This is a genomic window from Pseudacidovorax sp. DMC4 (assembly GCF_056314265.1).
This window is the reverse complement of the sequence record NZ_JBQUYR010000007.1, coordinates 221,590-383,165: the sequence shown is the minus strand read 5'-3', so window position 1 is coordinate 383,165 and position 161,576 is coordinate 221,590. Positions and strand designations below refer to the sequence as shown.

The 161,576-nt window shown below is 70.4% G+C and carries 151 protein-coding genes (1 of these 151 running past the window's edge); 74 read left to right on the top strand and 77 right to left on the bottom strand.

What is annotated here, in order from left to right; genetic code table 11:
• The first annotated feature begins 1,053 nt into the window (after positions 1–1,053).
• Positions 1,054–2,919, top strand: a complete 1,866-nt coding sequence (locus tag ACT54X_RS15795) for a phage integrase family protein (RefSeq protein ID WP_476347432.1) — start codon at positions 1,054–1,056, stop codon at positions 2,917–2,919.
• Here ACT54X_RS15795 and ACT54X_RS15790 read toward each other — a convergent pair.
• The 3 genes from ACT54X_RS15790 to ACT54X_RS15780 form a co-directional block, all read right to left on the bottom strand.
• Positions 2,904–3,518, bottom strand: a complete 615-nt coding sequence (locus ACT54X_RS15790) for a DUF4142 domain-containing protein (RefSeq protein WP_354319316.1) — start codon at positions 3,516–3,518, stop codon at positions 2,904–2,906. The genes ACT54X_RS15795 and ACT54X_RS15790 overlap by 16 nt on opposite strands.
• 136 nt (positions 3,519–3,654) lie before the next feature.
• Entirely contained in the window at positions 3,655–6,264 is a 2,610-nt protein-coding gene (locus ACT54X_RS15785) for a membrane-bound PQQ-dependent dehydrogenase, glucose/quinate/shikimate family (protein WP_294371859.1), read from the bottom strand.
• A gap of 269 nt (positions 6,265–6,533) precedes the next feature.
• Positions 6,534–7,520 (bottom strand): tyrosine-type recombinase/integrase, encoded by a 987-nt coding sequence (locus tag ACT54X_RS15780; protein WP_294371862.1) that lies wholly within the window; start codon positions 7,518–7,520, stop codon positions 6,534–6,536.
• A 339-nt stretch (positions 7,521–7,859) separates the two neighbouring features.
• Here ACT54X_RS15780 and ACT54X_RS15775 point away from each other — a divergent pair, with 339 nt between their 5' ends.
• The 5 genes from ACT54X_RS15775 to ACT54X_RS15755 all read left to right on the top strand — a co-directional run bounded on the left by ACT54X_RS15775 (position 7,860) and on the right by ACT54X_RS15755 (position 11,692).
• Complete coding sequence (locus tag ACT54X_RS15775; RefSeq protein ID WP_294371865.1) at positions 7,860–8,312, top strand: hypothetical protein; 453 nt, start codon at positions 7,860–7,862, stop codon at positions 8,310–8,312.
• Positions 8,312–8,800, top strand: coding sequence for a DUF421 domain-containing protein (locus ACT54X_RS15770; RefSeq protein WP_294371868.1), 489 nt, complete (start codon positions 8,312–8,314; stop codon positions 8,798–8,800). The genes ACT54X_RS15775 and ACT54X_RS15770 overlap by 1 nt, the downstream gene beginning before the upstream one ends.
• A gap of 100 nt (positions 8,801–8,900) precedes the next feature.
• Entirely contained in the window at positions 8,901–10,202 is a 1,302-nt protein-coding gene (locus tag ACT54X_RS15765; RefSeq protein WP_294371871.1) for an aspartate aminotransferase family protein, read from the top strand.
• A 68-nt stretch (positions 10,203–10,270) separates the two neighbouring features.
• Positions 10,271–11,191, top strand: a complete 921-nt coding sequence (locus tag ACT54X_RS15760; protein WP_476347431.1) for an RNA polymerase sigma-70 factor — start codon at positions 10,271–10,273, stop codon at positions 11,189–11,191.
• 33 nt (positions 11,192–11,224) lie between these two features.
• Positions 11,225–11,692 (top strand): carboxymuconolactone decarboxylase family protein, encoded by a 468-nt coding sequence (locus tag ACT54X_RS15755; protein WP_294371876.1) that lies wholly within the window; start codon positions 11,225–11,227, stop codon positions 11,690–11,692.
• Positions 11,693–11,713: 21 nt separating this feature from the next.
• Here ACT54X_RS15755 and ACT54X_RS15750 read toward each other — a convergent pair whose 3' ends face one another.
• Positions 11,714–12,550, bottom strand: coding sequence for a LysR substrate-binding domain-containing protein (locus ACT54X_RS15750; protein ID WP_294371879.1), 837 nt, complete (start codon positions 12,548–12,550; stop codon positions 11,714–11,716).
• A gap of 3 nt (positions 12,551–12,553) precedes the next feature.
• On the opposite strand from ACT54X_RS15750, the gene ACT54X_RS15745 reads away from it, so the two are divergent.
• Positions 12,554–13,360, top strand: coding sequence for an oxidoreductase (locus ACT54X_RS15745; protein ID WP_476347430.1), 807 nt, complete (start codon positions 12,554–12,556; stop codon positions 13,358–13,360).
• Positions 13,361–13,378: 18 nt separating this feature from the next.
• Here the strand turns inward: ACT54X_RS15745 and ACT54X_RS15740 are convergent, their stop codons facing one another.
• The 6 genes from ACT54X_RS15740 to ACT54X_RS15715 form a co-directional block, all read right to left on the bottom strand.
• Positions 13,379–14,083 carry an ArsR/SmtB family transcription factor gene (locus tag ACT54X_RS15740; RefSeq protein ID WP_476347429.1) on the bottom strand — a complete coding sequence of 235 codons (705 nt, stop codon included), beginning with the start codon at positions 14,081–14,083 and terminating at the stop codon, positions 13,379–13,381.
• Positions 14,084–14,095: 12 nt separating this feature from the next.
• Positions 14,096–14,476: an antibiotic biosynthesis monooxygenase family protein gene (locus ACT54X_RS15735; RefSeq protein ID WP_294371887.1), complete on the bottom strand. Its 381-nt coding sequence runs from the start codon at positions 14,474–14,476 to the stop codon at positions 14,096–14,098.
• Positions 14,473–14,832, bottom strand: a complete 360-nt coding sequence (locus ACT54X_RS15730; protein WP_476347428.1) for an NIPSNAP family protein — start codon at positions 14,830–14,832, stop codon at positions 14,473–14,475. Before ACT54X_RS15730 ends, ACT54X_RS15735 begins: the two co-directional genes overlap by 4 nt.
• 101 nt (positions 14,833–14,933) lie before the next feature.
• On the bottom strand, positions 14,934–17,999 hold the full coding sequence (locus ACT54X_RS15725) for an efflux RND transporter permease subunit (RefSeq protein ID WP_476347427.1): 3,066 nt from the start codon (positions 17,997–17,999) through the stop codon (positions 14,934–14,936).
• Complete coding sequence (locus ACT54X_RS15720) at positions 17,996–19,120, bottom strand: efflux RND transporter periplasmic adaptor subunit (protein ID WP_476347426.1); 1,125 nt, start codon at positions 19,118–19,120, stop codon at positions 17,996–17,998. Before ACT54X_RS15720 ends, ACT54X_RS15725 begins: the two co-directional genes overlap by 4 nt.
• Positions 19,117–20,526, bottom strand: a complete 1,410-nt coding sequence (locus ACT54X_RS15715) for an efflux transporter outer membrane subunit (protein WP_476347425.1) — start codon at positions 20,524–20,526, stop codon at positions 19,117–19,119. Before ACT54X_RS15715 ends, ACT54X_RS15720 begins: the two co-directional genes overlap by 4 nt.
• A gap of 128 nt (positions 20,527–20,654) precedes the next feature.
• Here ACT54X_RS15715 and ACT54X_RS15710 point away from each other — a divergent pair, with 128 nt between their 5' ends.
• Complete coding sequence (locus tag ACT54X_RS15710) at positions 20,655–21,353, top strand: response regulator (RefSeq protein WP_476347424.1); 699 nt, start codon at positions 20,655–20,657, stop codon at positions 21,351–21,353.
• Positions 21,350–22,405 carry a HAMP domain-containing sensor histidine kinase gene (locus tag ACT54X_RS15705; RefSeq protein WP_354319301.1) on the top strand — a complete coding sequence of 352 codons (1,056 nt, stop codon included), beginning with the start codon at positions 21,350–21,352 and terminating at the stop codon, positions 22,403–22,405. Before ACT54X_RS15710 ends, ACT54X_RS15705 begins: the two co-directional genes overlap by 4 nt.
• A 9-nt stretch (positions 22,406–22,414) precedes the next feature.
• Here the strand turns inward: ACT54X_RS15705 and ACT54X_RS15700 are convergent, their stop codons facing one another.
• From ACT54X_RS15700 to ACT54X_RS15685, 4 genes are all read right to left on the bottom strand, one after another.
• Positions 22,415–23,056 (bottom strand): SGNH/GDSL hydrolase family protein, encoded by a 642-nt coding sequence (locus ACT54X_RS15700; protein WP_476347423.1) that lies wholly within the window; start codon positions 23,054–23,056, stop codon positions 22,415–22,417.
• A 212-nt stretch (positions 23,057–23,268) separates the two neighbouring features.
• Entirely contained in the window at positions 23,269–24,381 is a 1,113-nt protein-coding gene (locus ACT54X_RS15695) for a catalase family protein (RefSeq protein WP_476347422.1), read from the bottom strand.
• On the bottom strand, positions 24,378–26,669 hold the full coding sequence (locus ACT54X_RS15690) for an FdhF/YdeP family oxidoreductase (protein ID WP_476347421.1): 2,292 nt from the start codon (positions 26,667–26,669) through the stop codon (positions 24,378–24,380). Before ACT54X_RS15690 ends, ACT54X_RS15695 begins: the two co-directional genes overlap by 4 nt.
• Before the next feature lie 130 nt (positions 26,670–26,799).
• A complete protein-coding gene (locus ACT54X_RS15685) occupies positions 26,800–27,717 on the bottom strand; it encodes a LysR family transcriptional regulator (RefSeq protein WP_476347420.1) in 918 nt (305 codons plus the stop codon).
• Positions 27,718–27,896: 179 nt separating this feature from the next.
• On the opposite strand from ACT54X_RS15685, the gene ACT54X_RS15680 reads away from it, so the two are divergent.
• The 9 genes from ACT54X_RS15680 to ACT54X_RS15640 all read left to right on the top strand — a co-directional run bounded on the left by ACT54X_RS15680 (position 27,897) and on the right by ACT54X_RS15640 (position 36,838).
• Positions 27,897–28,937, top strand: a complete 1,041-nt coding sequence (locus ACT54X_RS15680) for an SMP-30/gluconolactonase/LRE family protein (RefSeq protein ID WP_476347419.1) — start codon at positions 27,897–27,899, stop codon at positions 28,935–28,937.
• Positions 28,934–29,923, top strand: a complete 990-nt coding sequence (locus ACT54X_RS15675; RefSeq protein ID WP_476347418.1) for a fumarylacetoacetate hydrolase family protein — start codon at positions 28,934–28,936, stop codon at positions 29,921–29,923. The genes ACT54X_RS15680 and ACT54X_RS15675 overlap by 4 nt, the downstream gene beginning before the upstream one ends.
• Before the next feature lie 14 nt (positions 29,924–29,937).
• Positions 29,938–30,723, top strand: coding sequence for a cyclase family protein (locus ACT54X_RS15670; RefSeq protein WP_476347417.1), 786 nt, complete (start codon positions 29,938–29,940; stop codon positions 30,721–30,723).
• Between the two features lie 2 nt (positions 30,724–30,725).
• The gene (locus tag ACT54X_RS15665) at positions 30,726–31,691 is read left to right on the top strand and encodes an NAD-dependent epimerase/dehydratase family protein (RefSeq protein WP_476347416.1); all 966 of its coding nucleotides are present in this window, start codon (positions 30,726–30,728) and stop codon (positions 31,689–31,691) included.
• 27 nt (positions 31,692–31,718) lie between these two features.
• The gene (locus ACT54X_RS15660) at positions 31,719–32,738 is read left to right on the top strand and encodes a Bug family tripartite tricarboxylate transporter substrate binding protein (protein ID WP_476347415.1); all 1,020 of its coding nucleotides are present in this window, start codon (positions 31,719–31,721) and stop codon (positions 32,736–32,738) included.
• Positions 32,731–33,522 carry an SDR family NAD(P)-dependent oxidoreductase gene (locus tag ACT54X_RS15655; protein WP_294371947.1) on the top strand — a complete coding sequence of 264 codons (792 nt, stop codon included), beginning with the start codon at positions 32,731–32,733 and terminating at the stop codon, positions 33,520–33,522. The genes ACT54X_RS15660 and ACT54X_RS15655 overlap by 8 nt, the downstream gene beginning before the upstream one ends.
• Positions 33,523–33,578: 56 nt before the next feature.
• The gene (locus ACT54X_RS15650) at positions 33,579–34,745 is read left to right on the top strand and encodes an alpha/beta hydrolase family protein (protein ID WP_476347414.1); all 1,167 of its coding nucleotides are present in this window, start codon (positions 33,579–33,581) and stop codon (positions 34,743–34,745) included.
• A gap of 26 nt (positions 34,746–34,771) precedes the next feature.
• Positions 34,772–35,761 (top strand): Bug family tripartite tricarboxylate transporter substrate binding protein, encoded by a 990-nt coding sequence (locus tag ACT54X_RS15645; RefSeq protein WP_476347413.1) that lies wholly within the window; start codon positions 34,772–34,774, stop codon positions 35,759–35,761.
• Between the two features lie 90 nt (positions 35,762–35,851).
• Positions 35,852–36,838 (top strand): Bug family tripartite tricarboxylate transporter substrate binding protein, encoded by a 987-nt coding sequence (locus ACT54X_RS15640; protein ID WP_354319290.1) that lies wholly within the window; start codon positions 35,852–35,854, stop codon positions 36,836–36,838.
• A gap of 60 nt (positions 36,839–36,898) precedes the next feature.
• Here ACT54X_RS15640 and ACT54X_RS15635 read toward each other — a convergent pair whose 3' ends face one another.
• The 10 genes from ACT54X_RS15635 to ACT54X_RS15590 all read right to left on the bottom strand — a co-directional run bounded on the left by ACT54X_RS15635 (position 36,899) and on the right by ACT54X_RS15590 (position 48,379).
• Entirely contained in the window at positions 36,899–37,864 is a 966-nt protein-coding gene (locus ACT54X_RS15635; protein WP_476347412.1) for a tripartite tricarboxylate transporter substrate-binding protein, read from the bottom strand.
• 47 nt (positions 37,865–37,911) lie between these two features.
• Entirely contained in the window at positions 37,912–39,405 is a 1,494-nt protein-coding gene (locus ACT54X_RS15630) for an NAD-dependent succinate-semialdehyde dehydrogenase (RefSeq protein WP_476347411.1), read from the bottom strand.
• Positions 39,399–40,418 carry a dihydrodipicolinate synthase family protein gene (locus tag ACT54X_RS15625; RefSeq protein WP_476347410.1) on the bottom strand — a complete coding sequence of 340 codons (1,020 nt, stop codon included), beginning with the start codon at positions 40,416–40,418 and terminating at the stop codon, positions 39,399–39,401. Before ACT54X_RS15625 ends, ACT54X_RS15630 begins: the two co-directional genes overlap by 7 nt.
• Positions 40,419–40,450: 32 nt before the next feature.
• Positions 40,451–41,467, bottom strand: a complete 1,017-nt coding sequence (locus ACT54X_RS15620; RefSeq protein WP_476347409.1) for an ornithine cyclodeaminase family protein — start codon at positions 41,465–41,467, stop codon at positions 40,451–40,453.
• A 101-nt stretch (positions 41,468–41,568) separates the two neighbouring features.
• Positions 41,569–42,492, bottom strand: coding sequence for a LysR family transcriptional regulator (locus ACT54X_RS15615; RefSeq protein WP_476347408.1), 924 nt, complete (start codon positions 42,490–42,492; stop codon positions 41,569–41,571).
• Positions 42,493–42,593: 101 nt separating this feature from the next.
• Complete coding sequence (locus ACT54X_RS15610; protein WP_294371975.1) at positions 42,594–43,928, bottom strand: MFS transporter; 1,335 nt, start codon at positions 43,926–43,928, stop codon at positions 42,594–42,596.
• 19 nt (positions 43,929–43,947) lie between these two features.
• Entirely contained in the window at positions 43,948–44,490 is a 543-nt protein-coding gene (locus ACT54X_RS15605; protein ID WP_294371977.1) for a hypothetical protein, read from the bottom strand.
• A 68-nt stretch (positions 44,491–44,558) separates the two neighbouring features.
• Positions 44,559–45,437: a hypothetical protein gene (locus ACT54X_RS15600; RefSeq protein WP_476347407.1), complete on the bottom strand. Its 879-nt coding sequence runs from the start codon at positions 45,435–45,437 to the stop codon at positions 44,559–44,561.
• Between the two features lie 156 nt (positions 45,438–45,593).
• A complete protein-coding gene (locus ACT54X_RS15595; protein ID WP_294371981.1) occupies positions 45,594–46,946 on the bottom strand; it encodes a sigma-54-dependent transcriptional regulator in 1,353 nt (450 codons plus the stop codon).
• Positions 46,931–48,379 carry a sensor histidine kinase gene (locus ACT54X_RS15590; RefSeq protein WP_354319283.1) on the bottom strand — a complete coding sequence of 483 codons (1,449 nt, stop codon included), beginning with the start codon at positions 48,377–48,379 and terminating at the stop codon, positions 46,931–46,933. The genes ACT54X_RS15595 and ACT54X_RS15590 overlap by 16 nt, the downstream gene beginning before the upstream one ends.
• 134 nt (positions 48,380–48,513) lie before the next feature.
• Here ACT54X_RS15590 and ACT54X_RS15585 point away from each other — a divergent pair, with 134 nt between their 5' ends.
• Positions 48,514–50,139, top strand: a complete 1,626-nt coding sequence (locus tag ACT54X_RS15585) for a glycosyltransferase family 39 protein (protein WP_476347406.1) — start codon at positions 48,514–48,516, stop codon at positions 50,137–50,139.
• Positions 50,140–50,230: 91 nt separating this feature from the next.
• Here the strand turns inward: ACT54X_RS15585 and fba are convergent, their stop codons facing one another.
• The 10 genes from fba to ACT54X_RS15535 all read right to left on the bottom strand — a co-directional run bounded on the left by fba (position 50,231) and on the right by ACT54X_RS15535 (position 60,350).
• On the bottom strand, positions 50,231–51,229 hold the full coding sequence (gene fba, locus ACT54X_RS15580; RefSeq protein ID WP_476347405.1) for a class II fructose-bisphosphate aldolase: 999 nt from the start codon (positions 51,227–51,229) through the stop codon (positions 50,231–50,233).
• A gap of 23 nt (positions 51,230–51,252) precedes the next feature.
• Entirely contained in the window at positions 51,253–53,277 is a 2,025-nt protein-coding gene (tkt, locus tag ACT54X_RS15575; protein WP_476347404.1) for a transketolase, read from the bottom strand.
• A gap of 10 nt (positions 53,278–53,287) precedes the next feature.
• Positions 53,288–54,166 carry a phosphoribulokinase gene (locus ACT54X_RS15570; RefSeq protein WP_476347403.1) on the bottom strand — a complete coding sequence of 293 codons (879 nt, stop codon included), beginning with the start codon at positions 54,164–54,166 and terminating at the stop codon, positions 53,288–53,290.
• 24 nt (positions 54,167–54,190) lie between these two features.
• Complete coding sequence (locus ACT54X_RS15565) at positions 54,191–55,264, bottom strand: class 1 fructose-bisphosphatase (RefSeq protein WP_476347402.1); 1,074 nt, start codon at positions 55,262–55,264, stop codon at positions 54,191–54,193.
• A 16-nt stretch (positions 55,265–55,280) separates the two neighbouring features.
• A complete protein-coding gene (locus tag ACT54X_RS15560) occupies positions 55,281–55,976 on the bottom strand; it encodes an HAD-IA family hydrolase (protein ID WP_476347401.1) in 696 nt (231 codons plus the stop codon).
• The gene (rpe, locus tag ACT54X_RS15555; RefSeq protein ID WP_476347400.1) at positions 55,973–56,668 is read right to left on the bottom strand and encodes a ribulose-phosphate 3-epimerase; all 696 of its coding nucleotides are present in this window, start codon (positions 56,666–56,668) and stop codon (positions 55,973–55,975) included. The genes ACT54X_RS15560 and rpe overlap by 4 nt, the downstream gene beginning before the upstream one ends.
• On the bottom strand, positions 56,665–57,471 hold the full coding sequence (locus tag ACT54X_RS15550) for an HAD-IA family hydrolase (protein WP_476347399.1): 807 nt from the start codon (positions 57,469–57,471) through the stop codon (positions 56,665–56,667). Before ACT54X_RS15550 ends, rpe begins: the two co-directional genes overlap by 4 nt.
• Positions 57,461–58,366: a CbbX protein gene (gene cbbX, locus ACT54X_RS15545; protein ID WP_476347398.1), complete on the bottom strand. Its 906-nt coding sequence runs from the start codon at positions 58,364–58,366 to the stop codon at positions 57,461–57,463. The genes ACT54X_RS15550 and cbbX overlap by 11 nt, the downstream gene beginning before the upstream one ends.
• 10 nt (positions 58,367–58,376) lie before the next feature.
• The gene (locus tag ACT54X_RS15540; protein WP_294372018.1) at positions 58,377–58,796 is read right to left on the bottom strand and encodes a ribulose bisphosphate carboxylase small subunit; all 420 of its coding nucleotides are present in this window, start codon (positions 58,794–58,796) and stop codon (positions 58,377–58,379) included.
• Positions 58,797–58,883: 87 nt separating this feature from the next.
• Positions 58,884–60,350 carry a form I ribulose bisphosphate carboxylase large subunit gene (locus ACT54X_RS15535; protein ID WP_476347397.1) on the bottom strand — a complete coding sequence of 489 codons (1,467 nt, stop codon included), beginning with the start codon at positions 60,348–60,350 and terminating at the stop codon, positions 58,884–58,886.
• A 102-nt stretch (positions 60,351–60,452) separates the two neighbouring features.
• On the opposite strand from ACT54X_RS15535, the gene ACT54X_RS15530 reads away from it, so the two are divergent.
• The 24 genes from ACT54X_RS15530 (at position 60,453) to ACT54X_RS15415 (ending at position 84,051) form a co-directional block, all read left to right on the top strand.
• Complete coding sequence (locus ACT54X_RS15530) at positions 60,453–61,454, top strand: LysR family transcriptional regulator (RefSeq protein WP_476347396.1); 1,002 nt, start codon at positions 60,453–60,455, stop codon at positions 61,452–61,454.
• Complete coding sequence (locus tag ACT54X_RS15525; protein WP_294372027.1) at positions 61,451–62,743, top strand: DUF3422 family protein; 1,293 nt, start codon at positions 61,451–61,453, stop codon at positions 62,741–62,743. The genes ACT54X_RS15530 and ACT54X_RS15525 overlap by 4 nt, the downstream gene beginning before the upstream one ends.
• A 233-nt stretch (positions 62,744–62,976) precedes the next feature.
• The gene (locus ACT54X_RS15520; RefSeq protein ID WP_294372029.1) at positions 62,977–64,065 is read left to right on the top strand and encodes a hydrogenase small subunit; all 1,089 of its coding nucleotides are present in this window, start codon (positions 62,977–62,979) and stop codon (positions 64,063–64,065) included.
• A gap of 17 nt (positions 64,066–64,082) precedes the next feature.
• The gene (locus ACT54X_RS15515; RefSeq protein ID WP_476347395.1) at positions 64,083–65,939 is read left to right on the top strand and encodes a nickel-dependent hydrogenase large subunit; all 1,857 of its coding nucleotides are present in this window, start codon (positions 64,083–64,085) and stop codon (positions 65,937–65,939) included.
• A 23-nt stretch (positions 65,940–65,962) separates the two neighbouring features.
• Complete coding sequence (locus ACT54X_RS15510; protein ID WP_476347394.1) at positions 65,963–66,571, top strand: HupE/UreJ family protein; 609 nt, start codon at positions 65,963–65,965, stop codon at positions 66,569–66,571.
• Positions 66,572–66,596: 25 nt separating this feature from the next.
• On the top strand, positions 66,597–67,331 hold the full coding sequence (gene cybH, locus ACT54X_RS15505) for a Ni/Fe-hydrogenase, b-type cytochrome subunit (RefSeq protein ID WP_294372036.1): 735 nt from the start codon (positions 66,597–66,599) through the stop codon (positions 67,329–67,331).
• A gap of 7 nt (positions 67,332–67,338) precedes the next feature.
• Positions 67,339–68,016, top strand: a complete 678-nt coding sequence (locus ACT54X_RS15500) for a HyaD/HybD family hydrogenase maturation endopeptidase (protein ID WP_476347393.1) — start codon at positions 67,339–67,341, stop codon at positions 68,014–68,016.
• A 2-nt stretch (positions 68,017–68,018) separates the two neighbouring features.
• A complete protein-coding gene (locus tag ACT54X_RS15495) occupies positions 68,019–68,345 on the top strand; it encodes a HypC/HybG/HupF family hydrogenase formation chaperone (protein ID WP_476347392.1) in 327 nt (108 codons plus the stop codon).
• Entirely contained in the window at positions 68,342–68,830 is a 489-nt protein-coding gene (locus tag ACT54X_RS15490) for a thioredoxin domain-containing protein (RefSeq protein ID WP_294372043.1), read from the top strand. Before ACT54X_RS15495 ends, ACT54X_RS15490 begins: the two co-directional genes overlap by 4 nt.
• Before the next feature lie 20 nt (positions 68,831–68,850).
• A complete protein-coding gene (locus ACT54X_RS15485) occupies positions 68,851–69,717 on the top strand; it encodes a hydrogenase expression/formation protein (RefSeq protein ID WP_476347391.1) in 867 nt (288 codons plus the stop codon).
• An 85-nt stretch (positions 69,718–69,802) separates the two neighbouring features.
• Positions 69,803–70,015: a rubredoxin gene (locus ACT54X_RS15480; protein WP_294372049.1), complete on the top strand. Its 213-nt coding sequence runs from the start codon at positions 69,803–69,805 to the stop codon at positions 70,013–70,015.
• Positions 70,012–70,500 carry a [NiFe]-hydrogenase assembly chaperone HybE gene (hybE, locus tag ACT54X_RS15475; RefSeq protein ID WP_476347390.1) on the top strand — a complete coding sequence of 163 codons (489 nt, stop codon included), beginning with the start codon at positions 70,012–70,014 and terminating at the stop codon, positions 70,498–70,500. Before ACT54X_RS15480 ends, hybE begins: the two co-directional genes overlap by 4 nt.
• Positions 70,497–71,612 carry a hydrogenase maturation factor HoxV/HupK gene (locus ACT54X_RS15470; RefSeq protein WP_476347389.1) on the top strand — a complete coding sequence of 372 codons (1,116 nt, stop codon included), beginning with the start codon at positions 70,497–70,499 and terminating at the stop codon, positions 71,610–71,612. Before hybE ends, ACT54X_RS15470 begins: the two co-directional genes overlap by 4 nt.
• A complete protein-coding gene (locus ACT54X_RS15465; RefSeq protein WP_476347388.1) occupies positions 71,605–71,949 on the top strand; it encodes a hydrogenase maturation nickel metallochaperone HypA/HybF in 345 nt (114 codons plus the stop codon). Before ACT54X_RS15470 ends, ACT54X_RS15465 begins: the two co-directional genes overlap by 8 nt.
• A 10-nt stretch (positions 71,950–71,959) precedes the next feature.
• Positions 71,960–72,919: a hydrogenase nickel incorporation protein HypB gene (gene hypB, locus ACT54X_RS15460; RefSeq protein ID WP_476347387.1), complete on the top strand. Its 960-nt coding sequence runs from the start codon at positions 71,960–71,962 to the stop codon at positions 72,917–72,919.
• Positions 72,919–74,040 (top strand): Kae1-like domain-containing protein, encoded by a 1,122-nt coding sequence (locus tag ACT54X_RS15455; RefSeq protein ID WP_294372062.1) that lies wholly within the window; start codon positions 72,919–72,921, stop codon positions 74,038–74,040. The genes hypB and ACT54X_RS15455 overlap by 1 nt, the downstream gene beginning before the upstream one ends.
• Positions 74,031–74,258 (top strand): HypC/HybG/HupF family hydrogenase formation chaperone, encoded by a 228-nt coding sequence (locus ACT54X_RS15450; protein ID WP_476347386.1) that lies wholly within the window; start codon positions 74,031–74,033, stop codon positions 74,256–74,258. Before ACT54X_RS15455 ends, ACT54X_RS15450 begins: the two co-directional genes overlap by 10 nt.
• 1 nt (position 74,259) lies before the next feature.
• Positions 74,260–75,408 (top strand): hydrogenase formation protein HypD, encoded by a 1,149-nt coding sequence (gene hypD / locus ACT54X_RS15445; protein WP_476347385.1) that lies wholly within the window; start codon positions 74,260–74,262, stop codon positions 75,406–75,408.
• A gap of 59 nt (positions 75,409–75,467) precedes the next feature.
• Entirely contained in the window at positions 75,468–76,463 is a 996-nt protein-coding gene (gene hypE, locus ACT54X_RS15440; RefSeq protein ID WP_476347436.1) for a hydrogenase expression/formation protein HypE, read from the top strand.
• Between the two features lie 162 nt (positions 76,464–76,625).
• Positions 76,626–78,080, top strand: a complete 1,455-nt coding sequence (locus ACT54X_RS15435; protein ID WP_476347384.1) for a sigma-54-dependent transcriptional regulator — start codon at positions 76,626–76,628, stop codon at positions 78,078–78,080.
• Between the two features lie 11 nt (positions 78,081–78,091).
• Entirely contained in the window at positions 78,092–79,105 is a 1,014-nt protein-coding gene (locus ACT54X_RS15430) for an NADH-quinone oxidoreductase subunit B family protein (protein ID WP_294372073.1), read from the top strand.
• A gap of 4 nt (positions 79,106–79,109) precedes the next feature.
• Positions 79,110–80,570, top strand: coding sequence for a nickel-dependent hydrogenase large subunit (locus tag ACT54X_RS15425; protein ID WP_294372076.1), 1,461 nt, complete (start codon positions 79,110–79,112; stop codon positions 80,568–80,570).
• A 50-nt stretch (positions 80,571–80,620) separates the two neighbouring features.
• On the top strand, positions 80,621–81,925 hold the full coding sequence (locus ACT54X_RS15420) for a sensor histidine kinase (protein WP_476347383.1): 1,305 nt from the start codon (positions 80,621–80,623) through the stop codon (positions 81,923–81,925).
• Positions 81,926–81,963: 38 nt separating this feature from the next.
• Positions 81,964–84,051, top strand: coding sequence for a TonB-dependent receptor (locus ACT54X_RS15415; RefSeq protein WP_294372081.1), 2,088 nt, complete (start codon positions 81,964–81,966; stop codon positions 84,049–84,051).
• Positions 84,052–84,117: 66 nt separating this feature from the next.
• Here ACT54X_RS15415 and ACT54X_RS15410 read toward each other — a convergent pair whose 3' ends face one another.
• The 5 genes from ACT54X_RS15410 to ACT54X_RS15390 all read right to left on the bottom strand — a co-directional run bounded on the left by ACT54X_RS15410 (position 84,118) and on the right by ACT54X_RS15390 (position 89,281).
• Positions 84,118–84,861 (bottom strand): alpha/beta fold hydrolase, encoded by a 744-nt coding sequence (locus ACT54X_RS15410; protein ID WP_476347382.1) that lies wholly within the window; start codon positions 84,859–84,861, stop codon positions 84,118–84,120.
• Positions 84,854–85,870, bottom strand: coding sequence for a Bug family tripartite tricarboxylate transporter substrate binding protein (locus ACT54X_RS15405; protein ID WP_476347381.1), 1,017 nt, complete (start codon positions 85,868–85,870; stop codon positions 84,854–84,856). Before ACT54X_RS15405 ends, ACT54X_RS15410 begins: the two co-directional genes overlap by 8 nt.
• Positions 85,871–85,971: 101 nt before the next feature.
• Positions 85,972–87,177: a LysR family transcriptional regulator gene (locus tag ACT54X_RS15400; RefSeq protein ID WP_476347380.1), complete on the bottom strand. Its 1,206-nt coding sequence runs from the start codon at positions 87,175–87,177 to the stop codon at positions 85,972–85,974.
• A 17-nt stretch (positions 87,178–87,194) separates the two neighbouring features.
• The gene (locus ACT54X_RS15395) at positions 87,195–88,607 is read right to left on the bottom strand and encodes an ATP-binding protein (protein WP_476347379.1); all 1,413 of its coding nucleotides are present in this window, start codon (positions 88,605–88,607) and stop codon (positions 87,195–87,197) included.
• Positions 88,604–89,281, bottom strand: coding sequence for a response regulator transcription factor (locus tag ACT54X_RS15390; protein WP_294372094.1), 678 nt, complete (start codon positions 89,279–89,281; stop codon positions 88,604–88,606). The genes ACT54X_RS15395 and ACT54X_RS15390 overlap by 4 nt, the downstream gene beginning before the upstream one ends.
• Before the next feature lie 173 nt (positions 89,282–89,454).
• Between ACT54X_RS15390 and ACT54X_RS15385 the strand changes: the two genes are divergently transcribed.
• From ACT54X_RS15385 to ACT54X_RS15375, 3 genes are read left to right on the top strand one after another with little or no spacing between them, the layout of a single operon-like run.
• Positions 89,455–90,294: an alpha/beta hydrolase gene (locus ACT54X_RS15385; protein ID WP_476347378.1), complete on the top strand. Its 840-nt coding sequence runs from the start codon at positions 89,455–89,457 to the stop codon at positions 90,292–90,294.
• 3 nt (positions 90,295–90,297) lie between these two features.
• Positions 90,298–90,579: an acyl carrier protein gene (locus ACT54X_RS15380; RefSeq protein ID WP_294372103.1), complete on the top strand. Its 282-nt coding sequence runs from the start codon at positions 90,298–90,300 to the stop codon at positions 90,577–90,579.
• Between the two features lie 34 nt (positions 90,580–90,613).
• Positions 90,614–91,843 (top strand): beta-ketoacyl-[acyl-carrier-protein] synthase family protein, encoded by a 1,230-nt coding sequence (locus tag ACT54X_RS15375; protein ID WP_294372106.1) that lies wholly within the window; start codon positions 90,614–90,616, stop codon positions 91,841–91,843.
• 17 nt (positions 91,844–91,860) lie between these two features.
• Here the strand turns inward: ACT54X_RS15375 and ACT54X_RS15370 are convergent, their stop codons facing one another.
• The 9 genes from ACT54X_RS15370 to ACT54X_RS15330 are packed head-to-tail and all read right to left on the bottom strand — an operon-like array spanning position 91,861 to position 101,425.
• Complete coding sequence (locus ACT54X_RS15370) at positions 91,861–93,543, bottom strand: AMP-binding protein (protein ID WP_294372109.1); 1,683 nt, start codon at positions 93,541–93,543, stop codon at positions 91,861–91,863.
• A gap of 25 nt (positions 93,544–93,568) precedes the next feature.
• Positions 93,569–94,273, bottom strand: coding sequence for an ABC transporter ATP-binding protein (locus ACT54X_RS15365; protein ID WP_476347377.1), 705 nt, complete (start codon positions 94,271–94,273; stop codon positions 93,569–93,571).
• Entirely contained in the window at positions 94,266–95,099 is an 834-nt protein-coding gene (locus tag ACT54X_RS15360) for an ABC transporter ATP-binding protein (protein WP_354319272.1), read from the bottom strand. The genes ACT54X_RS15365 and ACT54X_RS15360 overlap by 8 nt, the downstream gene beginning before the upstream one ends.
• Positions 95,096–96,121: a branched-chain amino acid ABC transporter permease gene (locus ACT54X_RS15355; RefSeq protein ID WP_354319271.1), complete on the bottom strand. Its 1,026-nt coding sequence runs from the start codon at positions 96,119–96,121 to the stop codon at positions 95,096–95,098. Before ACT54X_RS15355 ends, ACT54X_RS15360 begins: the two co-directional genes overlap by 4 nt.
• Positions 96,118–97,005 carry a branched-chain amino acid ABC transporter permease gene (locus ACT54X_RS15350; protein ID WP_354319270.1) on the bottom strand — a complete coding sequence of 296 codons (888 nt, stop codon included), beginning with the start codon at positions 97,003–97,005 and terminating at the stop codon, positions 96,118–96,120. Before ACT54X_RS15350 ends, ACT54X_RS15355 begins: the two co-directional genes overlap by 4 nt.
• A gap of 13 nt (positions 97,006–97,018) precedes the next feature.
• Positions 97,019–98,272, bottom strand: coding sequence for an ABC transporter substrate-binding protein (locus tag ACT54X_RS15345; protein WP_354319269.1), 1,254 nt, complete (start codon positions 98,270–98,272; stop codon positions 97,019–97,021).
• Positions 98,273–98,330: 58 nt separating this feature from the next.
• On the bottom strand, positions 98,331–99,125 hold the full coding sequence (locus ACT54X_RS15340) for an enoyl-CoA hydratase/isomerase family protein (RefSeq protein ID WP_294372123.1): 795 nt from the start codon (positions 99,123–99,125) through the stop codon (positions 98,331–98,333).
• On the bottom strand, positions 99,126–100,217 hold the full coding sequence (locus ACT54X_RS15335) for an acyl-CoA dehydrogenase family protein (RefSeq protein WP_354319268.1): 1,092 nt from the start codon (positions 100,215–100,217) through the stop codon (positions 99,126–99,128). It lies immediately after the preceding gene.
• Between the two features lie 14 nt (positions 100,218–100,231).
• Positions 100,232–101,425 (bottom strand): acyl-CoA dehydrogenase family protein, encoded by a 1,194-nt coding sequence (locus tag ACT54X_RS15330; RefSeq protein WP_294372128.1) that lies wholly within the window; start codon positions 101,423–101,425, stop codon positions 100,232–100,234.
• A gap of 154 nt (positions 101,426–101,579) precedes the next feature.
• Here ACT54X_RS15330 and ACT54X_RS15325 point away from each other — a divergent pair, with 154 nt between their 5' ends.
• Positions 101,580–102,251 (top strand): TetR/AcrR family transcriptional regulator, encoded by a 672-nt coding sequence (locus ACT54X_RS15325; RefSeq protein WP_294372133.1) that lies wholly within the window; start codon positions 101,580–101,582, stop codon positions 102,249–102,251.
• A gap of 99 nt (positions 102,252–102,350) precedes the next feature.
• On the opposite strand, the gene ACT54X_RS15320 is transcribed toward ACT54X_RS15325, so the two are convergent.
• The 7 genes from ACT54X_RS15320 to ACT54X_RS15290 all read right to left on the bottom strand — a co-directional run bounded on the left by ACT54X_RS15320 (position 102,351) and on the right by ACT54X_RS15290 (position 108,023).
• Positions 102,351–103,031 (bottom strand): GntR family transcriptional regulator, encoded by a 681-nt coding sequence (locus tag ACT54X_RS15320; RefSeq protein WP_294372135.1) that lies wholly within the window; start codon positions 103,029–103,031, stop codon positions 102,351–102,353.
• 55 nt (positions 103,032–103,086) lie between these two features.
• Complete coding sequence (locus ACT54X_RS15315; protein ID WP_294372137.1) at positions 103,087–103,752, bottom strand: amino acid ABC transporter permease; 666 nt, start codon at positions 103,750–103,752, stop codon at positions 103,087–103,089.
• A gap of 5 nt (positions 103,753–103,757) precedes the next feature.
• On the bottom strand, positions 103,758–104,447 hold the full coding sequence (locus tag ACT54X_RS15310; RefSeq protein ID WP_114803246.1) for an amino acid ABC transporter permease: 690 nt from the start codon (positions 104,445–104,447) through the stop codon (positions 103,758–103,760).
• Positions 104,448–104,624: 177 nt separating this feature from the next.
• A complete protein-coding gene (locus ACT54X_RS15305) occupies positions 104,625–105,470 on the bottom strand; it encodes a transporter substrate-binding domain-containing protein (protein WP_354319265.1) in 846 nt (281 codons plus the stop codon).
• A gap of 38 nt (positions 105,471–105,508) precedes the next feature.
• The gene (locus ACT54X_RS15300; protein ID WP_354319264.1) at positions 105,509–106,441 is read right to left on the bottom strand and encodes an aminotransferase class IV; all 933 of its coding nucleotides are present in this window, start codon (positions 106,439–106,441) and stop codon (positions 105,509–105,511) included.
• A 33-nt stretch (positions 106,442–106,474) separates the two neighbouring features.
• Positions 106,475–107,254, bottom strand: a complete 780-nt coding sequence (locus tag ACT54X_RS15295; RefSeq protein WP_476347376.1) for an amino acid ABC transporter ATP-binding protein — start codon at positions 107,252–107,254, stop codon at positions 106,475–106,477.
• Positions 107,255–107,432: 178 nt separating this feature from the next.
• On the bottom strand, positions 107,433–108,023 hold the full coding sequence (locus ACT54X_RS15290; protein WP_476347375.1) for an adhesin: 591 nt from the start codon (positions 108,021–108,023) through the stop codon (positions 107,433–107,435).
• A gap of 250 nt (positions 108,024–108,273) precedes the next feature.
• Here ACT54X_RS15290 and ACT54X_RS15285 point away from each other — a divergent pair, with 250 nt between their 5' ends.
• Together ACT54X_RS15285 and ACT54X_RS15280 are read left to right on the top strand one after the other, a co-directional pair.
• The gene (locus ACT54X_RS15285; RefSeq protein WP_476347374.1) at positions 108,274–109,440 is read left to right on the top strand and encodes an AAA family ATPase; all 1,167 of its coding nucleotides are present in this window, start codon (positions 108,274–108,276) and stop codon (positions 109,438–109,440) included.
• A 12-nt stretch (positions 109,441–109,452) separates the two neighbouring features.
• Complete coding sequence (locus ACT54X_RS15280) at positions 109,453–110,568, top strand: GGDEF domain-containing protein (protein WP_476347373.1); 1,116 nt, start codon at positions 109,453–109,455, stop codon at positions 110,566–110,568.
• Here the strand turns inward: ACT54X_RS15280 and ACT54X_RS15275 are convergent.
• The 6 genes from ACT54X_RS15275 to ACT54X_RS15250 form a co-directional block, all read right to left on the bottom strand.
• Positions 110,486–112,231 (bottom strand): ankyrin repeat domain-containing protein, encoded by a 1,746-nt coding sequence (locus ACT54X_RS15275; protein ID WP_476347371.1) that lies wholly within the window; start codon positions 112,229–112,231, stop codon positions 110,486–110,488. The genes ACT54X_RS15280 and ACT54X_RS15275 overlap by 83 nt on opposite strands.
• A 191-nt stretch (positions 112,232–112,422) precedes the next feature.
• Positions 112,423–113,238 (bottom strand): SDR family NAD(P)-dependent oxidoreductase, encoded by an 816-nt coding sequence (locus tag ACT54X_RS15270; protein ID WP_476347369.1) that lies wholly within the window; start codon positions 113,236–113,238, stop codon positions 112,423–112,425.
• A 40-nt stretch (positions 113,239–113,278) separates the two neighbouring features.
• The gene (locus ACT54X_RS15265) at positions 113,279–114,100 is read right to left on the bottom strand and encodes an enoyl-CoA hydratase/isomerase family protein (protein ID WP_354319257.1); all 822 of its coding nucleotides are present in this window, start codon (positions 114,098–114,100) and stop codon (positions 113,279–113,281) included.
• A 17-nt stretch (positions 114,101–114,117) separates the two neighbouring features.
• Positions 114,118–115,272 (bottom strand): thiolase family protein, encoded by a 1,155-nt coding sequence (locus tag ACT54X_RS15260; protein WP_476347366.1) that lies wholly within the window; start codon positions 115,270–115,272, stop codon positions 114,118–114,120.
• Positions 115,269–115,700: a Zn-ribbon domain-containing OB-fold protein gene (locus ACT54X_RS15255; protein WP_354319255.1), complete on the bottom strand. Its 432-nt coding sequence runs from the start codon at positions 115,698–115,700 to the stop codon at positions 115,269–115,271. The genes ACT54X_RS15260 and ACT54X_RS15255 overlap by 4 nt, the downstream gene beginning before the upstream one ends.
• A gap of 42 nt (positions 115,701–115,742) precedes the next feature.
• Positions 115,743–116,726 carry a Bug family tripartite tricarboxylate transporter substrate binding protein gene (locus tag ACT54X_RS15250; RefSeq protein ID WP_294372189.1) on the bottom strand — a complete coding sequence of 328 codons (984 nt, stop codon included), beginning with the start codon at positions 116,724–116,726 and terminating at the stop codon, positions 115,743–115,745.
• A gap of 170 nt (positions 116,727–116,896) precedes the next feature.
• Here ACT54X_RS15250 and ACT54X_RS15245 point away from each other — a divergent pair, with 170 nt between their 5' ends.
• From ACT54X_RS15245 to ACT54X_RS15220, 6 genes are read left to right on the top strand one after another with little or no spacing between them, the layout of a single operon-like run.
• Positions 116,897–117,712, top strand: coding sequence for an IclR family transcriptional regulator (locus ACT54X_RS15245; RefSeq protein WP_354319253.1), 816 nt, complete (start codon positions 116,897–116,899; stop codon positions 117,710–117,712).
• 59 nt (positions 117,713–117,771) lie between these two features.
• Complete coding sequence (locus tag ACT54X_RS15240; RefSeq protein WP_294372193.1) at positions 117,772–118,917, top strand: acyl-CoA dehydrogenase family protein; 1,146 nt, start codon at positions 117,772–117,774, stop codon at positions 118,915–118,917.
• 15 nt (positions 118,918–118,932) lie between these two features.
• Positions 118,933–121,062: an acetate--CoA ligase family protein gene (locus tag ACT54X_RS15235; protein ID WP_476347363.1), complete on the top strand. Its 2,130-nt coding sequence runs from the start codon at positions 118,933–118,935 to the stop codon at positions 121,060–121,062.
• Positions 121,059–122,168 (top strand): CaiB/BaiF CoA transferase family protein, encoded by a 1,110-nt coding sequence (locus ACT54X_RS15230; protein WP_294372196.1) that lies wholly within the window; start codon positions 121,059–121,061, stop codon positions 122,166–122,168. The genes ACT54X_RS15235 and ACT54X_RS15230 overlap by 4 nt, the downstream gene beginning before the upstream one ends.
• Positions 122,165–123,157, top strand: coding sequence for an NAD(P)H-dependent flavin oxidoreductase (locus tag ACT54X_RS15225; protein WP_294372197.1), 993 nt, complete (start codon positions 122,165–122,167; stop codon positions 123,155–123,157). Before ACT54X_RS15230 ends, ACT54X_RS15225 begins: the two co-directional genes overlap by 4 nt.
• The gene (locus ACT54X_RS15220) at positions 123,154–124,101 is read left to right on the top strand and encodes an NAD(P)H-dependent flavin oxidoreductase (protein WP_476347361.1); all 948 of its coding nucleotides are present in this window, start codon (positions 123,154–123,156) and stop codon (positions 124,099–124,101) included. The genes ACT54X_RS15225 and ACT54X_RS15220 overlap by 4 nt, the downstream gene beginning before the upstream one ends.
• 25 nt (positions 124,102–124,126) lie before the next feature.
• Here ACT54X_RS15220 and ACT54X_RS15215 read toward each other — a convergent pair whose 3' ends face one another.
• A complete protein-coding gene (locus ACT54X_RS15215) occupies positions 124,127–125,170 on the bottom strand; it encodes a substrate-binding domain-containing protein (RefSeq protein WP_476347359.1) in 1,044 nt (347 codons plus the stop codon).
• 139 nt (positions 125,171–125,309) lie between these two features.
• On the opposite strand from ACT54X_RS15215, the gene ACT54X_RS15210 reads away from it, so the two are divergent.
• The 7 genes from ACT54X_RS15210 to ACT54X_RS15180 are packed head-to-tail and all read left to right on the top strand — an operon-like array spanning position 125,310 to position 130,903.
• Positions 125,310–126,167 (top strand): SDR family NAD(P)-dependent oxidoreductase, encoded by an 858-nt coding sequence (locus tag ACT54X_RS15210; RefSeq protein WP_294372202.1) that lies wholly within the window; start codon positions 125,310–125,312, stop codon positions 126,165–126,167.
• A gap of 8 nt (positions 126,168–126,175) precedes the next feature.
• Positions 126,176–127,171 carry a Bug family tripartite tricarboxylate transporter substrate binding protein gene (locus ACT54X_RS15205; protein WP_476347356.1) on the top strand — a complete coding sequence of 332 codons (996 nt, stop codon included), beginning with the start codon at positions 126,176–126,178 and terminating at the stop codon, positions 127,169–127,171.
• A gap of 7 nt (positions 127,172–127,178) precedes the next feature.
• Complete coding sequence (locus tag ACT54X_RS15200; RefSeq protein WP_294372208.1) at positions 127,179–127,772, top strand: carboxymuconolactone decarboxylase family protein; 594 nt, start codon at positions 127,179–127,181, stop codon at positions 127,770–127,772.
• Positions 127,769–128,740 (top strand): Bug family tripartite tricarboxylate transporter substrate binding protein, encoded by a 972-nt coding sequence (locus ACT54X_RS15195; RefSeq protein WP_476347354.1) that lies wholly within the window; start codon positions 127,769–127,771, stop codon positions 128,738–128,740. Before ACT54X_RS15200 ends, ACT54X_RS15195 begins: the two co-directional genes overlap by 4 nt.
• The gene (locus ACT54X_RS15190) at positions 128,737–129,591 is read left to right on the top strand and encodes an SDR family NAD(P)-dependent oxidoreductase (RefSeq protein WP_476347352.1); all 855 of its coding nucleotides are present in this window, start codon (positions 128,737–128,739) and stop codon (positions 129,589–129,591) included. Before ACT54X_RS15195 ends, ACT54X_RS15190 begins: the two co-directional genes overlap by 4 nt.
• Positions 129,592–129,602: 11 nt before the next feature.
• Positions 129,603–130,115 (top strand): nuclear transport factor 2 family protein, encoded by a 513-nt coding sequence (locus ACT54X_RS15185; protein ID WP_476347350.1) that lies wholly within the window; start codon positions 129,603–129,605, stop codon positions 130,113–130,115.
• Positions 130,112–130,903: an SDR family NAD(P)-dependent oxidoreductase gene (locus ACT54X_RS15180; RefSeq protein ID WP_476347348.1), complete on the top strand. Its 792-nt coding sequence runs from the start codon at positions 130,112–130,114 to the stop codon at positions 130,901–130,903. The genes ACT54X_RS15185 and ACT54X_RS15180 overlap by 4 nt, the downstream gene beginning before the upstream one ends.
• A gap of 71 nt (positions 130,904–130,974) precedes the next feature.
• Here the strand turns inward: ACT54X_RS15180 and ACT54X_RS15175 are convergent, their stop codons facing one another.
• Both ACT54X_RS15175 and ACT54X_RS15170 read right to left on the bottom strand, forming a co-directional pair.
• Positions 130,975–132,237: a M20/M25/M40 family metallo-hydrolase gene (locus tag ACT54X_RS15175; RefSeq protein ID WP_476347347.1), complete on the bottom strand. Its 1,263-nt coding sequence runs from the start codon at positions 132,235–132,237 to the stop codon at positions 130,975–130,977.
• An 11-nt stretch (positions 132,238–132,248) separates the two neighbouring features.
• On the bottom strand, positions 132,249–135,182 hold the full coding sequence (locus ACT54X_RS15170; RefSeq protein ID WP_294372226.1) for an FAD-dependent oxidoreductase: 2,934 nt from the start codon (positions 135,180–135,182) through the stop codon (positions 132,249–132,251).
• A 107-nt stretch (positions 135,183–135,289) separates the two neighbouring features.
• Here ACT54X_RS15170 and ACT54X_RS15165 point away from each other — a divergent pair, with 107 nt between their 5' ends.
• The 5 genes from ACT54X_RS15165 to ACT54X_RS15145 all read left to right on the top strand — a co-directional run bounded on the left by ACT54X_RS15165 (position 135,290) and on the right by ACT54X_RS15145 (position 140,164).
• On the top strand, positions 135,290–136,186 hold the full coding sequence (locus ACT54X_RS15165; RefSeq protein ID WP_294372229.1) for a dihydrodipicolinate synthase family protein: 897 nt from the start codon (positions 135,290–135,292) through the stop codon (positions 136,184–136,186).
• 56 nt (positions 136,187–136,242) lie between these two features.
• Entirely contained in the window at positions 136,243–137,067 is an 825-nt protein-coding gene (locus tag ACT54X_RS15160) for an ABC transporter substrate-binding protein (protein WP_294372231.1), read from the top strand.
• Between the two features lie 86 nt (positions 137,068–137,153).
• Complete coding sequence (locus ACT54X_RS15155) at positions 137,154–137,885, top strand: amino acid ABC transporter permease (protein WP_294372234.1); 732 nt, start codon at positions 137,154–137,156, stop codon at positions 137,883–137,885.
• A gap of 24 nt (positions 137,886–137,909) precedes the next feature.
• Positions 137,910–139,364, top strand: coding sequence for a dihydropyrimidinase (gene hydA / locus ACT54X_RS15150; protein ID WP_476347344.1), 1,455 nt, complete (start codon positions 137,910–137,912; stop codon positions 139,362–139,364).
• Between the two features lie 113 nt (positions 139,365–139,477).
• A complete protein-coding gene (locus ACT54X_RS15145) occupies positions 139,478–140,164 on the top strand; it encodes a GntR family transcriptional regulator (RefSeq protein WP_476347342.1) in 687 nt (228 codons plus the stop codon).
• A gap of 69 nt (positions 140,165–140,233) precedes the next feature.
• On the opposite strand, the gene ACT54X_RS15140 is transcribed toward ACT54X_RS15145, so the two are convergent.
• From ACT54X_RS15140 to ACT54X_RS15110, 7 genes are all read right to left on the bottom strand, one after another.
• Positions 140,234–140,734, bottom strand: coding sequence for a flavin reductase family protein (locus tag ACT54X_RS15140; protein ID WP_476347340.1), 501 nt, complete (start codon positions 140,732–140,734; stop codon positions 140,234–140,236).
• A gap of 23 nt (positions 140,735–140,757) precedes the next feature.
• Positions 140,758–142,182 carry an NtaA/DmoA family FMN-dependent monooxygenase gene (locus ACT54X_RS15135; RefSeq protein ID WP_294372242.1) on the bottom strand — a complete coding sequence of 475 codons (1,425 nt, stop codon included), beginning with the start codon at positions 142,180–142,182 and terminating at the stop codon, positions 140,758–140,760.
• A gap of 226 nt (positions 142,183–142,408) precedes the next feature.
• On the bottom strand, positions 142,409–143,359 hold the full coding sequence (locus ACT54X_RS15130; RefSeq protein ID WP_476347338.1) for an AraC-like ligand-binding domain-containing protein: 951 nt from the start codon (positions 143,357–143,359) through the stop codon (positions 142,409–142,411).
• 166 nt (positions 143,360–143,525) lie between these two features.
• Entirely contained in the window at positions 143,526–144,806 is a 1,281-nt protein-coding gene (locus tag ACT54X_RS15125; protein WP_294372247.1) for a TRAP transporter large permease, read from the bottom strand.
• On the bottom strand, positions 144,803–145,390 hold the full coding sequence (locus ACT54X_RS15120) for a TRAP transporter small permease (RefSeq protein WP_294372250.1): 588 nt from the start codon (positions 145,388–145,390) through the stop codon (positions 144,803–144,805). The genes ACT54X_RS15125 and ACT54X_RS15120 overlap by 4 nt, the downstream gene beginning before the upstream one ends.
• Before the next feature lie 55 nt (positions 145,391–145,445).
• Positions 145,446–145,889, bottom strand: a complete 444-nt coding sequence (locus ACT54X_RS15115; RefSeq protein ID WP_294372252.1) for a type II 3-dehydroquinate dehydratase — start codon at positions 145,887–145,889, stop codon at positions 145,446–145,448.
• Between the two features lie 26 nt (positions 145,890–145,915).
• A complete protein-coding gene (locus tag ACT54X_RS15110; RefSeq protein WP_476347335.1) occupies positions 145,916–146,932 on the bottom strand; it encodes a TRAP transporter substrate-binding protein in 1,017 nt (338 codons plus the stop codon).
• 154 nt (positions 146,933–147,086) lie between these two features.
• On the opposite strand from ACT54X_RS15110, the gene ACT54X_RS15105 reads away from it, so the two are divergent.
• From ACT54X_RS15105 to ACT54X_RS15095, 3 genes are all read left to right on the top strand, one after another.
• Positions 147,087–147,869 carry an IclR family transcriptional regulator gene (locus ACT54X_RS15105; protein WP_294372256.1) on the top strand — a complete coding sequence of 261 codons (783 nt, stop codon included), beginning with the start codon at positions 147,087–147,089 and terminating at the stop codon, positions 147,867–147,869.
• Between the two features lie 587 nt (positions 147,870–148,456).
• Positions 148,457–149,542 carry a ThuA domain-containing protein gene (locus ACT54X_RS15100; protein ID WP_476347334.1) on the top strand — a complete coding sequence of 362 codons (1,086 nt, stop codon included), beginning with the start codon at positions 148,457–148,459 and terminating at the stop codon, positions 149,540–149,542.
• A 71-nt stretch (positions 149,543–149,613) separates the two neighbouring features.
• Positions 149,614–151,827: an outer membrane protein assembly factor BamB family protein gene (locus tag ACT54X_RS15095; RefSeq protein WP_294372261.1), complete on the top strand. Its 2,214-nt coding sequence runs from the start codon at positions 149,614–149,616 to the stop codon at positions 151,825–151,827.
• 140 nt (positions 151,828–151,967) lie between these two features.
• Here ACT54X_RS15095 and ACT54X_RS15090 read toward each other — a convergent pair whose 3' ends face one another.
• Positions 151,968–152,195 carry a hypothetical protein gene (locus ACT54X_RS15090; RefSeq protein WP_294372264.1) on the bottom strand — a complete coding sequence of 76 codons (228 nt, stop codon included), beginning with the start codon at positions 152,193–152,195 and terminating at the stop codon, positions 151,968–151,970.
• A 413-nt stretch (positions 152,196–152,608) separates the two neighbouring features.
• On the bottom strand, positions 152,609–153,166 hold the full coding sequence (locus tag ACT54X_RS15085; RefSeq protein WP_294372266.1) for a DUF3592 domain-containing protein: 558 nt from the start codon (positions 153,164–153,166) through the stop codon (positions 152,609–152,611).
• A gap of 303 nt (positions 153,167–153,469) precedes the next feature.
• Between ACT54X_RS15085 and ACT54X_RS15080 the strand changes: the two genes are divergently transcribed.
• Genes ACT54X_RS15080 through ACT54X_RS15070 form a run of 3 tightly spaced genes read left to right on the top strand, consistent with a single transcriptional unit; the run spans position 153,470 to position 156,136 of the window.
• Positions 153,470–154,468 carry an ABC transporter ATP-binding protein gene (locus ACT54X_RS15080; RefSeq protein ID WP_476347331.1) on the top strand — a complete coding sequence of 333 codons (999 nt, stop codon included), beginning with the start codon at positions 153,470–153,472 and terminating at the stop codon, positions 154,466–154,468.
• Positions 154,465–155,310: an ABC transporter permease gene (locus tag ACT54X_RS15075; RefSeq protein WP_476347329.1), complete on the top strand. Its 846-nt coding sequence runs from the start codon at positions 154,465–154,467 to the stop codon at positions 155,308–155,310. Before ACT54X_RS15080 ends, ACT54X_RS15075 begins: the two co-directional genes overlap by 4 nt.
• Positions 155,311–155,332: 22 nt before the next feature.
• Positions 155,333–156,136: an ABC transporter permease gene (locus ACT54X_RS15070; RefSeq protein WP_294372275.1), complete on the top strand. Its 804-nt coding sequence runs from the start codon at positions 155,333–155,335 to the stop codon at positions 156,134–156,136.
• An 8-nt stretch (positions 156,137–156,144) separates the two neighbouring features.
• Here the strand turns inward: ACT54X_RS15070 and ACT54X_RS15065 are convergent, their stop codons facing one another.
• Complete coding sequence (locus ACT54X_RS15065) at positions 156,145–157,608, bottom strand: ELWxxDGT repeat protein (RefSeq protein ID WP_476347327.1); 1,464 nt, start codon at positions 157,606–157,608, stop codon at positions 156,145–156,147.
• A gap of 204 nt (positions 157,609–157,812) precedes the next feature.
• Here ACT54X_RS15065 and ACT54X_RS15060 point away from each other — a divergent pair, with 204 nt between their 5' ends.
• Positions 157,813–158,067, top strand: a complete 255-nt coding sequence (locus ACT54X_RS15060) for a hypothetical protein (protein ID WP_476347325.1) — start codon at positions 157,813–157,815, stop codon at positions 158,065–158,067.
• Positions 158,068–158,307: 240 nt separating this feature from the next.
• On the opposite strand, the gene ACT54X_RS15055 is transcribed toward ACT54X_RS15060, so the two are convergent.
• The 3 genes in view from ACT54X_RS15055 to ACT54X_RS15045 are tightly spaced (at most 46 nt apart) and all read right to left on the bottom strand, a layout consistent with a single transcriptional unit that may run on beyond the window.
• Positions 158,308–160,017: a CocE/NonD family hydrolase gene (locus ACT54X_RS15055; RefSeq protein ID WP_476347324.1), complete on the bottom strand. Its 1,710-nt coding sequence runs from the start codon at positions 160,015–160,017 to the stop codon at positions 158,308–158,310.
• Positions 160,018–160,045: 28 nt separating this feature from the next.
• The gene (locus ACT54X_RS15050; RefSeq protein ID WP_294372286.1) at positions 160,046–161,026 is read right to left on the bottom strand and encodes a tripartite tricarboxylate transporter substrate binding protein; all 981 of its coding nucleotides are present in this window, start codon (positions 161,024–161,026) and stop codon (positions 160,046–160,048) included.
• 46 nt (positions 161,027–161,072) lie between these two features.
• Positions 161,073–161,576: the 3' portion of a tripartite tricarboxylate transporter substrate binding protein gene (locus ACT54X_RS15045; protein WP_294372288.1), read on the bottom strand. It continues 468 nt past the right edge of the window; only the last 504 of its 972 coding nucleotides appear in the window; its start codon lies beyond the right edge, outside the window — the gene reads right to left on this strand; it ends in the stop codon at positions 161,073–161,075.

Genomic DNA, 161,576 nt, shown 5'->3' with positions numbered 1-161,576 from the left:
CCCCCGCCTCGCGTCCCCCCGATCCCCGGAATCGTCCTCGCTGGCGATGGCGCAGTGCTTTGCCGATGCATGTGCACAGGTCTGGTATTTCGTATCACCATCCCCCATCCAGGGGGCAGACTTGGCCGTGCGTTCGGACGGCGCTGGCATCGCACACGCCCTAGATCAGAACCATTGCCAGACGCTCACTCTTGCGCCGCCCCGTTGCTACACCGACTGGCCGAGTTCATCGTCCTCTCAAACATTCGGTGGCGGAACTTGCCCCTCGAAGGTGGGGCGCTGGGCACTGTGGAGGCGCGCCCGCCTATCGGCCCACGAACGTGAGCATCCATTTGGGCGCCTGGTGTGCGACGTCGACGTCCCTCTCAGCGCCGTCTAAAGCGTCTGAAGGCAGGGTTCGAGCCTGCCTGGTTTCGCTTGCTCTCGGCCATGCGCCGCATAGGTACGCTTTCCTCTGATTGAGTACACGCCCCAGCTCCCAGCCGGGGGGGGTCTCAACTTGGAAGGCGGGAATCTTGAAATCCTGTTGATCGGCAGGGCAGGGCAGGGCAGGGCAGGCCTTCCAGTGACCTCCGAGGCGGGCCGCACTGACTTCGCCCTAGCGGAACGTGGATACGCCGGGGCAGGACCGCTCCATCCATTTGGGCCAGTCCAAGGCCCTAAGGAACGGCACGGCCATCCGCGCCAATCTCCGCCCGCGGACCCCGTAGCTCTGCCGCCTCAAGGAGGCTGCTCGCACGCGCAGCGTGCCACCAATGCCGCCCACCGATGGTTCACCGCTCCCAGGGTTGGCTTGGCGGGACATCGTTCGAATGCCCTTGCTCAATGCGAAAAGTCCTTGTCGATCAAATAGTTGCCCAGGAGTCAGAAGGTATTCAAAGAAGAAGTTCAGGCTAAACCTCAAAAAAACGATGTATTGGTAATAAACTTCAAGCGCCGACAAGGTTCCGTCTTCCGGTTCTACAACCGGAAGACGCTGAGCCACGTGCAGGACGGCCCGTGCGCCCCACGACGTCGATCCCATGCCGCCCTCAAGCCGCTACCTTCCCACCCATGACGCCCGCTCGCGCCTCCAAGACCGCCCTCGTCTCCGCACCCGCTGCCAAGCAGCGTGCGCTGCATCGCGGCCACTTCGCCTTCATGCGGGCCGTCATCCAGGGCATCGACACGCGGCAGGCATGGTCGCGCTACATGCAGGGCGAGGACGACCGCGTGGACGAGCGGTTGATCCGCCGTGTCATCAACACCTACCGGGACGAGCTGGCGGCGGCGGCGCGCCGCCATGCGCGTCCGGGCACCGCCCGCCTGGTGCTCATGGACGCAAGCGGGCTCCCCGACGCCACCCGAGCCCGTCCGAGCCTGGAGGAGTTCGCGCTGGAGCGCGGTCTCGAAGACTTCTCGCTGGAGGACCAGCTCGCCGCCTTCGAGGAAGCCTGGGGTGCCGAGACGGAGGGCCGTCGTCAGCAGTCCAAGCGCCGGCGGCTGGTGGATCGTCAGTTGGAAGCGCTCTCGTGGCTGGAGGGGCTGGCCTCCCGCGCCCCCAGGGCCGACGACCCTGTAGAGGATTGGCTCGCGCCCGCCCTGGCGCAGCGCGTCGCGGCGGCGGGCATGCCCACGTTGCGCAGCGTGGCGGACCGCATCCAGGCCGTCGGCATGCGATGGTGGACGACCGTGCCGGCCGTCGGTCCCACCAAGGCGGCGCGCATCGTCGAGTGGCTGCGCGTCCATCAACAGGAGACGGGTCTGGCGTTGGGGCCCCACGCCTTCGCGCCGATCTCTCGCCTGGGTCGCGCGGCCTTGCAGCCCGTGGTGCCCCCTGCGACTGCGGTGCGCCCGCTCGAGAAGTTCGTGGTGCCCGAGGCGCTGCGCGGCAGGACCGGGCACTTTCGGGCACCGCCGGCCGCCTGCCGCATCTCTGCGCCCGATGATCTGGAGGCGGTGGCCGTCTGGCTTCAGCGCCGTGGCCGTCGTACGGGCGGTGGCGAAGCTGGGGCGCCCGCCGAAGAGACGCGGCGGGCCTACCGCAAGGAAGCCGAGCGCCTGCTGCTGTGGGCAGTGCTGGCACGAGGAAAAGCGCTGTCCTCGCTGGACGAGGAAGACTGTGCCGCATTCGTTGCGTTCGCCCGTTCACCGCCGGCGGAATGGTGCGGTCCGCGCCATCACGAGCGCTGGTCGCCCCTCTGGCGGCCGTTCGAAGGTCCTTTGCGCGCCGCAGCGCTGCAGCGTTGCATCGCCGTACTGCGGACGCTGTTCCGCTTTCTGCACGACTGCGGCTATCTCACGCACGATCCATCGGCAGGGCTGCGGGGAGAGGTCGGGAGCAGGGCGTCCGACGCTTGCACGACAAGCGCGGCCCAGCCCATGGCGCTGGATGTCCAGCAATCCTCCCTCATGGTTCCGGCGACGCCGGGCCTGGTGCGCGCCCGGCGCGTGGCGGCATGGTTGCAGGAAACGGATGTCCAACCCGGCGCGCTGGCCCGCGCCCGCTGTGCGGATCTCGTTCCGCCCACAGCCACCGGCGCTGCTGACGCACCATGGCGACTGCGTGTGCAAGGAGAGCGTCGCGGCAGGCGCAGGGCGGCGCAACAGGATGCGATGCTGGAGGTGCCGGCCGCCCTGGTCGCGCAGTTGCAGTCGCTGCTGCGCACGATGGGCCGCACGGCCGATCCGTGCGACGAGGGGAACGCGGAACTTCCCTTGATCTTCGACGTGCGCGACAGCCGTGTCGTCGGGCTGAGCCGAGGCGGCGTCTACAAGGCCATCAAGCGGCTCCTGCACCATTGCAGCGCCGGCATGCCCGAGCCGCAGCGGCAGGCGCTGCAGGCCGCATCTCCCCGACGCCTGAGCAGACACCGGGACCGTGCGCAGGCCCCGTCAACGCACGCGTCGGGCGATGCCACCGATCACTTGCGCGCCTGAGCGCCGTGCAGGCCCTCGGCATGCTGAAGGTGCTTCTGCACCACCGGCAGGGTCTTGGCGGCATAGGCACGCAGGTCGTTGTCGCCGGTCTCGCGCTGCACCCGCTGCAGCTTCTCGACCGTCTGGCGATGGTCGGTCACGCCCACCATGCGGATGTACTGCTTGTCGAAAGCCTCGCCGCTCAGCGCCTTGAGGCCCGTGGCCACGAGCTTGTGCTTGGCGTCGGGCTCCGTCGGCAGATCCACGTTCTTGCCGCGGGCGAGTTCCTGCAGCTCGGAAAGCGCCTTCTGATGGTCTTCCACCATCTGGCTGCCGAAGCGCTTCACGTCCTCGCTGCCGGCCTTCTCCTGCGCCAGGCGGCCGGTCTCGATCTCGGCCAGGTTGGCCTGGGCGAGGTCCCGCATCATGCGTTGGTCCGCCACGGCGACCCCGGGCGTCTTCTGGGCGGTGGCCCGCTGCGCGGGCGGCTGGGGCGCCGCGGGTGCGGTGGGCGAGGTCTGCGCCGGCTGGGCGGCGGCGCTGTGCAGCAGTGCAGGGCCAAGGGCGAGCGTGGCGGCGAAGCCCAGGGCGTGCAGGCAGGTGGCTTGTTGGCGGTTCATGACGGTCCTTTTCCAAAAGAAGGCGGCGCCAAAATGCGCCGGCCTCTGGCCAGACTAGGCTGCAGGCCCGCCCTCTCAGTCAGACGATTCACGCCCCCGCGTGGGACCCCGGGGCCGGATCGCCGACCCCTTTGACTTACGGCGACCCCGTGGCGGCGGGCAGCGCATACGCGCGCACGGCATCGCCCGGCTTGGTGCCCGTCGAGCCATGGCCGCCGGCGGCCACGAGTACGTACTGGCGGCCGTCCTCGCCGGTGTAACTCATCGGCGTGGCCTGGCCGCCTGCAGGCAGGCGGTCTTCCCACAGCTGGCGGCCGGTGCGCACGTCGTAGGCCCGCACATAGTTGTCCAGCGCGCCGGAGTAGAACGCCACGCCCCCCGCCGTCATCATCGGCCCGCCGATGCCGGGCACGCCCATGCGGAAGGGCAGGGGCAGGGGCGACAGGTCGCGCACCGTTCCGTTGCGGTGCTTCCAGGCCACCTGGCCCGAGCGCAGGTCCACACCCGCCACATAGCCCCAGGGCGGCGCCTGGCAGGGCAGGCCGACGGGCGACATGAAGGGCTTCATGGAGGCCGCGAAGGGCGCACCGAAGTTCTCGTTCAACGCGGGCAGGGAGCCCTTGGGCGGCCCGCCGTCCTGGACCATCAGCGTGGTGTCGTCGGGCCGGCGCACCAGCCGCGACACGAAGGCCAGGTACGTCGGCGTGGTGAAGGCCCAGCCGTGCCGGGGATCGACCGCGATCCCGCCCCAGTTGAAGACGCCGAAGTTGCCCGGGTAGATGATCGATCCCTGCTCCGACGGCGGCGTGAAGCGGCCTTCGTAGCGCAGGCGATGGAAGGCGATGCGGCAGGCGAGCTGGTCGAACATCGTTGCGCCCCACATGTCACGCTCGGCCAGCGGCGGCGGCTCGAAGGAGAGGGCGGACTTGGGCTGCGTCGGCGCGGTGTGGTCGCCTTCGGCCGCGCCCTGCGGCGCGGGCCGTTCGGTCACGGGCAGCAGCGGCTGGCCAGTGCGCCGGTCGAGCACGAAGAGCTCGCCCTGCTTGGTCGGCTGCACCAGCGCCGGCACGCGCTGGCCGCCGATGTCCAGGTCGATCAGCGTGGGCTGCGAGGGCACGTCGTAGTCCCACAGGTCGTGGTGCACGGTCTGGAAGTGCCAGCGCACGCGGCCGGTCGCCAGGTCGAGGGCGACCACCGAGGACGAGTAGCGCTCCACCGCCTCGCTGCGCCTACCGCCCCACTGGTCGGGCGGCTGGTTGCCCATGGGGACATACACCATGCCCAGGGCCTCGTCCACGGACGAGATCGACCAGCTGTTGGGCGAGTTGGGCGTGTAGGTGCGGCCCGGGGGCAGGGGCGCGGTGTCGTCCGGGTTGCCCGAGTCCCAGTTCCAGACCAGGTCGCCGGTCTGGATGTCGAAGGCGCGGATGACGCCCGATTGCTCCTTGGTGGACGCGTTGTCCAGCACCGTCCCGCCCACGATGATGAGCCGCTCGGTCACCACCACGGGCGAGGTCGAGTAGTACGCACCCGGCCGCACGTTGGGCATGTGGCGCCAGAGGTCGATCTGCCCGCTGCCGCGGCCGAAGTCGGCGCACACGGTGCCGTTTTCCGGGTTGAGCGCGATCACGCGGCCATCGGCGGTGGGCATGAAGAGCTTGGCGGGGCAGCTGGGCGCCGTGGGTCCCTGGCGCGCGGCCACCGGAAGGGGCTGGGTCGCGGGATGGCTGTCCTCCTGCTTCGAGTCTTCGCCGGTGGGGGCGCTCATCGGGGTCGGGTTGGCCGCGGTGCCGGCGCCGGGTCGTGCGGGCGCGGGTGCGGGTGCGGTGGCAGCCTCCGTTGCGGGTTGTGCCGCTGTCTCCGCGGCACTCGCGGCCACGGACGCGGCGTGGTACGAAAGGCCCCGGCAGGTCAGGTGCTGCAGCGCGAGATCGCCCGCGATCTGCGGATCGAAGCGCCACAGCTGCTTGCCGCTGGTCGCGTCGAGGGCGATGACGGACTGGTGCGGCGTGCACAGGAAGAGCCGGTTGCCGATCTTCAGGGGCGTGACTTCGAAGGTGGTTTCTTCCGGATCGCCGGGTCGGCCGCGCAGGTCGCCGGTGTTGAATTCCCAGGCCAGCTTCAGCTGGTCCACATTGGCCGGCGTGATCTGCGACAGGGGCGAATAGCGCTGGCCTTCGCCCGTCCGGCCGTAGGCATGCCATTCGCCGGGCGGGACGGCAGGGGAGGGCGGCTGCGCCGCCGCGGCAGCTGCGGCCTGCAGCTCGCCGTCGACCTCATGCGGAGTACGGAACCAGGAGGTCACCGCCAGCGCAGCCGAAGCCACCAGTACCAGGCCCAATGCCGCCCGGCCGCGACCGACCGCCGGACTCGCGGGCGGCGCCACGACCTTCGGCCGCAGCCCGCGCTCCAACGGCCGGGGGCGCGCGATGTCGCGCGACAGCGCCCGGCGCATCCAGGGCAGCACCAGCCAGAAGCCGAGGACGAAGAGCACGTCCAGCCGCGCGGCCAATGGCCACCAATCCAGGCCCACCTCCCACAAGGCCCAGGCGGCCGAGCCAAGCAGCAGGGCGGCGTACAGCCACAGTGCCGATGCGGACCGCCGCATCAGCAGGATGCCCGTCATGGCCAGCACCGCGCCGGCGATCAGGTAATAGGCGCTGCCGCCCAGGGTGAGCAGCCAGACGCCGGCCGCAGCCAGCGCCAGGCCGAGCAGGAGGAAGAGGACGCCGGTGATGCGTGCCATGGAAGCCTTTCGCGTGAGGCGCCGGTGACCGCGGCCCGGCGGGCACGCGTCGACGGCGCAGGAGGTACACGCCGACGAGGTTGCCGCCGACAGGTCCTCTGCGCTGTCGGTCATCGCCCGGCCAGGCTGTCGTCATACGCGGGGAGCTGCGGTGCCCGTCCCCCAAGGCAGGGCGCCTTCATGATGCGCTGGCGGTGCGCTCTGCGATCGGCTTCGACCCGTGGCATCGACGTCATGGATGCCCTGACGCTGGGGCGCGCGCCTGCGCGTCACACCACGACTTCGGGGCCCGGCAGCACGCGGTCGTATCGCTTCATTTCCCCCGGCTCCACCCCCATCCATCGCGCCACCATCTCGGGCCGGGTGCCGCGGCGCAACTGCCGCAGCGCGAAGGTGTGCCGCAGCCGGAACGAGCCGCCGGCGCCGCCGCGTCCTGCCACGCCGGCGGCTTCGAGCACCTTGCGTGCGCACTGGTACTGCGAATCGGCCAGCCACGGCTTGCCGGTGCGGGTGGAGGGGAACAGGAACTCGCCAGCGATGCGCGAGGCCGCCCGCACTTCCAGCCAATGGTGAAGCAACTCGGCTGCCCAGGGCGCGACCGGCGTCTCGCGTGCCCGGATCGTGCCATTGGCGGGCACGCGCAGCTTCCAGGTCCGTGCCTTCGGTCCCACGCCGTTCATCACGGGTGACGCCAGCGTGAGGGCGCGCACGTCGCTGGGCGCCAGCCCGGCGCCCAACTGGAGCGCGACGGAGGCGCGGTTGCGCACATCCTGCCAGGGCAGGCTGGCGAGGGCAGTGGGATCCTGGCCCGGGCGGGGCCGGGCGGCCGACAGATGGGTCAGCAATTGCCCCGCCTCCTGGGGCGTGAGCACCTCGGGTGGCGGGTCGGCCTGCTGCGATTCGGCATAGCGCACCTGGGGATTCGCACGCACCCAGTCTGCAGGGGCGCGATTGGGGCGGCGGCCGGTGCGGCTGGCATGGTGCGAAAGCACCCGTTCGATCAGCCGCATCAGCCGCAGCGCGTAGCGGGGCGAGAGGGACTGGTCCGACGCCTTGCGTCCATAACGCGCCGCCTGGAAGGCATGCAGGTCGCGCGGGTCGATGACGTCCAGCCGGACGGCGGGGGACTGGCCAATGCACCAGGTAGCAAAGCTCTCCCACATCGCGCGGTAGACCTCGTGGGCCCCTGCCTTGCGAAGAACGCCGGCACCCTGCTGGTCGGCAGCCCATGCCTCGAAGGCATGTTGGAAGTCCATGGAGACGGGGGGAAGGGACGTGCCGATCATGGGAGGGGAGTCGCCACAGAAAATAAGTTAACGGGCGTAGTGTCTCCTGGATTGAATGCTGGGTTGTTCAGATAGTTTTAATGCCGTTAACTTATTTTTTGTACGGCTCGCCCAACTCCCCACCAATGCTGGCACGGCCCGTCAACACCCGCTGACGGACAGACCTCCCCAACCCAGGACGATCACACGCGGCAACCACCCGCATCCATGTCCCAGGAAAACAACCCGCTACCCATGACCCGGGCACCCGACGGCATCGTCCGAGCCCACACATTGCCGCACAAAGGGCTGGTTCGGCATGCCAGCCCCTTGTCCTTGCTGGTACTGGGCGGGGTGCTGCTGCTGGGCATCTCCGGCCTGCTCGGCCATGCGGGAATGGACCGTGACACGTACCGCAGCGACACGCGATCGCACACCCTCGATGTCGAGATGCCCGTGGTGATCCGCACGGGTGACTTCTTCGAGACGCGGTTGCACGTCAAGGCCGGCGAGGACATTGCCAAACTCACCCTGGCCGTACCGGTCAGTCTTTGGAGGGAGATCACCGTCAACGCGATGGTCCCTCAGCCCGAGTCCGAAGGCGCGGACGGCGAGGCCTACACCTTCGACTTCGGTCCGCTTCGCGCCGGCAAGGAGATGCGCATCAAGATCTCGGCGCAGGTCAACCCTCGCCTGCATGGCGTCCTCGAAGGCGAGCTCGAATTGCGCGATGGCGACCACCTTCTGGTGCGTGCGCCGCGCCGACTGCGTGTGCTGCCCTGATGGAAGTCGTCCTGCGCGCCACCGCCATGTTCGCGGTCGTGTACCTGCTGGTGCGGGTCCTCGGCAAGCGCGAACTGGGGCAGATGACCCCCTTCGAATTCATCGTCATGGTCGTGGTGGGCGACCTGATCCAGCAGGGCATCACGCAGAACGACTTCAGCCTGACCGGCGCCACGCTGGCGATCAGCACCTTTGCCTTCTGGGGCGTGGTGCTGAGCTGGGCCTCCTACCTGTCGCCCAAGGCAGAGCGCCTGCTGGAGGGCGAGCCCCGCGTGCTGATCCAGCACGGCCGCCTGCTGGAACACAGCCTGCGCCGCGACAGGCTGACGCGCTCGGAGATCGAATCCGAGATGCGCCTGGCGGGCATCGCATCGATGGGCGACGTGGCCTGGGCCGTGCTCGAACCCAACGGAAAGATCAGCTTCATCAAGCGGGAGGAGGGCGCGCAGGAGCCATCCCGGCAGCAGGACGACCAGGCCGCCGGCTGAGGAGCCATCCGACCCCGCCACGTGGGCCGTCGACTTTGCGAGCAGGCGCCTCCTGCGGCCTAAGATGGCCGGCTTGCCGCATCACCCCTTCGTGCCAGCCATGAACGACGCCCTTTCCCACGCCCTCGAAGCCGCCATTGCGCGTTATGCGGCGCGCAATCCAACCAGCGCCCGCCTGCTCGACGAAGCGGCGACGGCCATGCCCGGCGGCAACACCCGAAGCGTGCTCTTTCACCCACCTTTCCCGCTCGCGATGAGCCGTGGCGAGGGTTGCCGCCTATGGGACGAGGACGGCCATGCCTACCTCGACGCTCTGGGGGAGTTCACCGCTGCCCTCTATGGCCACTCCAACCCGCACATCCGTGCGGCCATCTCCGAAGCCCTGTCGGCGGGCCTGAACCTCTCGTCCCACACGGCGCGCGAGGCCGCGCTGGCCCGCGAGATCCAACGGCGGTTCCCCGGCATGGCGCTGCTGCGCTTCGCCAACTCGGGCACCGAGGCCAACCTGCTGGCGCTGGCTGCGGCCAAGGCCCACACCGGCCGCGGCAAGGTCGTGGTGTTCGAGGGTGCCTACCACGGCGGCGTCCTCACCTTCGGCGGCGGCCCCTCGCCCATGAACGTGCCGCACGACTTTGTCTTCGCGCGTTACAACGACCTGGGCAGCGTAGAGGCGTTGCTCGCCGCCCATGGCCCCGACGTGGCCGCCATCCTGGTCGAACCGATGCTCGGCGCCGGCGGCACGATCCCGGGTGACCCGGCCTTCCTGCGCGGCCTGCGCACGCTGGCTACTGCACACGGCGTGCAGCTCATCTTCGACGAGGTCATGACTTCGCGCCTGTCCTTCGGCGGACGCCAGGCGCTGCTGGGCATCGCGCCCGACCTGACCACGGCCGGCAAGTACCTGGGTGGCGGCCTGTCCTTCGGCGTCTTCGGCGGACGGGCCGAAATCATGGCCCGCTTCGACCCGCGCCGGCCCGATGCCCTGGCCCATGCCGGCACCTTCAACAACAACGTGCTGACCATGGCAGCCGGCCTGGCAGGACTGACGCAGGTACTGACGGCCGCGGCGCTCGATGTGCTCAACCGCCGCGGCGACGCGCTGCGCGAGCGCCTGAACGCCACGCTGGCGGACCAGGCCGTCGACATGCAGTTCACCGGTCTCGGCTCCCTGATGACCCTGCATGCCACGGCCCGGCCGGTGCGCTCGCCGGCCGACCTGGCGGGCACCGACGGCCGTGCCAAGGACCTGGTCTTCTTCGCCCTGCTCGAACGCGGCATCTTCATGGCCCGCCGCGGGATGATTGCGCTCTCGCTGCCCTTCGGCGACGCCGAATGCGACACGTTGGCCGCCGCCTTCGAGGACGTGGTCCTCACGCATCGCGACGTGCTTCCCCGGCGCTGAGCGCATCCGTTCGGCAGCGCCCTCGCCACGACCTGTCACAAACGGCCCGTCCCATCCGTCTGCCGGTCATGAGCGACACGACCGACCTGTTCCTGCGCCTGCGGCCCCGGCTGCATGGCATCGCCTACCGCATGCTCGGCTCGCCCGCCGAGGCGGAGGACGTGGTGCAGGACGCCTGGCTGCGCTGGCAGTCCAGCCCGCACGATGCGCTCGAAAGCGCAGAGGCCTGGCTGGTCACCATCACCACGCGCCTGGCCATCGACCGGCTGCGCAGTGCCCAGCACCAGCGCGAGCACTATGTCGGCACCTGGCTGCCCGAGCCTCTGATGGCCGACGAAGGCGCCCCCTCGCCCGAGGCCCTGCTGGAGCGGGCCGACGACCTGTCGGTGGCCTTCCTCGCGGTGCTCGAACGCCTGGCCCCGGAGGCCCGTGCGGCCTTCCTGCTGCGCGAGGTCTTCGATGCGGGCTACGACGAGGTCGCCCGCACCCTGGGCAAGAGCGAGGCCGCCTGCCGGCAGATCGTGCACCGGGCCCGCAGCCAGTTGCAGGACGCACGGCCCCGCCATCATGTGCCGCCCGAGCACCAGTTGCGCCTGCTGCGCGGCTTCGCCGACGCGGCCACCAGCGGTCAGTTCGCCGACCTGCAGGCCTTGCTGGCCGAAGATGCGCAACTGGTCAGCGACGGCGGCGGCAAGGTGCCGAGCTTTGGCATTCCGCTCGTGGGGTCGCGCCGCATCGCCCAGCTCTACTGGGCCGTGCACCGGCGCCATGGCGCACGCGCGCGTTACGAGGTGATGGTGCTGAGCGGCCAGTGGAGCGTGCTGCGCTTCATCGACGAGGCGCTCGAATCGGCCCAGACCTTCCAGACCGACGGTCAGCGCATCCAGGTCGTCCATACCCAGCGCAATCCCGACAAGCTGGCCCGCATCGCCGCCGCACTGGGCCGGCCGCTGGCCGCTGTCACAGGGGCCGGGTCCCGCTCGTCTTGAGGGTGTGTTCCACCCCTCTTCGAGATGACCGCCATGACCCTGCACGACCAACCCCGACTCTCCTGGATGCGCATCGCGCCCAGGCCCTACCAGGCCATGATCGCCGCTGGCGCCACGCTGGCCGAGTCCTCCCTCGGCCCGGTGCTCATCGAGTTGATCAAGACCCGGGTCTCGCAGATCAACGGTTGCGCCTTCTGCCTCGACATGCATGTGCGCGACCTGCGCAAGCTGGGCGAGCCCTGGCAGCGAATCAACAGCCTGGCCACCTGGCGCGACGCGCGCCTCTACACCGAACGGGAGCGCGCCGCGCTGGCCTGGGCCGAAGCCCTGACGCGCCTGCCCGATGGCCACGCAGGCCATGACGAGGTCTTCGACCACCTGCGTGCGCATCTCAGCGAGCAGGAGATCGTTGAGCTCAGCTGGGCCATCGCCCAGATCAACACCTGGAACCGCATGGCGGTCGGCATGAGCGCACCCGTGCCGGCGCAGGACATCGCCTGAGCCATTCCGCATGCGCGCGCCTCAGCGACTGCCGACCTGAAGACCGGTCACGAAATCGACGAAGGCCCGCAGCGGCGCGGGCATGAGCCGGCGCCCCGGGTAGTAGAGGAAGGGGCCGGAAAATGCGGGCCACCAAGGCTCGAGCACCGGCACGAGTTCACCGCGATCCAGGTACGGTTGCAGCCAGTCCTCGAAGAGGTAGACGATACCCAGGCCGGCCACTGCGGCGTGCACCGCCAGGTCTGCGCCGGCGCCCAGCGCCACGGTCAACGGCCCCCGGGGCTGGATGCGCACCTGCTCGCCGTCGCGCTCGAACTCCCAGTCCGGCATCGCCCGTCCCGCGAAGCGGCCGCGCAGGCAGGCATGCGCCAGAAGATCGCGCGGATGCAAGGGCAGTCCCGCGCGTGCGATATAGGCGGGGGATGCCGCGGTGGCCATGCGCTGGCGGCGCGGCCCGATGGGCACCGCCACCATGTCCAGCGCCAGACGCTCCTCGTAGCGGATACCGGCGTCGTAGCCCTCCGCCACCAGGTCCACGAAGCGCTCCTCGACGACCACCTCCAGTTCGATGTCCGGAAAGGCCTGCAGGAAAGACGGCACGATGTGCGGCAGCACCAGACGCGAAGCACTGGCCGGAACGTTCAGCCGCAGCGGACCGGCCGGCCGCTCGCGGAACAGGTTGACCGCGTCCAGCGCGGCTTCCACCTCCGCGAGGGCGGGCCCCAGACGCTCCAGCAGACGGGCACCGGCCTCGGTGGGCGCGACGGTGCGCGTCGTGCGGTTGAGCAGGCGCATGCCCAGGCGTAACTCCAGCCGGCGCAGCGCCTCGCTGAGCTGCGAAGCGCTGGCGCCCGTCACCGCATGGGCTACGGCGCCATGCAGCTCGCGGGTCCCGGCGTCTTCGGCCCCCCGCGCGATCGGGACAGCGCCCTGGCCGTGCTGCGCGAAGCCGTCGAGGCCGGCGTCGACCACATCGACACCAGCGATTTCTACGGTCCCCACGTGACCAACCAGCTGATCCGCGAGGCCCTGCATCCCTACCGGGACGATCTGACGCTGGTGACCAAGGTCGGCGCGTGTCGCGGCCCCCAGGGCGAGTGGGAGGTCGCCAGTTCGCCCGAAGCCCTGACTTCGGCCGTCCACGACAATCTCAGGAACCTCGGCCTCGACGTTCTGGAGGTGGTCAACCTGCGCCTCATGTTCTCGGTGGAAGGCCCGGCCGACGACGACATCGAGCCCGCACTCGCTACCCTCGCTGAGCTGCGACAGCGCGGTCTGATCCGCCACCTGGGGCTGAGCAACGCCACGCCTGCCCAGGTGCGCGCCGCCCGAGCGATGGTGCCCATCGTGTGCGTGCAGAACCACTACAACCTCGTCCATCGCCAGGACGACGCGCTGGTGGATGAACTGGCCCGCTTGGGTATCGGCTACACGCCCTTCTTTCCACTCGGCGGCTTCACGCCGCTGCAGTCCGGAAAGTTGGACGCGGTGGCCCGTCAGCTGGACGCCACGCCGATGCAGACGGCCCTGGCCTGGCTGCGCCAGCGCTCGCCCAACATCCTGTTGATCCCGGGCACGTCGTCCGTCGTGCACCTGCGCCAGAACCTGGCCAGCGTCGATCTCGTTTTGCCATCGCAGCAGCTGGCCGTGCTGGATGATGGGCTCTGAGCCGCCGCCGTGCACCGCTCAGCGGGCCGGCACCGTCATCCAGCGGCCCAGGGCCTGCAGGCCGGGCGGTGTGACCGCGAGCGAGCGCTCGCCGTCGCGTCGGCGCAGCCAGCCGGCGTCCAGGCAATGGCGCAGCAGCGCATTGGCCAACGGGCCCGCCAGATGATCGCGGCGTTCCGACCAATCCAGGCATGGCTTGGCGATGGCGGCGTCGGCCGGCTTCGCCTCCAGCCCATCCAGCTTCACGCCCATGGCCACCAGCGCCTCACGGCCCGCCGCAGTCAGGCCGTAGCCGCCGGGCACGCTGCGCAGCCAGCCCTGCCGCAGCATCGCGTCCAGCATCTGCACGCCCAGGCGTCCGGCCAGATGGCCGTAGCAGCTGCGCGCACAGCGCAGGCGCAGCCGCGCCGGGCTGGACCAGGCCCGCGCGTGGCCTTCGCGCTCGGCCACCAGCGCCAGCGCCTCCAACACGCGCAGGATGTCCTCGCCCGCGAGCCGGAAGTAACGGTGACGGCCGCGCACCTCGGCCGTCACCAGGCCTTCGGCCTCCAGCCGGGCCAGGTGGCCGCTGGCAGTGGAGGCGGCCACGCCGGCCGTGCGCGCCAGTTCGCCGGCGCTGGCCAGGTCGCCGCCCATCAGGTAGGTCAGCATACGGGCGCGGGCGGGCTCCGCGATCTGGGCCGCGACCCGGGCGATGCGGGGTTCGTCGGTGGGGGAGGTCATCCTGCGATCTTCTCAGCGCACGGCGTCGTGCGCGTCGTGCATGGGGGGCACGTGGTGCGCCTCGCGGGAGTCCGCCGGCGCCTCGGCACGTTCGTCGAGTCCGTAATCCCGCAGCACCTGGGCCACGCGCAGCCGGTAGCCGCGGAACAGGCCGCCTCGCCCGGCCTGCTGCGCGCCGCGGTGGGCAGGCCGGCTTCGCCATTGCCGCACGGCGTCCTCGTCCCGCCAGAAGCTCAGCGACAGCAGCTTGCCGGGCACCGACAGGCTCTGGAAGCGCTCCACGGCAATGAATCCGTCGATGCCGCGCAGTTCCTCCGCCAGCCCTGCGGCGATCCTCAGGTACTGGTCCGTGCGGCCGTCCTGCGGCTCGACCTCGAAGAGGACGGCGATCACGCCGCCGCTCCCGCGGCAGGCGGCGGCAGCTCGGCCGGCCGCAGCCACGCCTCGGGCACGACCTCCAGGAAGCGCCGCTCCTCCCGCAGGATGAAGCGCTCGCGCTGGGCATGGGCAAAGTTGGCGCAGCCCTCGGCATCGTCGCGCAGGCGGGCACGGTAGGCCTCGTAGGCGGCCAGGCTGTCGAAGGCGACAAGGCCCCAGGCCTCGACATTGGAGCCCTCGTGCGGCAGGAAGTAGCCCAGCAGGTGGCCGCCGCAGCGGGGAATGATGCGGCCCCAGGCCTGGGCATAGAGGCGGAAAGCCTCCTTCTGGAAAGGGTCGATCTCGTAGCGGATGAAGCAGGTGAGGGTCATGGGCGCTTGCATTGAAGAAGTGGCCCGAGCGTAGGCGCCGCCTGCCGCGCGATGCTTCGGGCTGGGCCGAAGCATCGCGCGTACACCGGGGCAGCGTCCGTTCAGGCCGGCCGGCGCAGCCGCCGCAGCAGCCACTGGAGCAGATCGTCCACGCAGGTGAACACCACCGGCACCACCAGCAGGCTCAGCACGGTGGATGTCAGCAGCCCGCCGATGACCACGATGGCCATCGGTTGGCGGAAGCTCGGCTCGGCCCCCACGCCCAGGGCATTGGGCAGCATGCCGGCGCCCATGGCGATGGTGGTCATGACGATGGGGCGGGCCCGCTTGCGGCAGGCGTCCAGCAGCGCATCGCGCCGGCGCGTCCCGGGCGTGCGCCGCGCGACCACCGCGTACTCCACCAGCAGGATCGAGTTCTTGGTGACCACGCCCATCAGCATCAGCACGCCGATGACCGCCGGCATCGAGAAGGCCTGCCCCGACGCCCACAGCGCGACCACGGCCCCGGCCAGGGCCAGCGGCAGGGCCGACAGGATGGTGACCGGCTGGAGAAAATCATGGAACAGCAGCACCAGCACCGCCCAGACGCAGAAGATGCCGATGGCCATCGCGGTGCCGAAGCTCTGGAAGAGCTCTCCCATGCGTTGCAGCTCGCCCGACTGCACCTGCCGAACGCCCGCCGGCAGTTCGCGCAGCGCGGAAAGCTGCATCGCCTCGTGTTGCACATCGCCGATGGCGCGGCCAGCCAGCTCCACGGTGAGCGTGACATTGCGCGAGCGATCGATCCGGTCGATCTGCGCCGGTCCGCCCCCGATGGACAGGTCGGCCACGGTACCCACGGTCACCGGCCCATCGCGGCCGCTCACGCGCAGGCGTGACATGGCGTCCAGGTCGTCCCGCAAGGCGCTGTCCATGCGCACCCGGATCGAGACCTGCCGCTGCGGCAGGTTCAGCTTGGGCAGCGCGGTGGCGTAGTCCCCGTAGGTGGACAGCCGCACCGCCTCCGCAAGCGCCTCGGTGCTGACACCGTAGGCTGCGGCGCGGGCCGCATCGGGCCGGACCTGGATCTCCGGCCGCTCCAGCGCCGCCGAAGAGGTGATGTTGCCGATGCCGTGCAACGTGCGCAGCTGGCCTTCGAGGCGGGCCGCAGCCTTCGACAGCGCTATCGGATCGTCGCTCGCCAGCGTGATCTGCATGCTTTCCCCGTTGCCGCCCGAGCCGATGGAGACGCGTGCGCCGGCCAGTGCCTGCAGCTTCGTGCGCAGCAGCGTCTCCAGCTCGGACTGCTTGAGCGCACGTTCGCCGCGATCGGCCAGGGTCACGGTCAGTGTGGCGCTGGCGACATCCGCCGCCGCGCTGCTTCCCATGCCACCGGTGCTGGCGGCCGTGCCCACGGAAGTGAACACGCCGGACACACCCGGGACCTCCCGGATCAGGGTCGACGCCCGCAGCGCTGCCTGGCGGGTGTCGTCCAGCGAACTGCCGGGCGGCAGCGTCAGCGAGACCTGCGTCTGCGACCGGTCCTGCGCCGGCATGAAGCCGGTGGGCAGCCACAGCGCCAGCGCCAGTGCGGCCGCGAAGAAGAGGGCCGCTGCCAGCAGGGTCGCCTTCCTGTGCGCCAGCGCTGCGGACGCCCAGCCGAGGTAGCGCCGCATCAGACGGCCGTCGGCGACGTGGCTGGCCGTGCCGCCCGCCACCGGCCTGAGCATGTAGGCTGCCATCATCGGCGTGAGCAACCGCGCCACCAGCAGCGAGGCCAGCACCGCCACTGACGCCGTGACGCCGAACTGCCGGAAGATCAGCCCCGGAATGCCACCCATGAAGGCCGTGGGCAGGAAGACGGCCACCAGCGTGAAGGTGGTGGCGATCACCGCCAGGCCGATCTCGTCGGCCGCCTCCATGGCCGCCTGGTAGAGCGTCTTGCCCATGCGCAGGTGGCGCTCGATGTTCTCCACCTCGACGATGGCGTCGTCCACCAGGATGCCGATGACCAGCGACAGCGACAGCAGCGTGACGGTGTTGAGCGAGTAGCCCAGCAGGTACATGGCCCCGAAGGTGGGCAGGATCGACAGCGGCAGCGCGGTGGCGGAAATCAGCGTCGCGCGCCGGTCGCGCAGGAAGGCCCACACCACCACGACGGCCAGCAGCGCACCCTCGACCAGCAGTTGCATCGACCCCTCGTAGTTGTCCTGGATCGCCGCCACCGCATTGCTTGCCTCGCGGATCGACACCTGCGCATGCGCCGCCGAGAAGGCATCCATGGCCTGTCTGACGTCGTGCACGACGCCGACGTCCGAGTAGCCTTTCGAGCGTTTGACCTGGAAGGCGATCGCCGGGCGGCCATCGCGGAAGGCCAGCGTGCTGCGTTCGGCATGGTGGTCGCTGACCCGCGCGATCTCGTCCAGCCGAAGCCTTCGGCCGTCGGCCAACGGAATGCTGAGCTCCGCGAGTTCCGCGGCCGTGCCCACCGTCGCGATGGTGTGGGTCGACTGACGTTGCCCGCCGACACCGCCCAGCCCGCCCGAGCTTTCGCGCTGCACGGCGGCGATCTGCGCCGACACGGTCGATGCGGTCACGCCGAGGCCGGCCATGCGCACCGGATCGAGCTCGACCAGCACCTCGCGGTCCACCCCGCCGAGGCGCGACACCGAGGCCACGCCCTTGACCGACAGCAGCACCTTGGCGATGTCGTTGTCGATGAACCAGGACAGGTCCTGCTCGTCCATGTGTGGCGCCTCGGCCGTGAAGGTGAGCAGCGCCCCGGAGGCCGTCGTCACCTTGGCCACCGTGGGCGAGGCCATGCCCGCCGGCAGGTCGGCGCGGGCGCTGTCGACGGCGTTGCGCACCTCGCTCAGCGCCTCCTCCACGTTCTTGCCCAGGTCGAAGCTCACGCTGATCGTGGCGACGCCCTCGGTCAGCGTGGTCGTGATGTGGTCCAGCAGCGACAGCGATGCCAGCTTGTCCTCGATCTTGCGAGCGACGTCGGTCTCCAGCTGCGACGGCGCCGCGCCCTCGAGGCTGGCCGTCACCGTGACGGTAGGCAGCTCCATGTCCGGGAAGTCCTGGATCTGCAGCCGGCTGAAGGCCAGCAGCCCGAGCACGGTGAGCAGGACGAAGAGCAGGACGGCGGGGACCGGGTTTCGGATGGACCAGGCGGAGACATTCATCGCGGCGCGGCCTCCGTCGAGCCGGACACGGTCACGACCGCGCCATCCAGGATCAGTGCGCCGCCGCGGGCCACGACGCGGCTGCCGGCCTCGACGCCCGACAGGATCTCCACCCGGTCATCCTGGCGGCGGCCCACGACGACCGCCTGGCGGAACACCTTGCTGCCGTCGCCCAGCATGAGCACGTAGGTGCGGCCGTCGCGCGGCACCAGCGCCGACTCCGGCAACGTGGTCGCGGTGCTCTCGGGCAACTCGATCCATCCGCGGGCGAACACGCCCGGGCGCACCTGCGCATGGGCGGGCAGGCTCACGTACACGGTGCCCCGTCCGCTGCCGCTGCCCAGCGTGGGCGCGAGCAGGCGCACCGTGCCGTCGACGCGGTCGCCGCCCGGCAGCAGGATCACCGCCCGCTGGCCTGGCCGCACCTGGGCCAGCGCGGTCGCGTCCAGCTCGGCCTGCCATTCCACACGGCCCTGGCGCATCAGACGGAACAGCTCCGCCCCCGAACTCACCACGTTGCCCAGCACGCCGGCGCGGGACGAGACCACACCATCGTCGGGCGCGGTGATCCGCGTGTAGCCCAGCCGCAGCCGGGCGCTGCCGAGGTCCGCCTGGGCCGAGGCCAGGGCCGCACGGGCGCTCGCCTCGGTCGACCGGTATTCGTCCAGCCGCTGGGGCGCCAGGGCACCCTCGACGCCCAGCGACGCCGCCCGCCTCAGGTCGGACACCGCCTTGTCCAGCGCGGCCTGCGCCTGCGCGACCAGCGCCTCCTGCTTGCGCACATCGGCCTTGACCGACTCGTCGGCCAGCCGGGCCAGCACCTGGCCCTTGCGCACCGAGGCGCCCACCTCGACGGCCAGCTCGGCGATCCGAAGCCCGCCCGTCTCGGGGCTGACGATGATCTCCTGCCAGGCAGCCATGCTGCCGTCGGCCTGGATCCTCCGGGGCCAGCGCTCATGGCCCGGGTTCACCACCTCCACCGTCAGCGCGCTGGCGGGCGATTCCGAGCGTTCGGTGGCGCCGTCGGCCCTCCTGGCGTGGATGAGTGCCAGGCCGGTGGCGGCCAGCAGGACGACGACGGCCGCGACGGCGGCGGCAGGGTTCAGGCGGCGTGGAATCATGGTCGGGACAGCGGGGCGGATCGGATTGCGGGCGTGTCGTCCTGCCAGCCACCACCGATGGCCTTGTACAGGGCGATCCAGTACCGGACGTGGTCGCGCTCCAGCGCGGCCAGCGTGACCTGGGCATCGAGGGACTGACGGCGGGCGTCCTCCAGCGTGAGCAGGGACTGCGTCCCGGCCCGCCACTCGGCCTCGGTGGCCAGGAAGTAGCGCTGGTACTGCAGCGCAGATTCGCGGGCCTGCGCCTCGCGCCGCTGCGTGCCGTCGAGCCGCACCAGGGCCTGCTCCACATCGGCCACCGCCTGCCGCACGCCCGAGCGCCACGCGGCGCTGGCGACGGAGAAGGAGGCCCGGGCCGAGTCCACCCCGGCGCGGCCACTGCCGCCATCGAACAGCGGCAGCGACAGGGACGGGCCGAAGCTCCAGCTGGTGAGCGACGGCGTGCCGCTCAAGGTGCCGCCGAGCGACACGCTGGGCAGCAGCGCGGCCTGCGCGACACCGATCTCCGCACTGGCCGCCGCCAGCTCGCGCTCCAGCGCGGCGACGTCGGGCCGCTGTCGCAGCACGTCCGCCGGCAGGGCCGGCACCGCCAGGGCCGCCGGCCGTGGCAGCGGCGATGCCGGATGGGCCAGCGCCGCACGCAGGGCCAGCTCGGCCAGGCCGGTGAGCTGGGTCAGCGTCTTGACCAGCAGTTCGCAGTCCTGCGTCTGGCCCAGCAGCGAACTGGCCGCCGAGGCCGCACTCGCCCGGGCGAGCGCCTCGTCCGCGGCCGAGTCCAGTCCTGCGCGCACCAGCGCGGCCGTGGCCCGCAGCGTCCGCCGGGTCGATTCGAGCTCCTGGCCATAGGCATCGGCCAGGAGCAGGCAGCCGCGGTACTGCACATAGGTGTCTGCCACCTCGGCCGCGAGCGAGATCCGTGCGTCGTGCCAGTCGTCCTGCCTGGCCTGGACGCGGGCCTGGGCAGCCTGCGTGCTGCGCCGGACTTTGCCGAAGAGGTCCAGCTCCCAGGACGCATCCAGGCTTGCCGTGCGTGTGACCTGACCGCTGCTGCCTTTCTCGCCGGCGCGCGTGGCGGCGTACTGCCCGGTCACCGACGGCCGCCCGCCCGCGCGGGCCGAGGCGAGCGTGGCGCGCGCCGCGTCGATGCGCGCCGCCGCGCTCTCCAGCGTCGGGCTGTCCTGCTCCGCCTGCCGCAGCAGCAGGCCGAGCGCGGGATCGTCGAAGCGCTGCCACCACGCGTCGAGCGCAGCCACGCTGCCATCGTGCGGAACGGGCGCATGCCATTGGACGGGGGCGGGAGCGGGCGGCGGCGTGTAGTCCGGGCCGACCGCGCCGCAGCCGGCGAGCATGCCGGTGGCCAGCAGCGTGCCGAGGCGCGGGCGGGAAAGGATGGGAGCGCAGAACATGGTGAATTCGTGGTCGTGCCGATGCTAGGGAGCGCTTCGGCCCGCGGACGCACGCGAGTGTTAAGGTAGGCAAAGCCGGCCGCCGCCATCGCGGCAGGCGGCCGGCCCGCACCGATACTCGCGGGCCCATGATCCCTGTACTGCTGATCGACGACGACCAGGTGCTGGCCTCGCTGCTGTCCCAATACATGCTGCGCGAAGGCTTCTCGGCGCATGCCGTGCACGACGGGGCCACCGGCGTGGCGGAGGCCACGAGCGGCCGCTATGCCGCCGTGGTGCTCGACATCATGATGCCGCGGCTGTCCGGCATCGATGCGCTGCGACGCATCCGCGAGCGCAGCAACGTGCCCGTGCTCATGCTCACCGCCAAGGGCGACAACGTGGACCGCGTCATCGGCCTGGACATGGGCGCCGACGACTATGTGCCCAAGCCCTGCACGCCGAGCGAACTGACGGCCCGCATCCGGGCCGTGCTGCGGCGTGCCGGCAGCCGGGAGGCCGGCGCGACCGCAGATGCACCGCCCGTGATCGAGGCCGGCCACCTGCGGCTGTGGCGTGCCGCGCGGCGCGCGCAGTGGAAGGGTTCGCCACTGGTGCTCACCGGCACCGAGTTCAGCCTGCTGGAGGCGCTGGCGCGCCGCGCGGGCCGGCTCGTGGGCAAGGAGGACATTTCGCTGCAGGTCTTCGGCAAGCCGCTGGCGCGCTTCGACCGGCGCATCGACGTGCACATCAGCAGCATCCGGCAGAAGCTCGGCCTGCGCGGGGATGGCACGCCGTGGATCCTGAGCGTGCGCGGCCAGGGCTACCAGCTGCTGGTGGACGAATGATGCGGGCCGCAGGCGTACTCCGGTCCCGGCTGTTCTACAAGGTCTTCCTGGCCTTGTGCTGCAGCATGCTGCTGTCGATCCTCGGGGCCTTCGCCTATATCCGCCTGACCGGGGGTGTGATTCCCTCGCCGCCCCCGGGTGAGCTGACGCTGGGGCGCGTGCCGATGGTCCCGATGGTCTCAGGTGTGCTGGCCTTTCTGGTGGTCGGCGGCGGGCTGGCCTGGTACATCCTGCGCCCATTGCGTCAGCTGCAGTGGGCACTGGGCGAGATCGCTCGCGGCAACATGGAGGTACGGCTCAAGCCCTTGCTCGGCCGGCGCTCCGACGAGATCGCCGAAGTGGCCGGGGACTTCGACCGCATGGTGGTGCAGCTCCGGCAACTCACCGAATCGCGCCAGCGCCTGCTGCACGATGTCTCGCACGAGCTGCGCTCGCCGCTGTCCCGCATGCAGGCCGCCATCGGTCTGATGCGCCAGGACGGCGCCAGCGTCCCACGCATGATCGACCGCATCCAGAAGGACAGCGAACGGCTGGACGTGCTGATCGAGGAACTGCTCACGCTGCACCGGCTGGAGGCGGCCGCGGGCACCGACGCGCGCCAGCGGGTGGACCTCATGGACCTGCTGCAGGCCATCGTCGAGGACGCCTCGCTGGAGGCCCAGGCCACCGGCCGCGGCGTCGGCCTGCACGCCGAGGGGCCCTTCGTGGCCGAGGTGGACGGCGAGCTGCTGTACCGCGCCTTCGAGAACATCATCCGCAATGCGGTGAAGTTCACCGCCGTCGGCACGCAGGTCGACGTGCAGGCCGAGCTGTCGCCCGGCTCGCAGGAATTCGTCCTGCGCGTGCGCGACCACGGCAGCGGCGTACCGCAGGCCAGCCTGGAGGCGATCTTCGAGCCCTTCGTGCGCCTGGAGAACGCCGAGCCCTTCCGCGGCGCGGGACTCGGGCTGTCCCTGGTGCGCCGCGTGGTCGTGCTGCACGGCGGCAGCATCGCGGCCAGCCTGCCGGTCGATGGCGGCCTGCTTGTGACGGTCAGGCTGCCGCTGCGCTGAGGCCTGGCCTCAACGGCATTCCGGTGCCATCGCGTCGAGCGTGAGCGCGATGCGCGCCACCAGGCGGTCGGAATAAGGCTTGGCGGGATGCAGCGGATCCGCCATCTCGTCCGGGCCGCGGGTGACGTCGCCCCAGCCGGCAAAGGCCGCGCCCGTTTCCGCGGCGACATGCCGGATGGCCGCATCCGCGGCCGAGCGGCCCGGCATCGCCAGCGCGGGCCGCGAGAGCCCCGTCAGGACCACCTGCCGGCCCTCCTGCTGCGCCTGGCGCACCATCTGCCGCAACGGCGGCTGGACGGGCAGCCCTTGCGCCACATCGTTGATGCCGTGGGCGATCACCACGAAGTGCGCCGTCCTCGGCTCGCTGGCGAAGCGGCCGGCCCGGGCCGTGGCGGTCTCGCCATTGGCGCTGCGGTCTTCCACCCGGTAGCGTGGTCGCAGCCGCTGGAGCGTACGCGCCGGCGGCTCCGCGAGCCGCTGGTTGCCGCCATAACCGCCATGCAGGATCGAGTCGCCATAGAGAACGACGCTGCAACGATCGGCAGAGGCCGCGGGACGCTCGGGGGCTCTGCGGAAGCCTTCGGTGAGGCGGGCGCGGCCATGGCGCTGGGGGCAGGCGGCGGCGCAGGCGCGCCGGCCGGTGCGGCACAACCCTGCAGGACCAGCAAGACGGCGGCCCATCCACCGCCAAGCACACGGCACGGGCGGGGTCCAGCGGGATCGGGGCAAGGCCATGGAAGGACAGGAGCGACCATGCCCGACTCTGGCGCACCCGCGGCCCGGCCCCGGGGGTCTCTGGGTTAAGTTGTGCAAAGGCGGCAGAGGCGGCAAAGCCGCGACCTGTCTTCCGCATGCCGGCCACCTCAATCGGGCAGATCGTCCAGCGTCGTCGGCTGCGCCACCGAGGTGCGATTGCCTGCCTCCCGATAAGCCGCCGCCGTCGCATACGCGATCCGACGTACGCGCATGATCGACCCGAGTGGCCGGTGCGCCGCCAGGCCGTGCCAGGGCGAGAAGGCCATGCCGTCGTCGATGGCCTTGACCCGCGCCTCGCTCCAGGCGTTCTGCGGCCCGGCCGTCACGCGGGCCACCGTCACGTAGGGACTACGGTCCTCCGGCCACTCGACCGTCGCGTCCTCGATGGGCATCGCGTCGAGGTCGGTGCACAGCTGCACCTGCAGCGCCCATGTGCCGCCCTGCGTCCGGAAGTGCTCTACAACGGCATCGCGGATGGCGTTGGGGCTGTCGCCCATGTCCAGCACCTGGTCCTTGAGCGCCCGCAGCTCCAGCGACACCGGCGTCAGGCGCAGCTTGGCCATGTATGTGCCGTACAGCATCGGCACCTGGGTGAAGAAAGTCTCGCCGAGCAGGTGCGTGAGCGGATGCGCACCCATGGACTTGAGCGCGCCGCTTTCTGCACCCAGGGCCTCCAGCGTCTTCTCCACGCCGCGCAGGGCCGCCGAGAGCAGCTCCTTCGCCTTGGGCGCACGGTCGGTGGTGGCGGCCAGCAGCTTGAGGTTGCCCAGGAATTTCTTCGCATTGGGCGTGCGGAACACGGGCCCGTTGACCATGACGAAGTCCTGCGTCACCTCCCCCTCAGAGCCTTCCATGCGCTCGCCCGGCACGCCCACCAGCTTCAGCGCCACGCCGCGGGGCGTCGACACCTTGTCGCTCAGCAGGTCGCCCGGCGGCGTGGACAGGCGCATCACGGCCGGATAGCGCGCCGGCGTGGCGAACAGGCCCTGGGCGTACCCGGGCGGCAGGCCCGACAGCACCTCGACCTCGGCACGAAGAAGCCCGTGCGACTTGGCGTGCACGCTCCGGTAGGCGTGACCTTCGTCGCGATGCACCTTCTGCGCGATCGCGATCATGGTTTCGCCCAGCTCGCGTGCGGTCTGCAGCTCGTCGTCCTCGGTGTGCTCGAACTCGGGCCGGTAGGCCAGGGGCGCGACGGCAGCGGGGGAGGGTGGGGTCATGGGATGGCGTTCTCGGGTTGGACAAGGATGGGCACCGACTTGTAGGCCGGCACATGGCTGCCTTCTGCGTGGTGCCACATCGGCACCAGCGGGTTGCATTCGGGGTAGTAGCCGGCCACGCAGCCTTCGGGAATGTCGTAGGCGCGCACGGTCAGGCCGCGAACCTCGCGCACCACGCCGTCGTCTGCGGCCGTGCGCACGTCGATGCGCTGGCCGGGCTGCAGGCCGCGGCGGGCGATGTCGGCCTCGTTCATGAAGAGCACATCGCGCGTGCCGCTCACATCGCGGAAGCGGTCGTCCAGGCTGTAGATGGTGGTGTTGAACTGGTCGTCGCTGCGCATCGTCATCAGGCGCAGCGTCTGCGGCGGGTGGCCCGGTGCATCGGGGTCGGCCACCAGCGAGCCCGGCACGATGAAGTTGGCCTTGCCGGTGGACGTTTTCCATTCCCTCTGACGCGCCGCATTGGGCTTGGGAAAGCCGCCGGGCTGCGCGAAACGGCTCTCGAAACCATGGAAGATCTGCGGATAGGTGGCCTCGATGGCGGCGCGTACCCGGGCGTAGTCCTCGCGCCACTCGGCCCAGGGCACCTGGGCGGCATCGCCCACGGCGGCCTGCGCCAGCGCGCTGACGATGGCCAGTTCCGAACGCAGGCGCTCATCGGCCGGCTCGGCCACGCCTTGGGAGGCATGGATGAAGCCAGTCGAGTCCTCCATCGACACGCGCTGCTCGCGGCCCGCCTGCCGGTCGATCTCGATGCGGCCGATGCAGGGCAGCAGGTAGCTGGCCTCGCCGGGTACCAGGTGCGTGTGGTTGAGCTTGGTCGCCACATGCACGGTCAGCGCCAGCCGCGACCAAGCGGGTTCCAGCCGAGTGTTGTCGGGCACCGAGCGCAGCAGGTTTCCGCCCAGGCTGAGCATGGCGCGCACGCTGCCGTCCAGCACCCCCTGGCAGGCGCCCACCGTGTCCAGGCCCTTGTCGCGTGGCGGCTCGAAGGCGTACTGCCGGGCCAGCTGGTCCAGCGGCGCCAGCTCGGGCTTCTCGGTGATGCCCACAGTGCGCTGGCCCTGCACGTTGGAGTGGCCGCGCACCGGGCAGATGCCCGCGCCCGGCCGGCCGATGTGGCCACCCATCAGCAGCAGGTTGCACAGCATCTGCACGTTCTTCACGCCCAGGCGGTGCTGCGTCAGGCCCATGCCGTAGACCGCGATCACCGACTTGGCGCCGCCCACCACAGCCGCCACGCGCTCAAGTGCCGCGCGAGCCAGGCCCGATTCGCGCTCGATGTCTTCCCACGACTGCTGCGTCACCCAGGCCGCGAACTCATCGAAACCCCTCGTGTGCTCGACGATGAATTCCCGGTCCAGGCCCTGCCCGCCGGCCGCCGCGGCCGCCAGCAGCGCCTTTGCCACGCCGGTCAGGGCAGCCAGGTCACCGCCCACCTTCACCTGCAGGTACTGGGTCGAAACGGTGGTCGAGGCCGGCGTGAGCATCTGCACCGGCGACTGCGGATCGATGAAGCGCACCAGCCCCGATTCGCGCAGCGGGTTGAAGCTGATGATCGGCACCCCGCGGTCGCGCGCCTCCTTGATCGGATGCAGCATGCGCGGGCTGTTGACGCCCGGGTTCTGGCCCACGAAGAGCAGGCAGTCCGCCTGCGCGAAATCCTCCAGGTGGACCGTGCCGATGGGCACGCCGATGCTCTGCGGCAGCGCCACCGAGGTGCTCTCGTGGCACATGTTCGAACTGTCGGGCAGGTTGTTGTTGCCGTAGACGCGGGCGAGCAGCTGCCAGGCATAGCTGGTTTCCAGCGAGGCGCGGCCCGAGGCGTAGAAGACGGCGGACCTCGGGTCCTCGGCGCGGAGGGCACGCAGCCGGGCCGCGATGTCCGCGATGGCCTCGTCCCAGCTCACCTCGACATAGCGGTCGGTCGCACGGTCGTAACGCATTGGCGCCGTGAGCCGGCCACCGGCTTCGAGCTCATGGTCCGACCAGCCGCGCAGTTCGCTCACCGGATGGGCGTCGAAGAAGTCGGGCGACAGGCGGCGCGCGGTCAGTTCCCACGCCGTGGCCTTGGCGCCGTTCTCGCAGAACTCGGCCACCCGGGGTTCGGCCGGTTTGGCCCAGGCGCAGCTGACGCAGGCGAAGCCGTCGGTCTTGTTCTGCTGGAGCAGGGCGCGCGTGATCTGCGCGACATTGCCTTCTTCCAGTGTGTAACGGGCCACGGCCTTGAGCGACTGCCAGCCGCCGGCGGCCATGGGTTCTTGGGAATCGGTGGAGCCTCGGGTCATCCCGCGAGGGTCGGGCCGCGAGGCATATTGCGGGGTCGGCCCGGGCGCGCCGCCCGCGTAGGCGAACAGCCGGCCCCCGTCATCCGCCGCGCCGACCGCACTCCCGCGGGTGTGGATCGTCAGGCTGTGTTCAGGCGACCGGCGGCATCTGCTGCGCCACGGCCACGATCTGCTCGCGCACCCAGCGCACGCCGGGGTCGTCGTCACGCAGGCGGTGCCACTGCAGCACCTCGGTCAGCCGCGGCGTGGGCATGGGCGGCGACAGCAGCCGCAGCGGCATGGCCTGCACGAACTGCTGGGCCAACCGGGTCTGGATGGTGGCGATGCGCTTCGTGCCCACGATGAAGCGCGGCATCAGCAGGAAGCCATGCGCCACCACCTCCACCCGCCGATTGGCGCCATGCTGGTTGGCATACCACTGCTCGAACCAGGGGTTGGCGCCCAGGTCGGCCTGGTAGACCACATGGCCGAGTTCCACGTACTGCGCGGGCGTGATGCCGCCCGCCAGCGCAGCGTTCTGTGCGCAGGCGACGACGTGGTAGGTGTCCTCGAACAGCTGCTGCTGCGGATGGTCGGCCAGCGTCAGGTGCGCCGGCGTGACCAGCAGGTCGATGCGGCCCTGGTCCAGGTCCTGCGCCATGGCGGCATGGGTGGGCCGCACATCGAAGCTCAGGCCCGGCGCCATCTGCGCGATGCGCCGCAGCGCCTCCGCCATCAGCACCTGCACCACATAGTCCGAGGCGATCACGGTGAAATGCCGGCGCGCCGTGGCCGGCTCGAACTCGGGCTGCACGCCCAAGGTGGCATCCACCTGCAGGATGATCTGGCGCACCGGCGCGATCAGCGCCTCGGCCCGCGGCGTGAGCTGCAGCGTGCGCCCGACGGGCACCAGCAGCGCGTCGCCGAAGTAGTCGCGAAGACGGGCCAGCACGCCACTCATGGCCGACTGCGTCATGTGCAGGCGCTCGGCCGCACGGGTCACGTTGCGCTCGGCCAGCAGGGCGTCGAGCGCGGCGAGCAGGTTGAGGTCGATGCGTTGGTAGCGCATGCAGGTCGTCTCCAGGTGGGGCGCAGATCATAAGGACGCGCCGCCGCGGTGCGCGCGATAAGCGACACGCATGCCTGCCGCGCCCAGGCATCGCGCCGGCCGATGGCTCGCATCGGCCGAATCTGTTGGTCTTCGCGGCGCGGACGGACCACACTGCGGCCCGCTTCGAGATTCCGCCAATGACAAGAGACAACCCCCTGCGCGGCTGGCAGGTCGACCGCGCCGCCATCCGCCACGTCGGCCGCGACCTGCAGCGCCCCGAATGCATCCTGTGCCAGCGCGACGGCACCGTCTGGGCCGCCGATGCCCGCGGCGGCGCCATGCGCATCGCGCCCGATGGCAGCCAGCAGCTGGTGGTGCCCGCCGCGCCCCCGGCCTGCGACGAGGCCGTGGACTTCGACCAGCGCTATGTGCGCAGCGAAGGCTCGCTGCCCAACGGCATGACCTTCCTGGCCAACGGCGACCTGCTGATCGCCAACTGGGGCACCGACGCCGTCGAGGTGATGGACCGCCAGGGCCGCGTTCGCCGCCTCTTCGACCGCATCGACGGCCAGCCACTGGGCAAGGCCAACTTCCCGCTGCGCGACCGGCAGGGCCGGCTGTACCTCACGGTGACCACGCGCATGCAGCCGTGGACCGAGTCCATCAACGCCCGCGCCACCGACGGCTACATCGCCCTCTTCGACGCGCAGGGCCAGGCCCGCATCGTGGCCGACGGCTTCGAGGGCACGAACGAGATCCGCCTGGACGACGCCGGCGAATGGATGTACGTGGTCGAGAGCAACGCCCGCCGCATCTCGCGCCTGCGCGTACGGCCCGACGGCACGCTGGGCGAGCGTGAGGTGTACGGCCCGGCCCGGCTGCCCGGCTTTCCCGACGGCTTCGCATTCGATGTCTTCGGCAACCTGTGGGTCACGCTGATCATGACCGACCGCCTGGTCGCCATCACGCCCGACGGCGAGCTGCTCACCCTGCTGGACGACAGCAACCCCGCCGCCACGCAGGCGCTCGATGCGCACTACGAGGCCCGCACGCTCACGCCCGAGATCATGGCCGCCGCCCACGGCACGCTGGCGCCGTGGATGGCCAGCCTGAGCTTCGGCGGCCCCGATCTGCAGACCGTCTACCTCGGAAGCCTGCGTGGCACCACCCTGCCCAGCTTCCGCGCCCCGGTGGCCGGCCAGGCCCCCATCCACTGGAACGAGGACTTCCCCGCATGAAACTCGCCACCCTCAAGAACGGCCGCAAGGATGGCCGCCTCGTCGTCGTCTCGCGCGACCTTCGCCAGGCGGTCGATGCCGACGCCATCGCGCCCACGATGCTCGATGCCATCGAACGCTGGACGCAGACCGAGGCGCTGCTGCAGGCGCTGTACGCCAGGCTCAACGCCGGTGATGCGCAGGGGGCCTTCGCCTTCGACCCGACGCAGGCCGCCGCGCCGCTGCCGCGCGCGCCGCAGTGGTGCGATGGCTCGGCTTTCCTCAACCACGGCAGGCTGATGGAGAAGGCCTTCAACATCGAGCCCGCGCCGGATTCGGACCGCATCCCGCTGATGTACCAGGGCGGCTCCGACGACCTGCTGGGCCCGCACGATGACCTGCCGCTGCCCGACGAGGCCCACGGCATCGACTTCGAGGGCGAGTTCGGCGTGATCGTCGGCGACGTGCCGCTGGGCTGTCCCGCCGCGCTGGCACTGCGCCACGTGCGCCTGCTGGTGCAGATCAACGACGTGAGCCTGCGCGGCTTCGGCCCGCGCGAGATGCGCACCGGCTTCGGCTTCTTCCAGGCCAAGCCTTCGTCCAGCTTCGCGCCGGTCGCCGTCACGCCCGACGAGATCGGCGAGGCTTGGCGAGATGGCCGGGTGCACCTGGACCTGACGGTGATGCGCGGCGACGAGCGATTCGGCCATCCCAATGGTGGCGAGATGAGCTTCGGCTTCGACCAGCTGATCGCGCATGCCGCGTTCACGCGCCGACTGACGGCCGGGACCATCGTCGGTTCGGGCACCGTCTCGAATGCCGGCGGCCAGCGCGGCTCGGCCTGCATCGCCGAGCGGCGCGCCATGGAGCTGATCGAGCACGGCGCCAGCCGCACGCCCTTCCTGCACTTCGGCGAGCGCGTGCGCATGGAGGCGCAATGGCAGGGCGCACCGGTCTTCGGCGCCATCGACCAGCGCGTGGTGCAGGCCCTGCCGCCCACCGCCTGAAGGAGCACGTCCGCATGCCCCGCTTCGTCGACCTGTCGATCTACCTCGAGAACGACGTGCTCTCCGACCCGCCGCCCCTGGCGCCGAAGATCACCTACCAGACCCACCAGGACACGCTGCCCGAGTTCCTGCAGCTGATTCCCGGCACGCGGGCCGAGGACTACCCCGAAGGCCAGGCCGCCGCCGCCGAATGGGTGACGCTGACCACCCACAGCGGCACGCACCTGGACGCGCCCTGGCACTTCCATGCCACGCAGGACGCCAAGGCCGGCGGCGCGCGGCCCTCGATGACCATCGACCAGATTCCGCTGGACTGGTGCTTCCGCCCGGGCGTGAAGCTGGACTTCCGCCACCTGCCCGATGGCCATGTGGTGAGTGCGGCCGAGGTGGAGGCGGAGCTCGCCCGCATCGGCCACGTGCTGCAGCCGCTGGACATCGTGGTGGTCAACACCCGTGCGGGCAGCCGCTATGGCCACAGCGACTACGTCAACACCGGCTGCGGCATGGGCTATGAGGCCACCATGTACCTGTTGGAGCGCGGCGTGCGCCTGACCGGCACCGACGCCTGGAGCTGGGACGCGCCCTTCTCGTACACCGCGCAGCGCATCGCCGAGACCGGCGACACCGCGTTGATCTGGGAAGGCCACAAGGCCGGCCGCGACATCGGCTACTGCCACCTGGAGAAGCTGCACAACCTGGAGTCGCTGCCGGGCGATGGCTTCACGATCTGCTGCTTCCCGCACAAGATCCGCGGCGCCTCGGCGGGCTGGACGCGGGCCGTGGCGATCTTCGAGGACTGAGCGTGAGAGTACTCGTGACCGGCGCTGGTGGCTTCATCGGCGCGCATGTGCTCGCGCTGCTGCACCGGCAGGGCCAGGTGGGCGGCCGGCGCATCGACGTGCTGGCCGCCGCAGACCAGCGGCTGGGCATGCTGCCGGACGGAGTGCTCGGGCTGGAAGGCGACCTGGGCAGCGACGAGGTGCTGGCGCGCATCGCCGCCCTCGCGCCCGACGTGTGCTTCCACCTGGCGGCCGTGCCCGGCGGGGCGGCCGAGGCCGACCCGGCGCTGAGCCGCCGCGTCAACCTCGACACCACGCTGGACCTGTTCGACACGCTGGCCGCGGCCGGCACCGGCGCGGCGCCGCCGGTCGTCGTCTACGCCAGCACCATCGCCGTCTACGGCAGCGCGCTGCCCGAGGTGGTGACGCCGCACACGCCGCTGCGGCCGCCGCTGATCTACGGCGCCCACAAGCTGGGCTGCGAGGTGCTGCTGGCGGACTTCTCGCGCCGCGGCCGGCTCGATGGCCGCGCGCTGCGCCTGCCCGGCATCGTGGCCCGGCCGCGCGCGCCTTCCGGCCTGGTGTCGGCCTTCATGAGCGAGCTGCTGCATGCGCTGGCCGCGGGCGAGCCCGTCACGCTGCCCGTGGGGCCGCAGGCCACGGCCTGGTGGATGTCGGCGCGACGCTGCGCCTGGAACCTGGTGCATGCCGCCACCATGCCGGTCGATAACGACCCGGCACGCGCCTGGCCGCTGCCCGTGCTGCACCTGTCGATGGACGACATCGTGCAGGCGCTGTCGGCCGAGTTCGGCGTGGACGGCCAGGCCCTGGTACGCCATGCGCCGCAGCCGGCCGTGGAGGCCGTGTTCGGCCGCTATCCGCCACTGGACGACCGCATTCCCCGCGCACTGGGCCTGCGCGACGACGGCGACGCGCGGGCGCTGGTGTGCCGGGCGCTCGCACCGGCCGGCGAGGCCGATGATTTTTGACTTCACCCATTCAGGAGACCTTCTTCGATGACCGATTCCGCCTCGTCCTTCGTCCATCCCACCCGCCGCACGCTGCTGCGCGGCGCCGCCGCCCTGGCCGCCGCGCCACTGGGCCTGGCGGGCACCGCCGCCCGTGCCCAGGCCGGCTTTCCCTCACGCCCCATCACCTGGGTGGTGCCCTATCCGGCCGGCGGCTTCGGCGACGCGCTGTCGCGCATGCTGGCGCAGAAGCTCTCGGCCAGCCTGGGCCAGCCGGTGGTCATCGACAACCGGCCCGGCGCCGGTGGCCAGATCGGCGCCAACTTCGTCAAGCAGCAGCCGGCCGACGGCCACACGCTGTTCTACGGCGACCTCGGCCCGTTCTCGATGAACGCCGGCCTGTATCCCAAGCTGAGCTACGACACCCTCAAGGACTTCATGCCGCTGACGCGGCTGCTGGTCTCGCCCACGCTGTTGCTGGTGCCGGCGTCGAGCCCGTTCCAGACCTTCCAGGATTTCGTCAAGGCGGCGCAGGCCGGCGGCAAGGGCCTGAACTACGGCTCCTACGGCATGGGCAGCCAGCCGCACATCTGGATGGAGATGCTGCGCCGGCAGATCAAGGGCAAGCTCACGCATGTGGCCTATAAGGGCGGCGCGCCCGCGGTGCAGGACCTGATGGCCGGCCACATCGACGCCATGCTGGACGTGGCGCCCAGTGCCATCCCGCTGGTGCGCGAGAACAAGGCCCGCGCCCTGGCCGTGGTGGGCAGCGACAAGCGCCTGCCCCAGCTGCCGCAGGTGCCCACCATTGCGGAGCTGGGCATGCCCGCGCTCAACATCCCGGGCTGGACCGGGATGGTGGTGCGCGCCGGCACGCCGGAGCCCATTGCCAACCGGCTGCACGACGAACTGGTCAAGGCCGTCACTGCGCCTGACGTGGTGCAGCGCTACACCGACCTGGGTCTGATCGTGGCGCCCAGCTCCCGCGCCGAGTTCGCCGAGCTGATCCGCACCGAGACCACGCGCTGGGGCCAGGTGATCCACCAGGTGGGGGTGAAGCTTGAGTGAGGCGACCAGGGCCCCCGGTCTCTTCTCGCTGGCGGGGCAGGTGGCCCTGGTCACCGGTGCCACCGGCGGCCTCGGCCAGGCCATCGCCCTGGCCTATGCGCAGCACGGAGCAAGCCTGGTGCTGTCGGACCGCGACGACGCTGCGCTGCGCGACATCGCGGCCCGTTGCGCGTCGCTCGGCGGCGCCGTCCGGACCGTGGTGGCCGACCTGTCGGTGCCCGCCCAGGTGCAGGCGCTGGCCGAACAGGCCCGCACCGCCTTCGGGCGCATCGACCTGCTGGTCTGCAATGCCGGCATGCAGGGCCCGGCGGGGCCGCTGCTGGAGGCGCCGGCCGAAGACTGGGCGCGCGTGTTCCAGGTCAACCTGGCCAGCGCCCATGCCCTGTGCGCCGCGCTGGTGCCGGCCATGGGCGAGCGCGGCCACGGCCGCGTGGTCCTGATGGCCAGCATCGCCGCCCTGCGCGGCAACGGCGCCATCGGCCTGTACGGCCTCAGCAAGGCAGCGCTGGCGCAGATGGCGCGCAACCTGGCGGTGGAGTGGGGCCCGCGCGGCGTGTGCGTCAACGCCATCGCCCCGGGCCTGATCCGTACTCCGCTGGCCGAAGGCCTGATGGCCAACGAGGCCTTCATGGCCCGCCGGCTGGCGGCCACCCCGCTGCGCCGCGTGGGCGAACCGCACGAGGTGGCCGGCGTCGCCGTGATGCTGGCCTCGGCGGCCGGCGGCTTCATCACCGGGCAGACGCTGGTGGTGGACGGCGGCACCGTGATCTCGGACGGCAGCTGAGCGGCGCGCGTCCGCCCCCGACAACCAGCCCGACGAAGGGCAAGGAGACAGCAAGCATGTTCAAGTACTTCCCCACCAACTACGTCTGGAACCTCTCGGTCGATCTGGCCATCGAGATGGGCGCCCGCATCGGCGAGATCGAGGCCATGTGCGCGCCGCTCAAGGAGGCCGCGCACCAGCCCGATGCGGCCGCGTCGCTGGCCTTCCGGCAGAGCTGGGAGCGCATGGCCGACCAGCTGTGCGAACTCGCGGCCGAGGACGAGGCCCGCGGCCGGCTGATCTCGGCCGGCGACAAGCTGGGCCGTGCCGCCACCTACCTGATCACGGCCGAGCGCATGCAGGGCCACGGCGCAGCGGGCCGCGAGGCGCTGTACCGGCGCTTTCTCGACACCTTCGCGCGCGGCATCACGCTGGCGGGCGAGAACTGCGAGCAGGTGGAGATTCCCTACGAGGGCGGCGTGCTGGCCGGCCTCTATGTGCGCGCCCAGGGCGTGCAGGGCCGCGCGCCGGTGCTGCTGCAGCTCAACGGCCTGGATTCGACCAAGGAGATGAAGTACCGCGTCGGGCTGCCGCACTGGCTGGCGCAGCGCGGCATTTCGTCGCTGGTGCTCGACCAGCCCGGCACCGGCGAGGCGCTGCGCCTGCATGGCATGACGGCCCGCTTCGACGCCGAGCACTGGGCCAGCCGCGTGGTCGACTGGTTGGAGGCACGCGAAGACATCGACCCGCAGCGCATCGGCTGCGAAGGCGTCTCGCTGGGTGGCTACTACTGCCCGCGCGCCGTCGCCTTCGAGCCGCGCTTTGCCTGCGGTGTGGTCTGGGGTGCCAACCACGACTGGCGCGACGTGCAGAAGCGCCGGCTGGAGAAGGAAGGCAGCTTTCCGGTGCCGCATTACTGGGAGCATGTGCGCTGGGTCTGGGGCGCCAGGGACATGGACGACTTCATGCGCATCGCCGAACAGGTGCATCTGGACGGCGTGGTCGAGAAGATCCGCGTGCCCTTCCTGGTCACGCATGGGCAGAAGGACTCGCAGATCCCGCTCAAGTGGGCCGAGCGCACCTACGAGCAACTGGTGAACAGCCCGAAGCGCGAGCTGAAGATCTTCACCGACCGCGAAGGCGGCGCGCAGCATTCGAGCTTCGACAACTCGGCCAATGCCGGCGCCTACATCGCCGACTGGGTGGCCGAGACGCTGGGTGGGCGCACCGCCGCCGCACGCTGAGCGCAGAACCACAAGGAGACATGACCATGGCATCCACTCGCCGCCATTTCCTCGCCGGCATCGCGCCGCTCGCGTTGCCGCTGGCCATTCCGACGTCCGCCTTCGCGGCGGAAGAGGGCGCCTACCCGCAGCGTCCCATCAAGCTCGTGGTGCCCCAGCCGCCCGGCGGCCCCTCGGACATCGTGGCGCGCTTCCTGGCCGAGAGCATGCGCGCCAGCCTGGGCCAGCCCCTGGTGATCGACAACCGGCCCGGTGCCGCAGGCCTGATCGGTACCGCCGCCGCCGCGGCGGCGCCGGCCGACGGCTACACGGTGCTGGTCACCTCGCGCTCCAACCACATCATCGCGCCGCTGGTACAGCAAGGTGCCACGGTACAGCCGACACGCGACCTGATGCCGGTGGGCTTGGCGCTGCGGGCGGTGGGCATCCTGGCGACGCCCGCGCGTTCGCCCTGGCGCAGCCTGCGCGAGCTGGTCGCCACCGCCAAGGCCCAGCCGGGCAAGCTCTTCTACGGCAGTGCCGGCATCGGCGCCACCAACCACATCGCCCTGGAGCAGTTCAAGACGCTGGCAGGCATCGAGCTTGTGCATGTGCCCTACAAGGGCTCGGGCCCGCTCATCACCGGCCTGATGGCGGGCGAGGTGCAACTCGCGCTGCTGGACTTCTCCTCGGCCCAGCCGGCGCTCAAGGGCGGCAGCATCGTGCCGCTGGCGCAGACCGGCCTGCGGCGCCTGAGCTCCATGGCGGAGGTGCCCACGCTCACAGAAGAGGGATTCCCGCGCTTCGATGCCTCGTTCTGGATCGGCCTGGCCGTGCCGCAGGGCACGCCGGCTGCCGTGATCGCCCGGCTGTCGAAGGCCCTCGACACCGCCCTGGCCGACACCCAGATGAAGGCCCGCGCCCAGGTCAACGGCTGGGAGCTGGCCGGCGGCGGACCCGCGCCCCTGGAGGCGCTGATCCGGCAGGACATGACCGACTTTCCCCCGCTGGTGCGCCGGCTCGACCTGAAGGCCTGATCGCCTCCTCGCCCGGTCGCCGCACCGCGGCCACGCCCGGCCCGCCAGCGGCCGGCGTGCCCATTCCTTGAACATCACGAGACAAACGACATGCGCTTCTCCTCTCTCTCGCGACGCCATCTGTGCAGCGTGGCCGTTGCTTCGCTCCTGGTCGCCGGCCTGCCGGGCGGCATGGCGCTGGCCCAGTCCGCCTATCCCGCCAAGGCCGTCAAGCTGGTGGTGCCCTTTCCACCGGGCGTGTCGCCCGATGTGATCGCCCGCCTCTGGGGCGAGGGCTTCACCCGCCTCACGGGCCAGCCGGTGGTGGTCGAGAACCGGCCGGGTGCCAGCACGATCATCGGCGCGCAGGCCGTGGCCAATGCGCCGGCCGACGGCTACACGCTGCTCTGGACGGTCAACAACACCTTCTCGATCAACCCCTACGTCTACAAGAAGCTGCCGTACAAGGCCGAGGACTTCGTGCCCGTCACGCGCATCCTGTCGGTGCCCTATGTGCTCGTGACCTCGGTGGATTCGAAGTACCGCACGCTGCAGGACCTGGTGCGCGAGGCCAAGGCCCGGCCCGATGCGCTCAGCTACGCCAGCGCGGGCATCGGCCAGGGCACGCACGTCGCCCTGGCACGGTGGCTGAACCAGGCCGGCCTGAAGATGACCCATGTGCCCTACAAGGACCAGTTCGTGCCCGACGTGATCGCCGGCCGCATCGACGTGGCCCTGGACGCCAGCACCGGTGCCATTCCGCAGGTGCGCGCCGGCAAGGTGCGGGCCCTCGGCGTGACCAGCGCGCAGCGCATCGCGGGCCTGCCCGACGTGCCCGCCATCGCGGAGCTGTACCCCGGCTTCGTCGGCGACTCCTGGCACGGCATCTTCGTGCCCAAGGGCACGCCCGACGCCGTGCAGGCGGCGCTGCTGGCCACCTCGCAGAAGGTGATGGCCGACCCGGCCTTCCGCGCCAAGCTGCTCGACTACGGCCTCACGCCCGTGGGCGAAGGCCCCGAGGCCTTCCGCAAGTTCCTGGACGAGGATGCCCGCGCCTGGGCCAAGGTGGTCAAGGACAACCACATCACGGCCGAATGAGCGGTCAGCCCCCCGAGCGCGGCGGCGCGCAGGACCGGGCCCGGGTAGCCTGCGCATCGCTCATTCGATCCGGATGTTGGCCTCGGCCACGATGCGCCGGTAGAGCGTCATGTCCTCCGCAATGGCGCGGCCCAGTTGGCCCGGCTCGCCACTGGCTGCATTGAGGCCCAGGTCTTCCAGTGTCCGGCGCAGGCCCGGGTCAGCCAGGGCCGTCGCCGCGGCGCGCTGCAGCTTCTCCATCAGTGGCTGCGGCAAGCCCTGCGGGGCCAGCAGGCCAACCCAGGAGTCGAGCGTGAATTTGGGCAGCCCGGCCTCGGCCACCGTGGGCACGTTGGGCAGCCGCGGGTCGCGGCGCGAACCGGTCACCGCGATGATGCGCACCTTGCCCGCGTCCGCATAGGCCTTGGAGGCCGCATCGAAGGTCAGGTCCAGCAAGCCCGCTGCCACGTCGGCCGCCGCGGCCGCGGTGGACTTGTAGGGCACGTGGACCATGTTCGTTCCTGTGAGGAGCTTGAAGTACTCGCCGCCGAAGTGGGTACCGCTGCCCTGGCCCGCGCTGCCGTAGCTGAGCTTGCCCGGATGGCTGCGGGCATAGTCGATCAGGCCCTGCAGGTCGGTCACCGGCAGCTTGTTGCTCACCACCACGGGCAGGCCGTAGGTGCCGGCCATGGCCAGGGGCGCCAGCAGCCGCGTCGGGTCGTAGCGCGCCGTCGGGTCGACGATGGGCAGGATGCTGTAGCTGGTGTTGGTGAACAGCAGCGTGCGCCCGTCGGGCGTCGCGCGTGCCACGGCGTCGATGCCGATGCGCGAGCCGGCGCCGGGGCGGTTCTCGACGATCAGCGTCTCGCCCAGCAGGCGCGACATGCGCTCGGCCAGCGCGCGGGCGGCCACGTCGGTCACGCCGCCCGGCGGGAAGGGCACGACGATCTTGATGGCCTGCGACTGGGCCAGCGCCGGCCCGCAGGCGAGGGCACCGAGCCCCAGCAGCAGCAGCGAGCGGCGAAGCAGGGAAGGGTGGGCTGTCATGGTATGTCTCCGTCGTTGTCGGTCGTTGTCGTGGTGGGGCTGTGCCCTCAGCCGCCCGCGGGCACGAGCCCGTCCCAGCAGAGGTACTTGATCTCCATGAATTCGTCGATGCCATGGCGCGAGCCCTCGCGGCCCAGGCCGCTCTGCTTGACCCCGCCGAAGGGCGCCACCTCGTTCGAGATGAGGCCGCAGTTGATGCCCACCATGCCCGATTCGAGCCCGGCCGACACGCGCCAGAGGCGCGCGGCGTCGCGACTGTAGAGGTAGGCCGCCAGACCGAACTCGGTGGCATTGGCCATCTGCAGCGCCTCGGTCTCGGTGTCGAAGCGGAACACCGGCGCCAGCGGCCCGAAGGTCTCCTCCCGCGCCACGGCCATCGCCGGCGTGGCGCCGACCAGCACCGTGGGCTGGAAGAAGCGACCGCCCAGCGCATGCCGCCCGCCGCCGTGGGCCACGCGGGCGCCGTGCGCGCAGGCATCGGCGATGTGGGCCTCGACCTTGGCCACGGCCGCATCGTCGATCAGCGGACCGAGCTGCGAGCCGGCCTCCAGCCCATGGCCCACCCGCAGTTGCGCCACGCGCCGCAGCAGGCGCTCCACGAAGGCATCGTGCACGCCCGACTGCACCAGCAGACGGTTGGCGCTGATGCAGGCCTGTCCGGTGTTGCGGAACTTGGCGGCCACGGCGCCTTCCACGGCTGCATCGATGTCCGCGTCGTCGAAGACCAGGAAGGGCGCATTGCCCCCCAGCTCCATCGAGCACTTCTTGATGGTGTCCGCCGCCTGGGCGAGCAGCAGGCGCCCGACCTCGGTGGAGCCGGTGAAGGTGATCTTGCGCACCAGCGGATGGGTGCACAGCACGCCGCCGATGGCACGCGTGTCGTGGCCCGTGAGCACGTTGAAGACGCCGTCGGGCACGCCGGCTCGCCGCCCCAGTTCGGCCAGTGCCAGTGCGGTCAGGGGCGTCTGGCTCGCGGGCTTGACCACCATGGTGCAGCCGGCCGCCAGCGCCGGTCCGGCCTTGCGGGTGATCATGGCCGCCGGGAAGTTCCAGGGCGTGATGGCCGCGCACACGCCGATGGGCTCGCGCAGCGTGACGATGCGCGCCGTGGTGCGCGGCCCGGCCAGCACCTCGCCGGCCACCCGGGTCGCCTCTTCGGAGAACCAGCGCAGGAAGGAGGCCGCATAGTCCACTTCGGTACGCGCCTCGGCCAGCGGCTTGCCGCCTTCCAGTGTGATCAGCGTCGCCAGGTCTTCTCGGTGCGTCACCATGCCGTCGTACCAGCGCCGCAGCACGTCGGCCCGTTCGCGGGCCGTGGTCGCTCGCCAGCGCAGGAAGGCGCGCTGGGCGGCCTCGATCGCGGCCTCGGTCTCGGCCTCGCGCAGCCGCGGCAGCTCGGCAATCAGCGTGTCGTCGGCGGGGTTGTGCACGGCCGAGCGGCCATGGGGCGTCTCGTCGATCCACCGGCCATCGACGAAGGCCGCACTTCGCAGGAGGCTCGCGTCCTGGAGCAGCGATGCGACGGGCGATGCGCTCAGCATGGATGGCGCCCCGTCATGAAGGCGCTGTCGGCATCGGCCGTGACCGGCAGGCCCGAGGCCACCAGGCCCTGGCGCAGCATCTTCATCAGCCGGTCGGGCACCCGCATGGCGGGCCCGCGCAGCGGACCGCCGTTGAAGCCGGCCAGCCAGTCCTGGTACTTCCACATCGTGCGGTTGAGCACGCCGGTGCCGCCGGCGTAGGACTGGGCGGCGGCGCCGTTGGCGTTTCGCGCCGGCCCCACGCGCCAGTAGGCCTCCATGGCGGCGTCCCATTCGCCGCGACGAGCCAGATCGAAGGCGCGCGGGTAGTAGTGGCTCATCCACTGCGTGTTGCTGGTGCCCGAGAACTGCAGCTGCATCAGGCTCATCATGGGAATGGCGTCGGCCTCGATCGGGCAGCTGATCACCACCTCGTCGCGGAAGTGGTGATACATCTCGCACAGCCCGCCGATCAGCGGATAGCCCTGCTCGGACTTGATGGCAACGATGTTCGGGCAGTCGTCGAGCAGCCGACGCACCAGGCCCACCGACATGCCGGCCGGGTGCACCCGCTCGAAGCCCCACAAGGGAATGGGGAAGAGCATCACCGCCAGGTCGGTCGCCTCGCAGAAGGCGCGGGTGTAGTCGTAGATCTCCTGCTCGGTCGTGGGCCAGAACTGCGGCGGGTACGACAGCAGCACGATGTCGGCGCCGGCCTTCTGCGCCAGCTGTACGGCCTCGATGTTCTCCGCCAGCGTGCCGAAGGCGGCATGGAAGAACAGGCCCATGTCCTGGCCCACGGTGTCGCGGGCCCAGGCGGTGAACTGGGCGTTCTCCTCCGGCGTGATGGCCACCTCGCTGCACAGCAGGGTGTAGCGGTAGCCCAGCTCGCGCGCCAGGGCCACGTCATGGCGGATGCCGCCTTCGTTCAGCCGCTTGAGGTCGGCCGAGTAGCTGGGAATGGTGACGGCCGAGCAGCCGGTCAGGTGTTCGCGCGCCCAGGCGCGGGCGTCTTTGCGGGCATAGGAAGGCATGGGGGTACTCCGAGGGAATGAAGGGGAAGGGCTCACTTGGCCACGGGCACGATGGACCGCGCCAGCGCCTCGCCCCGGCCGCTGGCCCGGGCGCGTTCGAACAGCATCTCGGCCACCACCACGTCCTGCAGCGCCGAGCCGACGGACTTGTAGAGCACGATGTCGGACGGGCCACGCACCAGCCGGCCGGCGACGAGCTCGGTCAGCGGATGCAGCCGGTCCTCGAAGGCGATGCCTGCGGCGCGGGCGGCCAGCATGTCGCCGGTGTCGTGCGCCACCTCGTCGGGCATGTCGGCCACGATGAGTGCGCTGCGGGCGAGGGTGTCGACGTCGACCTCGCGCTGCTCCGGCAGCGTGGAGCCGATGGAAACCACCGTGGCGCCAGCGGCCAGCCAGCGGCCTTGCAGCACGGGCGTCTCGTCGCGGCTGCGCGCGGCGCACAGCACCACGTCGGCCTCGGCCACGGCCACCTCGGCACTGGAACTGGCCTGCACGTCGTCGCACAGCTGCCGGTGGAAGTCCGCCGCGAAGGCCTCGCGGCGCTGCGGCGTGGGGCTGTAGACCCGCACCCGCGAGAGTGCGCGGACGGCCGCCAGCGCAGACAGCAGGCCGCGTGCCTCGAAGCCGGCGCCGATCACGGCCACCGCGAGCGGACGCCGGGGCGCCGCGGCGTCCACCGCCAGGGCGGCCGTCGCGGCGGTGCGGATGCCCGTGATGCGGTTGCCGTCGATGAGCGCTGCCAGCGCGGTGCTGCGCTGGTCGAACAGCGACACCAGGTAGCTGGCACGTCGCGCCGTCATCGAGGCCGCGATCAGCTTGCAGCCCATGTGCGCGCCGGTGGGCGAGACCGCGCTCAGTCCGCGCAGCCACAGGCCGTCGCCACGGGCCATGGAGCGTGGGGGCACCGCGGCCGGCGCGATTGGCTGCACGTAGGCCTGGCGCAGGGCCTCGATGGCCGCCGGCCAATCGGCCAGTTCGGCCACGTCCTCGTCGCTGAGGAACAGGGTCAGCGGCGGCGCAGAAGCCGCTTCTGGGTGGGACGAGCCCATGGTGTCTCCTTGGAAAGAGACCCGATGCTAGAGAGCCCCTGCCTCCCAGGCGAGCGCATCGGCGCGAAAGCAGCATTCGCGCAAATGCAAAGCGGACGGACTCAGCCGTGCAGCCGCAGCACGCCCGGGGCCAGGGTGCGCAGCAGCGCCGCCACCGATCGCGTGGCCAGCGTGCTCGGCCTTTGGGCCGTCTCGGCCAGCACGACCGCGCGGGTGAGCGTCGGGCGCGCGATGCGCACCACGGCAAGCTGGCGCGCAAGCGGCGCGTCGAGCGTGCCGGCGGTGATGGCCACGCCGCCGCCACTGGCCACCATCTGGTGCTGGAGCCGGATGGAATCGGCCTCGAGCGCGCAGGTCAGCGCGACGCCACGGTCCCGCGCCAGCTTCACCAGCCGGGCGCGCAGCGGATGCGGGTCGCTCGGCAGCACCAGCGGCAGTCCGGCCAGCTCGTCGAAGGAGACGGTCTTGCGCCCGGCCAGCGGATGCTGGCGCGGCATCACGAGGTTCAGGTGCAGCCGTGCCAGCACCGGCTCGGTGGCGTCGTCCGGCGTGTCGGTCTCGCGCAGCAGCGTGGCCATGTCGAGCCGGCCCTGGCCCAGCCATTCCTCCAGCTGGCCGCTGGCGCCCTCCGTCAGGTGCAGGCGCACCTCCGGCCAGCGGCGCCTCGCCTCGGTGAACAGCGGACCGGCGAGCACGCCCACCGTGGAAGGCAGCATGCCGACACGGACATCGCCCATCGGCAGCCCGCTGCGGGTGCGCATGTCGTCCGCCAGCTGCTCGGCCTCGCGCATGAGCGCCTGGATGCGCGGCAGCACCTGCGCGCCGAACTCGGTGAGCACCACCCCCCGGCCCGTGCGCCGGAAGAGCCGGGTGCCCGCATCGGTCTCCAGCTGGGCGATGTTGCGGCTGACGACCGACGCCGGCATGTCGAGCGTCCGCGCGGCACCCGTGACGCTGCCAGCCTGGGCCACATGCACGAAGAGCCGCCATTTGGCGTCGAGGATGGTGGGAGCAGAGGCGGCCATGGCCCCGGATTGTGCGCAGGGCGCAATGCGAAATGGCTCGGCTTCCCCCGCCGCATCACTTTGTCGCGACACCGGCGGAGGAGTGGCGCGGCAGTTGCCACTCAGGCGCGGAGATCCGGCACGCGCGGCAGAGCGCCAGCGTGGGCTGGAATGGCGGCGCCGGCGTGGACGCGTCCGCCCGTCCGCTGGGCCAGCACGAAGGCCGGCAGCGCCAGCAGTGCGCAACCGGCGAGCACGGCGAACGCCAGCCCGAAGTGCCCCCCGTGCCCCACGATGCCGTTGGCCAGGCCGGCGCTGAAGGCCGCGCCGACGCCCTGCATCGTCAGCACCAGGCCGAGGGCCAGGTTGTAGCGGCCCGAGCCGCGCACATAGCGCTCCACCATCAGCGGGGTGGCCACGCCCAGCGCACCGGCGGCGATGCCGTCCAGCACCTGCACCGGCAGGTTGGCCCACACGCTCGGGAAGGCCCAGGCCAGCAGCCCGCGCACCGGCAGGATCAGGATGGACAGGTAGACGAAGGCCGACAGGTCCCAGCGCCGGCTGCGCGACACCCACAGCGCCACCGGCACCATGGTGAGTTGTGCCACCACGATGGCGACGCCGGTCCACAGCAGCGGCGCCGCGTCGGGCTGGGTGGCTGCGAGCCGCTGGTTGAGCAGCGGCAGCATGGCCGCGTTCCCCAGGTGGAAGAGGGCACAGGTCAGCGCGAAGAGCCACAGGGCCTTGTGCCGCAGCAGCTCGGAAAACCCCTCGGGCGCCGCGGCGGTGGGCGGCCCATCGGACGCGGCCGGGTCCACGCCCCGGGCCGCGGCATGGTCGATGTCCTGCGCGCGGATGGCCGCCACGCACAGCAGCGCGCCCACCGACATGGCCAGCATGACGGCCATCATCCAGGGGGCGCCAAACAGGTGGGCCACTACGCCCGCCCCCAGTGCCGAGACGATGTTGCCTGCGTGACTCCAGGCCTCGTTGCGGCCGGTCTGTCGGCGCAGGCCCTCGCGGCGCGCGAGGCCGAGCGTCAGGCCGGCCAGCGCCGCCGCCAGCAGCGCCCCGGCCGCACCCGCCACGGCCTGCGAGGCGATCAGCAGGGCCGGCGAGCGCGTGGTGAAGGCGCAGGCACTGCCGGCCAGCACCAGCATCACCGCGACGACCAGGAGCAGCCGCTTGGCCGCGGACCGGTCCACCCACGCACCCGCCAGCGGCGTCATCACCACGGCAGCCAGCCCGCCCGCGGTCAGCGTCAGGCCGATCAGTGATTGCTCGACCCGCTGGCTCTGCAGGTAGGTGGCCAGGAAGGGCCCGAGCCCATCGCGCACGTCGGCCAGGAAGAAGGCCATCCACGCCAGGGCCGTGAGCGAACCCGCGGTGGCTGCGGCAGCCGGGGCCGGGCGCGAAGGGGCGGCCATGGGCATCGCCAGCGTGGGGGTGGTGGTCATGCGCGCCTCTCCTGCAGCGTCAGTGCTGCGGCAGCGGCTGGCCGTTGACGGTGCGGGCCTCCATCACCCGGCCGCGGCCCCCGGCCAGCGGACGCGCGGGGCCTTCGGCCTCCACCGCGTCGCCGATCTTCAGGCCGGCATGCACGAACCCATCGGGCTTGAGGTGCACGAAGTCGCCGCTGTCCAGCACCACGCCGTTGGGCGCGCCGTGCTTCGCATGGTTGATGCGCACCACCCTACCGCGCACGGGGCCGTCGGTGCTTGCCGCGTCCACGGGCCTGCCGGCCACATGGCTCAGCCGGTGGAAGTCGTAGACCACGTGGTCGCCCTCGCCCTTGTCGGAAGGCAGGCGCAGGCTGCCTTCCACCGTGACCGACTGGCCCGGCTTGACGTTCGCGAAGGCATCGGCGGCGGTCTCGTCGTGCTTGTCGAACACGAACTGTGTGGGAATGCCGTGGGTGTCGATGAGCAGCCCTTCGTAGCCGCCGCGCGGGCTGTAGATGAGGTGCTGGAACTGGCCTTCGACGGCATAGACGTCGATCATTTCTTCGGGATGAGGCATGGATGCTCCGGGTTCTTGGAAAAGGGGAGGAAAGGTGGCGCGGCGCCAACGCGCCGCGCAGAAAGCCGTCAGACCGGCCGACGCTGCGGGCCCGGCACCGGGCCGGGGCGGGGTGCCGGCATGTCGGCGCTGCCCGAGAGCACGTCCTGCAGGGCCTGCGGCGAGGCGCCGAGGCGGGTGGCCTCCAGCGCCGTGCCCAGCGGGCCGCGGGTGCCCCAGCCCTGCGCATACAGCGGCGCGCCGGGTTGCAGCAGGCCGCCGATCATGCGGCCGACGTGCGGGGGAAAGCGCACGATGGTGCCGTCCTGCAGCAGTACGCCGTTGACGTCGCCGCGGGCGGTGGACAGCACCCGGGCGATGCGGCCTCCGGCGTCCATCGCGGCCAGGGCGCCCATGGCGCGCGGTGCGGGCGGCACGGCGCCCGGCGCCGGTGGCTGGTCGACCACCGTGCGACCCCGCGCGCCGATCTGCTGCGCCTGCAGCACGCCGCCGTCGGTGGCACGCCAGCCGCTCACGTCGATGCGCTCACCGGGCTGGGCCAGGGCCGTCAGCTCGGCCGACAGGTGGGGCGGAAAGCTTACCTGCGTGCCGTCCTGCAGCAGCAGGCCGTCGGCTTCCCCGTTGGGGTTGATCAGCCAGCGGGTCAGCGTGCCCGACACGGTGGCCTGGGTCTGGGCGGGAGGCGGCAGGCCCATCGGCCCGGCCACCGGCACCGGCCGAGGCTCAGGCAGGGGCGCCGCCAGCGCGCCGGGCCGCGCCTCGGGCATGGGCGCAGGCAGGGCACCAGCGCGCGGTGCGGCCATGGGTCGCGGCGCCGCATCGGTCATCGGAAACACGGGCGCGGCGGGCGGCACCGGTTGTAGCGCCGGCTGGGCGCCCGCGATGCCGGAGGCGACGACGAGGCCGGCGAGCAGGCCGGCGCGAAGGGGGAATCGAGTCAAGGTCATGGAAGGCTCCTGTTGACGGATGCCTGACCTGTCCCAAAAGACGTGCCAGCCGCGCTTGCCTTGCAGATCAAGGACTTGGCTGCGGGTGGGCGCCGTGGGTTGGCCGCGTGGCGGACAGCGGCTGTCCGGGAACAGGACAGCGGCCTGCGCGTGGCGTCACTCCAGCCCGTACTGCGCGAGCTTGGTGTAGAGCAGCTGCCGATGGATGCCCAGTTGCCGCGCCGCCATGGAGCGGTTGCCGCCCGCTGCGGCCAGGGCATGCTGCAGCAACAGCTTCTCCAGCCGCTCCACGGCCTCGGGCAGGGTACCGTCGTACCAGTCGGCCGACAGGCCGCCAGCGCCCTCGGCCGCACTTCCCACGCTTCCCGCCCCCGGCAGCTCGACCTGCGCGATCACGGCGCCGCGCTGCAAAGCGTGGCAGCGTTCCATGGCGTTGCGCAGCTCGCGCACGTTGCCGGGCCAGTCGTAGGCCAGCAGGGCGCGGGCCGCCTCGGCCGACAGCCGCTTGGCCGGGCCGGGTGCCGCCGCCAGCCGCAGGAAATGCTCCGCCAGCGGCACGATGTCGGCCAAGCGCTCGCGCAGCGGCGGCAGGCGGATCGCCAGCACGTCGAGCCGGTAGCGCAGGTCTTCACGGAAGCGGCCGTCGCGCACGGCCTGGGCCAGGTCGCGGTGGGTGGCGGCCACCACGCGCACATCCACCTTCTGCACGCGGTGGCTGCCCACGGGCGTGACCTCGCCCTCCTGCAGCACGCGCAGCAGCTTGGCCTGTACCTCCAGCGCCATGTCGCCGATCTCGTCGAGCAGCAGCACGCCGCCGTGGGCGGCCTTGAAGCAGCCGGCCCGCTCGGCCACCGCGCCGGTGAAGGCGCCCTTGACGTGGCCGAAGAGCTCGCTTTCCAGCAGGTCCTTCGGGATGGCGGCGCAGTTGACGGCCACGAAGGGTCCGTCGGCCCGGTCGGAGTGGCGGTGCAGGGCGCGTGCGACCAGCTCCTTGCCGGTGCCCGTCTCGCCGATCACCAGCACCGGCGCCCGGCTGCCAGCCGCCAGGCCGATGCGCTTGTGCACCTCGCGCATGGCCTCGCTCACGCCGATCAGCTCGCCGTCGTCCGCCACGGGCTGCGGCGCCGGCGCGGCCGAGGCGGGCGTGGCCGATGCCAGCGCGCGGCGCACGGCGTCGACCACCGCGTCGCGGCTGACCGGCTTGGCCAGGTGATCGAAGGCGCCCAGGCGCATGGCCTCGATGGTGCCGGCGCTGCCCGCATGGGCCGTCAGCACGATGACGGGCGGCCGGCGCGCCAGCCGCGCGTTCATCGCGGCCAGGGTCTGCAGACCATCCATGCCGGGCATGCGGTGGTCCAGGAAGACCAGGTCGAAGCGATGCGCGCCCAGCAGCGCCAGGCCGTCCTCGCCGCCGGGCGCGGTCTGCACGGTGTGGCCCAGGCTTTCGAGCGTCTCGCGCAGCGAATCGGCGAAGGCCGCGTCGTCGTCGACGATCAGCAGGTCTGCCATGGCATCTCCAGGAGGAAGCGGGCGCCGGGCGCGCCGGCTTCGTGGCGCAGCTCGCCGCCATGGGCGAAGGCCACCTCGCGCGCCAGCGCCAGGCCCAGGCCGGTGCCGTCGGCGCGGCCGGTGCCGAAGGGTTCGAAGAGGCGGCCGCGCATGGGCTCGGGCACACCCTCGCCGTCGTCGCAGACGGTCAGGACAAGCTGGCCGCGTTCGATGTCATGGTGGGCGGCGAGCTGCACCTGGCCGCCTGGACTGCGCGCGTGGCGCACGGCGTTGTCCAGCAGGTTGTCGACGGCGCGGGCCAGGTGCATGGGATCGAACACGGCGCGATCGGGTGCGCCCTTGGTCAGCACCAGCCGCACCTGGCGGGACGCGGCCCCCGCGCCGGCCGCGGCCAGGCGCTCGTCCAGCCAGGCGGGCAGGTCGACGGGCCGTGGCTTGAGGTCCAGCGGCTGCACCAGCGCCAGCAGGCTCTGCACCACGGCATCGAGCCGGTCGATCTGGCCCACGATGGCCTGCAGCGCCCGGCCCTGCGCCGCCGGCTCGCCGGCCAGCGCGTTCTCGGCCTTCAGGCGCATGGCGGCGATGGGATTGCGGATCTCATGGGCCACGGCCGAGCTCATGCGGCCCAGCGCCGCCAGGCGCATGTCGCGGCTGCGCTGGGCCTGCGCCTCGCGGGCGGCGGCGCGGGCTTCCTCGAAGCGGCCGGCGAAGCCGTTGTAGCTGGCGACGATGCGGTCCAGCTCGTCCAGGCCGGTGCGGGGCAGCCGGGGCATGGCGTCGGCGGGCGCCGCGGCCAGGGCCCCTTCAAGCCGCCGCAGCCGTGCCTGCCCGCGGTAGAGCAGCCAGCCGAGCCACAGCCCGGAGAAGACGATGGCCGCCACCAGCGCGGCGATGCCAGCGCGCAGGCCGCCCTCGGCCGCCACCGCGCCCAGCTGCGTGCGCGTCATGGTCCAGGCCGAGGCGCCACCCACGTTCAAGGGGCAGGCGGCCACGATCAGCAGCTCGCGGCTGCCGCGCACCTGCTGGGTCTGGGCGCGGCCGGTGTCCACCGCCTGGCGCGCCAGCTGTTCGAGCAGTGGACGCTCCGCGGGCGGCACGTCGGTCTTCACGCCGGCGCCCTCGTAGGTGGGATAGGCATAGCCCAGCATGCCGCCAGCGCGGCTCCACACGCCGCCCTCCACATAGGGCGCCTCGGTCAGCACGAGCTGCAGCAGCACGCGCGCGAGGTCGGTCTGGAGTACGGGCGCGGGCGGGGCCGACTGGGCGTAGCGCTGGGCCAGCTGTTCGCAGGCCTGCTCGACCCGGGCGCGGCCCACCTTCATCTGCATGGCGGGGCTCAGCCGGTACAGGCCCAGGAGCACCACCCCGAGCAGCAGGCAGACGGCGATGAGCAGCGCCCAGAAAACGGCAAGTTGCAGGCGCAGCGATCGCATGAAGAGGGCAGGGGCGGGGCGGCAGGCTGAAGGGCGCGCCAGTATGCGCGAGGCCTACCGCCCGTCCGAATGGCCCTACATGCTCCGGGCTCGTCAGACGCTGGTGAGGCAGAACGTCGTACAAACCGCCGCCCATGTTGTCGTTCGAACTCTCCCCGCCCCGCGGATCCGCGTCGCCCGCCGCACCCGCATTGCCTGCGCAGCTGCCGCGCGGCGCCGTGCCGCTCGTGCTGTTGGCCCTCGTGCTGCTGTGGGCCCTTCCGCCGGTACTGGCCTACCAGTCGCCGCCGTGGGACAACGTGGAAGAGCTGTTCTGGGCCCAGCGCTTCCAGTGGGGCTACTACAAGCACCCGCCGCTGCCCACCTGGATCATGGCGGTGCTGGTGCGCCTGGCGGGACCTGAGCCCTGGCTGACCTATGTGGCGGGGGTGGGCTGCGGGGCAGCCGCCCTCTATCTGCTGTGGCGCTGGGCGCGCGAATGCATGCCGCCTCAGCGCGCGCTGCTGGCCGTGGTGCTGGCCTCGCTGGTGGCCTACCACCTGCCGCGGACCGTGGTCTTCAACCACAACACCGTGCAGCTGCTGCCCCTGGCCGGCTACTGGTGGATGCTGTGGCGCACCCTGTGCCGGGCCGACGCGAAGCCGCGGCACTGGATCGCGCTGGGCGTGTTCGCGGCCCTTTCGCTGCTGACCAAGTACAGCGCGGTGGTGCAGTTCGCCGTCGGCGCGCTGCTGCTGATGCAGGCGGGCCGCTGGCGCGAGCCGCGCATCTGGCGCGGCCTGGGCCTGGCGATGATCGTGGCGCTGGTGCTGCTGGCGCCCCACCTGTACTGGGCCCTGACCCACACGCACCAGACGCTGGGCTATGCCGCCGCATCGATGGAGGCCCGTGGACACCGACCCCACCGGACGCTGCAGCTGCGCCAGCAGCTGGGCATGCAGATCGGGCGGCTGCTGCCGATGCTGGTGGTGGTCGCGCTCGCCTGCGTGCTGCGGCCGCGGACCGCCACGCCACCGGTGCCGACCGGGCCCCAGCCGACCGCGGCGATCCAGGCCGCGGACCGGCGCTTCCTGGCCTGGGCGGCCTTCGGGCCGGTGGTGCTGGTGCTGGCCGCCATCACCCTGCTGGGCACCAGGGCGCATGGCCACTGGTTCACCACCTTCTTCCTGCCGCTGCCGCTGTGGCTGGCCATGGTGGTGCCGGGGCTGGAGGCGGAGCACTGGCGTCGCCGCCGGTGGGGTGTGCTGCTGGGCGCGGCAGCCCTGTTCCATGTCATGGCGGCCATGGGCGGTGCCTGGGCCGAAGGCGGCGGCGAGGCCCGGCGCGGCCACATCACCCGCGGCAGCCTGCCCTCGCAGCAGATCGCTGACCGGCTGCAGCAGATCTGGCACGCCCGGGTGCCCGATCGGCCGCTGCCCATGCTCGTCGGCGATACCTGGTTCGGCGGTGCCGTCGCCTTGAAAATGGGCCCCGCGGTGCAGCTGTGGATCGATGGCGAGGAACGCACCTCGCCCTGGATCGAACCCGGCGCACTGGAGCGCGGCGGCGGCATGGTCGTCATCCTCGACACGCAGCCCTTCCAGTCCGAATGGCCCACGCTGGAGACGCGGCTGGCCCAGGCCGACTGTCAGGGCCGCATCGAGCTCCCCTGGGCCGAGGGAAGTGCGAGGACCGTGTCGATGCGCTGGGGCCTGGTGCTGCCGCATGAGCAGTCGGCAACCGGCGATGGCTGCGCCTCCGTCGCGGCCGCGCGCGGTTAGTTGGCCCGGGCCTGCCGCGGCAGCGGGACGCGGCCCTTTGGTGATCCGCCTGGAATCCTGCGACTGCCCGAAGCGCCTGCCCCGTCCCGCTCTAGATCCTGGACGCCATGCCCGCGCATCCAAAGGCCTCGAAGCGTTCGGCACACAGGTCCCGGGCTGCGATGAGGGCGGCACTCAGGAATCTGCGTGGGTCGAACTCGTCGGGCCTGTTCGCCATCGCCCGCCGCATCGCGCCCGTCATGGCCAGGCGGATGTCGGTGTCGATGTTGACCTTGCGAACACCATGGCGGATGCCTTCCTGGATCTCCTCCACCGGCACGCCGTAGGTCTCCTTGATGTCGCCGCCATGCTCGCGGATGACGGCCAGCCACTGCTGCGGCACGGAGGATGAGCCGTGCATCACGAGATGGGTGTTCGGGATGCGCGCGTGGATGGCCCTGATGCGGTCGATGGCGAGGATGTCGCCCGTCGGCTTGCGGCTGAACTTGTAGGCGCCGTGCGAGGTGCCGATGGCGATGGCCAGCGCGTCCACGCCGGTGCGGGCGACGAAGTCGGCGGCCTGCTCGGGGTCGGTGAGCATCTGCTCGTGCGTGAGCTGCCCTGCGGCGCCGACGCCATCCTCCTCGCCCGCGGTGCCGGACTCCAGCGACCCCAGGCAGCCGAGCTCGCCTTCCACCGACACGTCCACCGCATGCGCCATCTCGACCACGCGGCGCGTCACGCCCACGTTGTAGTCGTAGGAGGCGGGCGTCTTCGCGTCCTCCAGGAGCGAGCCGTCCATCATCACGCTCGTGAATCCCGAACGGATGGACTGCATGCACACGGCGGGGCTGGCGCCATGGTCCTGGTGCAGCACGATGGGCAGGCGCGGGTACATCTCGGCGGCGGCCTCCACCATCTTGCGCAGGAAGGGCTCGCCCGCGTAGTTGCGCGCACCGGCCGAGGCCTGCAGGATGACCGGGCTGTCGGTCGCGTGGGCGGCCTGCATGATGGCCTGGATCTGCTCCAGGTTGTTCACGTTGAAGGCGGGCACGCCGTAGCGGTGCTCGGCCGCATGGTCGAGCAGGCGGCGCAGGGAGATCATGGGCATCGGGGGCTCCTTGGGGGTCGGTGTCAGTGGCTTTCCGGCGCGACGAGGGCGCGGGCGCGCGCGGCCACGGCTTCGGCGGTGAGGCCGAAGAGCCGGAACAGCTCGCCCGCCGGCGCGGATTCGCCGAAGCGGTCGAGGCCCACCACGTCGCCGTGCTCGCCGACGTACTTCCACCACAGGCCCGTGCTGCCCGCCTCCACGGCCAGGCGCGGCAGGTGGCGGGGGATGACGTCATGGCGCCAGGCGGCGTCCTGGCGGTCGAACACGTTCAGGCAGGGCAGTGACACGACGCGCGCCGGGAGGCCGGCGTCGACGAGCAGCGCGGCGGCGGCGAGCGCGATGCCGACCTCCGAGCCGCTGGCCAGCAGCGCGAGGCGCTCGCCATCGGGCTGGCGCAGCACGTAGCCGCCGCGGGCGATGTCGTCCAGCCGCGCGCGGCCGTCGCCGGCATGGGGCAGCGCCTGGCGCGACAGCAGCAGCGCGCTTGGCCCGTCCGCGCGGCGCATGGCCTCGCGCCAGGCGACGGCGGTCTCGGTCGCGTCGGCCGGCCGCCAGACGTCGAGGCCGGGGATGAGGCGCAGGCTGGACGCATGCTCCACCGGCTGGTGGGTGGGGCCGTCCTCGCCCAGGCCGATGGAGTCGTGCGTGTACACGTGCACGACCGGCAGCCGCATGAGAGCCGCCATGCGCACGGCGTTGCGGGCGTAGTCCGAGAACGCCAGGAAGGTGCCGCCGAAGGCCCGGTAGCCGCCGTGCAGCGCGACGCCGTTCATGAGGGCCGCCATGCCGAACTCGCGAACGCCGTAGTGCACGTGGTTGCCGGTGCCCGTGCCCTTCAGCGCACGGTGGCCGGCCCAGTCGGTCAGGTTCGATCCCGTCAGGTCGGCCGAGCCGCCGAGCAGCTCGGGCGTGGCGGGGCCGAGCGCCTGCAGCACATCCTGCGAGGCCTTGCGCGTGGCCACGGCGGCGGCCCGGGATTCGGCAGCCGCGCAGGCCTGCGCGAGGGCTTGCTCGGCTTGCGGGCCCAGCGGCGCGCGCCGGGGCTGGCGGCGCTGCAGCTCGCGGGCGAGGTCGGGGTAGGCGAGGGCGTAGGCGGCGAAGCGCTTGCGCCAGGCGGCGTTCAGCGCCGCGCCGCGCTCGCGGGCCGACCAGGCCTCGCGCAGCTCATCCGGCACCTCGAAGGGCGCGGCCGTCCAGCCCAGCGCCGCCCGTGTCAGCGCGATCTCCTCGGCGCCCAGCGCCTCGCCATGCACCTTGGCCGTGCCGGCGCGGTTGGGCGAGCCCTTGCCGATGGTGGTGCGGCAGCAGATCAGCACGGGCTTGTCGGCCGCGTGCGCGGTGGCGATGGCGCGGTCCAGCGCGTCGACGTCGTGGCCGTCCACGCCGCGCAGCACGGTCCAGCCATAGGCCTCGAAGCGGCCGGGCGTGTCGTCGCCGAACCAGCCCCTGACGTCGCCGTCGATGGAGATGCCGTTGTCGTCGTAGAAGGCGACGAGCTTGTGCAGCCGCCAGGTGCCGGCCAGCGAACAGGCCTCGTGGCTCAGGCCCTCCATCAGGCAGCCGTCGCCGAGGAAGACGTAGGTGCGATGGTCGACGACCGCGTGGCCGGGGCGGTTGAACTCGTCGGCCAGCAGCTTCTCGGCCAGCGCCATGCCCACGGCATTGGCAATGCCCTGGCCCAGCGGGCCGGTCGTCGTCTCCACGCCCGGCGTGACGTCGACCTCGGGGTGGCCGGGCGTGCGGCTGTGCAGCTGACGGAAGCGCTTGATCTCGTCCATCGGCAGCGCGTAGCCGCTCAGGTGCAGCAGCGCGTACAGCAGCATGGAGCCGTGGCCGTTGGACAGCACGAAGCGGTCGCGGTCGGGCCAGGCGGGGTCGGCCGGGTCGTGGCGCAGGTGGTGGCGCCACAGGGCTTCGGCGATGTCGGCCATGCCCATGGGCATGCCGGGGTGGCCGCTGTGGGCGGCCTGCACCGCGTCGACGGCGAGCATGCGCAGCGCGTTCGCGCATTGCTGGCGCAGGGTGCGGGAGGGCAGGTCGTTCTTCATGACGTGCTCCTCAGGCGGCCAGCAGGTTGCGGCGCCGCTCCACCAGCCGCAGGATCATCGGCGTGAAGATCAGCTGCATGGCCAGCTCCATCTTGCCGCCCGGCACCACCAGCGTGTTGGCGCGCGACATCCACGAGTCGTGCAGCATGCTGAGCAGGTAGGGGAAGTCGAAGCCGCGCGGGTTGGCGAAGCGGATGACGACCAGGCTCTCGTCGGCCGTCGGGATGGTGCGCGCGATGAAGGGGTCGGAGGTGTCGACGACGGGCACGCGCTGGAAGTTGATGTGGGTGCGCGTGAACTGCGGGCAGATGTAGTGCACGTACTCGTGCATGCGGCGCAGGATCACGTCGGTGACGGCCTCGGTGGAGTAGCCGCGGGTGCTGCGGTCGCGGTGGATCTTCTGGATCCACTCCAGGTTGATGACGGGCACGACGCCGATCAGCAGGTCCACGAAGCGGGCCACGTCGACCTTGTCGGTCGTCACGCCGCCGTGCAGGCCTTCGTAGAACAGCAGGTCGCTGGCCGGCAGCGGCTCCCAGGCGGTGAAGGTGCCGGGCGGCTGCCGGTAGGGCGCGGCCTCCTCCTCGTTGTGCAGGTATTTGCGGCTCCGGCCCTGGCCGGTCTCGGCGTAGCTGCGGAAGAGCTCCTGCAGCTCGTCGAAGAGGTTGGCGCTCTCGCCGAAATGGCTGAAGTGCGGCTGGTCGTTCTTCTCGGCCTCGGCCATGGCGGCCTTCATGGCCTGGCGGTCGTGGCGGTGGAAGCTGTCACCTTCGATGAGGGCGGCGGCCACGCCTTCGCGGCGGAAGATGTTCTCGAAGGTGCGCGTCACCGACGTGGTGCCCGCGCCGGAGGAGCCGGTGATGGCGATGATGGGGTGCTTGGCGGACATGGGGGTTCCCGTTGCGTGGCTGGGTCAGGTGTTGGCGGCGAAGAGGCCGCGCCGGCCGAAGAGGGGCGAGTCGTAGCTCTGCGCCGGCTCCTCGGCGTGGTAGGTCTCGATGCGCTGCACCTCCTGCGCCGAGCCGAAGACGAAGCCGATGCGCTGGTGCAGGGCGTCAGGCTGCACGTCCATCAGCCGGCGCCGTCCCGTGCTGGCGCGCCCGCCCGCCTGCTCGACGAGGAAGGAGATGGGGTTGGCCTCGTAGAGCAGGCGCAACCTCCCGGCGCGCGCCGGGTCCTTGCTGTCGCGCGGGTAGAGGAAGACGCCGCCGCGCATCAGGATGCGGTGGGTCTCGGCCACGAGGGAGGCGATCCAGCGCATGTTGAAGTCGTCGCCGCGGGGGCCCGCCTGGCCGGCCAGGCATTCGTCCACGTAGCGCTTGACGGCCGGCTCCCAGAAGCGGCTGTTGGACGCGTTGATCGCGAACTCGCGCGTGCGCTCCGGCAGCTTCAGGTCGGGGTGGCTGAGCACCCATTCGCCGAGCTGCGGGTCCAGCGTGAAGGCATGCGTGCCGCGGCCCAGCGTCAGCACCAGCATGGTCGACGGGCCATAGATGGCATAGCCCGCGCACACCTGGCGGCTGCCGGGCTGCAGGAAGTCCTCGGGCCGCGGGTCCTGCCCGGGTGTGGCGGCGCGCAGCACCGAGAAGATGCTGCCCACCGACACGTTGACGTCGATGTTGGACGAGCCGTCCAGCGGGTCGAAGAGCAGCAGGTATTTGCCGCGCGGGTGCTGGGGCGGCAGCGAATACGGTGCTTCCAGTTCCTCGGACAACATGCCAGCGAGATGTCCGCCCCATTCGCTGGCGCGCAGGAACATGTCGTTGGCCAGCACGTCCAGCGTCTTCTGCTCCTCGCCCTGCACGTTGCCGGTGCCGGCGCTGCCGAGCACGCCGGCCAGCGCGCCGTAGGCCACCTTGCGGGCGATGGCCTTGCAGGCGAGCGACACGTCAGTGATGAGCGCATTGAGGTCGCCGGTCGCGTCGGGGTGGCGGCGGCGCTCCTCGATGAGGAACTGGGTGAGGGTGGAACGGCCTCCGGTGGGCATGGGGGTCTCCTTGGATTTAGGGAATCGATGCGGTGTCGGGCTGCAGGCGGGCAATCAGTTCGATCAGATCGCGCGGGGCGTCGACGCGCCAGACGTCGCCGCCCAGCGGCGCCGTCAGCTCGCCATAACCCCAGCTCACCCAGGCGGCGCGGCTGCCGGCGGCGCGGGCGGCGCGCAGGTCCGCCGGGCCGTCGCCCACCATCAGCAGCTCGGTGGTGGGCAGGCCCAGGCGCTGCGCCGCCTGCTCGATCAGCCGCGGCGACGGCTTGCGCTGCGCAGGCGTGTCGGCGCCGTGGACGGCCGCGAAATACGCGAACAGCCCTGCCCCTTCCAGCACGGCGCATGCCAGCGGCGTCGGCTTGTTGGTGACGACCACGAGCGGGTAGACGTCCGCCAGCGCCCGCACCAGCGCCGCGATGCCGGGATAGGGCGAGCCCTGGGCCGACGGGTCCTGCAGCGTGGCCTCGTCGAAGTCGCGACGCAGCCGCCAGGCCAGCGTCGCGGGGTTGACACCGTCGAGCGCCGAGGCGCGCAAGGCCTTCTGTACGAGGGCGTCCGGCCCGTCGCCGATCCAGCCGCGCACGGTAGCGGCGTCGAAGGCCATGAGGCCCGCGTTCATCAGCGCGGCGTTCAGCGCCAGGGCGACGCCGGCGGCGCTGTCCACCAGCGTGCCGTCCAGGTCGAAGGCGATGGCCTGGATCCGTGGCTTCATGCCGGTCCTCCGGCGGCTTCGTGCCGCAGCGCGGCGATGCTGCGGCGGTAGTCCCCGCCGCTGAAGACGGCCGAGCCGGCGACGACGGTGTCCGCCCCCGCCGCCACGACACGGCGGATGTTGCGCACGTTCACGCCGCCGTCCACTTCCAGCCAGATATCGCGGCCGCTGGCGTCGAGGCGCTTTCGCAGCAGCTCGATCTTGGGCAGGCTGCTCTCAATGAAGGCCTGGCCGCCGAAGCCGGGGTTGACCGACATCAGCAGCACGAGGTCCAGCCTTTCCATCACATGGTCGATCAGGTGCAGCGGCGTGGCCGGGTTCAGGGCCAGGCCCGCCTTCATGCCCAGCGACCGGATCAGCTGCAGCGTGCGGTCCACGTGCAGGCTGGCCTCGGGGTGGAAGGTGACAAGGCTGGCGCCGGCCTCGGCGAACAGGGGAATCAGCGCGTCCACCGGCTGCACCATCAGGTGCACGTCGATGGGCACGGCGCTGCCGTCGGCCCGGCGGCAATGCGGCGCGATGGCCTGGCAGACCATCGGGCCGACGGTCAGGTTGGGCACGTAGTGGTGGTCCATCACGTCGAAATGGATGAGGTCGGCGCCGGCGTCGATGACGGCGCGCACCTCCTCGCCCAGGCGGGCGAAGTCGGCGGACAGCAGGCTGGGTGCGATGCGCAGGATGGCAGTGCTCATGACGGAAGGCCCCGATACAGGGCTTGCAGGGGAGTGAGGGCAGCGGCCGGGCTGGCCAGCTCGCAGAGTTCCTCGAAGCGCAGCCAGCCGGCGCTGCGGAGCTGGCAGCCGGGCTCGCCGGGCAGCGGTGCGGCGGGATCGCCCAGGCACGGCAGCACGAGGCCGGCGGCGGAGAAGTCGCCGCCTTCGGTCCAGAAGGTCGGCGTCACGAGCGTCCACAGCCCGGCGGCGGTGGCGGCACGCAAGCCGTTGACGGAATCCTCCAGCGCCACGGCACGTTCGGGCTGCAGGCCCAGCGTGGCGAGCGCCAGGCGGTAGATGTCGGGCGCTGGCTTCTTGGCGCGCACCTGGTCGCCGCAGGCGATGACGCTGAAGAGGTCCAGCCCGCGCGTGCCCAGGGTGGCGGCCAGCAGCGCGTGGATGTTGGCGGCCGTCGTCGTGCTCGCGATGGCCAGGCGGCAGCCGGCGCCCACGGCCTCTTCGATCAGGCGGGCGACGCCCTCGCGCAGTTGCAGCCCGCCATCGTGCACGGCGGCCGTGTAGAAGCGGGTTTTGTCCGCATGCAGCTCGGGCACGAGGCCGCGCAGCCGGGCGCGCTCGGCGGCGGGGACGGGCAGCGTGTCGATGTAGCTGGCGATGCGCTCCTTGCCGCCGGTCACCTCCAGCAGCTGGCGGTAGTCGGCGCGGCTCCAGCTCCAGCCCAGGCGGTGGCGCTCGAAGGCGAGGTTGAAGGCCACGCGGTGGGCCTCCTCGGTGTCGGCCAGCGTGCCGTCGACGTCGAAGACCAGCGCCTCAATCGCCATGGTGGGCTCCTGCTGCCGTGAACACGCGGCTGGCCAGCACGTCCTCGGCCTGCAGCGTGCAGAGCTGCTCGCGGCTCGGGGCGGTGCCGGCGGTGAAGAGCCGCGTCGCATGGCGCAGCCGGATGCGGTCCAGCGCATTGCGGATGGAGCGCGCGTTGGCGAAATGCGGCTGCTGCCGGCGCAGGCCCACGTAGCGGGCGAAGGCCGGCTCGGCCTCGGCGTCGAAGCGGTAGTTGAGCTGTTCGAGCATCAGCTGCGCGATGCGCATCAGCTCGGGCTCGCTGTAGTCGGGGAAGTCGATGTGGTGGGCGATGCGCGAGGCCATGCCCGGGTTGCTGGAGAAGAAGGTCTCCATGCGGTCGCGGTAGCCGGCCAGGATGACGACCAGGTCGTCGCGGTGGTTCTCCATCGCCTGCAGCAGGATCTCGATGGACTCCTGGCCGTAGTCGCGCTCGTTCTCGGGCTTGTAGAGGTAGTAGGCCTCGTCGATGAAGAGCACGCCGCCCATGGCCTTCTTGACGATCTCGCGTGTCTTGGGTGCAGTGTGTCCGATGAACTGGCCCACCAGGTCGTCACGCGTGACGGCCACGAGGTGGCCCTTGCGCACATAGCCCAGTTGCCTGAGCACGGCGGCCATGCGCAGCGCAACGGTCGTCTTGCCCGTGCCGGGGTTGCCGGTGAAGCACATGTGCAGCGACGGCTTTGTTGCCTGCAGGCCCCGGGCGGCGCGCAGCTTGTCGATGAGCAGCAGCGCCGCGATGTCGCGGATGCGGCCCTTGACCGGAGCCAGGCCCACGAGTTCGCGGTCGAGCTGGTCCAGCACCTCGCGCACGCCGGAGGCTTCGAGCAGAGCGGCGGGCGTCTGGTCGACGGCGGTGTCAGGCAGGGCGCTCATCGTCGTGCGGTCAGTAGCGTTGGCCTTCGGGGGCGCGCTGGACGGCGTAGCTCTCGATGGCGTAGCGCACCGTGCGGCCCGGCTCCTCGGTGCGGACCAACCGGAAGCCCGGCTCCGCGGCCGGCCGGTTGACGATGAAGGACAGCACGACCGACTCGGTGCCGTGCGACGAGTCGAAGGCCGCCAGCCGGATGTAGTGGCTCGGGAAGGCCTCGCGGCAGCGCCTCAGCTCCAGCATCACGCCGGCTGCGTCGGCGATGTCGAACATGGGGTTGCCGAACATCTCCCAGTAGGTGTTGCGGGGATGCGGGTCGTCGGTGAACTCGATGCCGATGGCCCAGCCGCGGGCCAGGCAGTGCTCCAACTGGCGGGCGATCTGCGCGTCGCTGAGGTCGGGGAGGAACGAGAAGGTGCCTTGGGTGATTCGCATGGGTGCGCTCCTGGGGTGTGCGGGGCGAGTGCCGCCCGCGCCGGCCGCGAACACGCACGGCCACGCTGGCGGCTGGAATGGCTGAGGTCAGGCGACGGACGGCGCGGGCACGAAGTCCGAGGTGTCGGTGGACGTGTAGTTGAAGGTGATGTCGCCCCAGGTCTCCAGGGCCGCGGCCAGCGGCGTGCAGCACCGGGCCGCGTCGCGCAGGATCTGCGGGCCTTCGTTGGCGATGTCGCGGCCCTCATTGCGGGCCAGCACCATCGCTTCGAGCGCCACGCGGTTGGCCGTCGCGCCCGCCTGGATGCCCTGCGGGTGGCCGATGGTGCCGCCGCCGAACTGCAGCACCACGTCGTCGCCGAAGAGGTCGAGCAGCTGGTGCATCTGGCCGGCATGGATGCCACCGGAAGCGACCGGCATGACCTTGCGCAGCGCGCCCCAGTCCTGGTCGAAGTACACGCCGCGCGGCAGGTCGACCACGGTGTGCGTGTCACGGCAGACGTTGTAGTAGCCCTGCACGGTCAGCGGGTCGCCTTCGAGCTTGCCGACGGCCGTGCCGGCGTGGATGTGGTCCACGCCGGCCAGGCGCATCCACTTGGCGATCACGCGGAAGCTCACGCCATGGTTCTTCTGGCGCGTGTAGGTGCCGTGGCCCGCGCGGTGCAGGTGCAGGATCATGTCGTTCTGGCGGCACCAGTGGCTCAGGCTCTGGATGCCGGTGTAGCCGACGACGAGGTCCACCATAACGATGACCGAGCCCAGCGACTTGGCGAACTCGGCGCGGCGGTACATCTCTTCCATCGTGCCGGCGGTCACGTTGAGGTAGCTGCCCTTGACCTCGCCGGTGGCGGCGCTGGCCTTGGCGACGGCGTCCATCACGAAGAGGAAGCGGTCGCGCCAGTGCATGAAGGGCTGCGAGTTGATGTTCTCGTCGTCCTTCATGAAATCCAGCCCGCCCTTGAGGCCCTCGTAGACGACGCGGCCGTAGTTGCGGCCCGAGAGGCCCAGCTTGGGCTTGGTCGTGGCGCCCAGCAGCGGGCGGCCGAACTTGTCCAGGCGCTCGCGCTCCACGACGATGCCGGTGGGCGGGCCGGCGAAGGTCTTCACGTAGGCAACCGGGAACCTCATGTCCTCCAGCCGCGCGGCCTTGAGCGGCTTGAAGCTGAACACGTTGCCGATGACGGAGGCGGCGACGTTGGTGATGGAGCCCTCCTCGAAGAGGCTCAGGTCGTAGGCCACGTAGCAGAAGTACTGGCCCGGCGTGCCCGGCACCGGGTCCACGCGGTAGGCCTTGGCGCGGTACATGTCGCAGGCGGTGAGGCGGTCGGTCCAGACCACCGTCCAGGTGGCGGTGCTGGACTCGCCGGCCACGGCGGCGGCGGCCTCGATGGCGTCCACGCCGTCCTGGGGCGTGATGCGGAAGAGGGCGAGGATGTCGGTGTCCTTGGGCACGTAGTCGGCGTCCCAGTAGCCCATCTGGGCGTACTTGAGGACGCCGGCGGCATAGCGCTTCTTCGCGTCGGTGATCTGCGTGGCTTCTGACATGTTGCCCATGGGCCTTCTCCTGCGGCGGGTCGGTGGCGATGGACGCGAATGTAGGGACGCGAATACATTCGCAATAGTTAATTCTTTTGCGCCATTCATTGGCTTTGACTGATGCTGAAGAACGCCACCTTCCGCCAGCTCGCCGCCTTCCACGCGGTCGCGCGCCTGGGCAGCGTGTCGCGCGCCGCGGGCGAGCTGCACCTGACGCAGCCGGCCGTGTCCATCCAGCTCAAGCTGCTGGAAGAGGCGGCCGGCGCGCCGCTGCTGGAGCGCCACGGCCGCGGCATCCGGCTGAGCGCCGCGGGCGAGGTGATGGCCGACTACGCGGCCCGCATCCTCGACCTCTGGCGCGAGGCGGGCGACGAGATGGCGGCGCAGCGCGGCCAGTTCTCGGGCACGCTGCGCGTCGGTGCGGTGACCACGGCCGAGTACCTGCTGCCGCCGCTGCTGGTGGCCTTCGCGGCCGATCGCCCGCACGTGAAGGTGAAGCTGCGCGTGGGCAATCGCGACGAGATCGTCGCCATGCTCGGCGGCCAGGAGGTCGACATCGCCATCATGGGCCGCCCGCCGGCGGAACTGAAGACGACGGCGGTGGCCTTCGCCAGGCACCCGATGGCCTTCCTGGCCTCGCCGAAGCACCCGCTGATGAGCCGGCGCGACCTCACGCTGGCTGACCTTGCAGGCGCGAATTTGCTGGTTCGCGAGCGCGGCTCGGGGACTCGCACGACGCTGGAGCGCCTGCACAAGGACGCCGGGCTGCCGCTGCGCATCGGCTCGGAGATGTCCAGCAACGAGGCCATCAAGCAGATGTGTGCCGCCGGCTTCGGCGCGGCCTTCCTGTCGCTGCACACCTGCGGGCTGGAGCTGGAGGCCGGTCTGCTGGCGTTGCTGCCCATGGCCGACAACCCGCTGGAGCGCGAATGGCATGCCATGCACCTGGCCTCGCGCCGGCTGCCGCAGGTGGCGTCGGCCTTCAAGCAGTTCCTGGCCGATGACGGACAGCGACTCATCCTCGAACAGCTGCGCGCCGGGGCCGCCACCGCGGCGGTGACAGCTCGCAGCCGACGCTCCGGCGCGGCTCAGGCACGCAATGTGCGGCGGAGCCTTGCATGAACCTCCTGCCCTCCACGCAGACACTGGCGCTGCCGCGCGAACTGCCGCAGCGCCAGCGGCTGGCCGACGAACTCCACGCGCGCCCTTTCGAGACTCTTGCCAGCCCGGGCCGGGTGCTGTCGATCGCCACGCTGAGGACGGGCGCCGCGCAGGACGTGCAATGCCTGGCCCATCTCGCGGAGCTGGACCCTGCGACCACGAACGCCAGCGGCGCCACCCATGTGCGCCTCCAATGGCGCGGCCTGCGCATCAAGTGGGAGCGCCACACCGAGTTCTTCAGCCTGAGCCTGTTCTGCGAGGACGGTGAGGGCAGCGCCTTCGACACCGCCTGGCTGGACGCCCTGCCCCCGGGCTGGCTGGCGCGGCTGCCAGGCGCGATGGTGTCGGCGACGCTGGTGTCGCTGCTGCCCTGTCCGGGCGAGACCCCGCATGTGCGTGAGGTGGCGCCGCTGTTCGGCAGCGAGCCGGTCGTCGGCAACCGCATCGCCGGGGGGGCGGCCACCGTGGTGACCGACCTGCGGGCGGTGGATGGGGTGACCCGCTTCCTGGTCTTCGACCATACGCTGAACCGGCGGCGCGCCGGACGCACCGCGCAGCGGCTGGTGGAGATCGACACCTACCGCATGATGGCCCTGCTGAGCCTGCCGCTGGCGATGCGCCGCATGGGAGAACTGGGCGGGGAGGAAGCCCAGCTCGCGTCGCTGATGGAGCGCTTTCGCGGCGCGGCCGACGGCGACGAAGCCCTGCTCGGGGAGCTGGTGGATCTCGCGGCGCGCGTGGAGCATGCGCTGGCCGACCACGGCGCCCGCTTCTCCGCCACCCGGGCCTACGGCGGCATCGTGGACCGGCGCATGGCGGAGCTGCGCGAGGTGGTGGTGCCGGGGCTGCAGCCGCTGTCGGAGTTCCTGGACCGGCGTTTCCGCCCGGCGGTCGAGAGCTGCGCGGCGACGGCCGCGCGCCAGGCGGAACTGTCTGGGCGTATCGCCCGCGCCGCGCAGCTCCTGCAGACACGATCCGAGGTGGAGCGCGAGCGCCAGAACCAGGCCCTGCTCGCCTCGCTGGACCGGCGTCAGGGCATGCAGCTGCGGCTGCAGGAGACGGTGGAGGGACTGTCCGTCATCGCGATGAGCTACTACGGTGTGGGTCTCGCGGCCTATGCCCTCAAGCCCTTGGCCAAGGCATTGGCCATCAACGAGGTTTGGTTGGTCGGCGCGCTGGTGCCGGTGGTGGTGCTGGTGGTGATGTGGAACCTGCGGCGCCTGCGACGCCATCTCGCCGCGGCGCACTGACGCTGGAAGCCGGCCTTCCAGTGTGTCGCAGCGATCGGAAGCAGGGCTTTCGGTGACCGGTGCGCGCGAGGACGTGCGCGCGCTTCCTGTTTCAGCGTTTTCAACGGGTTAACAGCGCCCGTTCGGTGTTTTCCCTGAGCGCCCTGGAGTTGGCCCGCGACTTGTAAGAAGCCTCTTACCGCCGAGGAGCGGTCCCACGACGAGGCCCGAACAGGTCAAGGAGACAAGCCCAGATGGAAACCTTCTACGAGGTCATGCGCCGGCAAGGCATCTCGCGCCGCAGCCTGCTGAAGTACTGCTCGCTCACCGCCACGTCTCTGGGCCTGGGCCCGGCCTTCGTGCCGCAGATCGCCCATGCCATGGAGACCAAGCCCCGCACGCCGGTGCTGTGGCTGCACGGCCTGGAATGCACCTGCTGCTCCGAGTCCTTCATCCGCTCCGCGCACCCGCTCGCCAAGGACGTGGTGCTGTCCATGATCTCACTGGACTACGACGACACGCTGATGGCCGCCGCCGGCCACCAGGCCGAGGCCATCCTCGAAGAGATCATGACCAAGTACAAGGGCAACTACATCCTGGCCGTGGAGGGCAACCCGCCGCTCAACCAGGACGGCATGAGCTGCATCATCGGCGGCAAGCCCTTCATCGACCAGCTGAAGCACGTCGCCAAGGACGCCAAGGCCATCATCAGCTGGGGCTCCTGCGCGAGCTGGGGCTGCGTGCAGGCCGCCAAGCCCAACCCGACGCAGGCCACACCCGTCCACAAGGTCATCTTCGACAAGCCCATCATCAAGGTGCCGGGCTGCCCGCCCATCGCCGAGGTGATGACGGGCGTGATCACCTACATGCTGACCTTCGACCGCATCCCCGAGCTGGACCGCCAGGGCCGCCCGAAGATGTTCTACAGCCAGCGCATCCACGACAAGTGCTATCGCCGGCCGCACTTCGACGCGGGTCAGTTCGTCGAGGCCTTCGACGACGAGTCCGCGCGCAAGGGCTACTGCCTCTACAAGGTCGGCTGCAAGGGCCCGACGACGTACAACGCCTGCTCCACCGTGCAGTGGAACGAGGGCACGAGCTTCCCGATCAAGGCCGGCCATGGCTGCATCGGCTGCTCGGAGGACGGCTTCTGGGACAAGGGCTCGTTCTACAACCGGCTGACCGACATCCACCAGTTCGGCGTCGAGGCCAATGCCGACAAGGTCGGTGCCACGGCTGCCAGCGTGGTGGGGGCCGCCGCGGTGGCCCACGCCGCCGCCTCGGCCATCAAGCGCGCCGCGCAGAAGCGCGAGCAGAGCAAGGACACGACCTCCAGGGTCTGAGACGGAGACGACACGACATGGGTGCCTACGAAACTCAAGGCTTCAAGATGGACAACTCCGGGCGGCGCATCGTCGTCGACCCGGTGACCCGCATCGAGGGCCACATGCGCTGCGAGGTCAACGTCGACAGCAACAACGTGATCCGCAATGCCGTCTCCACCGGCACGATGTGGCGCGGCCTGGAGGTCATCCTCAAGGGCCGCGACCCGCGCGATGCCTGGGCCTTCGTGGAGCGCATCTGCGGCGTGTGCACCGGCTGCCACGCGCTGACGTCGGTGCGGGCGGTGGAGGACGCGCTGGGCATCACCATCCCCAAGAACGCCTACCTGATCCGCGAGATCATGGCCAAGACGCTGCAGGTGCACGACCATGCCGTGCACTTCTACCACCTGCATGCACTGGACTGGGTGGACGTGGTCTCGGCCCTGAAGGCCGACCCCAAGAAGACCAGCGAGCTGCAGCAGACGGTGTCGCCTTCGCATCCGCTGTCCTCGCCCGGCTACTTCCGCGACATCCAGAACCGCCTGAAGAAGTTCGTCGACAGCGGCCAGCTCGGTCCCTTCATGAACGGCTACTGGGGCAGCAAGGCCTATGTGCTGCCGCCCGAGGCCAACCTGATGGCCGTCACCCACTACCTGGAGGCGCTGGACCTGCAGAAGGAATGGGTCAAGGTGCACACCATCTTCGGCGGCAAGAACCCGCACCCGAACTACCTGGTCGGCGGCGTGCCCTGCGCCATCAACCTCGACGGCACCGGGGCCGCGGGCGCACCGATCAACATGGAGCGCCTGAACTTCGTCGAGGCCCGCATCCGGGAGATGATCGAGTTCAACAACAACGTCTACATCCCGGACGTGCTGGCCATCGGCACCCTCTACAAGCAGGCCGGCTGGCTGCATGGCGGGGGCCTGTCGGCCACCAACGTGATGGACTACGGCACCTACGAGAAGGTCATGGGCCAGGCCGCCACCCAGCAACTGCCGGGCGGCGCCATCATCGGAGGCAACTGGGACGAGATCCTGCCCGTGGACCCGCGCGACCCCGAGCAGGTGCAGGAGTTCGTGGCCCACAGCTGGTACAAGTACGCCGACGAGACCAAGGGCCTGCACCCCTGGGACGGCGTCACCGAACCCAATTACCAGCTCGGCGCGGGCACCAAGGGCACCCGCACCAACATCCAGGAGCTGGACGAGAGCGCCAAGTACTCCTGGATCAAGTCGCCGCGCTGGCGCGGCCACGCGGTGGAGGTGGGGCCGCTGTCGCGCTACATCCTGGGCTATGCGCATGCGCTCAAGGGCCACAAGTACTCCCAGCGCGTGAAGGAGCAGGTCGAAAGCTCCGCACGCATCATCAACACCGACTTCCCCAAGGCCCTGGGCCTGCCGACGACGGCCTACACGGCCAAGCAGCTGCTGCCCACCACCATCGGCCGCACGCTGGCGCGTGCGCTGGAATCGCAGTACTGCGGCGAGATGATGCTGGCTGACTACCAGGAACTCATCGGCAACATCAAGGCCGGCGACACGGCCACCGCCAACGTCGAGAAGTGGGACCCGGCCACCTGGCCCAAGGAAGCGAAAGGCGTCGGCACGGTGGCCGCGCCGCGCGGTGCGCTGGGCCACTGGATCCGCATCAAGGACGGCCGCATCGAGAACTACCAGTGCGTGGTGCCCACCACCTGGAACGGCTCGCCGCGCGACACCAAGGGCCAGATCGGCGCCTTCGAGGCCAGCCTGATGAACACGCCCATGGTCAACCCCGAGCAGCCGGTCGAGATCCTGCGCACGCTGCATTCCTTCGACCCCTGCCTCGCCTGCTCCACGCATGTGATGAGCCCGGACGGCCAGGAACTCACCAGCGTCAAGGTTCGTTGACCCCCAGGAACAGGAGACACACGATGCAACGCATGAACAAGAAGGCCTGCCGGTGCGGCCTGGCCCTGCTGGCCCTGGCCGCGGCGGGGGCCGCCCAGGCCCACCCCGGACATGGCACGGAGAGCTTCGTCGACGGCCTGGCCCATCCCTTCTCCGGGCTCGACCACCTGTTGGCCATGCTCGCGGTGGGCGTGTGGTCGGCGGCGGCCCTGCCGGCCGGTCGACGCCTGGCCGGCCCCGCCGTCTTCCTGGCCATGCTGCTCGTGGGCGCGGCGCTGCCGCAGTCCGGGGTGCAGTTGCCGGGTGTGGAAGCGGGTGTCGCGCTGAGCGTGGTCGCCCTGGGCGTGCTGATGATCGCGGCCCGCTCGGCGGCGCTACGCCTGCCTGTTCCGGCAGGCCTCTCGCTGGTGGGCATGGCCGGGCTGCTGCATGGCATGGCCCACGGTGCCGAGTTGCAGGCGGGCCATTCCTTCGCGGGTTACGCGCTCGGCTTCATGACCGCGTCCGCTTTGCTGCACGGCGCGGGTCTGGGGCTGGGCAATTGGCTGCAGTCGGGGCGCGGATGGGCGTGGCGGGCGACGGCGGGCCTGATGGGTCTCAGCGGCATGGCCCTGCTGGTCGGGCGCCTCTGAGCAGGCCACCACAGGAGCGCACACCATGTCCGACACCACCACCCACCACGGGCTGAGCCGCGAGGACATCACCAATGCCCGCGAGGTCGCCGCGGCACCTTCGCTCAAGTCGGTTTACGTGTATGAGGCGCCGGTGCGCATCTGGCACTGGGTCAACGCCGCCGCCATCACGGTTCTCGCGGTGACGGGCTATTTCATCGGCTCGCCGCTGCCCACGCAGCCCGGCGAGGCCAGCGCCAACTTTCTCATGGGCTACATCCGCTTTGCCCACTTCGCCGCCGGCTATGTGCTGGCGGTGGGACTCATCGGCCGCATCTACTGGGCACTGGTGGGCAACCACCATGCCCGCGAACTCTTCTGGGTGCCGCTGTTCCAGCGTGCCTACTGGGTCGAGATGTGGGGCATGGTGAAGTGGTACGCCTTCGTCGCCGCCCGACCCGGGCGCTACGTGGGCCACAACCCGCTGGCGCGCTTCGCGATGTTCTTCGGCTTCTTCCTGCTGACGCTGTTCATGATCATCACCGGCTTTGCGCTGTACGCCGAAGGGGCGCAGCGCGACTCCTGGCAGGACCGGCTGTTCGGCTGGGTCATCCCGCTGTTCGGCCAGTCGCAGGACGTGCACACCTGGCATCACGTGGGCATGTGGGCGCTGATCTGCTTCATCATCCTGCACGTCTACGCCGCCATCCGCGAAGACATCATGGGCCGCTCCAGCATCGTGAGCACCATGATCTCGGGCCACCGGACCTTCAAGGATTGAAAGGGCCATGCGCCCGCCCTACGCCACTGCGCCCGAAGGCGCCCGTCACCCCTCGGGTGACACCTCCGAGACGATCTGCGTGCTGGGCATCGGCAACGTGCTCTGGGCCGACGAGGGCTTCGGCGTGCGCTGCATCGAGGCGCTGCAGCAGCGCTACGAGTTCGCGCCCCATGTGCAGCTCATCGACGGCGGCACCCAGGGCCTGTACCTGGTGCAGCACGTGCAGCAGGCCCGCCGGCTGATGATCTTCGACGCCATCGACTACGGCCTGGCACCGGGCGAGCTCAAGCTCGTGGAGAACGACGACGTGCCGCGCTTCATGGGCGCCAAGAAGATGAGCTTGCACCAGACCGGCTTCCAGGAGGTGCTGATGCTGGCCCTGCTGACCGAGAAGTACCCCGACGAGGTGCTGCTGATCGGGTGCCAGCCCGAGGAGATCGAGGACTACGGCGGCAGCCTGCGGCCGGCGGTCCGGCAGGCGCTGGAGGATGCGCTGGCCCTGGGTGTGGACACGCTGCGCCGCTGGGGCGCGCAACCGGTTCCGCGCGAGCGCCCGCTGAGTGAGGTCGAAAGCGTCACCTTCGCCGAGTTGTCCCTGGGCCGCTACGAGGCAGAGCGCCCGCCCGAGGAGGTGGCCTGCCGCACCGGCGACGAACGCTTCATGCCCGCGCGGGAGGCGTCCTGACCATGTGCATCGGCATTCCCATGCAGGTGCTGTCCCTCGAACCCGGCCATGCGCTGTGCGACGGCCGCGGCGAGCGCCGCCGCGTGCGCACCGCGCTGGTCGGCGAGCCCCGGCCCGGCGACTGGCTGCTGGTGTTCCTGGACAGCGCGCAGGAGCGCATCTCGCCCGAGCGCGCCGCCGAGATCAACGCCACCCTGGACCTGCTGGCCGCCGTTCAGGCCGGCGAAGACGGCGACCGGGACGCGGCTTTCGCCCTGCCTTCGCAACTGAGCGCCGCCGATCTCTCGGCGTTGACCGGCGCCACCCCCATCACGGAAACGCACCCATGAGTACCGAATCCCTGCTGAGCCTGCCGGTACAGGCTCCCCAATCCGTGCCGGACACCGCGCCGCTGGTCAGCCGCCTGGCCGAATCCTGCGGCGCCACCTGGGTGGACGCCGACACCATCGACGCCTGGGCGGCGCTGGGGGGCGACCGCGTCGTGCTCCTCGCCGGCGACCCGGTGCGCCATCCGGAAGGACTGGATGTGGCCGTGGTGCTGCCCGAACTGCAGCGCAGCCTGCCGGGCCGCTTCGAGGTCGGCGTCGTCCGGCGCCACGAGGAGGAGGCGCTGGCCCGCCGCTTCGGCTCGCATCGCTGGCCAACGCTGCTCTTCCTGCGCGATGGTCAGTATGTGACGACGCTGCCCGGCATGCACGACTGGGAGGTCTTCCTGCGCAAGACCGAAGAGGCCCTGGCCGCTCCCGTCTCGCGGCCGCCGGGCATCGGCATCCCCCTTGTGGCCGCCGCGACGAACGGCGATGGCTGCCATTGAACCCTGACTCCGGACGCCCCATGAAAGACTTCCCCATCCCCGTGCGCAGCATCGGCCCCGGCAGCCAGGTCGAGGACGAGGTGCTCGACTACATGCCCATGCCTCAGGGCATGGAGACCTTCCGCGCGCCGCGGATGCCGGAACCCGAGGAGCTCGCCGGCCGCGAGCGTGCCCATGCGGCGTTGCGCGAGGCACTGGTCCAGCTGGCGGCCGTCTGCCAGGGCGCCGGCAATCGCCAGGTGGACCTCGCCGGCCTCGACGCTGCCGACCTCGCGCTGGTGAACCAGGTGCTCGGCGAGGGTGAGGTCAGCGCCGTGGTGCATGCGGCCGACGAAGCCGGGCATGTCGTTCAGGTGCAGGAGGCGGTGTTCGCCGGTGTCTGGCGCGTGGTGACGACGGCGCATGGCCGTGTGCTGTCCGACATGATCGAGCTCGGTCCCATCCCCGAGGTGCTCAAGCTTGCGGCCCGCCAGGACGTGGACCCGGTGGTGCCGCACTGGCAGGGCGAGCTGCCCCCCAACGTGCAGAACGCCCCGGCCCTGCTCGCCGAGATCGAGGACCAATGGCGCCTGTGGCACCCGGGCCAGGCGGCGCATGTGGTCAACCTCACGCTGCTGCCCATGTCGGTGGAGGACATCGGCTTTCTCGACCACCACCTGGGCACCGGCCGCGTGCTCATCCTGTCGCGCGGCTATGGCAACTGCCGCATCACCAACACGCTGCGGCCCCACACCTGGCGGGTCGTCTACTACAACTCGCAGGACGTGGTCATCCTGAACACCGTGGAGATCAGCGAACTCCCGGAGGTGGCCCAGGCGGCCGCCGAGGATCTCGCGGACTCGCTGGAGCGCCTGACGGAAGTGCTGGCATGGGTGGAGCACGCATGACCGCGTTCCGGGCGGCGCTGCGTCTCCCTGCCGGCACCCATGCCCTCGGGGCGACGGACGTCGCCGAGGCAGGCGAGGGACGCCCATGAGCTTCGAGGGCAGCTACCTGGGCGATGCCGCGCGGCTGCCGGCCGATGCGCGGCTGGAGTGCAAGATCTGCTGGTGGGTCTACGACCCGGCCCTGGGCGACGAGGTCTGGCAGGTGCCGCCCGGCACCGCCTTCGCCGAGCTGCCGGCCTGGTGGCGCTGCCCACAGTGCGATGGCGATGCAGAGCAGTTCATGGTGCTGTCGCCATGACCGAGCTGGCGGCGCGCGTGCAGGCCCTGGTGGCGCTGTTCCGCCATGTCGAGCGCACCCGCATGGCAGGTGTGCCGGTGCTCAACGCCGCCCTGCAGGTCGAGGCCGTGGGCTTCGAGCCCGTGCCGGCCGAGCCGGACGAGCCCCCCGCTGCGGTGGGCGTGCTGCTGACGCCCTGGTTCATGAACCTCGTGTGGCTGCCGCTGCAGCCCGACGCTCGGGCCGACCGGGTGGGGCAGGGCAGGGTGAGGGCCGTGGGCGCCACGAGCTTCGAGTTCATCGGCGCCCACGAACCCGGACTGGGCGCCTACGAGGCCTGCTCGTTGGCATCGCCGATGTTCGCGTTCCCCGACCAGGCCCAGGCCCGCGCCACCGCCCGGGCGGTGCTGGCCGATTTGCGGCGGGCCGTGCCCCCCGCCCCGCCCGTTGCTCAAGGCCGCCGCGGCTTCCTGCTCGGCCGCTCGGCCGTGGAGACGCGGCCATGAGCGAGCTGGACCGCCTCGCCGGCGTGCTGCGTCTGCGTCCTGGAGCGGCCCGGCCGGGCAGCGTGCGCAACGACCGGCCCGACTGGGCCGGCAGGCTGACACTCGGCAAGCCGCCGGCCGAGGTTCCCGGGCTGCTGGCCGGCCTCTACAGCCTCTGCGGCCATGCCCATCGGCTGTGCGCGCAGATGGCGCTGCAGGCGGCGGAGCACGGCGAAGCGCCTGCCGATGCCACGGCGGCCGGCGCGCTGCAGCACGAGACCCTGTGCGAACACGCGCGCCGCATCGCGCTGGACTGGCCCGCCGCGCTCTCGCCCGCTGCAGCGGCTGCGGCGACATCGTCGCTGCAGGCTTGCCCGCCGCTGCGCGTGCGAGAAGCCGATCCGCGCGACACCCTTGGGTGGCTGCAGCAGCATCTGCTGGCCATGCCGGCAGCCGACTGGCTGCGCAGCTGGGATGAGTCGCCCGAGTGGTGGGCCGACTGGAGCACGCGCAGCCAAGGCTGGTTGCCCGCACTGGCGCGCGACGCACGCCCTGGCGCCGACTGGCCGGTGACCGCCGCCGTACCGCTCCATGTGCACGACGATGCCGCGTCGCTGCGCGGGCTCGCCGCCCGCCTGCGCGCCACGCCCGGCTTCACCCGCCAGCCGCTGTGGCAAGACCACGTTGCCGAGACCGGCAGCTGGACCCGCCTGAACGACGCCGCCCGCCCCATGCCCCCGACGCCCTGGCATCGACTGGGCGCGCGCGTGGCCGAGCTGGTGCGGCTGAGCCTGCCCGACGAGCCGGGTCGCAGCGGCAGCGGCTGGCTGGCCTTCGGCGCGCTTCAGATCGGGCCGGGCGAAGGGCTGGCGTGGACGGAGATGGCGCGCGGCCTGCTCGTCCACCACACCCGCCTGGACAAGGCCGGGCGGGTGGCCGCCTACCACGTCCTCGCGCCGACGGAATGGAACTTCCATGCCCAGGGTCCCGTCGCCACCGCGCTCGAACAGCTGCAACCGGTACACGGCGCCCTTGCGCAGCGTCGCATCGCGGCGCTGATGGCGGCTTACGATCCCTGCGTGCGCTTCGAGGTGGAGGCGCCGCCGATGGAAGAGGAACGCGCCCATGCATGAAGCCAGCCTGGCCGGAGGCATCCTGAAACTGGTGGAAGACGCCGCGCGGCGGGAAGGCTTCCGGCGCGTGACGGCGCTGCGGCTGGAGGCCGGGCGGCTGGCCGGCGTCGAGGTGCGGGCCCTGCGCTTCGCGCTGGAAGCCATCGCGCCCGGCACGGTGATGCAGGGCGCCGAGATCGCCATCCACGAACCCGAAGGCCAGGCCTGGTGCCTGCCGTGCGCCGCCACCGTGCCGCTGGCACAACGCGGCGCCCCCTGCCCCCGATGCGCCCGCCACCAGCTCCAGCCGACCGGTGGAACGGAGCTGCGCGTGCTTGACCTGTTGGTCGACGATTGAGGAGACGACGATGTGTGTGGTGTGCGGATGCGCCGATGCCGGCGCCGGAGCAACGAAGGCCCATGGCCATGAACACGGCCATGGCGATGAACATGGCCATGGTCACGATCACGGCCATGTGCAGGTGGATCCGGCGCATGGCGACCTGCATTTCGGTGCGGGCGCTGCGCGCGTGTCGGTGCCGGGCATGAGCCAGGCGCGCACGATCAAGCTGGAGGCCGACATCCTGGGCGAGAACCGCCGCATCGCGCGGCAGAACCGAAGCCACTTCCAGGCCCATGGCGTGACGGCGCTCAACCTGCTGTCCAGCCCGGGCTCGGGCAAGACGACGCTGCTGTGCGCCACCATCGAGGCGCTCAAGCGCCGCGCGCCCGGCGTGGACGTGGCCGTCATCGAGGGCGACCAGCAGACCAGCTTCGACGCCGACCGCATCCGCGCCACCGGCGCGCCGGCCATCCAGGTCAACACAGGCAAGGGCTGCCACCTGGACGCGCCCATGGTGGCCGAGGCCTTCGGCCGGCTGCACAGCCACGATCACCACCACCACGGCCATGGCGAGGCGGCCGGCAGCCTGCTCTTCATCGAGAACGTCGGCAACCTCGTCTGCCCGGCGCTGTGGGACCTGGGCGAGGCGGCCAAGGTGGTCGTGCTGTCGGTGACCGAGGGCGAGGACAAGCCGCTGAAGTACCCGGACATGTTCGCCGCCGCCGAGCTGATGGTGCTCAACAAGGTGGACCTGCTGCCGCACCTGCGCTTCGACGTGCAGCGCTGCATCGACATGGCCCGGCGCGTGAATCCGACGCTGCAGGTCATCCAGCTCTCGGCAACGACCGGCGAAGGCATGGACGCCTGGCTGGACTGGCTGCTCGAATGGACGGCGCCCAGGGATGACAGCCAGGCGGCGCTGCGTGCCCGGGTCGCCGCGCTCGAAGCCGAACTTTCCCATGCCCGCGCCGCCCTGGACCGCTGATGCCGGCCGTCCTCGCTTTCGGCGCCTGGCTCAAGAACGCCGCCTGCCTGCTGGACGGCAGCACCCCGCAGTGGTCGCCGGTGCATGGCGACCTGGGTGACCCCGAGGCATGCCGCGCGCTGGAAGCATCGGTCCGGCTCTTGGCGGCGCAGGCACGCCGGCCGCTGGCCGGCATCGCACACGATCTGCATCCGGACTTCTTCAGCACCCGCCTGGCCGTCGAGCTGGCCGCCGCCTGGGGCGTGCCGGCGGTGCCCGTGCAGCATCACCATGCCCACATCGGTGTCGTCATGGCCGACCATGGCCTGGAGGAACCCGTTCTTGGCCTGGCTCTCGACGGCGTCGGACTGGGCACCGACGGCACGGCCTGGGGCGGCGAGCTGCTGTGGGTGGCGCCGCGCGAATGGCGCCGCATCGGCGGGCTGTGGCCGCTGCAGCTGCCCGGCGGCGACGTGGCCGCGCGCGAGCCCTGGCGCATGGCGGCGTCGGCCCTGCAGGCCCTGGGGCGCGGCGGCGAGATCGCGGCGCGATTCGCGCCCGTCGTCGGCGCGCCGGCCGCCAAGGCCGTGCAGCGCATGCTGGCCGCGGGGCTGAACTGTCCCGTCACCAGCAGTGCCGGCCGCTGGTTCGACGCCGCCGCGGGTGCGCTCGGCCTGAGCGTCAGGCAGGCGCACGAGGCCAAGGCGGCCATCGCGCTGGAGAAGCTCGCGGCGCAGCACCTGGCGCAGGCCGAGGTGCAGCCCCGAGAAGACCTCGTCGATCCCCAGGCCCTGCAGCGCCTGGACCTGCGACCGCTGCTCGGCCACTTGCTTGCCCACCCGCTCGACGGCCCTGCGGCGCCCGAGGCGGCGGCGTGGTTCCACCTGTCGCTGGCCCATGCCCTCGCCGACTGGGCGGCGGCCGCGGCGCGCGAGACCGGCGTGCGCACCGTCTGCCTCGGCGGCGGCTGCTTCTTCAACGCGGTGCTGGCAACGCACGTGACCGGGCGGCTCGCGTCGCACGGCCTGCGTGTGCTGGCGCCGCGATCCACGAACTGCGGCGACGCCGGCCTGGCCCTGGGCCAGGCCTGGGTCGCCGCCTGCCAACTGGCAACCCTGACCGAGGCCGCCCCATGTGCCTAGCCATTCCCACCCGTCTGATCGAGATCCGCCCGGGCGCACAGGCCCTCGTCGACCTCGGCGGCATCCGCAAGCAGATCTCCATCGCCCTCGTGCCCGAGGCGGTGGTGGGCGACTACGTGATCGTCCATGTCGGCCACGCCATCGGCCGCATCGACCCGGAGGAGGCCGAGCGCACGCTGCGCATGTTCGGCGAACTCGCCGCGCAGAAGGCCCAGTGACATGAAGTACATCGACGAGTTCCGCGATGGCGACATCGCCCGCAAGATCGCCGACCGGCTGCAGGCCGAGGCGCTGCCCGACCGACAGTACAGCTTCATGGAGTTCTGCGGCGGCCACACGCACGCCATCTCGCGCTACGGCGTGGCCGAGCTGCTGCCGGCCAACGTGCGCATGGTGCACGGCCCCGGCTGCCCGGTGTGCGTGCTGCCCATCGGCCGCATCGACCTGGCCATCCAGCTGGCGCTGGCGCGCGGCGCCATCGTCTGCACGTACGGCGACACCATGCGGGTGCCGGCCTCGGACGGCCTGTCGCTGGTGCGGGCCAAGGCGCGCGGCGGCGACATCCGCATGGTCTATTCCGGCGCCGATGCGCTGGAGATCGCCCGCCGAGAGCCGGACCGCCAGGTCGTCTTCTTCGCCATCGGCTTCGAGACGACGACACCGCCCACCGCCGTCACCATCCGGCGGGCGAAGGAAGAAGGGCTCAAGAACTTCAGCGTGCTGTGCTGCCATGTGCTGACGCCGGCGGCCATCACCCACATCCTCGAATCGCCCGAGGTGCGCCAGTACGGCACCGTGCCGCTGGACGGCTTCGTCGGCCCGGCACACGTGAGCATCGTCATCGGCTCGGCCCCCTACGAGCCCTTCGCCGCGGCCTATCGCAAGCCGGTGGTCATCGCCGGCTTCGAGCCGCTGGACGTGATGCAGGCCGTGCTGATGCTGGTGCGCCAGGTCAACGACGGCCGGGCGGAGGTGGAGAACGAGTTCACCCGCGCCGTCAACCGGCAGGGCAACCGCCACGCGCAGGCGCTGGTCGACGAGGTGCTGGAACTGCGGCCGAGCTTCGAATGGCGCGGCCTGGGCGAAGTGCCGCACAGCGCGCTCAGGATCCGGCCGGCCTATGCCGAATTCGACGCCGAGCTTCGCTTCGGCCTGGACTACCGCGCCGTGCCGGACAACAAGGCCTGCGAATGCGGCGCCATCCTGCGCGGCGTGAAGAAGCCGACCGACTGCAGGATCTTCGGCACCGTCTGCACGCCCGAAAACCCGGTCGGTTCGTGCATGGTGTCCTCCGAAGGCGCCTGCGCGGCGCACTACTCGTATGGGCGCTTCCGGGACATCCCGGTGCGCGTGGAGGCCGTGGCGTGAACGCCCCGGCGAAGAAGGGCTACATCCGCCCGCTGGACATCCGCCACGGCCGCGTGGACATGAGCCACGGCGCGGGCGGCCGGGCCTCGGCCCAGCTGATCGAGGAGCTGTTCCAGGCGGCGCTGGCCAACGAATGGCTGGCGCAGGGCAACGACGGCGCGGCCTTCGCGATTCCCCAGGGCGCCCGCATGGTGATGGCCACCGATGCCCATGTCGTCTCGCCGCTTTTCTTTCCCGGCGGCGACCTGGGCGCGCTGGCCGTGCACGGCACGATCAACGACGTGGCCATGTGCGGCGCGAAGCCGCTGTACCTGTCGGCCAGCTTCATCCTGGAAGAGGGCTTCCCGCTTGCCGAGCTCAAGCGCGTGGTGGACTCCATGGCCGCCGCCGCGCGCGAGGCGGGCGTGGCCGTCATCACCGGCGACACCAAGGTGGTGGAGCAGGGCAAGGGCGACGGCGTGTTCATCAGTACGACCGGCATCGGCGTGGTGCCGGCAGGCGTGGACGTGTCGGGCGCCAACGCCCGGCCGGGCGACGTGGTCCTGCTGTCCGGCACCATCGGCGACCATGGCGTGGCGGTGCTGTCCCAGCGCGAGTCGCTGGAGTTCGAGACGACCGTCGAGTCGGACTCCGCCGCGCTGCACGGGCTGGTGGCCGACATGCTGGCCGCCGCGCCAGGCGGCGTGCGTGTGCTGCGCGATCCGACACGCGGCGGCCTGGCGACGACCCTCAACGAGATCGCCCGCCAGTCCGGCGTGGGCATGCTGCTGGAGGAGGCGGCCATCCCGGTCAGGCCGCAGGTCGACGCGGCCTGCGAGCTGCTGGGGCTGGATCCGCTCTACGTGGCCAACGAGGGCAAGCTGGTGGCCGTCTGCGCGCCCGATTCGGCCGGGGCCGTGCTGGCGGCCATGCGCGCACATGCGCATGGCAGGGCGGCCGCGCGCATCGGCAGCGTCACCGAAGACCCCCACCAGTTCGTGCAGATGGCCACCCGCTTCGGTGGCCGCCGGGTGGTGGACTGGCTCAGCGGCGAGCAGCTGCCACGCATCTGCTGATGCCTGCGGCACAGGGCGCGGGCGGCACCCTGTCGCACAATCCGGCGCACCGCCGCCGGCCACATGGCGCATCGCCCCCATCGCCAGGAACAACACCCCGCATGCACCGCAACTTCTTCGGCTTCGATCCCCGCCGCCCGGCGCGCGGTGTCACCGCCTGACATGGACCCCGCTCAGCCCCTGCCCGTCGTGCTGGTCGTCGACGACGAGGTGCGCTCGCAGGATGCGATGCGTCGCACGCTGGACGAGGACTTCGTGGTGCTCACTGCCAGCGGCGCCGACCAGGCCCGCATCCACCTGGAGCGGCAGGAGGTGAGCGTCATCCTGTGCGACCAGCGCATGCCCGGCCTCAGCGGCGTGGCCTTCCTGAAGGAGGTGCGCGAGCGCTGGCCCGACACCGTGCGCATCGTCATCTCGGGCTACACCGATTCCGAGGACATCATTGCCGGCATCAACGACGCCGGCATCTACCAGTACATCCTCAAGCCCTGGATCCCCCAGCACCTGCTGGGCACGGTGCGCAACGCGGCCGAGGCGCGCACGCTGCAGCGCGACATGAGCCGGCTCGATCTGGAGCTGCGCACCAGCACGTCGGTGTTGCGCCGGCGGGCCGAACACAAGCTCGACCGCGCCCGCGCCACCTTCGATTTCGACCGCATCGAGCGCCTGCCCGGCAGCCCGATGGATGCCGTCTGTGCGCTGGCCGGGCGCATTGCGCGGGTGGACCTGAGCGTGCTGATACAGGGCGAGTCGGGCACCGGCAAGGAGCTGCTGGCGCGCGCCATGCATTACGCCAGCCCACGCGCGGCCGGTGCGTTCGTGGTCGAGAACTGCGCGGCCCTGACGGACACGCTGCTCGAATCGGAACTCTTCGGCCACAAGCGGGGCGCCTTCACCGGCGCCTTCGAGGACCATGTCGGCCTGTTCCAGCGCGCCCATGGCGGCACCCTCTTCCTGGACGAGATCGGCGAGACCTCGCCCGCCTTCCAGCTGCGGCTGCTGCGCGTGCTGCAGGAAGGCGAGGTGCGGCCCGTCGGTGCCACGCGCGTGGTGCCGGTGGACGTGCGGGTGATCGCCGCCACCCACCGCGACCTGGAGCAGCGCGTGCGCGACGGCCTGTTCCGGGAAGACCTCTACTACCGCATCGCCTGCGTCACGTTCACCGTGCCGCCCTTGCGCGAGCGCAGCGGCGACATCGGGCCCATCGCCCGGCGCCTGCTGGCCGAAATCGGTCCCGCGCTCGGCCGCGGCGCGGTCCGGCTGGGCGGCGACGCACTGGCGGCGCTGCTGGCCTATCCGTGGCCGGGCAACATCCGCGAGCTGCGCAACGAGATCTCGCGCGCCGTGGCCCTGGGTGAGGGCGAGGAAATGACCGCCGCCGCCCTCTCCTCGCGCGTGCTGCAGGGGCAGGCCGGGCGCAGCGTCCAGGCCCAAGCCCAGGCCCAGGCTCTGCCGTCCAGCGGCACCCTGGCCGAGCGGCTGGATGCCGTGGAGGCCATGCTGCTGCGCGAGACGCTGCTGCGCCACCGCTGGAACAAGACCCGGGCAGCACTGGAGCTCGGCCTGTCGCGCGTAGGCCTGCGCGGCAAGATGAAGCGCTTCGGCCTCGAGGATTGAAGGAGACCGACATGACGCAAACCGACCCCTTCAACGTGCTCTGGCTGCAGTCGGGCGGCTGCGGCGGCTGCAGCATGTCGCTGCTGTGCGCCGACACCACGGACTTCCACGGGCTGCTGCGCGACGCCGGAATCCGGTTGCTGTGGCATCCCTCGCTGTCGCTGGAGACGGGCGGCGACGTGGTGGCGATCCTGGACGACGTGCTGGAAGGCCGGGTGCGGCTCGATGCGCTGTGCGTGGAAGGTGCGCTGCTGCGCGGCCCCAACGGCACGGGGCGCTTCCATGTGCTGGCGGGCACGGGCCTGCCGATGATCCACTGGGTCCAGCGCCTGGCCGAGCGGGCCGGCGTGGTCGCGGCCATCGGCAGCTGCGCGGCCTGGGGCGGCATCACGGCGGGCGGCGCCAATCCGACCGATGCCTGTGGCCTGCAGTACGAAGACGACCGTATCGGCGGCCTGCTGGGCGCCGGCTTCCGGTCTCGCGAGGGCCTGCCCGTGGTCAACGTGGCCGGGTGCCCGACCCATCCCGGATGGGTGATCGACACCTTGATGGCCATGGCCGCGGGCGAGTTGACGGCCGATGCGCTGGACGCGCTGGGCCGGCCGCGGCTGTATGCCGACCAGCTGGTCCACCACGGCTGCACCCGCAACGAGTTCTACGAGTTCAAGGCCAGCGCGGAGAAGCCCTCCGACCTCGGCTGCATGATGGAGCACATGGGCTGCAAGGGCACGCAGGTGCATGCGGACTGCAACACGCGGCTGTGGAACGGGGAGGGCTCTTGCACGCGTGGCGGCTATGCCTGCATCGCCTGCACCGAGCCCGGCTTCCAGGAGCCCGGGCATCCCTTCCACGAGACGCCCAAGATCGCCGGCATCCCCATCGGCCTGCCCACCGACATGCCCAAGGCCTGGTTCGTCGCACTGGCCTCGCTGTCCAAGTCGGCCACGCCCCGGCGCGTGAAGCTCAACGCCACGGCCGACCACCGCGTCGTCACGCCGGCCATCCGCCGGACACGGCTGAAGTGAACGCATGACGCGGCTTCTCGTCGGACCGTTCAACCGCGTCGAGGGCGACCTCGAGGTCACGCTCGACATTGCCGAGGGCCGTGTGCGCGCAGCCCACGTCAATGCACCCATGTACCGGGGCTTCGAGCAGATCCTGCGCGGCAAGTCGCCACACGATGCGCTGGTGTTCGTGCCGCGCATCTGCGGCATCTGTTCGGTCTCGCAGTCGGTCGCCGCGGCGCATGCGCTGGCCGACCTGGCCGGCGCGGCGATGCCGCCCAACGGCCGCCACGTGACCAACACGATCCTCGCCATCGAGAACCTGGCCGACCACCTGACCCACTTCTACCTGTTCTTCATGCCCGACTTCACGCGCGCCGCCTATGCCGGCCGCCCCTGGCATGCCGAGGCGGTGGAGCGCTTCACCGCCGGGCGCGGTGAGCAGGTGCGAAAGGCCATCGCGGCGCGCCAGCGCTGGTTCGAGCTGCTGGGCACGCTGGCCGGCAAATGGCCCCACACCCAGAGCCTGGAGCCGGGCGGCTCGTCGCGGGCCATCGAGCCCGCCGAGCGCACCCGGCTGCTGGCGCGGGTGCGCGAGTTCCGGAATTTCCTGGAACGCGAGCTCTTCGGCGGCACCACGCTGGAAGCCTTCGACGCGCTGCCCGACGAGGAGGCCCTGTGGACCTGGCACGCCCACCAGCCCGCGCGCGGCGACTTCCGCCTTTTCCTCAGCGCCATGCTCGATCCGGTGCTCGCTGCCCTCGGACCCGGCCCGGGGCGCTACCTGAGCTATGGCGCATATCCGCAGCCCGACGGCACTCACGGCTTCGCGGCCGGCCTGTGGGATGCGACGCTCGGCGCCCTGCAGCCGCTGGACACGGCCGCGATCACCGAGGACGCCACGCATGCCTGGCTGCTGGACGCCGGCGGCCCTCGCCACCCGCGTTCGGGCCTGACCGAGCCCGACGCCGACAAGCCCGGTGCCTACACCTGGAACAAGGCGCCGCGCCTGGCCGGCCAGGTCGTGGAGACCGGCGCCATCGCCCGCCAGCTCGCCGCGGGCCATGCGCTGGTGCACGATGCCGTGCGCCGCCATGGCGGCACCGTGTTCACGCGTGTGCTGGCCCGCGTGCTGGAGCTGGCCCGCGTGGTGCCTCGCATCGAGGGCTGGCTGCAGGCGCTGCAGCCCGGCGAGCCCTACTGCGTGCCCGCGGCATTGCCCGACGAGGGCGAAGGCATGGGCCTGAACGAGGCCGCACGGGGCGCACTCGGCCACTGGCTGCAGGTGCGTGGCGGCCGGATCGCCAACTACCAGATCGTGGCGCCGACCAGCTGGAACTTCTCCCCGCGCGACGCCGCCGGCACGCCCGGCGCCCTGGAACAGGCCCTGGTCGACGCGCCGGTGCAGGACGGCGAGACCACGCCGGTGGCCATCCAGCACATCGTGCGCTCCTTCGACCCCTGCATGGTCTGCACGGTGCACTGATGCCTCGCCCCCGCCGCACGGACACGCCACCGCCCCTGCCTCCGCAAGGCATGGACGACGCCGCCTGGGTCGACGTGATCCAGAAGATGGACGAGGTCTATTCCCAGCTGGTCACCGACGAGATCGAGCTGGAGAAGAAGAACGCCGAGCTGGAGCAGTCGCAGCAGTTCATCTTCAGCGTGCTGTCGGCGATGTCGGACGTGCTGGTCGTCTGCGACGCCCAGGGGCTGATCGAGGAGACCAACGCCGCGCTGTGCGAGCTGGTGGGCCGCAGTGACCAGCAGTTGCGCGGCACCTCGCTGTACGACCTGCTGGCCGACGAGACGAGTGTGGCCGCCGCCCGCGCTGTGATGGGCAACCGCAGCCCGACGCGGCGTGGCGAGTCCATCGAGCTGAACCTGCGCGGTGCGGGCGGCGAGGGGGTGCCGGTGGATGCCAACTGCACGCCGCGCTTCGCGGCGTCGCAGCGCCGCGTCGGCACCGTGCTGGTGGCCCGCCCGACGGCCGAGATCCGCCGCGCCTACGAGGAGCTGCGCACCGCCCACGAGGCGCTCAAGCGCACGCAGCAGCAGCTGCTGCATTCCGAGAAGATGGCCTCGCTCGGGCGACTGGTGGCGGGCGTGGCGCACGAGCTGAACAATCCCATCAGCTTCGTCCTCGGCAACGTGCACGCGCTGAGCCGCTACAGCGAACGGCTGCGCGACTACCTGCAGGCCGTGCATGAGGGCCGCAACGCCGACGAACGCCAGGCCATGCGCACGAGGCTGCGTGTCGACCACATCCTGGACGACCTGCCGTCGCTGCTGGAAGGCACGCTGGAAGGCGCGCAGCGCACCGCCGACATCGTCAACGGCCTGAAGCGCTTTTCGGCCATCGATCCCGAGACCCGCCAGGACATCGACCTGAACGAGGTGGTCGACCGCGCCGTGCTCTGGGTCACCAAGGGCGCGCCGAGCAGCCTGAAGCTGGACTGGCGGCGAGGGGCACCCTGCTGGATCAATGGCAATGCGGGACAGCTCCAGCAGGTCGTCATGAACCTGCTTCAGAACGCACTCGACGCCACGGCCGAACAGTCAGGCCAGGCGCCGGAGGTTCGCATCGAGATCGTCACGTCCGACACGTATGCGCATCTGCGGGTGGCCGACAACGGTCCCGGCGTTTCGCCCGCCCATCTGTCCCGCATCTTCGAACCCTTCTTCACGACCAAGCCGGTGGGCAAGGGGACGGGGCTGGGCCTGTCCATCAGCTACGGGATCGTGGAGCGCCACGGCGGACTGCTGCGTGCGCAGAACCTGCCTTCGGGTGGCGCGTGCTTCGAGTTCACGCTGGACCGGCTTGCAGGGCGTGCGCCCTGATGCGTCCCGGGCCATGCGTCACTGCCAGAGGAAGACCCTTGCGCACATTCCTTCTCCCTTGCGCCGCATTGCCTGTCGCAGCGCTCCTCACCGGCGTGCCGGCCTGGGGCCAGGACGGCCACCTGCCCGAGGTGTCGGTGCGGGGCCCGCGCGATGCGGCCATCGGCACCGCCGACTCCGCCAGCGAGGGCGCGGCCGAGAAGGCCTCGTTCCAGGCCCGTCCCAAGCTGCGGCCGGGCGACATCGTGGAAGCCGTGCCCGGCGTCGTGGCCACCCAGCACTCCGGCGACGGCAAGGCCAACCAGTACTTTCTGCGGGGCTTCAACCTCGACCATGGGACCGACTTCGCGGTGACGGTCGACGGGATGCCGGTGAACATGCCCACGCATGGACACGGCCAGGGTTTCGCCGACCTCAACTTCCTGATCCCCGACCTCGTGTCGGGCGTTCGCTACCGCAAGGGCCCCTATTTCGTGGACAGCGGCGACTTCTCGCTGGCCGGCAGCGCCTCCCTGGACTACGTCAGCGCACTCGAGGCCCCCTTCGCGGAAGTCACGCTCGGCAGCCACAACTTCCGGCGGCTGCTCGCCGCGGGCTCGCGCACGGTTGCGGACCAGACCTGGCTCGGCGCCGTGGAACTGGAGGGCAACGACGGCCCCTGGGACACGCCCGAGCGGCTGCGCAAGGCCAATGCCGTGGTCCGCTATTCGCAGGGATCGCCCACGCGCGGCCTGAGCATCACCGGCATGGCCTACCAGAGCCGCTGGAATTCGACCGACCAGATTCCTGAGCGGCTGGTCGACAGCGGCGAGCTGTCCCGCTTCGGCTCGCTCGACCCCACGGACGGCGGCAGGACGCGCCGCCTCAGCCTGTCGGGTAAGTGGTTCGAGAACGGCCCGCAGGGCAACACGCAGATCAGCGCCTATGCCATCGATTACCGCTTCGACCTGTTCTCGGATTTCACCTACTTCCTGGACCGGCCCGACACCGGCGATCAGTTCGAGCAGACCGACCGGCGGCGCATCTTCGGTGCGCAGGCGTCGCACAGCCTGCCGAACCGGCTGGGCGGGCTCGACGGCATCCTGAGCTTCGGCGCGCAGTGGCGCGGCGACCGCATCGGGGAGGTCGGCCTCTACGACACCGTGGCGCGTCAGCGCACGGCGACGGTGCGCAACGACAGGGTGTCCCAGGACCTGATGTCGATCTACGGGCAGCAACTGGTGAACTTCACCGAGCGCCTGCGGGGCTATGTGGGCATGCGCGGCGACCTGCTGCGCTACACGGTCGATGGGCGTGAGCCGATCTACGGCCCGGTGAACAGCGGCCGCGGCCACGACGCGCTGGCGAGTCCCAAGGCCGGGCTGGCCTTCACGATGACCCCCGCGCACGAGTTCTACCTCAATGCAGGTGTCGGCTTCCACAGCAACGACGTGCGCGGCGCCACCATCCAGCTCGATCCGCAGAGCGGCCTGCCGGCCGAGCGGGTGCCGGCGCTGGTCAAGGGCCGCGGGGCCGAGATCGGCTGGCGTTTCCAGCCCGATGGCGACTTCACCGCCACGGTCGCGCTCTGGCAACTCCGGCTGGACTCCGAGCTGGTCTATGTCGGCGACGCCGGCACCACGGAGCCGGGCCGTGCCAGCGCCCGGCGGGGCATCGAGGCCACGCTGCGATGGAAGGTCGATCGACGTTGGCGGCTGGAGGCCGACGCCGCGTTGTCGCGTGCGCGCTTTCGCGGCCTCGCGCCCGAAGGCGAAGGCAACTTCATCGACAACGCCGTCGAGCGCGTCCTGGCCGCCGGCCTGACCTACACCGATGGCCCGCTCACCGCATCGCTGCGCCTGCGGTATCTGGGGCCGCGCGCGCTGGACACGCTGGACAGCGTCCGCTCCAGGTCCACCACCCTGCTGAACTTCGGTGCCCGCTATGCCGTCAACCGCCACCTGACGCTGGGCCTCGACTGGTTCAACCTCACCCGACGCAAGGGCAACGACATCGAGTACTTCTATGCGTCGTGCACGGCCGGCGAGCTGGCGCGGGGCGAATGCGGCAGCGGCGGCATCGAAGGCCGGCACATCCATCCGATGGAGCCGCGCAGCGCGAGGATCAGCGCCCGCTGGTCGTTCTGAGCGCCGCGGCGCAGACAAGGTCCGGGCTCACCACAAGACCCGACCCAGCGGGCACCTGGAACGGGGTCATCGGAGCCATCGCCCCAGCGCGGCTGCGACCGCCCCCGGCTGCTCCATGGTGCTCATATGCCCGCATTCCTCCACCGCCACCAGCTGCGCACCGGGGATGTGGCGCTGCATCTCCTCATGGCGCGACAGCGGACTCCAGCCATCCTCGCGGCCGCACAGCAGCAGCGTGGGAACCGTGATGCCGGTCATCAACGCCGTGGCATCGGGCCGGTGGAGCAGGGCATGGATCTGCGCCTCGAACTGGGCGGGCGTGAAGCGCTCGATCATGTCCAGGATCCGCGCGAACACCGGCGACTCCCATCGCGCCGGATGCACCATGCCCCGGGCCCACTGCAGGCCCATGGCGCGCATGCCCTCTGTGCGGGCCAGGGCCAGCAGCGCCATGCGCTGGGCGGCCTCGGCCTCGCCGGTCGCGCCGGCGGGACGCGCCTGGTAGCCGGTGTCCAGCAGCGCCAGCCGCTGCACGCGGTGGGGCGCCTGCCGCCAGATCTCCAGCGCACAGCGGCCGCCCATGCTGTGGCCGGCGACGCTGAAAGCCTGCCCGGCCGGCAGCATCGCGATCGCCTGCCGGGCCATGTCCTCGATAGTGTCGGCTGCGCCGTGCCGGGCGACGACGCAGTCGGCGACCGGTGCCAGGGCCTGCACCTGGGCATCCCAGACGGCTTCATCGCACAGCAGGCCCGGGATCAGCAGCAGCAAGGGACGGGACGGCTGCGACGGGGTGGTGGGCGCATCAGTCAAGCTTGGCTCCCGACTTGAGGACGATCTGCGCCCAGAGCGCCTTCTCCGCCACGACGAAGCGGGCGAATTCTTCCGGCGTGCTGGCCACCACCTCCGCGCCGGTCGGGCGGATCTGCGCCTCGACCTCGGGCGTGTGCAGCGCACGGGCCGTGGCCGCCTGCAGCGGATGCACCATGGCGGCGGGCGTGCCCCTGGGTGCCCACAGGCCGTACCAGTTGGTCAGCACATAGCCCGGCAGCCCGGACTCGACCATCGTCGGCAGGTCCGGCAGCATCGCCATGCGGGCCTGCGAGGTCACCGCCAGCGCCCGCAGCCGGCCCGCGCGCACCTGCTGCATCGACGAGGAGGCCGAGTCGAACATCACCTGGATCTGCCCGCCGATCAGGTCGGTCTGGGCGGGCGCGGCGCCCCGGTAGGGCACGTGCACCATGTCGACGCCCGCGAGTTGCTTGAGCAGTTCGCCCGCCAGATGGGCGGCGCCCGCGTTGCCGGAGGAGCCGAAGGAGAGCGCACCCGGATGCGCCTTGGCATAGGCGATGAGGCCCCGCACATCGCGCACCGGCAGCTGCGGATTCACCAGCAGCAGCATTGGCACACGGGTGAGTTGCGTGATGGGCGCGAAGTCCTCGATCACGTCGAAGCCGACATGCTTGAACAGCGCGGGATAGGTGACGTGCACCGAGGCGTTGACGAGCAGCGTCTCGCCGTCGGGCCGCGCCTGGGCCACGGCCTGGGCACCGAGCATGCCCCCGCCGCCCGGGCGGTTGTCGACCAGGAAGGGCGTGCCGAGCGCCTGTTGCAGGCCCTGCGCGGTGATCCGCGCGATCTGGTCGGCCGGCCCGCCGGGCGGATGCGGCACGATGACACGCACCGGCCCCTTCGATGCGGACTGCGCCCGCGCGGCCCAGGGCAGCCAGGGCAGGGCGCGGGCTGCCAGTGCCGTGGCCAGGGCCCGCCGGCGGCCGGGTTGTGCGGGCGGCTGTGTGCGCCCGGTGTTGCCTGGGATCATGTCGTCTCCTGTCGATGCGGGCTCCAGCCCGAGCGTCGCAGGATGCCCTCCAGCGCAGCGCGCAACCATGCGCGTGCGCCCCTTTCCATGCGTTCTGCCTGTCACCGTCGCGGGGCCGCCGCGGCGGCCAACGCCTCCTGGAAGGCCGCGAGGGCGGGGGGCGGCGCGAAGCCGGTGCGCACGGTGAAGCCGATGGCCCGCGGCGGATGCGGCAGCGCGACCTGGAGCGTCGCGAGCAGCCCGGCCTGAAGCTCGCCGTGCCACTGGCTCGGCGGCGCCACCGCCAGCCGGTCGCTCTGTTGCAGCAACGTCGCGATCAGCGCCGGACTGTTGATGTGCACGCCGCTCGGGGCGGGCAGGTTGTGGGCATCGAAGGCGCGGGCCAGCGCCTCCCAGGCGGGCGAGCCCGCCATCGGCAACACCCATTGGGCACGCCCCAGGTCGGCCAGGCGCAGCCGGCGACGCGTCAGCAGCGGGTGGCCGGCGCGAACCAGAAACGCCAGCGGGTCATGGAAGAGCTGCACCTGTCGCAGGTCCGCTGGCACCTGGGGCCGTAAGGCGCCCACCATGATGTCAATCTGCGCCTGCTGCAGGCTGCTGCGCAAGGTGTCGTAGGTGCCGTCCACCACCGACAGCTGCAACTCGGGCCAGCGCGCACTGACGTGCTGCAGCGCCGCGGAGACCACGGCACCGGTGGAGTAGGGCAGCGTGCCGATGGCCAGGCGGCCACGCAGCCGACCGCGGGCGGCTGCGGCATCTTCGGCCAGCGCCTGCATCTCGCGCAACGCCAGCGCCGCATGGTGGGCCACCCAGGCGCCACGGCTGGTGGGGCGCAGGCCGCCGGCCAGACGGTCGAACAGCGGCTCGCCCGCCAGGTGTTCCACCTGCGCCAGTGCCTGCTGCACCGAGGCCTGCGCCATGCCCAGCCGCGACGCCGCGCGGCGCTGACTGCCGGCGGTGGCCAGCAGCACCACCACGTCCAGCTGGCGCTCGCTCACCTGGGCGGCCAGGCGACCGCCGCCGACCGCCGTCCGCCAGGGCCCTGCATCCGCACGCGCGAGGTGGGCCAGGGTCTCGCGCATGCGCGCGAAGAGCGGCGCGCCCTGCGCGGTCGGCCGCATGCCGTGGCGGCTGCGTTCGAAGAGGCGCAGGCCCAGCGCCGCTTCCATCTGCGCGATGGCGCGCGCCACGGTGGGCTGCGACAGGTGCAGCGCCCCGGCTGCGGCGGTCGTGCTGCCGTGCGCGGCCACCGCCATGGCCGCGCGCAAGGACCGCAGCGTCGGCAGGGCTGCCTCTGCAGGGACCATGGCGGCCAACGGCGTACTCAGCCCGCCGCCACCATCGGCAGCCGCAGGTCGAAGCGCGCCCCGCCACCCGGCGCATTGCCCGCCTCCAGCCGGGCGCCGTGGGCGTGCATCACGGCCTGCGCCAGCGACAGGCCCAGGCCCAGGCCGGCCGCCGCCTCCCGGGCGCGGGCGCCGCGGTAGAAGCGCTCGAACAGGTGCGGCAGGTCGCTGGGCTCGATGCCGGGGCCGTCGTCCGTCACGCGCACGATGGCCTCGCGGGCCGCCGCATCGGCCAGCAGGCTCACGTTGACGGCACCGCCCTGCGGCGAGTACTTGATGGCGTTGTCGATCAGGTTGGTCAGCGCGAGTTGCACCGGCACGCGGGCCGACACGGCCTGCAGGTCGGCCCCCTCGCTCACCGTCAGCACCACCTGGCGCTGGCGCGCGACCGGGGCCATGCGCCGCATGGTCTCGCGCACCAGGTCGGCCAGCGACAGCGACTCCATCTCGCCGCGCTCCTGGCCGGCATCCAGGCGGGCCAGCACCAGCAGCTCCTCCACCAGCAGGGTGAGCGATTCCACCTCGTCCAGCGCGGAATGCAGCGTCTCCACATAGCTGGCGGCATCGCGCGGGCGGCGCAACGCAATTTCCAGCTCGGCCCGCAGGCGCGACAGCGGCGAGCGCAGCTCGTGCGACGCATCGGCCGTGAAGTTGCGCTGGGCCTCGATGCCGCGCTCCAGGCGGTCGAGCATCTCGTTGAGCGTGTCCACCAGCCGCCCGATCTCGTCCGGCACGCCGGGGTGCGGCAGCCGGCTGGCCAGGTTGCGCTGGCCGATGCGGCGCGCCTGTTCGACGATGTCGTCGATGGCATTGAAGACGCGGCGGGTGAGCAGCTCGCCCGCGATGCCCAGCGCCAGGATCAGCACCACGGTCAGCAGCAGCATCATGACGCCGGCACTGGCCACCGCGTGGTTCAGGTCCTCCAGCGAGGCGGCGACCTGCACGGCCATCAGGTCGGGCCGGTTGGGCACCGGCACCGACACCACCCGCGTGGGTTCGCCGGCAAAGCGCTCCAGGTCCTCGTAGAGCGGGCCGCCGCCGACCAGTTGGGCCCGCAGGTCCGCCGGCACCGGCAGCGTGGCCGAGCCGAGGTTGGCGCTGCGCGCCACCACCTGCCCGTCCTTGTCCACCACCTGCACCAGGCGATCCACCCGCGCATACGAAGGCCCGCGGTTGCGCGCGGCCTCGTGCACGACGGCGGGCGTGCCCGGCTCGGCCACGGCCAGCATGCCGGACTCCAGCTCGGCCAGCGCCAGGATGGCGTCGTCCAGGTCGCCGCGCAGGTCGGTCGAGAAGGCCCAGATGCCCACCGCCGCCACCACCGCCATCACCAGCGAGACGACGGCGAAGTGCACCATGGCCAGGCGCCGGCGGAAGCTCAGCATGGTCATGCGGTGGCCCCCACGTCCAGCCGGAAGCCGCGCCCGCGCACGGTGACGATGGAAGGATCGGCGATGCCCTCCAGCTTGCGCCGCAGGTTGCCCATGTGCACGTCGATGAGGTTGTCGATGGCGAGCAGGTCGTCCTTCCAGATCTGCTCGGCGATGCGGGCACGGCTCACCACCTCGCCCGGATGGCGCATCAGGATGTGCAGCAGCGCGAACTCCTTCTGCGTGAGGTCGATGGGCTGGCCATGGCCGGTGAGGGCATGGCTGAGCGGATCGAGCCGCAGCGCGCCCACCACCAGCACCGAGGGTCGGGCCAGGTCCGAGCGGCGCAGCAGCGCCCGCGCGCGCGCCAGCAGTTCGTCGAAGGCGAAGGGCTTGGTCAGGTAGTCGTCGGCGCCGAGGTTGAGGCCCTCCACGCGGTCGACCAATGCATCGCGGGCGGTGAGCATGAGCACGGGCGTGGTCACGCCGCGCTCGCGCAGGTCGCGGCACCAGCCCAGGCCGTCCTGGCCGGGCAGCATGCGGTCGAGCACGATGAGGCCGTAGGCAGTGACGAAGGCCTCTTCGTCCGCCTCTTCGGCCGAATGGACCACGTCGACCACGAAGCCCTCCTCCTGCAGGCCGCGCGCCAGCACGCGGGCGGCCTTGCGGTCGTCTTCAACCAGGAGGATGCGCATCGGGAATGGGCAATGGCGGGCACATGGGGCAGGCAGTATGCCTTTGCAGGCCCGTTTTCCGCCTGAAGAAGTCTTCAGGATTTCTTGGGACTTTCTTCAGGCAGCGCTGCGTAATCTGCGGCCCCAACGACGGATGGCCCGCCCGCACGAGGCAGGGGTCCGTGGAGCCGACGATGACCGCATCCTTCCTGTCCGACGCTGCTGCGTCCCCCGTGCGCGGCGCCGTGCTGCTGCTGCCCGGCCTGTGCAGCACCGCCGACGAACTGCTGCACCTGCAGTCCTCGCTGCGCCGAAGCGGCTGGCATGTGAGCGCGCCCCACATCGCGGGCTATTCCTTCGATGCCGACGGCCAGCGCAGCACCGGCTTCGACCAGTGGGTGGACCGGGTCTGCGCCGAGTTCGCGCAGCTCCGGCAGCAATACGGCACGGTGCTGCTGGCCGGCATCTCGGCCGGCGCCGCGCTGGCCCTGGCCGCCGTGGCGCGGCTGGGGCAGGCCGCGGCCGGCGTGGTGCTGATGTCCACCACGCTGCGCATGGACGGCTGGAGCGTGGGCCGCAGCCGCTGGCTGCTGCCGCTGGCCCTGTACACGCCGCTGGGCCGCCTGTGGCGCTACCGCGAGCGCGCGCCCTACGGCGTCAAGAACCAGCGCGTGCGCGAATGGATAGAGCAGGAGCTCAAGGACCGCCAGATCTCCCGCGCCGGCTGTGCCGCCATCGGCGTGGCCCACCTGCGCGAATACGACCGTCTTCGTCGCGCCGTGCGCCGCAGCCTCGACCGCGTGCGCTGTCCCGTGCTGGCTCTGCATGCCCGCGAGGACGAGGTGGCCAGCCTGTCCAACATCGACCTGCTCGCCCAGGGCCTCAAGCATGCGCCGCTGCACACGGTGGTGCTCGAGAACAGCTACCACATGATTTCGATCGACAACGACCGCCGCCAGGTGGCCGAGGAGACGATCGAGTTCGCCCGCGCCGTGGCCGAGGGCCGCGCCCCTTCCACCTCCAACCAAAGCTGATCCATGCCGTCGACCACCTTCCAGACCATCGCCCGCATCGCCCAGGAAGAGCACCGCTGCGACCCGGCCCTGCTGCGCCCCGAAGTTCCGCTGGCCGACCTGGGCCTCGACTCCCTGGCATTGATGGAATTCATCTTCTCGGTCGAGGACGCGCTCAAGCTGCGCCTGCCCGAAGAGCGCCTGGACCCGCGCGAGGCCGGCATCACCCTCGGCGACCTGTGCGACGCCATCGACGCGCACATGGCACAGCAGCAGACCGGCGGCGCCACGCCGGCCCACGCATGAGCGCCCTCGACGCAGGCCGGGCCGAGGTGACACCGTGAGCACGCCCGTCGCCATCACCGGTCTGGGCCTGGTCAGCCCGCTGGGCACCAGCGTCCAGGCCCTGGACCGGGCGCTGGCCGCCAACCAGTGCGCCATCGCACCGCGCGAAGTCGTCATCGACGGGGTGGAGCGCTTCACCGTCGGCGTGGCGGCCTGCAGCGAGTTCGACGAGCGCAAGAGCCGCGCACCTTCGGGCGTGACGCTCGACCGCGGCACGGCGATGGCCCTCAGCGCCGCTTTCGAGGCCGCGGAGCAGTCGCGCCTGTTCGAGAGCAGCCGCCAGCCGGCGCCCGAGCGCCTGGGCGTGTTCTGGGGCACGGGCATGGGCGGCGCGAGCAGCTTCGACCAGTCCACCGAGCAGCTCTACGGCCGCAAGCGCCGCCTGCGGCCCACCACGGTGCTGACGACCATGCCCAATGCGGCCGTGGCCGAGCTTGCGCTGGCCTTCGGCGCACGCGCCTCGGCCGTGGGCTACGCCTGCGCCTGCGCCTCGTCGGCGGTGGCCATCGGCGAGGCCATGCGGGCCGTGCGCGGCGGCTGGGTGGACGTGGCCATCGCCGGCGGTCATGAGGCCCTGCTGACGCCGGGCGTGATCGCCAGCTGGCAGGCCATGCGCGTGCTGGCGCCGCTGGAGGCGCATGCCGCCCACACCTGTCGGCCCTTCTCGGCCGACCGTGCGGGCTTCGCGCTGGGCGAGGGTGCGGGCGCGGTGATCATCGAATCGGTCGCCTCGGCCGAGCGCCGCGGCGTGGATGTGCAGGCGCTGCTGGCCGGCTACGGCACCAGCTGCGATGCAAGCCACATCAGCAACCCGAACAGCGAAGGCCAGGTGCGCGCGGTACGCGCCGCGCTGGCCGACGCCGGTCTGGCCGCCAGCGACATCGGCCATGTGAATGCGCACGGCACCGGCACCGTCGCCGGCGATGCCGCCGAGGCCGCCACGCTGGCCGAGATCTTCGGTGCGCGCGGTGTGCCGGTGAGTGCCACCAAGGCGCTGCACGGCCACATCATGGGCGGCGGCGGGGCCATCGAACTGCTGTGCGCCCTGCGCGCGATGGAACTCGGCCAGCTGCCCGCCAGCGCCACCGCGCCCGACTCCACCCTGGGCGTGGACCTCGTGCACGGCCTGGCGCCACGCGCCAACGGCGACATCCGGCATGTGATGTCCAACGCCTTTGCGTTCGGCGGGACGAATGCGGTGCTGATTGCGAGCCGGGTGGGGTAGGGCGGCCAGCGTCGGCGCTACGCCTTGACATCTCCCGAATCGGCCATCCGCGCGGGGGGTTGGCTGTGAAGGGGCGGGGCGCCCTCCCGAGCCTGGGCACGGAGTACATCCTTGCGGACTTTGCCGGAGGCCGTGGTGGGAAATTCCCCGACCAGGAAGTAGTGCTCGGGCAGCTTCTGCCGCGCGACACCCGCAGCCGCCAGCATTGCCTCGATTCCCGATGTCTCCTGCGGGGCATCGGCGCGCAGGATCAGGAAGGCGCACACGGTCTCTCCCAGCCGGGCATGGGGCATGGCAACCACTGCGGCGCCCGTCACCGAAGGATGCTGGTGCAGCAGATCCTCCACCTCCTTGGCGCTGATCTTCTCGCCACCGCGGTTGATCAGATCCTTGATCCGACCCGTGAAGACCACCGCGTTGTCGGGCGTGAGATAGCCGACGTCGCCGGTGTGGAAGAAGCCGTCTTCATCGAAGGCTTCGCGGGTCTGCTGCGGGTCGACATAGCCGACGAAGAGCGAAGGGCCCCGCGCGCAGATCTCACCCTCACCGCCCGGCGGCAGCGGATGGCCGGCAGGGTCGAGCACCCGCACCTCGTAGTCCACCACCTCGCCGTCGGTCTCGGCCGCCAGGCGGGCCTGGTCGGGACGGCTGAATCCCAGGGTGATCATGGGCGCCTCGCTGGAGCCATAGACGCGAAAGGCGGTACACCCCGGGAGGACGCGCGACACGCGATGGATGACTTCCGGCGCAACTGCGGCGCCGCCACAGGGAAACAGCCGTAGCGATGGCAAGCGGCGCCGCTCGCGTTCGGCCACATCCATCAGCTCCTGCAGGAACGGCGTGGCGCCGATGGTGAAGCACACGCCCTCTTGCTCGATGATGTCCGCGGCGCGGGCCGCGTCCCACCGCTCCATCAGCACGCAGCGTGTGCCGACATAGAAGGGCATCTCGATGCCGTGGCTGAAGCCCGTGACATGGGTCAAGGGCGACGGCATGAGCGTCGTGTCGCCCGCCTTCAGGCCCCAGTGCCGGGCGCACATCAGCGTGGCGCGGATCAGCGTGTCGTGCGTGTGCAGTACCGCCTTCGGTCGCCCGGTGGTGCCGGATGTGTAGAGCACCAGCTTGACCGCCTGGGTGGACACGGCCGGCAGCGGCGCGGGCGGCGGGGCATTGGCGACCAACTCACGCAGATCGCGACCGGAGCCGTGCGGGCCACGCACGGTCCACACATGGGCCAGGTCGGGCAGATGGGGCCGCAAGCGCTCCAGCATGGCGGCATGGTCCCAGCCGCGGAACTCGGGCGCGATGAAGATGCCCTTGGCACGGCTGTCCGCAAGGATCAGCTCGACCTCCTTGTCGCGATAGATGGTCACGATCGGGCACACGACCACGCCCAGCAGGCAGGCGGCCACATCGATGACAGCCGCTTCGTGCCAGTTGGGGGTCTGAAAGGCCAGCACATCGCCTGGGCGGAAGCCGGACGCCTGCAGGTACGACGCCAGCGCGCGGGCCTGCGACCACACTGCGCCGGCGGTCACCGGCGTGCCACCGCAGACCTGCGTGACCCGGTCCGGCTCGCGCTCGGCCATGTCGCGCAGCGCCGCGGCCACGGTGCGGCGAGGCCATCGGCCGTCGGCCCACCACTCTCGGGCGCGGGCCGCGTCCCACTGCAACTGCCAGCCGCTCACGTCGGTCTTCATCCTCGGATCTCCTCAGGCGGCCGCTTCACACGGCCAGATAGCGCATCTTGAGTTGCGGGTCGGCATCGAACGCGGCCCAGTCGCCGGCGAAGACGATCTGGCCGCTGTCCAGCAGGTACACGTATTCGGTGCACTGCCGCGCATAGGCGATGCTCTGCTCGGCCACCAGCACCGTCAGGCCCAGCACCGTCCGTGCCGCGCGCACCTCGCGCGCAAGGTCGTTGGCCACCTTGGGCGCCAAGCCTTCTGCCGGTTCGTCGAGCATCAGCAGGGCCGGCGATGCCATCAGGCCCCGCGCGACGGCCACGAGTTGCTGTTGGCCGCCGGAGAGTTGATCGCCCAGCCGCTCCAGCAGCGGAGCTAGCAGGGGAAACAGCTTTACTACCGCGTCCACGGTCATGCGGGGTCGGTCACGGGGCGCGGCATACCAGGCCAGCTCCAGGTTCTGCCGGACGGTCAGAGTCGCGAAGAGCCGACGGTCCTCCGGCACCAGCGCCAGGCCCATCCGCGCGCGCGCCTCGGTGGACTGCCCCTGCAGGGCCACGCCGTTGAAGCGCAACTCTCCTTGCGTGCGCGGGCCCGCGTCCAGCACGGACTTCATGAGCGTCGACTTGCCCGCGCCATTGCGCCCGAGCAGGGCCACGCCGGCACCGGCGGGCACACGCAGGTCGATACCGAACAGCGCCTGGCTGTCGCCGTAGGAAGCCTGCAGACCTCGGATCTCAAGCATGTGCCATGTCCTCCTCGGCGCCCAGATAGACCTCCTGCACCCGGGCGTCGGCGCGGATCTGCGCGGGCGTGCCCGAAGCGATGAGCTCACCGTGGTGCAGTACGGAGATGCGGTCAGCCAGGCCGAAGACGACGTCCATGTCGTGCTCGGTCAGCAGCATCGACAACCGATGGCGCTGCCGCACGGCATTGAGCAGCGTCACCGTGGCCTGCCTCTCTGCAGCCGACATGCCGGCCGTGGGCTCATCAAGAAACAGGATGGTCGGCTGCAGGGCCAGCACCATTGCCAGTTCGAGCCGTTTGCGGTCGCCATACGGAAGGCTGCCCGCTGACACGTCAGGCCGACCGGCAAAGCCGGTGTCGGCCAGCAGTTGCGGCATCGCCTCCTCGAAGCCCCTCGCTGTCGCGCGCGAGATGCCGCGCCACGGCCGGGCCCGGCGCTCCCGCGCCTCCAGAGCGACGCGCAGGTTGTCGCGCACGGACAGACCGGTGAAGACCTTGGCCACCTGGAAGGTCCGGCCGAAGCCGCGGTGCACCCGCGCATGGGCGGGCATCCGGCCCAGATCCTTGCCCGCAAAACGCACCTGCCCCCGGTCGGCCACGAGCTCTCCCGTGAGGACCTTGAACAGCGTGGTCTTTCCTGCACCGTTGGGGCCGATGACCACGTGCGATTCGCCCGGCTCGACCGCCAGGCTCACGTCGCGCAGGACGGGGATGCGTCCATACGCCTTGATCAGGCCCAGGGCTTCCAGGCGGGCGGCCGCGAAGCGGCCTTCAGCGTCGCCTGGGGGCGGGGTGCTCTGCCGATCGCCACTGGGGTTGCTCATCGCGTGGCCTCCCGAGGAGTCGCGGGGCGGGTGAGAGCTTCCGGCGCCGGGCGACGCAGCCGATCCACCAGACCCAGAATGCCACCTGGCAAGGACAACACCACCCCGAGCAGCAGCAGGCCGGTGACCATGTCCGAGAGCCCGACCAGTGTGCGGGTGGCGTAGAACACGCACGACAGAACGATGGCGCCCAGCACCGGCCCCCAGAAATACGCGCTACCACCCAGAAGCGTGTAGAGGATGGGGTTGGTGGAGTTGGACCAATGCGCCAGTTCCGGCGTCACGATCTGGGCCCAGGGCGCCACCAGCGCACCGGCAGCAGCCGTGACACCCCCCGCGATGGCGAAGATTGCCAGCCGATGCCGTTTGACCGGGATGCCCAGGAACTCCGCGCGGTCCGGGTCCTGCTTGAGCGCCTGCAGGGCCCGCGCAAAGGGGGTCCCCTGCAGCCAGCGCACGAACGCAATGAGCAGTGCGCATGTGACGACGATGGCGAAGTAGAAGCGGTCACCCTGCGCCAGATCGAGCCCCCAGGTCGCTCCGCCCAGACGTGGGCGCGCCAGGCCGGCCAACCCGTCGTTCCGGCCCAGCACCGAGGTGTTGGCGATCAGCAGATGCACCAGCTCGGCGAAGGCCAAGGTGAGGATGGCGAAGTACACGCCTTCGCTACGCCGCAACGCCACCACGCCCACCGCCGTGGCCAGAGCCGCACCCAGCAGCCCGGCCAGCGGCACCATCAGCACGAAAGGCACCGCCTGCGACTGCAGCAGCAGCGCGCAGAGGTAGGCGCCGGCTGCGAAGAACATCGCCTGGCCGAAGCTGAGCACACCCGACATGCCGAACAGGAGGTTGAAGGCGAGCCCGAAGACCGCGTTGATCCAGATCATGCCGGCGATGAAGACCAGCCCGCGGTTCAGCCCGGCCGGCACCAGCAGCGACACCAGCACCAGAAGAGCCAGGACCATCCAGTCGCGCCGGGAGATGGCGACGCCCCGCTTGACGGGCGCGGAAGCGGCGTTCATGCGCGGGCCTTTCCCATGAGGCCCTGTGGGCGAAGCAGCAATATCAGCGTCATGGCCAGGAAGAAGGGCAGACCGGGCAGACCGGGCAGTACCCACTGCCCCACCGCGTCGATCAACCCGAGCAACAGCGACCCCACAAAAGCGCCACTGATGCTGCCCATGCCGCCGATGATGATGACGCCGAAGGCCTGGATCACGAAGGCGCTGGCCAGCGTCGGCGACAAGGTCTGGTTGGACAACAGCAGCCCGCCGGCCAGTCCGGCCAGCGCAAACCCCAGCGCCACCGCGCCGGTGTACACCCAGCGCACCCGGATGCCCAGCAGACGGGCCATCCAGGCATCGGCCGCGATCGCCTTGACGAGCCGGCCAGGCGCGGTCCGGTTGAGAAAGCCCTCCAGCCCCAGGTACACCACGACACCGCACACGATGATGAAGAGCGACAGGCGCGGGAGCACGGCGTCGCCGAGCAACCAGGCGCCGTCCAGCACCGCAGGCGGCATCACACTGTGATAGTTGAGGCCCCACAGCAGCTTGGTGGACCCTTCGCACACCAGAAGAAGGGCATAGGTGGCGATCAGCACATAGGCGTCGTCGACGCCCGACAGCCGCCGCAACACGAGGCGGTCGACCACCAGACCCAGCAGCGCCACGGCCACCCCGGCCGCCAGCGACGCGAACAGGTAGAACGCGATGGAGCCCGCGCCGCCCAGCGCCTGCGTCAGCGAATACGCCGCGTAGGCACCGATCATGAAAAAGCCGCCGTGCGAGAAGTTGAGGATGTGCAGCGTTCCGAACACCAGCGTGAGGCCGGCGGCGACGAGGAAGGTCGCCATGGCCCAGGTCAGGCTGTTCACAAGCAGCGTGGCAATGTCCGACAGCGCCATGACGGGACCGTCCTCAGGCAGTGCGCAACTGCAGCTTCTTGCCCGGGGTCGGCGGGAACAGGACCGACTTCCCGTCCACCTTGACGTACTGGGCGACCTTGTAGCCCTTCGCATCATCGGCCGGCTCGAGATAGACGAGCTCGACATCCTTGATGGCCTGGTTGTCCTCGGCGCGCATGGTGCGCGGCCCCGTCACGGTGTCCCAGGTCAGGCCCTTGAGGTTGGCGATAACGGCCTCCGTGTCCGTCGATTTGCCCTTCTCGATGGCCTTCTGCAGGGCGTATAGGCTGGCATGCGCTTCTGCGGCCCAGCCCAGGGGCTCGGGGTCCTTGGTGCGTGCCGCGTAGTCGGCCACAAAGCGGTCGCTGATCGGGTTGCCCTTGTTGGCAGCAGCGTAGTAGTGCATGCCCGTCCATTGCGGCGGCAGCTGCTGCTTGAGTCCGCGCGCGACGAGGAACTCGTTGGCGGCGTCGCAGATGACCTTGTAGCGGCTCATCAGGCCGAAGCCGCGGGCCTGCTGGAACATGGTGATCGCATCGCCGCCATAGGTGCAGTTGAAGACGCCGTCCGCCGGTTGGCGCAGCGCCTGGGTGATCGAGTTGCGGTAGTCGGAAACCCCATAAGGCATGAGCACCGGATCGATGATCTCGGGCTTCTTGCCGGTGAGTGCCGGATAGAACTCCAGCAACGCGTCGACGAAGATGCTCCAGGTGGTGCGACCATATTCGTGGTCGGGCACCAGGCCCGTCCATCGCGTGATCTGAGGGTACTTCTGTGCCATCAGCTTGGCCTGCGCCCGGGTGCGTGCATCGGGCGCGTCGCCGGGGCGGAACACGTTGGGCGAGTAGTTCTCGTGGTTCATCTTCTCGGTACCCGCGCCGCAGGTCATGAAGACGCCCTTCTCCTGCTGCATCACCGGCGCCAGCGCAAGCACCACGGCGCTGGAGATGCCGCCGGTGTGCAGGTTGATGCCGGCGCCGAGCAGCTCGCGTGCCGCCGCGAGCGCAGCGGCCGGATTGGCCTTGTCGTCGCGCAGTTCCAGGGCCACCTGACGGCCCAGGATTCCCCCCGCCTTGTTGATCTGCTCCACCGCGATCTCGGCGCCGTTCTTCACGTAGGAGCCGATGAACTCCTGTGGGCCGCTCAGCGGCGTGATGAGCCCGATGCGCAGCGGCCCGGACTGGGCACGGACCCAGGCCGGCATGCTGGCGACGGTCGCCGCGACGGCGGCCTGCTTGAAGAGGGTGCGGCGATGCAGGGATGTCATGGTGTGTCTCCGGATTGCTCTTGGTGGCGGTGGAAGGTCAGGGACGACAAAGGCAGGCTCAGCGCCCGCTGAAGACGGGCTTGCGCTTCTCGCGGAAGGCGCGCACGGCCTCGGCATGGTCCTGGGTGAGGTTGGACATGCATTCGTAGGCCACGCCGGCATCAAAGTAGCTGTGGAACAGCTGGCGCAACGGCAGGTTGGCGGTGATCTTGCTCCAGCGGATGGCCTTGGTGGCGCCCGATGCCAGCTGGGATGCCAAGGCGTCGACGGCGCCGTCGAGCTGTGCGAGCGGCACCACCTCGGTGAGCAGACCGATGCGCTCGGCCTCTTTGGCACCCAGCAGTTCGCCGGTCAGCAGATAGCGCTTGGCTTTGGCATAACCCACCAGTTGCGGCCAGATCAACGCGCCGCCGTCGCCGGCCACCAGGCCCACGCTCACATGCGGATCGCCGATGCGAGCCTCGTCGGAGGCGATGATCACGTCGCTCAGCAATGCAAGGCTGGCGCCCAGGCCGGTCGCGTGCCCGTTGAGCTTGCAGATCAGCGGCTTCTCCAGGTCGAGCTGCGAATAGACGATGTCTTTTGCCTCTCGGGCGGTGCGCTCGAACTCGGCGGGCTCATCGATTGACTGCTGCATCCAGTCGATGTCGCCACCGGCACAGAAGGCACGGCCTCGGCCGGTGAGGACGACGATGTCGCTGCCTTCGTCGCGTTGCGCGTCGGTGAAGACGCGGGACAGCTCGTGGTGCAGCCGCGCATTGACCGCATTGCGCTGCTCGGGCCGGTTGAGCGCAATGGTGAGCACGCGACCCTGGCGCTCGAACTCGATGCAGGTGTAGCTGGAAAAGTCCATTCAGATCTCCTGTGGAGTGGGCGCGCCGCCGGCGCGGACGAACGCAGCCAGGTGCAGATCCTCGGCGCCGTGCCATTGCGCGTTGACACGGGCGCGGCGCAGATAGTGGCTGGCGGGGTGTTCCTCGGTGATGCCGATGCCGCCGTGCATCTGCACCGCTTCCTGCGTCAGCTTGCGGGCGTTCTCGCAGGCCAGCGCCTTGGCAGCATGCACGGCACGCGCCGCCTCGACGGGTGGGGCGTTGCCGCACAAGGCTGCAACCGCTTCGTCGATGACCGCACGGCTTTCGGCGATCCGGATGTATGCATCCACCGCACGGTGCTGAAGGGCCTGGTTGCTGCCGATGGGCATGCCAAACTGCCGCCGCGTCTTCAGATGGTCCAGGGTCTGATCGAAGGCCGACTGCATCAGGCCGAGCGAATCCGACGCCACCGCGACGGCCGCCAGTGCGCGGGCCTGGGCCATGGCATCGGCAAAGCGACGCTCGGGGTCGGCCAGCGGCTCGGCAATCGCTGCGGCCAGATGCACCGTGGCAGCCCCACGTCCGTCGAGCAGCGGATACGGCTGGCGTTGCACGCCGCTTGCTGAGACCGGCAGGTACCAGAGCCGGCCATCTGCAGGAATCAGCAGTGCATCGGCGATGTCCGCATCCACCGCCACCTCGAGGCGGCCCTGCAGTCGACCGTCTGCCGTGAGCGTGACGCCCGGCCCCACATCCTGATCGGGTGGGACCAGGGCAACCACAAGGCGGGTGCCTTGCAGCATGTCAGGCAGCCACTTCGACCTTTGCGTGGCGTCGCCCAGCGCTTCGATCAGCTGCGGTGCGAGTGCACCGCAACTCAGCAGCGGCTCCGTGAGCAATGCGCTTCCCGCGATCTGGCAGAGCAGGGCGATGGACGACGGGCGCAGGCCGAAGCCGCCGTGGGTCTCGGAGGTCGCGACCGCGAACCAGCCCAGCTCCGCAAGAGAGCGCCAAAGTGCCGGATCATGGCGACGCCTGTCGGGCGCGAGGTGCTGCCGGTCCTCGAAACGATGGCGCTGTGCAACCCACCGGCGCGCAGCCGATTCGAGGGCCTGATCGGTGTCGTCCATCCAGGTCGTCGGGTTCACAGGCCGAGCTCCGCTTTGCTGATGATGTTGCGTTGGATCTCGTTGGAGCCGCCATAGATGGTCGACGCGCGGCCATGCAAATACTCGCGCACTGCACCGGGCGTCGTGGCAGGCCCCACGGGGGACGCGAGGGTGTCGGCGTTCACGAAAAGGGGGTCGTAGACCACGGCTGCGGCGCCCAGCCAATCCAGCGTGGCCTCGGCAATGGCCTGCTGCAGCTCGGTGCCGCGGATCTTCATGATCGACGCTTCGACCCCCGGTGGTGCCGCCGGGTCCATGGTGCGGGCGTAGGCAAGGCAGAAGGCACGCAGCGCATGCAGGCGCAGTTCCAGCTCGGCCAGCCGCCGCTCGAAGACGGGGAGATTGCGCACCGCATCGCTGGGCGCCTCGGCCATCAACGCACGAAGGTGCTGCAGCTGGCGCGTGGCGCGGCCCGTCTCGGCCGAGAGGATGCGCTCGTTGGACAGCAGGAACTTGGCGTAGCTCCAACCCTTGCCCTCCTCGCCCACGAGCATCTCCACGGGCACCTCGACCTCATCGAGGAAAACTTCATTGACATGATGGCAGCCGTCCATGGTGCGGATTGGACGCACCTGCACGCCGGGGCTGCGCATGTCGATGAGCAGGAACGAGATGCCCTGCTGGGGCCGGCCTTCGTCACTGGTGCGCACCAGGCAGAACATCCAGTCGGCCCATTGCACATAGCTGGTCCAGATCTTCTGGCCACTGACGACGTAGCGGTCGCCGCGCCGCACAGCCCGCGTCTTGAGCCCGGCCAGGTCCGAGCCGGCACCGGGCTCGGAATAGCCTTGCGCCCACCACTCCTGCGACGACAGGATGGGCGGCAGGAAGCGTCGCTTCTGCGCCTCGGAGCCGAAGGTGTAGATCACCGGCCCGACGTAGTTCACGCCGAACGGAATCAGCCACGGCGCGCCGCAGCGCATGCTCTCCTCCTCGAACACGAAGCGTTGAAGCGGCGTCCATGCCGCGCCGCCGTGTTCCCGCGGCCAGTGGCCGGCCACCCATCCGCGGGGTGCCAACGAACGAAGGAAGGCGAGGTTGTCTTCCTTGGTCAGAAAGAGGTTCGCCTGCACCTTGTCGCGAACGTTGCGCGGCAGCTCGTTCTCGCAGTAGTCGCGCACTTCCTGGCGAAAGCGTTGTTCGGCTTCAAAGGCAGGGCTGTTCAGCATCACACAAACAAAATGAACGATGAGTCATAATTCAGTTTCGTCCGATCCGATGCGCTGACCACTAGGGAAAACGCTGCGGCTCGGCACGCCGAGCCGCTTCAGTAGACTGGGACGGAGGCTATTCGCCGTCGAGCGAAGCCAGAAAGGACGCGTATTGGCCGCCGCGACAGGCATCCCTCGCACCGCGAGAAAAAAATCAGCCGCTGTGCGACTCAGCCGCGAGGAGAAGGCAGCGCGCACCCGCGATCGCCTGATGGTCTCTGCCGCCAAGGTGGTCGGCGAGTTCGGCTACCGCGATGCTTCAGTCCAGCGCATCACGGCAGAGGCAGGCATTGCCCAAGGCACCTTCTACCTCTACTTCGAATCTCGGCAAGCGCTCTTCGACGAGCTCCTGCCGTACTTCGGCGTCCAGATGCTCGAGCTCGTGCGCCAGCGTGCGCACGGCGCCAAGGGCTTCTTCGAGGTGGAGGAGGTAGGCGCCCGCGCAGTCTTCGAATACCTTTCGGAAAACCCGTGGTTCTGGCGCGTCCTCAACGAAGCGGAAGTTGAGGCGCCCAAGGCCTGGTCCCGTCACCACGAAGAGGTGGTGCGTCGCTACGTGAAGTTTCTCAAGCGTGCGAAGCGAGATGGAGAAATCATCAACTACGGTGAAGATGAACTCGCCACGCTGGCCTATCTGCTCATTGCCGCGCGGGACTACCTGTACCTCTACCACCTGCATCGACGGACGCAGTCTTCCGGCATACCAGATGCGGTGATGAAGACCTACCTCCGTTTCCTCAAGGGAGGCCTGATGGGTGGAGGGCTTCCGGCGGGAGCGCCATGAGCGCTTGCTCAGCGACTTGACACCAGGCCGCAGACGCCGCCCAAAGTGGCGGTCGGACGTTTGGCCTCAGGAGCTGGCCGCAGCGGCCTTCGTCATGGCTCAGGCGGCTGCGGCCGCGCCCGCTTCGAACTGGATCGTCGCCAGACCGCGGTCCAGGTGCACGTTCAGCTCGCTCACCATCTCGTCCAGGCTGTCGCCCAGCGCGCAGTCGAGGAAGCGCCGGTGGTTGGCCTCGAAGTCCACCTTGGGCGCATGCGCGATCTGACAGATGGCGAAGCCGAGCTGGATCTTCTGCGTCATCTGCTGCCAGAACGCGGGCATCAGGTGGTTGCCGCAACGCTCGTAGACCAGGCCGTGGAAATGCGCCTCGGCGCGGATCTCTTCCGACAGGTCGTCGCTGCGCACGGCCGCGATCATGTGGTCGAAGCGGGCCTGCAGCTCATCGCGGAAGGCGGCGTCGCGCAGCGGCCAGATGCGGCGGTAGGCCTGGCTTTCCATCACGCGTCGCATCTCGTAGACGTCGCGCAGCACGGCGGCATTGACCTCGGTGACGAAGGTGCCGGCATAGGGCCGGTTGGTGGCCAGGCCGCTTTCGATCAGCTCACGGATGGCCTCGCGCAGCAGCCCGCGGCTCACGGCCAGATCGCCGGCCAGCCGGCTTTCGACCAGCTGCGTGCCCGGCGCGATGCGGCCCGAGAGGATGGCGCGGCGCAGCGTCTCGGCCACCTGGTCGCGGCGGGTCAGCGTGGGCAGGGGCTCGAAACGGGGGATGCTGCTCATGGTGTGGGCGCGATTCTCGGCCAGGGGCTGATGCGGCTCGCGGGGTGCAAGGGCTTCAGGCCCGCAGCGCGAAGCGCTTCTCCAGCCGCGAGGCCAGGTACGAGCCCGGATAGATCAGCACGAAGTAGATCAGGCCCACGGCCGTGAGGATCTCCAGCGGCCGGTAGAAGGCGGCCGACAGCGCGCGGCCCTGGTACATCAACTCCTGCACCGCGATGACCGACGCGATGGAGGTGTTCTTGGCCAGCTCAATGCCACGGTTGGTGAAGGCGGGCAGCATGCGCGCCAGCACCTGCGGCACGATGACCCGGCGCATCAGCTGGGTGCGCGTCATGCCCAGCGCGCGGGCGCCTTCCCACTGCCCGACGGGCAACGACGCGATGCCGCCGCGGAAGATCTCGGAACAGTAGGCCGAAGCGTTGAGCACCAAGCCGCACAGCGCCGCCACCAGCGGCGTGAGTTGCACGCCGGTGAGGATCGGGAAGGCATAGAAGAACCAGATCAGCTGCACCATCACCGGCGTATTGCGGAACAGCTCGACCCAGCTGCGCCCCAGCAGCACCGGCACGCGCCGGCCCGAGCCGGTGGCCAGCGACAGCAGCAGGCCCAGCACCATCGACAGCGGAAAGGCGATGACCCACAGCAGCGCCGTCATGCCCACGCCCTTGAGGAGCACGGGCCAGTTCTGCAGCACCGGGGTGAAGTCCCAGGAGAAGTCCATGCCGGTCACCTCGCGGTTGCGGAAACGGGCCGGGTGGCGCGGGTCAGCCGCGCCTCCAGCAGGTGCGCCAGCGTGCTGAGGACCAACAGCGTGACGAAGAAGATGGCCGCCACCACGGTGTAGACCTCCAGCGGGCGGAAGGTGATGCTGTTGACCTGCATGGCCTGGTAGAGCAGGTCGGAGTACGCCAGCGTCGAGGCCAGGGCGGTGGTCTTGATGAGCTCGAAGGAGCGTTCCATGAAGGGCGGCAGCATGCGCTGCAGCGCCTGGGGCAGCACCACGCGCCGCAGCACCGCGGGCGGACGCATGCCCAGCGCGCGGGCGCCTTCCCATTGGCCGCGGTCGATGCTGACCACGCCGCCGCGGAACACCTCGGCATAGAAGGCGCCCGACTGGGTCGAAAGGGCGATGATGGCCGCCACGTACGGGTCCAGGCTCACGCCCAGCACCACGGGCAGCGCATAGAAGGCCCAGAAGAAGTGCACCAGCGGCGGTGTGTTGCGGTAGAACTCGGTGAACCACAGCGCCGGCCACTGCAGCCAGCGCGTCTTCGTCAGGCGCATGGTGGCCAGCACGGCGCCGATGAGCACGCCCATGGCGATGGCCACCGCCGCGATGCGGAAGGTGCCGAGCACGCCCGTCAGCAGCATCTGGCGGTATTCCCAGACGGCGCCGAAGTCCCAGTCGTAGTTCATGTCATGTGTCCGTGGCGCCGCGCGCAACCCGGATGGCGCGAGGGCGACTCGAATGGCCGCGGAGCAGGCCATGCCAAGGCACCCGTGGAACTGGCTCTGCCAGGCCACCGGGTGCGCCCCCCTCCAAGCCGAAGGCGACAGAGAGGGGGGAGTCGCGAAGCGACTTGGGGGGTGTCACTACTTCTCCAGAGACTCCTTGGTCACGCCAGGCATCTTGTCCGGATCCAGCCCCTTGGTCTTGAGGTACTGGGCGTACAGCGCCTGCGTCTGGCCCGAGGCATAGAGTTTCTTGAACTGCTCGTCGAGCATGTCGCGGAAGGCCGGGTCCTGCTCCTTGCGCACGCCGGCGCTGGTGGCGATGGCGACCACCGGCTGCGGGATCTGCACGCTGCCCTTCTTGATCTTGGAATACGCGATGGTCAGCACCGAGTGGTAGAAGCCGATGGCATCCACACGGCCGGCATTGAAGGCGGCCACGGTCTCGTCGGTGTTGGTGAAGCGCTCGATCCTGGCGTTGGGCAGGCGCTTGGTGAGATCGCGGTCGGTGGCGGTGCCCAGGGCCACGCCGACACGCACGGTGGGCTTGTCCAGGTCGCTCCAGTTCTTGACCGTCAGGCCGTCCTTGGCCAGCACGCCCTGGGCGTACCAGAGCATGGGCGCGGTAGGGAAGTCGATGGCGCGCTTGCGCTCTTCGGTGGCATCGAGCACGAACATCACATCGAACTGACCCGACTGCAGGCCGGCCACGCTGTTGGCCCAGGTGGTCTCGACCGGCACCATCTTCACGCCGATGTTCTTGGCGATCTGCTCGCCCATCAGCACGCCCACGCCGGTCCACTGGCCGGTGGCGGGGTCGCGGTAGTACCACGGGTCGCCGGGCGCCACGCCGATGCGCAGCTCGCCGGATTTCTTGACCTTCTCCAGCGTCTGGGCCTGGGCCGGCAGGCCGGCCAGCAGACCCAGGCCGACCAGGCCGACCAGCAGGCCGCGGCGGACGGCGGCAAAGCGGGACAGGATGTTCATTCGTCGCTCCTACAAAGTGGACAGGTAGAAAAGAGAAATCAGGCGGCCGGCGCCGTGATGTAGGCCTGGTACAGGTCGGCCAGGCGCTGCGTGAGCGGGCCGTAGCCTTCGGTCGGCAGGCGCCGCCCGTCGATGGCCGCCACGGGCGTCAGGCCGCCCAGCGTGCCGGTGACGAAGGCCTCGTCGGCGGCATAGACCTCCGCCAGCGTGTAGTCGCCTTCGTGCACCGGGATGCCGTTTTCGCGCGCCAGGCGCAGCACCGTGGCGCGCGTGATGCCGTTGAAGCAGTAGCGCCCGGACGAGGTCCACAGCGCGCCGCCGCGCACGATGAAGAAGTTGGTCGAGTTGCAGCTGGAGACGAAGCCGTTCGTGTCCAGCATCAGCGCTTCGTCGGCGCCGACGTGGATGGCCTGGATCAGCGCCTGGATGAAGTTGAGCCGGCTGTGCGAATTGAGCCGCAGGTCGAACACGTCGGGCGTGCTGCAGCGGATGGTGCTGGTGTGCAGCGCCAGGCCGCGCTTCTTGGCCGCGGCGTCCACCACCTTGTGCTCGGCCACGCAGACCACGGTGGCGCTGCCGATGATGAAGCGCGGGTCCTGGTTGGGCGTCTTCTTGAGGCCGCGCGTCACCATGAGGCGCGCATGCGCGCCGTCGTGCATGCCGTTCACCTCGAAGGTGCGCAGGATCACGTCCTTGACCTGCTGCTTGGTCAGGCCGATGTCCATGGCGATGGCATTGGCGCCTTCGAACAGGCGGTCGATGTGGGCGTCGAAGGAGATCACGCGGCCGTTGACCAGCCGCACGCCCTCCCACACGCCATCGCCGCAGACGTAGCCGGCATCGAAGATCGACACCTTGGCCTCGCTGCGGGGCACGAAGTCGCCGTTGAGATAGACGAGCACCTGCTCGTTGCGGTCATCGGCCCGGTAGGCCTGGGAGCTCGTGGCGGAGGCGGGGTTGGAAAGCTGCATGGGAAGAGGGCGCGGAATGAGGAAACGGCCGATTCAGAAGCTGAAGGCCGTGAAGCGTTCGAGGAAGCGCTGCGTGCGCTCCTTGCGCGGGTGCTTGAGCACCTCGTCGGGCGTGCCGGCTTCGTAGATCTGGCCGTCGGCCAGGAAGAGCACCTTGTTGGCGTAGTGATAGGCGAAGCCCAGCTCGTGCGTGACCAGCAGCATGGTGCGGCCTTCCTCGGCCAGGTCGCGGATGACGTTGAGCACCTCGCCCACCAGCTCCGGGTCGAGCGAGGACGTGGGCTCGTCGAAGAGCAGCACGTCGGGCGCCATGGCCAGCGCGCGGGCGATGGCCACGCGCTGCTGCTGGCCGCCAGACAGGTGGCCGGGATAGGCGTCGGCCTTGTGGGCCATGCCCACCTTGTCGAGTTCGCGCAGGGCGATGTCCCGGGCCGCCGCGGCGCCCATGCCGCGCACCGTGATGGGGCCTTCCATCACGTTGCCCAGCACCGTCATGTGCGGGAACAGGTTGAACTGCTGGAACACCATGCCGACCTGCCGTCGCACCTGTGCCAGTTCGGCCTGGGTATAGCGCACGCCATCGCCGCCGCGCGCGTCGGGTTGGCCGATGGGCTGGCCCTTGAGTTCGATCCGTCCGGCGCTGGGCGTTTCCATGAAGTTGAGGCAGCGCAGGAAGGTGCTCTTGCCCGAGCCGCTGGAGCCCAGGATGGCCACGCGGTCGCCGGGCTGCACGTCGAAATCGATGCCCTGCAGCACATGGTGATCGCCGAAGCGCTTGTGGAGGCCGCTGATGCGCAGGATGGGCTGGGTCATGAAAAGCGGAAGGATGGATCGGCGTCTGGCAAGAAGGCCGGCGGGGATTTTGTTGGATTGTCTAACAATCGACAGTCTGGTTTTCCCATGCAGCATCCATGCCAGCCTGACCTTGTGCCCACGCCAAAAGGCCCGCCGCGCTTTCGCGCCGCGGGCCTTCCAAGTCAGAGACTGCGGATTACTTCTGCAGGTTCACCGCGCCCGAGCCCTGGGCATTGCCGCTGCCGCCGACAGCCGCACCCGGCGCCCTCAATGCACCGCCCGCCGAGCCCGCCGCACCGGCCGTGCCGTTGAGCGAGCCGCCCACGGTGTTGGTCAGGCCGCCTGCCGCGCCGCCTGCAGACGTGGCGGCCCCGGTGGCCGTGTTCGCGGCACCGCCCACCCTGTTGGCCACGCCGCCCACGGCGGTGGGTGCATTGCCCACGGCGCCGGTCACGCCGCCCAGCACGCCGCCGACCGCGTTGCCCACGCCACCCGCCGCGTTGCCGGCGCCGCTCGTCTGGGCGCCGGCACTGCCGCCGGTGCGGGCGTTGCCGCCCGCGTGGGCGCCGTTGTGGGTCGTGCCGGCATTGGCACCCGCACTGGTGCCCGTCGACATGCCAACGCCCGCGCGCTGGCCGGCGGCGGAGCCGGATGCATTCACGTCAGCATTGACGCCCACGCCGACCCCCACGCCCTGGGCCTGTGCATGGCCGCCGACGGCCAGCAATCCGCCCAACAGGGCGCAGGCGAGGAGACGGTGCGATCGTTGTTGTTGTCGTTGCTTCATGGTGACTGTTCCTTTCATAGTTGGTCACGTGAAACCGGTCGCCTCTCGACCGGTCCGGCCCGAACCTTCGATGCACAGTCCGGCCGCCCGGCGTGCGGGCGCGACGCAGGTGGCTGTGGGACGGGGCCTGCAGCCACGGCCCCTCTGCGTACCCGCGCGTGCCGGTCCGTGGCGGGCGCACGCAAGGGCCGCCCCTTTCGCGCGTTTTATGGATTTCAGCTAATTAGCCAATCTGGGTAAAATCGCCGAAATGACCTTGTTCCACCGTACAGCCCTGGCCGACCAGATGGCGCGTCAGCTCCTGCGTCCGGGCTTGCTCGACCAGGGCCTGCGCTCCGGACTGTTCCTGTCGGGTCTGCGGCGGACCGGCAAGACCACCTTCCTGCGGCAGGACCTGATCCCGGCCCTGGAGGCGCTGGGCGCCATCGTCATCTATGTGGACCTCTGGACGGATACGCGGGCCAACCCCGCCACGCTCATCCACACGGCGATCCAGCGCGCGCTGGGCGAACTGCAGACGCCTGCCTCGGGCGTGCTCGCGCGCCTGAAGCGGCTCAAAGGGCTGGATGTGGGCGCCGCCGGCTTCAAGTTCGGCTTCCAGCTGAACGAGGTGGGCGCCAAGGGCGGCGTGACGCTGGCCGACGCACTGACAGAGGTGGTCGACAAGGCCCGGACCGACGTGGTGCTGATCGTCGACGAGGTGCAGCAGGCGCTGGCCGGCGAAGACGGCGCGCAGATGCTGCTGGCCATCAAGGCGGCACGCGACGCGATCAACCCGCGGCCCGCCACACCCGGCCACTTCATCTTCATCGGCACGGGCTCGCACCGTGCCCAGGTGGTGGGCATGACGCTGCAGGGCCGGCATGCCTTCGCCGGCGCAACCTCGGTCGACTACCCGACGCTGGACGGCGACTACGTGGCCCATGTGCTGGACGGCATCGCCCTGGAAGGCGCCCGCGTCCAGCCCAGTCTGGCCGTCGCCATCGAGGCCTTCGACACCCTGGGCCGGCGCCCGGAAGAGCTCATCCGCGCCCTGCGCCAGCTGCAGCAGGCCGACCCGGCCGAGGCCGACCGCTTCCTGCCCGTGATCGCCGCCACGCTCAAGACGGCGGCGGCCGACGTGGAACTGCGCAAGGTGGAAGACCTGGGCACCCTCGCCGGCGCCGTGTTCGACCGCGTGGCCCAGGCCGAGGGCGACGCCACCGGCCTGTTCGGCGCGCAGGCCCTGGCCGACTACACCGCGCAACTGGCCCGCGACGTGACGGCCGACCAGGTGCAGCGCGTGGCCGACGAACTGCGCGACGCCAATCTCATCATCCGCAAGGGCCACGGCATCTACGCCGTGACCGATCCCTTCGTGCAGACGGCCTGGCGCGAGCGCAAGGCGCTGGGCGGAGGGGGAGTTCCGGCTCGCTGACCCACGAGGGCCATGTCGGCCTCCTCCTTTCCCACGCCCGAACGGCCGCTGCCGTTGCCCTACGAGAAGCCGATGCTCCAGCGCGCCGCCTCCGCCGCCGATCGAGAAAAAATCTACCGCGACCACACCCGCCAGCGTCTGCAACTCACGGCGATCGAAATGGGCCTGACCGCCGTGGCCGGCTCGGTGGCGGCGCTGCTGGCGCGGCTGCTGATCCCGATGCCGGAATATGTGGGGCTGCGGGTACTGCTGCTGCCGCTGACCGCGCTGTTCGCCTTCCTCATCGCGCGCGCACCCTCGGTCCAGACCTACGGCCTGGCCTGCATGGCGACCATTGCCACGGTGAGCCTCAACAGCTATCTGGGCGCGCTCGGCACCGACCGGCCGCTCATGTACTTCCTTCCCGCGGCGATCATCATCGCCGTCACCACCAGCTTCTTCTGGATCACGTCGGCGCAGTGGGTCGGCGGTTCGCTGGCCTGCTATGCCTTCTTCCTGCCCTTCGTGTTCGACCCCACGGCCAACCGGACCGACACCGTCTTCACGCTGCTCTATGCGGGCATCGCCCTTGCCACAGGCTTTGTCACCCACCGCCGCATCCAGGACTACCAACGCCGCGCCTTCGACCAGGAACGCCGGCTCGCGGAACTCAGCGCCACGGACGCCCTCACGGGCGCCCGCAGCCGGGCAGAGTTCCTGCACCAGGCGGAACAGGCCGCCGGCCTGGCGCGCGAGACAGGGGCCCCGCTTGCCCTGCTGTACCTGGACATCGACCATTTCAAGCGGCTCAACGACAGCCATGGCCACGCGGCTGGGGACGCGGTGCTGCGAGGCTTGGCCGGGGCGCTGAGACAGGCCCTGCCGCAGCATGACGTGCTGGGCAGGCTCGGCGGGGAGGAGTTCTGCGTGCTGCTCCCGGGCCAGGAGCAAGCCCAGGCCGTGGCGGTGGCCGAGCGCCTGCGTCTGCTGCTCGCGCAGGTGCCGCGGCCCGATGAACGCCTGACCGTCTCTGTCGGCATCGCCGTGCTACGGGCAGACGAATCCGTCATGCAGACCCTGCACCGGGCCGATCTGGCGATGCTGAAGGCCAAGCAGTCCGGTCGGGACCGGGTATGCACGGCCGACTGAGGTGAAACACCCCCGTGCCCAGCAGCACGGCCCGCACCTCGTCCGCGAACAGATAACGGCGGCCATCGATCAGCACCGCGTCCGACCCGTCCGGATCGGGCAGGGCGGCCGGCATGCCGTGGCCCCGCAGCGCCTGCGCGCAGCCGGCCCAGTCGCCCTCGCCTGACGGCATGTTGAGCGAGGCCCAGGACAGCGTGCCCCGCACGTCGTCGCCGAAGCCATGCGGCGCGCGCCAGTCGGCGCCGTTCTCCAGCAGCAGGCGCACAAGCGCCGCATCGCCGCGGAACACGGCCTGGTTCAGGGCCGAGCCGTCGATGTCGCCCCCGCGAACTTCCAGCGGCCAGCCACAGGCCACCATGGCACGCACGGCGGCGTCGCATCCATCGGCCGCCAGTTCCGGCAGCAGGCGCCGCTGCGCGTCGTCCAGCCGGGCGAGCACATCGGGCTCGGCACGCTGGAGGGACAGCGCGGACGACGTGTCGCCACGGGCGCATGCGGCCACGAAGGCCTCGACCGTGGCGAGGTCGTCGCCGCCTGGACTCCCCGACGCGGCCAACGCCGGCAGCGCGGCGATCTCCGGGAGGCCGAAGCGCAGCGCGAGGACGCGGGCCGTCACACCGTCGGGCGTGCGCACATCGGTGCGCGCGCCTGCGTCGATCAGCGCCTGGACATGCGCCACCGAACGGCGCCGGCGGATCGCCCACAGCAGCGGCGTGCCCCAGTCCGAGGTCGGCGGACCGGCCGGCGGCTCGTCCGGATCGCCGCCGTGCGCCAGCAGCAGTTGCAGGGCCTGCGGATCGTCGAAGTCGAGCGCGCGGTAGATGGCGTTGGTGCCCGCGATCGTCGCGCCGGCCTCCAGCAGCAGGCGTGCGCAGGCGGGCGTGCCGAGCGCGTGGTAGAGCGACTCGCCATCGTCCGGCTCGGCGCCAGCATCGAGCAGCCGCTTCGTCATGGCCGCGTCGCCCGCCTGGCCCGCCGCGCCGTACAACGCCGACACGCGCAAGGACTCGTCTGGCGCGTCCAGCGAGGCGGGCGTCCACCGGCTGCCGATGGACTGGTTGGGCGAGGCGCCGCCGGCCAGCAGCCCTGCGACGCAGGCCCGCAGGCCCTCCGCGAAACCGGGCACGCGCGCCAGGCCGGAATGGGTGACCGCCACCAGCGGCGGCAGCCGCAACGGGCCGCCGGGCCGGTGGACCCAGGGCGGATCGCGTTGCGTGGCGGCCCGCAGCGCCGCCTCGTCGCCGATGGCGCAAGCCAGCCAGGGATCGGCGCCAGCCAAGAGCGCAGGATGTTCCGCCAGCAGCCGTGCCGCCACCGCGGGCCGGCTGGCGCCGTTGCCGCCGGCCACATCGCCGGCATAGACCAGCCGCAGCCAGTGCAGCAGCGCTGCCTGTGGGTCGTCGAGGAGCGCCCGCCGCGCCTCGACGAAGCCCAGCAGATCCGCCCAGCTGGCAAAGCCGTGCTCGCGTGCGATACAGGAATGCGCATCGTGCAGCCGCAGCGATGCGGCCGCGAGGGCGGCATCGTCCCGGCCGCGCGCGGCGGGCAATGCCGACCGGAAGCGCTGCATCGCCGCGGGCGCGCCGCGCCGGTAGTCGGCCAGCAGGGACTTCGCCTGCTTCTTCAGATGCCCGATGTCGGGCCGGGGAGGGAGGGATTGCATGGACACCTCTGTGCATCGAACGCCGATGGCCCGCAAGACCGGCTGCACCCAAGGTGGTGAGGAGGCGGCACCGCGATGGATGCCGCAAGACAGGCAAGTGGGTTCAACCCTTCCCGCGGACCCGGAGGCGTCTTGCACGCGGGCCGGATCATAAAGGGCGGGCCGGCGGCGGGCCGCCGCCGCCCTGCCCCTCAGACCATCGCGAAGCCGCCCGAGGCGCCGATGGTCTGCCCGGTGATGAACAGCGCCCGGTCCGAGGCCAGGAAGGCCACCAGCCCCGACACGTCGTCCGGCCGCGACAGCCGGCCCACGCCCTTGGAGATGGGGTAGATGCCCAGCATCTTGGCCAGCAGCTCGTTGTTCTGCGGCGTGGCGTCCACATGCAGCGGGCCGTCCTTGATGCCCTCGTGCGAGACGGCGCCCAGCGCGATGGAGTTGACGGTCACCGCATGGCGGCCATGCTCCTTTGCCAGGGCCTTGGCAAAGCCCGCGATGGCCGCCTTGGCGCCGGAGTAGACGGCCATGTTGGCCTCGCCGATGCGGCCGGCCTCGGAAATGATGTTGACGATGCGCCCACCCCTGCGCGCCACCATGCCCGGCAGCACGGCGTGGCAGCAGTGCAACGTGCCGTACACGTTGAGGTTGATGATCTTGGCCCAGTCCTCCACCGGCATGTCGACGAAGGCCGGCGTGCGCCCGCCCTTCTCGCGGCGCTCGGGAATGATGCCGGCGTTGTTCACCAGGATCTCCACCGGCGCATCGAAATGGCTCGCGGCCTGGTCCACCATGGCCCGCACCTGCCCGGCCTGGGTGATATCGGCCGGTGCGGCCAGGGCCTCGCCGCCCTGGGCGCGGATCTCGGCCGCCACCGCTTCGGCGCGCGGTGCGAACAGGTCGTTGACCACCACCCGTGCGCCCTCGCGGGCCAGCTCGATACAGATCTGACGGCCCACGCCCTGGCCGCCCCCGGTGACGAGCGCGACGCGGCGTTCCAGATTGAGTTTCATGGTTCTTCCTCGTGAATGATGGAAATGGAAGGGCGGCGCTTCAGCGGCCCTTGAAGACAGGCGCCCGCTTCTCGACGAAGGCGCGCATGCCTTCCTTGCGGTCCTCGCTGTCGATCAACATGGCGGCGGCATAGCGCTCGTATTCCAGGCCACTGTCCAGGTCGGTCTGCATGCCGCGGTTGACCGCGCGCTTGATGAAGCGGATGGACAGCGGCGGCATCGCGGCCACGGTGCCGGCCAGCTTCATGGCCTCGGTCATCAGCTCGGCGCCAGGGCAGACCTGCGTGACGAGGCCCATCTGCAGTGCCTGGGCGGCGTCGATCTGGGCAGCGGTGAACATCAGGTGCTTGGCGCGCGCCTCGCCGATCAGCCGCGGCAGGCGCTGCGTGCCCCCGGCCGCCGGCAGGGCGCCGATGCGGGCCTCGGGCAGGCCGAACTTCGCATGGTCGGCCGCGATGCGCAGGTCGCAGCACAGCGCGATCTCCAGCCCGCCGCCGAGCGCCACGCCGTTGATGGCGGCGATGACCGGCTTCTCGAATTCCTCGATGTCGCGCAGCAGGTCGTGCGTGGCCTTCTGCGCGACGAAGAAGTCCGTGGCGCTGATCTGGTGGTCGGCACGTTCCTTGATGTCGGCGCCCGCGCAGAAGGCGCGTTCGCCGGCACCGGTCAGCACCACGGCGCGCACGCGCTCGTCGGCCCGGGCCAGCTGCAGGAAGGCCTGCGCCAGGTCGGGCTTCATCGTGCTGCCGATGGTGTTCATGCGCTCGGGGCGGTTGAGGGTGATCACGGCGACATGGCCCTGCACTGCATAGGTGAGGGTGCCGAGTTCGACGTGGTCGGGGGGCGTGGTGGTCGTGGTCATGCGGGTGCCGCTCCTTTTCAGGCGCCGGGTGCGGAAAGAACGTGGGCGATGGCCACCGAGCCCAGCCCGATCATGTGGGCCATGGCCCAGCGCGCATGGCTGTGCTGGCGCTCGCCGGCCTCGCCGCGCAGTTGCCGGGTCAGCTCGGCGATCTGGCCGATGCCGGTCGGCCCCAGCGGATGGCCCATGCCGATCAGGCCGCCCGAGGCATTGATGGCGCAGCGCCCGCCGATGCGCGAGTCGCCGCGCATCAAAAAGCTCGCGCCCTCGCCGGGCGGGCACACGCCGATGGCTTCGCTGTAGAGCAGCTCCTCCACCGAGAAGGCGTCGTGCAGTTCGAGCAGGTCCAGCGTCTCAGCCGAGATGGCCGCCTGCTCCAGCGCCGACTGCGCGCTGCTGCGCACCAGGTCGACGGCAGCCTGGCCGTAGGCAGTCTCGGGCGTCTCGCTGCAGGCGGTGGAGGCCCGCACGCGCACGCAGCGCCTGGGGTCCAGGCCCAGCCGGCGCAGGGCGCGGCCCGACACCACGAGGGCCGCCGCCGCGCCTTCGCCGCGCGGGCAGCACTGCTGCACCGTCAGGTCGCCGGCCACGCGCGGCGAGGCCAGCACCTGCTCCAGCGTGCGCGGCTTGCGGTACTGCGCGTAGGGGTTGCGCGAGGCGTTGCCATGGTTCTTGACCGCCACCTGCGCCATCGAGGCCACGTCGGCATTGCGCTCGCGCAGGTAGGTGCGCGCCATCATGGCGAACTTGACCGCCGGGACGTTGGCGGTCTCGCTCAGGTGCGCCAGGCCGTCCTTGTCGGCCGCGCGGCGACCGTCGCCATGTTTGTCCAGGCCCACGGCCAGCACCACGTCGCTGACGCCGCGCGCCACTTCGAGGCAGGCCTGCCGGAAGGCGAAGGAGCCCGAGGCCGAGGCGTTCTCGACCTGGGTGACGGCCAGGCCGGTCGAGCCCAGGTGGCGCAGCATCACCCGCCCCGCCGCCATGCCGATGGAGGTGGTGCCGATGTAGGCGCTGTTCACCTGCGGCCAGGCCAGGCCCGCGTCGGCCAGGGCCTGGCGCACCGCGGTCAGGCCCAGGTGGGTGTAGGGCGTCTCGGTGGGGAACTGGTACGCATGCATGCCGATGCCGGCCACGTACACGCCGTCGTTGTCGTCGATCCACGCGCTCATCGCTGGGCCTCCGTCGCCGGCACGAAGCGGCAGTCGAACACCTCGCCCTCCGGCAAGGGATGAGCCACCGCGCGCAGCGGCATGCCCACGCGCAACTGCGACTCGTCGGTGGTGGCCATCACCCCTTCCTCGATGGGGCCGTCCTCGCCCAGGCGGATGTCGGCGGCGATGCGCGGCACTTGCATGCCGGGCAGCAGGGGCACATGCAGGGTCACGAACTCCAGCAGCGTGCCGTTGCCGGGGCGCGTGATGCGCGCGGCGTCTTTCATCGGGTCGCCGCACTGGCTGCAGCCTGGCGCGTCGGCCGGAAAGGCCAGGTGGCCGCAGGCCGGGCACTGGGCGAAGACGAAGTCCAGCGATTCGCCGTCGGCGGCCAGCTGGTAGAGCGTGGGATGGCGGGGCTGGTAGCCCCGCAGGTCGAGGGTCATGAGAGTCCTAGGGATGAAAGAGCAAATGGGAGGCAAGGCCGGTCAGTCGACCTTGGCGCCGGAGTTCTGCACCACCTCGCGCCAGCGGGTCATCTCCGACTTGACGAAGGCATCGAGCTTCTCGCCGCGCATGCCGCGCATGGGCAGGCTGCCGTTCTTCTCGCTGATGGCCACGAACTCGGGGTCGACGATGGCGGCGGCCACGGCATCGGACAGACGCTGCACGACCGGGGCCGGCGTCTTGGCGGGCACGAAGACCGCGCCCCAGGCGGTGGAGTCCGCGCCCGAGATGCCCAGTTCGCCCAGCGTGGGCAGCTGGGGCACGTTCGCCAGTCGGGTCTTGCTGGTCACCGCCAGGGCCTTGAGCTTTCCGGCCTGAACGAAAGGCATCACCACCGCCGCGTAGTCGAAGGCCAGGTCCAGGTTGCCGGCGATCAGGTCGGTCAGGGCCGGGCTGCTGCCCTTGTAGGGCACATGGGTCAGCTTGGTCCCTGTCGCAGCCTGGAACAGCTCGGCCGTGAGGTGCGTGCCGGTGCCGGCCCCGGCGGAGCCGAAGTTCAGCTTGCCCGGGTTCTGTTTCGCATAGGCGACCAGCTCGGGCACGGTCTTGAAGCTGCGGCTCGGGTTGATGACCAGGACCAGCGGCGACTCCGAGATGCCGTGCACCGCCACGAAGTCCTTGACCGGGTCGTAGCGGATGTTCTTGTAGAGCGCCAGATTGGCGCCATGGGTGCCCTGGGTGCCATACAGGAAGGTGTAGCCATCGGCCGGCTGCCGCGCCGCGTACTCGGCGCCGATGGAGCCGCCCGCACCCGGCCGGTTGTCCACCACCACCTGCTGGCCCAGCTTGTCGCCCACCTTCTGCGCCAGCACGCGGGCCGTGTTGTCGGTGATGCCGCCGGGCGGGAAGGGCACGACGAAGGTCAGCGGCTTGGTGGGCCAGGCGTCGTCGGGTGCGGCGCTGGCGGGGCCGTGGGCGACGAGCGCCGCGAGGGTCAGCGCGAGGGCGTGGAAAGCGCGTTTCATGGATGTCTCCGGTTGCTCTTAATATTCGGTATGCCGTAGACTACTTCAACATCTCGTAGAAAAGCAAATCGAAATCGATGAATTCGCAGCGAGCGATCCGAAGGACGGTCCGATTCCAACGCCGGCATGGCCTGTACCATCGTGCTTTCCTACGAAATATCGGAGAGACGATGCCCACCCTTGTCCCCGCCGCTGCCCGCACCATGACCCTGCTGGAGGTCTTCGCCCGCGAGAAGCGGGAGCTGTCCAACTCCGACCTGGCCCGGCTCATGGACCTGCCCGAAAGCAGCTGCTCCGACCTGCTGCACACCCTGCATGAGCTGGGCTATCTGCTGCGCACGGCGCGCAGCCGGCGCTTCTATCCCACGGCCCGCCTGCTGGCCGTGGCCAAGGAGATCTCGGCCAGCGACCCGCTCTATGCCGTGGGCGCCGAGGCCTGCGAACTGCTGCGCGACCGCACCGGCGAGACCGGCCTGTGCGGCCGGCTGGAGAACGGCATCGTCAAGGTGATCGCGCTCAGCGAAGGCCGCCATCCGCTGCGCTACATGCAGCACGTGGGCGACAAGCTGGCACTGCATGTGTCGGCGCTGGGCAAGGCCATCCTGTCCATCGGCACGCCCGAGGAGGCGGCGCGCCAGCTGCGGCTCAAGCCGCTGCGCAGCCTGGCCTCGGGCACGCTGACCGACCTGGCCGCCCTGGAGGCTCAGGTGGCCAAGGCCCGGGAGCAGGGCTACATCTGGGTCGAGAACGAAGGCAGCGAAGGCCTCACCGCCGTGGCCGTCGCCGGCCAGATCGGCGGCGAGGCCATCGCCCTGTCGGTGGCCGGCCTCACCGACCGCATGCGCGCACAGCGCACCCTGTGCATCGAGGCCCTGCAGGAAGTGCAGGCCCTCGTCTTCCGCAAACACGCGGCCGTGGCCGAAGCCGCGGCGTCCGCCGAATCCCCAGCGCCCGCACCTTCCAAACGAACCAAGGCCCGGGCTTAGCGCCACCCCGGCACGGCCCCCAGGCCGGCCATCCATCCGACCACCCAGGAGACAAAACCATGTTCACCCTTTCTTCCGAGCAGACGATGCTGCGCGACAGCATCCGCCGCTTCATGAAGGCCGAGATCGCGCCCATCGTGTCGCGCCACGACCAGGACCGCACCTTTCCCTTCGAGGTGCTCGGCAAGCTGGCCGAGTTCGGCTACCTGGGCGGGCGCCTGCCGGAGGAAGAAGGCGGCATGGGCATGGACCAGCTCACCTGGGCCCTGCTGATGGAAGAGGCGGGCTATGCCTGGCTGTCGCTGCGCACCATCCTCAACATCACCAACGCCGCCATCAACAAGCTGGCCCAGGAAGCCACGCCCGAGCAGAAGGAGCGCTTCCTGCGGCCGCTGCTGACCAATGAGCGCCGCTGCTTCAGCGCCATCAGCGAGCCGGGCACCGGCTCCAACATCGCGCAGGTGCAGACCCGTGCCGACCTGCAGGGCGACCACTACGTGCTCAACGGCCGCAAGCTGTGGATCACCAACGGCGCCTTCGGCGACTTCGGCATCGTGGTGGCCCGCACCTTCAGCCCGGACTGCAACGGCCAGCTGTCGACCTTCCTGGTCGAGCGCGATGTGTCGCCCTTCGAGGTGCGGCGCGTGGACACCATGGTGCTGCGCAGCACCGGCACCGCCGAGCTGAACTTCGACAACGTGCGCATCCCGCGCGAGAACCTGCTGGGCGAGGAAGGCAAGGCCCTCAAGAAGATGCTGATCGGCCTGGACAGCGCCCGCGTCAACATCGCCATGGGCGCCGTGGGCGCGGCGCAGTCGGCGCTGGACCTGTCCATCGCGCATGCGCGCACGCGCACCCAGTTCGGCAAGCCCATCGGCAGCTTCCAGCTGGTGCAGAAGCTGATCGTGGACATGACGATCCGCGTCGAGGCCGCCCGCGCGCTGGGCCTGCGCGCCGCCGCCGCGCTGGATTCCGAAGGCGAGGCCCGCACGGCCGCCTCCATCGCCAAGCTCTATGCCACCGAGGCCGCGCACGAGGTGGCGAGCATGGCGCTGCAGGTGCACGGCGGCCTGGGCTATGCCACCGACTACCCCATCGAGCGCATCTTCCGCGACACGCGCGGCGGCACCATCCCCGAAGGCACGACCGAGGTGCAGACGCTGATCGTCGGCCGCGAGATCCTGGGCATCTCGGCCATCGCCTGAGCCGCAGGAGCACGCATGACGACCTCCACCCACCGCGCCGACCTGGCGCGCCTGATCGACCCTGCCTGCATCGCCCTGGTCGGTGCCTCCGACCGGCCCCATAGCATCGGCGGCCGCACGCTGACCAACCTGATGGACCACTCGACCATCCGCGGCGAGCTGTACCTGGTCAATCCCACCAAGACCGAGCTGCGCGGCCGACGCTGCTGGCCCAGCGTCGCCGCGCTGCCGCAGACGCCCGATGTGGCCATCATCGCGGTGCCCGCGGCCGGCGTGCTGGCCGTCGCCGAGGAATGCGCGGCCCGCGGCGTGCCCTTCCTGGTCATCCTGACCTCCGGCTTCGGCGAGGCCGGCGCCGAAGGCGAGCGCGCCCAGCAGCGCCTGAAGGAGATCGCCGACGCCGCCGGCATGCGCATCTACGGGCCCAACTGCCCGGGCCTGTGCAACATCAACGCCCGGCTGGGCATGACCTTCTCGCCCTCCTTCCCGCACGACCTGGTGCCCGGCCCCATCGGCCTGGCCACGCAGGGCGGCGGCCTGGGCCGCAACGTCATGCAGGCCATGGAGCGCGGGGTGGGCATCGGCCTGTGGGCCTCCACCGGCAACGAAGTCGACCTGCAGGTGGCCGACTTCATCCACTACATGGCGACGGCGCCGGACATCAAGGTCATCGTCACGCTGCTGGAGGGCATCAAGGACGGCCCCCGGCTGCTGGCCGCCCTGCAGTGCGCCGCCGACAACGGCAAGCCCGTCATCGCGCTGAAGGTGGGCAAGTCCGAATACGGCCAGCGCGCCGCCCAGTCGCACACGGCGTCGCTCACCGGCTCGGCCGAGGTGAACAGCGCGGTCTTCCGCCAGTACGGCGTGATCGAGGTGGACGACATCGACGAGCTGGTCGACACCGCCTGGCTGTTCGCCCGCGCGATGCCGCCGGCGCAGGAGGCCATCGGCATCTACTGCTCCTCCGGCGGCACGGCCGCGCTCACGGCCGATGCCGTGGGCACCGCCGGCCTGAAGCTGGCCGAGTTCGCGCCGCACACCCGCGAGCTGCTGCGCAGCCGCCTGCCCGACTACGCCGCCATCGACAACCCGGTGGACACCACGGCCGCCATCCTGAGCGATGCCGACCTGATCGAGCAGACGCTGGGCGCCGTCACCACCGACCCCAACCTGGGCTGCGTGCTCGCGCCCATCGCGCTCGAATACGGCGCGACGACGGTGAGCCTGGCCCACACCATCCGCGCCGCGCAGCAGCAAAGCCCCACGCCCATCATCCCGATCTGGATGAGCGACCGCCTGGGCGAGGGCTACAAGCTGCTGGTCGAAGGCGGCTTCGCGCCGCCGCGCTCGGTGGGCAAGGCCCTCAAGGCCGTGCAGCGCTGGACGGAGTGGGGCCGCTGGCAGCGCGCCGGCGGGCTGGGCGAGCCCCGCAGGCCGCTGCCAGCGCCCTTCGCGGTGCCGGCCACGGGCACGGTGCGCAATCTCTCGGAGCTGGAGGCCAAGCAGCTGCTGGCGCAGTCCGGCATCGCGCTGCTGCCCGCGGCCGTGGCGGCGACGCGCGAAGAAGCGCGCCGCATCGCCGACGGCATGGGCTATCCGGTGGTCGCCAAGATCGCCAGCCCGGACGTGGTGCACAAGTCCGACATCGGCGGCGTGAAGGTGGGCATCGGCGACGGTGCCCAGGTCGAGCTGGCCTGGGACGACATCATGGCCTCGGTGCGCCACCACAAGCCCCAGGCGGCCATCGATGGCCTGCTGATCGAGAAGATGGCTCCGCGCGGCGGCTTCGAGCTGATGGTGGGCGTCACGCGCGACCCGGTCTTCGGCCATGTCATGACCTTCGGCCTGGGCGGCATCTATGTGGAGCTGCTGCGCGACGTCACGCGCCGCCTGCTGCCGCTGCGGCCCGCCGATGCCAGCGCCATGGTGCGCGAAATGCGCTGCTACCCGCTGCTGCAGGGCGCGCGCGGCAAGCCGCCCGCCGACGTGGCCGCGTTGGAGCGGCTGCTGCTCGCAGTGTCGGACTTCGTCACGGCCCATTCGGCCCGCCTGGAGGAGATGGACCTGAACCCGGTATGGGTGGGCAGCGAGGGCGAGGGCGCGCTGCCGCTGGATGCCGTCATCGTGATGCTGGAGAGCGAATGAAGAGCGAACCCGCTCCGCCGCTCGCCGGCATCACCGTGCTCGACTTCAGCGAGCTGCTGCCCGGCCCCTTCTTCACGCAGATGCTGGCGGAGATGGGCGCCGAGGTGATCAAGGTCGAGCGTCCGCCGCATGGCGACAACGCCCGGCGCCTCGGGCCCGGCGGCTTCGAGGCCGTCAACCGCGGCAAGAAGAGCGTGCTGCTGGACCTGAAGGACGAGGCCGGCCGCGCCCGGGCCCATGCCCTGCTGGCGGGCGCCGACGTGCTGGTCGAGTCCTACCGGCCGGGCGTGATGACCCGCCTGGGCCTGGACCACGCCAGCCTGCAGGCCGCGCATCCGCGCCTGGTCTATGTGTCGCTGAGCGGCTACGGGCAGGACGGGCCCTGGGCCCAGCTGCCCGGCCACGACATCAACTACCTGGCGGCCGCGGGCGTGATGGCGCTGTCGGGCGAGCCGGGCGGGCCACCGGCGCCGGGCTTCGGGCTGCCGGCCGCGGACCTGTGCGGTGCGATGTATGCGCTTTCAGCCACGCTGGCGGCCCTGCTGCAACGCCAGCACAGCGGCCTGGGCCAGCACCTGGACGTGGCCCTCGCCGATTGCGCCCTGCACTGGATGACGCCGCGGCTGGGCAGCTTCCGCGATGGCGGCACGACCCAGCTGGAGGAGCAGCGCAGCGTGGCGCTGGTCAAGCCGGCCTACGGCATCTTCCGCTGCCGCGATGGCCGGCACCTGTCGGTCGCCGCCCTGGAAGACCACTTCTGGGCGCGGCTGTGCATGGTGGTGGACATGGGCCCCTTCGACGATGCCCGGTACGGCGGCTTCGCGGCCCGCAAGGCCGAGGCCGAAGACATCAATGCGCGGCTGGCCGCGCAGGTCGCGGCGCTCGATGCCGATGCGGCTTTCGAGCGCATGGCACGGGCCGACCTGCCGGTCGCGCCGGTGGTGGCACCGACGGAGCTGGCCGCCACCGCGCAGTTCGCCGAGCGTGGCCGCTTCCTCGGCAGCGAGCCGCTGGCAGCGGTGCCCTTTCCCGTGAACCTGCGCGGGGTCGACCCGCGGGCGCTCGCTGGCGCCCCGCGCCTGGACAGCGCCGGCACTGCACCGTGACGCCCGCCCTGCTGCAGACCCGGCTGACGCAGCTGTTCGGCATCCGCCATCCGGTGCTGGGCGGCGGGCTCATGTGGCTGTCCGATGCCGCGTACGTGAGTGCGCTGGCCCGGGCCGGCTGCATGGGCTTCCTGACGCCGCGCTCCTTTCCGGGCGAGGCCGAATGGCGCGCCCAACTGCAGCGCTGCAGCGAGCTGGCCGAGGGCCACGCCTTCGGCGTCAACCTCACGCTTTCGGCCCGGCCCGAGGCCAACGCCGACGTCCCGCGCTGGCTCGACATGGCGCTCGCTCATGGCGTGCGCCATTTCGAGACGGCGGGCTACGGCCCGCAGACGCTGATCGAGACCATCCATGCCGCGGGCGGCGTGGTGATCCACAAGGCCTCCAGCCTGCGCCATGGCCTGGCCGCGCAGGCCGCTGGTGCCGACGCGATTGCGCTGGTGGGCATGGAGGAGGGCGGCCATCCCGGCATGAACGAGTTGCCGACCATGCTGATGGGCGCACTGGCGCGCGGGCGCATCAGCGTGCCGCTGGTGCTGGGCGGCGGCATCGGCCACGGTCGCCAACTGGCTGCCGCACTGGCCCTGGGCGCGGACGGCGTGCTCATGGGCAGCCGCTTCCTGGTCTGCGAGGAGATCTCGGCCCATCCGGCCTACAAGGCGCACCTGGTGGGTTGCGACGAGCACAGCACCGTTCGGCTGCTGCAATCGCTGGGCAACACCTGGCGCGTGCTGCGCAACGAGACGGCGCGCCGGATTGAAGCCATCGAACGCGCCGGCGTCACCGACCACGCGGCCTTCGGCCCGCTGATCGCCGGACGCCTCGCGCGCGACGCCTGCTACGAAGGCGGCGACTGGCAGCAGGGCATGCTGTCCCTGGGCCCCGCCATCGCCTTCGCCCACCGCATCCAACCCCTGGACGCCATCGTCGACGAGTTCCTGGCCCAGTGCCGGGACGCGATGCGCGCCCTTCCAGCACTTCTGCCATGAACTCCTCCCTGGACTTCCTCGGCCGCCTGGCCGTGCCCGTGATCGCCGCACCCATGCTGCGCGTGTCGGGCATCGAGCTGGTGTCCGCTGCCTGCCGCAGCGGCGTGATCGGCGCCTTTCCCACCGCCAACTGCCGCTCGCTCGACGAGCTGGACGCCTGGATGTCGCGCCTGGACGAGGAGGCACGCGCCGGCGGCGACACGGTGGCACCGTACTGCCCCAACCTGATCATGCGGCGCGACCCGGCCAAGGTGCGGGCCGAGGTGGACCTCATCGCCCGCCATGGCGCGCGGCTGGTCATTACCAGCGTGGGCTCGCCCTCGTCGGTGGTGCCGGTTCTGCACGACGGCGGCTGCCGCGTCTTCGCCGATGTCGCTTCGCTGCACCATGCGGAGCGCGCCATCCAGTCGGGCGTGGACGGCCTGGTGCTTCTGACCGCGGGTGCCGGCGGCCACACGGGCTGGGCGAATCCCTTCGCCTTCGTGCGCGCCGTGCGCCGCGTGTTCGACGGCCCGATCGTGCTGGCCGGCGGCATGGCCGACGGCGTGGCCCTGCGCGCCGCCATCACGCTGGGCTGCAACCTCGGGATCATGGGCACGCGCTTCATCGCCGCGCAGGAGAGCCTGGCCAGCGAGGGCTACCGCCAGATGCTGTGCGACGCCGACATCGACGACGTGCTGCTGACGCGCGCCTTCACCGGGCTGCCGGCGAGCTTTCTGCGCCAGTCGGCCGAGCGGCTGGGCATCGACGTGAACACACTGGACGAAAGCGTGTCGGTGGAAGAGGCGCGCCGACGCTGGGGCGGGGGATCGGAAGGCGCGGCCAGCCAGCGCTGGACCGACATCTGGAGCGGCGGCCACACGGTGTCGGCCGTGCGCGAGGTGCAGAGCGTGGCAGCGCTCGTGGGGCAGCTGCAGGTGGAATACCAAGGCGCGGCACCTTGAGCCCCCGGCCGCGGCCGGCCGCGAGTCAGCGGCGTCGTGGGCCTGCCGCGTCCTCGGCGCCGAGCGGCACGACGGAAGCACGCTCCTCGTAGCGCAGCTCCACCCGCTCGCGCCGCGCCGGCAGGCCCGGCTCGGCAATGCGGTCCACGAGCAGCCTGGCGAGCCGCCGCGCCGCATCCGCCATGTCGATGGTCAGCACCGATACCGCAGGCTCATGGTCGCGGGCGAAGGCCGTGTCGCCGATGCCGACGATGGAGACGTCCTGCGGCATGTGCAGGCCGCGCGAGGCCACCGCGCGCAGGGCGCTGTTGAGCATGTGCGTGCCCTGCACGATCAGCGCCGTCGGCCGGCCGGGCCGGGCCAACAGTTCCGCGATCTCCTCGAAGGCGGAGGCCGTCACGCTCTGCGCCTGCACGATCAGCGCGGGCACCGGCAGGCCCGCACCGGCATAGGCCGCCTTGTAGCCCTGGATACGCCGGCGCACGGGCCGCGTCTCGCCCTGCCACAGCACCAGCGCGATGGCGCGGTGGCCCAGCGCCATGAGCCGCTCCACCGCCGCCCGCACGCCGGCCGCATGGTCGATCACCACGCTGTCGTGCACGCCTGGCAGTTCGCGGTCGAAGACCACAGCCGGCATGGGCAGCGTCCGTAGCGCCTCGACGAGTTCGGGGCTGCGCTCGTTGCCGGGCGCCAGGATCACGCCGTCCATGCCGCGCTGCATGAACATCGACAGCGTGCGCAGCTCACGCTCCAGGTCGTTGGCGCCGTTGGCCAGCAGCGGCAGATAGCCCAGTGCCAGGAACTCGTCCTCGAGCGCGCGAAAGACCTGTGCATAGAGCGGATTGCCGATGTCCGGCAGCAGGCAGCCCACCGTGCGGCTGAGCCGCGAGCGCAGGGCCTGCGCGGCATGGTTGGGCCGCCAGCCCAGGGTGGCGGCGGCCCGCTCGACCTTCTCGCGCGTTGCCGCAGAAGCGCCCGCACCGTTCATCGCGCGCGAGGCGCTGCCCAGCGACACACCCGCCAGCCGCGCCACGTCGCGCAGGTCCACGCGTGCCTTGTCCGTCTTCATCCGGATACGTTTCCAGTCCACAGCATGGCTGCATCTTAGGTGACAGCAGTCGAGGGTTAGCGCTAGGCCGGAAACGTTTCCACCTCGGCACGATGCAGCCTTCCCGAAGCGTTGCAGACAACACAAGGAGCCATCCCCCATGTCCTCATCCGCCCCCGCCATCCAACCCGATGCCCAGCTCTACGACGAGGCGCTGGGCCGGTTGCGTCCATCGTCCGGCCGATTGGCGGGGCGCCGCATCCTCGTGGTGGGCGCGGGCCAGCGCGACATCGACGATCCGCAGCCGCCCGTGGGCAACGGCCGCGCCATCTCGCAGCTGTTCGCCCATGAGGGCGCCACGCTCACCTGCGTGGACATCAACCCCGCCGCGCTGGCGCAGACCTGCGCCCTGGTGCGCGAGGCCGGCGGCACCGCGCATGAAGAGGTGGCCGACGTGGCCGATGCCCAGGCCATTCCCGGTGTGGTCGAGCGCGCCGCCGCCCGCATGCAGGGCCTGGACGGGCTGGTGATGGTGGTGGGCGTGGCCAGTGGCCTCGCGCTCGACGCGCAGTCGGCCGAGGCATGGGACGCGGAGCATGCGGTCAACGTGCGCGCCTGCATGCTGTTCGGCCAGCAGGCGCTGCGGCACATGGCGCCGGGCGGCTCGATCATTCTTCTGTCGTCCATCGCGGCGCTGCGCAACTCCAGCTTCAACCCGGCCTACGAGACCACCAAGGCGGCGCAGGTCTCGCTGGCGCGTTCCATCGCGATGGCAGGGCAGGCCAAGGGCGTGCGCTGCAACAGCCTGCTGCCGGGCCTCATGGACACGCCCATCGGCCGCGCGGCCACGCGCCGCCGCACCGACCGCCTGGCCATGCCGCTGCCCTTCGGCCGGCAGGGCACGGGCTGGGAAGTGGCGCATGCCGCGCTCTTCCTCATGTCGCACGAATCGTCGTACGTCAATGCGCATGCGCTGGTGGTCGACGGCGGCCTGATCGGCGGCATCTCGCGCAAGTAGGAGCGGCCATGCAGCCTTCATCGCTCCGGCGCCGGGAGTTCGTCCTGGGCGCGGCACTGGCCGGCATCGGCGCCCGCACGGCCCTGGCCGCGGGCGAGGCTATGGCCTATCCCGAGCGGCCGATCCGGCTCATCGTCGGCTTTCCGGCCGGCGGCTCGGCGGACCAGTCGGCGCGCCGGCTCGCCGACCAGATGTCACGCCAGCTCGGCAAGCCGATCGTGATCGACAACCGCCCCGGCGCCTCCGGCAACATCGCCGCCGCCGCGGCGGCCCGCAGTGCGGCCGATGGCTACACGCTGTTCTATGGCACCAACGCCACCCAGGCGATGAACGTCAGCCTGTACCCCCGGCTGGACTACGACCCCATCAAGGACTTCGTGCCCATCGCGCTGGAAGGCAAGGTCTACAACGTGATGTGCACCCACCCGGCCTTCCGCCCGGCGGATGTGGCGTCCCTGCTGTCGCAGGTGCGGGCATCGCCGGGCAGCCTGGCCGTGGCCACGCCGGGCAATGCCACCAGCGGCCACCTGTCTCTGGTGCTGCTGCAGCGCTCGGCCCGCGTGCAGTTCACCCATGTGCCCTACAAGGGCAGCGCGCCAGCGGTCACCGACGTGATCGGCGGGCAGGTGCCGATCCTGTTCGACAACGTGGCCGGCACCATCACCCACATCCGCGCGGGCAAGCTGCGCCCGCTGGCGGTGACGGCCGCCAAGCGCCTGCCGCTGCTGCCCGACGTGCCGACCTTCGAGGAACTGGGCCTGCGCGACTGCGTCATGGCGGCCTGGGGTGGCCTGTGGGCGCCTGCGGGCACGCCGGCGCCCATCGTGCAGCGGCTCAATGCCGAGATGAACCAGGCCCTGGCCACCGCCGCCGTGGTCGACCGCATGCGCGAGCTCACCGTCGAGCCCGTGGGTGGCAGTTCCGAAGCCGCCGCCGCCTTCGTCATCGAAGAAACCCAACGCTGGCGCGAGGTGCTCCACGCCGCCGGCATCCGACTGGACTGAACGAACCATGGCACGCATTCCCTATTTCGACCTGAGCCAGGCGCCCGAGGGCTTCCAGCGCCTGCTGAACGACCGGCCGCCGCTCAACATCTACCGCATGGTGGCTCACGGCGGGCGCACGGGCGAGGGCTTCCTGGGGCTGGGCAGCGCGATCCTGCGCCACTCATCGCTGCCGGCCACGCTGCGCGAGCTGGTGATCCTGCGCGTGGGCGCGCTGTGCGGTTCGTCATACGAGGTGTTCCAGCACCGCCGCGTGGCCGCGCAGGCGGGCGTGCCGGCGGCGCAGATCGAGGCCGTTCTGTCGGGGAAGGGCGGCCACGCGCCCGACGATTCCTTCGACCCCTTGGAGCAGCAGGTGCTGCGCTTCACCGATGCCGTGGTGCGCCAGGTGAAGGCGCCCGCCGACTGCTTCGACGCGCTGGCGGCCCACCTGCCACACCAGCAGCTGATGGAGATCGTCATGACCATCGGCTACTACATGATGGTGTGCCGCATCCTCGAGAACTTCGAGGTGGACATCGAGGACAAGGACCCGCTGGCCGGCTTTGCGGGCTGGTCGGGCGTGCTCGGCGCGCAAGCCGCACAAGGAGACCGGCCATGAACCTGAACCGCCGCCATTTCTCGCTCGCGATCGGCGCGCTGGGCGTCGCGCCGCTGGCTCGCGCCCAGGCCTACCCGCAGGGGCCCATCACGCTGATCGTGCCCTTCAGCGCGGGCAGCGTGGTGGACCAGCAGGCCCGCACGATCGCCCGCGTGCTCGCCAGCCGGCTCGGCCAGCCCATCGTGATCGACAACCGCGTCGGCGTGAGCGGCTCGCTCGGCGCCGAGGTCGCATCGCGCGCCGCGCCCGATGGCTACACCCTGCTGATCGGCACGCAGGGCACCCAGGGCACCAACAGCGCCATCTACAAGACCATCCGCTACGACCCGGTGAAGGACTTCGTCGCGATCCACGGGCTGTCCGGCAATGCGTCGGTGCTGGTGGTCAACCCCACGCTGAACATCAAGTCGGTGGCCGACCTGGTGGCCTACGGAAGGGCGAACCCCGGCAAGCTCAACTTCGGCTCGGGCGGCAAGGGCACCTCGGGCCACCTCTGCCTGGAGCTGCTGCAGACGCGCACCGGCGCGCGCTTCACGCATATCCCGTACAAGTCCAGCTCGACCGCGCTGGTGGACCTGATGGCGGGCAACCTGGATGCCATGTTCGACTTCGTCCAGACCTCGGGCCCGCAGATCCGCAGCGGCAAGCTGCGGCCGCTGGCCGTGACCCGGACGCAGCGCATGCCGAGCCTGCCCGAGGTGCCGACGATGGCCGAGGCCGGCTTTCCGGGCATCGAGTCACAGAGCTGGGGCGGCCTGTTCGCACCCGCCAGGACACCCCAGGCCATCGTGCAGCGCCTGTCCGACGCGGTGGACGAGACGCTGAAGACGCCCGAGGTCCGGGGCGCCCTGGAGTCGGTGGAGAGCTTCACCGTCGACATGCCGCATGCGCAGTTCCAGGCCTATGTCGCCACCGAGGCCGCCAAGTGGACCACGGTGCTGCGCGAGGCCGGGGTGACGCCCGAATGAGCACCCGCAAGGTCGCCGCCATCACCGGCGCGGGCAGCGGCATCGGCCGCGCGCTGGCGCTCGCCTGCGCACGCGAGGGCATGGCCCTGGCGCTGACCGACATCGAGCCCGGCGCGCTCGCCGAGACCGCGGCCCTGGCCGTCGCGCTCGGCGCACCGGTCATCAGCCAGGCGGGCGATGTCGGCAAGGCCCAGGACGTCGAGGCCTTCGCCCTGGCCTGCGAGGCCGAGTACGGCGGCACGGACTGGCTCTTCAACAACGCCGGCGTGGCCATCCTCGGTCCGGCCTGGCTGGCGACCGCGGACGACTGGCAATGGCTGTGGCACGTCAACGTGATGGGCGTGGCGCATGGTGTGCGCAGCTTCGTGCCCCGCATGCTGGCCCGCGGCACGCCCGCGCATGTGGTCAACACCGCGTCTGCCGCCGGGCTCGCCACGCTGGCGGGGTCGAGCGTCTACGCGGCCACCAAGCATGCGGTGGTGGCGTTCAGCGAATGCCTCGCGCACGACCTGCAACAGGCCGGTGCCGCCATCGGCGTGTCGGTGTTGTGTCCCTCGCTGCTGCCCACGGGCATCCACCAGTCGGGCCGCAACCGACCCGCCGGCCTCGATCGCACCGTGCCCCCGGCTGCGGCCTACGAGGAGCGGGTGCGGGTCGGCATGGCCGCCTCGCCCATCGGCGCCGCGGAGGTGGCGGCGCTCACGCTCGAGGCCATCCGCCAGCAGCGCTTCTATGTGATTCCCCATGCCCACACCGGTGCTTCCGTCGAGCGCCGCATGCACCGCATCCTCGACGACTTCCGTGCCCAGCATCCGCCCACGGCGGAGGGCGGGCCGACCGCTCAACCCTGAAGGAACCCTTGATGACGACCGCCCCCGACACCGAACTGGCGCGCCTGGCTGCGCAGGTCGCGCAGCTGCAGGCCCGGCTCGACCGGCAGGACGACCTGGACGCCATCCGCGCCCTGCGCAACCGCTACCACGAACTGGTCAACGAGGACGAGGGCCCGCGCCTGTACGAACTCTTCGCGCCCGACGCCACGGTGGTCTACAACGGCCGACCCGAGGTGCGGGGCCGCGAGGCCATCCGCCGCTTCTTCCAGGACTTTCCGGTGCAGCATGCGCGGCAGTTCATCCACCAACACGAGATCGAGCTGCAGGGCGACCGCGGCACCGGCCGCAGCTACATGGACGGCCGCCCCGTCAGCCAGGGCAAGAGCCTGTACGTGGTCGGCCGCTTCGACGACGAATACATCCGCCTCGACGGGCGCTGGCTCTTCCAGCGCGTGGTGCTGACCGTGCACTACATGATCGAGGCCGCCGAGCACTGGGAACACCTGCTGCCCGTGCAGAAGAAGAAGGAGGCTGCGCAATGAGCGTGCCCGCGCTCTTCGACCTCGCCGGCCGCACGGTGGTCGTGACCGGCGCGGCGAGCGGCCTGGGCCTGGCCATCGCGGAGGCCATGCTGCAGGCCGGCGCACGCACGGTGATGACCGACGTGGACGCCGACGCGCTCGCCACCGAGCATGCGCGCCTTCACGCCACGCATCCCCTGGCCGAGTCCGCCGTGCTCGATGTCACCGCGCCCGGCGCGGTCGATGCGCTGATCGACGATGTCGCCGCGCGGCACGGCGCGCTGGACTGCGTGTTCGCGAATGCAGGCATCAGCGCAGGCCGCGGCTTCATGGTCGACACCGGCCGGCTGGAGAACCTGGACATGGCCCACTGGGACCGCGTGCTGCGCATCAACCTCGACAGCGTGCTGGTGACGGTGCGTGCTGCCGCCCGGCACATGAAGCCGCGCGCCCAGGGACGCATCGTGGTCACCTCGTCCATCGCCGGGCTGCGCTCGGAGGCGCTGTCGGGCTATGCCTATGTGGCGTCCAAGGCGGCGGTGAACAACCTGGTGCGGCAGGCGGCGATGGAGCTTGCGCCCTTCAACGTGCTGGTCAACGCCATCGCGCCGGGCCCCTTTGCGACCGGCATCAATGGCGGCCGGCTGCGCCTGCCCGAATCGGTCGAGCGCATGCGCACCTACATCCCGCTGGGCCGCGTGGCCGACCCGCGCGAGATCCAGGGCCTGGCCCTGCTGCTGGCCTCGCCGGCCTCCAGCTACATGACGGGCGCCATCATTCCGGTGGACGGCGGCGCCTCGGCGCGTTAGGCACCCGCTCGCGCGCCGGGCGCGAGCAGGACGCGGACCGGCGCAGCATCCGCGGGCGCCCGCGCCCGCACTCAGCGAGGTGTCAGCAGTTCCAGCAGCACGTTGGCCACCGCCACCGTGGCCAGCCGCAATTCATGCAGCGGCACGCGCTCGTCGGCCCGGTGGCCGTTGGCCTCGATCAGGCTCTTCGGCCCGGCGCCGAACATCACGGTCGGGATGCCGGCCTCGGCATAGAGCCGCGCGTCGGTGTAGAGCGGCACGCCGATGGGCGTGACCGGCTGGCCCATCACCGCGCTGGCCTCGCGGCAAACCAGTTCGACAAAGGCTTCGCTGCCGGGCGCGGGCGCGAAGGGCCGCGCCAGCAGGATCTGCCGCACCTCGGCGCGGATGCCGGGCAGCGCTGCGCAGGCGCCTTCGATCACCTCGCGCAGCTCGGCCTCGACCTGCTCGGGCACCTCCTCGGGCACGATGCGTCGGTCGATGCGCAGCGTCAGCCGGTCGGCCACCACGTTGGTGTTGATGCCGCCTTCGATCAGCCCCACGACCAGGGTCGGATGCGTAATGCCCGGCGTGGCCGAGGGCCGCTGCGCGAGGCTGTCGCGGTAGCGGTAGAGCGCCGGCAGCAGATGGGCGGCGGCCTCGATGGCGTCGTGGCCGGTATCGGGTCGGGCCGCATGGGCCGACAGGCCGTGCAGCGTCACTTCGAGATGCAGGCAGCCGTTGTGGGCCACCACCACATGGTGGCTGAAGGCGGCCGACAGCACGTAGTCGGGCCGGCTCAGCCCCTGCGACAGCAGCCAGCCGGGGCCGGTCATGCCACCGGTCTCTTCGTCGTAGGTCAGGTGCAGTTCGACGCTGCCGGCCAGCGGCAGGCCGGCCGCATGGGCGGCGCGCAGTGCGCGCAGGGCCTGGCCGTAGGTGGTGAAGTCGGACTTGGACACGGCCGCACCGCGGCCGTAGAGCCAGCCATCGCGCACCTCGCCGCCGTAGGGGTCGGCGCTCCAGCCGGCACCGGGCGGCACCACGTCGCCATGCGCGTTGAGCGCCACCACCGGGCCGTCGCCGAAGCGCTCGCGCACGATCAGATTGACCACGCTGCGCATGCCGTGGCGGGCGGCCTCTTCGGCCGGCACCGGGTGGCGCTCGACGGTGAAGCCCTGCGCCTCGTACAGCTGGGCGGCCAGTTCGGCATGGGGCGCGCAGTCGCCGGGTGGGTTGTCGGATGGGCAGCGCACCAGCGCCGCGAGCATGTCGACCTGCGCGTCGAAGTGGTCGTCGATGAAGCCGCGCATCAGCGTGCGCGCGGCCTCGGGCGTCAGGGTCGGTTCGGTCATTCGAGAGAAGGTCACAGGAAGCGGTCGATGCGAAAGGGCGTGAGGTCCATGCCGGCATCGCCATGTACGAGCAGTTCGGTCACCAGCTTGCCGGCGATGGGCGCCAGCGTGTAGCCGTTGGAGGTCACGGCGTTGTAGAAGCCCGGCACACCGGGCACCTCGCCCAGGATCGGCGCGCCGTCGATGTTGACGTTCATGCCGGCCCAGCAACGCACCATGTGCAGGCCCGCCACCGCCGGCAGCACGTGCCGCGCAACCCAGAGGCTGCCTTCGAGGCTGTCGCGCACCGCGCGGTTGAGGCGCATGGCCGGATCGAAGGCGGCCGTCCAGCCGCCCCCGATGAGCAGGCCGCCACTGGCCGCCTGCTTGAGACTGAGGTGCCGGTCGGCGTGGGCGATCAGGTGATCCACCACCGGCGGCGCGGGCTCGGTCACGATCATCTGCAGCGGCGCGCCCTGCACCGGGATGCGCACGCCCAGCATGTCGCCCACGGTGCTGGACCAGGCCCCGCTGGCGTTGACCAGCCGGCGCGCACGCACGGTGCCGCGCGAGGTGGCGAGCACGAAACCGGCGCCGTTGCCGGGCTGCCGTTCGATGGACTGCACGTTGCAGCCTCGCACGAAGCGCGCCCCGCGGGCCTGCGCGCGGGCGGCCAGCGCATAGGTGGCGCGCAGCGGGTTGATCTTGCCTTCCATGGGGCACAGCTCCGCGCCCAGCAGGCTTTCGGACAGGGCAGGGGAGAGCCGCCGCAGTTCGGTGCCGTCGATCACATGGGCCTCGATGCCGTGCTGGCGCTCCAGCGCGGCCTTGGCTTCGATGAAGCGCATGCCGGCCTCGCTGTCGGCCACCATCAGACCGCCGGTGATCTTGATTTCCAGGTCCTCGCCGCAGTCCTGCTCGATCTGCTGCCACAGCCGCACCGACAGCGGCCCGAGCGGCAGCGTGGCGGCGGCCGGCCCGCCACCGGCCTGGGCCTTGGCGCCGAAGTCGAAGCTCAGCAGCTGCACATGCAGGCTGCCGGCGTTGGCGCCCGAGGCCTGCAGGTTGAGCTCGTCCCGGTCGAGCACCAGCACATCCTGGCCGGCCTGCGACAGGTAGTAGGCGAGCGAGGCGCCGAGCACGCCCGCGCCGATGACGACCACGTCGGCCTGCATGTCGGGCAGCGGCGCGCTCTCGACGGGCCGCGCCAGGTTGGGCGTGATGGCCGGCTTGTGGCCGCCCCATTCGGGCTTCTCGAAACCCAGTGCCCCCGCGGGCACCGGCTTGGCCGGGGGGCGCGGTGCCAGGTACTGCTCCGGCGCCACGGCGCGGCCGGTCATCTCGGTCACCAGTTTGGCGGCGGTCACGGCGCAGTAGCGGCCCTGACAGCGGCCCATCCCGAGCCGGGTGTTGCGCTTGATGGCGGCCAGCGAGTCGCGGCCGGCGCGGATCTGCGCACGCACGTCGCCGAAGCGGATCTCTTCGCAGCGGCATAGCACGGTCTCGTCGGGCACTTCGGCCAGCGACATCGGCGGTGCCTGGTAGAGCGTCCACAGGGCGCGCTGGAAGGCCTCGGCCCGATGCAGGTCGGTCCGCGTGCGCGCGTCGGCGGCCACGGTGCGGCCCAGGGCACGCGCCGCTGCGCCGCCGGCCAGCGTGCCGCGGGCCAGCGCCACCCGCGCGCCGCCCAGGTCGGCGCCGTCGCCCACCACGTAGACGCCAGGGATGGACGTGGCGCCGTCCTCGGCCGTCGTCGTGGCGAGATGGCCCAGGTGCCGGCCAGCCGCATGGTGCGCGCAGCCCAGCATGCGGGCCAGCTCCGTCGACGGGATGAAGCCGTAGCCCAGGCACAGCGTGTCCACGTCGAAGGCAGTGGTCTGCGTCGGCGCGGCGTGCTCGGCGATCACCACGCGGCATACCCGCGCGTCCCCCTCGGCCGCGACCACATGGCGGCCCCAAAGCACGGGCACGCCGGCGCGACGCAGGAGCCTGAGGTAGCGGGCGCCCTGCCACACAAGGTCGGGCGCCGCACGCATCGCCGCCAGGGCGGGCTTGATCTGCGCGGCGGAAGGCGCCGGCGCGGACTCCACCACGGCCAGCACCTTGGCGCCGCCTTGCAGCAGTTCCACTGCCAACTGCAGATTGAGCGGACCGTTGCCGGCGATGAGCACCCGCTCGCCCGGTGCGACGCGGTAGGCGCGAGCCAGGGTCTGCGCTGCGCCGGTCGTCATCACGCCGGGCAGCGTCCAACCCGGAAAGGGCACGGGCCGCTCGTAGGCGCCCGGGGCGATCACCAGCTGGCGGCAGCGAACCACCGTCGCCCGCCCGTCGATGAGCGCACCAACCTCCTGGGGCGAGAACGCCGCCCAGACCTGGGCGCCCTGTTCGAAGCGGACGCCGGCCGCCTCGGCTTGCCGGCGCAAGGTTTCGCCCTGGGCGAACTGCCGGTCCAGCGGGGTATCGCTGCGGTGCGAAGGCGCCAGCGGCTTGAAGTACTGGCCGCCGGCCTGCGGTCGCTCGTCCAGCACCAGCACCGAGAGTCCGGTGCGCGCGGCCGTGCGCGCGGCGGCCAGGCCGGCGGGGCCGGCGCCGATCACCAGCACGTCGACCGTGCGCTCGTCGGGTGCCGCGCCGGCGGCCGGCGTCAAGGGCTGAAGGGGATCGTCCGGCGTGCCGGCCGGCATCTGTGAACGGATGTCCTGGCCGTCCTCGACCTTGGCCAGGCAGGCCCGCTGGCTGGCCCGGCCGTCGATGGTGACCAGGCAGTCCTGGCAGGCGCCCATGCCGCAATAGAGGCCGCGACGCTCGCCGCTGCGGGTGTGGCGCAACGCCACATGGCCGGCAGCGGTCAGCGCCGCAGCGACCGTCTCGCCTTCGAGGGCCGCAACGGGCTGCCCGTCGTAATGGATGCGGATGGTGCGGCCGGCCGTGGCGATAGAGGGATGGCGAAGGCGAAGGTCGGTCATCGGCGCGAAAAAGAACGGCTGCGAAATCGTGTTGATTTCACATATCGTATACGTATACTGCACGTATACCAACCGTATCGCGACCCTTTTTCGAGCAAGGACCGGGCATGACAGCGTTCCGTGGCACCTATACGGTGCTCATCACCCCTCTCACCGCCGACGGCAAGCATGTGGACGTGCCGGCCCTGAAGAAGCTGGTCAACTGGCAGATCGAGGAGGGGATCCACGGGCTGATCCCCCTGGGCAGCACCGGCGAATTCCTGTCTTTGGATGCCGAGGAACGCAATCTGGTGATCGAGACCTGCGTGTCCACGGCAGCAAAACGCGTGCCCGTGCTGATCGGCACCGGCGCAGAATGGACCGACGAATGCGTGCGCCTGTCGCGCGAAGCCCAGACCATGGGCGCGGACGGCGTCATGATCATTCCGCCCTTCTACAGCACGCCCACCGACGACGAGCTGTTCGCGCACTACCGCAAGGTGGGCGAGGCCATCGACATCCCCATCATGGTCTACAACAACCCGGCCACGGCCAATGTGGACCTCAAGCCCGAACTGGTGGCACGCCTGTCGCGCATCGACGCTTGCCAGTACATCAAGGAGTCCACGCTCGAGGTGACGCGGGTGCGCGACATCATCGAGCTGTGCGGCGACCGCATGACCGTGTTCGCAGGCATCCTGGGCTACGAGTCCTTCTGGCTGGGCGCGCAGGGCTGGGTGGCCGTGTGCTCCAACCTCATTCCGAAGGACTCGGCCCGCCTCTTCGAGCTCGTGGCCGACGAGCGCGACATGGAATCGGCCCTGGCGCTCTACAAGAAGATCCTGCCCATCGTGCGCTGGGTCGGCGGCCACCGCTATGTCGCCGCCTCCAAGGACGGCCTGGCCATGATGGGCCTGCCCGTGGGCCAGCCCCGCGCGCCGCGCCTGCCGCTGCCGCCCGAAGACCAGGCCGACCTGCGCGCCGAGCTCGACCGCCTGGGCCTGCTCGACTCCATCGCCGCCTGAGCACCGCCGCGCCTCACCCCATTCCCTTCACTTCGACCTGCCCCCGAGGACTTCCCATGAAACTGCGCTTCGCCTCCGTCGCCGCCGCGGCCCTGCTGGCCACCGGCCTCGCCTCCGCCCAGACCTGCAAGTCGCCCGTGCCCGATTCGGCACTGGTGAAGAAGGGCACGCTGACCATGTCGGTCAACCCGACGCTGCCGCCGATGCAGTTCGTGGACCAGACCGGTGCGCTCAAGGGCATGCGCGTGGAGCTGGGCGAAGCCATCGCCAAGCGCCTGTGCCTGACGCCGGAGTACGTGCGCATCGAGTTCTCGGCCATGATCCCGGGCCTGCAGGCCGGCCGCTGGGACCTGATCAACACCGGCATTTTCTACACCGAGGAACGCGCCAAGCTGATGCAGATGCTGCAGTACGAAGACCAGGCCATCAGCATCAGCACCGCCAAGGGCAACCCGCTGAAGATCGCCAAGCCCGAGGACCTGTCGGGCAAGACCATCGGCGTGGAGATCGGCGGCTTCGAGGAGCGCAAGGCACGCGAGCTGGACAAGCAGCTCACCGACAAGGGCCTCAAGGGCATGACCATCCGCACCTTCGAGAACTTCGCGATGGCCTTCCAGGCGCTGCGCGCCGGCCAGGTGGAAGTGGCCCTGTCCATCGACTCCACGGGGGCCGAGTACCAGAAGCGCGGCGACTTCGACCGCGTGCTGTCGGGCCTCTTCCCCACGCCCGTGGCGCTGGCCACCAAGAACAAGGAGCTGGCCAACGCCGTGGCCAAGGTGCTCAACGACATGAAGGCCGACGGCAGCTTCCAGAAGCTGTTCGACCAGTACGGCGTGAAGCCCATCGACGGCCCGGTGGTCGTCAAGGGACCGGCGGCCTGACAGGGCAGGGCGCCCGTCCCACGACGGGATGGGCGTGAGGCGCACCCCCGGCGGGGGTGCCATCGAAGCGACACGAAGGACGCCACATGGGCCAAGGCTGGAGCTGGTCGGGATTCGCCGACTACTTGTTCAACCCCTACATCCTCCAGGGCGCGGTGACGACCCTGTGGCTGACGCTGGCCGCCATCGCGGGCGGCCTGCTCCTGGGCTGCGCCCTGGCGCTGGCGCGGCTGTCGCGCCACCGCTGGCTCTCGGCCCCGGCGCACTTCTACATCTGGGTGTTCCGCGGCACGCCGCTCTTGGTCCAGCTCATCATCATCTACACCGGCCTGCCGCAGATGGGCCTGAAGCTGTCGGTGATCGAGTCGGCGCTGCTGGGCCTGATCCTCAACGAGGCGGCCTACCTGGCCGAGATCGTGCGCGGCGGCATCCAGTCCATCCCGGCCGGACAGACCAATGCCGCGCGGGCGATGGGCTTCACCGGCGCGCAGACCATGCGCTACGTCGTGCTGCCACAGGCCATGCGGCTGATCATCCCCACACTGGGCAACAGCATCAACGGCCTGCTCAAGACCACCTCGGTCACCTCCGTGATTTCGATGGAAGAGCTGCTGCGCCGCACGCAGGTGCTGATCCAGGAGAAGTTCATGGTGCTGGAGCTGTTCCTCGTCGCGGCCATCTACTACCTGCTCATGACGACGGCCTGGGACCTGATCCAGCGCCGCATCGAGCGCCACTTCGGCCGCGCCTACGGGCACGGCGCCGAGTCCAAGTCGCATGGGCCCGTACCCGGCGAAGCCGCCCTTGAGCAGCGCTGAAGTACAGACCCGCATCGCCCCACCATGGCCCACTACGACCTCATCGTCCGCAACGCGGACATCGCCACCGTCGGCGACCGCTACCGCGCCGACATCGGCGTGAAGAACGGCCGCATCAGCGCCATCGCGCAGGACCTCGAAGGCAGCGCCACGCGCGAGCTGGCCGCCGCTGGCCGCCTGGTCACGCCGGGTGGCGTGGACGGGCACTGCCATTTCGACCAGCCCACCAGCGACGGCTCGAAGTTCGCCGACGACTTCGAGACGGGCACGCGCTCCGCCGCCTGCGGCGGCACCACCACCGTGCTGCCCTTCGCGCTGCAGCAGCGCGGCCACAGCATCCAGGCCGCGGTGGACGACTACCACCGCCGCGCCGAAGGCAAGGCCTGCATCGACTACGCCTTCCACCTCATCGTGGCCGACGCCACCAAGGACGTGACGCAGCGCGAGCTGCCGCAGCTGATCGAGAAGGGGTACACCTCCTTCAAGATCTACATGACCTACGACGATCTGAAGCTGGGAGACCGCCAGATCATCGAGGTCCTGGCCACGGCCCGCCGCCATGGCGCCATGACCATGATCCATGCGGAGAACAGCGACTGCATCGCCTGGCTCACCGAACAGCTGCTGGACGCCGGCCTCACCGCGCCGCGCTACCACGCCGCCTCGCGGCCGATGGCCGTGGAGCGCGAGGCCACGCACCGCGCCATCGCCCTGGCGGAACTGATCGACACGCCGATCCTGATCGTGCATGTCTCGGGCCGCGAGGCGGTGGAGCAGATCCACTGGGCCCGGGGCCGCGGCCTGCCGATCCACGCCGAGACCTGCCCGCAGTACCTCTTCCTCAGCGCCGAGGACCTGGGCATCGACGAGAGCGACCCGATGCACGGCGCCCGCTGCATCTGCAGCCCGCCGCCGCGCGACAAGGCCAACCAGCAGTTCATCTGGAACGGCCTTTCCAGCGGGCTCTTCACCATCGTCTCGTCCGACCACGCGCCCTTCAACATGAACGGGCCCGATGGCAAGCGCGTCGCGGGCGACGATGCCTCCTTCGACCGCATTCCCAACGGCATCCCGGGCGTGGAGACGCGCCTGCCGCTGCTGATGAGCGAGGGCGTGATGGCCGGGCGCATCGACATCCACCGCTTCGTAGAGCTGACCGCCACCAACCCCGCGCGCCTGTATGGCCTGTACCCGCGCAAGGGCACCATCGCGGTCGGTGGCGACGCCGACCTCGTGATCTGGGACCAGTTCGCGCCGGGCGAAGAGATCACCATCCGCAACGACATGCTCCACCATGCGGCCGACTACACGCCCTACGAAGGCATGAAGCTGCGTGCCTGGCCCGCGACCACGGTCTCCCGCGGCCGGCTCGTATGGCACGGCGGGCGATTCGATGCGGCGCCGGGCTCCGGGCTCTTCCTGCCTTGCCTGCGGCCGCGCGCGCCCCGCGACGGCAATCCGCTGGAAAAATGGCTCTGAGTGCCCGCCTCCCCCTTGCGACGGGCGCGTCCATCGCAGGCGCAGCCCGCAGCGCTGTGCTCGCGGACGTATCGGCCTGCTAAGCTTTTGCCCTTCGCGCCACGCCGTTCCGCATGCCCACCCTGCCCAGCCCCGCCCAGCCGGCCACCATCACGATCGCGCCGCTCGAGGTGCGCTCGACCAGTCTGGCCGAGCAGGCCTACGACCGGCTGCGCACGCTCATCCTCGACCGCAAGATCTCCGGCGGCAGCCCGCTGCAGGAAGGCCGGCTGGCCGAAGAGCTGGGCATCTCCCGCACGCCCATGCGCGAGGCGCTGGTGCGCCTGGCCGGCGAGGGCCTGCTGGTGCGGCGCGACGCGCGCTCGTACGCGGTGCGTGCGCTGGGCACCAAGGAATATTTCGACTGCATGCGCGCCCGTGAGGTGATCGAGGGCGAAGCCATCGCGTTGGCTGCGCCGCGCATCCCCAGTGAGGAGCTGGATGCACTCGAGACCGAAGCGCGCGCCCTCCATGAGGGCGAGCACGACGAGACCGCCCACTGGCATTTCGACGACAAGCTGCACCTGTTCCTGGCCGGCGCCAGCGGCAACGTCGTGTTTCCGCGCCTGGTGGAGGAGCTGCGGGTGAATGCCCGGCTCTTCCGCCTGCACAGTCCGCTGCACCGCCAGCGCGAGAACCACGACGAGCACGGCCGCATCCTGGAGGCGCTGCGCAGCCGCGACGCGGACCGCGCGCGCGAGGCCATGCGCGCGCACCTGCGCAGCCTGCAGGAAGACGTGCGCCGCGCCATCCTGGACTGAGCCGCCGAGGCAGCGAGCCGCACGATCCCCGGCTCGGGACTGGCATCACCCCCGCCGTCCACGTGAGACTCAGAGCGCCGCCACGCGCCTGAACTGCTGGTTGAGGTACACCAGCGGGTCGCACGTCGACCCGGCCGTCCGCACCGCACGCACTTCGCCGAGAAAGATCGTGTGCGTGGTGTAGGGTATCTGCCGAACCACCGCGCAATCGAATGCCACGATGGCGGAGCCAAGCAGCGGCGCCCCCGTCACTGCGCGGTCCCAGACGCCGGTCTGGAAGCGCTCGTGACGCCGTGACGGATCACTGAAGACCTGGGCCATGCCCTGGTCGGACGCCGCCAGCACATTCACCGCGAAGATGCCTGCCGCCAGGATGTCGGCGTGCGCCGAGGCACCCTGGTTGATGCAGACGAGCAGGGTCGGCGGATCCGCCACCACCGAGCTGACCGCGGTGGCGATCAGTCCGACGCGCCGCTCGTCCAGCCGGCTGGTGATCAGAGAAACGCCAGCGGCCAGCCGGCGCATGCCGGTCTTGAAAGCGTCCGGGACGTGGAGTTCATCGGTGACCATGGAGTGCTTCCGGCAGCGGCACCTCAAGCCGCCGCCGTCTCCTTGTTCCAGCTGACGCCCGTCCCGCCAGCGCTCTTCTCGGCCGCGCCCTTGAAGGCACCGCGGTATCGGGCGGCCGCGTGCCGCTCGGGCAGGCGCCCGCCCGTCTCGGGGAACATCTTCTGGCGAAGCGAACCCGAGGCGTACTCGCGCTGGGCCAGGCCACGATCCTGCAGCAGGGGAATGACATGCTCGATGAAGTCCTTGTACGACTGCGGGAAGAACTGCGCGATCATGTTCACGCCATCGATGCCCGCGTCCTGCCACTTCTCCAGTTCATCGGCAATGCTTTCGGGCGTTCCGACCATCCGGCCGCTGTACGACAGGGCCTTGACCAAGTCGGACACCTTGGCCTTCTGGCCGTTGTGGGAGTCCTCGTACATGCGGGCATAGCCCTGGACGCCCGACATGTTGGCCTGGTCAAGCGTCATGTCGGGGTCGAGGCCGCCCAGGTCGATGCCCATGTCGCGGCTGATGTGCGCGGCCAGGCCGTCGTAGCTCACCCACCGGTCGATCTCTTCCGACTTGCGCCAGGCTTCCTCCATGGTGCTTCCCACCACGAAGGAGAAGCCCTGAATGAACTTGATGTCGTCGGCACGACGTCCTGCGGCCACGGCCAGCTCGCGCTGCTCCGCGATGCCCTTGCGCGCGCCTTCCAGCGTTGGGTAGAGCACGAAGGTGCCTTCGGCATGCCTGGCAGCAAACTCGCGTCCCACCTTGGAGGAGCCCGCCTGATAGAGCACGGGCACGCGCTGCGGTGTGGGCGACACCATGTGCGGTCCGAGGACGCTGTAGCGCTTGCTTTGGTGATAGATGCGATGGATCTTGTCCGCATCGGCATAGATGCCGTTGGCACGGTCCGCCAGAACCGCGCCTTCGTCCCAGGAGCCTTCCCACAGCTTGTAGACCACGTCCATGTATTCCTCGGCCCAGCGGTAGCGCTCGTCATGCTCGACGATCTGGTCGAAGCCGAAGTTCTGGGCGGCGTTGTGGGTGGCGCTGGTGACGATGTTCCAGCCGATGCGGCCCTTGCTCAGGTGATCGAGGGTGGACATGCGGCGCGCGAAGCTGAACGGATGCTCCGACATGATGGAGCTGGTGAAGGTCAGCCCCAGGTGCTCGGTCACCCCGATCAGCGCGGCACACAGCGCGCCGGTGTCGTTGCACGGGATCTGCATTCCTTCCTTGATGTACGTGTCCCACGATCCGTTGTAGGCCGGATCGATGCCCAGGATGTCCGCCAGGAACAGCGCATCGAACTTGCCTTTTTCGAGGAGCCTGCACAGGTCTTTCCAGGTGTCCAGGTCATCGAAGTTCATCTGCGTCGTTTCGGGATGACGCCAGGTGCCGTGATAGATGTGGGAGACCACATTCATCGAGAAGCAATTGAAGATCAGACGTTTACGCATGAGGAGTTCCGGGTTGTGGGCGTTGGGAGATTCCAGTCTAGGAAGCCCTCCGACCCGGGTCTTGGCTCTGCGCGCACGCGCACTGTTCTGCGAGGGAACGGCTTGGTGCGGCTCGCTGCGGCACGTCGACGGCGCAGAGCCGCGGGCTCCGCGCGATGGTGAAACAGGGATGTCGCCTGCCGCCTCGCGCACGATGCGCGAGCGCTCGGCCGAGCTTCGTGCGTATTCAGCGGGCGGCTGCGGCCCGATGTTCCCTCGGCGTATGGCCGAACTTCGCGCGGAAGGTGCGGCTGAAATGCGAGAGGTCGTTGAAGCCCCAACGGTAGGCAATCTGCGAGATGGACAGCGCCGGCTCGGCGCTGCGCAGGTCCTGCGCACAGTGCTCGAGCCGGCTCTCCAGAAGGATCCGCCCGAAGGACCGACCACCTTCTTCGAGCACCTTGTGCAGGTAGCGTGCAGATACCCGGAAGTGGGCAGCCACGCTCGATGGTGAAAGATGCGGGTCCGCCGCGTTCAGCTCGATGTGCTTGGTGACGGTGGCACAGAAACCTTGCCGGGCGCTTTGCTGGGCGGACTCGCGGGCTTGCGCCGTGGCACCAAGGGAGAGCGCGACCAGGTTGACGAGGCTCTCTCCCAGCTTCGCACCGGCGGCATCCGGAACGGCTTGCGCGCGCTGCGCGATCAGGGTCAGGAAATCGATGGCCATGCTCCCCAACCCGCCATCGTTGGCGACCTTGATCGCAGTCTTCTGTTCCGGGCGCTGCACCAGCGGTCGCAGCAGATGGTGCGGAATCCGGAACGAATGCTGCTCCCAGTCGTCGCTGCAGTAATCGTTGAGGTAAGGCTGCGTCGAATCCACGATCGAGAACTCACCGGGACCAAGGAGTGCGTCGCGCCCGCCCTGGATCATCCGGCACTGCCCGCGCGTCTGCAGGTTCAGGAAGTACACCTCGGTCGGCATGCGCCGGATCTCGGATGCTCCCCGGTAGATCTCCTGGCGCGACGAGGAGATCGTGGTGACGTTGATCGTGGACAGCGGATGTGCGCTGACCCGCCCCACGAACTGCCGCTCGTCGGCCACCCGCGGATCCAGCGCCAAATAGGTCTGGCAGAGCACGTCACGCCAGAACCCGAACTTGTCCCGGCCTGAAAGGTTCTCGGTGGTCCAGGTATGCATGGTTTTGGCGCAGGGACGTCAGGCGGTCCGCGACGACAGCAATAACCATGCCGAATTCTTCCGCCGGCGAGCCCTCGCAGCCCCGGGGCCGCAACGCGATGTCACGCCGCGAGCCGTGCCGCAGCGGCGAGGCGCGGCGAGGCGACCCGCCTCGCCCCGCTGCGCCTCAGCCGCCGAACCAGCGCGCCGGCACGATCACCAGTTGGGGAAACAGCACCATCACGAACATGATGGCGAACTCCGCCGCCATGAAGGGCAGCACCCCGCGGGTGACCTCGTCCATCTTCATGCGGCCCACACCCGCCACCACGTTCAGTACCACGCCCACCGGCGGCGTGATCAGACCGATGGAGTTGTTGATGATGAACATCACGCCGAAGTAGACCGGGTCGATGCCCGCCTTGATCACCACCGGCATCAGCACCGGCGTGAGGATCAGGATGGTCGGCGTCATGTCCAGCGCGGTGCCGACCACCATCACCAGCACCATGATGCCGATCATCAACAGCACCTTGTTGCCCATGAAGGGCTCCAGCAGTCCCACCACCTTCGATGGCAGGTCGGCCACGGTGATGAGCCAGGCGCTGACCATGGCCGCCGCGATCAGGAACATCACCACCGCGCTGGTCTTGGCCGCCGCTACGAACACGTCGCGCAACTGCCAGAAGTTCAGCTCGCGGTAGACGAAGGTCGCCACGGCAAAGGCATACACCGCCGCGACCACCGCCGCTTCGGTGGGCGTGAACACGCCCATGCGCAGGCCCACCAGGATGATCACCGGCAGCAGCAGCGCCCAGCCCGCCTCGCGCGCGGCCGCGAGGATCTCACGGCGGCTCTTGCGCGGCGGCGGCGCGACCTTCTCGCGCCGCACCACCCAGGCCCAGGTGATCCACAGCGCGCCGCCGATCATCAGCCCCGGCGCGATGGCCGCGAGGAAGAGCTTGGAGATCGACACATTGGCCGCCACGCCGAAGATCACCAGCCCGATGCTGGGCGGGATCACCGGCCCGATGATGCCGGTGGCCGCGATCAGCCCGCCCGCGCGGGCCTTGTCGTGACCGGCGGCAGTCATCATGGGCAGCAGCAGTGCCGTGAGCGCCGCGGCATCGGCCACGGCCGAGCCCGAGAGGGCCGACAGCAGGCAGCCCGCCATGATGGTCACATAGCCCAGCCCGCCGCGCACATGCCCCACCAACGAGAGCGCCAGGTTGACGATGCGCTTGGACAGGCCGCCCACGTTCATGATCTCGCCGGCGAGCATGAAGAAGGGCACGGCCAGCAGCGGAAAGCTGTCGGCACCGCCGATGAGGTTCTGCGTGAGGATCTGCGCGTCGAACAGGTCCAGCTGCCACATCAGGGCCACGCCGCTGGCCAGCAGCGCGAAGGAGATCGGCATGCCGATGGCCATGGCCAGCAGCAGCGATCCGATGAACACGGTCAGCGTCATGGCCGGCCTTTCTGGGAATGTGGGTTCGGTTGTGCCTGCGAGGCCTGGGCGTTGCCCAGCACCTGTGCCAGCGCCGCGGCCTCTTCCGACTCCTGCACGGCGACGAGTTCGTCCTCGCGCAGGCGGCCCGTAAGCAGGCGGCCCAGGTCGATCAGCAGCAGCAGGCCACCGCCGATGGCGAACACGATGCCCACGCTGTAGACGATGGCCATCGAGAGGCCGGTGACCGGCGCCTCCACGTCCCAGTTGATGCGCGTCTGCACGATGCTGCCCTGCAGAAGCAGCCACAGCATGTAGAGCATCAGCAGCTGGCTCAGCAGCAGGCACAGCTTCTTGCCGGCAGGCGGCAGGCGGCCGACGACCATGTCCACGCCCAGATGGGCGCGCTCGTGCAACGCCACCAGCGCGCCGAGGAAGGTCATCCAGATGAAGAGCCAGCGCGAGACTTCTTCGGACAGCAGGATGCCCGAGTTGAAGCCGTAGCGCAGCACGACGTTGCCGAACACGAGCACGACCATCACGGCCAGCATGAGCGCAACCAGGTTCTCCACCGCGCGGCAGGCGCGGTCGATCCAGCGATTCATGATGAGGATCTCCCGGAGCGCGCCGCAGCGGGCGCGCTCCTGTGGAGGCCGGGCGTCAGCGCCGGGCCTCGCGCACGATCTCGACCAGCCCGCGCAGCGCCGCAAGGTACGACTGAGGCCCAAGGCCCTGGATCGTGCCGCGCACGGCGGGCGAGATGATGGAATGCGCCCGCCAGCTCTCGCGGGCGGCAATGTTGGACATGTGCACTTCCAGCACGGGGAAGGGCATGGCCTTGATGGCATCGTGCAGCGGCACGCCGTGCTGCGTCAGGCCGGCAGGGTTGACCAGCGCGCCGTCGGCGCTGTCGATGTGCTCGTGCAGGAAGTCGATCAACGCGCCTTCGTGGTTGGACTGCAGCGTGTGGACCTGCACGCGCAGCTCTTCCGCCAGGGCGGCGATGCGCGCATTGATCTCCGCCAGCGTGGTGGTGCCGTAGATGTGCGGCTCGCGGCGGCCGAACAGGTTGAGGTTGGGTCCGTGCAGGACGAGGATGTTCATGGAAGCGCTCATGCGGGTTGCGGAAATCACTGCTTGCGGATGCGGGCCAGCTCATCCTTGTAGAGCTTGACCATGGCGGGGTCGTACTGCGCGGCGAACTTGTCGATCACCGGCTGGGCGATCTGACGCATGCGGGCCTGCTGGTCGGCCGACAGCTCGTTGAACTGCGCGCCCTTGGCCTGCAGCTCGCCCAGCGCCTTCTGCGCGGCGGCGCGGCTCACCTGGCGCTGGTAGGCACGCGACTCGTCGGCGGCCTCGCGCATCCACTTCTGCTCCTGGGGCGTGAGCTGGTCCCAGAACTTCTTGCTCACCAGCACGATGTTGGCGGCGTACACGTGGTTGGTGGCGCTGACGTACTTCTGCACTTCGTAGAACTTGTTGGACAGGATCACCGAGAAGGGGTTTTCCTGGCCGTCCACCGCCTTGGATTCGAGCGCACCATAGAGCTCCGCGAAAGGCATCGGCACGGGGTTGGCCTTGAAGGCCTTGAAGGTGTCGAGGAACACGGGGTTCGGGATCACGCGGATCTTCAAACCCTCCAGGTCTTCCGGCTTGGTGATGGCCTGGCGGCTGTTGGTCACGTTGCGGAAGCCCAGGTCCCAGTAGCCCAGTGCCACCAGGCCCTTCTCGGGCAGCTTGGCGATCAGCGCCTGGCCCAGCGGGCCGTCGAGCAGGGCATCGGCCTGCTCGAAGGTGGCCACCGAGAAGGGGAAGTCGACCAGTCCGAACTCCTTGACGATGCCCGCGAGCGAGGTGGTGGCCGGCGCCGACATCTGCTGCACGCCGCCCTGCAGCGCGGCCTGCTGCTGCATCTCGTTGCCCAGCTGGTTGGACGGGTACTCCTGCACCTTCATCTTGCCGCCGCTCTTGGTCGAGAGCAGTTCGGCGAAGCGCTTGACGCCGAAGCTCACCGGATGGTCGGGGTTGTTGAGGTGGCCGAAGCGGATGGTGCGCTCCTGCTGGGCAACGGCGGGCAGGGCGAACGCGGCGGCGAGGCCCGCGGCGACGAAGGCTCGGACGAATTTCTTCAAGGTTGTCTCCATGAGGGTTGGACGGTGGCCGGCCACTCGGACCCGCCAGGCGGCGCGATCATAAGCACATGTGGAAAGAATTTCCACAGTGAAAATCTATTCGGTGCTTTGGTACAGTGGCGCCCGTCCAAGAAATCGCCGACCTCTGTCGGCCGGGAGCCGAAACATGAGTGGTGTGATGGAACGCAGCTTCAAGGTGCTCGAATACCTTGCCGACCATCCTCAGGGTTGCGCGCTGTCGGTGCTCGCCAGCGAGCTGCAGCTGCCGCTGTCGGCCACCCATCGCATCCTCTCGGACCTCGTGCGCTGCGGCCATGTGCGGCAGGACGAGCGCGACGGCCACTACCAGATCACCATCAAGCTCGCTGCCCTGGGCCTGGCCTTCCTCAGCCGCTCCGGCGTCGTGGATGTGGCGCAGCCGCTGCTCGAGCAGCTGGCGCAGACCTCGGGCGAGCTGGTGCGGCTGGCGGTGGTCGATGGCGAGGAACTGACCTTCGTCGCCAAGGCCCAGGGCGCCACGCGCGGCCTGCGCTATGACCCGGACATGGGCCTGTCGGTGGAGCTGTCGTGCAGCGCGGCCGGTCATGCCTGGCTGTCGACCCTGGGCGACGACGAGGCACTGGCCATCGTGGCGCGGCGCGGGCTGGGCAGCCCCAAGGACTTCGGCCCCAAGGCACCCACCTCGATCAAGGCCGTGATGACCTATGTGAAGGCCGCCCGCCAACGCGGCTTCAGCATGATCAACGAGGTGTTCGCACCCGGCATGACCGCCATGGCAGCGCCTGTGGCCGGCCCCGGCGACAAGGCCATCGGCGTCATCACCATCGCCGGGCCGGCCGTGCGCCTGACGCCACAGCGCATGGAAGAGCTGGGCCCCGCGCTGCTGGAGACCGCACAGGACGTCTCACGCGCCAGCGGCGCCTCGCCGCTGTTCCGCCGCCGGGCCTGAGCCACCCGCACTCGGCAGGCAGGCCGCACGCGGATCATCCTGCCGGCTCTTTGGCGCTGCTTCGCAGCCCCGCCGTCGCGCAACTGCTCCTTGTGAGCCGCGTGCGCGCCCACGCCTGCGGCGCCGGTCAAGCCGCCCGCCCTTATTGCCTTCATCGCGCCACGACATGCGCGTGCCTGTGCCTGTGCGCAGGCGTCCCATCCATTCGCGGCCAGCCCTGAGCAGCCACCGAGGCTCGAATCGGAACAACATTTTTTCTTGGAAAACTTTTCCTGTTTGATTACGATGCGCCCACACGGGAAGCATCAAGAGAACAGGAGACACGCGTGAACGCAGCCAGATGGCCGCGTCGAAGGTGCCTGCGCCTTCGTACGACGGACCTTGAGACCAACGCCATGCATGCACGCAGCGCGCCGGGTGCGCGCGGCGACCCACCCCCACGATTCCCCGACCGACCCGCCTGAAGTGCGGGCCGTCCGTCGTCGCGCCTTTCCCCAACCCCTTTCACCGCCCGGCGCCGATGCGCCATGGCCGGGCGTGCCCCTGCGCGCCCCGGCCGCCCTTCTCAGCAAACCCAGGAGACAACCTTGACCCTCTTTCATGCCCAACTCTTGCGCGCCGCAACGGCCGCATGCCTCGGCCTGGCGCTGGCCGCATGCGGCGGCGGCAGTGGCGGCAACGACAACGCAGCGGCCGCTGCGCTGCTGGCCGCCGCCTCGGCCAACAACCCGCCCGCCAGCGGCAACAACCCACCGGCCACCACACCGCCGACGACCACCCCACCCGACGATCCGGCACCCGCCGATCCTGACGACGACAGCTTCGACACCTACTACAACGTGTGCCGGGGCACCAATCCCAAGTGCTATCACGACTGGGGCGCCTTCGCCTCGACGCCTGACCGTGTGCTGATCTACTCGCGCACCGCCGGTCCGCGCCACGCCAACCTGGGCACACCGATGGCCGCGGGGCTGAACCCGACGCTCAACCCCGACAACCTCATGCAGGCCGGGCTGATCCGCATGCTCAAGGCAGAGGGCATCACGGCCGACTGGACGGAGGATGTGTCGGTGCTCTCGGGCCGCATCAACAACTACAAGGCAGTGATCTTCGCCAGCCCCAACCGCGACACGCTGTGGAACGACGCGGTCACCACCAGCAAGGACGCGGCCCGCACCGCGCTGCGTAACTACATGCGCCGTGGCGGTGGCTTCGTGGGCCTGCACAACGCCTTCGGTGCGGAATACACCTGGCCCTACTACGAAGGCCTGCTGGGCAATGCCAACTTCTACAACCACGGCCCCAACCGCGCGGGCGACGTGCTGATCGTGGCCGATGACCCCTCCACCAAGGACCTGCCCAAGCGCTTCTCCTTCCAGGACGAGTGGTACAACCTCGAGCCCTTTCCGACGAACGTGAAGTTCCTCGCGACCGTGGACACCTCCACGCTCAAGCCCTTGACGGCCGCGCCGCATCCGGGCCATGAAGGCTTCCATCCGGCGGCCTGGTGCCAGTACTACGACGGCGGCCGCGCCTGGGTCACCTCGCTGGGCCACAACGGCGACTCCTTCGCGGAGAACTACTCCGGCGTGGGCTCGGAGTTCTTCCAGAAGCTGGTCGTGCAGGGCGTGAAGTCGGCCATGGGCCTGACGCCCTTCTGCACCACGCCCTGACCGGGCCACACGCGGCCGGCATCTGCCGGCCGCGCCTCGTTCTGCCTCACGCATTCTTCGGAGACAACGTCATGAGACTCACCCACCTGGCGACGGTGCTGCTTTCCGCCGGCGTCATCGGTTCCCCCCTTCTGCTGGCCGGCTGCGGCGGCGACTCGAACAACGGCGGCGTGCTGCCCATCGTGCCCGCGCCCACCCCGGCGCCGTCCCCATCGCCAACGCCCGCCCCACAGCCCGCGCCAGCCCCGGCCGCCGCGTTGTCCGACTGCTGCACCGCCGGCGACAAGGACTTCCCGAAGGTGGGCGGCAACCTCGGCAACCAGAACTACACGAGCCTGGGCGCCATCGACAAGAGCCGCGTCGGCCAGCTCGGCGGCGCCTGGGTCAACCGCGTCGAAGGCGGCGTCGTGAGCGGCAACAGCCAGAGCACCACGGTGGCCGTGGACGGCGTGCTGTACATCGAATCGGCGCAGGGCAACCTGATCGCGGTCGACGGCAAGACCGGCGCCACCAAATGGAAGTGGACGACGCCCTACGGCGCCATCACCCGCCGCGGCGCCGCGGTGGCCAAGGACCTGGGCCTGGTCTTCACCATCGGCGGCGGCAACCGGCTGGTGGCCCTGGACAAGGACACGGGCAAGGTCGTCTACGTCAAGCAGTACCCCACCTCGTCGTCCGATGCGGCCTTCCTGGGCGCGGTGCAGAAGGTGGCGCTGGTCTACCACGACAAGCGCCTGTTCATCGGCACCAACGACGGCAACCGCGGCGCCGCCTTCACGGCCGACGCGGCCACCGGCAAGGTGCTCAATGCCTTCTGGGGCGTGCCCCGCGCCGGCGAGATGGGCTACGACACCTGGGGCGGTGCACCCGACAGCGACCGCACCGGCGCCACGCCCTGGATCCACCCGGCGGTGGACCCGGCCCTCAAGACCGTGTATTGGACCTTCGGCAACGTGCGCGGCGGCTCGTCGCAGAACGGCTCGACGCGGCCGGGGCAGAACCTGTTCGCCAACTCCATCGTGGCGCTGGACATGGACACGGGCGCCTACAAGTGGCACTTCCAGTCCGTGCACCACGACATCTGGGACATGGACAACGTCATGTCGCCGGTGCTGGCCGATGTGAAGATCAACGGTGCCGACCGCAAGGTCGTCATCTACGGCAGCAAGACGGGCATGTACTACATCCTCGACCGCCGCGACGGCAGCGCGCCGCTGGGCATCGACGAGATCCCGGTCAAGCAGGACGTGCGGCAGGCCACGTCGCCCACGCAGCCCTTCCCGCGGCAAGGCGCCTGGACCGAGACCTGCATGGTCAATCAGGCCTTGGGCACCGCGATTCCGGGCGATCCGAACCGCGCCGTTCCCAACTACCTGACGGGTTGCCTGTTCGACCCGCACTGGGACGTGCCGGTGCTCACCATCCCCGGCCATGGGGGCGGCGCCAACTGGAATCACCAGTCCTTCAGTCCGCGCACCGGGCTGGTCTACACCGGCATGGGCTATGTGGCCGCGGCCCATTCGCTCACCGAGGCCAGCAACGGCCTGCGGCCGCCGGGCGAGTACCAGACCGGTGCCGTGGTGGCGGTCGACCCGAGCACCAACCTGGTCAAGTGGAAGAAGCCGATGCCGTACTCGCTCGCCCATGGGAACGGCATCCTGAGCACGGCGTCGAACCTGCTGTTCATCGGCCAGCCCGACGGCAATCTGCTGGCCCTGGACGCACAGGACGGCAGCGAGCTGTGGCGTTTCCAGACCGGCTCGGGCATCAGTGCCAGCCCCATCGCCTACGAGATCGATGGCGAGCAGTACATCGCCGTGTATGCGGGCGGCACGAGCATCCCATACGGCAACTCGGCACCGCGGGGCGACTACCTTTGGGCCTTCAAGGTGGGCGGCACCGTGCCACCGGCCGCCACGCCCACGCCGCCCGAGGTGCGCCGGCCGGTCTCAGGCTCAGCGGTGGAAGGCGCCGCGCTGCCAACGCCCAACACGGTGTTCCTGGCCCGCGTGCAGACCGCCACCAACGCACCCGGCACCACCGAGTCGACGGCGGTGAATGCCATGACGCCCACCTGGATGCGTGTGCCGGCCAATACGACGGTGACCTTCACCAATCCGGCCGACAACCCCAACACGCACTGCGCCACGCAGTTCTTCGAAGGAGCGTTCAACTTCCGTCTGGCGCCGGGGCAGTCGGCCAACTACACCTTCACGCAGAAGGGCGAGTACTTCTACAACGACTGCTACAGCCCGCGGCCTACGGGGAAGATCGTGGTGTATTGACAGGCACCCCCAAGCCGCTTCGCGGCTCCCCCTCTCTAGCGCCTTCGGCTTGGAGGGGGCGCACCCAGAGGCCTGGCGGAGCCAGTTCCTCGGGTGCCCTGGCATGGGCCGCGTCGGTTCACGACCGCGGCCCTTTTTTCCTAAGGAAGCCTCAGGTCCATGCCGAGCGCCTGGGCCACGCCGAAGGTGAGGAGCAGCACGGCCGTGAGCACCAGGATGAAGACGGCAGCGACCTTGCCCGCCGTGAGCAGTAGCGCGCGTTTGCTCAAGCCCTGACCCTGTTCGTAATGCCACTTGATGGCGAAGAACATCGTTGCGCAGAAGACGAGCGCCTTCAGAGTGATGAAGCCGACGGGAACCCATTCCATGGGACAGATTGGATACGTCGGTGCGTTGGGCGGGAACTGGGCAAATTGTCCTAGCGCACGGTTCATTCGACGCGCGGGTGTGTGCTTGCGTGCATCGTGGCGCTATCGCCGTTCGGCGCGTCGGCCGTGGCGCGCTGGTGACCGTCGTGTGGTCGGATACGGTGCTGCCGTCGGACGGAGGGACGCGCCAGTGCGCAGGCCGCCCGGTCGTCTCTGACCGTTGCACCATCCGGGGAGCTGATGACGGCCTTGTTGAGATCGAGGCCGGGCGCGGGATGGTCGTTTTGGCGTATGCGACCGATCAACCGGCCAACGGCCAGTTCGTTGCGCACCTCAGCGATAGCGCCTACTTCGTCCGTAGCAGACTTCCGGTCCGCCAGAAGAATTTGCGGCGCTTGCGGCATTAAGGTGCGTCACTTTTCCTTCCCACGCCACGATGCTGGATGGAGCGTGGTGATGCCAAGCAAGAGACCCGACGCAACAAGAAGCCAGTGGAACGCGCCACCGTCCTGTGTAACCTCGAGCGCAGCATTATGTGGATTGCCTGGTTCGTAGATAACGGAGACCCAACTCCCAATGGGACGAGTGCTCGCCTGCAATTCTGCTTGGCTGTGTTGGTGTTTGCACCCGTATGTGCCAAACGCCACACGACGACTGACGTAGCGCCTGTCATCCACAACGTACTCATAGCTCCATTCGGGACACCATAAGCGGCCGGCTTTTCCATCCGACGAAACGATCTTCACTGAGCGCACGATGCCGTCAGTTCGCGGCCAACTACTTTGCGAGCGCTCGAGGAGGACCCCCTTCACGCCGTAGACAAGGAGCGAAACACCAAACGTGGCAATCACGAACGCAAAAATCAATTGTCTCTTGGCGACCATCATCGTGCGCAAACTATCAATGCGGCAGATTCCGCATCGACTGATGAATTCCTTGCTGACAAGCGCATGTTCACGGATCTGTTCCAAACGTCTGCCATTGGCCGAAACCCGCCGGCAGAGAGGATAGCCCGAACGCCGGCGTCCGCTGCAAAGCGTAAGTTCAAGACGCTCAAGCGAGTGGCTGGCCCAGACCAACCGCAGCCGCTCTCAGACCGAGGCCGGCCCTTCGCCCCGGCACGTCGCCGCATCGTCCGCCCGCCCCAGCCAGCGCACCAAAGCCAAAGCCTCAACCACCGTCGCATGCCGTCACCCAGGCCATCGGATAGCATCGCGCCCCCCACGGCCGCAGCCTCTGCATCGCAGGCGCCTGCGCCGTGCGGACACGCCCCCATGACTGCCCACATCCACGTCGACCGCCTCACCAAGGTCTACCGCATCGCCGAGCGCGATCCGGGCCTGCGCGGGGCGCTGCGCGGCCTCTGGCGGCGGCGCTACCGGACGGTGGAGGCGCTCGCCGGGGTTTCCTTCGCGCTGCAGCGCGGCGAATTGCTGGGGCTCATCGGGCCCAATGGCGCCGGCAAGTCCACCACGGTCAAGCTGCTCGCCGGCATCCTGCGGCCCGATGGCGGACGCATCACCATCGACGGCCGCGATCCATTTGCCGAGCGCGAAGCGCATGTGGGCCGCATCGGCGTGGTGTTCGGGCAGCGCACCCAGCTGTGGTGGGACCTGCCGGTGGAAGACGGCTTCGACCTGCTGCGCGACATCTACCGGGTGGACGCGGCCGACTACCGCCGCACGCGCGACGAACTCGTCGCGCTGCTCAACCTGGAGGGCGTGCTCGGCCAGCCGGTGCGCCAGCTCTCGCTCGGCCAGCGCATGCGTGCCGAGATCGCCGCGGCGCTGCTGCACCGGCCCGACATCCTGTTCCTGGACGAGCCCACCATCGGCCTCGATGCGCCTTCCAAGCTCGCGGTGCGCGACTTCGTGTGCAGGGCCAATCGCGAGCGTGGCACCACGGTGCTGCTCACCACGCACGACATGCACGACATCGAGGCGCTGGCCCAGCGGGTCATCATCGTCGGCCATGGCCGGGTGCTGGCCGACAGCCCGGTGGAGGCGCTGCGGCGGCAGGTGCTGGCCGAGCGCCGCCTGGTGGTGGACTTCGCCGGCACGCCGCCGGACGGAACTGAACTCGCCGGCACGCCCGTCGCGACGCGGGAGGGACGCACGCTGGTGCTGCGCTTCGACCCGCAGCAGACGCCCGCGGCCGACCTGATCGCCCGCATCGCAGCGGCCCATGCGGTGGAGGACATCCGCATCGAGTCGCCGTCGATCGAGGAGGTCATCGCCCGCTTCTACGCCCTGCACGGCGCGGCCGAGGCATGAGCGACCGCCGATCGGTGCCGGATGGCCGCGCGCTGCGGCCCTACCGCGCGGCCTTCGTCTCGCGCTTCCTGCAGATGCTGCAGTACCGCACCGCGGCCTTTGCCGGCTTTGGCACCCAGTGCTGGTGGGGCGGCATCAAGGTCATGGTGCTCGCGGCCTTCTACGCGGCCGACGCTGCGCCCATGCCGCTCGCCCAGGCGGTCACCTACACCTGGCTCGCGCAGGGGCTGCTGGCCTTGCTGCCGTGGGCGGGCGACCCCGAGGTGGCGCAGGCGGTGCGCACCGGTGCCGTCGCCTACGACCGCCTGCGGCCGGTGGACGCCTACGGGCTGTGGTTCGTCCGCAGCGCGGGCTGGATCGCGGCGCGGGTGCTGCCGCGCCTGGCGCTGATGGCCGCCTTCGCGGCGATCCTGCTGCCCCTGGCGGGCTGGGGCGACTGGTCATGGCGCCCGCCCGTGAGCATCGCGGCCGGGGCGGCCTTCGGGGTATCGATGGTGCTGGCGCTGCTGCTGTCGGCAGCGCTGGTGATGCTGCTCAACGTGGCCGCCGTGGCAGCGCTGGACGCCCGCGGCATCAACATGCTGGCGCTGCCCGTGGTGATCCTCCTGTCGGGCAACCTGGTGCCGCTGGCGCTGCTGCCGGACGGCTGGCAGCGCTGGCTGCTGCTGCAGCCGTTGGCGGGGCTGCTGGACATCCCGGCGCGGATCTACTTCGGGCAGTTGGCGGGCGCGGACGCAGTTGGCGGTCTGCTGCTGCAGGTCTTCTGGATCGCGGCATTGGCGGCCGCCGGTCGGTGGGCGCTGCAGGCTGCCTTCGCGCGCCTGGAAGTGCAGGGCGGCTGAGGCCATGGCACGCAGCGGCTCCATGGGCAACGCCCGCCTGTTCCTGCGCTTCGCCGCGGCCTCGATCGCGGGCCAGGCCCGCTATCCCGCATCGGCGCTGATGCTGGCCGCCGGCCAGTTCCTGGCCACGGGCATCGAGGTCGTCGGCATCTGGGCGCTGTTCGACCGCTTCGGCAGCCTTCAGGGCTGGCGTCTCGGCGAGGTGGCGCTGTTCTACGGACTGGTGCACGCCATGTTCGCGCTGGCTGACATGCTGGGCCGCGGTTTCGACGTGCTGGGCACCGACTTGCTGCGTACCGGCGCCTTCGACCGACTGTTGCTGCGCCCGAGGCCGGTGGCGCTGCAGCTGATGGGGCACGATCTGCGGCTGAGCCGCCTGGGCCGGCTGCTGCAGGCCGGGCTGGTGCTGGCCTTCGGCAGCGTGCAGGCGGGCATCGACTGGACGCCGGCCGCCATCGCGGTGGCCGTGTTCGCCGTCGCGGGCGGCGTGGCGCTCTTCCTGGGCATCCTGGTGCTGCAGGGCGCGCTCGCCTTCTGGACGGTGGAGAGCCTGGAGATCGCCAACGTGTTCACCTATGGCGGCGTGGAGGCGGGGCAGTACCCCATGTCGCTGTACGCGCGGTGGTTCAGGCGCCTGCTCACCTTCGGCGTGCCGCTGGCCTGCGTGGCCTACTACCCCGCACTGTGGGTGCTGGGCCGCGCCGATCCGCTGGGCGCGCCCGCCTGGGTGGGCGCCGTCTCGCCCCTGGCGGGCTTTGTCTTTCTGGGGCTCGCGTTCGGCGTGTGGCGCCTGGGCCTGCGCCGCTATGCGTCCAGCGGCAGCTAGCCGCGTGCTCAGCGCAGCCGCTGCTGAAGCGGATCGCCCAGCAGGCTGAGCCGCCCGGCGCGGTCGATGCGCCAGAGCCGCTCGTTGCCGTGGCCGTCATCGGCGGTGAACAGAACGGCATCGCCGACTGCAGTGAAGCCCACCGGCATCGAATGCGCCGCGCCGGGCACCACGTCGGCCATGCGGCGCGTGCCGGCGGCCGTGCCGTCGGTGGACCAGGGCTCCACGCCATGCGTGGCATCGCCGGCCGAAAACCACAGCCGGCCCGCCGCCACCTCGAAGCGTGAGGGCGTCGCGCTCGATGCGCCGGTGGCAATGTCGGCCACGCGGCGCGTGACGGCCTCCGTGCCGTCCGAGCTCCACAGCTCGGCACCGGATTCGCCATCGGTGGCCGCGAAGTAGAGCCGCCCGTTCATCACGGCCATGGGGCTCGACAGGCTGCCGCGCGGCCCGGGCTGGATGTCCTTGACCAGGCGCGTGCCGTCGACGGTGCCGTCGCTGCGCCACAGCTCGATGCCGTGGCGGCCGTCGTCGGCCGCGAAGTACAGCGCGCCCTTCATCGCCGTCAGGTGCCGCGGTTGCGACGCGGCCTCGCCGGCTCGGACATCCTTCACCAGACGCGTGCCCTCCGCCGTGCCATCGCTCGTCCACAACTCGGTGCCGTGCTGGCCGTCGTTGGCGGTGAAGTACAGCTGCCGCCCCCCGGCCGTCAGGCGCGCGATGCCGCCGTCCTCGGGCCCGGCTCTGACATCCTTCACAAGCCGGGTGCCCTTGGCACTGCCATCGGTCACCCAGAGTTCATGGCCATGCTCGGCCGTGGTGGCGGTGAAGAACAACCGGTCGCCCACCACGGTGAGCTGCCGCACCAGGGCCCGTGGCCCCAGCGCGATGGCCGCCACGCGTACGGTGCTCTGGGCCATGCCCTGCGTCTTCCAGAGCTGGAAGCCGCCGTCCGGCTCCTTGGCCACGAAATAAAGCGCGTCCTTGAAGACCGTCAGTTCGGCGGGCAGGGCGCCATCGCTGCCGGGCGCGCCGGGGAGGCGCGCGACGGGCACGGTGCCGCGCCCGGTGCCATCGGTGCGCCACAACTGCACGCCGTGCTCACCGTCGGTCGCGGCGAAATAGATGCGGCCCCGGTATGGCGTCAGGCTGGAGGGATAGGCGCCGCGGAAGCCCGCAAGGATGTCCTTGACCAGGCGCGTGCCGCCGGCCGTGCCGTCGGTGATCCACAGCTCCTGGCCGCTGAGCGCATGCACCGCGGTGAAGACCGCACGGCGCTCACCCAGCGGCGTGAGCTGTGTGGGCGAGACGAAGGCGAGGGGCGCGCGCTGCTCGGGCAGAACGGTGCGGTCGGGGTCGGCGGCCGCTGCCGGCTGAGCCATGGCCGTGCCGAGGGACAGCGTCGCGACGGCCGCCAGCGAGAGCGCCAGACGGCAGGCATAGAGAAAAGGGGAGGGCGTGAACGCATGCATGCGAGCACTCTATCCAAAGAGGAAATGTTTTCCACTTGGAGATTCCACCCGGGTCGCGGCGGGTTCAAAGCGCCATGCCGCGCCGTCCCTCACCCCGGCCTCGGCAAACCCCTTAGACCAAACGGCCGAATGTTGACTTGTATTGCCAAATGCTTAAGTGCAGCATCCCGTTGCGCCGAACCCGGCGCGAGAGGAGACAGGCACATGAAGAAAGCAATGATCCTGGCCGCAGCCTTGTCGCTGTGTGTCGCCGCGGCCGCCAAGGGCGGAGGCGGAGGGCACAGCAGCGGCGGCGGCCTTCATTCGGGCAGCCATTCGGTGAGCGGCTACACCCGGCACGACGGAACCCACGTCGCGCCCAGCCATGCCACCAATCCGAACCAGACCAAGCTGGACAACTGGAGCACCAAAGGCAACGTCAATCCCTACACCGGCAAGGAAGGGACACGCAAGCCATGAAGCGCCGATTGCTGGGAGCGGTTTTGATTGCCACCCTCTTCGGGGGTGTGGGCGCCAACGCCGACGCGCGGGGCCGACGTGGGGGGCACTCGTCCGGCAGCCGCCACGCGACCTACAGGGGCGGTGCAGGCGGGGTTGGGGGCGGGGGTGGCAGCGGGGGCTGCGGCTCGCGCGGCGGGCCCGGCTATCGCAAGCCGAACGGCCAATGCGCCAGCCACCGGGATTGAAAGCCTCGCGGCCCTAGCGTCGCGCCGGAATCAGCGGCATCAGCAGTCGGCTGTCGTGGTCGCCACCCGTGAGGACCGTGGTCACGCCGCCGAACTCCGCCACAGGCCGGTCCTCGGGATGGTCGTGGCGCATGCGACCGGGCGGGGTCACGATGAAATCGTGGCCCTGCACCGTGAGCACAAGACGCCACCCCTTGGGAAAGACCAGGCAGGTGGGCCAGATCTCCACCTCCACCGGATAGGCCTCGCCGGGCACGAGCTTCTGCACCTCGTCATGGGCATGCCAGGGCCGCCAGGGCAGGCTGCGCGCCGGGTCCAGCTTGCGGTGCGAGGCACGCAGCCAGCCCATGGCCATGGGCACGCGTTCATGCGCGCCCACGTAGCTCATCTCCTGCCCGTCCGGATCGAAGACGCGCAGTACGACGAACAGGTCGGCATCGGTGGTACTGGACGAGACCCACAGCCGCAGCACGGCTGGGCCGGTGAACTCGGTGTCCTGCGCGAAGGGCGCGGTCGAAAAGCTCAGGCCTTCGCCCATGGCTTCGAAACTGGCCCGGCCGGCGCCGCGCGGCGGCACGTCGCCCAGCGAGCCGTCGGCGGCGTCCAGGTGGAAGGGCGTCCAGGCGGTGCACGCGAGCGGCCATTCCTGCTCCGTTCGCATCTCGGCCGTGCCATCGGCATGACGGATGGCGAGTTGCACAGGCGGCTCGCGGTCCCAGCCGTTGTCCTCGCCCGCCAGGAAGTGCTTGAAGAAGCGCTGCTGGATGGCCACGTAGTGCGGCAGGTAGAAGCTTTCGTAGTGCGTGCCGATGTGCGCGAAGAGCCACTTCTGCCGCGACCCGGCACGCAGCCAGCCTTCGAAGTTGCCACGCAGGTGCATGCCCGGGCCGCCCCAGTTGGCGGCGGACAGCAGCGGCACCTCGATGGCCGGCAGGTTGGCCGCGCGGGCACGGTTCCAGGCGTCGTCCAGCGGGTGCGAGAGGCGGTCGTTGGGATGGTCGGCGCGGCTGCCTTCCAGCAGTTCGTCCGACAGCGCGGGGCCAGTGGTGCGCTCGCCCGTGAGCCGGTCGCGGTGCGTGCTCTTGCCGCTGCCGTACTGGTTGGCCAGCACCTGGCGCGGCCACCATTCGAAGGTGAAGCTGTTGCTCAGGATGCCGCCGTGGTGCCCGCCGTCGCGGTAGAACTCGCTGGAGCCCTCCCACGGCACGATGGCCGCCAAGTGCGGTGGCCGCAAAGCCGCGACCTGCCACTGCTTGATGGCCAGGTACGACACGCCGATGAGCCCCACCTTGCCGTTGCTCCACGGCTGCGTGCCGGCCCATTCGATCCATTCGTAGAAGTCGCGCGTCTCCACCGGGCCGAAAGGGTCCAGGTAGCCCTCAGACCGGCCGGTGCCGCGCGAGTCGACCTGGATGACCACGAAGCCTTCGGGCACCCAGCGTTCCGGGTCCACCACTTCCCAGCGCAGGTAGCGGCCGGTGCTTCCCTCGGTGTCCAGGCCCGGGTAGATGCGCTTGAGCACCTGCCACTGCGGGTTGAAGGCGTCTTCGAAGTGCACGTCCTTGCCGTAGGCGCCCATGGCCATCACCACCGGATAGCGGCCGGGCGCCTCGGGGCGGAACACGTTGGCGCGCAAGGTCACGCCGTCGGACATGGCCACGGCCACGTCACGCATGAACACCAGGCCGTTCTCGACGGTGGTGCGGGTTTCCAGATTGGGCATGGCGCTCATCCTCCTCGGGCTCCTCTTCTTACTGCAGCGGCACGTTGGCCTGTTTGACGATGCGGGCGAATTTGTCCATCTCCTGGCGGAAGAAGACAGCGAACTCCTGCGTGCTCAGCGTGGCGGGCGGACTGTCCCAGCCGACCATCTTGTCCTTGACCTGCGGCACCTGCATGGCGCGCTGCACTTCGGCGGCCAGCTTCTGTACCACGGCCTCGGGCGTCTTGCCGGGCGCGAACAGGCCGACCCAGCCGCCGTTGTAGTCCATGCCTGCGACGCCGCTCTCGGCCATGGCGGGCACGTCCGGAAAGGCCGCGATGCGCTTGGCACTGGTGACGGCCAGCGGCCGGACCTGCCCGGCCTTCACCGCCATCGTGGCCGCGGCGGTGCTGAGGAAGCAGGCCGTCACCTCCTTGCTCATCACCGCATTGAGCGCCGGTGCCGCGCCCTTGTAGGGCACATGCAGCATGCGGGTGCCGGCCGTCTCGTTGAGCAGCTCGCCGGCCAGGTGCAGGGTGTTGCCGTTGCCGGGCGAGCCGTAGGTGATCTGGGCATCGGGCTTGCGCGCCGCCTCCAGGAACTGGCCGAAGTTCCTGTACGGCGAGTCGGGCGCCACCACCAGCGTCAGCGCCGGTGCGATGGTGAACAGCGTGACCGGCGCGAAGTCGGCCAGCGTGTCGTAGGGCAGGCTCTTGTAGATGCTCGGGTTGATGGCCTGCGAACCGGTGGTCACCAGCAGCGTGTAGCCATCGGGCGCGGAGCGGGCCACGGCCTCCGCGGCCACGATGCCGTTGGCGCCCAGGCGGTTGTCCACCAACACGGCCTGACCCATCTGCTGGCCGAGCTGGGTGCCAATGACGCGGGCCAGCAGGTCTGGACTGCCGCCGGCCGAAAAAGGCACCAGCAGCTTGATCGCCCGGTTGGGGTAGGCGCCCTGCGCGAAGGCGGACGTGAACGGGGCCGCAGCGAGCGCACCCAGCGTGGCCAGGCAGTGCCGGCGATGGATCATGGCGATGTCTCCTCTCTTGTGAAGCTCGGACGCGTGCGTCGAAGCGTCAGTTCGGCAGTGCGCCGGTTTCGCGCACCACGCGCGCCCACTTGTCCAGCTCGCGGTCCAGGTAGCCGCGCACGGCCTCCAGGTTGCCGCCCATGGGCTCGAAGCCGGTGGCGGCGAGGCGGGCCAGGAATTCCGGGTCCTTCTGCAGGCGCGCCACCTCGTCGTTGATCCGCTGCAACACGGCAGGCGGCGTCTTGGCCGGCGCGAAGACGCCGACCCAGGTCACGTCCTCGAAGCCGGGAAAGCCCGACTCCGCCACGGTCGGCACCTCCGGCAGGGCCGGCGAGCGTTGCGCGCCCGTCACCACCAGCCCATGCACGCGGCCGGACTTGACCAGCTCCACCGCCGCGGGCAGCGCCACGCTGGCCAGCTGCGTCTGGCCGCTCATCGCGGCGTTGAGCGCCGGCGCCGCGCCCTGGTAGGGCACATGCGTGACCGGCACCTTGGCCAGCACCTTGAACAGGTACTCGGCGGTGAGGTGCGGTGTGGTGCCGGCACCGGC

Excerpts from the sequence above, each read along its gene's own strand:
- ACT54X_RS15795 (WP_476347432.1), top strand. The coding sequence starts at position 1,054 with ATGACGCCCGCTCGCGCCTCCAAGACCGCCCTCGTCTCCGCACCCGCT.
- ACT54X_RS15790 (WP_354319316.1), bottom strand. The coding sequence starts at position 3,518 with ATGAACCGCCAACAAGCCACCTGCCTGCACGCCCTGGGCTTCGCCGCC.
- ACT54X_RS15785 (WP_294371859.1), bottom strand. The coding sequence starts at position 6,264 with ATGGCACGCATCACCGGCGTCCTCTTCCTCCTGCTCGGCCTGGCGCTG.
- ACT54X_RS15780 (WP_294371862.1), bottom strand. The coding sequence starts at position 7,520 with ATGGACTTCCAACATGCCTTCGAGGCATGGGCTGCCGACCAGCAGGGT.
- ACT54X_RS15770 (WP_294371868.1), top strand. The coding sequence starts at position 8,312 with ATGGAAGTCGTCCTGCGCGCCACCGCCATGTTCGCGGTCGTGTACCTG.
- ACT54X_RS15765 (WP_294371871.1), top strand. The coding sequence starts at position 8,901 with ATGAACGACGCCCTTTCCCACGCCCTCGAAGCCGCCATTGCGCGTTAT.
- ACT54X_RS15760 (WP_476347431.1), top strand. The coding sequence starts at position 10,271 with ATGAGCGACACGACCGACCTGTTCCTGCGCCTGCGGCCCCGGCTGCAT.
- ACT54X_RS15755 (WP_294371876.1), top strand. The coding sequence starts at position 11,225 with ATGACCCTGCACGACCAACCCCGACTCTCCTGGATGCGCATCGCGCCC.
- ACT54X_RS15745 (WP_476347430.1), top strand. The coding sequence starts at position 12,554 with ATGGGCTACGGCGCCATGCAGCTCGCGGGTCCCGGCGTCTTCGGCCCC.
- ACT54X_RS15740 (WP_476347429.1), bottom strand. The coding sequence starts at position 14,083 with ATGACCTCCCCCACCGACGAACCCCGCATCGCCCGGGTCGCGGCCCAG.
- ACT54X_RS15730 (WP_476347428.1), bottom strand. The coding sequence starts at position 14,832 with ATGACCCTCACCTGCTTCATCCGCTACGAGATCGACCCTTTCCAGAAG.
- ACT54X_RS15725 (WP_476347427.1), bottom strand. The coding sequence starts at position 17,999 with ATGAATGTCTCCGCCTGGTCCATCCGAAACCCGGTCCCCGCCGTCCTG.
- ACT54X_RS15720 (WP_476347426.1), bottom strand. The coding sequence starts at position 19,120 with ATGATTCCACGCCGCCTGAACCCTGCCGCCGCCGTCGCGGCCGTCGTC.
- ACT54X_RS15715 (WP_476347425.1), bottom strand. The coding sequence starts at position 20,526 with ATGTTCTGCGCTCCCATCCTTTCCCGCCCGCGCCTCGGCACGCTGCTG.
- ACT54X_RS15710 (WP_476347424.1), top strand. The coding sequence starts at position 20,655 with ATGATCCCTGTACTGCTGATCGACGACGACCAGGTGCTGGCCTCGCTG.
- ACT54X_RS15705 (WP_354319301.1), top strand. The coding sequence starts at position 21,350 with ATGATGCGGGCCGCAGGCGTACTCCGGTCCCGGCTGTTCTACAAGGTC.
- ACT54X_RS15695 (WP_476347422.1), bottom strand. The coding sequence starts at position 24,381 with ATGACCCCACCCTCCCCCGCTGCCGTCGCGCCCCTGGCCTACCGGCCC.
- ACT54X_RS15690 (WP_476347421.1), bottom strand. The coding sequence starts at position 26,669 with ATGACCCGAGGCTCCACCGATTCCCAAGAACCCATGGCCGCCGGCGGC.
- ACT54X_RS15685 (WP_476347420.1), bottom strand. The coding sequence starts at position 27,717 with ATGCGCTACCAACGCATCGACCTCAACCTGCTCGCCGCGCTCGACGCC.
- ACT54X_RS15680 (WP_476347419.1), top strand. The coding sequence starts at position 27,897 with ATGACAAGAGACAACCCCCTGCGCGGCTGGCAGGTCGACCGCGCCGCC.
- ACT54X_RS15675 (WP_476347418.1), top strand. The coding sequence starts at position 28,934 with ATGAAACTCGCCACCCTCAAGAACGGCCGCAAGGATGGCCGCCTCGTC.
- ACT54X_RS15670 (WP_476347417.1), top strand. The coding sequence starts at position 29,938 with ATGCCCCGCTTCGTCGACCTGTCGATCTACCTCGAGAACGACGTGCTC.
- ACT54X_RS15660 (WP_476347415.1), top strand. The coding sequence starts at position 31,719 with ATGACCGATTCCGCCTCGTCCTTCGTCCATCCCACCCGCCGCACGCTG.
- ACT54X_RS15650 (WP_476347414.1), top strand. The coding sequence starts at position 33,579 with ATGTTCAAGTACTTCCCCACCAACTACGTCTGGAACCTCTCGGTCGAT.
- ACT54X_RS15645 (WP_476347413.1), top strand. The coding sequence starts at position 34,772 with ATGGCATCCACTCGCCGCCATTTCCTCGCCGGCATCGCGCCGCTCGCG.
- ACT54X_RS15640 (WP_354319290.1), top strand. The coding sequence starts at position 35,852 with ATGCGCTTCTCCTCTCTCTCGCGACGCCATCTGTGCAGCGTGGCCGTT.
- ACT54X_RS15635 (WP_476347412.1), bottom strand. The coding sequence starts at position 37,864 with ATGACAGCCCACCCTTCCCTGCTTCGCCGCTCGCTGCTGCTGCTGGGG.
- ACT54X_RS15630 (WP_476347411.1), bottom strand. The coding sequence starts at position 39,405 with ATGCTGAGCGCATCGCCCGTCGCATCGCTGCTCCAGGACGCGAGCCTC.
- ACT54X_RS15625 (WP_476347410.1), bottom strand. The coding sequence starts at position 40,418 with ATGCCTTCCTATGCCCGCAAAGACGCCCGCGCCTGGGCGCGCGAACAC.
- ACT54X_RS15620 (WP_476347409.1), bottom strand. The coding sequence starts at position 41,467 with ATGGGCTCGTCCCACCCAGAAGCGGCTTCTGCGCCGCCGCTGACCCTG.
- ACT54X_RS15615 (WP_476347408.1), bottom strand. The coding sequence starts at position 42,492 with ATGGCCGCCTCTGCTCCCACCATCCTCGACGCCAAATGGCGGCTCTTC.
- ACT54X_RS15610 (WP_294371975.1), bottom strand. The coding sequence starts at position 43,928 with ATGACCACCACCCCCACGCTGGCGATGCCCATGGCCGCCCCTTCGCGC.
- ACT54X_RS15605 (WP_294371977.1), bottom strand. The coding sequence starts at position 44,490 with ATGCCTCATCCCGAAGAAATGATCGACGTCTATGCCGTCGAAGGCCAG.
- ACT54X_RS15600 (WP_476347407.1), bottom strand. The coding sequence starts at position 45,437 with ATGACCTTGACTCGATTCCCCCTTCGCGCCGGCCTGCTCGCCGGCCTC.
- ACT54X_RS15595 (WP_294371981.1), bottom strand. The coding sequence starts at position 46,946 with ATGGCAGACCTGCTGATCGTCGACGACGACGCGGCCTTCGCCGATTCG.
- ACT54X_RS15590 (WP_354319283.1), bottom strand. The coding sequence starts at position 48,379 with ATGCGATCGCTGCGCCTGCAACTTGCCGTTTTCTGGGCGCTGCTCATC.
- ACT54X_RS15585 (WP_476347406.1), top strand. The coding sequence starts at position 48,514 with ATGTTGTCGTTCGAACTCTCCCCGCCCCGCGGATCCGCGTCGCCCGCC.
- fba (WP_476347405.1), bottom strand. The coding sequence starts at position 51,229 with ATGCCCATGATCTCCCTGCGCCGCCTGCTCGACCATGCGGCCGAGCAC.
- tkt (WP_476347404.1), bottom strand. The coding sequence starts at position 53,277 with ATGAAGAACGACCTGCCCTCCCGCACCCTGCGCCAGCAATGCGCGAAC.
- ACT54X_RS15570 (WP_476347403.1), bottom strand. The coding sequence starts at position 54,166 with ATGTCCGCCAAGCACCCCATCATCGCCATCACCGGCTCCTCCGGCGCG.
- ACT54X_RS15565 (WP_476347402.1), bottom strand. The coding sequence starts at position 55,264 with ATGCCCACCGGAGGCCGTTCCACCCTCACCCAGTTCCTCATCGAGGAG.
- ACT54X_RS15560 (WP_476347401.1), bottom strand. The coding sequence starts at position 55,976 with ATGAAGCCACGGATCCAGGCCATCGCCTTCGACCTGGACGGCACGCTG.
- rpe (WP_476347400.1), bottom strand. The coding sequence starts at position 56,668 with ATGAGCACTGCCATCCTGCGCATCGCACCCAGCCTGCTGTCCGCCGAC.
- ACT54X_RS15550 (WP_476347399.1), bottom strand. The coding sequence starts at position 57,471 with ATGGCGATTGAGGCGCTGGTCTTCGACGTCGACGGCACGCTGGCCGAC.
- cbbX (WP_476347398.1), bottom strand. The coding sequence starts at position 58,366 with ATGAGCGCCCTGCCTGACACCGCCGTCGACCAGACGCCCGCCGCTCTG.
- ACT54X_RS15540 (WP_294372018.1), bottom strand. The coding sequence starts at position 58,796 with ATGCGAATCACCCAAGGCACCTTCTCGTTCCTCCCCGACCTCAGCGAC.
- ACT54X_RS15535 (WP_476347397.1), bottom strand. The coding sequence starts at position 60,350 with ATGGGCAACATGTCAGAAGCCACGCAGATCACCGACGCGAAGAAGCGC.
- ACT54X_RS15530 (WP_476347396.1), top strand. The coding sequence starts at position 60,453 with ATGCTGAAGAACGCCACCTTCCGCCAGCTCGCCGCCTTCCACGCGGTC.
- ACT54X_RS15525 (WP_294372027.1), top strand. The coding sequence starts at position 61,451 with ATGAACCTCCTGCCCTCCACGCAGACACTGGCGCTGCCGCGCGAACTG.
- ACT54X_RS15520 (WP_294372029.1), top strand. The coding sequence starts at position 62,977 with ATGGAAACCTTCTACGAGGTCATGCGCCGGCAAGGCATCTCGCGCCGC.
- ACT54X_RS15515 (WP_476347395.1), top strand. The coding sequence starts at position 64,083 with ATGGGTGCCTACGAAACTCAAGGCTTCAAGATGGACAACTCCGGGCGG.
- ACT54X_RS15510 (WP_476347394.1), top strand. The coding sequence starts at position 65,963 with ATGCAACGCATGAACAAGAAGGCCTGCCGGTGCGGCCTGGCCCTGCTG.
- cybH (WP_294372036.1), top strand. The coding sequence starts at position 66,597 with ATGTCCGACACCACCACCCACCACGGGCTGAGCCGCGAGGACATCACC.
- ACT54X_RS15500 (WP_476347393.1), top strand. The coding sequence starts at position 67,339 with ATGCGCCCGCCCTACGCCACTGCGCCCGAAGGCGCCCGTCACCCCTCG.
- ACT54X_RS15495 (WP_476347392.1), top strand. The coding sequence starts at position 68,019 with ATGTGCATCGGCATTCCCATGCAGGTGCTGTCCCTCGAACCCGGCCAT.
- ACT54X_RS15490 (WP_294372043.1), top strand. The coding sequence starts at position 68,342 with ATGAGTACCGAATCCCTGCTGAGCCTGCCGGTACAGGCTCCCCAATCC.
- ACT54X_RS15485 (WP_476347391.1), top strand. The coding sequence starts at position 68,851 with ATGAAAGACTTCCCCATCCCCGTGCGCAGCATCGGCCCCGGCAGCCAG.
- ACT54X_RS15480 (WP_294372049.1), top strand. The coding sequence starts at position 69,803 with ATGAGCTTCGAGGGCAGCTACCTGGGCGATGCCGCGCGGCTGCCGGCC.
- hybE (WP_476347390.1), top strand. The coding sequence starts at position 70,012 with ATGACCGAGCTGGCGGCGCGCGTGCAGGCCCTGGTGGCGCTGTTCCGC.
- ACT54X_RS15470 (WP_476347389.1), top strand. The coding sequence starts at position 70,497 with ATGAGCGAGCTGGACCGCCTCGCCGGCGTGCTGCGTCTGCGTCCTGGA.
- ACT54X_RS15465 (WP_476347388.1), top strand. The coding sequence starts at position 71,605 with ATGCATGAAGCCAGCCTGGCCGGAGGCATCCTGAAACTGGTGGAAGAC.
- hypB (WP_476347387.1), top strand. The coding sequence starts at position 71,960 with ATGTGTGTGGTGTGCGGATGCGCCGATGCCGGCGCCGGAGCAACGAAG.
- ACT54X_RS15455 (WP_294372062.1), top strand. The coding sequence starts at position 72,919 with ATGCCGGCCGTCCTCGCTTTCGGCGCCTGGCTCAAGAACGCCGCCTGC.
- ACT54X_RS15450 (WP_476347386.1), top strand. The coding sequence starts at position 74,031 with ATGTGCCTAGCCATTCCCACCCGTCTGATCGAGATCCGCCCGGGCGCA.
- hypD (WP_476347385.1), top strand. The coding sequence starts at position 74,260 with ATGAAGTACATCGACGAGTTCCGCGATGGCGACATCGCCCGCAAGATC.
- hypE (WP_476347436.1), top strand. The coding sequence starts at position 75,468 with ATGAGCCACGGCGCGGGCGGCCGGGCCTCGGCCCAGCTGATCGAGGAG.
- ACT54X_RS15435 (WP_476347384.1), top strand. The coding sequence starts at position 76,626 with ATGGACCCCGCTCAGCCCCTGCCCGTCGTGCTGGTCGTCGACGACGAG.
- ACT54X_RS15430 (WP_294372073.1), top strand. The coding sequence starts at position 78,092 with ATGACGCAAACCGACCCCTTCAACGTGCTCTGGCTGCAGTCGGGCGGC.
- ACT54X_RS15425 (WP_294372076.1), top strand. The coding sequence starts at position 79,110 with ATGACGCGGCTTCTCGTCGGACCGTTCAACCGCGTCGAGGGCGACCTC.
- ACT54X_RS15420 (WP_476347383.1), top strand. The coding sequence starts at position 80,621 with ATGGACGACGCCGCCTGGGTCGACGTGATCCAGAAGATGGACGAGGTC.
- ACT54X_RS15405 (WP_476347381.1), bottom strand. The coding sequence starts at position 85,870 with ATGATCCCAGGCAACACCGGGCGCACACAGCCGCCCGCACAACCCGGC.
- ACT54X_RS15400 (WP_476347380.1), bottom strand. The coding sequence starts at position 87,177 with ATGGTCCCTGCAGAGGCAGCCCTGCCGACGCTGCGGTCCTTGCGCGCG.
- ACT54X_RS15395 (WP_476347379.1), bottom strand. The coding sequence starts at position 88,607 with ATGACCATGCTGAGCTTCCGCCGGCGCCTGGCCATGGTGCACTTCGCC.
- ACT54X_RS15390 (WP_294372094.1), bottom strand. The coding sequence starts at position 89,281 with ATGCGCATCCTCCTGGTTGAAGACGACCGCAAGGCCGCCCGCGTGCTG.
- ACT54X_RS15385 (WP_476347378.1), top strand. The coding sequence starts at position 89,455 with ATGACCGCATCCTTCCTGTCCGACGCTGCTGCGTCCCCCGTGCGCGGC.
- ACT54X_RS15380 (WP_294372103.1), top strand. The coding sequence starts at position 90,298 with ATGCCGTCGACCACCTTCCAGACCATCGCCCGCATCGCCCAGGAAGAG.
- ACT54X_RS15370 (WP_294372109.1), bottom strand. The coding sequence starts at position 93,543 with ATGAAGACCGACGTGAGCGGCTGGCAGTTGCAGTGGGACGCGGCCCGC.
- ACT54X_RS15365 (WP_476347377.1), bottom strand. The coding sequence starts at position 94,273 with ATGCTTGAGATCCGAGGTCTGCAGGCTTCCTACGGCGACAGCCAGGCG.
- ACT54X_RS15360 (WP_354319272.1), bottom strand. The coding sequence starts at position 95,099 with ATGAGCAACCCCAGTGGCGATCGGCAGAGCACCCCGCCCCCAGGCGAC.
- ACT54X_RS15355 (WP_354319271.1), bottom strand. The coding sequence starts at position 96,121 with ATGAACGCCGCTTCCGCGCCCGTCAAGCGGGGCGTCGCCATCTCCCGG.
- ACT54X_RS15350 (WP_354319270.1), bottom strand. The coding sequence starts at position 97,005 with ATGGCGCTGTCGGACATTGCCACGCTGCTTGTGAACAGCCTGACCTGG.
- ACT54X_RS15345 (WP_354319269.1), bottom strand. The coding sequence starts at position 98,272 with ATGACATCCCTGCATCGCCGCACCCTCTTCAAGCAGGCCGCCGTCGCG.
- ACT54X_RS15340 (WP_294372123.1), bottom strand. The coding sequence starts at position 99,125 with ATGGACTTTTCCAGCTACACCTGCATCGAGTTCGAGCGCCAGGGTCGC.
- ACT54X_RS15335 (WP_354319268.1), bottom strand. The coding sequence starts at position 100,217 with ATGGACGACACCGATCAGGCCCTCGAATCGGCTGCGCGCCGGTGGGTT.
- ACT54X_RS15330 (WP_294372128.1), bottom strand. The coding sequence starts at position 101,425 with ATGCTGAACAGCCCTGCCTTTGAAGCCGAACAACGCTTTCGCCAGGAA.
- ACT54X_RS15320 (WP_294372135.1), bottom strand. The coding sequence starts at position 103,031 with ATGAGCAGCATCCCCCGTTTCGAGCCCCTGCCCACGCTGACCCGCCGC.
- ACT54X_RS15315 (WP_294372137.1), bottom strand. The coding sequence starts at position 103,752 with ATGGACTTCTCCTGGGACTTCACCCCGGTGCTGCAGAACTGGCCCGTG.
- ACT54X_RS15310 (WP_114803246.1), bottom strand. The coding sequence starts at position 104,447 with ATGAACTACGACTGGGACTTCGGCGCCGTCTGGGAATACCGCCAGATG.
- ACT54X_RS15305 (WP_354319265.1), bottom strand. The coding sequence starts at position 105,470 with ATGAACATCCTGTCCCGCTTTGCCGCCGTCCGCCGCGGCCTGCTGGTC.
- ACT54X_RS15300 (WP_354319264.1), bottom strand. The coding sequence starts at position 106,441 with ATGCAGCTTTCCAACCCCGCCTCCGCCACGAGCTCCCAGGCCTACCGG.
- ACT54X_RS15295 (WP_476347376.1), bottom strand. The coding sequence starts at position 107,254 with ATGACCCAGCCCATCCTGCGCATCAGCGGCCTCCACAAGCGCTTCGGC.
- ACT54X_RS15290 (WP_476347375.1), bottom strand. The coding sequence starts at position 108,023 with ATGAAGCAACGACAACAACAACGATCGCACCGTCTCCTCGCCTGCGCC.
- ACT54X_RS15285 (WP_476347374.1), top strand. The coding sequence starts at position 108,274 with ATGACCTTGTTCCACCGTACAGCCCTGGCCGACCAGATGGCGCGTCAG.
- ACT54X_RS15280 (WP_476347373.1), top strand. The coding sequence starts at position 109,453 with ATGTCGGCCTCCTCCTTTCCCACGCCCGAACGGCCGCTGCCGTTGCCC.
- ACT54X_RS15275 (WP_476347371.1), bottom strand. The coding sequence starts at position 112,231 with ATGCAATCCCTCCCTCCCCGGCCCGACATCGGGCATCTGAAGAAGCAG.
- ACT54X_RS15270 (WP_476347369.1), bottom strand. The coding sequence starts at position 113,238 with ATGAAACTCAATCTGGAACGCCGCGTCGCGCTCGTCACCGGGGGCGGC.
- ACT54X_RS15265 (WP_354319257.1), bottom strand. The coding sequence starts at position 114,100 with ATGACCACGACCACCACGCCCCCCGACCACGTCGAACTCGGCACCCTC.
- ACT54X_RS15260 (WP_476347366.1), bottom strand. The coding sequence starts at position 115,272 with ATGAGCGCGTGGATCGACGACAACGACGGCGTGTACGTGGCCGGCATC.
- ACT54X_RS15255 (WP_354319255.1), bottom strand. The coding sequence starts at position 115,700 with ATGACCCTCGACCTGCGGGGCTACCAGCCCCGCCATCCCACGCTCTAC.
- ACT54X_RS15250 (WP_294372189.1), bottom strand. The coding sequence starts at position 116,726 with ATGAAACGCGCTTTCCACGCCCTCGCGCTGACCCTCGCGGCGCTCGTC.
- ACT54X_RS15245 (WP_354319253.1), top strand. The coding sequence starts at position 116,897 with ATGCCCACCCTTGTCCCCGCCGCTGCCCGCACCATGACCCTGCTGGAG.
- ACT54X_RS15240 (WP_294372193.1), top strand. The coding sequence starts at position 117,772 with ATGTTCACCCTTTCTTCCGAGCAGACGATGCTGCGCGACAGCATCCGC.
- ACT54X_RS15235 (WP_476347363.1), top strand. The coding sequence starts at position 118,933 with ATGACGACCTCCACCCACCGCGCCGACCTGGCGCGCCTGATCGACCCT.
- ACT54X_RS15230 (WP_294372196.1), top strand. The coding sequence starts at position 121,059 with ATGAAGAGCGAACCCGCTCCGCCGCTCGCCGGCATCACCGTGCTCGAC.
- ACT54X_RS15220 (WP_476347361.1), top strand. The coding sequence starts at position 123,154 with ATGAACTCCTCCCTGGACTTCCTCGGCCGCCTGGCCGTGCCCGTGATC.
- ACT54X_RS15215 (WP_476347359.1), bottom strand. The coding sequence starts at position 125,170 with ATGAAGACGGACAAGGCACGCGTGGACCTGCGCGACGTGGCGCGGCTG.
- ACT54X_RS15210 (WP_294372202.1), top strand. The coding sequence starts at position 125,310 with ATGTCCTCATCCGCCCCCGCCATCCAACCCGATGCCCAGCTCTACGAC.
- ACT54X_RS15205 (WP_476347356.1), top strand. The coding sequence starts at position 126,176 with ATGCAGCCTTCATCGCTCCGGCGCCGGGAGTTCGTCCTGGGCGCGGCA.
- ACT54X_RS15200 (WP_294372208.1), top strand. The coding sequence starts at position 127,179 with ATGGCACGCATTCCCTATTTCGACCTGAGCCAGGCGCCCGAGGGCTTC.
- ACT54X_RS15195 (WP_476347354.1), top strand. The coding sequence starts at position 127,769 with ATGAACCTGAACCGCCGCCATTTCTCGCTCGCGATCGGCGCGCTGGGC.
- ACT54X_RS15190 (WP_476347352.1), top strand. The coding sequence starts at position 128,737 with ATGAGCACCCGCAAGGTCGCCGCCATCACCGGCGCGGGCAGCGGCATC.
- ACT54X_RS15185 (WP_476347350.1), top strand. The coding sequence starts at position 129,603 with ATGACGACCGCCCCCGACACCGAACTGGCGCGCCTGGCTGCGCAGGTC.
- ACT54X_RS15180 (WP_476347348.1), top strand. The coding sequence starts at position 130,112 with ATGAGCGTGCCCGCGCTCTTCGACCTCGCCGGCCGCACGGTGGTCGTG.
- ACT54X_RS15175 (WP_476347347.1), bottom strand. The coding sequence starts at position 132,237 with ATGACCGAACCGACCCTGACGCCCGAGGCCGCGCGCACGCTGATGCGC.
- ACT54X_RS15170 (WP_294372226.1), bottom strand. The coding sequence starts at position 135,182 with ATGACCGACCTTCGCCTTCGCCATCCCTCTATCGCCACGGCCGGCCGC.
- ACT54X_RS15165 (WP_294372229.1), top strand. The coding sequence starts at position 135,290 with ATGACAGCGTTCCGTGGCACCTATACGGTGCTCATCACCCCTCTCACC.
- ACT54X_RS15160 (WP_294372231.1), top strand. The coding sequence starts at position 136,243 with ATGAAACTGCGCTTCGCCTCCGTCGCCGCCGCGGCCCTGCTGGCCACC.
- ACT54X_RS15155 (WP_294372234.1), top strand. The coding sequence starts at position 137,154 with ATGGGCCAAGGCTGGAGCTGGTCGGGATTCGCCGACTACTTGTTCAAC.
- hydA (WP_476347344.1), top strand. The coding sequence starts at position 137,910 with ATGGCCCACTACGACCTCATCGTCCGCAACGCGGACATCGCCACCGTC.
- ACT54X_RS15145 (WP_476347342.1), top strand. The coding sequence starts at position 139,478 with ATGCCCACCCTGCCCAGCCCCGCCCAGCCGGCCACCATCACGATCGCG.
- ACT54X_RS15140 (WP_476347340.1), bottom strand. The coding sequence starts at position 140,734 with ATGGTCACCGATGAACTCCACGTCCCGGACGCTTTCAAGACCGGCATG.
- ACT54X_RS15135 (WP_294372242.1), bottom strand. The coding sequence starts at position 142,182 with ATGCGTAAACGTCTGATCTTCAATTGCTTCTCGATGAATGTGGTCTCC.
- ACT54X_RS15130 (WP_476347338.1), bottom strand. The coding sequence starts at position 143,359 with ATGCATACCTGGACCACCGAGAACCTTTCAGGCCGGGACAAGTTCGGG.
- ACT54X_RS15125 (WP_294372247.1), bottom strand. The coding sequence starts at position 144,806 with ATGACGCTGACCGTGTTCATCGGATCGCTGCTGCTGGCCATGGCCATC.
- ACT54X_RS15120 (WP_294372250.1), bottom strand. The coding sequence starts at position 145,390 with ATGAATCGCTGGATCGACCGCGCCTGCCGCGCGGTGGAGAACCTGGTT.
- ACT54X_RS15115 (WP_294372252.1), bottom strand. The coding sequence starts at position 145,889 with ATGAACATCCTCGTCCTGCACGGACCCAACCTCAACCTGTTCGGCCGC.
- ACT54X_RS15110 (WP_476347335.1), bottom strand. The coding sequence starts at position 146,932 with ATGGAGACAACCTTGAAGAAATTCGTCCGAGCCTTCGTCGCCGCGGGC.
- ACT54X_RS15105 (WP_294372256.1), top strand. The coding sequence starts at position 147,087 with ATGAGTGGTGTGATGGAACGCAGCTTCAAGGTGCTCGAATACCTTGCC.
- ACT54X_RS15095 (WP_294372261.1), top strand. The coding sequence starts at position 149,614 with ATGAGACTCACCCACCTGGCGACGGTGCTGCTTTCCGCCGGCGTCATC.
- ACT54X_RS15090 (WP_294372264.1), bottom strand. The coding sequence starts at position 152,195 with ATGGAATGGGTTCCCGTCGGCTTCATCACTCTGAAGGCGCTCGTCTTC.
- ACT54X_RS15080 (WP_476347331.1), top strand. The coding sequence starts at position 153,470 with ATGACTGCCCACATCCACGTCGACCGCCTCACCAAGGTCTACCGCATC.
- ACT54X_RS15075 (WP_476347329.1), top strand. The coding sequence starts at position 154,465 with ATGAGCGACCGCCGATCGGTGCCGGATGGCCGCGCGCTGCGGCCCTAC.
- ACT54X_RS15070 (WP_294372275.1), top strand. The coding sequence starts at position 155,333 with ATGGGCAACGCCCGCCTGTTCCTGCGCTTCGCCGCGGCCTCGATCGCG.
- ACT54X_RS15065 (WP_476347327.1), bottom strand. The coding sequence starts at position 157,608 with ATGCATGCGTTCACGCCCTCCCCTTTTCTCTATGCCTGCCGTCTGGCG.
- ACT54X_RS15060 (WP_476347325.1), top strand. The coding sequence starts at position 157,813 with ATGAAGAAAGCAATGATCCTGGCCGCAGCCTTGTCGCTGTGTGTCGCC.
- ACT54X_RS15055 (WP_476347324.1), bottom strand. The coding sequence starts at position 160,017 with ATGCCCAATCTGGAAACCCGCACCACCGTCGAGAACGGCCTGGTGTTC.
- ACT54X_RS15050 (WP_294372286.1), bottom strand. The coding sequence starts at position 161,026 with ATGATCCATCGCCGGCACTGCCTGGCCACGCTGGGTGCGCTCGCTGCG.